We start from the raw sequence: 200317 nt of genomic DNA, 5'->3' as shown, positions 1-200317 counted from the left end.
TGATCGGGGGAGGCTCCGGCCTCGTGCCGTTGATGGCAATGATCCGGCAGCGCCGCGCATTGGCCCAAGCCGTTCCGACAGCGTTGCTCCTGTCCGCACGAACCGCCGAGGACGTTCTCTTCTCAGAAGAACTTCATTGCATCGAAATCAGCGATCCGGCGTTCGTCCTGGCGCTCGCGATTACGCGCGAGAAACCGGTTCGCGCATCGGACTTTGCGCGACGGATCGACGGCATGATGGTCCAAGAAATTCTAACCAGGCTTCAGGGAAAGCCGACGCAAGTGTTCGTCTGCGGGTCTAACGGATTCGTCAACATCGCAACCGATAGCGCGCTGCTGGCGGGCTTGGACGCCTCCATCATCAAGACGGAGCGCTACGGGGGCTAGCGGCGCGAGCTATCTCACGTCGCGCCGATCGTAGACGTGCGCCCTGGGAAGCTTTGGCGATCAACGTGAACCGTTTTGCCGAACACAGTCTTCGTACCCCCCGGCCTCTAGAACGCCTTCGCTCGCGATACCTGGCTCGACATCAAGCTCAATTTGAAAGTTCCTGCACTATCCGTCGTCCTGATATGCTCGACCAGCATGATGGGCGATTCGAGCGGGACCGCTTCCGTCCCAATCGAGGCTCGGTTACCTTAGAGCATCGGCTCGGCGCTACAGGAGGCGCGTGCGGCCTCTGCCTGGCGGTGAAAGCACTTTGGGCCATGTCGCCTGGATAGCGGCCAATCGTCAGCATCTGCTCCGATGTCGGCCAAGGTGCAGTCGCCATCTTTGAACGCCGCGAATTGGAGATCAACGCCATGACAGCGATCCGCGTGCAACTGCCGGAGATGCAATATGACAACTGATGTATTGCTGTACACCACGAATTGGTGCCCGTTCTGCCGCCGAGCGAAGGCGCTCCTCAAGGAAAAGGGCGTGCGATGGAAGGAGCTCGATATTGAGGCGGATCCGGCTCACCGGCAGGCCATGGCGGAAGCGTCGGGGCGAAGCTCCGTGCCGCAGATCTTCATCAATGGCACCCTTATCGGTGGCTCCGATGAGCTATTCGCGCTCGATGTCAGAGGCGAGCTCGACAAACTTCTCGGGCGCAACCCGCCTGCCACCTGAGGAGGTGCGGCTTGGGGCAGCCAGCCCGCGAGCCTTCGCCGGTTGATGAATACAAAAGGAGAGTCCGTTGGTCTCAGCCATCTGGAAAGACACTACTATCGCCACAAGCGACGAAACAGTCATCGTCGAGGGAAATCACTACTTCCCACCGTCAGGAGTCGACCTGAGCCTGCTTGAGATGAGCCCGCACACATCTGTCTGTCCGATCAAAGGCGCCGCGCGCTTCTTTCATGTTCGCGCGGGTGACGCGCTCAACGTGAACGCCGCTTGGACCTATCCCGCCCCCACTCCGGATGCCGAGGGTATCCGGGATTACATCGCTTTCTGGAAAGGCGTGGACGTTGCCTAGCAGACTGGACGGACGACTTCGCTGATAGCCATGCGGGCGCCGACATCTCAATTATCCTGCCCACCCCGGGCCTCGTCGGCTGCAGGAATCTGCCCGGCACCTTAGCGCGACCCGGCACTGGCGGTCTCGCACCCGCCGCGCCTCTGTTCTATCAATAAGGATGGATGACATGGAGCATTCCGAGTTCGATGCCGCTTTCGCGAAGCTTGCGGAGGGATACAGAGAAGGGACTTATGAAGGCCGGCGTTTCAGCTTGATCGTCCGGCGATCTGGGGACGGACGTCGCAACAGTCTGTTCGCCAGGGAGTTGGACGGGACTGACATTGTCAGCTTCAACCTCTTCCGCGTTACATCAGATAGGACATTGTTGAAGCCGTGCGAAATGTCCGCCGAAAAGGTCGTAGCGTTCGTGCTGGAGTTCCGACCGGACACCTGACGGGCAGAAGAAGATCCCGGCCAACCGGCGCGCCTGCGACGGCCGGCTATCTAAGGCTGCGCAAGCCTATAGCCGCAGCTCATTGCACTTCGTCTGGCGAGGAATTCAACATCGATACGTCGCCATCCGCGGGGATATCGGTACAGGCGCCCGTGTAAGCCAGATTGAGAAATCCTAAGCGATGACTAACACCAATGACGCCACCCTTCCGACACATTCTATTCTTGAGGAATGCACAGCGATGGCTGTCGTCAACGCTCTGAAGATTATTCTGAAGAACAGCTACGCGATCTACCTTAAGACAAAAAATGCCACTCGGGCGCATCCCGCCCCTACTTCAGGGACTTTCACTTGCTTCTCGCTCTGTCACTCACAGCATCGGCACGCCCATGACGCATGGTATCCAGGCCTCATAATTTTCCCATATAACCTTCTTGTCTTTTGCGCACCCAGAAAGACTCGAGGCTTTAACTGGACAGATGAGCCCTCGAGGGTAGTGTTCACCTGATTGGCTTTCTCATATCTGATGTTGATTCGCACAGTGTGCCAACCAGGTGATAGTTTCAAAAAACCTGCGCTTCAGAGCGAATTAGACGATCTTCGATAAGAGCGATCCGCCTCAAAATCCAAAACATCTAACATTGTCCTAGAGCCATATTTGTACCTAGTACTATGGCGCTCCCATTAACACATTTGATGATGCACAGAAAACTTAGCTCATGATAGCTTTCAGCTAACAGCTATTCGGAAGCCCGAAAGGATTCAACCGTTTAAGCGTGAACCGTCGATTATAAATACTTTCGCAAGTTAGCTTTAAAGGACGCTTTTAGTCCTTGTAAATACGCATTACGACTCCACAGCTACCAAATCCATACGGCGCCAGCAACCATTAAAACACCCGACACTACTAAAACAATAGTAGAGGCGCGATTGCTGCCTTTCAAAGTATGACCAACACCCACATCCATAACTAGGTGTCGAATTCCGGCTACGAGATGATAAATAAATGAAGAGTATACCAACCAGAAACTAACTTTGCCGAAAGGTGAAGAAAAAATCTCCTTGACTTCATTAAAACCCTTTTCTGACTCCAACGATTTGCTCAGCATATACAGTATCAGTCCCAGAAAAATAAAGAGCATAATTCCTGAAATCCGGTGCAGAATCGATGTAAGCGCCGTGAGAGGAAGCTGAATGGTTCGAATATCAAGATTAACCGGCCGCTTTTTATTCATTTTGACTCCAGTCAACAATTCTAGTGGGGGATTTCAGTTTTCGATCTCATTCATCATAGCAGCTGTAACTAAGGCTGGCGGCGACAATAATGGAGATATTCGGGGCTTACGTTGCATTTTGAGGTCGCAAGTGCATGTGCGTAAATTGAAGCAAATTGCAAGGTTATGCCCAATAGGTAGCTAGCTTATTAATTTAACAAAAGTGACGTGTGTCGTTCTGCAGGGCATGCTGTTCCCCAACCCTGGAAAACCTATCCTCTTTAACACGTCAAAGTCGATTGATAGGCTTGCTGCAACAGCTATCTGCCCGGTTGAAGTCGAAGATCGATGTATCTGTAGGGTTTGGAAATAAATGCGGGCGCCCACCGCACTCACGGCTCAGTTACCATTCTTTGTGCATCGCGGCCGCGCGGCTAGTTGGTAGCTGTTCTAAGCCTAGTCAGTGCCGCCCTTCGCCCCAAGCCCCATAGTCAGATTTGAGAAATGACAGTAGGCGATGCCGCAACGCGCTTCATCGACCTATGTAAAACGACTCCTTTATCGAAATAGTGCACTCATCGCTCTCCACGGCGATCCCTTCATCGCGAATTGCACCGCCCAAGACGATCTGCACTGAAATCAATACTTTCTGATGCCTCTTGATTAGAGACCCCCGGTGTCAGGATAGTTGTCGCCTCTCCGGTTTTTCCTAAAAAAGCATATCGGGGGCGGAAAGAGACTGGTCGTGCCGTACTATTCACCTGAACGCAGAGCCGCATTACTCAAGATGCTGCTTCCCCCACTGAACCTGTCGATGGCCGAGGTTTCCCGGCGCGAAGGGGTCAGCGAAATGTCTTTGTCCAACTGGCGCAAGCAGCTCAGTTCTGAAGGAAGTGCAGTGTCCGAAAACAAGCAACTGACCGAGAACTGGTCAGCCGAAACCAAGTTTGCTGTCGTGCTTGAAGCCGCCGGTTTGTCCGAGATCGACCTGGGCGAGTATTGCCGCCGCAAAGGCCTTTACCCCGAACAAATCACAGCCTGGCGGCAAGCTTTCATCACCGGCCAGAAATCGGAAAAGGCCCTGCAAAAAGAAGAGCGTGAACAGTCGCGCAAAGACAAGAAACGCATTCAGGAACTGGAACGCGAACTGCGCCGCAAAGACAAGGCGCTGGCTGAAACAGCCGCGTTGTTGGTGCTGCGAAAAAAGCTCAACGACTACTGGGGGACCGACAACGAGGACAACTGACATCGTTGCCAGAACGGCAGTTACTTGTTGACTGGCTGGGCGAAGCGGTTGCGGCGGGAGCCCGAAAAATCAGGGCCTGCCGGGAAATCGGTCTATCGCTGCGAACCTTGCAGCGGTGGACTGAAACAGACGTTATCCAGGCCGATGCCCGAACGACAGTGACACGATCAACGCCACGAAATGCACTGAGCGAGGCTGAACGACAAGCCATTGTGACGCTGTGCAACAGCTCGGAGTACGCTCACCTACCGCCGAGCCAGATCGTGCCGCGCTTGGCCGATCAAGGGCGTTACCTAGCATCAGAAGCCACGTTTTATCGTGTCTTGCGAGCAGTAGGTCAACAGCAACATCGAGGCCGCAGACAGCGACCCAGACGGCACGCAGCACCGACAACGCACGCAGCCAACGCACCCAATCAGGTGTGGTCATGGGACATCACGTATCTGCCCTCGCCGATACGCGGCAAGTATTACTACCTCTATCTGATCGAGGATATTTACAGCCGCAAGGCCGTGGGCTGGGAGGTCTACGACGCGGAAAGCGGGGAAAAAGCCGCCGCACTGCTGCAACGCAGCGTGATCGGTGAGCAGTGTTTACACGAACCGCTGGTGCTGCACTCGGACAACGGAGCGCCGATGAAATCGGTGACGCTGTTGAGCAAAATGTACGACCTGGGCATCACACCCTCGCGGGGCCGACCGCGTGTGTATTCCAGTGATGCTGACACCTAGTTCCAGCGATTGTGACCCGCCCGTGCTGGGGGTTCTGCCCCATCCATTCCAGTGGTTGTGATCCACTCCGCTGATGATTCTGACCCACCCCGAAAGCAGGCAGGTACAACGTAAGCGCTTGCGATTTCCTTTATAAGTAATCATTATGTAGAGACCTATTCATAACTGAATGTATCTCTACATAATGATGCTGCTAGCACTCATCCTTTCCTTGCCCACCGAGAATGCCACTGCTCGGCAACGGGCTTGGCGCTCACTGAAAGCCTCCGGTGCAGCTGTGCTGCGTGATGGTGTCTATCTGATGCCTGAGCGCGAGGACTGTCGCACCACTTTGGATGGTTTGGCCTCAGATGTGCGTGAAGCTGGTGGGGCAGCCTATGTGCTGCGTTTCGAAGAGCCTGAGGGTGCGAACTTCACAGGCCTGTTTGATCGCAGCGAGGACTACGCGCCCGTACTGGCTGAGGTCATGCAGTCGCGGAACACCCTGACTGTCGATACCGTGCAGGACACGCTCAAGCAGGTACGCAAACTCCGCAAAGCTTTCGCCAGCCTGGTCGAAATCGATTTCTTCCCTGGCGAGGCACAGCGGCAAACGGATAAAGCTTTGCAAGAACTGGAACTGGCCTGCGCCCGCGCACTGTCCCCGGATGAGCCGCATGCCATGGCTGGTGTAGTCACCCAGCTGCGCTCAACCGACTACCAGGGCCGCACTTGGGCGACACGACAGCGGCCGTGGGTAGATCGTTTAGCCAGTGCCTGGCTGATCCGCCGCTTTATCGATCCGCAGGCCAGGATTATGTGGCTGGCCAGTCCCGAGGATTGCCCGGCCGATGCGCTGGGTTTCGACTTCGACGGCGCGACCTTCAGTCATGTCGGAAGTCGCGTCACCTTCGAGGTGCTGGCGGCAAGCTTCGGGCTGGAGCAACCCGCTATCGCACGGCTGGGCTTACTTGTGCACTACCTCGACGTGGGCGGCGTACAACCGCCAGAGGCCGCAGGCATCGAGAGCGTGCTAGCCGGGTTGCGCGAAACCCTTACCCATGATGATCAATTACTGACTGGTGCTTCCGCCATTTTTGACGGTTTGCTGGCCAGCTTCGACAAAGGAGTACCCTCGACGTGACGCAAACAGCCGCTCAGAACGCGGAAAAACTGGCGCTACCGGCGCAGCCAGTCAGCTTCTGGCAAGCCTTCGCTTTCTGGCTCAAGTTGGGCTTCATCAGTTTCGGTGGCCCGGCCGGGCAGATCTCGATCATGCACCAGGAGCTGGTGGAACGTCGGCGCTGGATCTCCGAACGCCGTTTTCTGCATGCCCTGAACTACTGCATGCTGTTGCCCGGCCCGGAGGCCCAGCAGTTGGCCACCTATATTGGCTGGCTGATGCACCGTACCTGGGGTGGCGTGATTGCCGGCGTGCTGTTCGTACTGCCCTCGCTGTTTATCCTGATCACGCTGTCGTGGGTCTATATCGCCTTCGGCGATGTGCCGGTGGTGGCCGGCTTGTTCTACGGGATCAAACCCGCCGTGACTGCCATCGTGGTACAGGCCGCTCACCGCATCGGCTCCCGCGCCCTGAAGAATAACTGGCTGTGGGCGATAGCTGCCGCCTCGTTCGTGGCGATATTCGCCCTCAACCTGCCGTTCCCTCTGATCGTGCTGGGGGCCGCGGTAATCGGCTACTTCGGTGGGAGGTTCGCCCCAGAGAAGTTCAGCATCGGCGGCGGGCATGGCGCTAGCAAGCAGTCTTACGGCCCGGCTCTGATCGATGACGACACCCCGACACCGGAACATGCGCGCTTTCGCTGGCCGCGACTGCTCTTGCTGGCAGTCATAGGCGCGGCGCTGTGGGCATTGCCCATGGGCTTGTTGACCGTCCTGTTCGGCTGGGAAGGCACGCTGACACAAATGGGCTGGTTCTTCACCAAGGCCGCGCTGCTGACCTTCGGCGGTGCCTATGCAGTGCTGCCCTATGTCTACCAGGGCGCGGTCGGCCACTACGGCTGGCTGACCCCGACGCAGATGATCGACGGTCTGGCCCTGGGTGAAACTACGCCAGGGCCACTGATCATGGTGGTGGCTTTTGTCGGTTTCGTTGGTGGCTACGTGCAGCAGGTATTCGGTGCCGATCAGGCCTTCCTGGCCGGTGCTGTCGCCGCCAGCTTGGTCACCTGGTTCACCTTCCTGCCGTCCTTCTTGTTCATTCTCGCAGGTGGCCCGCTGGTGGAGTCGACTCACAACGAACTGAAGTTCACCGCACCGCTGACTGCCATCACTGCCGCCGTGGTCGGGGTAATCCTCAATTTGGCGTTGTTCTTCGGTTATCACGTGCTCTGGCCGCAAGGCTTCGAGGGGACTTTCGACTGGCCTTCGGCACTGATCGCGCTGGCTGCTGCCGTCGCCTTGTTCCGCTTCAAGCGCGGCGTCATCCAGGTTCTGGCGGCCTGTGCGTTGGCCGGACTGGTGGTGCACCTGCTGCAAAACTGAGAGGTAGAGAATGAGCAGAATCACGATATGCGAACTGGCGGAATGGCAGGCAGCAGATCGGACGTTCACTCTGCTGGATGTGCGCCGTACCAGCGTGCGACTTGCCGATGCCACAGAAATCCCCGGTGCACACTGGCGCGACCCCGAGGAAGTATTCACCTGGAAGGATCAGGTTCCACGGGATAGACCAGTGATTCTCTATTGCGCCAAGGGGCATGAAATCAGCCAGGGCATCGCCGCCACACTAGAGGCCATGGGCCTGGATGCACGCTACTTGATCGATGGTTTTGCTGGCTGGCACAGCGCTGGCCAGCCCACCCGGAGCCTATCCCGATAGGCAGGAGGTGCTACATGAAGTGGATCACCCGCGAACGCCCGAAGATCGACCGGATCGCCTGTCCTTGGCTAATCGCCCGTTTTATCGATACAGCGCCGGAATTTCTCTATGTGCCGAGTGGCGATGTGCTGCGTCTGGCGCGAGAGGAAGGCGCTACGCCTTACGATATCCCTGGTGTCGAACTCACTCATGAAGGCGAGTTGTGCAGCTTCGATGCGTTCTTGAAGAAGTACCAACTGGACGAGCTGGCTTTACAGCAACTGGCGCAGATAGTGCGTGGTGCCGATACCTCAAGGCTCGATCTCACTCCTCAGTCGGCAGGGCTATATGCCATCTCGCTGGGATTGTCGCAGACCTTCACTGATGATCATGAAATGCTGCGCCATGGCCTGGTCATGTACGACGCCCTGTATGCCTGGTGCAAGGACTGCCAGGGCGAGTTGCATAACTGGCCACCACAGATGTGAGGCGACTGCCAGCCGCTGCCAAGTTCCACGATGATGTGCAGGCTGTAGGGGGGCCGTGCATCCCCGTGATGGTGGTGCACGGCACTTACTCAGAGGAGATACGCGATGCTTTTACCAGGTGCCGAAGAGCTGGGAATTACGCAACGCCAATGCCTGGAGCTGTTGGAAAGCGCCGAGGATACGCTCGACTTCTTGATCTCTAGCCTGACCTACTTGATCCACGCGGAGAGCCAGCAGGCGCAGCCAGATGCGGCCCTGATCGCCGAATGGGAAGCCTTGGATCAGGAGGTATTCGACGTGCAGTATTCGCTGCCGGGCTCGGACGCGAAGACCTACCAGCACGTCATCAATACCTATGCTCAGCGTAACCGCGAGCTGCGCCCGGTTGTTGATCGGTACATGGCGAAGTAGCTGACGGCTCGATGACTGGCTGTGCAGGACGCCCTGCACCAGAGCGTTTGCCGCCCCATTGTCCCCGCACTTCTTCTCGGCATCGGTGCCACCCCTCGGCCCGTATGAGCATTGGCCAAATCAGCAGCGGATGTTCATGCAAGTGCTGATTGATCAGTCGGTAAATCTGGTGGGCCTTGGGGGGCAGGCCATCAGGGCTGTGCAGTAGGTCAAGCAGCATGCCCACGGCATTGCCATCGTTGAATTCCTGCTGCCGTTCACCAAGCAATTGCCACAGCAGCGGGCGACGCTCGGCTACCCAGGCCGCAATGCCTTGTTCGGGTAATAGCACCACCGGCGTGAATAGCCCTTCATGGAACTCCGTCACCTCCTTGGTCAGGATGCGATTCACAGCCTTATCGAATTGCTCTTTCTGGCGAACCCCTGACTTGTAGCGCGCCGCAGCGGCTTGCGTACCGACTTCCTCCTGGAGCGGGGTATTGGGAGCATGGTGTGCGCAGAGTTTTCTCCCCGGCAATGGTTGTCGCCAGCACAGTGTGCAGAAGCTGAAAGGATCAACTCGCCGACCGCCTCCCTGGCGTATCTGGCCCTGTACGGGGATTTTCAGTTGGCCGCACATGCTGAGGAAGTACGTGACTTCGATAACGGTTGGAAAGGTGTATTCCCTCGGAAGCCAGGTGGTGTGGGCGTGGATCAGTTCCACGGCCTTCATTACCTCGAACAACCGAGGATCGTTTTCCTGGCCGGCAGCAGACCCTAGTGAGGCGTAAATTCCCCAGATGCCATTCCAGGTCGCTACCCGCTGCTCATAAAGCACATGGCAATGCTCGGGCGGGATCAATGGCTGTAGGTACTGCTTGATCAGTCGCAGCGCGATTGCAGGCGTAACGGCCATGTCAGCAGCGTGCAGCCTGATTGCCCAGAGGGCAACCGCCACTTCCTCATATACGAAAGAGTCGAGAAATTCATCGTTCAGGTAGAGCGGCAAATCAAGTGTCCAATCTGGCTAGTAGTTAAGTATCCACTAACTACCTAGCATGCGGCATCGGGATATTGCAGTTCAGGCAAGGGGATAACGGTGGAAACGATGACACTCATGGAGGTGAGTCAGATTCTCAGAATTTCTGAGCATACGGCGCGCAACCGGCTGAGCATGGGGTTGCCTATGCCGCCTTCGTTCCGCGTCGGCCGCCGCCGCTTGTTCCTCAAGGAGGAGGTCGAGCGGTGGCTGGCCGTGCAAGCTGGTGTATCCGCTAGCCACTATCACTAAGGCCTACAAAATCACAGGAAATCACGCTATCGATTAGGTCATGCGGGTAACAAAAACTGTGGACGCAAAAAAGGCCCGGAGCAGCAACTCCGAGCCTTTTTCTAGATGACGCAAGCACCTTTAACGCTTGTGAATTCTCAGCGTCCTTCTATCGGCTGTCAAGGCCGAGGGCAGGTATTGCCTGCCGTTCAGCGCCCCACCCACGGGGCAAGAAGGAGTGTGAATGAGAGTAAGGATTGAACCGCGCCTGCTGCGCGAGGCCGTGCGCTTGCACTATGGCACACGGCTATCGACCCGCGAAATCGCCCATAGCATTGGCCTTTCGCGCAACAGCCTCAAGCGCTTACGACGCCACTTGGAAAGCATCGATGTCGATGTAGATCAGCTGGCCGGGTGGAGCGACGAACAACTTTATGACCACTTGGGTATCAAGCCGTTCAATGGCTTTCGCCTGAAAGCCTGCCCTGACTGGAACTGGGTGCATACGGAAATGCGTAACCCAAGTGTCACCCTGGAGTTGTTGTGGCGTGAGTGGCGGGCCACGGAACCAGATGGCATCGCCTATTCGCAGTTTACGGCCAGTTACCGCAGTTTCCTGCAACAGCAGCCGCTGGCAATGCGTCAGCTGCATCAGCCTGGCGATAAGCTGTTCTTGGACTTCTCCGGGAAGACCATGCCGGTCTATCTGGACGACCAATCGGAGCCTCGGCATGCGCAGATATTTGTCGGCGTGCTGGGCTACTCCAGCTACACCTTCGCCTGTGCAGTGTGGAGCCAGCGGATTGAGGACTGGATGCATTGCCATGTGCAGGCCTTCAATTTCTTCGCGGGCGTGCCCCGACTGCTGGTTCCCGACAACCTCAAGGCGGCGGTCATCAAGCATGGTAAGGATGAAGTCCAGCTCAACCTGATCTACCAGCAGCTGGCCCACCACTACCAGGCCATCATTCTGCCGGCCCGCCCACGCAAACCCAAAGACAAAGGCAAAGTGGAGGCCGGGGTGAAGCTGGTTCAGCGCTGGCTGTTGGCTGCCCTGCGACACCGCCGTTTTTTCAGTTTGGCGGAGCTTAATCAGGCCATCTTGGAGTTGCTACCGGCGTTCAATCAGCGCCCATTCAAACGCCAGCCTGGTAGTAGTCGGCACAGCCTGTTCGTCGAGGTGGAGCAGTCCGCGCTCCAGTCGTTACCGATCCATGCTTACGAGCATGCCGATTGGCGCTTCAAGGTGCGGGTGCGCAGTGACTACTTGGTGGAGTACGACAACCATCATTACTCTGTGCCGAGCCGATTGGTGCAGCAGCAAGTAGATGTGCGTGCTACGGGTGAGGTCGTGGAGGTCTTCCACAATCACCTGCGTGTCAGCAGCCATGTACGGAAGTTTGTATCAGGCATCAGTGTGCAGCCGGAACACCGGCCACCCAACCACCAGTATTACGCCGACAGCGAACCCGCCGCATTGGTCGCCTGGGGTGAACGAGTTGGGCCTGCACTGCTGCGACATTTGCACTATCACCTGACCGAGCGTGCCGATGTTGCCAATGGACACAAGGCCGCCAGCGCACTACGCAAGGAAGCCCGCTTGCATGGCGATGCGCGTCTGGAGGAAGCCTGCGCTTACGCGCTGACCATCAAGACCTTCGCCCTGAAAAGTCTGCAATCGATCTTACGCGAACAACCCGACAAACGCCCTGGCCTGAAATCCCTACCCAGTTCGACACCTGCTCACGAAAACCTGCGCGGTGCCCATTACTTCGCCGATGAAAAGGATCACTCCCCATGCTGAACCAGCAGACTCAAAACAAACTCCAGCAACTGCAGCTGTCCGGCATGGCCAAAGCGTACCGCGACCAACTTGAGCAGCCACGCATGCAGGAACTGCCCTTCGATGACCGCTTGGGCCTGATGGTGGATCGTGAGCTCAGCGAACGCGAGAACCGCAAACTGTCTCGACTACTGAAGCAGGCGAAGCTGCGCTATGCCGCTCACCTGGAAGACGTGGACTACCGCAGCAGTCGCGGTCTGGATAAGCAAGTGATCGCCGGTCTGGCCGGGTGCTCCTGGATTGGTCAGCAACAGAACCTGCTGCTAACCGGAGCCACCGGCACAGGCAAGAGCTGGCTCGCCTGCGCATTTGGTAGCCAGGCCTGTCGGCAGGGATACTCGGTGATCTACAAAAGCGCCTCGAAACTCTATGAAGAGCTGCAAATCGCCATCGGCGACGGTTCTCTGCCCAAGTACCGAACGGCCTTGAGCAAAGTCCACCTGCTTATCCTTGATGACTTCGGGCTGGCTCCGGTAGAGCCCACGGTGGGCTATACCTTGCTGGATATTGTCGATCAGCGCATGCAGGCCGGCTCGCTGATTATCACCAGCCAATTCCCTACAGAGCACTGGCACAGCATGTTCAACGACGCCACGCTGGCCGAGGCAATCCTAGATCGCATCGTCCACCGCTCGCACCGTATCGGACTCAAGGGCGAGTCCCTGCGCAAACAAGCTGCCAAGGCATAACCGATAGGTAACGAAGGGGCATTGCCCCTTCGTTATTTTCGCGCCCGCGAAAATAACCGAGTCAGTGACGCTGTATCTCTAGGCGATGTAAGCAAGCATTCAGTACGGTTTCGTCGGCATCTCGAAAATGCCCCTTTAGCCAGGCCTCCAAGCAGAATGCGTCGATACCCATCACCATCGACGCCTGGGCAAGCCCAAGTGCCTTGGCGGAAATAACATCACTGATGCGCATGACTAGCATGGCTTTACGTTGCATTGCCTCGGCATCAGCGCAACCGAGATCGGCATAGAGATTTTTACTGCCTTCTTCAATCAATTGCGGCGACCTGCAGGGAGTATTGGAGAAGAAAGTCTAGCGCTTATAGGGTGGGTCTGAATCATCAGCGCGGTGGATCACAATCACTGGAATAGGTGGATCAGAACCTCCAGCGCGGGTGGGTCAGAACCGCTGGAATAAAGTGTCAGAACCACCAGCGCCCACAACCGCGTGTGAGCAACGACAATCCTTACTCGGAGTCGCTGTTTAGAACACTGAAATACTGCCCGCAATGGCCGATGGATGGTTTTGCCAGTTTGGACGCCGCACGCGCTTGGGTGAGGGATTTTATGCGCTGGTACAACAACGAACATCGGCATAGCCGTATCCGGTTCGTCACGCCGACAGAGCGGCATCGGGGGCTGGATCATCAGGTCTTGGCCCGGCGACATGAGCTGTACGAACGAGCCAAGGAAAACAAACCGGAGCGGTGGTCAGGCCGGACGCGTAACTGGGAGCCGATCGGCACCGTGCTGCTGAACCCGGATCGAGAGCAACAGATCGAGAAACGAGCGGCATAGTTAGACGGTTGACGCGACAACTACCTTGAAAAACGCCGGAGATGCCAGCCATAATCATCTCATCGCCAACGCATACGGCGTTCGGCAGCCAACACACTCTCACTCACTACTGGAAGCTCAGACATGAAAACCATAGGCATTGAAAACTCGAAGTCCAGCGTACAGGCCCACTTAACGCTTGGAACCAAAACTATGGGGCTAGGTATCTATGGCGCGTACTTGGCTCTCGCTATTATTTACTTCTGGTTCGGCGGCATGAAATTTACCCACTACGAGGCCGAGGGCCTGGTTCCACTGGTGAGCAACAGCCCGCTTTTGGGATGGGTGTATAGCATTTTTTCGGTCGACATGTTCTCCAGCCTGCTCGGCATACTAGAGATTTCGATCGGCACTCTGATCGCAGGCCGCATGCTGTCGCCCAAACTATCCGTGGTAGGAGGCGCTCTGTCTGCAGGCCTGTTCTTCACAACCCTTAGCTTTATGTTTTCCACTCCGGGCGTCATTGAGCCTAGTTTAGGGTTTCCGGCGATTTCCGTTGCGCCAGGTCAGTTTCTGCTTAAAGACTTAGGGTTGCTTGCTGTTTCGATATTTGTGGCAGGCCATTCGCTGGTTGAACTGGAAAAACGTAAAATTAATGCATAATTTTTTCAATGGCTTAAGGCAGTAATGCCTTAGGCCTTTTTGCCATCATTTTCCCCCGCCAGATCTTTCAACCAGTCACGAGGGCTCAACCCCGTCTTGCGTCTAAATGCGCGAGACAGCGCCGAAGGACTTTCGTAGCCGACTTGAGCTGCAATCAGCGTAATCGAGCGCCCTTCTCGCATCAGCTTCTGAGCCAGGCTAACTCGCCAACTCAACAAATAATCAGCAGGCGTCTGTCCGATGACACTCTTGAAATGCACGGCATACGCAGCGCGTGACATATTTGACTCACTGGCCAGCTCTGCTATTGACCAGGCATGTTCCGGGGAGTTGTGCATCTGTAAAAGCGATCGGGCAAGCCGCATGTCGGCCAGTCCAGCCATCATTCCGGTGCGCAACTGGTGATGATCGAGCAGGTAACGGAGCAACAGAATGATTAGGAGCTCAAATAAGCGCTCAAGCGCGGCTTCCCTTCCACAATGCACATTTGCCGCCTCGGCAAACATCCACTCCAACGTGTCTGCCAGCATGGGCAGATCATCGAGTGCGAGCACCAAACAGTCCGGTAATGAAGCCGACAAAGGATTATCAATTCCGCCCTCAAACTCCATGGAAGCACACAACAACTTTGCGCCATCGGACTCACCCGCAAACAATTGATGCTTGGCGGGGCGTGGCATAAAAATCAAGCTAGGGCGAGTGAGCTGCAAATCCTTGCGATCGGGACCAAGCAACGTCACGCTGCCGGCCTGAAGCAGATGGATATAACCTCGCCGCTCGGCGCCATCGTAAGATGCAGAGCCGCATAGGTCGCCGTCATAGAACAGATTGGCCCGCACGCCGAACCGCGAGAGCAAATTAGACAAACGATCCATTGGCCGATCCTTGACGAGTCAGAACGCACAGACCATACCATCTGCGTTGTCGTTCAGTGCCTGTAGCGAACATGCCGGCGTAAATCAGCCAACGGATAAAGTGATCACTGAGCAGCTCAGCCTCCCTTTCCAGTTCGGCTGTTAAAAAAACAACACCGTTGTTTGAAAGCACCAGCAAATCAAGTGCTCACTCTTCTATTTTACAGTACCTGGCAACAGCACTTTGCGGTGCAGTCGATCAGATATCCGGAAGGTTGATCGTAAGCTTCAGCCTAGCGCTCTTCGAATTTAATGTCGTCGAGCTTCGGCCCAACCATTCCCCCGACCTACTCTTCCCTCCCCTAGAGACCCTAGCAGTCACTTGAATCGCGGCTGTCTGCGATAAGGTGTTGCTGGTAACTATTGCATCAGCGCCTGAAAACTCCACCTCGGCCGGCAGACTTGAGACCTTAAGTCGTATGGTAGCGAGAGGTACCTTGGAGCCCGATAGCGTCTGTACGAAAACGAACACACTGTCATCCAAAGCGACCTTTTCGAAAATTTCCGGGGAAATGTCCACCCGTACCTTGAGCGGTGTTGGTGGCAAGCCAGCAACATGGTTAATCGTCAAATTGTTGTTTTTTTCATCCGCTGAAAGACCGTTTCTTGCCTTTCCAATGGCCTGTACTAAAGCAGCGTGTGACGGATGGTCGGAACCCATCTCTGCTAATGCGTGATGCCAATATTTTAAAGCATCTTGGTAACGATGCTCTTCAAACGCAGCCAGACCTATGAGACTCAAGCTCTGGAGCTCACCCGGATTTCCATTTAAAGCTTCATCTGTCAGCGCCTTGATTGGCGGAGACCACATTTTGTTGTTAGAGAAATACAATGCTTTAGCCCACTCGCCTAATAACTCCGGTCGGCGACCGGCCAGTGACACCGTTCGTTCGAACATTCTAGCGGCATCGTCGGGCCTCCCTTGAGCCATGTAGTTTTGGGCCAGGTTATAAGCGTTCTCAGCTGACTCCGGTTGGGCGTTAACCGCGCGTTCCAGACGGTCGTTCATTTGCGCGAGTGAACCGGGAGGCTGGGCGAACTCACGAACCAGCTCGACTTTGTCGCTGGCGCCAAAATGCAGGTACAGCGCGAGCCCCAGCGCCGGTATCAAGAAAGCCACGAATACTGGTAGCGGCTTGCCTGTAGTCGAAAAAGGGGGTTGGGGAGCAATGGAACTGAAAACCAACGTAAGCCGAATTAGAGTTCGTTTTACTCGTCAGCGACTGCGAATTAACGAACTTTGATTCGTGAGAAAGGTTTATTGCACTGATTTTCGGGTGTTGGTGACCTTTCCTCGCGATAGCGGAAACGGTTTCATAAAACGGTCGTTTTTCGAAACTATCCAGACGTTGCAAGGGTTTGCGGGGCAGCGACTGAGCTTAAGTGCACTTTCTGTTCCGTTGCTCCCCCAACCCCTATTTCCAGCAGCGAGGTGATGAATTCGTTTTGCTGTTGTGCGGCGGCGACAAAAGCAGCCAAAGCCGTGATATTGAAGCGGCTAAAAAACTCGCCAGCGAGTGGAGGTCAGAATGAGCGAAAAAATTTACGACTACGACCCAGCAGCAGCCCTAGACGGCCCTGAAGCAATCGCCGTCTTCATGGCGGAGCCCTGCCATTTCCTCTCAGCGCCATAATCCAGGACCTTCATCTCCTCTCTCCTTGATTCCGTACTTAACTACGGAGGTAGAGTTGAATCGTGGATCGAAAACCCGAGAGGAGATCGCCGTTATGAAACACCTAAGACTGCTGCTGGTAGTGGGTGCGACTCTGCTGTCATCCACCGTATGGGCCGAGGGCGGGAGCGACCGAGCGATTGAGCGAATTGCTGCACGCGAGAGGGCTGAAGCGACCCTGGTGGCGGAAACCGTCAAGGAGATTAAGCAACTGGGCCCCACGGCGGCAGGCCGTAGCGAAGCGCAGCCCGCCTGTCCGCCTGCAAAGTAGAGCCTGTGCTACTCGACCAGATGCAACGTGAGCCCACTCTGCTGAGGCGCGAGGGCAAATAGCAATACCAAACTGTGCCCTTTGCAAGTGCTCCTTTGGCCATTCAGCGGCGCTCATTGAGCGCCGCTTTTTTCTAAGCGCAAGCCGACCAACAGGGGCGCCTTACGCAACGGGAAATCCTCGGTTAACGCCCGAGTTGTCCCCATGCAGCGAAACGATCAGCGGACAGGAAACAGTCCCGTGGCTCGCACAACAGTCGTGAACCAGTTGCTCCAAAACTGACTCGATCCGTCGCAGATCCGCGAGCTTGCCACGCACATCCCCAAGCTTCTGCTCGGCGAGCACACGCGCTTCATCGCAGTGAGCACCGTCATCCAGCCTCAACAGCCCGGCCACTTCATCGAGGCTAAAGCCCAGCCGTTGCGCGGATTTAACGAATTTCACCCGGGCGACATCCGCCTCACCGTAACGGCGAATGCTGCCGTAGGGCTTGTCCGGTTCGGGTAACAGCGCCTTGCGTTGATAGAACCGGATGGTTTCCACGTTGACCCCGGCCGCCTTGGCGAAAGCGCCAATGGTCAGGCTTTCCAAATTGTTTTTCATACCGCTTGATTCCGTACATGACTACGGGACTAACCTTAAACCATCGATCAAATGCTCGAAAGGAGAAATGCATGTCTGAACCATCAAACGGGCGCGCCCCTCTTGTCGCCGGGGGGCTTGCGGCGATTCTCGCCTCGGCTTGCTGTCTCGGGCCGCTGATTCTGATCGCACTGGGATTCAGCGGGGCCTGGATCGGTAACCTGACCGTGCTGGAACCGTACCGCCCGCTCTTCATCGGCGCGGCACTGGTGGCGCTGTTCTTCGCCTACCGGCGCATTTTCCGCCCCGCTCAAGCCTGCGCACCGGGCGAGGTCTGCGCCATCCCTCAGGTACGTACCTCCTACAAGCTGCTGTACTGGCTGGTGGCGGCCTTGGTGCTGGTCGCGCTCGGCTTCCCCTACATCCTTCCCTTGTTCTACTGATCAGGAGTTCACCATGAGAAAACTGCTCGCATCCTTAGCCCTCGCCAGCCTGGTCGCCACACCCGTCTGGGCGGCCACGCAGACCGTCACCCTGGCGGTGCCGGGCATGACCTGCGCCGCCTGCCCGATTACGGTGAAGACGGCGTTGACCAAGGTCGATGGCGTGACCAAGGCTGAGGTGAGTTTCGAGAACCGCGAGGCCATCGTCACCTTCGACGATACCAAGACCAATGCCCTGGCGCTGACTAAGGCGACCGAGGACGCTGGCTATCCGTCCAGCGTCAAGCAATAGGAGGGACTTCCGATGGCAAATCCTCTCAATCTGTTCACGCGGATCGGTGACAAAGCCGGCTCCGTCGGCGTGCTGATTTCTGCCATAGGCTGCGCCATGTGCTTTCCCGCCCTTGCTAGTCTGGGGGCCGCGTTCGGTCTGGGCTTTTTGAGCCAGTGGGAAGGCCTGTTCATCACCACGCTGCTGCCTCTGTTTGCTGGACTGGCTCTGCTCGTCAATGCCCTCGGCTGGCTCAATCATCGGCAGTGGCGACGGACTGCGCTCGGCCTGATCGGTCCTACCCTGGTACTGGCAGCGGTATTTTTTATGCGGGCTTATGGCTGGCGGAGCGGTTGGCTGCTCTATATCGGCCTGGCCCTCATGTTTGGGGTGTCGATATGGGATCTCGTGTCGCCCGCTCATCGCCGTTGTGGGCCGGATGCCTGTCCGACGCCGCCAAACCAGTGAACCTGACAAGAGACGATCTAATGAGTAACGAAATGACCGAACTGAAAATCATTGGTATGACCTGCGCCTCCTGTGTCGTGCATGTGAAAGAGGCCTTGGAGAAGATTCCGGGCGTGCATCGGGCGGATGTTTCCTACGCCAGCGGGAAGGCCGAACTGAAGGTCGACGAGGGCGCAAGCCGTGAGCAGATGCAGGCCGCTGTCGAGGCCCTGGGGTATCGAGCGGCGTTCGAAGACGCCATGGTACAAGCCCGTCCTGGCCTGCTCGATAAGGCACGGGGTTGGTTGAGCAGCACTGACGCCGGGAAAGAGGGCGACAAGCTCCACGTCGCGGTCATCGGCAGTGGTGGCGCCGCCATGGCGGCCGCGCTCAAGGCGGTGGAAGGCGGTGCCCGCGTCACCCTGATCGAGCGCGGCATCATCGGCGGCACCTGCGTCAACGTGGGCTGCGTGCCCTCCAAGATCATGATTCGTGCCGCGCATGTGGCCCATCTGCGCCGCGAGAGCCCGTTCGACGCCGGGCTTTCCGCCATGACGCCGACCGTCCTACGCGAACGTCTGCTCGCGCAGCAACAAGACCGTGTCGCCGAACTGCGCCACGCCAAGTACGAAAGCATCCTGGAGAGCACGCCGGCGATCAGCGTGCTGCGCGGCACCGCCCGTTTCCAGGACGGCCACACGCTCAGCGTGAAACTGGCCGAGGGTGGCGAGCACATCGTAGCCTTCGACCGCTGCCTGGTCGCCACCGGCGCAAGCGCGGCCGTTCCACCGATTCCAGGACTGAAAGACACGCCGTACTGGACCTCAGACCAGGCACTGGCGAGCGATACAATCCCTAAGCGGCTCGCCGTGATCGGCGCCTCCGTAGTGGCAGTGGAACTGGCGCAGGCCTTCGCCCGGCTGGGTAGCGAGGTCACGATCCTGGCACGCAGTGCGATGTTCTTCCACGAAGACCCGGCCATCGGCGCGGCGGTGACGGAGGCCTTCCGTATGGAGGGCATCGAAGTGCTGGAGCAAACGCAAGCCAGCCAGGTGTCCCACGCCAACGGCGAGTTCGTACTGGCCACCAACCATGGTGAGTTACGTGCCGACCAACTGCTCGTCGCCACCGGCCGCACGCCCAATACCCAGGGCCTGAACCTGGAAGCGGCCGACGTGCAGCTGGACGAGCGCGGCGGCATCCAGATCGACGAGCGCATGCGCACCAGCGCAGCGGATATCTATGCGGCCGGCGACTGCACCGACCAACCGCAGTTCGTCTACGTCGCGGCAGCGGCTGGCACCCGCGCGGCAATCAACATGACCGGCGGCGAGGCCAAGCTCAATCTCGACGTCATGCCGGCCGTGGTGTTCACCGATCCGCAAGTGGCCACCGTCGGCTACAGCGAAGCCGAAGCGCAGCACGCCGGGATCGAAACCGACAGCCGCACCTTGACCCTGGACAACGTGCCGCGCGCGTTGGCCAACTTCGACACGCGGGGTTTCATCAAGTTGGTTGCCGAAGCGGGCTCCGGCCGACTGCTGGGAGTGCAGGCTGTGGCCCCGGAAGCAGGAGAACTGATCCAGACGGCGGTACTCGCCATCCGCAACCGTATGACCGTGCAGGAATTGGCTGACCAGTTGTTCCCCTACCTGACGATGGTCGAGGGACTGAAACTCGCCGCACAGACCTTTAACAAAGACGTCAAACAATTGTCCTGCTGCGCAGGGTAATGAGAGAGGGAGGTTGAAACATGAGCAACACGGCAGACGATCTCGGTAGGTGCGACAGCCTACGCAAGACATGGCAGTTGGTCAGCTTCTGGGGCCTGCCTGCCGTCGTGGCGACGATAGCGATTGTTCTGTCTAATCGACGCCCCGCGTTGTTCCTGGCAGCAGGCGCCGCGCTGGCCGTGATGGGCGGCGCCTGCCTGGTCAACGCCACGCGTTGTCGCCGCCTTCACTGCTACATAACGGGGCCTCACTTCCTGTTGCTCGCAGTTGGTGCGCTATTGGCTTATGTGTTTGACCAAAACGGCGAGCATCTCTCCAGGTTGTGGCTGCTACTGGCTCTGGGAGCTGCACCGTTGCTCATCTGGCTACCTGAGCGCCTAGCCGGAAGGAAATATCTGAGCGCCCCAGTTTGCGGTGAAGGTCGGGAGTGTCGGCGATGAATGCCTACTCCATATCCAGATTGGCCGAGGACGCGGGCGTCAGTGTCCATATAGTCCGAGATTATATGCTGCGCGGCTTGCTGCACCCCGCGCGGCGCACGGAAAGCGGTTACGGCATTTTCGATGAGCGGTCCCTGGCGCGGCTGTGCTTCGTACGTGCCGCCTTTGAGTCCGGTATCGGGCTCGACGAATTGGCGCGGCTCTGTCGAGCGCTCGATGCAGACGATAGTACCGATGTGATCGGGTGTATCGACCGCTTGCTTGGGCAAATCGCGACCCGGCTGGCAGCTTTAGACGCAGTGAAAACGGAGTTGGCCGGGCTGACTCATCGTGCCATCGAAGGTCACACCCATGCGTAATACCAACCAATCCGAATCAATCAAGATGCCCCGCTGGCACGCCTACACGTGGGGTGTGCTCGCCGCGCTCACTTGCCCCTGCCATCTGCCGGTGCTGGCATTACTGCTCTCGGGGACTGCGGCCGGGGCCTTCGTCAGCGAGCATTGGAGCCTCGCGACGCTCGTGCTGACGGTTCTCTTCGTCCTCTTCCTGAGAGCGGCTCTACGGGCCTTTCGGAAGCGGGCGTGACCCGCTCGGAGCACGGCGCGGTCTCCGCTGCCGAGTTGCGGCAGGCTTGGGAGCGTTGGGAATTGTTGCTGCACTGCCAGCCGCAGGTCGATCTGCGCGCAGGTTCGATCGCAGGTGTGGAAGAGTTACTAGGTTTTCTTGGACGATGGAGAAACCCCATCATGAACGCAAACGACACCCCCACTATCAGTTGCTGCGAATGTTGCAAGGAAATTTCCCTTGACGCCGCACTGACGCCGGAAGGTACCGAGTACGTCGTGCACTTCTGTGGCCTTGAATGCTATCAGCGCTTCATATCGCGCGCGGATAAGAGAGCGGCATCCGAGCCTGATCACCCCTGCACACCAGAGGTCAGTACCCGTCACGACGACTAATCTTTGCCTCTGGAAAGTGGCTCTGGTTTTTTTTAGAAAGCGTGAGTCCATTGAGATTTAATGCAAGTCCGCTCGTGGCTAATGTAAGCCCGAAGGCTTCGTCAGTAGTTTTATCTAGGCCGATGCCCGGGAGGATGGCAGCGTGCCTACAGGGCGTCAAAACCGGCTACCCAGAGTCAAATTCACCCCACAGTACAGCGATGCTATAGAGTTACTCGTCAGTCCTGCAGCATCAGTTTTACTCTGCACCTCCATTGTATTCAGTCTGCCGGCAGCCCATTTGCACGAATAGTCTAGTCCTGATAGTCAGGAGCAAGCGCTGCCAAAGGAGCAACGTGTTTAGAACCCGCCTGCAAGCATGAACATAAAGCAGAAATATCCTCTTGAAGGGCCATCGCCTGCGCCCAAATACTGTCGACATCACTGGTAGCCACAGTGAGGGGGAAACCTTCCAGTACCGTCATGGCCATGCCATGCAGGCGTAGGAAGTCTTCTCGAATGCTGCCGACCCCTCCGATTTCAGCAAGGCAGGCATCCAGCCGGTCGACCAAGTTGAGCAACTGAGCGGTGTCGTAGCTTGCACGCAGAGAGTCGAGTACCTTGGTATCGACGTCCCCATAAGGTGTCACGCGGAACGAAGCTGGCGGGATATGCATCAGTTCGTCACCTCAACGTTGCTGTCAGACATCTGTTTCGCACGCATTGATCCCGCAGCCTGCTGGAAAATGGAATCCTTGATCCAGGGTTCCGGTGGGCGTTTGAGTTTCAGGTTGAACTCCCCAAAACGTTTGACATTGCTGGTTAGGTAGGGGCTGAGAAACGATACGTCGTCGTCAGTGAACTGCCAGCCATCACGGGCGAGCTTCTGCAGGATGCGCATCATGTCCACGGTGTTCTGCAGGATCACCGACGAGGCCACCATGTCGTTGTAGCGCAGGCGTTTCTGTTGCTCGTCCGGATCGTTTTCGGCGATCACGTCACCGCCAAAGGACAGCCACTTAGAGAAGCCGTTGTAGGACTCGATCTTATTGGTGTTGGCGGTGACTTCCTGGCGCAACTCGCGGCTGCCGATCCAGTTGAGTAGGAAGATCGTCCGGATCACGCTGCCCAGCGCTTGCGCGGCATGATAGAGCTTGTTGCGCCGACTGTAGGAGCCAAGTTTGCGCAGCAGCATAGGTGAGGAAATCTTGCCGGCCTGGATTGACAACGCGACCTGCATCAGATCCTGCCAGTGGGTTTCGATCAGGTGCCAGTCGGCGGTGTCGGTGAACAGACGGTTGATGTGTTTATACGAAACGCCGCGATCTGGCCGGCACATCACCAGGTCGCGCCAGTTGCGGATACGCGGCATCAGATTGATGCCCAGCAGATGAGTGAAGGCGAACACCGTGGCCGACTGGCCCTGGGTGTCAGAGTACACCGTATCGGGTTCGACGCTGAGGTCGACCTTGAGCAACCCCTCAATCACATAGATTGCCTCCCAGATACCAGGCGGGATGAAGTGCTGGAACACCGCGATGTAGTTATTGGCCACGTGTCGGTACGCCACGGCCCCCATCTTGCGATAGCGGAAGTGGTAGCCGGCCAGCAGATTGTCGTCATAGAAGTCGAACTGCGTACCGTCCGCGGCCACCGCCTTGCCATCGCCCCAGAGCTTGGGCAGGTCAAGTTGCAGATAGAGTTCCACCAGCTCGCGGTTAGCCTTGTCTAACTTCTCAAGCGAGAGATGGCGGCGATTCGTATAGGACAGCATGTGCGGCGTGACATTACCGGCCAGATGCCGTGCGGCCTGGTTGGGGCCAAGGTTGCAGCCCATGGCGAAGATCGTCATCAGGTAGCGCTCGGCCGGTTCTTTGAGCTTTGGCTCGTTGCCGGACATCGGCCCGAAATGCCGAGTGAACTGAATCCAATGCTCAATGTTGGCCATGATGTCGAGCACGTGCCTGGCCGGCATGCGCTGCATAAGCGCCGTCTGTAGCGAGATGGCCGAAGGCGGGATGTCCCGCGCTATCACTCGGCGTAGCACCGGTTCGCCGGCTTCATTGATCGATACGTCACCTCGGCAAGAAGGGAATTTTTCATCCAGATGCTGTGCGGTTTCCTCCAGCTGAATCTTGAGGGAGGCGACAAACTCCTTCGCCGTGCCAGGCAGCCCCACCTTTTCGCAGTAGGCCGGTAGACGATGGAAACATTCTTCCCAGGGCAGCAACTGCTTACGGTAGTCGGCGAAAGATTCCGACCCCAGCACGCACATATCACCCGAGCGCAGCTCACTGGCCAGGTAAGAGAACACGCAGACTTCCAGATAGCGCCGGTTGGTAGGTGGCCCTTCACTGGCAGGACGACGCACGACCTTAACCCAGCGCTCCGACGCAAACGACAAGTCGACATGCTCGTCGATCCACTCGCGGTGTAGATTTTCGCTGTCCTGGATGAGCTGAAGCGCCTGGATAAGTGAGCGATCCTGAGTCGTGGGTTCCAGTTGAAGAAGGTGGCTCAGACGGAACAACAGCGAGCGATGGGACTTGAAGTGCTTCCAGATCAGCGGCAGGTAGTTGTTACCGCCCGTAGCCTGGACTTCGGCGCAAGTCTCGCGCAACCGATCCAGGTTGCCATCGGGAGAGAGGAATTCCCGGATCAGACTGCCAGCCTCCTGGTCATCCGGTTCCTGAACAAGAATCTGCACCACGCCATCCAGGGTGGCCGCCAGTTGCTCCAGCTTCTGGCGTTGCCGCGCCTGGATTTGCTCCAACTCCTCCTTGGCGCGTTTGTGGATCGTCGAAATCCGTCGGATGAACATCTCGGCCAGGTGATCCCGAGTTCGCACCCGCATCCGATAGATCAAGGCCAGCATCAGTGTGTAGCGTTTCGGCAGCGAGCAGTCCTTCAGCTCGGCGACGTCCGACGCGGCGGCTTGGGTGGCGAAGTGGCGGATCTTAGCATCGACGACCCCCTCAAGAATGGCATCCAGATCTCCGAAGCTCTCTAACCACGCCAGGTGGTCGATCAACACCTCCAGGTGCTTGCGGGAAGGCTTCTTGGGTGCCTGCTTGAGTGCGTTGAAGTCACTCTGCCGACGCCCGAAATCCGTGTCGAGCAGCTCCTTTAGCTTGTAGATCACCTCGATTGGCGCTCGGAGCACGATCAGGTTGAAGGTAACTTCCTGAGCACTCGCCAAAGCGGTTTCTGCGATGTTGTTGAGCGTCGAATAAGCCGGAAGCTCATAGCCACGCTGAATCAGCTCATCAAGCATGGCATTAATGAGATCGACTCGCTGCTCAAGCACTACAGCGCAGTCACGTGCGATTTCCTCAGTGATCGCTAGCCCGTCGCTGCTATAGAAGGGTGTAACCTGCAGGTACTGCCGAACCGCCGCTTGGTGTCGGTAAAGGGTGCGGGGGTTGCTGTAGCGCGGAGCTATTCGTGCGCCGTAGCGAAGGCATTGTCGGACATGACTGATGAGCTCCTGAGGAAGCTCCTCGAACGGAACAAAATAGTGTAGCTGCTGAAACACCTTTAGTTGGATTGCCAGCCCAATCGATAGCGCTGGACTCTTAGCGGTGTTATTGACCCATTCGATCTCTGAATCAGACAGGGAATAGCATCGATGCAGCTCCTTAGCTGGCAACTGACTGGGCAAGAGCGGGTAGGCTGTCCTTTCCACCGAAGCCATTGAGTTCATCCCCCAAGTAAGGCAAAACATCAGCATAGACGGCTAGTCAGGCGGGGGATGACCAGCAATCAAGAACTCAATAAATTTCCTTTTAGTTCAATATCTTGCAGAACGAATGTCCTAATTTTTGCCTTATCTCGGCATAACCCCAAGTCACGCAGCTTCCCCTGTGGGATGGCACCGCGGGCACGCTCGAAATTGGCCAGGCTCTGCTGCTTCTGACGCAGCATGCGCTGCCACTTGGTCAGGAAGGCCGGGCTTTTCTCACGCATCAGCAGCGGCCCGAAATACAGCTCTTCGGCACTGTAGGCCACCGCTTCGGTGGGTTCGGCCACGATGATCTCGTAGTCGAAACGGTTTTCCCGCAGCAGCTCTTCGCAGACGATCCGGTAACGGTTGTCCATCAGCCAAGCGCGCAACTCACGCTCATCGCCATTGGGCTGCAGAATCAGCCGCTCGTGGCCGTTCAGGCGCGCCTTGCCACGCTCGAGAATCTCGCACATGGTCTTGCCACCCATGCCGCACAGGCTGATGGCAGTGATACGGTCGTTGGCCTCGATGGCCTCCAGGCCGTCGGCCAGGCGTACGGTGACGGTGTCCGCCAGGCCGTTGCGGCGCACGTTGCGCTGGGCCGAGGCATAAGGCGTCTGCGCCACCTCGCCGGCTACTCCGGCTTCGATCACGCCACGCAGTGCCAAGGCCACTGGCAGGTAGCCGTGGTCCGAGCCGATATCGGCCAGCCGCGCGCCCTGCGGCACATGCGCCGCCACACGCTCCAGGCGCATCGATAATGTCTGTTCGTTCAACTCCGACCCCTTGCTCGACAATCGGCGGCGATTCTGACTGCCAGGGCGGGCTATTTCAATGCATAAGCGCCCGTCGGCTCGACCCTTGCGACAGGCTCGCGTAGGCTTGCCGCTTTCCTCCCGTTGCAAGGCGAACCTACATGGCAGATCTCATCTACACACCGGATTCCGACGCCGAGTCCATTTCCTCCGACGTCGCTGAGTACAACGGTATCCTGGTCACTACGCAGATCCCGGCCGATCTCGATGGCGACATCACCCAGCAGAGCGAGAGCACCCTGCAGGCGCTGAAGGATGCCCTGGAAAAGGCTGGCAGCGGCATGGACCGGGTCATGCACCTGACCATCTACCTGACCGACATGGCCGACCGCGCCGCCTTCAACGAGGTCTACCAGCGGTTCTTCAGCAAGCCGTGGCCGGTGCGCGCGGCGGTAGGCGTGGCTGCACTGGCCTTCCCTGAAATGCGCGTCGAAGTGACGGCCATGGCCGCCAAGCGCTGATTAGTGTATTACCGGCTCCGCCTTCGGGCGGAGCCTTCTTCCAGAAAGCAGGACGCTGCATGCAACTCCCCCCTTTTCGCCGCAAGGCCCTGATCGTCTTGCTACCCGGCCTGTGCCCACTGGCCCAGGCCGAACCGGTCACCACCTTCAATCTGCTGGAACCGGTGGTGGTCACCGGCACCTACGCCCCCAACCCGAGCTTCGACCTGCCCTACTCCATCGACACCGTAGAACGCCGGCAGATTGCCGATGGCCAGCTGGGCGTCAACCTGTCGGAAGCGCTCAACCGCGTACCTGGCCTGGTGGTGCAGAACCGCCAGAACTACGCCCAGGACCTGCAGATATCGTCGCGTGGCTATGGCGCCCGCTCGGCCTTCGGCATCCGTGGCATCAAGCTGCTCAGCGACGGGATCCCGGCCAGCACCCCGGATGGCCAGGGCCAGGCGGCCTCGTTGAACCTCGACGTGGCTGACCGCATCGAAGTGCTGCGCGGCCCGGCGTCCGCCATTTATGGCAGCAATGCCGGCGGGGTGATCCAGATGTTCTCCCGCGACGGTTCCGGCCCGCCCAAAGTGGGCGCCGAAACCACCGTCGGCAGCGATGGCTTCAACAAGAACCACCTCTACAGCGAAGGCGGCAGCGAACAGGCCGGTTTCCTGGTCGATGCCTCGCGCATGGACACCGACGGCTACCGCGACCACAGTGCCGCACGCCGCGACCAGACCTTTGCCAAGGTCCACGTCAAGCCCGATGAAGACAGCCGCCTGGCGCTGATCTTCAGCACCCTGGAGCAGAACGGCACGCAAGACCCGCTCGGCCAGACCTGGGATGCCTACAAGCACGACCCACGCTCGGTGGCAGCGCGCGCCGAGGAGTACAACACGCGCAAGAGCATTCACCATCAGCAGTTGGGCATGAACTATGAACGCTACTTCGGTGACGCCACCTTGCAGTTCAACCTGTATGCCGGCAAGCGCAGCGTGATCCAGTACCTGTCGATCCCCAAGAACACCGCGGCGAACAACCGTGGTGGTGGCGTGGTCGACTTCGACCGCGAGTTCCACGGCGGCACCCTGCGCTGGATCCAGCCGCTCAGCGCCGCCCCCGGCAACCTGACCCTGACCTTCGGCGCCGACTACGACCGCAGCCGCGACGACCGCCGTGGTTTCCAGAACTTCAACGGCGATACCCTGGGGGTCAAAGGCGAGTTGCGCCGCGACGAAAAGGATACCGCCACCAGCTTCGACCCGTATGTGCAGGCGCACTGGGAACTGGACCGCTGGACCCTGGACGCCGGCCTGCGCCACAGCAGCATGGAAATGGAGGTCGACGACCACTACCTGGCCAACGGCGATGCCAGTGGCTCGAAGAAGTACCAGCGCACTACCCCGACGCTATCGGTAATGTATGCCTTCACCCCCGGCCTGCATGGCTACATCAGCGCCGGCAAGGCTTTCGAGACGCCAACCCAGGCCGAAATGGCCTATGCGCCAGGCGCGCTGGAAGGTTTCAACTTCGGCCTGGAGCCGGCCACCAGTACCCAGTACGAGCTGGGCCTGAAGATGCGCCCGGACGAACGCACGCGGATCAACGCAGCGGTCTTCGAAATCCGTACCAAGGACGAGATCGTGGTCGCGGCCTCCACCGATGGCCGCACTAGCTACCGCAATGCCGGCAAGACCCTGCGTCGCGGCTTCGAGCTGAGCGTGCAGCGTGAGCTGAATGAACAGTGGCAGGCCAACCTGGCCTACACCCTGCTAGATGCCACCTATGACGAAGCCTTCAGCCAAGGCAGCAATACCATCGACAAGGGCAACCATCTGCCCGGCGTGCCGCGTAGCAGCCTGTTCGGCGAGCTGGTGTGGAAGCCGCGTGACGGCATCAGCATGGGGCTCGAAGGGCAGTACCGAAGCAAGGTGTATGTCGAGGACACGAATGACCAGCACGCGGCGCCGGGTTATGCGGTGTTCAACTGGCGTACGCAGTTCCAGCAGCAGGTCGGGCCGTGGACGTTCCACCAGTTGGTGCGGCTGGATAACCTGCTCGACCGGCAATATGTGGGGTCGGTGATTGTCGGTGACGGCAATGGCCGGTATTACGAGGCGGCGCCGGGCCGCTCCTGGTATGCCGGAGCCGGCATGGAATACCAGTTCTAAGCCTTTGGGGCTGCTTTGCAGCCCTTTGCGGGCAAACCCGCTCCCACAGGTACTGCACAGGCCCAAGGCCTCAGGAAGTCCTGTGGGAGCGGGCAAGCCCGCGAAAGGGCCGGCACTGGCGGCACACCTCTCGGCACCCGAAGGTGCCAGCCAGGCATTTCACCGCTACAATGCCGCCCTAAACCGTGACAGCCCGAACCTATAACGACATGTCCCTTCCACAGAATCACCTGGAACTGCTCAGCCCTGCCCGTGACGTGGCCATCGCCCGCGAGGCGATCCTGCACGGCGCTGATGCCATCTATATCGGCGGCCCGAGCTTCGGCGCGCGCCACAACGCCTGCAACGAAGTCAGCGATATCGCCGAACTGGTCGAGTTCGCCCACCGCTACCATGCACGCGTGTTCACCACCATCAACACCATCCTCCACGACAACGAGCTGGAACCTGCACGCAAGCTGATCCACCAGCTCTACGATGCTGGTGTCGACGCGCTGATCGTCCAGGACCTGGGGGTGATGGAGCTGGATATCCCGCCGATCGAGCTGCATGCCAGCACCCAGACCGACATCCGCACCCTGGAACGGGCCAAGTTCCTCGACCAGGCCGGTTTCTCCCAGCTGGTACTGGCCCGCGAGCTGAACCTGCAGCAGATCCGCACCATCGCCAGCGAAACCGACGCAGCCATCGAGTTCTTCATCCACGGCGCGCTGTGCGTGGCCTTCTCCGGCCAGTGCAACATCTCCCACGCCCAGACCGGGCGCAGCGCCAACCGGGGTGACTGCTCCCAGGCCTGCCGCCTGCCGTACACCCTGAAGGACGACCAGGGCCGTGTGGTGGCGTTCGAGAAGCACCTGCTGTCGATGAAGGACAACAACCAGACTGCCAACCTGGCCGACCTGGTCGATGCCGGCGTGCGCTCGTTCAAGATCGAAGGCCGTTACAAGGACATGGGCTATGTGAAGAACATCACCGCCCACTACCGCAAGCAACTCGACGCCATCCTCGAAGGCCGCCCGGAACTGGCCCGTGCCTCCAGCGGCCGTACCGAGCACTTCTTCCTGCCCGACCCGGACAAGACCTTCCACCGCGGCAGCACCGACTACTTCGTCACCGAGCGCAAGGTCGACATCGGTGCCTTCGATTCGCCTACCTTCACCGGCCTTGCGGTCGGCGTGGTGGAGAAAGTCGGCAAGCGTGACCTGCAGGTGGTCACCGAAGTGCCGCTGACCAACGGCGACGGTCTCAACGTGCTGGTCAAGCGCGAGGTGGTGGGCTTCCGTGCCAACATCGCCGAGCCGCGTGGCGAGTTCGAGGAAGACGGCCACAAGCGCTACCGCTATCGCGTCGAGCCTAACGAGATGCCGGAAGGCCTGCACAAGCTGCGGCCAAACCACCCGCTGTCGCGTAACCTCGACCACAACTGGCAGCAGGCCCTGCTGCGCACCTCGGCCGAGCGCCGGGTTGGCGTGGAATGGCACGCGGTGCTGCGCGAGCAGCGGCTGATGCTGACCGTCAGCAGTGAAGAAGGCGTCAGCGTGCAAGTGGCGCTGGATGGCCCGTTTGGTGCTGCCAACAAGCCGCAGCAGGCCCTGGACCAGTTGCACGACCTGCTCGGCCAGCTGGGCACCACCCTGTACCACGCCAACCGCATCGAGCTGGATGCACCGCAGGCGTTCTTCATCCCCAACTCGCAGCTCAAGGCCCTGCGCCGTGAAGCCATCGAGGCGCTGACCGAGGCCCGGGTGAAGGCGCACCCACGTGGCGGGCGCAAGGCCGAGACCACACCGCCACCGGTGTACCCGGAGTCGCACCTGTCGTTCCTGGCCAACGTCTACAACCAGAAGGCCCGCGACTTCTACCACCGCCATGGCGTGCAGCTGATCGACGCGGCGTACGAAGCCCATGAGGAACACGGCGAAGTGCCGGTGATGATCACCAAGCACTGCCTGCGCTTCTCGTTCAACCTGTGCCCCAAGCAGGCCAAGGGCGTCACCGGCGTGCGTACCAAGGTAGCGCCGATGCAGTTGATCCAGGGCGATGAAGTGCTGACCCTGAAGTTCGACTGCAAGCCGTGCGAGATGCATGTGATCGGCAAGATGAAGAACCACATCATCGACCTGCCGACCCCGGGTAGCGCGGTGGCCCAGGTGGTGGGTCACATCAGCCCGGAAGACCTGCTCAAGACCATTCCGCGCGGGATGCATTGATCTGTTGCCGGTAAGGGCCATTCGCGGCTGAAGCCGCTCCCACAGGATCTGTGCTGCCTTACAGGCCGATGCGATTACTGGGGAGCGGGTTTACCCGCGAATGGGCCGCACAGCGGCCCTGCCTTTACAGAATGCCCAGGCTCCGCGCCGTGCGGTCCACCGCAATCCGGGTCTTCTCGACCAGCTCATCCAGCTCGCTGTGGTTGGCCACCAGGGCCGGCGCCATGATCATCCGGCCCAAGGTCGAACGAATGATCACTCCCTCCTCGAAACCATAAGTGCGACACTGCCAGGCCAAGTCGTTCTCGTTGGCATAGCGCTTGCGGCTACCCTTGTCTTCGGCAAATTGCAGCGCCGCCACCAGGCCGGCGCCTTGCACCTGACCAATCAGTGGGTGGTTGGCGAACACCTCGCGCAGGATGCGCTGCAGGTACGGCCCGGTGTCTTCCTTGACCTGGCGCACGATGCCTTCATCGCGCAGCGCCTTAAGGTTGGCAATGGCCACTGCCGCCGCCACCGGGTGGCCGGAGTAGGTCAGGCCATGGGCGAACACCCCGCCACGCTCGACCAGGGCTTCGGCAATGCGCTTGCTCAGCACCAGCCCCCCCATCGGCACATAACCCGACGTCAGGCCCTTGGCGATCGACAGGGTATCCGGCTCGAAGCCGAAGTATTCGTGGGCAAACCACTCACCGGTACGGCCGAAGCCACCAATCACCTCATCGGCACACAGCAGCACGTCGTACTGCCGGCAGATGCGCTGGATTTCCGGCCAGTAGCTTTCCGGCGGGAAGATCATGCCGCCCGCGCCCTGGAATGGCTCGGCGATGAACCCGGCGACATTCTCGGAACCCAGTTCGAGGATCTTCTCTTCCAGCTGCAGGGCGCAGCGGCGGCCGAACTCGGCCGGGGTCAGGTCACCGCCGGCAGCGTACCAGTACGGTTCATCGATATGCGCCACATCCGGGATCATCCCGCCCATTTCGTGCATGAACTTCATGCCGCCCAGCGCGGTGGCAGCCAGGGTCGAGCCGTGGTAACCGTTCCAGCGGCCGATCATGATCTTCTTGCCTGGCTGGCCGACCACCTGCCAGTAGCGGCGCACGGTGCGGATCAGTACTTCGTTTGCCTCAGAGCCGGAGTTGGTGTAGATGGCGTGGCTGTAGTGGCCCGGCAGCAGGCTGAACAGCAGCTCGGACAGCTCGATCACTGCCGGGTGGGTGGTGTGGAAGAACATGTTGTAGTAGGCCAGCTGGTCCATCTGCGCGGCGGCAGCGGCGGTCAGGTCCTTGCGGCCATAGCCGAGCTGGGTGCACCAAAGGCCCGACATGCCGTCCAGGTAGCGCTTGCCGTCGCTGTCCCACAGGTGCAGGCGCTCGCCGCCGACCATCACCCGTGGGCCCTCGGCGTTCAGTGCCTTCTGGTCGAGAAACGCGTGGATGTGGTGGGCGGCGTCGCCGGCCTGGTAGTCACGGGTATCGCGCTGGGCTTGCAGCGTGGCTTGGAACGGTGCGTTCATTGTTGTTCTCCGGGGTAAAACGCGGCGTGCAGTTGGCCCTGCCAGACCGCTGACAGTAAAAAACGGGTGGGGTGAAACGGCGCTTCAGCGCCTTCGCAGGTAGCTTTCCAGCGGGTCCTTGCTCAGGCCTTCCTGGGCCTGGGCGAGCGAGTCGATGAACAGCGAAAACAGCTCGGACTGCTTGGCGATATCGAGCTTGGTGTAGAGGTTCTTGCGGTGGGTCTTGACCGTGTCCTCGCTGATCCCCAGGCGCTCGGCCAGGGACCGGGTCGAGTGGCCGCGCAGCAGGTACTGGGCGATGCGGCACTCGCGTTCGGTGAGCAGCGAGGAGCCAAAGTTGTTCAGCGCGGCATTGATCTGCCGGCCCAAGGCACTCTCGAAACGCCCGCCCAGGGCGTCGACATCGAGGTGGCTCCACTGCCGCCGCACCGTTGCCACGACCCACGGCGCCACGCACTTGAGGTCATTGACCTGCTGGCGGGCCAGGCGGCGGGTGCTGGCCAGGGCCACGGCGATGGTCAGGTGCTCGTCGAGGGGGACGATGAAGTTGAGTTCGTCTTCCAGGTGGGCGTGCTGGTAGAACGCCAGGTAGTACTCGCTGCGCTTGAAGTGGTCAGGGGCGACGTCACTGAGGCGGTAGCAACCGGGGCCGATGCCGTCCATGCAGGCCCGGTAGAACGGGCATAGCAGGTAGTAGCCTTCGAGGTACTTGTGGATGTTGCCTTCCGGTAGCCACGGACCTTCCTCGTCCTTTTCGAACAATGCCGAGGGCAGGCCTTTGCGCGGGTAGAGGAACACGGTGATGGCCTGGCACGGGGCAATCAGCTTGAGCGCAACGAACAGCGCCTCGACGAAGCCCGGCGAGCCCTGGGCGTCGACGACACGGGCCATCTGCACGTACCAGTCGGGCGATTTCAGCCGGTCTTTGCTCATTGTCGTGGTCCCATGCCGGGGTTGTTGTGGTTGGGATTCTTGCATGGGGCGTAGTGCACGGCCATCACCCTTCGGGGTGAGCTAATTCGATTGTGTGACAGCTGACAGGTGCTTGCCTCTGGATAGAGTCAAGGCTGACAGGCGCTGCAAGGTTTTCGGCGAACCCCTGCCAGCCTCTACGCAACCCTCACGCCCCCTCCTCAACTCACAAAGGAACCACCCACATGTGCTGCTGCCTGATGCTGTAGCAATCTTCAACTTAGCTATACAAGACCAACATCGTTGTACAATTGCTGCCCCTCAACATGGAGCCGGCATGAAGAAAAACCCACTGAGCCAACGCAAGGACGATCACCTGGATATCGTCCTGGCCGCCGGCAACAACGCCCATGGCGCAGACCCCGGCTGGTCGTCAGTGCACTTCGAACATTGCGCATTGCCGGAAATGGCCCTGGACGACGTCGACCTGAGCACCGAGCTGTTCGGCTGTGCACTAGGCGCCCCGCTGTTGATCAGTTCCATGACCGGCGGTGCCGAACGTGCGCACTTCATCAATCACCATCTCGCCGAAGCCGCCCAGGCACTGGGCATCGCCATGGGCGTTGGCTCGCAGCGCGTCAGCCTGCGCAGTGGCCAGGACCAAGGCTTGACCGGCGAGCTGCGTCACCTGGCACCCGATGTGCCGCTACTGGCCAACCTCGGCGCTGCCCAACTGCGTGAGGCCGACGGCCTGGACCTGGCACGCCGCGCCGTCGACACCTTGCAGGCCAATGCCCTGATCATTCACCTGAACCCCCTGCAGGAAGCCGTACAGCCAGAGGGCGACCGTGACTGGCGTGGAGTGCTGCAACGCATCGAAACCCTGACCCGCCAGTTGCCAGCGCCGGTGATCGTCAAGGAAGTCGGTGCAGGCATTTCCCCCCGGGTGGCGCGCCTGCTCTGCGATGCAGGCGTTGCCATGATCGACGTGGCCGGTGCCGGCGGTACCAGCTGGGCAGCCGTTGAGGCCGAACGTGCCGGCAATGCCGCTGAGCGCGAGGTCGCCCTGGCGTTTGCCGACTGGGGCATCCCGACCGCGCACTGCCTGCTGGCGGTGCGCCGCGCCGTGCCGGAAATCGGCCTGATCGCCTCTGGCGGCGTGGCCAACGGCGTCGATGCCGCCAAGGCCATACGCCTCGGTGCCGACCTGGTAGGCCAGGCTGCCAATGTCCTCAGTGCCGCCGTGATCTCGACCCAGGCCGTGGTGGAACATTTCGAGGTTGTTCTGCGCCAGTTGCGCATCGCCTGCTTCTGTACCGGCTCGCGCAACCTTGCGCATCTGCGCCGGGCACGCTTGCTGCCTGGCAACCTGACGCCGCCATGAGGCTGGCGGCTGTGGCATGATCAGCACCTCCCTTCATCCTGGCCCGCGTGCATGCTGATCGACGAAGAACTGACCCTGAAAAAGCTCGAGACCTTCCTCGCCTTCATGCGCAGCGGCAACCTCGGCCGCGCCGCCGCCGAGCTGTCCACCAGCGCGGTCAGCGTACACCGCGCCATCCACTCCCTGGAAAGCGCGTTGCGCTGCCCGCTGTTCAAGCACGAAGGCCGCCAGCTGATCCCGCTGGAAAGCGCCTATGTGCTGGAGAAGAAAGCCCGCCAACTGATCCAGGACGCCGAACAGATGGTCCGCCAGACCCGCGAAGCCGCCGGTTTCTATGCCGAGCGCTTCCGCCTCGGCGCGCTGTACTCGCTGACCGTCAAGACCGTGCCGAAGCTGGTGATGGGCCTGAAACTGCGGCGCAGCGAGCTGAACATCGACCTGACCCTGGGTTCGAACGTCGACTTGCTGCAACGCCTGAAGAACCACGAGCTGGAAGCCATTCTGGTGTCACTGGACGAAAGCGCGGCGGACCCGGCCTGCGAGCAGTTGCCACTGTTCTCCGACGATATCTTCCTCGCCGTGCCCACCGATTCACCGTTCGCCGAGCAACAGGAAGTGGACCTCGCGGACCTGGCCGACTCCACCTTCATCACCCTGACCCAGGGTTTCGCCACTCACCGCGATGGCGCCCGGGTGTTCCAGCAGGCGGGGTTCGAGCCGAAGGTGGCGATGCAGGTGAATGACATCTTCACCCTGCTGAGCATGGTCAGTTCGGGCGTGGGGTTCGCCCTGCTGCCTGGGCGCATCGCAGCGGTATACGAGAACCGCGTGAAGCTGATTGCGCTGCAGGCGCGCTACCGACTACAGCAGCATATCGGGGTGGTGTTTTTGAAGGCCCGGGAGCGAGAGCCAAACCTGCTGGCATTGTTGGCTGAATGCAGGATGTACAGCCGCGGGGCCTGACACTGTGCAACCTGTCATTTATGCCAGTGGCGGCACACTGCGCGGGAAGACATGCTCTTGCCTGGTATTGGAGCATTACTCACGGTGGCTTATGACCTCAGATCACTTATCCTCTAGCGCGCTTCAGTTGCAGGACCGCGTGCTGAAGTATACCTGCTATGGATCCGACTCGGTTACCGGTAGGAGACCGTCGTATATGAGATTCAACGGCGAACGCAAGGAAACCTGGGCGAATTGCTATTTTCTTGGTCAGGGATATCGGCTGTACAGCGCCGAATTGATGCGTTTCAACTCGCCCGACAGTGATAGCCCCTTTGCAAGCGGCGGGCTGAATGCCTATGCCTACTGTGCTGGGGACCCTGTTAATTATCGTGATCCGGATGGCCACATGCCGTCTCGCTTGCCTGGTCGTTCTCCTCGAAGTCGTAGCCTGCCCCCGAGTGGGAGCGTAACGCCCAGTCGAGCGCGGACCCGCAGCTTAAGCCCAAGTCCACAACCAGGTTTGCAAGAACGCGGCGCTGGTGCGAACCCAAGCCTTGGAGGAAGTGTTGGATCCAGCCCCCCGAGCTCATTGGGGTCCAACGCCTCAAGCTCAAATTCGGAACTGCAAGGTTCACCAGAAACACCTGGTACGCCACCACGCGCCGAGCACCTACATGTAGCGATTGATGGTCGCAATAATCCAGTGCCACCTGAAGTACTCAGAGCCCGTCTCGAAATGTTGGTCGCTGGTCAGGGTCACCGGGTTCAGCCTGGCAGTCTCCCAAATACTCCTAGACTGGTAATGCCCGAAGTACGTGAACCAACGCCAGTGTCTCGTTGAGTGAATCGACAGGGGCCGTAGAACGGCCCCTGATCTTCAACCTACCAATCCCCGCACGCAAAAATAGAGTACTGAAGGACCCATCAAGCACCCAAGTCCGGTATGGAAGGTCGCAGTCAACGCACCATAAGGCACCAGCCGCCGGTCGGTAGCCGCCAGCCCCGCCGTCACTCCCGACACAGTCCCCGCCAACCCACCAAACACCATCGCCGAGCGCGGGTTGTCCAACGCCAGCAACCGCGCCGACACAGGTGTGAACACCATCACCAGGATCGCCTTGATCAAGCCGGTGGCAATCGACAGCGCCACCACATCCGAACTCGCCCCCAGGGCCGCCCCGGTCACCGGCCCGACGATATAGGTCACAGCCCCCGCGCCAATGGTGGTCATGCTCACCGCATCCCGGTAGCCAAAGGCATAGGCCACCGCGCAACCCACGATGAATGGCAGCACCGTACCCAGCAGCAGCGACACCGCACCAATCAATCCGGCCTTGCGCGCCTCGGTGGCTTGCACCTCGAAAGCCGTGGCAACGATGGCGAAGTCGCGCAGCATGGCCCCGCCCATCAGGCCGATGCCGGAGAACAGCGCCATGTCGGCCAGGCCTTTCTGACCGCCAGTCACGGTACCGCCAACCCAGGCCAGCACCAAGCCGATGACGATGGCGATTGCCGAGCCATGCACCCGACCAAACGTCAGGTACTTCGACAGCAGCACCGACAACCACATGATCCCGCCAACCACCGCGAAGGCAGTGATCAGGCCGTTGTGTTCCAGGGCATTGTCAATGATCGGCCACATGATCAGCGCCCTCCGGCAGGGGCGACTTGCGCGCTGGCAACTTCAGGCGCATCAGGCGCCGGCAGGGGTTCGCCGCGATGGCTGCGGCTGATCACGGCAATGGTCAGCCCGCACACCAGCACCGCACCGATCGCCGCCAGCAGCGCCACCGGCCCGCCGTGCAGCGCGGTAACCACGTTCTGCTGGGCGGCCATGGCCACCACCACCGGGATGTACATGGCGCCCCAGAAGCCGACACCGAACTCGCACTCCTTGCTCATGCCGCCATTGCGGTGCATGTACAGCCGCGCGCAGATCAGCAGGATCATGGCGATGCCGACCCCGCCCACATTGGATTTGACGCCCAGCAGCACGCCCAGGAAGTCGCCGACGATAACGCCAGCCAGCGTGCATACCGCCAGCAGAGCCACACCATAGATGATCATTGTTGTTGTCCTCAGCTTGAGTCGAAGTTGCTTGTTGTTGTTCTTCGAGTAACAGCGCCGTCATCGGTTGTCGGCCACCTCCTGGCGCAACAGCGCATCGACGGTATCCCAACGGGTGGCGTCGAGGGCGACCACCCTGCCCTGTTCGAACACCGGGCGGGCCAGGCCGCTGAGCACGCTGCCCGGTGGTATCTCCACCTGCAGGCGCACGCCGCGTTCATAGGCGTTGCGCAACGTAGCACGCCAGTCGACCAGCCGGGCCATGTTGCCGGCCAGGTCATCGCGCAGGCGTTGTGGATCGAAGATCGGCCGCGCACTGCTGCCGCTCAGGTACGTGATGCGCGGGCGACGCAGTTGGACGCCGGCAAAGGCAGCTGCCAGCCCGGCGGCCGGGCCGTCGAGCAACGCGCAGTGGGATGGCACGCTTACCGCCAGGCGTCGGGCTACGCCCTGACCACGTTGGCGAGCCCTGGCAGCGACCTCGGCCATGGCGGTGTCGCTGCCGGCGATGACGATCTGGTTGTCGCTGTTGAGGTTGGCCAGGTACACCTCACCGCCCACCTCGGCCAGCAAGCCTTCGACAGTGCCCAAGTCGAGGCCGCTCAGGGCGGTCATGCCGTAGCCCTGCGGATAGGCCCGCTGCATCAGTTCACCACGCAGGGCCACCAGGCGCACTGCATCGGCGAACTGCAGCGCCCCGGCCGTTACAGCGGCGGGATAGGCACCGATGGACAGCCCGGCAACATAGTCCGGCGCCGGGCTGCGCTGCAGCAGCCAGCGCGCCCAGGCCACCCCGGCCAGCAGCAGGCACAACTGCACGGCGCGGGTCGACTGCAACGCCTGCCTACTGTCGAGCACCGATACCTGTTCACCCAGCGCATCACTGGCCTCTTCCAGTAACGGCGTGGCGCCCTCGGGCAAGCGCTCCAGCATGCCTGCCTGTTGCGCGCCCTGGCCAGGGAAGGCAAACAGGCTGCTCACGCCGCATACTCCAGCGCATGCCAGGGGTCCGCTACCAGACGTGCGCCATGGCACGATTTGAGCAACACCCGGCGCGCCATGCCGGCCCATTCACGCAAGGCTACCGCACCCGCCGGCGTCTCCAGCTGCACGTCGATTCGGCACTGGCCGCAGTCGAGCATGTCGAGCAGCTCGCGCGCCTGCGCCCGGGTCATGCGCTGCGGTGTACGCACCAGCAGATCGAGGTCACTGGCGCCATGCACGACGTTGCAGCCGGTGGCCAACTGGTAACCGACGCCCCCGGTCGGCCCCCAGGCCAACCCGCTGGCATCGAGTACCGGCGCCACCGAGGCCAGCGCCCGCAGGGCTGGCCAGGCCCCTTCACCGGCGCCGCGCAACGCCTCGGGGCTTGTTTGCCGCTGGATGTCGCGCACGCGCATCAGCACACCCAGGCGCTGCTCACGGCCCTGCCCGCGCACGCCCACGGCCACCCAGCCGCTAGCGCAGGCGGCACGCCGCACCACCACCGGCTGCCCGGTGGCCAATGCCTGCACGGCCCAGGCAGGCGCGTCGCCAGGCAGGTCGGCTGCGGGCATGCCCCAGAGCAGGTCGTGTGGCTGTGGCTGGTTCATCTCAGGCCTCCTGCCACTGGCTGCGCAGGCGTGCGCGTACATCGCGCGAGGCACTGCGGTTCTCACCGTTCAACCGCGATGCCAGGTCAGTCGAATGGCCGATATCACGCACGGCGTCGGCCAGGCAGGCACGCACCTGGGCAATGTCGGCGGCACTCGGCGCCTCGGCACTTGCGACCTGCAGGCGCCGCCACAGCAAGCCCAGCGAGGCATAGCTGGCGAGGTCATAGGCCATCGGCGGCACCTCGGCGGCCAGCGCCTCCAGTTGCTCGACACTGCGCAGGGTGATGCGTGCTGCTGCCGCCTTGCCCATGGCATGCACCATCACCCCGCTGTCATCCAGGGCGATCAGCCGTTGCGCCTGGTAGCCGTGGGCCAGGAAGGCACCGGACATGGCCTTGCCGACCAGCAGGCCAATCACCGGGTGCCCCGCCAGGCGCGCTTGAGCGTAAGCCTGCACAGCCCCAGCCAATGCCTGGTGGATCCCCAAGGCTTCTTCGCGTCGGCCATAGGCCTGGCTTGGCACATCGATGACGGCAACGATGACGCGCTTTTCACCCTCGCGGTCCAGTTCGACCGCATCGCTGACAGCCTTGGCCAGGCCCCAGCCTTCTAGCAGGCCGACTTCGCCCGCACGCGCTCTTGGGAACGGGTTGTGCGCGTCCGGCACTACCGCAATGAAGCGCGCCAGGCGGTTGTCCAGTTCGCCATCGACCACTCGCAACGAGGCGGGATAGCCTGCCAGCGGTTCGCCCGCGGCCAGGCCAGGCAGCCAGTTCAGGGCACGATTCATGGGGCATCTCCTTGGTAGAGGGCACGCACGGCGGCGGCGTCCAGTTGCGGGCAGTCGACGCCCAGGCTGGCCAGGCGTTGCAGGTACCAGGCGTGGCGGTCGGCGCGGTTGGCCGACGGCGCGTCCAGCAGGTGCAGCAGTTGCTGGCGCAGGCTGTCGACGTCGTCTGCGGCAAAGGCATCCACCAGGCCGCTGGCATACCGCTGTTCGCCACCGGTCAGGCTCCAGATGAATGGGCGGTCCTTGGCGTCGTACTCGGCGATACCGGCCTCCTGCTCGATCACTTGCGGGCCATTGAGGCCCAACCGCGCCTCGCGGGTGACCAGCAGGTGGCTGCACAGCCCGGCCGCGATGGACATGCCACCGAAGCAACCAACCGAACCTGCGATCAAGCCGATCACTGGTTGATGCGTGCGCAGTTCGACAATCGCCGCCTGGATCTCGGCAATCGCTGCCAGGCCGAGGTTGGCTTCTTGCAGGCGTACGCCGCCGGTTTCCAGTAGCAGTACGGCGCAGGTGGGGATGCCGTCGCGGTTGTCCTCGATGGCCAGCTCCAGGGCGCCGGCAATCTTGGCGCCACCCACTTCGCCCATGCTGCCGCCCTGGAAGGCACCTTCGATGGCGGCAAGCACGGTCTGGCGGCCATTGAGCCGGCCCTTGGCGATGACCACGCCGTCATCGGCCTGGGGCACGATGCCTTGGCGCGGCAGCCATGGCGACATCAGGCGGTCGAACGGGCCGAGCAGTTCGCGGAAGCTGCCAGGGTCGAGCAAGGCGCGAGCGCGCTGGCGAGCGCCCAGCTCGACGAAGCTGCGGCTTTGCAGCAGACGGGCGGTGTCAGTCATGGGCAATCTCCTCGAAACCTTGCTCCAGGCGCAGGCGCACCACGCCAGGGGTGGCGCCGAAGTCGTGGATGTCGATCTTCACGGCGGGTAGCGTGCGGCCATCGAACAGGCGCTGGAACAGCTGGCTCCAGCGGGCGCTGCTGCCGTTGACCGAGGTAACCACCTGGATCTCCAGGCGACCGGCACTGCCGGGCTCGATCAGCACTTCCAGGTCGCCGGAGCTGACGCAGCCTACCAAGGTGCGGCCGCGGCCAGGCTCGGCGGCGGGGAATTGAAAGTTCAGGGTTTCCATTTCACAGGTTCCCGGCATTGTCGAGGAACAGGCAGGCGGCCAACAGATCGGCGGCGCCACCCGGTGAGGCATTGAGCTGCAGCAGTTGCGCGTCCAGCAGGCGCAGCTGACGGCGGCCAGCGAGGCTGGCGCAGCCGCCGGCATCGAGCACTGCGCGGGCCCCCGCTTGCAAGGTGTGCAGACCGTGCGGGCCGGCGCGCCAGAGCACGCAGGTGTCACTGAGCGCGGCCATGATCGCCAGCAAGGCATCCAGCCGGGCCTGGCTTTCGCTGGCGCCGGCGGCGCGGCTGCGGCGCAGTTGGGGCAGGCCGTGTTCGAGCACCGCGGGGAAGCCTTGTTGGGCCTGTTCGCGGGCCCCCCCAGCGCCGTAGCGCTGGCGCACCTGGATGCCGTGGCTGTCTTGCGCGATGGCGGCCGGGTCGTCGATCAGGGCGATGCGGCCGGCGCGAGCAGCAACTGCCTGGGGCGCGGCTTTGACATCGAGCGCTTGGGCGGCGACCAGCAGGCCAAGGGCCCAGATTGCGCCGCGGTGGGTGTTGATGCCGCCTGTGGTGGCGAGCATGGCCTGTTCGCCTGCGCGGCCGATACGGCCCAGTTCGGCGCGCAGCGGTGGGCCAATTTCGCCATGGGCTTGCGCGGCTTCGGCCATCTGCCGCAGGCAAGGCCATAGGGCCAGCGCCGAGGCGTGCATCAGGGCCAGGGTCATGTCGGCGTGGGCGCCACTGCTGCGGCGGTCGACCAGGCCGGGTTTGGGCGACAGGTCGGCTTCGTCGATGAGCGCCTCGACGGCCAGGTCGGCAAGTCGGTCGGCCTGGAAGCTATCGGTTTGCAGGTCCGGCCTCTTCGCGGGCGCGCCCGCTCCCACAGGGATCGCGCGGGTTTCAGGTACAGCACGGTAACTGTGGGAGCGAGCGTGCTCGCGAAGAAGCTGATGCGGTTTCAAGTCGTGCGCAGTCATCACCAGCTCCTGAACCGTGCGGGCGGGTTGTAGAGGCCGCCGGACCACTCGACCAGGTCGGCGATGCTGCGCGCGGCGAGCAATTCGCGGCTGGCGTCGGTGCGGCGGATGCCGAGGTCCTCGGGCAAGGCGATCAGGCCTTGCTGGCGCAGGCGCAGGGTGTTTTTGGGATCGTGACGCAGGCCGATGGCGGTGACGCCGGCCACGGCGGCGATCATCTGCTGGCGTTCTTCCAGGCTGCGCGCCTTGTACAGATAGGCAATGCCTTCTTCGGTGAGCAGGTGGGTGACGTCGTCGCCGTAGATCATCACCGGCGCCAGGGGCATGCCGGCTTTCTTCGCCACGTCCACGGCGTCGAGCGTTTCGACGAAGGTCGGTTTGCCACCTTCCTGGTAGGTCTCGACCATCTGCACCACCAGCTTGCGGCCGCGTTCGAGCAGGGTCTCGGGCACGGTCATGTCGAGCCAGGCCGGGGTCGCGTGGCGCCGCCCGCGAGGGTCGTGCCCCATGTTCGGCGCCCCGCCGAAGCCGGCCAGGCGGCCACGGGTGACGGTCGAGGAATGGCCGTCGCCATCGACCTGCAAGGTGGCACCGATGAACAGGTCGACCGCGTATTGCCCGGCCAGTTGGCACATCATCCGGTTGGAGCGCAGCGAACCATCGCGGCCAGTGAAGAACACGTCCGGGCGCTGGGCGATGTAGTCCTCCATGCCCAACTCGGTACCGAAGCAGTGCACGCTTTCGACCCAACCGGTCTCGATGGCCGGGATCAGGGTCGGGTGCGGGTTGAGCGTCCAGTTGCGACAGATCTTGCCTTTGAGGCCCAGCGACTCACCGTAGGTCGGCAGGATCAGCTCGATGGCGGCGGTGTTGAAGCCGATACCATGATTCAGCGACTGCACCTGGTGTTTCTCGTAGATGCCGCGAATCGCCATCATCGCCATCAGCACGTGTACCGGCTTGATGTGGCGTGGGTCGCGGGTGAACAGCGGTTCGATGTAGAACGGCTGATCGGCGACCACCACGAAGTCGACCCAGGATGCCGGAATGTCCACCCGTGGCAGGTCGTCGACCCGCTCCACCAGCCGGTTGACCTGGGCGATCACCAGGCCGTCGCTGAAGGCGGCTGGCTCGACCAGCGCCGGCGTGTCTTCGGTGCTGGGGCCGGTGTACAGGTTGCCGTCGCGGTCAGCCATGAAGCCGGCGACCAGGGTGACATTGGGGATCAGGTCGACCAACAGCCGCGAATACAGCTCGATATAAGTATGAATGGCGCCCACTTCGAGCAGGCCGTCTTCCAGCAGTTGGCCGATGCGCAGGCTCTGAGGGCCGGCGAAGGAGAAGTCGAGCTTGCGTGCGATGCCGCGCTCGAACAGGTCCAGGTGCTCGGCGCGGCTGACGCTGGGCATGATCATGTGCAAGTCGTGCAAGCGCTCAGGGTCGGCCTTGGCCAGCGAACGCGAGAGAAAGTCGGCCTGCTTCTGGTTGTTGCCCTCGAGCACCACGCGGTCGCCGGGGGCGATCAGCAGTTCGAGGGCTTCGACGATCCGCTCGGTGGGCAGCACCACACCGTCGGCCAAGTGACGGACGCGGTCCAGGCGGCGCTGCTTCTCGGCGCGCCGCCTGGACCATTGCGGCGGTGGATTCTTGGTTATGGTCATCAGGTGACTCCACGGGTTCGCTGTCGTGGAGGCACAGTAGGACGGGGTTGGTCGGGAGATCAATCAAGCTGGGGGGATGATCGTTACGGTTGGAGTAATGGTTTGCGGTTCGAGGTGCCTGGCGATGGTTTTTCAGTGGTTTCGAGACCGAGCGCCGCCCGCGCGGCGCATCGCGGGCAAGCCCGCTCCCACATCTGTTTCGGGCCAATCTCTCCTGTGAAGCCAACAGGAACCGCCTTGTTGGCATGGCGATGCATCTCGGTGGAAGCCAACAGGGGCATGGCGATTCATCCTGGCGGGCGCTGATGCTGTTGCACCTGTCTGCAGTCATGCACCAAGGCGGATCCTGTTCCCACATCTGTTTCGGGCCAATCTCTCCTGTGAAGCCAACAGGAACCGCCTTGTTGGCATGGCGATGCATCTCGGTGGAAGCCAACAGGGGCACGGCGATGCATCCTGGCGGGCGCTGATGCTGTTCCACCTGTCTCCAGTCATGCACCAAGGCGGATCCTGTTGGCGGTACAGGAGTGACTGGCCCGAAACAGATGTGGGAGCGGCGGTGCGGCGATCCGACTTGCCCGCGATGCGCCGCGCGGGCGGCGCTCGGTCTCACAGGCGCTGCAGAACCCAAGCCAGGAACAACTCAAGGCATAAACGCACGATCCCCCTGCAGATTTGTCCATTGCGTAAGATAAATTCGCATGCCAGGATCCAGCGATCCTCCAGCGCACTCCAGACTTCACTTGGAAAATCAATAACAAAGCAGGGAGAACGCGATGACCGCGCACGCTCATACCTCGGCAACGGCTCATGTACTGGCCGAGGTCCGCAACCAGATTGGCCACCTCACCCTCAACCGCCCAGCCGGTCTCAATGCCCTGACCCTGGACATGGTGCGCAGCCTGCGCCAGCACTTCGACCAATGGGCCGACGACCCTCAGGTGCAGGCCGTGGTGCTGCGCGGCGAAGGCCCCAAGGGCTTCTGCGCCGGTGGCGACATCCGCTCGCTGCACGACAGCTACAAAGCAGGCGATACGCTGCACGAAGACTTCTTCGTCGAGGAATACGCCCTGGACCTGGCCATCCACCGCTACCGCAAGCCCGTGCTGGTGCTGATGGACGGCTTTACCCTCGGCGGTGGCATGGGCCTGGCCCAAGGCTGCGACCTGCGGATCGTCACCGAACGCAGCCGGCTGGGCATGCCGGAGGTCGGCATCGGCTACTTCCCGGATGTCGGTGGCAGCTACTTCCTGTCGCGCATCCCAGGCGAACTGGGCACCTACCTGGGCGTCAGCGGCGCTCAGATCCAGGCCGCCGATGCCCTGTACTGCGGGCTGGCCGACTGGTACGTGACCAGCGACAAACTCGCAGCCCTGGACCAAGGGCTGGATACCCTGCGCTTTGGCGCTCACCCGCTCAAGGACCTGCAGAACCTGCTGGCCAAGCTCGGCAGCCAGGTGCTGGGCGATGCGCCGCTGGAAAAACTGCGCCCGGCCATCGACCATTTCTTCGCCCAGCCCGACTTGGCGGCGATCATCGAACAACTGCGTGCGGTGCGCATCGGCGACAGCCACCCTTGGGCATTGGCGACCGCCGAACAGCTGGAAACCCGCTCGCCGCTGGCCATGGCGGTTACCCTGGAGATGCTGCGCCGCGGCCGCCACCTGGCACTGGAAGACTGCTTCGCCATGGAACTGCACATCGACCGTCAGTGGTTCCAGTACGGTGACATCATCGAGGGCGTGCGTGCCCTGATCATCGACAAGGACAAGCAGCCGCGCTGGAACCCGCCAACCCTGGCCGGGTTGTCGCGCCAGCGGGTCGACCAATTCTTCGAAGGCCTGTGAGCCCGGGAGTACACAGATGCAAGACCTGGAACTGAACGAAGAACAGATCATGATCCGCGACATGGCCCGGGACTTCGCCCGTGGCGAGATCGCGCCGCATGCCCAGGCCTGGGAAAAGGCTGGCTGGATCGACGATGGCGTGGTGCGCAAGATGGGCGAGCTGGGCCTGCTGGGCATGGTCGTGCCCGAGGCGTTCGGCGGCAGCTACACCGACTACGTCGCCTACGCCCTGGCAGTCGAGGAAATCGCTGCTGGCTGTGGCGCCACCGGCGCGATGATGAGCATCCACAACTCGGTCGGTTGCGGCCCCCTGCTCGCCTACGGCACGCCTGAACAGCAACAGGCCTGGTTGCCGCGCCTGGCCGCTGGCGAGGTGATCGGCTGCTTCTGCCTGACCGAGCCACAGGCCGGCTCCGAAGCACACAACCTGCGCACCCGCGCCGAGCTGGTCGATGGCCAGTGGGTGATCAACGGCGCCAAGCAGTTCGTCAGCAACGCCCGCCGCGCCGGATTGGCGATCGTCTTTGCCGTCACCGACCCGGAGCTGGGCAAGAAAGGCCTGTCGGCCTTCCTGGTGCCGACCGACAACCCAGGCTTCAAGGTCGACCGCAGCGAGCACAAGATGGGTATCCGCGCCTCCGACACGTGCGCGGTGACCTTCGACAACTGCCGCATCCCGGCAGCCAACATCCTCGGCGAGCGCGGCAAGGGCCTGGCCATCGCCCTGTCCAACCTCGAAGGCGGCCGCATCGGCATCGCCGCCCAGGCGCTGGGCATTGCCCGTGCTGCGTTCGAGGCGGCGCTGGTGTATTCACGTGACCGCATCCAGTTCGGCAAGCCGATCAACGAGCACCAGAGCATTGCCAACCTGCTGGCTGACATGCAGGTGCAGGTGAATGCGGCGCGCTTGCTGATCCTGCATGCCGCCCGGCTGCGCACAGCAGGCAAGCCGTGCCTGTCGGAGGCCTCGCAGGCCAAGCTGTTCGCTTCGGAAATGGCCGAGCGCGTGTGCTCGATGGCGATTCAGGTGCACGGCGGGTATGGCTACCTGGAAGACTACCCGGTCGAGCGCTACTACCGCGATGCGCGGATTACCCAGATCTACGAAGGGTCGAGCGAAATCCAGCGCATGCTGATCGCACGCGAACTCAAGCACTACCCGTTATAAGCCCCCTCAGTGGCGCTGCCTGAGGGTTTCCGAAGGCAGCTCGCCAAAGCGCTGGCGATACACCTCGGCGAACCGCCCGAGGTGCATGAAACCGTAATCCATGGCCAGCTCGGTCACACTGCGCACCGCGCAACGGCTGTCACGCAGGCACGCATGCACCCGCTCCAGCTTGCGCTGGCGCACGTATTGCCTGGGCGTGATGCCCAGTTGCCGATCGAACAGCGCATACAGCGAACGCACGCTGATGCAGGCCTGCTCTGCCAGCGTCTCGGCTGACAATTCAAGCTTGAGATTGCGCTCGATGTAATCGAGGATCCGCTCCAGGCTCGCCCCTGGCGTACCCAGGCTTTCGCGGCGGATATTGGTGCTCATCAGGGTGATCAGCTTGCTGGCGACGATCTGGCTGTAGTGCCCCTGCACTCGCGGGAGCGAATCACTGACCTCGGCTTCGTGGCAGACCATGGCCAACAGGTTTACGAAGCCGTCCAGCTCATCCAGCCGGTAGTGGTTGCGCAAGAACCGCACGCCGCCGTCCGGCCGCTGCCAGCGCTGCTCGTCGCAAATGCTGTCGAGCATGCGGGTCGGCACTTTGAGGATGAATTTCTCGCAGTCTTCGGAATAGGTCAGGTCGACCGGGTCGTCCGGGTTGATCAGCAGCAGTTCGCCCGGCACCAGGTAGTGCTCGCGCTGGTGCCCGCGCCACAGGCAGTTGCCGTTGAGCAAGACCTGCAAGTGATAGATGGACTCCAGCGCCGGCGAGGTGACCCGCACGCTGCCGCCGTAGCTGATACGACACAGGTCGAATTCGGCTAACTTGCGGTGGCTGAGGCTGGCCTGGGGGTGGCTGGTGCGTGACAGGCCGATGCAGTGCTGGCCGACATGCTGGTTCACATAGTCGGACACCGCATAAGGGTCGGCGTGATGGAACACGCTACTGCGCTCGCTCAGCAGGCGGCTTTCCATAGGCAAGGCACTCGGCATCGTTATTGTTCTGGGCGCCGCTTCCTACTGGCCCGAAGGCCTGTGATTGCGGTCGTTCACGGTCATTCTATCGGGCCGGGGTCAGGTTAGTTCGGGGCAGCTGACCACTGGCGCACGCGGGGTACAGCTAAGCAAAAAGGCGGGGCTTGGGCAATCAGATGTTCGGATTGGCTGGGCGAATAGCGGACAACGGAGGGAGACTCGCCGGGCGATCATCGGACAGTCCCGGCTCACTGTACCGGCAGGAAGTTCATCAACAGCAGGCTTTGCGCGTAGTTCAAGCCGATCCGCCGATAGCGCTCGTCGAGCAACTCAGCCAGCAAATCCAGCCGCGCCACGATCTTGCCGAACTCCACGGCAAAACTCAGGTTGCTGCCCTCTTCGGATATTTCGTTGGAAAACAGCAGCAGCACGCCGTTGGCATCCTGGCGCTGGCTGAGCATCCAGGTGGCCTTCTCGATATTGCGTGCCGCGTTGTTTATGAACAGCGGGTCGAGGGTGTCGGTCATGTAGAACTCGGTACGCCCGCCATGCGCGGTGATCAACATGCTGCCGATGGCGTAGATGAAGGCGCCGACCCGGTCGCCGCGAAACTCCGGGTTCAAGGCATAACTCAGTGCAGCGAGGTCGCGGCGGTTGCCCAGTTGCGGCAGGGGTTGGCGCTGTTCGATGGCAATGCGGATCTGCCGTTCGGCAGTGGCGGCGTCGAGGTAGCCGGACATCTTCCACTGGTTGGGGTTGCGCAGGTACAGCTTGTTCATCAGCAGGTACAGGCTTTGCAGGTTGTCGCGCATGGCCAGGGTGGCCATACGGTCGACGCTGGTCTGGAACAGCTCGCTGGGCTTGCCGTTGCCGATCTGGCTGACGATATCGTGGCCTTGCTGCTGGCTGCAGCCGGCCAGGCCCAGCAGGGCGCCTGCCAGCAGCAGACGCGGGAAAAATCGGGGATTGCTTGCAACCATCGGCACCGGGTCGGAATCGGCGGCCGCGCCGGGGATCGGCGCAGCCTGGCCAAGCATAGAGCCCCGGAATCGGAAAAAGTGCAGTGCCGGTCAATCCGCTGACCGGATCACATGGCGTGGCGGAGCATCTCCACCACCTGCGCATGCAGCGCCGGGTCACCACAGGCCACCACACAGCCGCCATGTTGCGCGCTGCTGCCGTCCCAGGCAGTGATCACCCCGCCCGCCCCTTCGATGATCGGCATCAGCGCCTGCACGTCATACGGCTGCAGGCTCGCCTCGACGATCACATCGACGAAACCCGACGCCAGCATGCAGTAGGCGTAGCAATCACCACCGTAGCGCATCAGCCGCGCCTTGCCTGCCACAGCCTCGAACGCCGCCTTGCGCTCGGCGGTGTCGAACATGTCCGGCGTGGTGCACATCAGCGTGGCCGCCGTCAGGTCGGCGCAGGCGCGGGTCTTCAGCGGCGTACCGCTGCGCCATGCACCTTGCGGGGTGCCGACGAAGCGCTCACCGGTGAAGGGTTGGTTCATCACCCCCACCACCGGGCGTGTGCCATCGTTCAGGGCAATCAGCGTGCCCCACAGCGGCAGGCCGGTGATGAACGCACGGGTGCCGTCGATCGGGTCGAGCACCCAGGTCAGCGGGCTGCTGCCCACCTCGACGCCGGCCTCTTCGCCGAGAATGCCATGCTCCGGATAGCGCGCCTGGATCAGCTCACGCATGGCGTCTTCGGCTGCCTTGTCGGCCACGGTCACCGGGTCGTACAGACGCCCGCCCTTGTCCTCGACCTCAAGGCTTGCGCGGAAGTACGGCTGGATCGCCAGTGCAGCGGCATCGGCCAGTTGCTCGGCGAAGGCTTGGAATTCGCCGATCTGTTCAGCGCTCAGGGACATGGTGCAGGCCTCGTGGAAAATATCGGGGCTGCATCATACCCGACAACCGACATGGCAGTGGACGCCTGAACAAGTGCCACTATTATGACATTATTGCCACTTCATTTAACGGTCACTCAATCGTTGTACTAGGATACCAACCACCTCCCGCAGCCGGCCCAGGATGCTGGCCGGCAGCCAGGCGGGACCCGTTCCACCGGACCTCATGGATGACACGATGAATTCGCACTTGCTCTACCCGCAGATCGGCAAAGTCATTGCCAGTACCGGCAGCCGCCAGTTCCCACGCATGCTGCACGACCTGATCCAGGCCCACCTGACCATCGATGCCATGCAGATTCGCCAGTTACCTGTGCAGGCAGCCGAACGTGGCAACGACTCGACGCTGATCAACGAAACCGTGTTTTCTTCCGACCGCCACCCCGAAGGTGATTTCGACGACCCGGCGCGGTTGCACCTGATCCGTCGCAAGGGTGAATCGCGTTATGAGATCCAGGTGCTGCGCGCAGGCTCGACCTATGGTTTTTCGGCCCATGAACGCAGCCGCCTTGATGACATCTCACCCCTGCTGCTGCCGATGCTGGAGAAGCATATCGATGCCCTCACGCCTGTTGCCCAGCGCTGCGCAGCGGAAAGCCTGGAAGCGCGTTTTCTGGAGCGTATCACCCAGTCCGGGCTGACCCTGTCGGAACGTGAATGCCAGGTGTGCCTGGGGTTGCTGGCCGGGCTTACGGCGCCCGAGCAGGCCGAGCGGCTGGCGCTGAAGGTGAATACCGTGGAGAGCTACCTGCGCCGGGCGGCAATCAAGCTGGGGATCAGTGGGCGACACTCGTTGATGCGTTGGATGTATGCCGAGGCCTGAATCTCTTTAGCCTGATCCGGCCCTTTCGCGGGCAAGCCCGCTCCCGCAGCTACTGCACTGCACTGCACTCAAGGGTGGTGATATCCCTGTGGGAGCGGGCGTGCCCGCGAAGAGGCCAGAACAGGCCGACCTCAATCCCTGGCCAAGGCCTCGATCGGGTCCAGCCTTGCTGCATTCCTGGCCGGCACAAACCCGAACACCACCCCGATCAACGTCGAACTCGTCGGCACTGAACACGATGCCGGCGGCCAACGGAATGTTGCGCACCTGGAAGTAGTGTTCGCTGACGCCGTTGAGCTGCACGTCGACATCCAGGTTGCGGTAGCGCACCAGGGTGCTCTGGCCGATCACCGGGGTGGCGCTGTCGACGTAGTACAGCGCATTCAGCGCCGCCACATCGGCCGGCAGCAGGGTCTCGATGGTCTTGGCCCGGCTGTCGCCGAAGTTGCTGCCCGAGTAGATGTCGATGGTGTTGCTGCCGATTGCCTGGATGTCCTTGAGCACATAGCCCTTGGCGCCTTCGCCGATGGCCGAGATGGACACCACCGAGGTGATGCCGATGACGATCCCGAGCATGGTCAGCAAGGTGCGCATGCGGTGCGAGATCAGCGCGATCCAGGCCATCTTGAACGCCTCGCGGAACATCCCCAGGCTCGCCACCAGGCGCTGCGTGGCGTGCGCCTTGGGCGCAGGCTCGGCAGCTGGTGTAGGCAGGGCCTCGCGGGCGTTGCTGCGGTCGCTGATGATCTGCCCGTCGCTGACTTCGATGATCCGTTCGGCATGGGCGGCAACCTTAGGGTCGTGGGTGACCAGGATCACCGTGTGGCCGGCGCCATGCAGCTCCAGCAGGATGTTCATCACCTCCTTGCCGCTGGCGGTGTCCAGGGCGCCGGTCGGCTCGTCGGCGAGGATCACCTGGCCACCGTTCATCAGCGCCCGGCAGATACTCACCCGCTGTTGCTGACCACCGGACAGCTGGCTGGGGCGGTGTTCGAGGTGACCGTCCAGGCCCAGCCGCGTCAGCAGCTCGCGCGCCCGCTGGTGGCGCTGGCCCTGGGGCAAGCCGGCATAAACGGCCGGGATCTCGACGTTGTGCAGCGCATCCAGGTGCGGCAGCAGGTGATAGCGCTGGAAGATGAAGCCGAAATGGTCACGGCGCAGTGCGGCCAGGGCATCGTCGTCCAGTTCTCGGGTTTCCTGGCCACCGACCTGATAGCTGCCGCTGCTGGCGTTGTCCAGGCAGCCGAGGATGTTCATCAGGGTCGACTTGCCCGAGCCGGACGCGCCGATGATCGCCACCAGCTCGCCGCTGCGGATCTGCAGGTCGATGCCCTTGAGCGCGTGGAACTCGCGGTCGCCGGCGAGAAAGCTGCGGGTCACACCCTGCAGGCACAGCAACGGCTCGCCCTGGCCACGGGCGACTGCCAGGTGCGGGGTCAGCTCGACAGTCATGTTCATGCTCACGCCCCTGCTTCGCCAGACACCGGCTCGCCGATCACCACCCGGTCACCTTCGGCCAGGCCGTCCTTGATCTGCACCTTGACGTTGTTGTTGATGCCGGTCTGCACATTGCGCACCTGGGCAAAGCCCTTGGCATCGAGCACCCGCACCGGGAAGCTGCCGTCGCCATTGCGCAGGCCCAGCGCCGCCACCGGCATGGTCAGCACGCCCTCGGCGGTGTCCAGAACGATGTGCACCTGGGCGGTCATCGAGATGCGCAGTCGGTGGTCGGGGTTGGGCACTTCGAACAGGGCGTTGTAGAACACCGCGCCCTTGGGCTTGGTGCTGCTGCCATCGCTCTTGTCGGTGCTTTGCGCGTAGTTCTGCGGCGCAGGCTCGGTGCCGCGCAGCTTGGCGTAGTAGCGCTTGTCCTCGCCAAGGATGGTGAAGTACACCTCTTGGCCTGGGGTGATGTGGATCACGTCGGCTTCGGAAATCTGCGCCTTGACCGTCATGGTGTCGAGGTCCGCGAGCTTGAGCAGCACCGGCGCCAGCTGGTTGGCGATCACGGTCTGCCCTTCCTGGGTGACGATGCCCACCACATGGCCGGTGATCGGCGCGTTGATGCGGGTATAGCCAAGGTTGACCTTGGCCGTGTCGATCTCCACCCGGGCGCTCTGGATCTGCGCGTCCAGCGAACGCACCGAGGCCTGTTTCACCTCGTAATCCGATTCGGCGTTTTCGAAGTCCTGGCGCGACACCGACTCGTCGGACTGCAGCTCACGGTAGCGCTCGTAGACACGCTTGGCCTGGCGCAGCTGGGCCTGGGTCGAACGTTTTTCGGCTTGCAGTTTTTCCTCGTCGACCTCGGCCTGGCGCAAGGTGTTGCGCAACACCAGCGGGTCGATCTCGGCCAGCCACTGGCCCTGGCTGACCTTGTCGCCGAGCTTGACCTTGAGCGACTTGAGCTGCCCGGAGACCTGGGCGCCGACGTCCACCTGCTTGATGCCCTCGAGCATGCCGGTGGCCAGCACCGCGTTCTCGATGTCGCCCTTCTCCACCGTGGCGACGATGTACTGCGGCGGCTTGGCCGGGGCCTGGATGGCATACAGGCTGATGCCGGCGACCAGGGCCACGGCGGCGCCGAGGCTGAACTTGCGGAATCTGGACTTATCCATGAACACTCACTTCCATTCAAATCACATCATCAACAGCTTGCCTCTTGCCCTGTGGGAGCGGGTTTACCCGCTCCTACAAGGTCCGAGGCGCCTTCGATTACTCAGTCACCTTGCCGAGCTGCAGCGCCTGGCCGTCGTGCCACCAGGCCGCCAGGCTGAACACATCCGGGACCTTGAGGATGCTGAAGTGGTCGCCCGGGCCCTGCCACAGCGCCAGTTGCGGCATCAGCGCCTGCCAGCCGGCTTGCATCGCTGCCTGCTCGCGGGCGTTGCCGGCCGTGTTCAGGCTCGGGTCGTCCACCAGCACCAGCCCTGCTGGCCCGCTGTAGTTCATGCGCGGCTGGTAGCGGGTGCGCAGCGCCGTGGCGAAAGTCCGCACCGTGCCATCCAGCGCCCGTGGCGCCGAACGGGCCGGCAGCAGGCCGATGCGCACCATCGCCGCGTGCAGCTGACGCAATTGCTCGTCGTCGCTGGCCTGGGCGAAAGCCTGCGGCTCGATGCCCAAGGCCTTGCCGGTGGACAGCTGCAGCGCGTGTATCAGCTTCTCCAGCGCCTCGCCGAAGGTGTACGGCCTGCCACATGAGCCCGCTTCACCCGGCGCCTCGCTGTCGATCAGGGTCAGCGAACGCACCTGCCGCCCCTTGGCCTCGAAACGTGCCGCCATGGCGTGCGCGACCCAGCCCCCGAACGAATGGCCGACCAGGTTCAGCGGCCCTTGCGGGTACAACCCTTCGATGGCCTGGACATGGCAGTCGGCGGCGGCCTCCACGGCACTGTGCGGCACCCGGTTGCCATCCAGGCCCCGCGCCTGCAGGCCGTACACTGGCCAGTCCGGGCCCAGCGCCTCGGCCAGGCCGATGAAGCTGGTGACGCTGTCGCCGGCACCGGGCACGCAGAACACCGGGGCATGCCCCGGCTGCCCGCTCTGGATCGCCACCAACGGCTGATAGCTCGGCTGCTCGGCACGCCCCTGCAGCTGTTGGAGCACCCGGGCGATCGCCTCACCCAGCGTCGCAATGTGGGGTGCCTGCATCATGCTGCGGTGATCGCCGGGGACACCGACTTCGAGCAGCACCTGGGCCGGCAATGTCTCGCGCCAGCCCAGGCCCGCCACGCTGTCGCTAACTTGCTCGGCGCGGAACAGATGCACCGGTATGTCCAGTGGCGCCAGGCGGTAATGGGCCATGGCATGACCGTGGGCCAGTTCACGCTCGAAGTAGTCGCGCAGCTGCACATCGCTCATGCTCGACCACAAGCCGTAGAGCAGGTGGTGTTCGCGGCAGCTGGCGAGCAGACTGGCGAAATCGCTTTGCTGGGCCTCCAGGCGCTGCAGTTGCGCCAGCGGCGCATTCCCGGCTTCGCCCTGGGTGCGCCAGAAGCTGTTGCAGGTGAGCAGCAGCTGGTTTTCCACGGCGCGCGGCCCCTGCCAGCGGGCCTTGCCCTGGTCGGCCAGGCGGGGCACGTAGGTGTCGATCAGGCCGAGGAACTCGACCCCCTCGTCCGCGCCCAGCAGCTGGTTGGCCATTTCGAAGGCCAACACGCCACCGAACGACCAACCGGCCAGGCGATACGGGCCATGGGGCTGGACCTTGCGCAGCTGCGCAATCTGGTAGCGTGCCAGGCACTCCAGCGTGCGCGGTTGTGCTTCGCCACCAGGGATACCCGGCAGGCCGTAGATCGGGAAATCACCCGGCAGGTGCTGGCCCAGCACCGGGAAGTAGAAGTCCAGGCCGGTGAATTCGTGGACCAGGAACAGCGGCGTCTGTGATCCGCTGGCGCGCACCGTGACAATGGTCTGGGCGTGTGCGCTGCAGCTGGCATCCAGATGCCGGGCCAGCGCCGCCACGCTGGGCTGCTGGAACACGTCGTTGATCGCGGCCGCCAGGCCGGCCTTGCCAAGTTTGTCGATCAGGCGAATCGCTGCAAGCGAATGACCGCCCTGTTCAAAGAAGTTGTCGTGGCGCCCTACCCGTTGCACGCCCAGCAACTCGCACCAGATGCTGGCCAGCAGGGTTTCGGTGTCACCCTCTGGTGCTTCGTAAGGGCGCTCCTGAACGGCATCGGGCGCCGGCAGCGCCTTGCGGTCGAGCTTGCCGTTGGGGCTCAGCGGCAAGGCGTCGAGGTGCATGAACTGCGCCGGGACCATGAACTCCGGCAGGTGCGCGAGCAGTGCCGTGCGCAGGGTTTCCACGGTTTGCGCGGTGCCGGTGTAGTAGGCGATCAGGCGCTGGTCGCGGGCGATCACCACGGCTTCCTTGATGCCTGCGATGGCGGTGAGGCCAGCCTGGATTTCGCCCAGCTCGATGCGAAGGCCGCGGATTTTCACCTGGTCGTCGTTGCGGCCCAGGTATTCGATATTGCCGTCTGGCAGGTGGCGTGCGAGGTCGCCTGTGCGGTACAGCCGACCGCCTGGGCGGAACGGGTCGTCGATAAAGCGTTCGGCGGTGAGTTCGGCGCGGTTGAGGTAACCGCGGGCGACCTGCACGCCGCCGATGAACAGCTCGCCGGCCACGCCTTGCGGTACCGGCTGGCCTTGGCCATCGAGCACGTACAGGGTGGTATTGGCGATGGGTTTGCCGATCGGGGTGTTGTCGGGGGCGGTCAGGCAGTGCCAGGCGCTGACATCCACGGCGGCTTCGGTGGGGCCGTAGAGGTTGTGCAGTTCTACTGCTGGCAACTGCGCGTGGAAGCGGCGCACCAGACTGCCCGGCAAGGCTTCACCGCTGCACAGTACCCGCTTCAGGGCCTGTGCCTGCCCCAAGACCTGCACAGTCTCTGTGGGAGCGGGCGTGCCCGCGAAGAAGTCGACGCGGTTTATGGCACCGGCTTCGCCGGTGTTCGCGGGCATGCCCGCTCCCACAGGGGAAGTGGTCGCTGCTGAAGACAGGTATACATCCAGCATCGAGGGGACGAAGTGCAAGGTGGTGATGCTTTCGTTCTGGATGACCTGGCGCAGGTACTCGGGGTCGCGGTGTCCGCCTGGGCGGGCCATGACCAGGCGGGCGCCGGTCTGCAGCGGCCAGAGGAATTCCCACACCGAAACGTCGAAGCTGAACGGGGTCTTCTGCAGCACCACGTCATCGGCGCCCAGCTGATAGGCGTCCTGCATCCACAGCAAGCGGTTCACTACGCTGGCATGCTCGTTCATCACCCCTTTTGGCAAGCCGGTCGAGCCTGAGGTGTAGATCACGTAGGCCAGATGACGTGGCGTCAATCCAACGACAACAGGGTTGTCAGCCGATTGATTGCTCCAAGTCGGCTGATCCAGATCGATGATCTGCCCGGCATCCGGCACATGACGGGTCGCCCCGTGCACCAGCACCGCCACCGGCGCGCTGTCGGTCAACATGTGACGCACGCGCTCGGCCGGGTAATCCGGATCTACCGGGACGTAAGCGCCGCCGGCCTTGAGGATCGCCAGCAGCCCGATCACCATCGACAGGCCACGTTCGACGCAGATCGCCACCCGATCATCCGGTTTGACGCCCAAGGCAATCAGGTGATGCGCCAGGCGGTTGGCCTGTTGGTTGAGCTGGCGATAGCTCAGTTCACCCGCTTCAGCCCGCACGGCAAGCGCATCCGGCGTCCGCGCAACCTGCGCCTCGATCAGGCTATGCAAGGTCTGCTCAAGGTCGTAATCGACTGCCGTGTCATTGAATGTCAGCAACAGCCGCTTGCGCTCGTCGGCATCGGGCAACCCGGTGTGGGCCGGAACGGCGTGCTCGCCTTCGGCGAAGGTCCACAGCAGTTGTTCCAGATAACCCACATAGCGCTCGACGGTGGCCCGTTCGAACAGCGCAGTGGCAAACACGATGCCGCCGCAGAAGCCATCGGCGCCCTCGCCCATGCTCAGGCTCAGGTCGAACTTGGCGATGCGCGCCTGCCCGCCCAGCGCCGTCACCGCCAGATCACCCAGCTCCAAGGCCTGGCGCTCGGGCGTGGCATCCCAGTCCAGCGACACCTGGTACAGCGGCGTATGGGCCAGGCTGCGCTGTGGGCGCACGGCCTCGACCACCTGCTCGAACGGCAGGTCCTGATGGCCCTGGGCTTCGAGCACTGCGGCCTTGACCCGCGCCAGCAGCGTGGCCACCTGCGGTGAGCCCGACGTGTCCACGCGCAAGGCGATGGAATTGACGAACATGCCGATCAGTCCCTCCACCTCCGCCTGCCGGCGGTTGGCCAGCGGCGAGCCGATCACCACTTCATCCTGGCCGGCCAGGCGTGTCAGCAACACCGCCCAGGCCGCCATGAACAACATGTACGGGGTCACGCCCTGGGCCCGGCACACGGCCTTGAGCTCCAGGCTCAGGCGTGGGTCCAGGCTGAGCGCCACGCTATCGCCGGCATACTGCTGGCGCTCTGGCCGTGGTCGGTCCCACGGCAGGCTGAGCAGGGTTGGCGCACCGCTCAGCCGGCCACGCCAATAGTCGGCCTGGCGCTGCAGGGCTTCAGCGCTCAGCCAGCGCCGCTGCCACAGTGCATAGTCCAGATACTGCACCGGCAAAGGCGGCAACGGGTCGTCGCGATCGGCGCTGAACGCCTGGTACAACGCGCCCAGCTCCTTCACCAGCACCGCCAGCGACCAGCCATCGGCGACCAGGTGGTGCACGGTCAGCAGCAGGATGTGGTGATCGTCGGCCCGCTGCAGCAAGCAGCCACGAACCGGCAAGTCATGGTTCAGCGCAAAGGGCTCGCTGGCGTGCAGCTCGACCCGTTGCGCCAGCGCCTGCTCGTGCAGATCGCGCGCATCTTCCAGGGCTAGCTGGAAACCGCGCGCGTCCGCGGCCAGCACCACACGCGGCTCGCCGTCCTGCTCCACAAAGTGGCTGCGCAGGCTCTCGTGACGCTCGACCAGTCGCCGCAGCGCCCGCTCCAGCGCCAGCGCATCCAGCGTGCCGCGCAGGTGCAGGCCGAGGGGGATGTGATAGGCCGCGCTGCCGCCGCTCATTTGCGCCAGGAACCACAGGCGCTGCTGGGCGAACGACAGCGGCAGGCTGCCCAGCCGGGGGGCCGGCTGGATCGCCGGCAAGGCACGCTCGGCATGGCTGCCGAGGCTGGCGGCCACCGCCGCCAGGCTGTCATCGGCGAACAGCTCACCCAGCGCCAGCTCCAACCCGAGGCGCTGACGCACCTGGGCGAGCATGCGCATGGCCAGCAGCGAATGGCCACCCAGCTCGAAGAAGCGATCCTGACGCCCGACCTGCTCCACCTGCAGCAGCTCACCCCACAGCTGGGCCAACAGCGTTTCGCGCTCACCCTGCGGTGCCTCGTAGGACGCCGCGGCAAAGGCCTGCGGGCCAGGTTGCGGTAGCGCCTTGTGATCGAGCTTGCCATTGTTGGTCAGCGGCATCCGCGCCAGGGCCACATAGGCCCCCGGCAGCATGTAGTCGGGCAGCCGACCGCGCAGGAAGCTGCGCAGTGCATTGGCGTCCAGCGCCGCATCGTGGCGGGTGAACCAGGCGACCAGCCGCAGTGGCCCTTGCCCGTCCGCCAGCGCCGACACCTGCACGTCGCCAATGCCCGGGCACTGCGACAGCTGTTGCCTGATTTCCCCCAGTTCAATGCGGAAGCCCCGGATCTTCACCTGGTCATCATTGCGGCCCAGGCATTCCAGCTGGCCGTCAGGCTGCCAGCGCACCAGGTCGCCGGTGCGGTAGAGCCTGGCCCCGGGGCGCTGGCTGAACGGGTCGTCGATGAAACGCTCGGCGGTGAGTTCAGGGCGATTGAGGTAACCCAGCGCCACCCCATCGCCACCGATGTACAGCTCGCCGACCACCCCACGCGGCACCAGCTGGCGATGGGCATCGAGCACATAGATCTGGGTGTTGCCGATGGGGCGGCCAATCGGCACCTGAGTGGCATTCGGTGCCAGCCCCTGAACGGCACACGTCACTGCAAACGTCGTGGTCTCGGTCGGCCCGTAGCCATTGATCAGGCGCAAGCCCGGCGCCTGCTCCAGCATGGCGCGGAAGGCAGCAGGCTCGGCACGCTCGCCGCCGCTGATGAGGATGCGCAAGCCAGCCAGCGCCTCGGGCAGTAGCTGCACGTACTGGTTGAACAGCGCCGTGGTCAGGAACAGCACGGTGATGCCGTCCTTCGCCAGCGCCCTGGCGAAACGCTGGGGGTCGATCAGCGTCTGGTGATCGACCACCCGCACCTGTCCGCCATTGAGCAGCGCGCCCCAGACGTCCATGGTGCTGGCATCGAACGCCGGGTTGGAGGCAAAGGCGATGCGATCCTGGGCATTGAAGTCGGCATAACCATTGTTCAGCACCAGGCGGGCGATGCCACGGTGCGGCACGCACACGCCCTTCGGCTGGCCGGTGGTGCCCGAGGTGTACATCACGTAGGCAGCGCTGCCGGCATCCTGCGCCAGGCCTGGGTCATGCCCGGCTTGCGGGTCGAGCATCAACGTGTCGAGGTCCAGGCGACGCACCGGGAAGTCCGCCTCAGTCGCGGCCAAGGTAAGCAACACGACAGCTTGGCAGTCTTCGACCATGAAGCCCTGGCGCTCGACCGGGGCATGCACATCCAGCGGCACATACACCGCCGCACACTTGAGCACCGCCAGTTGCGCCACCAGCAAGGGCAGCGAGCGCGGCAGCAGGATCGCCACGCAGGCGCCAGGCGCGACGCCTTCGGCGATCAGGTAATGGGCCAGGCGGTTGGCCTGCAGGTTGAGTTCGCCATAGCTCAGCGCCTGCTCGCCATGCACGGCCGCCAGGGCCAGTGGCTGGCAGGCTGCACGCTGCTCGAACAGCTGGGCGACGCTGAGGTCGCGGGGGTAATCCGCCGTCGTGGCATTGAAGGTGTGCAGCAGCGCCTGGCGCTCGTCTTCGCCAATCAGCTCGACCCGCTGCAGCGGCGCCTGGTCGTTGCCAACCATGGCCCACAGCAAGGTTTGCAAGTAACCGAGGTAGCGCTGCGCGGTGATCTCGTCGAACAACGCTGTGGCGTACTCCAGGCTGCCGGCCACGACGTCGCCGTGCTCGCCCAGGTTGAGGGTGAGATCGAACTTGGCCACCTGCGCGGCCTGTGCCACGGCTTCGAGCTGCAAACCTTGCAGCTGCAAGGCCGCGCCCTGGGTCGCCTGCCAGTTCAAGGTCGCCTGGAACAACGGCGTGTGGCCAAGGCTGCGGGCCGGCCGGACGATCTCGACCACCTGTTCGAACGGCAGGTCCTGGTGCGCCTGGGCCGCCAGCACCCGGGCCTTGACCTGTTCGAGCAACGCCTCGGCAGTGGCGGCTGAGCCGCTGTCGATGCGGATGGCCAGGGTATTGACGAACAACCCCGCCAACGCCTCGAGTTCAGCGTGGCCACGGCCGGCCACCGGGCAGCCGATCACCACCTCCTGTTGCCCGGACAACCTGGCCAGCAAGGTGGCCCAGGCGCCCAGCACGGTCATGTACAAGGTCACCCCATGGCGCTGGGCCAGGGTGCGCAGGCCGGCCGCCAGGCGCGGGGCCAGTTGCACGGGCAGGCTGGCCCCGGCGAAGTCCTGGCGCTCGGGCCGTGGCCGGTCGCTCGGCAGTTTCAACAGGCTGGGCGCGCCGTCCAGCGCCTCGCGCCAGTAATCGGCCTGGCGCTGCAATTGCTCGCCGGCAAGCCAGCGCCGCTGCCACACCGCGTAGTCGCCATACTGGATGGCCAGTGCCGGCAGCGGGTCTTCCAGGCCTTGGCGCAGAGCCGGATACAGGGCGCTCAGTTCGCGCGTCAGTACCCCCAGCGACCAGCCGTCGGCCACGATATGGTGCACGGTCAAGGCCAGCACATGCTGTTCGGCCCCCAGGCGCAGCAGCCGCGCCCGCAACAACGGCCCGTGGGCCAGGTCGAAGGGCCTGCCGGCCTCTTCGCGCAGCTTGCCGGGCAAGGCATCCGGGCCAATCTCTTCGCGCTGGAACCAGCCCGCGCCGGCGCTGGTGCCAATGATCACCTCGGCGCTGTCGTCGCGCGGCACGAAATGGCTGCGCAGGGTTTCATGGCGCTCGACGATGCGCAGCAGCGCGCATTCCAGGGCGTCGTCATCCAGCGGCCCGCGCAGGCCCAGGGCCAGCGGCACGTTGTAGGCCTGGTTGCCGCCGTCCATCTGCGCCAGGAACCACAGCCGCTGCTGGGCGAACGACATGGGCAATGGCTGCTCGCGGGGGACCGGCACGATCGCTGGCAACGTGCTGCGCCCGGCCCCCGCCAGCACCGCGGCCACTGCCGCCAGTTCGGCATTGGCGAACAGCTCGGCCAGGGTCAGCTCCACGCCCAGGCGCAGGCGCACCTGCGAAACCATGCGCATGGCCAGCAGCGAATGCCCACCCAAGGCAAAGAAGTGGTCACGCCGCCCTACCCGCTCGACTTGCAGCAGTTCGGCCCAGATCTGCGCCAGGGCCTGCTCCAGTTCGCCCTCGGGGTCCTCATAGCCCTGCTCGAACAGGGCCGAACGCTCGGGCCTGGGCAAGGCGCGGCGGTCGAGCTTACCGTTGGCGGTCAGCGGCAAGGCCTGCAGCTCGACGAACGCCACCGGCACCATGTATTCGGGCAGGTGTGCCTGCAACTGGGCGCGCAGGCTTTCCGGGGTAGCCGCCTCGACGTCGGGCTGGGGGGTAAAGTAGGCAACCAGGCGCGGCTGACCGGGTTGGTCCTCACGGGCCAGCACCACGGCCTCGTTGATACCCGCCAGACTGGCCAGGCGGCTCTCGATCTCGCCCAGCTCGATGCGCACGCCACGGATCTTCACCTGGTCATCGTTGCGCCCCAGGTACTCGAGGGTGCCATCGGCCAGCCAGCGCACCAGGTCGCCGCTGCGGTACAGGCGCCCGCCTGCGCTGAAGGGGTCATCGAGAAAGCGTTCGGCGGTCAACTCAGGGCGGTTCAGGTAACCCCGGGCCACCCCGGCACCGCCGATGTACAGCTCGCCCGGCACCCCCAGCGGCACCAGTTGCCGGTGCGCATCGAGCACGTACAGGCGCGCGTTGTCCACCGGCCGGCCGATATGCAGCACCCCGCCCGCCTCGACCACGCCAGAGCTGGCCACCACGGTGGTTTCGGTCGGGCCGTAGTTGTTGACCACGGCAAAGCGCTGGGTACGGTTGAACTGGCGCAGACGGTCGCCGCCGATCAGCAGGGTGCGCAGGGTCGGGTGTTCGAGCTGGTGGCTGAAGGCATATTCGGCCACTGGCGTGGGCAGGAAGCTCACGTCAAGGGGTTGGCCGCGCCACCAGGCGAGCATGGCGTCGAGGTCTTCGTTGCCTTCGGCGGGCGGCGCCAGGTGCAGCGTGGCCCCCGCGCACAACGCCGGCCACACCTCCCAGGCCATGGCATCGAAGCCGAAACCGGCCAGGCACGAAGTATGGCGACCGTGGCACAGGTCGAAGGCGCGGCAGTGCCAGTCGACCAGGTTGTTGACGGTGCGGTGCTCGACCATCACCCCTTTGGGCTGGCCGGTGGAGCCTGAGGTGTAGATGACGTAGGCCAGGTGGTTAGCCTCCAGTGTCGCCACGCTCGGGTTGCCGGCCCGGGCCGGCCAGTCTGGCTGGTCCAGCAGCAGCACCGGCACTGCGACGGCCCCCAGGCGCCCGCGCAGTGCCTGCTGGGTAAGCACCACCAGCGGGGCGCTGTCGCCCAGCAGATAGTGCACCCGCTCATCCGGGTGCGCCGGGTCGATGGGGACATAGCCGGCACCGGCCTTGAGCACGGCCAGCAGCCCGACCAACGTCTCCAGCCCTCGGCGGGCGAGCACCGCCACACGGTCATCGGGGCGCACGCCCAGCGCAATCAGCCGGTGCGCCAAGGCATTGGCCTGGTGGTTGAGTTCGGCATAGCTCAATGCCTGCTCGCCGCAACGGGCGGCGACGGTGTCTGGGTGCGCTTGCGCCTGGTTTTCGATGCGCCGGTGCAGGGTCAGCGTCGCCTCGAAGCCGGCCGCGTAGTCATTGAACCCTTCCAGCAGTGCATGGCGCTCGCTGTGCGGCAGCATCGGCAGCGCCAGCACCTGGGCCTCGGGCGTCTGCAGCAGGCTTTCCAGCGTCTGCTGCAGGTAGGCGCAGACACGCTCGGCGGGCACCTCGGCGCTGGCCAGCAAGGTCAGGCGGAAGGCTTCACCCAGGTCATCGACACTCAAGGTCAACGGGTAGTTGGTGGCCTCGGCGGAGTCGACGATATCGATGCCGGCCAACGCTGCCCGGCGTGGCGCGGCTGCACCGGCCGGGCTATTCACAGGGCTATGGCGATAGTTGAGCAAAGCATTGAACAGTGGCGCCGGGGCCGCCACGCCGCTGCAACGCTGGGCCAGGGCCAGCGGCGCATGCTCATGGCGCATCAGCGCACTCAGGCGCTGGTGTGTGGCGCGGATGGCCGTCGGCAGGTCGCTGTCGCCCAGGTCGACCCGCAGCGGCAAGGTATTGATGAAGATCCCCAGTGCCCGGTCGGTGGCCTCGGCACCGAGCAGGCGGCCCATCAGCACCGTACCGAACACCACTTGCTCACGCCCGGTCAGGCCACCCAGCACCCGGCCCCAGGCCAGGTGGAACACACTGGCAACGCTCACGCCAAGGCTGCGGGCATGGGCGCGCAGGCGCTGGCAAAGGGCAAGCGGCAGGTCGATGGCGTGCTCTTGGTGGCTGTCGCCCTCGCCCTGTACGTCCTGGATGCCATAGGCCAGGGTCGCTTCGTCGATATCACCGAGCATGTCGCGGAAGAACGCCTCGTGCTGCGCCTGGCTGACCCCCAGCACCGCCTGCGCCACGTAGTTGCGAAACGGCACCGGCGTGCCCAGCTGCTGATCTTCGCCGCCGAGGAAGGCGATCAGCTCGTGGCGCACTACCTCCAGGGCGCTGTGGTCCATGGCGATATGGTGGAACTGCAAGGTGGCACTGAGCCTGCCATCGGCCTCGGGCGCCTCGCGCAACAGGCGCATCAGCGGGGCCTGGGTCAAGTCGAGCCAGGCACGCGCCGGGTCATCGGCAGGCAGCGCCAGCACCTGCAGCTCGGCATGCCGCCACACCACCTGCAGCGGCGTTTCCAGGCCTGTCCAGTGCACCGAGGTGCGCAGGATATCGTGCCGCGCGATCACCCCGCGCAGGGCCTGGGCGAACGCCTGCAGGCGCGCCTCGCTGGCGAACACGAAACGTGCCTGCATCACGTAGGGGTCGTGGCCGCTGGCGCTGGCGTGGTGGAACAGCATGCCCTGCTGCAGCGGTGCCAGCGGGTAGATGTCCTGGACATTGGCCGCGCCACCGGGAATCTCGGCGACCAGCCGGTCGAGGGTGTCCTGGTCCAGCTCGACCAGGTTGACCAGCGCCGGGGTGATCCGCGTGCAATCCCGCGGGATCAGGTTGCCCGGCACGTGCACCGTGCCCTGTTTCACGGCTACGTATTCACCGCTTTCGATCAGCGCCACCAGCGCCGGCTTGTGTTCGCGCAGGCGTGCCACCAGGGTAGCGTCGGTCAGCGCCTGACGGTTGCCCTGGACCACCAGCTGGCCGTCCTTGAGCGCCAGCTGCACGTTGTTGGCCGAAAGTGTTGTCAGTAGTTGGTTGATACTCACAGGACGATCTCCATTCTGTCTGTGATGGCTGCATAGCCGGCCAGGGTCGGTTGCTCGAACAGCGCGCGCACATCGGCTTCCAGGCCTTGTTCGCGCAAGCGGGAGGTCAGGGTTACAGCCAGCAGCGAATGGCCACCCAGTTCGAAGAAGTTGTCGTGGCGCCCTACCCGCTCTACACCCAGCAGCTCGCACCAGATGCTGGCCAGCAGGGTTTCGGTGTCACCCTCTGGGGCTTCGTAAGGGCGGTCCTGAAGGGCGTCGGGCGCCGGCAGTGCCTTGCGGTCGAGCTTGCCGTTGGGGCTCAGCGGCAAGGCGTCGAGGTGCATGAACTGCGCCGGGACCATGAACTCCGGCAGGTGCGCGAGCAGTGCCGTGCGCAGGGTTTCCACGGTTTGCGCGGTGCCGGTGTAGTAGGCGATCAGGCGCTGGTCGCGGGCTATCACTACCGCTTCCTTTATGCCATCGATGGCGGTGAGGCCGGCCTGGATCTCGCCCAGCTCGATGCGCAGGCCGCGGATTTTCATCTGATCGTCGTTGCGGCCCAGGTACTCGAGGTTGCCGTCCGGCAGGTGGCGTGCGAGGTCGCCTGTGCGGTACAGCCGCCCGCCTGGGCGGAACGGGTCGTCGATAAAGCGTTCGGCGGTGAGTTCGGCGCGGTTGAGGTAACCGCGGGCGACCTGCACGCCGCCGATGAACAGCTCGCCGGCCACGCCTTGGGGTACTGGCTGGCCCTGGTTATCGAGCACGTACAGGGTGGTATTGGCGATGGGTTTGCCGATCGGGGTGTTGTCCGGGGCGGTCAGGCAGCGCCAGGCGCTGACGTCCACGGCGGCTTCGGTCGGGCCGTAGAGGTTGTGCAGTTCTACAGTGGGTAGCTGTGCGTGGAAGCGGCGGGCCAGGCTGCCGGGCAAGGCTTCGCCGCTGCACAACACGCGCCGCAAGGCGTACACGGTCCCTGTGGGAGCGGCGGTGCGGCGATCCGACGTGCCCGCGAAGAAGTCGACGCGGTGTATGGCACCGGCTTCGCCGGTGTTCGCGGGCATGCCCGCTCCCACATGGGAAGTGCTCGCTGCTGAAGATAGGTATACATCCAGCATCGAGGGGACGAAGTGCAAGGTGGTGATGCTTTCGCTCTGGATGACATGGCGCAGGTACTCGGGGTCGCGGTGTCCGCCAGGGCGGGCCATGACCAGGCGGGCGCCAGTCTGCAGCGGCCAGAGGAACTCCCAGACCGAAACGTCGAAGCTGAACGGGGTCTTCTGCAACACCACGTCATCGGCGCCCAGCTGATAGGCGTCCTGCATCCACAGCAGGCGGTTCACCACGCCGGCATGCTCGTTCATCACGCCCTTCGGCAAGCCGGTCGAGCCTGAGGTGTAGATCACGTAGGCCAGATGGCGTGGTGTCAGGCCTGCAATTTCGGGGTTGCTTGCCGGCTGATCATTCGAGCTTGGCTGGTCCAGATCGATGATCTGCCCGGCATCCGGCACATGCCGAGTCGCTCCGTGCACCAGTACTGCCACCGGCGCGCTGTCGGTCAACATGTGGCGCACGCGCTCTGCCGGGTAATCCGGATCGACCGGGACGTAAGCGCCGCCGGCCTTGAGGATCGCCAGCAACCCAACCACCATCGACAGGCCCCGTTCGACGCAGATAGCCACCCGATCATCCGGTTTGACGCCCAAGCCAATCAGGTAATGCGCCAGGCGGTTGGCCTGTTCGTTGAGCTGGCCATAGCTCAGCTCACCCTCCTCAGCCCGCACGGCAAGCGCATCCGGCGTCCGCACAACCTGCGCCTCGATCAGGCCATGCAAGGTCTGCTCAAGGTTGTAATCGACTGCCGTGTCATTGAAGTCCACCAGCACCCGCTGGCGTTCCTCTGCCTCCAACACCGGCAGGCGCTGCAACAGCAGCTCCGGCTCATGCTCAAGAGCCTCGACCATGGCCGCCAGCACCTGGTTCATCTGCCCGCAGACACGTGCCGCGCCGACGTCGGCAGGTGTCATGGCGACCAGGCGGAAGCCCTCGCCCGTGTCATCCACGTTCAGGCCCAACGGGTAGTTGCTGCGCTCCTGGCTGGCCAGGTTGTCGATCCCCTCGGTCGCCTGCTTGTGGCGGGCCGTGGCCACCTTACTGTGGCGATAGTTGAGCATGGCACTGAACAGCGGCAACGGCGCGGCCACACCGCTGCAACGCTGGGCCAACGCCAGCGAGGCGTGCTCGTGGGCCAGCAATGCGCTGAGGCGCTGGTGCGCGGCATGGGCGCCCTCGCGCAGGCTGATGCCGCCCAGGTCGATGCGCAACGGCAAGGTGTTGATGAACATGCCCAGTGCCCGCTCGGCGCCTTCGCCGCCTTGCAGGCGACCCAGCAGCACGGTGCCGAACACCACGCGGTCCTTGCCACTGGCCGCACCCAACAAGCGCGCCCAGGCCAGGTGGAACAGGCTGGCGACGCTGATCCCCAACTGCCGCCCCTGCTGACGCAGGCGCTGGGCCAGGTCAGCGTCCAACCACAGCTGGGCCTCCTCGATATCGCGGCCATCACCCTGTACATCACTCAGCCCGAACGGCAGGGTCGGTTCGTCGATATCGCCAAGTTGCGTGCGGAAGAACGCCTCGTGCTCGGCCTGGCTGATGCCCAGCCGGGCCTGCGCCACGTAGTTGCGGTAAGGCACCGGTGCATGGGTGGGCTCGCCGCCTTGCAGGAAGCCGATCAACTCCTCGCCGACCACCTCCATGGCCGTGTGGTCGAGGACGATGTGGTGGAACTGCAAGGTGGCTTCGATGCCTGCAGCCGTCTCGCGATGGTGCAAGCGGATCAACGGCGCCTGAGCCAGTTCAAGCCAGGCATTGCCGGTATCCCCCTCGAACACCCCGAGCGGTGCCTGGCGCCACACCACCTGAACCGGCTGTGGCAGGCCTTCCCAAAGCACGGCCGTACGCAATACGTCGTGCCGTGCAATGACCTTGTCCAGCGCGGCTGCGAAGTCGTCGAAATGCGCGCGGCTGGCAAAGGCGAAGCGTGACTGCAGCACATAGGGGTCATGCCCGACGGCGCTGACATGGTGATAGAGGATGCCCTCCTGCAGCGGCGCCAGTGGGTAGATGTCCTGCACGTTGGCAGCACCACCCGGCACCTGGGCGACGATACGGTCGATGGCCGCCTGCTCCAGCGCCACCAGCGGCAGCATCGCCGGGGTGAGGTGCTGGCAGTTGGCCGGGATGAGGTTGTCCGGCACTTGCACCTGCTGTGCCTGGCCCAGGGTGGCAGCCAGCGCGGCAACGGTCGGCTGGCCGAACAGCGTCCGCACATCGACCTGCAGGCCTTGCTGGCGCAAGCGCGCCGTCAGGTTCACCGCCAGCAGCGAATGGCCGCCCAGTTCGAAGAAGTTGTCATGGCGCCCGACCCGCTCGACGTTGAGCATCTGCGCCCACACCTGCGCCAGGGCGGTTTCCACCGGACCTTGCGGCGCCACATAGGCCTGGCCGGCAAGCAGCGCAGGGTCCGGGTCTGGCAGGGCCTTGCGGTCGAGCTTGCCATGGCTGGTCAGCGGCAAGGTCTCCAGGCGAATGAACGCCAGCGGCAGCAGATGCGCCGGCAAGCTGGCTTGCAGCGCCTCGCGCAAGGCCCCCACCGCCACCGGTGCGGCCTCGGTGAACCAGGCCAGCAGGCGCTCGTCACGGACCAGGACCACGGCATCGGCAACCCCCGGATGCGCAGCCAGCAGCGCCTCGATCTCGCCCAGTTCGACACGCACACCGCGGATCTTCACCTGGTCATCGTTGCGGCCCAGGTAGTCGAGGGTGCCATCGGCGTTCCAGCGCACCAGGTCGCCACTGCGATACATACGGCCACCCGGGTGCTCGCTGAACGGGTCGGCGAGGAAGCGCTCCTCGGTCAACTGCGGACGGTTCAGGTAGCCACGGGCGACACCGGCGCCGCCGATGTACAGCTCGCCTACGGCCCCAACTGGCACGGGCTGGCGGCGCTCGTCGAGCACATAGGCACGGATGTTGCCGATTGGCCTGCCGATATGCAGCGCGCCACCCGCTTGCAGCAGCCCGGAGGTGGCGACCACGGTGGCCTCGGTCGGGCCGTAGTTGTTGACCAGGGCAAAGCCTGGGTCGCGCTCGAACTGGCGCAGGCGGTCACCGCCGACCAGCAAGGTGCGCAAGGTCGGGTGCTGGCGCTCGCGGCGCAGCGCCTGTTCCGCGACCGGAGTGGGCAGGAAGCTGACCTGCAGCGGTTGTTCCAGCCACCAGTCGAGCAGTTCGTCGACATGCTCGCCGGCAATGCGCGCTGGCGGCAGGTGCAGCACGGCCCCGGCGCACAACGCCGGCCACACTTCCCAGGCCACGGCATCGAAGCCGAAACCGGCCACGCTGCTGGTGTGGCTGCCAGCGCCAAGGGCAAAGGCGTCGCAGTGCCAGTGCACCAGGTTGGCCAGGGTGGTGTGTTCGACCATCACCCCCTTCGGCTGGCCGGTGGAGCCGGAGGTGTAGATCACATAGGCCAGCTGCTGCGCCTCCAGGCCGGCGACCCATGGATTGCTGCCCGCCTGGGCCTGCCAGCCGTCAGCTTGCAGGTCGACACGCGGGGTATCGCCAACCAGGGCCCGGGTGCCAGCGTCGGTCAGCACCAGCGCCGGTGCGCTGTCCTGCAATAGGTAGGCGATGCGCTCAGCGGGGTACGCAGGGTCTACCGGCACATAAGCGGCGCCGGCCTTCAGCACGGCCAGCAGTGCGACCAGGCGCTCAAGGCTGCGCGGCAGGCACACGGCTACCCGGTCGCCGACCAGCACGCCACGGGCGATGAGGTGATGGGCCAGGCGGTTGGCGCTGCGGTTGAGTTCGCCGTAGCTCAGTACCTGGCCGTCCTGCACCAGCGCGGCGGCCTGGGGTGACTGTGCAGCCTGGGCCTCGACCAAGGCATGCACCGTCTGCCCTTGCGGGTAATGCCGGGCGGTGGCGTTGAAAGCATGCAGTACCTGCTGGCGGGCCGGCAGGTCGAGAATCGACAACGCGTCCACCGGGGTGTCGCCATCCTGATCCAGCGCCTGGCTCAACTGTGCCAGTGCCTGCGCCATCCACAGCGCGACGCGTTCGGCGCCGATCCCCTGTTGGGCCAGGACACTGAGGGTGAAGCCTTCACCCAGGTCATCGACGCTGAGGGTCAGCGGGTAGTTGCTGCGCTCCTCGCCGCCCAGCAGGCGCACACCCTGCACGCTGGCATCGTCGGCGGCCGGGCCGCCAGCGCTGCTGTGGCGATAGTTGAACAAGGCGCTGAACAGTGGCACTGCCGCGGCCACGCCACTGCAGCGCTGGGCCAGCGCCAGCGAAGCGTGCTCGTGGCCCAGCAGCGCCGACAGACGCTGGTGGGTGGCACGCACGGCCTGTTGCACCGGCGCGCTCAGGTCGATGCGCAGCGGCAAGGTGTTGATGAACACGCCCAGTGCGCGATCGGCACCCTCGCCGCCTTGCAGGCGGCCCATCAGCACGGTGCCGAACACCACGTCGGTGCGGTTGGCCAGCACCCCCAGTACCCGCGCCCAGGCCAGGTGTGCCAGGCTCGCGGCGCTTACCCCCAGGCGCCGGGCCTGCTCGCGCAGCTGGCGGGCCAGCGTGGCCTCAAGCGGCAGGCGCGCCTCGTTGATGGCTTGGCCATCGCCCTGCACATCGGCCAGGCCGAACGGCAAGGTCGGCTCATCGAGGTCGCCGAGCATGTCGCGGAAGAACGCCTCATGAGCGGCAGCGTCAGCCCCCAGGCGGGCCTGGGCGACGTAGGTGCGATACGGCACCGGCGCCGCCAGCTGGCCGGCCTTGCCCGCGAGCAGCTGGCGCATCTCTGCGGCGATCACCTCCATCGCGGTGTGGTCCAGGGCCAAGTGGTGGAACTGCAGGATGGCCACCACGCGCTGGTTGGCCGGGTCGTCGGCATACAGCAGGCGCATCAACGGTGCCTGGGACAGGTCCAGGCGCTGCTGGCGCGCATCGAAACGCGCCTGCAAGGCATCGATGACCGAGGCCCCTTGCAGGTCGTCGACCGCCGTCACTGCCATGCGTGCTTCACGCCAGACCACCTGCACCGGCTGTTCCAGCCCCTCGGTCAGCACGGCCGTGCGCAGGATGTCGTGGCGGTCGATGACCTGCTGCAAGGCCGCGGCCCAGGCCTGCAGACGGGCCAGGCTGTCGAAGGCCAACCGCGACTGCAGCAGGTAGGGGTCGCCCTGCCCGGCACTCAGGTGGTGATAGAGAATGCCCTCCTGCAACGGCGCCAGCGGGTAGATTTCCTGCACGTTGGCAGCACCACCCGGCACCTGCGCGACGATAAGGTCGATGGCGCCTTGATCCAGCTCGATCAGGCTGAGCATGGCCGGGGTGATCTGCCGTGCATCCTGTGGCACGCGGTTATCCGGCACCTGGACTTCACGGCCGCTGCCCACTGCTGCGGCCAGCGCCGCCAGGGTCGGCTGGGCGAACAGCACGCGCACATCGGCACTCAGGCCGGCCTTGCGCATGCGCTCGATCAAGGTCACCGCCAGCAGCGAGTGGCCGCCAAGCTCGAAGAAATGGTCATGGCGGCCCACCTGCGAGACCTTGAGCACGTCCGCCCAGATTGCCGCCAGGGTGGTTTCCACCGCGCCCTGTGGCGCCTCGAAGGCGCGGCTGAGCACGGCGTCGCTGCCCGGCTGCGGCAAGGCGCGGCGGTCGAGCTTGCCGTTGGCGGTCAACGGCAAGCTCTCCAGCACCACATAGGCCGCCGGCAGCATGTAGTCGGGCAACTGGCCTTGCAGCCGGGCATGCAGCTCGGCTATCGCCGGGGCGCCCGCACTGGCGGTGAAGTAGGCCACCAGGCGCTTGTCGCCCGGCTCGTCCTCGCGCAGCACGACGGCAGCCTCGCGAATGCCGGCGCACTCCGCCAGGCGCGCCTCGATCTCGCCCAGCTCGATGCGGAAGCCGCGCAGCTTGATCTGCTGGTCGGCGCGGCCCAGGTAGCGCAGGGTGCCGTCGGCCTGCCAGCTGACCAAGTCGCCGCTGCGGTACATGCGCGCGCCCGGCTGCGGGCTGAACGGGTCGTCGAGGAAGCGTTCGGCGGTCAGTTGCGGTTGGCCGAGATAACCCAGGGCAACGCCATCGCCACCGATGTACAGCTCGCCGACCGCCCCAACCGGCAGCGGCTGCCGACGGGCATCGAGCACGTAGCAGCGGCTGTTGCCGATGGGCTTGCCGATCGGAATGCTGCCCTCACCCACCTCGCGGATTTCGTGGGTGGTGCTGAAGGTGGTGGCCTCGGTCGGGCCGTAACCATTGAGCAGGTGCTTCGGCGCACCGTCTCGCAGTACCCGGGCAATCACGGCCGGGTCCAGCACATCACCGCCGACCATCAGGTAGCGCAGCCTGGCCAGCGCCGGCAGCAAGTCATCGGCAAACTGCTGGAACAACCCGGCCGTGAGCCACAACACGCTCACTTCCTGCTGCAGCAAGGTATCCCTCAGGGCCTGGCGTGACAGCACCTGGTGCTGATCGATGACCACCAGGGTGCCGCCGTTGAGCAGCGGTGCCCAGACTTCCAGGGTACTGGCGTCGAACGCCGGGTTGGAGGCGAATGCCACCCGGTCCTGGTTGCTGAATTCGGCAAAGCCGTTGTTGACCACCAGGCGCACGATGGCCCGGTGGGGCACCTGCACACCTTTCGGGGTGCCGGTGGAGCCAGAGGTGTACATGATGTAGGCCGCGCTTTCGGCGCTTGCCGGCACGCCTGGCGAATGTGCCGGGCAACGCTCCAGCGCCAGCTGATCGAGTTCGACCCGCAGAGCCTGGCCAACCTGATGTTCGCTGCTGTAGGTCAGCAGCACACGGGCCTGGCTGTCGGCGATCATGAATGCCTGGCGTTCGGCCGGGGCATTGCTGTCCAGCGGCACGTACACCGCCGCGCACTTGCTAGCCGCCAGTTGTGCCGCCAGCAGGTCGAAGCTGCGCGGCAGCAGCAAGGCAACGCGATCACCCGGCTGCACGCCCAGCGCCAGCAGGTGATGGGCCAGCCGGTTGGCATGCTGGTCGAGTTGCGCGTAGCTGTATTGCCGGTCACCGTGCACCACGGCCAGCGCCGCCGGGCAGAGTGCGGCATGGGCGCCAAACAGCGTGTGGACGGCATGCTCGCGTGGATAATCGCGGCGGCTGGCGTTGAAGCCATGCACTACCAGCTCGCGCTCGGCGGGTGCCAGGCAGGTGAGCTGTTGCAGCGGCGTGCCAGGGGCGTGCTGCAGGGCTTGCGCCAGCTGCTCCAGAGCCGTGGCCAGCAGCCGGCAGACCTGCGCCCCGTCCACGCTCTCCAGCGCCTGCACGGTGAGCACGAACGCATCGCCGACATCGTCGACGTTGACCACCAACGGATAGTGGCTGCGCTCATGGGCGGCCAGTTGCTCGATACCCTGCCAGGCCTCGCTCAGCTCGGCCTTCGCCGGTGCACTGTGACGGAAGTTGAGCAGGCTGGTGAACAGTGCCTGCCCGGCCGGCACCGCACTGCAACGCTGAGCCTCGGCGAGCGACCCCTGCTCATGGGCAAGCAGGCGGGCCAGGCGTTGGTGGGTCAGGCGCACAGCGTCGCTGACCGCCGCCGTGCCGACACTGACGCGCAGCGGCAAGGTGTTGATGAACATGCCCAGCGCCCGTTCGGCGCCTTCGCCACCCTGCAGGCGGCCCAGCAGCACGGTGCCGAACACCACCTCCTCACGCCCGGACAGCTGCGCCAGCACCAGTCCCCAGGCCTGGTGTACCAGGCTGGCAACGCTGATCCCCAGCTGTCGGGCCTGTTCACGCAGGCGTTGGCCCAGGCCGGCATCCAGTGCCTGGCGGCTGTCGAGCACACGGCTGCCACCGCTGTGTGCTTCGCGCAGGCCGAACACCTCGGTGGTCTCGTCGATATCGCCCAGCAGCTCGCGGAACATCGCCGCTGCTGCCTGGCCGGTGTTGCCCAGGCGTGACTGGGCCACATAGTTGCGGTAGGGCACGCTGGCGTGCAAAAGCGGCCGGCCCTGCAGTACGGCGGTGATTTCCGCGACCAGCTGCTCGACGGCAGCGTGGTCGAGGATGATGTGGTGGATCAGCAGCGTTGCTTCGACACGCGCGTCGGTTTCGCTGCGCAGCAGGCGAATCAGCGGCGCCTGGTTCAGGTCGATGCCGGTGCTGCCTGCCTCGCGGCCAAGCCTGGCTTCTCGCCACACCACTTGCACCGGCTCTTCAAGGTGCTGCCAGTGGATGCTGGTACGCAGGATGTCGTGGCGGGCAATGACCTGATCCAGGGCAGCGGCGAACGCGTCGAGCGTGGCCGGGTCAGGGAAGGCGAAGCGCGCCTGCAGCACGTAGGGGTCGGCGCCTTCGCTGGCCAGGTGGTGGTAGAGAATGCCTTGCTGCAGCGGGGCCAGGCCGTAGAGGTCCTGGATATTGGCGACGCCGCCCGGGATCTGTGCAGTCAAGCTGTCGATGGACGCCTGTGACAGGCTTGCCAGTGGCAGCATGTCCGGGGTAATGCGGGTGCACGCTTGGGTAATGCAGTTGCCCGGCACCTGCACGGCGTTTGCAGTGCCCACCGCCGCCGCCAGCGCGGCCAGGGTCGGCTGGCCGAACAGCACGCGGATATCGGCATGCAGGCCTTGCTGGCGCAGGCGCGAGGTCAGGGTCACTGCCAGCAGCGAATGGCCGCCCAGTTCGAAGAAGTTGTCGTGGCGCCCTACCCGCTCTACACCCAGCAGCTCGCACCAGATACCGGCCAGCAGGGTTTCGGTGTCACCCTCTGGTGCTTCGTAAGGGCGGTCCTGGAGGGCGTCGGATGCCGGCAGCGCCTTACGGTCGAGCTTGCCGTTGGGGCTCAGCGGCAAGGCGTCGAGGTGCATGAACTGCGCCGGGACCATGAACTCCGGCAGGTGCGCGAGCAGTGCCGTGCGCAGGGTTTTCACGGTTTGCGCGGTGCCGGTGTAGTAGGCGATCAGGCGCTGGTCGCGGGCGATCACCACGGCTTCCTTGATGCCTGCGATGGCGGTGAGGCCAGCCTGGATTTCGCCCAGCTCGATGCGCAGGCCGCGGATTTTCAACTGGTCGTCGTTGCGGCCCAGGTATTCGATATTGCCGTCTGGCAGGTGGCGTGCGAGGTCGCCTGTGCGGTACAGCCGCCCGCCTGGGCGGAACGGGTCGTCGAGGAAGCGTTCGGCGGTGAGTTCGGCGCGGTTGAGGTAACCACGGGCGACCTGCACGCCGCCGATGAACAACTCGCCGGCCACGCCTTGCGGTACCGGCTGGCCTTGGCCATCGAGCACGTAGAGGGTGGTGTTGGCGATGGGTTTGCCGATTGGGGTGTTGTCCGGGGCGGTTACGCAGTGCCAGGCGCTGACGTCCACGGCGGCTTCGGTCGGGCCGTAGAGGTTGTGCAGTTCTACAGTGGGTAGCTGTGCGTGGAAGCGGCGGGCCAGGCTGCCGGGCAAGGCTTCGCCGCTGCACAACACGCGCCGCAAGGCGTACACGGTCCCTGTGGGAGCGGCGGTGCGGCGATCCGACGTGCCCGCGAAGAAGTCGACGCGGTGTATGGCACCGGCTTCGCCGGTGTTCGCGGGCATGCCCGCTCCCACAGGGGAAGTGCTCGCTGCTGAAGATAGGTATACATCCAGCATCGAAGGGACGAAGTGCAAGGTGGTGATGCTTTCTTTCTGGATGACCTGGCGCAGGTACTCGGGGTCGCGGTGTCCGCCAGGGCGGGCCATGACCAGGCGGGCGCCGGTCTGCAGCGGCCAGAGGAATTCCCACACCGAAACGTCGAAGCTGAACGGGGTCTTCTGCAGCACCACGTCATCGGCGCCCAGCGTGTAGGCGTCCTGCATCCACAGCAGGCGATTGACCACGCCGGCGTGCTCGTTCATCACCCCTTTGGGCAAGCCGGTCGAGCCTGAGGTGTAGATCACGTAGGCCAGATGACGTGGCGTCAATCCAACGACAACAGGGTTGTCAGCCGATTGATTGCTCCAAGTCGGCTGATCCAGATCGATGACCTGCCCGGCATCCGGCACATGCCGGGTCGCCGCGTGCACCAGCACCGCCACCGGCGCGCTGTCGGTCAACATGTGACGCACGCGCTCGGCCGGGTAATCCGGATCGACCGGCACATAGGCGCCCCCTGCCTTGAGGATCGCCAGCAACCCGACCACCATCGACAAGCCACGTTCAACGCAGATCGCCACACGATCATCCGGTTTCACGCCAAGACCAATCAGGTGATGCGCAAGTCGGTTGGCCTGCTCATTCAGCTGGCGATAGCTCAGCTCGCCCTCCTCGGCCCGCACGGCAAGCGCATCCGGCGTACGCGCAACCTGCGCCTCGATCAGGCCATGCAAGGTCTGCTCAAGGTTGTAATTGACTGCCGTGTCATTGAAGTCCACCAGCACCCGCTGGCGCTCCTCGGCCTCCAATACCGGCAGGCGCTGTAGCAGCAGTTCCGGCTCATGCTCCAGTGCCTCGGCCATCGCCTCCAGCACCTGGTTCATCTGCCCGCAGATCCGCGCCGCGCCGACCTCGGCCGGGGTCATGGCGACCAAGCGGAAGCCTTCGCCCATGTCGTCCACGTTGAGGCTCAGTGGGTAGTTGGTGCGCTCCTGCCCGTCGAGCACTTCGATGCCTTGCCAGGCCTTGCGCTGCTCGGCATTGGCCTCGGCACCATGGCGGTAGTTGAGCATCGCGCTGAACAGTGGCAGCGGCGCGGCCACGCCGCTGCAGCGCTGGGCCAATGCCAGCGAGGCGTGCTCGTGGGCCAGCAGCGCACTGAGGCGCTGGTGGGTGGCCTGCGCCGCCTCGCGCAGGCCGACGCTTCCCAGGTCGATGCGCAGCGGCAAGGTGTTGATGAACATGCCCAGCGCCCGCTCGGCGCCTTCGCCGCCTTGCAGACGCCCCAGCAGCACGGTGCCGAACACCACCGTGTCCTGACCGCTGGCGGCGCCCAGCAGGCGTGCCCAGGCCAGGTGGAACAGGCTGGCGACGCTGATGCCCAGCACACGGGCCTGATGGCGCAGGCGAGTGGCAAGCGTGCTCGGTAGCGTCAGTTTCACTTCCTGCATGTCACGGCCGTCGCCCTGGACGTCACTGAGGCCGAACGGCAAGGTCGGTGCGTCGATGTCGGCCAATTGCGTGCGGAAGAATGCCTCGTGTTCGGCCTGGCTGATGCCCAGGCGGGCCTGGGCCACATAGTTGCGGTAAGGCACCGGGGCGTGGGCTGGGGCTGGAGCGCCCTGGAGGAAGGCCTGCAGCTCTTCGCCGACCACTTCCAAAGCGGTGTGGTCGAGCACGATGTGGTGGAACTGCAGGGTGGCGTCAACTGCGCCATCACCCTGGGTATGGAACAGTCGGATCAGCGGCGCCTGGTCCAGGCGCATCGTCGGCAAGCTGCCGTCCAGGGCGCCCGCCAGCACAGAAGGCACTGTGCGCAGGACCACCTGCACCGGCTGCGGCAGGCCCTCCCAAAGCACTGCGGTGCGCAGCACATCATGGCGACCGATGACTTGGTCGAGGGCGCTGGCGAAGGCCTGCAGGCGTTCGAGGCTGGCGAAGCGCAGGCGCGAGTAAAGCACATACGGGTCGTTCCCGGCCGCGCTCAGGTGGTGATAGAGAATGCCCTCCTGCAACGGCGCCAGCGGGTAGATATCCTGCACATTGGCAGCGCCGCCCGGCACGCTGGCGACGATCCGGTCGATGCTGGCCTGGTCGAGATCGATCAGGCTGAGCAGCGCCGGGGTGATGTGGCGGCAACCCGCCGGGATACGGTTCTCAGGCACCTCGACCTGTTGATCGTGCCCCAGGGTTGCCGCCAGGGCGGCGATGGTCGGCTGGCCGAACAGGGTACGCACATCCACCTGCAGGCCCTGCAAGCGCAGGCGCGCCGTCAGGCTCACGGCCAGCAGCGAGTGGCCGCCCAGTTCGAAGAAGTTGTCGTGCCGCCCTACGCGCTCCACGCCCAGCAGCTCGCTCCAGATCGCCGCCAGCAGGGTTTCGGTGCTGCCTTGCGGCGCCTCGAAGGCACGCTGCTGCAACGCGGCGTCAGGGGCTGGCAGCGCCTTGCGGTCGAGCTTGCCGTTAGGGGTGAGCGGCAGCTGGCCGAGGTGAATGTACTGCGCTGGCACCATGTAGTCCGGCAGTTGCGTCAGCAGCGCCTGGCGCAGGGCATCCGCCGCGTGCGGCTCACCGGTGTGATAGGCGACCAGGCGGGCATCGAACGCCAGCACCACGGCTTCGCGCACCCCGGCAATACGGATCAGGCAGGCCTCGATTTCGCCTGGCTCGATGCGCAGGCCGCGAATCTTCACCTGCTGGTCGTTGCGACCGAGGAACTCAAGGTTGCCATCGGCGCGCTGGCGCACCAGGTCGCCACTGCGATACAGCCGCTCACCCGCCACGAACGGGCTGTCGATGAAGCGCTCGGCCTGCTGTTGCGCCAGGCCCAGGTAGCCACGGGTCACGCCGGCGCCACCGATGTGCAGGTGCCCGGCCACGCCCCACGGCACCGGCTGGTCGCGGCTGTCGAGCACATACAGCCGGGTGTTGTCGATCGGACGGCCGATCGGCAGCGTGCCGCCTGGCAGCGCCGCGTCGGCTTCCAGCGTCCAGGCGCTGCAGTCGACGGTGGCCTCGGTGGGCCCGTAGACGTTGTGCAGGCGCACATTCGGCAGGCGCGCCCGCACTTGGGCGGCCAGCGCTTCGGTCAGCTCGCCACCGCCGCAGACGATGTCGCTCAGGCTGGTGCAAGCGCTGGACTGCGCCTGTTCCAGGAACTGCTGCAGCAAGGCCGGCACGAACTGCACCACGTTCACCTGCTGCTGCTGGATCAAATGCGCAAGGTATTGCGCATCTCGCTGGCCATCCGGGCGCGCAAGCACCAGGCGCAGGCCGCTGCACAAGGGCCAGAACAACTCCCATACCGAGGCATCGAAGCTGATCGGGGTCTTGTGCAGCACGCTGCCGGCGCCGGCGCACAGGCGCTGGCTCCAGTGCAGCAGATTGACCACGTTGCGGTGCTCGACCATCACCCCCTTCGGCACGCCGGTGGAGCCGGAGGTGTAGATCACGTAGGCCAGGTGCCGGGCCGTCAGACCTGCCACGCGTGGGTTGCTGAGCGGTTGCTCACCCCAGGCGGGGCGGTCCAGGTCGACCTGCACCGCGTGCAGGGCTAGGTCGCGGGTCGCTGCATGCACCAGCAGCGCCTTGGGCGCACTGTCGTCCAGCATGTGGCGAATGCGCTCGGCCGGGTAGCCAGGGTCGAGCGGTACATAGGCGCCACCGGCCTTGAGAATGGCCAGCAGGCCGACCACCAGCGACACGCCACGCTCGACGCAGACCGCCACGCGGTCGTCGGGTTGCACGCCCAGGGCGATCAGGTGATGGGCCAGGCGGTTGGCCTGTTCGTCGAGCTGGCGGTAACTCAGTTGACCGTCTTCAGCCACCAGTGCCGGGGCATCCGGCGTGCGCCGGGCCTGCGCCTCGAACAGGCGGTGCAGCGGTTGCTGCAGATCGTGTGGCTGCTCGCTGGCGTTGGCCGCCACCAGCAGCTGCTGGCGCTCCTCGGGCGCCAGCACCGGCAATTGCTGCAGCGCCAGTTGCGGCTGTTGCTCCAGCGCATCGAGCAGGCCGACCAGCACCTGCAGCAGTTGCCCGCAGACCCGTTGCGCGCCCACCTGCGGCGTGACCTGGGCGGTGATGCGCAGGCCGTCGCCCAGGTCGTCGACGTTGACGCTCAACGGGTAGTTGCCATGCCCGCCGCTGGGCAGCGCCTGGATGCCTTCCAGGGCTTCGCGTTGTGCCTGCTGCTGGCGGGCACTGGCGCCGTGCCGGTAGTTGAGCATGGCGCTGAACAGCGGCGTGGGCGCCGCCACGCCACTGCAACGCTGGGCCAGCGCCAGCGAGGCGTGCTCATGCATCAGCAGCGCGCTCAGGCGCTCATGGGCCAGGCGCACGCCCTCGCGTACGCCAAGGCCGTTCAGGTCCAGGCGCAGCGGCAAGGTATTGATGAACATGCCCAGGCCGCGATCGGCGCCGGCACCGCCCTGCAGGCGGCCGAGCAGCACGGTGCCGAACACCACGCTGTCCCTGCCGCTGGTGGCCGAGACCAGCCGCGCCCAGACCAGGTGCAGCAGGCTGGCGGCACTCACGCCCAGCTGCCGGGCCTGTTGGCGCAGGCGTTGGTAGTGGCTGCTGGCAAGTTGCACGGTGGCCAGTTCGAAGCCGTCGGCCTGGCCCTGCAGGTCGGTCAGGCCGTATGGCAGGGTGGGTTCGTCGATGTCGCCAAGCGCGGCACGGAAGAAGGCTTCGTGTTCGGCTTCGCTGATGGCCAGGCGGGCCTGGGCCACGTAGTTGCGGTAAGGCACCGGCTGCTGGCTGGGTTGCCGGCCTTGCAAGTGGTCGCGGATTTCGTCCAGCACCTCTTTCATCGCAGTGTGATCGAGGGCGATGTGGTGGAACTGCAGGGTTGCCTCGACAGGGCCTTGCGCCTCGGTGTAAATCAGGCGGATCAACGGCGCCTGGCTCAAGTCGAGTGCGGCGTCGCCTGCTTCGCGGGCAAGCCCGCTCCCACAGAGGGCCAGAACCGCCCCGGGAGCCTGGCGCCAGACCACCTGCACCGGTTGTGGCAGGCTGTCCCAGAGCACGGCGGTGCGCAGCACATCGTGGCGGGCGATGACCTTGTCCAGCGCGCTGGCGAAGGCCTGCAGACGCGCCAGGCTGTCGAAGGCCACGCGCCATTGCAGCAGGTACGGGTCGGCACCGCTGGCACTGAGGTGGTGATAGAGGATGCCTTCCTGCAGCGGGGCCAGCGGGTAGATGTCTTGCACGTTGGCAGCACCGCCCGGCACCGTGGCGACGATGCGCTCGATACTGGCCTGGTCCAGGTCGATCAACGGCAGCAGGTCGGGGGTGATGTGATTGCAGCCGGCCGCAATGCGGTTCTCCGGCACCACGACCTGTCGGCCCTTGCTCAGTGCCGCAGCCAGTGCGGCCACCGTCGGCTGGCTGAACAGCACGCGCACGTCGGTGTCCAGGCCTTGCTGACGCAGGCGCTCGATCAGGGTCACGGCCAGCAGCGAGTGGCCACCCAGTTCGAAGAAGTTGTCGTGTCGCCCTACCCGCTCGACGCCCAGCACCTCGGCCCAGATGGCGGCCATGAGGGTTTCGCGCTCGCCCTGGGGCTCGACATGGCCTTGCTCCGCCGCATCGGGTTCGGGCAAAGCACGACGGTCCAGCTTGCCATGGCTGGTGAGCGGCAGTTGCTGCAGGCGCATGAACGCGTGCGGCAGCATGTGCGCCGGCAGGCTGGCTCGCAGCGCCTGGCGCAGCGCATCGAGGTCGACTGCGCTGGCTTCGGTGAACCAGGCCAGCAAGCGCTCGCCACGCACCAGCACCACGGCATGCTCGATGCCGGGCTGGGCCGCCATGGCCGCTTCGATCTCGCCCAGTTCGACGCGCATGCCGCGGATCTTCACCTGGTCATCGTTGCGGCCCAGGTAGTCGAGGCTGCCGTCGGCATTCCAGCGCACCAGGTCGCCGCTGCGGTACATGCGTGCGCCCGGCAGGCGGCTGAACGGGTCGGCCAGGAAACGTTCCTCGGTCAGTTGCGGGCGGTTGAAATAGCCCCGGGCGACCTGGCCGCCGCCGATGTACAGCTCGCCGGTGACCCCCACCGGCACCGGTTGAAGATGCGCGTCGAGCACATAGACGCGGGTGTTGGCGATCGGCTGGCCGATGTGCAGCGCACCGCCCGGCAGGCGACCACGGTGGTTTCGGTCGGCCCGTAGTTGTTCACCAGGTCGAAGCCCGGGTCGCGGTCGAACTGGCGCAGGCGGTCGCCGCCGATCAGCAGGGTGCGCAAGGTCGGGTGCTGGCGTTGGCGACGCAGCGCCTGCTCGGCGACCGGCGTCGGCAGGAAGCTGACCTTCAGCGGTTGCTCCAGCCACCAGTCGAGCAGCTCCTCGACGTGTTCGTTGCCGATGTGCGTCGGCGGCAGGTGCAGCGTGGCACCGGCGCACAATGCCGGCCACACCTCCCAGGCCATCGCGTCGAAACCGAAACCGGCCACGCTGGAGGTGCGCTCGCCGGCACCCAGCGCGAATGCCTGGCAGTGCCAGTGCACCAGGTTGGCCAGGGTCTGGTGCTCGATCATCACGCCCTTGGGCTGGCCGGTGGAGCCGGAGGTGTAGACCACATAGGCCAGTTGATGGGCATCGAGCCCGGGCACTTCAGGGTTGCTGTCGGTTGCAGGCCAGCTGGCGGGCTGATCGAGGTCCAGCCGTGGCAGCTCGCCTGGCAAGCCATCGACGGCCGAATCGGCCAGCACCAGCGCGGGTGAACTGTCGGCCAGCAGGTAGGCGATGCGCTCGCGCGGGTAGGTCGGGTCCACCGGCACATAGGCAGCCCCGGCTTTGAGCACGGCCAGCAGGCCGATCAGCCGCTCGATGCTGCGCGGCAGGCACAGCGCGACCCGGTCGCCGCAGCGCACACCGTGTTCGATCAGGCGATGGGCCAGGCGGTTGGCGCGCTGGTTGAGTTCGCCGTAGCTCAGGGCCTGGTCGCCCTGGCTGATGGCCGTCGCCTCGGGCGCGCGGGCGGCCTGGGCCTCGATCAGGGCATGGACGGTCTGGCCCTGCGGGTAAGCCTGCGCCGTGGCGTTGAAGCTGCCCAGCAGCTGCTGGCGCGCTTGCTCGCTGACAATCGACAGGCTGTCGACCGTCGCCTCGTGCCCCGACTCCAGCGCTTGCAGCAACTGCGCCAGCGTGTTGGCCATCCATTCGGTGATGCGGGCGGCGCCAATGCCTTCGACGGCCAGCACGCTGAAACTGAAGCCCTCGCCGAGGTCGTTGACGCTCAGGGTCAGTGGGTAGTTGCTGCGTTCCTCACCGCCAAGCAGGCGCACACCCTCCCAGATGCCCTCGCCTTCAAGTGGCGCATCGGCAGCGCTATGGCGGTAGTTGAGCAAGGCGCTGAACAGCGGCACCGACGCTGCCACGCCGCTGCAACGCTGGGCCAGGGCCAAGGGGGCGTGCTCATGGCCGAGCAGGGCCGACAGGCTGCGATGGGTGGCCATCACCGCCGCGTGCGCGCCGGCACGGGTGTCGACCCGCAGCGGCAAGGTGTTGATGAACATGCCCAGTGCCCGGTCGGCGCCTTCGCCACCTTGCAGGCGGCCCATCAGCACGGTGCCGAACACCACGTCGCTGCGGTTGGCCAGCACGCCCAGCACCCGCGCCCAGGCCAGGTGCATCAGGCTGGCGGCGCTGACCCCCAGCTGCCGTGCCTGACGGCGCAGGCGCAGGCTGAGGCCGGCATCCAGCGCCATCCAGGCGCTCTCGATATGGCGCCCGTCGCCCTGCACATCGGCAAAGCCCAACGGCAAGGTCGGCTCGTCGACATCCGCCAGCATCTCGCGGAAGAACGCCGCCTGGCTGGCCGGGTCGGCCTGGCGGGCCTGGGCCACATAGTTGCGATAAGGCACCGCCGCCGGCAGCGTTGCGCCCTGGCCGAACAGCAAGGCGCGCATCTCCCGGGCGACCACGTCCATGGCGGTGTGATCGAGGGTCAGGTGATGGAACAACAGGATCGCCACCACCTGGTGGTTGGCGGGGTCGAGGCTGTAGTACAGGCGCGTGAGCGGTGCCTGGCCCAGGTCCAGGCGGTGGTGGCGCGCATCGAAGCGCGCGTGCAACTGCTCGATGCGTGACACGCCAACTTGGTCGGCCAGGTCATCGACCTCGCACACCACCAGCTGCGCAGCCCGCCAGACCACCTGCAGCGGCTGCGCCAGCCCCTGCCAGAGCACCGAGGTGCGCAGGATGTCGTGGCGGTCGATCACCTGTTGCAAGGCGCCTGCCCAGGCCAGCAGGCGCTCGACGCTGTCGAAGGCCAGGCGCGTCTGCAGCAGGTACGGGTCGCCCTGCTCGGCGCTCAGGTGATGGTAGAGAATGCCTTCCTGCAACGGCGCCAGCGGGTAGATTTCCTGCACGTTGGCGGCCCCGCCCGGCACCGTGGCAACGATGGCATCGATGCTGGCCTGGTCCAGCTCGACCAGGCTGAGCATGTCCGGGGTGATCCGCGCTGCACCCTGGGGCACACGGTTGGCCGCAACCTTGGCCTCGCCACTGGCCGTCGCGCCGGCCAGCGCAGCCACGGTCGGCTGGGCGAACAGCACGCGCACATCGATGACCAGGCCGGCCTTGCGCAGCCGCTCGACCAGGGTCACAGCCAGCAGCGAGTGGCCGCCCAGCTCGAAGAAGTTGTCATGCCGCCCTACCCGTTCCACGCCCAGCACCTCGGCCCAGATCGCGGCCATGGCGGCCTCGGTTTCACCTTGCGCTGCTTCATAGGCTTGCCCAGGCAGCGAGGCGCCGTCCGGATCGGGCAGCGCACGGCGGTCGAGCTTGCCGTGGCTGGTCAGCGGCAGTTGATCCAGGCGGATGAACGCCACTGGCAGCATGTGTGCCGGCAAGCTGGCCTGCAGGGCCTGACGCAAGGGTTCAGGGTCGACGGGTGCGGATTCGGTGTACCAGGCCAGCAGGCGCCCTTCGCGCACCAGCACGACGGCGTCGTCGATGCCCGGCCGGGCAGCCAGGGCAGCCTCGATTTCGCCCAGCTCCACGCGCACGCCACGGATCTTTACCTGGTCATCGTTGCGCCCCAGGTAATCGAGGGTGCCGTCGGCATTCCAGCGCACCAGGTCGCCACTGCGGTACATGCGGCCACCGGGGTTGAAGGGGTCGTCGAGGAAGCGCTCTGTGGTGAGTTCGGGGCGATTGAAATAGCCGCGTGCGACCTGCGCCCCGCCGATGAAAAGCTCGCCACTGACGCCAACCGGTACTGGCTGCAGGCCTTCGTCGAGCACATACACGCGGGTGTTGGCGATCGGCTGGCCGATGTGCAGCGCACCGTTGACGATGATCTGGCCAGAGGTCGCCACCACCGTGGTTTCGGTCGGGCCGTAGTTGTTGACCAGCGCGAAGCCTGGGTCGCGGTCGAACTGGCGCAGGCGGTCGCCGCCGACCAGCAGCGTGCGCAAGGTCGGGTGCTGGCGGTCACGGCGCAGGGCCTGTTCGGCCACCGGGGTGGGCAGGAAGCTCACCTGCAGCGGCTGCGCCAGCCACCAGTCCAGCAGCTCGTCGACGTGTTCGTTACCGATGTGCTTCGGCGGCAGGTGCAGCGTGGCGCCCGCACACAGAGTCGGCCAGACTTCCCAGGCCATGGCGTCGAAGCCGAAACCGGCGACACTGGCGCTGTGCGAGCCGGCCGCCAGCGCGAATGCCTGGCAGTGCCAGTGCACCAGGTTGGCCAGAGTCTGGTGCTCGATCATCACCCCCTTGGGCTGGCCGGTGGAACCGGAGGTGTAGACCAGGTAGGCCAGCTGCTGCGCATCGAGCCCGGGCAGTTCCGGGTTGCTGCTGTTGGCTGCCAAGGCGTCGGCCTGGTCGAGGTCGAGGCGCGCCATCGGCGGCAAGCCTTCGATCGCCGTGGTCGCCAGCACCAGCGCTGGCGCGCTGTCTTGCAGCAGATAGGCGATTCGCTCCGCCGGATAGGCCGGGTCTACCGGCACATAGGCAGCACCTGCCTTGAGCACCGCGAGCAGGCCGACCATGCGGTCCGGGCTGCGCGGCAGGCACAGGGCAACCCGGTCGCCCACCTTGACGCCGTGCTCGATCAGGCGATGGGCCAACTGGTTGGCGCGCCGGTTCAGTTCGCCGTAGCCAAGGGCCAGGCCGTCCTGCAGCAGCGCGGTCGCTTCGGGGGCGCGGGCCGCCTGGGCTTCGAACAGCGCATGCACGGTCAGCCCTTGCGGGTAAGCCTGGGCGGTGCGGTTGAACTGCTCCAGCACCTGCTCGCGCTCGGCCTGGGGCAGCACGGCCAGGTGCTGCAGCGGTGTTTCAGGTGCCTGCTCAAGTGCGTCGATCAGGCTTGCCAGCACCTGCCGGAACTGCTCGGCAATGCGCGCAGCGCCCCATTGCGGCAAGCTTTGCACGGTCAGGCGCAGGTCATCGCCAAGGTCGTCGACGCTGACGGTCAGCGGGTAGTCGGTGCGTTCTTCGGCGCCGACGATGTCGATGCCCGGCGCCACCGGGATGATCTCGGCGGCATCGCCGGCAGCACTGTGGCGGTAGTTGAGCATGCTGTTGAACAGCGGCGCCGGCGCGGCCACGCCGCTGCAACGCTGGGCCAGGGCCAGCGAGGCCTGCTCATGGCCGAGCAAGGCGCTGAGCCGCTTGTGGGTGGCCAGCAAGGCCTGGCGCACACCGTGCTGGCCGAGGTCGATGCGTAGCGGCAGGGTATTGATGAACATGCCCAGCGCCTGCTCACCGCCTTCACCGGTGGTCATGCGCCCCAGCAGCACACTGCCGAACACCACGGCCTGGCGCGCGGACAGTTGCCCGACCAGGCGAGCGAAGCCCAGGTGCAGGACACTGGCCGGGCTCACGCCAAGCTGTCGGGCCTGGCGGCGCAGGCGCAGGCTCAGCGCGGGCGCCAGGGTCAGGCGCGCCTGTTGCAGTGGCTGCTGGCCTTTGTCTGGCAAGCCGAAAGCCAGGGTCGGCTCGTCGATGTCGTCGAGCATCTCGCGGAAGAACCGCTCGTGGGCCTGTTCGTCCAGCGCCTGGCGCGCTGCGGCCAGCACGTTGCGAAACGGCATCGGCGGCGCCAGCTGCGCCGACTCGCCGGCCAGGTGCGCCTGGATTTCGCGGCGCACGATGTCCAGCGCTGTGTGGTCCATGATCACGTGGTGGAACATCAGCAACGCCACCCACTGCCCGCCAGCGCCACGGGCGTGCATCAGCTGCATCAGCGGTGCCTGGCGCAGGTCCAGGCGGTAGTGATGCGGGTCGAAACGCGCGCACAACCGGGCCAGCGGATCGTCGCCCTGGACGTCGGCGGCGTCACGCACAAGGGTCGCCTCGCGCCAGACCACCTGCACCGGCTCGTCGAGGTATTCCCAATGCAGCGCGGTGCGCAGGATGTCGTGGCGCTGGATCACCCATTGCAGGGCCTGGGCGAAGGCTTCGAGGTGTGCCTTGCTGGCAAAGCGCAGCTGCACCTGGGCCAGGTACGGATCGCCGTCGGCGGCAGACAGGTGCTGGTAGAGCATGCCTTGCTGCAGCGGTGCCAGCGGGTAGATGTCCTGCACGTTGGCGGCGCCGCCGGGCACGCTGGCAACGATGCGGTCGATGGCCTGCTGGTCGAGCTGCACCAGCGGCAGCATGTCGGGGGTGATGCGCAGCGCCGGGCTGAGCCAGTCGTCATCGTGCTCGGCGAGCATTTCCAGCAAGGCCGGCTTGTGCCGTGACAGCGCCTCCCACAGGGTGTCGTCCAGGGCCTGGTCGTCGCCCAGGACGATCAGGTCCTGGTCTTCGCGCTGGAGTCGGATTGCATGGGTGGAGAGAACAGCCATCAGTTCGCTGAAGAGCATCGGTAAGCATCCTGCTTTGCCTGGAAGGTAGGGATCGTTGTCACGCTAATGGATCGTGACCGGGTGGTCTGACATGGGAAGCGGGGACAGGGTTGGATATGGGGGGCTTTTCCTGGCTTGAGATTTTCGGCGCCTGTGGTTTTCCTGGCTTGAGATCTTCAGCGGCTGTGAGATCGAGCGCCGCCCGCGCGGCGCATCGCGGGCAAGCCCGCTCCCACATCTGTTTCGGGCCAATCTCTCCTGTGAAGCCAACAGGGACCGCCTTGTTGGTATGGCGATGTATCTCGGTGGGCGCTGATGCCGCTCCACCTATCTCCAGTCATGCACCAAGGCGGATCCTGTTGGCAGCACAGGAGTAACTGGCCCGAAACAGATGTGGGAGCGGGCTTGCCCGCGATGCGCCGCGCGGGCGGCGCTCGATCTCACAGGCAACAAAAACCTCAAGGCGAACACCTTCCACAGGCCATCAAACCCTCAAGACAAACACCTTCCACAGGCCACCAACTCTCAAGGCGAACCATTCAAATCCGCCGCCGCGTCCCCCCAGGCTCGGAATGGTCGTCTGCGGTATCACCACCGCCACCTGCTCCCGACTGGTACTGGCCGCCAGCCCCGCCAATGTCGGCTGGCTGAACAAGGTCCGGGCATCGACGTGCAACCCGGCCTGGCGCATGCGCGCCACCAGGCTCACCGCCAGCAACGAATGCCCACCCAGCTCGAAGAAATTATCCTCACGCCCCACCTGCTCGATCTTCAACACTTCGGTCCAGATCGATGCCAATGCGGTTTCCAGGTCGCCCTGCGGCGCCTGGTACTCCCGGCTGATCACAGCCTCTGGCCCCGGCGCCGGCAGGGCCCGGCGGTCGACCTTGCCATTGGGGCTCAACGGCAGTTCGGCCAGCGCGACGAACGCCTGCGGCACCATGTACTCGGGCATGCGCGCCAGCAGGTGGCTGCGCAGCACCTCCAGGGCGGGCGGCGGGCAGCCATCGCGGCAAGTGAAGTACGCCACCAGGCGCTCCTCGCGCATCAGCACCACGTTTTGCCCGATCACCGGGTGCGCCGCCAGCGCAGCCTCGATCTCGCCCAGCTCCACACGCAGCCCACGCAGCTTGACCTGGAAGTCGTTGCGCCCGACGAAGTCCAGTTCACCGTCCTGGCGGTAACGCACCAGATCGCCGGTGCGATACAGCCGGTCGCCCTCGACAAAGGGGCTGGCGATGAAACGTTCGGCCTGCAGCTGCGGCAAGCCCAGGTAACCTCGGGCCACGCCAACGCCGCCAATGTGCAATTGGCCCACCGCCCCCAGCGGCACCGGACGGTCATGGGCGTCGAGCACATAGAGGCGGGTGTTGGCGATCGGCCGGCCAATCGGTGGTGCCAGCGCGGGCAACGGTTCGAAGGGCTGCAAGGTCCAGGCGGTGCTGTCGACCGTCGCCTCGGTGGGCCCATAGACGTTGTGCACGCGGACCTTCGGCAGGCAGTGGCGAATGCGCTGCAGCAGCGCCAGGGTCAGCTCGCCACCGCCACAGTACAGGTCGGTCAGGCTGCTGCAACGCTCCACGCCCGGCTCCTCTAGGAACTGATGCAGCAGCGCCGGCACGAACTTCATGATCGTTACCTGCCGGGTCTGGACCAACCGCACCAGATAGGCCGGGTCACGGTGCCCGTCGGGCCGGGCCAAGACCAGCCGCAGCCCGGCCACCAGCGGCCAGAACAGCTCCCAGACCGAACCGTCGAAACTGAACGGCGCCCGCTGCAGCAACGCCCCGCCCGGCTGCGGCGGGCAGATCTGCGAGCCCCAGTGCATGAGGTTGCACAGGCCGCGATGCTCGACCATCACGCCCTTTGGCGTACCGGTGGAGCCTGAGGTGTACATCACGTAGGCCAGCCGGGACGGCCCGAGTTCCGGCACATGAGGGTTTTCGGCACTGCACGCGTGCCAAGCGTCATCGTCAAGGTCGAGCATCGGCGTGGCGAGCGTGTCGAACAGCCCCCGCGTGGCCGCGTGCACCAGCACCACGGTGGGTGCGCTGTCATCGAGCATGAAGCGCAGGCGCTCGAGCGGATAGCCCGGGTCGAGCGGCACATAGGCACCACCGGCCTTGAGCACCGCCAGCAGCGCGACCATCATCGACACGCCGCGCTCGACGCAGATCGCCACCCGCGAATCAGCAACGACGCCCAACCCGATCAGGCGATGGGCCAGGCGATTGGCCTGGGCGTTGAGGGTGTAGTAGTCGAGGGCCGCGTCATCCGTTTGCACGGCCAGGGCCAGTGGGGTGCGCTGCACCTGAGCCTCGAACAGTGCAGGCAGTGTGCTGGCCAGCGGGCTGAGGCGGTCTTCGCTGCGGTTGAAGGTGTGCAGCAGACGTTCCAGCTCGTCGCCCGACACGCTGCACAGCGTCGTCAAAGGGCTATCCATACCGTCGGCGAACTGGCGCAGGGTCGTCAGCAGGCTGGCCAGCACTCGTGGCGCGCCGACTGCACGGGGCGCTCGCAGGCCAAGCTGCAGCGCGTCACCCAGGTCGTCGACGCTCAGCACCAGGCCGTGGCTGAGCACTTCGCTGGCCTGCAGCAAGGTCACGCCCGGCAGCACCTCGCCGTGCGGCAAGGCGCCCTGGCGGTAGTTGATCAGGCCCTGGAACAGCGAAGTACCGGCGGGCAGCCCGCTGCAGCGCTGGGCCAGCAACAAGGGTGCATCTTCGTGGCCGAGCAGGCTGGCAAGCCGTGCATGGGTCTCGGCCAGGGCCAGGCTTGCCGGCCCCCCGGCCAGGTTGATGCGCAGCGGCAGGCTGTTGATGAACATGCCCAGGGCGCGGTCGGCGCCGTCACCGGCCATGGTCCGGCCCAGCAGCACGGTCCCGAGCATGACCTCGTCACGGCCCGACAAGCTGCCGAGCACCTGGGCCCAGGCCAGGTGCAACAGGCTGGCCAGGCTGGCGCCGTGGCGACGCGCCTGCTGGCGCAAGCGCTCGCTGAGCGCGACGTCCAGCGTGGCGCTATGGCTGTGCAGGTCGTTTTCGTCGACCGCTTTCCCGCCCAGCCCGGGGATCGCTGCCAGCGGCTCGACGCCAGCCAGCTGCTCGCGGAAATAGCTTTCGTGACGCGCCTGCCGTTCGGCATCGCCACTCAGTGCCACGTAGTCGCGGTACGGCACCGGTACCGGCAACTGCCCACCGCGCTGTTGCATGAAGGCTTCGAGTTCGCCCAGCAGCACCTGCAGGGAAACCGCGTCGTTGACCAGATGGTGGAAGCGCAGCAAGCCCAGCCAGCGGCCCTGGCCCGGGTCTTCGGCGGTGACCATCGCCATCATCGGTGCCTGGCGCAGGTCCAGCGGCCGCTGCTGCGGGTCGAAGGCCTGGCACAACTGCGCGCCCAGATCGCCCGACGCCGGTACAGGCCAGCTTTCCACTGGCAGGCGGGCCTGGCGCCAGACCACCTGCTGGGGCTGCTGCAGCCCTTCCCAGGCCAGGCTGGTGCGCAGGATGTCATGGCGCTCGATCACCTGTTGCAGCGCCTCGACAAAGGCCTGCAGGTGCGCGTGGCTATTGAAGGCAAACAGCACCTGCTGCTGGTAGGGGTCCCGGGCTTCGCTGACATGGTGGTACAGCAGCCCCTGCTGCAGCGGCGCGAGTGGGTAGATTTCCTGCACATTGGCGGCGCCACCCGGCACTGTCGCGACGATCTGCTCGATGGTTGCCTGGTCGAGCGTGGTCAACCGCAGCATCTCGGGGGTAATGCGCTGGCATCCCGGCTGCACGCCATTGGCGGGCACCGTTGCAATCTCGCCGACCACCACGGCAGCCGCCAGGCTGGCCAGGGTCGACTGGCCGAACAGCACCTGCACGTCAGCCTGCAGGCCTTGCTGGCGCATGCGCTCGATCAGTTGCACCGCCAGCAGCGAATGGCCACCCAACTCGAAGAAGTGATCCTGGCGCCCTACCCGCTCGACCTGCAGCAGCTCGGCCCAGAGCAGGGCCAGCCGCGCTTCGATGTCGCCTTGGGGGACCTCATGCTCGCGGCGTACTTTCGCGGTTTCGTCCGCCGCCGGCAAGGCGCGACGGTCGAGCTTGCCGTTGGCCGTCAGCGGCCAGCCGGCCAGGCTGACGTAGGCCACGGGCAGCAAGGTGGCAGGCAAGCGCTCGCGCAAGTGCTCGTGCAACGCGCGTGGCGTTACCGCACAGGCGCCGACGTACCAGGCCTGCAACTGCCCCTCGCGCAGCAGCACCACGCTTTCGCGCACGGCCACATGGCTGTTCAGCGCGGCTTCGATTTCGGCCAGCTCGACCCGCACGCCGCGGATCTTCACCTGGTCGTCGTTGCGCCCGAGGTATTCCAGGGTGCCGTCGGCCCGCCAGCGCACCAGGTCGCCGCTTCGGTACATACGCGCCCCGGGGTGCGCACTGAACGGGTCGTCGAGAAAGCGCTCGGCAGTCAGCTCGGGGCGGTTCAGGTAACCGCGTGCCACGCCATGGCCGGCAATGTACAACTCACCGACAGCGCCAAGGGGCAGCAATTGCTGCTGCTCGTCCAGCACGTACAGCCGGGTGTTGGCGACCGGCCCGCCAATGTGCAGCGGCTGCCCGGCCTGCACTTCGCCCGACGTGGCCACCACGGTGGCTTCGGTGGGGCCGTAGTTGTTGACCACCCGGTAACGGCGTTCGCGGGCCAGGCGGCGCAGGCGGTCACCGCCGACCAGCAGGGTCTGCAGGGTCGGGTGCAGTTCGCCCTGGGCGAAGGCATGTTCGGCCACCGGCGTCGGCAGGAAGCTCACGTCCAGCGGCTGCTCGCGCCACCAGTGCAGCAAGGCGTCGATGTCTTCGCCGCCCTCGCGTACCGGCGCCAGGTGCAGGGTCGCGCCGCTGCACAAGGCTGGCCAGATTTCCCAGGCCATGGCATCGAAGCCGAAACCGGCCAGGCTCGACTGGTGGCGGCCCGGGCCAAGGTGAAAGGCGTTGCAGTGCCAGTCGACCAGGTTGGCCAGCATGCGGTGCTCGACCATCACGCCCTTGGGCAGGCCCGTGGAGCCGGAGGTGTAGATGACATACACCAGATTGCCCGCTGCCAGCTGTGGGACGGCGGGCGCCTCGGCACTCGGCGCTTGCCAGGTGCAGCGGTCCAGTTCGATCTGCGGCAGGCCGTGGGCTGGCAGGCGTGCACTGAACCGGGAATGGGTCAGCACCACGCACGGCGCGCTGTCTTCAAGCAGGTAGGCCAGGCGTTCCTGCGGATGCGCCGGGTCGATCGGCACGTAGGCGGCGCCAGCCTTGAGCACCGCCAGCAGGCCGACCAGGGTATCCAGCCCACGCTGGGCCACGACGGCAATCCGCAGGTCCGGGCCTGCGCCCAGGCCGATCAGCCGCCGCGCCAGCTGATTGGCGAGGCCGTTCAGCTCGCCGTAGCTCAGGCGCTGGCCACCGTGCACGGCCGCCAGCGCCGCTGGCCGACGCCTGGCCTGGGCTTCGATTCGTCGGTGGATCAACAGCTCCGGCTGCCCCTGGGCAATCGCCGCCTGGTGCCAATGCTGCAGCTGCCGCTGTTCAGCGGCCGTTATCAGGTCGAAATCGGCGGCGCTCAGCGCGGGTTGCTCCAGCCCCTGCCGCAACACGTGCAGGAGCCGCTCGGCCAAGGCGGCGACCTCGTCCTTGCTGAACCAGGCCAGGTTGTGCACCAGGTGCAGATGGGCCTTGCCGCTGTGCAGGTTGCTGCGCAGGTGCAGGCTCAGGGGCGTCGGTTCGTGGCTGTTGCAGATCATCACCGTATGGCCGCAAGCGCCGCCAAAGCGCAGCGCGTTGCCATCTTCTTCATAGGACACCATCAGTTCGAACAGCTGCGGCCGCTCTTCGCGCAGGGCGCCAAGCGTGCGGTTCAACTCGCTGAGGGCGTAGCGCTGGTGACGAAAGTCCTGCTTGAGTGCATCGCGAATGCTGCGCACCAGTTCGGCAAAGGACTGGCTGCGGCCAAAATCCATGCGCAAGGCGCTGACCTGGGTAAACAGCCCGAGGGTCGACTTGAAGCGCGCGCTGGCACGGTTGCGCACCGGCACGCCGACCACCCACTGGTCGCGCTGCCAGGTGCGGGTGCAGCACACGTGCATTGCCGCCAGCAGCACGTGGAAGGCCGACGCCTGCAGTTCGCTGCCCAGTGCGTTCATGCGCGCCAGCAGCTGGCTGTCGAAGGGCAGCTCCAGGGCCGCGCTGGGCTCACCAGCCGACAACCGCCCGCGCTCACGCGGCGCCAGCAAGGCATCGGGCAACTGCTGGTACTTGCCCAGCCAATAGTCACGGTCACGCGCATGGCGTGCCGACGCCTGGTATTGGCTGTCGTCTTCGACGAACTCACGGTAACCGGGCGCGCTTTCCGGCAAAGGTGCGCCCTGGCCCAGCAGGCCATAGTAGTCGGCGATGCATTTGAACCACAGGTCCACACCCCAGCCGTCGAGAATCAGGTGATGCGCCTGCAGCGCCAACAGGTAGCGCTGCTCGCCAAGCCTGATCAACTGCGTACCCCACAAGGCACCGGCGCCCGGTGCAAAAGGTTTTTGCATAAAACTGTCGAGCAACGACCGGGCGGCGGCCATGGGGTCTTCGACACCGCGCAGGTCATGTTCGGCTAACGCCACCGTCAGCGTTTCGGCAAAGCACTGACGCGGCACGCCCCCTTGGCCCTCTGGCGCCAGCAGCACCGTGCGCAAGCCTTCGTGCAGCGCCACCAGGTGCGCCAGCGCCTGGCGCAACCGCGGGACATCCAACGCACCGTCGAACTCGACATAGGCGCCGATGTTGTACAGCGGCGAATCGCCGTGGCCGATCTGGTCCAGCCAGATATCACGCTGGGCAACGGTCAGGGCAAAGGTTTCGGCGGCAGGCATGGGGGGGCAGGTCCTTCTTGGCTTGATCATCCGCGGATTCAAGCACCCCCTCCCCGCACTGTATGGCCCCTTAAACCCGGACAACCGGAGCGTGTATCAAAAGCCGCTGAAAAGCCTGTAGGAAATCAACCATAGCGTGCCGCCCTTGATGGCTTACGCCCACGCCATTCGGCAGGAAACGGGCGCGAAACGTCAGGCTAATGACGCCAATTGACCGGCTGGTCGGGGCGTATTGCGCATTCGCCACTGTTTCATGCCCCACTCGCCACGTCGTCTTTGATGGCATTTTCTGTCCCGGTTTTCCATTACAGACGCAGCCCCCGCTGCGGGCTTGAATACCGTCACCTACCCCGTCATCCGGAGCCCTCGACTGCGCGACCACCCGCCGTAACGCTTTGAATCAAGGAAGAAAGGATATGAAGCTGACTGCCAGCCTCGCACACCGCCCCGACCCTCGGCTGTACCTGCAACTGGGCGAACTGATCGCCAGTACCGGCGCCGAAGGCTTCGCCGCACAGATGTTATGCCTGGTCGATGCCCAGGTACCGGTCCACAGGCTCGAGCTGAGCGAATGGACCCTGGACCCGCGCCAGGCCCGTATCAGCCACATCCGGCTGCTGGGCAGTGCCGGCCTGGAGCAGCAACGGCCGGGCAGCGAACCACTGCGCCACCCGTTGCTGCAGAGCATCATGCAGATGGACGACCCGCTGCTGATCGAGTTCAAGGCACCGCTGGACGCCCAGCATCCCCACCAGTGCCACCTGGTGTCGTGCAGCGGTGACCGACGCTGGGTCATCTGTTTCCATCGGCTGCCAGAGCAACGGGCGTTTTCTTTGGCTGAACTGTCACACCTGAAGAGCCTTTCCGACACCTTGCTGCCACTGGTCGAGCACCATGGCCAGCTGCTCGGCCAGGGGTTGCCGCGCCGCGTCGGCTCGCCCCTGGCCGACGTTGAAGCGAGGTCGTTGCGCCACTGCTTTGGCGAGCGCCTGGTCCAGGAAGCCGTCAGGCTTTCCAGCCGTGAAGAGGAAGTGTGCCTCGGCCTGCTGACCGGCGGCACGGTGCCGGAACTGGCGCAGAAGCTGAATGTGAAAAACAGTTCGATCGAAACCTACCTCAAGCGCGCCACCGCCAAGCTGGGGGTCAGTGGCCGCCATGGGCTGGCGAAATGGATGGCCGGCGCCTGACCGTACGAGAGCCCCTTGATGCCCCGACATGCCCTTTCCCTGTGCGCCGTACTGCTGTGCGGCTGCTCCCTGGTACCGGACTATCAGCGCCCCGCCGCCCCTGTGCCCGAGCAGTTCCCGCAAGGCCCGGCCTATCAGGGCGACGCGCTGGCGCGCCAGCACGCCGAGGACTGGCGCCAGGTGTTCCAGGACCCGGTGCTGCGCCAACTGATCGACCGCGCGCTGGCCAACAACCGCGACCTGCGCGAGGCTGCACTGAACGTCGAGGCCTACCGCGCCCAGTACCGCATCCAGCGTGCCGACCTGCTGCCTAAGGTGTCGGCCGATGCCCAGGGCAAGCGCCAGTACCTGCCCCGTGGCATGACCGGTACCGACCAGGGCATGATCAGCTCGACCTACGCCGCGACGCTGGGCATCAGTGCCTACGAACTGGACCTGTTCGGCCGCGTGCGCAGCCTCAGCGACCAGGCGCTGCTGACGTACCTGGCCAGTGAAGAGGCGCGGCGCAGCACTCAGCTGAGCCTGGTGGCCAGTGTTGCCAGCGCCTACCTGACCTGGCGGGCCGATCAGGAGCTGCTGGTGCTGTCGCAGGAAACCCTGGCCGCCGACCAGCGCAGCCTGCGCCTGACCAGCGCCCAGCGCCGTGCCGGCACGGTATCGGCGCTGGACCAGATCCAGTCGCGCACCAGCGTCGACAGCACCCGGGCCACGGTGGCGCGCTACCAACGCCAGGTGGCCCAGGACCTCAACCAGCTGACCTTGCTGGTGGGTACGCCGGTGGAGGGCGACCTGGCCGCCCTGCCCCTGGCCGACGAGCAGATCGCCGGGCTGCCAGCGGGCTTGCCTTCAGACCTGCTGCGCCGCCGCCCGGATATCGTCCAGGCGGAATACCAGCTGCGCGCGGCCAACGCCAACATCGGCGCGGCGCGGGCGGCGTTCTTCCCCAGCATCAGCCTTACCGCCAACGCCGGCAGCACCAGCCCGCAGCTGAGCGGCCTGTTCGACGGCGGCAGCGGCACCTGGCTGTTCCAGCCTCAGATCAGCCTGCCGATCTTCACCGCCGGCAGCCTGCGCGCCAGCCTGGACTATGCAACGTTGCAGAAGGACATCCAGGTGGCGCAGTACCAGAAGGCCATCCAGGGCGCGTTTCAGGAAGTGGCCGATGGCCTGGCGGCACGGGCGACCTACCAGCGGCAGTTGCAGGCCCAGCGCGAGCTGGTGGCGTCGAACCAGCGTTACTACGACCTGGCCGAGCATCGCTACCGCAATGGCGTGGACAGCAGCCTGACCTTTCTTGATGCCCAGCGCTCGCTGTTCACCGCCCAGCAAGGGCTGATCAGTGATCGTCTGGCGCAACTGGTGGCGGAAGTGAACCTGTATGCCGCACTGGGTGGGGGCTGGCAGGAAGCTGCAGAGAAGCCTCGCTAGGGCTTGGGCCGCGCTCGGGTGCTCGCAACGAACGGGGTCTAGACTGTACAGACCAGATGACATGGCATGAACCGGGGGGCTGCCACACGTGGAGGTGTGCGATGAGCCAGTTCAAGCGTCTGTTCGTCATGCTCGGCCCGCAAATGCGCCATACCCCGGCGCTGCAGCGCGCGGCGGCGTTGGCCGAGTCCAGTGGTGCCCTGCTGGATGTCAACGTGTTCGTCGACGATGTCGACACCTTTGGCCTGATGAGCGACGGCCGCGAGCGTGAGCGGCTACTTGGCGACAACCGCCAGTGGCTGGCCGACGAAGCCGAGTAACTGGGCAACGCCGGGCTCGATGTCTCCACCGAACTGCTGTTGACCCGCGACCCGCTGGGCAGCGTGCTTGAACGCATCGAACGGCTCGGTTGCGACCTGCTGATCAAGGACGTGCAGCACGAACCGGTACTCAAGCGCTTGCTGGTCACGCCGCTGGATTGGCAATTGCTCAAGCAAAGCCCGGTGGCCGTGCACCTGGTCAGCGACATCCGCCTGCCGCTGCCCCGGCAGATTGCGGCGGCGGTGGACCTCAACTGCCTGGGTACCGGCGAGCATCTGGACGATCAGGTGATCCACAGCGCCCATGCCCTGGCGCTGCAATGCAACGCTGAACTGCACCTGCTGCATGTGTGCGATGCGGCCAAGACCCATATCGCCGACTTTGGTGCCGGCACCGTCACCATGCCAGGCTTCGATGGCAGTGTGCGCACGGCGCAGCGGGCGGCGTTCAACCGGCTGGGCGACCACCACCAGATTCCGCTGGAGCGACGGCATTTTGTCGAGGGTGCGGCGATCCGCGCGATTGCCCAGTTCGTCAGCCACAGCCGGGTCGATGTGATCGTGATGGGCAGCCATCGGCATGATGCGATGCAGACGTTCCTGGGTGGAACCACGGCGCATGTGCTGGAGCATCCGTTGTGCAATGTGCTGGCCATAAAGGGCGCTCGCTGAGCGTTCGGCTGCCTGAACCGGCCTCTTCGCGGGCGCGCCCGCTCCCACAGGTATACCACCAGCCTGATGGGCTGCGGGGCCGCTGTGGGAGCGGGCGTGCCCGCGAAGAGGCCGGCCCTGCCAAGCGCACGGTATCTGGCACACCAGTTCTAATTAAAAAGAATGCATTTGATAATGATTCGTAGTAGTTTCTCAGCGCTTCCCTCTTTCCCCCTCAGCGCCCTACTCCAGGATCGTACCGTCGATGCGTCGCACGTTCGTTTCGCTTTGTGTGCTTCAAGCTATCTCCCCGCTGGCCTTCGCCGAGCCCGAGCCGCTCAATGACCCGGCCCAGATCGAGCTCCAGGCCCTGAACATCACCAGCAGCGCCGACAGCGAACGCCCCGATGGCCCGGTGGACGGCTACAAGGCCACCCGCTCGGCCAGTGCAACGCGCACCGACACCGCCCTGCACGAGACCCCGCAATCGATCAGCGTCGTGCCCAGGGATGTGCTTGAAGACACCGGCGCCACCCGCCTGCAGGATGGCTTGGACTACGCCGGTGGCGTCGGCCGCGCCAACAACTTCGGCGGCCAGGGCCTGACCACCTTCACCGTGCGCGGCTTCACCACCGGCGAGTTCTATCGCAACGGCTTCCCGATCAACCGCGGCTACCCCAACGCCCCTGACGCCAACACCGTCGAGCGCCTCGAAGTGATCCGCGGCCCGGCCACCAGCCTGTATGGCCGTGGCGACCCCGGAGGTACGTTCAACGTGGTCAGCAAGCAGCCGCTGGCCGAGCCCAAGGTGACCCTCGGCAGCCAGTTCGACGACCAGGGCATGCACCGGGCAACCCTGGACGCCACCGGGCCGCTGAATGCCGATGGCTCGCTGGCGTATCGCCTGAACATACTGGGCGAAGGTGGCGAAAGCTTCCGCGACGATGTCGAAAGCGAGCGCTATGACGTTGCACCGGTGATCAGCTGGCAGGTCAGCGACGCCACCAAGGTCATCTTCGAAGGCGACTTCATGCGTAACAACCACCCGCTGGATCGCGGCCTGACCCGCCTGCCCGGCCAGATCGGCACAGCTTCGCGGGACACCAACGTCTGGGAAAAAGGCAGCGACAACCTGCTGCACAACGACAACGACATGGCCCAGTTGCGCTTCGAGCACCTGCTCAACGACAACTGGACGCTGGGCGGTGGCCTGCAATGGCTGGACGGCTCGCTCAAGGGCAACGCGGTGGAAGCCAACGGCCTGCAGGCCGACGGTCGCACGCTGGGGCGCAACTTCAACTACCGCAAGCTGGAGTGGAGCGACCGTGACTACCAGCTCAACCTCACCGGCCACTTCGACACGGGCGGTTTCGCCCATACCCTGCTGACCGGTATCGAATACGAAGACTATGACTACAACTCGATCATCCAGCGTTCGGCCGCCGGTAGCGGTGCCTACCCGATCGACATTTTCCACCCGGTGCTGGGCCAGCCGCGCCCTGCCCTGACCCGCACCACCACCCATGACAAGGAAAACCTCAAGACCTGGGCGGCATTCATCCAGGACCAGGTGGCCCTGACCGAGCGCCTGAAAGCCCTCGCCGGGGTGCGTTTCGAGCGCTACGAGCATGACTACGACAACAAGCTCAACAATGCCGGTGACTTCAACAAGGGCGAGAACGGCGTCACCCCGCGCCTGGGCCTGATGTACGACCTGACCGACAGCGTTGCCGTCTACGCCAACACCGCGCGTTCGTTCAAGCCCAACAGCGGCGCGAGCCTGCAAGGCACGGGCTTTGACCCGGAGAAGGGCAAGTCATACGAGCTGGGCGTAAAATGGGAAGCGCTCGACCGCCAGCTGAGCGTGGACGCGGCGATCTACCACATCGTCAAGGAAAACGTGCTCACCCGAGACCCGAACGACCCGACCGGCACCTACAGCGTCGCTGCCGGCGAAGTGCGCAGCCGCGGCCTGGATATCAACGTCGCCGGCAACCTGACTCCGCAATGGCGGATGATCGGCGGCTACGCCTATGTCGACGCCGAGGTGACCAAGGACAACAGCCTCCCCACCGGCACTCGCCTGGCGAACATCCCGCGCAACAGCTTCAGCCTGCTCAACACCTATGAGTTCCAGGATGGGCTGGCCAAGGGCCTGGGGCTGGGGGTTGGCGTGAAGTATGTGGATGACCGCGCCGGGCAGACGGCGGCCAGTACCTACACCATGGAGCGCTACAGCGTGGTTGACTTGCTGAGCTTCTACAAGGTCAACGAGCACGTGCGGTTGAACCTGGACGTGAAGAACCTGTTCAACAAGGGCTATGACGAGGGGGCGTTCAACACCTATGTGTACCCGGGTGCGCCGCGCACGGTGCAGGCTGGGGTTGCCTACACCTTCTGAAATGACAGGGGGCCGCCTGGCGGCCCCGTGCATCAGAAGCTCTTGCTGTAGAACAGCGAGTAGGACTCGATACCGTCGTTCGGTTGCTTGATGCCGGCATTGGAGTAGTGCATCAGACGGAGCCCCACCTTCTGCGCACCCGGCAGCTTCAGGCCAAAGCCGATGCGGTCTTCGAAGTTGACCGATGAGCCCAGGTGCTGGTCACCCACATCGGTCTTGGAAAAGGCCGCCAGGCCGATGCCGGCTTCGACATACGGGGTGTAGGTGAAGCCACTGAACTCGTAGGTGAACACCGGGCTGAACGACAGCGAGTGAGCGCCGCTGGCATCGCCACCTTCCCAATAGGTGTAGGCCGCATCCCAATATCCCGTCACAAAGCCGATGTCACTTTTCATCCACTGCTTGTCCCAGTCGAACGCCATACCGAGACGGTACGTCATGTCGCCCTGGCTAGTGGCACCCACGGCGCCGGAAATTTCTGCGGCCTGGGCCAGAGGGGTGCCCCCGAGCACCAATAGGGCGGCGGCCAGCGTGCTGGCAAGACGGGTTTTCATCAATGACTTCTCCTGATGGTCACACGGGCAAGTGGGGGCTAGGGCCCCTCGATTTTTGCGGTGAACGGTGCAGCCGGTCACACGGCGTAATACTTTTCTGATTATTGTCCAGATAATCAGAAAGTTGAAAGTGAATTGCCAGCATTGCTTGAATTTACCCGTAGTGCCCCAGCTGCTGATGGCGGCAGGTCCCCGCCGAGGCGGAGTACAGATGTACTCCGCCCGTCGTGGACGCTCAATGCCAGTTCAGGCTTGCGGTGACAGGCGTCTTGCCGTTTACCGTGACCCGTTGCTGGACCGTTGTACCCTGCGCCTGGCCGATGACCTGGTACTGGCCGGGTGGCAGCTGGACATAGACCAACGGCCCGGCATCCTGCAGGCTCAACACGGACTTGCCTTGTGCATTGTGGATGTCGACTGCGGCGCCGCTCTCGAACTGGCCGTGTGCACCGGTCGACAGTTCGACGTGCAGGTCATAACCCGGGGTCCGGCGTATGGCATTGGCCTCATCCTGGCCGATACCGCCCGCCAGGTAGCGCACGCCATTCTGCTCCTGCGGCTGCACTTGCACGGCTTGCATGTCGATCGGCGCGTTGTGGTCGTCGACTTCTGCGCCAGCGGCCAGGGTCCAGGGCAGCGCCAGTGCGATCAGCAACGTGGCGCCCACAGCATGGTGATGGTTACGCATGGTCAGCTCCTCCTCAAGGAGATGGCTTACCTGATGTTTGACCTCACACCGTGCTGATGTTCACGCCGCCCGCCGCTCTTCGAGAAGTTTCACGAACATGCTCAGGCTGCGCGAAACCGTGCCCCGGCGCCACACCAGCCAGGTCTTGAGGTAGCGGAACTGCTCCTGCATCGGCCAGGCGCAGACCGTGCTGCAGCCAGGCATGTTGTCGAGCATGCTGCGCGGCAGCATGGCCAGGCCGGCACCGGCGCTGACGCAGGCGAGCATGCCATGGTACGACTCCATTTCGTGGATCTTGCCGGGCACCGCCTGGTCCTGGACAAACCAGTTCTCGAAGTGGTGACGGTACGAGCAGTTGGCGCGAAAGGCATAGATGCTCGCGCCGTTGACGTCCTGGGCACGGGTGACCGGGGCGTGGTTGAGGGGCGAGATGATCACCATCTCCTCCTCGAACACCGGCATGCCTTCCAGCGTGGGGTGCAGCACCGGGCCATCGACGAAAGCCGCCACCAGGCGCCCCGCCAGCACGCCTTCGAGCATGGTCCCGGAGGGCCCGGTGGACAGGTCGAGGTCGACTTTGGGGTAGCGCTGATTGTAGGCCGCCAGCAGCGCAGGAATGCGCACCGCCGCGGTGCTCTCCAGCGAACCCAGGGCGAAGGTGCCCTGGGGGTCCTCGCCGGCCACGGTCAGCCGTGCTTCGTGCACCAGATCGAGGATGCGCCGGGTGTATTCCAGGAAGTTCCAACCCGCCGGTGACAGGCGCAGGCGGCTCTTCTCACGGATGAACAGTTCGACGCCCAGGTCTTCCTCCAGTTGCTTGATACGCGTGGTCAGGTTCGAGGGCACCCGATGGATATGCTGGGCGGCGGCGCTGATGCTGCCCTGTTCGGCCACGGCCTTGAAGATCTCCAGTTGCACCAGGTCCACAGTCATTCTCCAAACGTGAATGTTTCGCTCATTATTATTCAGTTTTCATTAAAGCCATAGCCCACTAGTCTGGCGTCACCGAGTAACAACAACGAGAGTGACCCGCCATGAGTGCGATCAGCAGCCTGACCCACGCCATCTCCGTCGACCCGTTCAGCGGCGAGCAGATTGGCGCCTATCCCTTCGACACCGACGCCGCACTGGAAGCGGCGCTGCAACGCGCCAAGGCTGGCTACGGCCAGTGGCGGCAAGTGTCGCTGGGTCAGCGCAGCGAGTACCTGCTCGCCCTGGCCAGCACCCTCGAAGCCAAGGCCGAAGCCTTCGCCCAGATGATCAGCCGTGAAATTGGCAAGCCGATCGCCCAGGCCCGTGGCGAAGTCGCCAAGTGCGTCGGCCTGTGCCGCTGGTATGCCGAGCACGGCCCGGCGATGCTCGCCGCCGAGCCGACCCAGGTCGAGAAAGCCCGCATCGAGTACCGCCCACTGGGCCCGATCCTGGCCGTGATGCCGTGGAACTTCCCGGTCTGGCAGGTGCTGCGCGGCGCCGTGCCGGCGATCCTGGCCGGCAACACCTATGTCCTGAAGCACGCACCGAACGTGATGGGCAGCGCCTACCTGCTGGGTGAACTGTTCAAGGACGCCGGCCTGCCTGAAGGCGTGTTCGAAGTGCTGAACGTCACCCCGGACGGCGTCACTCGCGCCATCAACGACGTGCGCATCGCCGCCGTGACCCTGACCGGCAGCGTGCGCGCGGGCATGGCCATCGGTGCCCAGGCAGGTGCCGCGCTGAAGAAATGCGTGCTGGAGCTGGGCGGTTCCGACCCGTTCATCGTGTTGGCTGATGCTGATATCGACGCCGCTGTGCAGGCCGCCGTGATCGGTCGCTACCAGAACACCGGCCAGGTCTGCGCCGCCGCCAAGCGCCTGATCATCGAAGAAAGCATCGTCGAGGAATTCACGCACAAGTTCGTCGAAGCCACGCGCAAGCTGAAAGTCGGCAACCCATTGGAAGACGACACCTACATCGGCCCGATGGCCCGCTATGACCTGCGCGACGAGCTGGATGGCCAGGTCCAGGCGACGCTGGCCGAAGGCGCCACCCTGCTGCTGGGCGGCGACAAGGTCGAAGGGGTTGGCAACTTCTACGCACCCACCGTGCTGGCCAACGTCACCCCGGACATGACTGCCTTCAGGCAGGAGCTGTTCGGGCCAGTGGCAGCGATCATCACTGCCCGTGACGCCGACCATGCGGTTGAGCTGGCAAACGACAGCGAGTTCGGCCTGGCTTCGACCATCTACACCGCCGACTATGCGCTGGCCGAGCGCATGACTGCCGCGCTGGATACCGGTGGCGTGTTCATCAACGGCTACTGCGCGTCCGACCCCCGTGTGGCGTTTGGTGGCGTGAAGAAGAGCGGTTTCGGGCGTGAGCTCTCGCACTTTGGGGTGCGCGAGTTCACCAATGCCCAGACTGTCTGGCTGGATCGTAACTGATTCCAGGTATTGGGGCCGCTTTGCGGCCCTTTCGCGACACAAGGCCGCTCCTACAGGGGATCGCGTTTCCCTGTAGGAGCGGCCTTGTGTCGCGAAAGGGCTGCAAAGCAGCCCCAGCAACATCAATCCCGGGCCTGGTCCTTGACCCAGTCCAGCATCCCCCCCGGCACGATCAATTCATGCCGCGCCCGCGAACAGGCGGTATACAGCCCCGCCAACAGCCGCGCCCGGTCGTTGCGATTGCCTGCCGTGCCAGGCGCCACCATCAGCTCCGGCGACACCATCACCCGGGCGAACTCCATGTTCTTCACATCCCGCACCCGGCCAAGGAACAGCTTTGGCGCCTTGTCCCAGCGGTAACGGCTCTTGGCCTTGGCAAAGTGCTCCGGGGTATAGCCTTTGCGCAGCATGCCGGCCACGGCGACAAAGGCCTTGTCGTCGCCCTTGTCCTGCTCCAGCGCCTGCCAGCTGGGGTAACGGAACAACATCGGGTGGCGCGCCCGGGTGCCATAGCGGTACAGCTCGATACAATCCTCGACGAACAGCTCGAAGTCCTTGCGCGCGCTTTGCAGCAGCACGAAAGGCACCCCTTGATGGGTCAGGCGCTGGAACCAGCCGAACAGGCCCCACTCGTCATCGACGATCAAGGCGGTTGGCTGCTCAGGCACGGTCACCGTGTCGAAGAAACTCACCCGGGTGTAATGCTCGGCACTGCCACTGAAGGCCGCCTGGATCGTCGCCGGGTGTGCCTGGATCAACGGGTTCAGCACGCCGTCCATGGCGGGGCCGGCGCGCAGCGAGTGGTCGATGTAGCGCTGGCGAATGAAGTTGCCATGGTGGGGGCTCAGGCCATTGAGGTTCTGCAGCTCGTCGCCCAGCGCGATGACTGACTGCGGGCTGCGGTCGAGCACCGAGAGCATCGGCGCGGACAATTCATGGGCCTCGTCGACGATGACGTGGCTAAAGCGGCTGTCGATCACCTCAGCGGTCAATGACAGCAGCTTGACCCGGTGGTAGTCACGCACCGGCAGCTGGATGTCGCGAGCTGACGGGCGGACCAGCTCCTGCCAGTACAGGCGGGCCTTTTCCAGCAGCACTTCCTGGTCCAGCGGCGTGGTGCCAGGCCCGGCCCAGGGCAGGTGATGCAGCTGCAACTGGCTGTCGCCGCTGCGGCAGAAGCTGCGCACGGCCTTGACGCACAGGGCCACCACATCGCGCGCGGCGAGCGGGCCGATGTCGGGGATGTTCAACCAGCGCACCACCTGCGCCTCCTGCGGGCGCCAGGACAGTTTGGTGCGGTACGGGTCGCGCAGGCGCCAGCCATTGCTGGTGAGGTCACGGTTGAGAATTTCGTCGGCCAACTGGCCGAAGGTCAGCGCAGTGTAGGCCTGGGCATCCCTGACCCGTGCCTGCAAGGCCCGCAGCTGGCCTTCGGTGAGGGCTAGCAGCAGCGTGCGCTGAGGGTCAAGCAGGCGTGCGAACTGGTGGATCAGGAAGGTCTTGCCGGTGCCGGCGAACCCCTGCACGGCGACCGATTCGTCGACACCGCAGACAAACTCGCGCAGCAGGCGGTGCTGTTGGTCACTGAGCATCAGGTCACTGGCCAGTGACGGCAGGTACACCGGGTGCAGCGGCGTGACGCGCTGGCGATAGCTGTCGGCGAACTGGAAATTCCACTGGCCTTCGGCGTCCTGGAACTCGTCGGCCTGGTACTCGGTTTCGGCCGACACCAGGGCGACGCCATTCTCACCGAGCATGCCCAGCCCCATGGCGAACGCCTCGCGGTCGAAGTGCTGGGCGACCTGCCGCTGGAAGCGGCCTGGGGCTGCAGCTTCGACTTCATTGGCGATGCGCACGATCTCGGCGAAGCGGCGCTCCTGTGTGTCCGCCGAGGCGCTGGCCGGTTGGCGTGGCAGGTTCTGCACGAACAGCACGGCGGCAGCTTCCAGCAGGCTGGCGCTCGGGAAGAAGTCGGTGGCGGGGGGCACGCTGGCCAGGCTGTCGGCCTGGTCGCTGGGCAAAGGCAGGTAGAACATCGGGACCTCGGGTGGAAACTGCCGGGCACGATAGCAATTTTCCAATGGGAATGCTGGGTTGTCTGTACCGGCCCCTTCGCGGGCACGCCCGCTCCCACAGAGACAATCACCAGGTCTGAGGGTAGTGACGAACCTGTGGGAGCGGGCGCGCCCGCGAAGAGGCCAGTTGCAACAACAAAAAACTCAGCCCCTGCCCCGCTTGAGGGTCTCGCTCGGAAACTCCTTGAACAACTGCCGGTAACTCTCTGAAAACCTTCCCAAATGCCAGAATGACCAACGCATGGCCACTTCCGCAACGGTCACCTCACCGCCGCGCAACAGATCCCGCCGCGCGCCGTTGAGCCGACGCAACCGCAGCCAGTGCGCCGGCGGCATCCCAGTAAATGCCTTGAACGCCTGCTGCAGCTGGCGCAGCGACACACCGGCCACCTCGGCCAACTCGACCAGATTGAGGGTCTCATCCGGGCAATCTGCCGCCCATTCGCTGACCCGCTGCATGATCGCCCGCTCCTCGCCGCGCCGCCCCAGCGCCCCGCCTTGCAAGCGCTGGCAGGCGTTGTCGAGAATGAACAGGCAATCTTCGAGCAACTGCTCGGCCAGCGCCTGCCCTTGCAATGGGCAATCGGCCTCGCCCAGGCGGGTCAAGGTGGCACTCAGCCAACTGCCGAACAGCGCATTCTGCCCACTGCCCAGCGGCACCATGAACAACCCTTCGAGCCGCTGTGGGTCCAGGCCATGACGGGCGAGAAAGGCCTGGTCGAACACCACGGCCACTTCCTGATAGTTCTCCGGTGTGATCCAGATATTGCGGCTTTGCTCATTGAGCAGGTAAAGGCTGTTTTCGCTCTGGTCGAAACAGAACGCCAGCGCACCGCTCGGTGCCCGGAAGAACTGCTCCACACGTGTGTTCAGTCGCTCCTCGTAGACCTCCACTCCATCGAGCCCCAGGCAGCGCAGCTGGCCGCTGAAATGGCCTGGCGACATCTGCCGGTACTGCTGCTGCCAACCGGGGGTGGCGCGTACCTGTTCGGTCACATCCGTGGTGTGGAAGGCCTGGACTTGCAAGGCATTAGGCGTTGTCACGCATTGTCCTAGTTGCACTCTTTTGGTGCATTGATCGCAGAAGAAAGTGGATAGATGGCTTTGCGGGCCTGCGCTCAAGATAGTCTCCAGCGTGTCACCTGGGAAGCGCAATGCCTTCGAAACCCTGCAACGGCTTTCGCGGGCCCGCCCGCTCCCACAAAAAAACCCAACCAAGAGGTCTGTATGAACGCCCCCTTCGATCAGCTGTCCGCCTGGCTGAAAGAACACCGCATCACCGAAGTCGAATGCGTGATCAGCGACCTGACCGGCATCGCCCGCGGCAAGATCGCACCGACCGCCAAGTTCCTTCACGAACGCGGCATGCGCCTGCCAGAAAGCGTGCTGCTGCAGACCGTCACCGGCGATTACGTCGATGACGACATTTACTACAGCCTGCTCGATGCAGCCGACATCGACATGGTCTGCCGCCCCGACCCGACGGCCGTCTACCAGATCCCGTGGGCCATCGAACCCACCGCCATCGTCATTCACGACACGTTCGACAAGCAGGGCAACCCGATCGAGCTGTCGCCACGCAACGTGCTGAAGAAGGTGCTCAAGCTGTATGCCGACAAAGGCTGGCAGCCGATCGTCGCGCCAGAGATGGAGTTCTACCTGACCCAGCGCTGCGAAGACCCGGACCTGCCCCTGCAAGTGCCATTGGGCCGCTCGGGCCGCGCCGAAAGCGGGCGCCAGTCGTTCTCGATCGACGCCGCCAACGAATTCGACCCACTGTTCGAAGACGTTTACGACTGGTGCGAGCTGCAAGGCCTGGACCTCGACACGCTGATCCACGAAGACGGCCCGGCGCAGATGGAAATCAACTTCCGTCATGGCGACGCGCTGGACCTGGCCGACCAGATCACCGTGTTCAAACGCACCATGCGTGAAGCCGCGCTCAAGCACAACGTCACCGCCACCTTCATGGCCAAGCCGATCACCGACGAGCCAGGCAGCGCCATGCACCTGCACCAGAGCGTGGTCGACATTGCCACCGGCAAACCGGTGTTCGCCAATGACGATGGCAGCATGAGCGAACTGTTCCTGCACCACATCGGCGGCCTGCAGAAGTACATCCCCAAGCTGTTGCCGATGTTCGCACCCAACGTCAACTCGTTCCGTCGCTTCCTGCCGGACACCTCGGCACCGGTCAACGTCGAATGGGGCGAGGAAAACCGCACCGCCGGCCTGCGTGTGCCAACGTCCAGCCCCGATGCGATGCGCGTGGAGAACCGCCTGCCGGGCGCCGACGCCAACCCCTATCTGGCGATCGCCGCCAGCCTGCTGTGCGGTTACCTGGGCATGGTCGAGCAGATCGAGCCGAGCGCGCCGGTCCAGGGCCGTGCCTATGAACGGCGCAACCTGCGGCTGCCGATCACCATCGAGGATGCGCTGCAGCACATGGAAGACTGCGAAACCGTGCAGCGCTACCTGGGCAAGCAGTTCGTCCAGGGCTACGTCGCGGTCAAGCGTGCCGAGCATGAAAACTTCAAGCGCGTCATCAGTTCGTGGGAGCGCGAGTTCCTGCTGCTGAGCGTGTGATTCTCCGGGGGCGCCAAGCGCCCCTCCCTTGCACCGAACTCAAAGAACAAGACCAACGAGGTGTCGACATGCGTCATCTGCAAGCCCTGATCCCCGCTACCTTCGCCCTGCTGTTCTGCGCCGCCGCACAGGCCACGCCCAGCGTCAGCGTGTACAACTGGACCGACTACATCGGTGACACGACCCTGGCCGACTTCCAGGCCAGCAGTGGGATCAAGGTGGTCTATGACGTGTTCGACTCCAACGAAACCCTGGAAGGCAAGCTGCTCGCCGGCCGCACCGGCTACGATGTGGTGGTGCCCTCCAACCACTTCCTGGCCCGCCAGGCCCAGGCCGGTGCGTTCCTGCCACTGGACCGCAGCAAGCTGCCGAACTGGCAGCACCTGGACCCGAAGCTGCTCAAGCAGCTCGAGCAGAATGACCCCGGCAACCAGTACGCAGTGCCCTATCTTTGGGGAACCAACGGCATTGGCTATAACGTCGACAAGGTCAAGGCCGCACTGGGTGTGGACCATATCGACTCCTGGGCAACGCTGTTCGAGCCAGAGAACCTGAAGAAGCTCAAGCAATGCGGCGTGGCCTTCATGGATTCACCCGACGAGCTGTTCCCGGCAATGCTCAACTACCTGGGCATGGACCCACGCAGCGAAAAACCGGGCGACTATGCCAAGGCTGAAGCGCGCCTGCTCGAACTGCGCCCGTACATCACCTACTTCCATTCCTCCAAGTACGTCTCGGACCTGGCCAACGGTGATATCTGCGTGGCCTTCGGCTATTCCGGCGACGTGTTCCAGGCGGCCAACCGGGCCGTGGAAGCGAAAAACGGGGTCAAGATCGCCTACAGCATTCCAAAGGAAGGCAGCAACCTGTGGTTCGACCTGCTGGCAATCCCCAAGGATGCGCAGAACCCTGAGCAGGCCCTGGCGTTCATCAACTACCTGCTTGACCCGAAAGTGATCGCCAAGGTCAGCGCCACGGTCGGCTACGCCAACGCCAACCCGGATGCCCAGGCCTACATGGACACGTCACTGGTCGACAACCCGGAGATCTACCCACCCCAGGAAGTGCTGGACAAGCTGTACATCTCCAGTACCCCGAGCCCGAAGATCATGCGGGTCATGACCCGCTCCTGGAGCAAGATCAAGTCCAACCGTTGAACCGAGAACGCATCATGTCTTTCGATACCCAACATACCGCGTCGTACTACGCCGCCACGGCGCGCAACGCGGCGCCCTACCCCTGCCTCGACGGCGAACTGACGGCTGACGTGTGCGTAATCGGCGGCGGGCTGACCGGGGTCAACACCGCGCTGGAACTGGCTGAGCGCGGGCTTTGCGTGGTGCTGCTGGAGGGCCGTCGCATCGGCTGGGGCGCCAGCGGGCGCAACGGCGGCCAGCTGATTCGCGGCATCGGCCATGATGTCAGCGGCTTTGCCCGCTACGTTGGCCAGGATGGCGTGCGCTACCTGCAGCAGGCCGGCATCGAGTCGGTGGCACTGGTCGCTCGCCGCATCGAGCAATACGCGATTGCCTGCGACCTGCGCTGGGGCTTCTGCGAACTGGCCAATACGCCGGCACAGTTCGCTGCCTTCAAGGCTGAACAGGAAGACCTGGCCAGCCTGGGCTACCGCCCCCAAACCCGCCTGGTCGGGCCCGATGGCATGCATGAAATCGTCGCCAGTGACCAGTATGCCGGCGGCCTGGTGGACATGGGTTCAGGCCACCTGCACCCGCTCGACCTGGTCCAGGGCGAAGCACGCGTGGCCCATGGCCTGGGAGTACGCATCTTCGAGCAGAGCCCGGTGCTGCGCATCGAGCATGGCCCGACCGTGACCGTGCATACGGCACGCGGCAAAGTACGGGCACAGAGCCTGGTTCTGGGCTGCAACGCCCACCTCGACGACCTGGAGCCACGGCTGAGCGGTAAAGTGCTGCCGGCCGGGAGTTACGTGGTGGCCACCGAGCGGCTGCCGGAAGCCGTGGCCAGCACGCTGATCCCGCAGAACATGGCCCTGTGTGACCAGAAAGTCGGCCTGGACTACTACCGCCTCACTGCCGACCGCCGCCTGCTGTTTGGCGGTGCATGCCACTATTCCGGCCGCGACCCCAAGGACATCGCGGCCTACATGCGGCCAAAAGTGCTCAAGGTGTTCCCACAACTGGCCAACGTGCGCATCGACTACCAGTGGGGCGGCATGATCGGCATCACCGCCAACCGCTTCCCGCAAGTGGGGCGGTTGAGCCAGCACCCCAACGTTTTCTATGCCCAAGGTTATTCCGGGCATGGGCTGAACGTAACCCACTGGACGGCGAAGCTGCTGGCAGAAGGTATCGCGTTGGGGCAGAGCCAGGGGCTGGATGTGTTCAGCGCGGTGCCGCACCTGACGTTCCCGGGCGGCAAGGCGCTACGCTCGCCGCTGCTGGCGCTGGGGATGTTGTGGTATCGGTTGCGCGAGGCGCTCGGGTAACAGGGCGTACGCCTTGGAAGCTGGGCCGTGCTTGAGATCGAGCGCCGCCCGCGCGGCGCTCGATGTCAAAGGCACTACAGTTTTCAAGACATGCACAACCATAAAACACCAGGCAAGACCTCAAGGGTTTTCAAACGTTCACTGGCCATCTGCCAAGCACCTGCTAGCGTTGTTCTGGCCGACCCATCATGGATGCAAAACCATCATGAAATCCCTGCCCCGCGTTACCCTGTTGTGCGCCGCTTTGCTCGCTGTGGCCGCCTGCTCCAGCAACCGCGTGGACCCCAAGGACTATTCCGGCTTTCTCAAGGACTACAGCCGCCTGCAGGAAGCGAAAAGTCCATCGGGTGCATCGGTGATGCGCTGGATCGACCCCAAAGTCAATATCAACCAGTATTCGCAAGTCTTCATCGAGCCGAGCCAGTTCTACCCCAAGCCGCAGGCGACGGCGGTCATTTCCCAGCAGACGCTGAATGAAATCACCCGCTACTTCAACGATGCCCTGCGCCGTGAAATGGGCAGCGTGCTGACCCTGGCCAAGGCGCCCGGGCCGGGCACCATTGTGGTACGCCCGGCGATCACTGCGGTGTCAACCAGCAATGAAAGCCTCAAACCCTACGAATTCATCCCGATCGCGCTGATTTCCGCAGGCGTCAATACCGCCATGGGTGGCCGCGACCAGCAAGTGGATGTCGGTGTCGAAGCGGCCTTCCTCGACGGCGGCAACCAGAAGGTACTGGCCCAGGTTGTGCGCAAGGGTACCGGCAAGGAGCTGGAAAACGACAAGACCAAGCTGACCCTGAACGACGTCAAGCCAGTTCTCGACGGCTGGGCCAAGGATATGCGCGCCAGCTTCGTCACCCTCAAGAACAAGGGCAAGTAGCGTCAAGGTACCCTGTGTACACCACAGATCGAGCGCCGCCCGCGCGGCGCTCGATTTACGCCTCACGCCCAATTCAAGGCAGGCACTGGCATCTTGCCGGCGAAACGCCAATCAACATTCGACGAATGCGACCGCCAGGCCACCCCGCGAGGTTTCCTTGTAGTTGGCATGCATGTCGGCGCCGGTGTCGCGCATGGTGCGGATCACCCGGTCTAGCGAGATGAAATGCTCGCCGTCACCGCGCAGGGCCATCTGCACGGCATTGATCGCCTTTACCGCAGCAATCGCATTGCGTTCGATGCACGGCACCTGGACCAGCCCGCCGACCGGGTCGCAGGTCAGGCCGAGGTTATGCTCCAGGGCGATCTCGGCGGCGTTTTCCAGTTGCGGCGGTGTAGCACCCAGTACCTCGGCCAACCCCGCAGCGGCCATCGAGCAGGCCGAGCCGACTTCCCCCTGGCAACCGACTTCAGCGCCGGAGATGGATGCATTCTTCTTGCACAGGATGCCGACGGCGGCGGCGGCCAGCAGAAACGCCACCACATCGTCGTCACAGGCACCTGGGTTGAATTTCATGTAGTAGTGCAACACAGCCGGGATAATGCCGGCGGCGCCATTGGTGGGCGCGGTGACCATGCGTCCGCCAGCGGCGTTTTCTTCATTGACCGCCAGGGCAAACAGGTTGACCCACTCCATGGCGCTCAGGGTCGAACCGATCACATTCGGCTGCCCAGCCTCTTGCAGGCTGCGGTGCAGTCGTGCGGCACGTCGCTTGACGTTGAGGCCGCCGGGCAGGATGCCTTCGTTGCGCAAGCCGTTGTCGACGCAATCGCGCATTGCCGCCCAGATACGCAGCAGGCCTTCGCGCACCTCGGCTTGCGGGCGCAAGGCGCACTCGTTGGCCATCATCAGTTGCGCCACACTCAGCTGGTTGGCCTTGCACAGTGCCAGCAACTCTGCAGCGCTGGAAAACTCGTACGGCAGCTGGACCGCATTGTCTTGCGCCTGAGGCGCATCGATCTCGCCCTGCTCGACGATGAAACCGCCACCGATGGAATAGTAGGTCTGGTGCAACAGACGACCCTGCCCGCCCATGGCCTCGAGGGTCATGGCATTGGGGTGATATGGCAGGCTTTCGTCCAGCAGCAGCAGGTCGCGGGCATACTGGAACACCAGCGGATGGCTGCCATCGAGCATCAGGCACTGCTCCTGCAGCAACTGGCTGATGCGCGGCTCGATGGTGGCCGAGTCGATACGATCCGGCCATTGTCCCATCAGGCCAAGCAGGCAGGCGCGATCCGTGGCATGGCCTACCCCGGTCGCTGACAGCGAGCCGTACAGGCGCACTTCGATGCGCTGCACCTGGGCCAGCAAGCCCTGTTCGCGCAAGGCCTGGGCAAAGCTCGCCGCTGCCCGCATCGGGCCTACGGTATGGGAGCTGGACGGGCCGATGCCAATCTTGAAAAGGTCGAAAACACTGATAGCCATACTAATGCCTGACCGTGTCGGCGCGGTACTGTGCCCCACGGCTGTCTGAGAAAATTGAGTGGTACTGCCAATTTGCGCGATACTGCCGCGATCACTGACCGATGACCAACGAAACTTCCTAAGCAAGGCTTTAGCGACACTAAACGATGCGACGACAACTCAATGGCCAGCTGTTCGTCTGGCTGCATGTCTTCTCCTGCGCAGCGCGGCACCTTTCGTTCACCCGCTGTGCCGACGAACTGCACATCACCCCCGGTGCTGTCAGCCAACAGATGCGCCAGCTGGAAGAGCGCCTGGGCTACAAGCTGTTCCTGCGCCGGGCACGCGGTGTGGAGCTCAGCGCCGAGGGCCAGCGCCTGGCACAGACGGTCACCGAGGCCTATGGCAGCATCGAGGCCGAACTGTTGCGCCTGGATGCCGGTGAAATCCGCGGTACCTTGCGCCTGCGTTCGATCCCGTCGTTCCTGGCCAAGTGGCTTACCCCTCGATTGCCGCGTTTCCAGCAGCGTTACCCGGACATCGAACTGCGCCTGGTCGCCGAAGACAGCGCCCATGCCTTGCACCCCGGCGACTTCGACCTGGCCATCGACCTCAACGACGGCAGCTACCCGGGCATGCTGTCGACGCCTTTGCTGGACGAACAGATCTTCCCGGTCTGTTCACCTGCGCTGCTGCGTGGTCGCCCACCGCTGCATGGCCCGGCCGACCTGGCGCATTATCCGCTGCTGCACGACATCACCGCCTGGCGCGGCAGCTCGGAATATGCGGAGTGGGAGTTTTACCTGGAGGGCATCGGCGCCGGCGGGCTGGACGTGCGCCGGGGGCATACCTTCAACCGCAACCACCTGACCATCGAAGCGGCGATCGCCGGCGTCGGCGTGGCGATTGCCCGGCGCACGTTGCTCAATGACGAGCTCGAACGCGGCGCCTTGATCGTGCCGTTTGGCCACCCGATTGCCAACCACAAGCGCTACATGGTGCACTACCCCCCAGGCGGGCTGAACCAGCCGGGCGCGCGAGCGGTGCATGACTGGCTGGTGGAAGAAGCGCAAGGCTTTCGCGCCTTGCACCCGCTGACGCTACCGGCCTGATCACTCGACGGCTATGTGCTTGATGTCGAAGTCGAACGACGGCACAAAGCCGGTCGCGAGCAGGTGTGGGCACTCCGAGGGCTTGTAGTCATCGCTGAGCAAGTCCTGGCTGCTGTCATAGCCAGGCATGGATATCCCGGCCATGTTCAGCAGCATATGCGGCAGCGAGCCGATGCTGACCTGCTGGTCCTCCCTGGCCTTCAACTTTTCCAGTTTAGCCATCTGCTCTGGCGAGAGGTTGCCGCTGGACCAGACAAACGCCGATGTCGACAGGTCGTACTGGTTACCGATGCCGTGGCCCAACAGCTCTCGGCTGTCATCCAGCAGGTTCTCGCCATGGTCCGACGCGTAGACCAGCAGTGCTTTCTTGTGCCTGGCCGCCAGCGTTTGCATGATCGAGAACAGCAGCCAGTCGGTGTACAGGACCGAGTTGTCGTAATCGGCCGTGATCCGGTCTTTCTGGCTGCCGCTGGCCGGCTTGAACCGGGCGAAGTCGCCTGGGAAGCGCCGAGCGTATTCGAAGTGGCTGCCCTTGATGTGGATGAATATCGCCTGGCGGCGCCTATCGGCCTTGCCCAGCACCTGCTGCAAGACCGGCACCAGCGCACCGTCATAGCTGCGCTCCAGGTACTGGCGGTAGTGAGCTTCTGCGGCGATCTGCGGAATGATCCCGCCAAAGCTGTCGACCTCCTGCGAAGACAGCCAGTACGTGTCGTAGCCGGCCGCACGCAAGATCCCGACCAGCGACTTGTTCGATGCAATCAGGTCCCAGTCGCGGATGGGGTACAGGCTGAGCAGCGAAGGCACGGCAACCGACGTGTAAGGCGCGGTGGTGCACATGCGCTTGAGCTTGAACAGCCCGGGCTGCTGATCGAGGTGGGGCGTGGTGCTGTTCGGGTAGCCGTACAATGACCAGTTGTGCGGGCGCGAAGACTCGCCGATGACGAACACCAGCGTCTCGATGTCGGCCTGGTCGGAGATGCGGGTGATATTCACCTGCGCCGCCATGCGTTGCTGGATATACCCCTTGGATTCCCAATACAGCGCCGCCGTCAGGCCGAGCTGCGACAGGTAGCCTACGGGCGTGCTCTGGTCTTTCGCCAACAGGTCGAGTACTGCGCCCTTGCTCAGTGAGTTGAGCGTGACGGTCTTGTAGAAATAAGCCCCATAGCCCAGCAGCAAGCCACCGAGCGCCAGCGCCAGCACGGCCTTGTTGCGGTGCTGGCGGCGGCCGTGAAGCCCGGCCAAGCCCACCCCGTAGCACACTGCGAACACCGCCAAGGTCGCAGCGATCGAGCGCCAGTAGGTGGCGAAAAATTCCGTCGCTTCCTTGTAGTTGGTCAAGGCAATGTACAGGTAGGCCGCCGTCAGCCGCGAACCGAAGTTCAGCACCACGAACAGGTCGATGCTCGCCAGCAGGTAGAACGGCAACAGCAGCACATGCACCCTGAACGGGTTGGCCGATATGAAGCGGATTGCCAGCAGCCACAGCAACGAAATGGCAAAGGTGTATAAGACCAGCAGGTCGATTTTCGCGCATTGGCAATCCGCCAACAGCCTGGCGAATTGCGGCGAAAACAGAAAGGCCCAGAGCAGCAGCGAGGGCCACTCGGCTTTCAACAGCCTGGCGATAACGGCTCCTCCCGCGGACAAGATGATGATGCCCCTCCCCGCCCCGCTGGCCTGCGGCGTCAATAAGCCTGCTTGCCAGTGAAGGCATTGAGGGTTCGTACCAGGATCACGAAGTCGAGCCACAACGACCAGTTGTTGATGTACTCGATGTCCGAATTGACCCGCTGGATCATCTGCTCGATATCCTTGGTTTCCCCGCGATACCCGCGTACCTGCGCCAGGCCCGTCATGCCGGGCTTGATGTTGTGGCGGGCGAAGTAATCGACGATGTCCTGCGAGTACAACGTGTCGTGCTGCAAGGCATGGGGGCGCGGGCCGACCAGCGACATGTCGCCGGTCAGCACGTTGAACAGCTGCGGCAGCTCATCGAGGCTGGTGCGCCGAATGAACGCTCCGACCCGGGTCAGGCGCGGGTCATTGCGCTGCGCCTGCTCGACCACGCCGTTTTCCGGCTGATGCACATGCATGCTGCGGAATTTCCAGATACGAAACGATTCCCCGGTCCAGCCGGTACGGTCCTGGCGGAAGAACACCGGCCCGGGGCTGTCGAACTTGATGATCAACGCGACCGCCAGCAACACCGGAGAGGCGCACAGCAGGATGAGCGCGGCCAGCACGCGGTCTTCCAGGTTCTTCAGGAACAGGCTGGTCCCGGTCAGCGGCGTTTCCGACAGGGTCAGCACCGGGATCCCGGCAATTTCGCGCACGCTATGGTTGATCAGGCGCAGCGAGAAGATGTCCGGAACCCAATTGACCGCAATGCACTTGTCGAGCAACTTGAGGTACACATCCTGAATCACTGCCGACCCGCCAAGGGGCGTAACCAGGTAAACCGTGCGGATGCCATGCTGGGCGATGATCTCGTCGAGATCGGCAATGCTGCCCAGCACGGGCAGGCGCAGCTTTGCATCCTGCCCCTCGCGGGCCTGATCTTCTTCCTGATCGACCCAGATGCACCCCATCACCCGCTCGCCGAACCACGGGTTGTTGCTGATCTTCTGATACAGGAAGTTGGCCAGGTCGCCATTGCCGATGATCAAGGCATTGTCCAGCCGCGCATGGGCGGTGAAGCGCTTTTGCAGCTCGCGCATGGCCACGTGCAGGAACAGCTGGACGATGTAGCCGATGACAAACAGTTGAACGACCAGCAAACGTGAATAGGTTTCGCTCTGCTTGGTCAGGAAGGCGATCACCACCAGGAAACAGAACGTCGCCGACCAGGCCTTGAACAGCCGGAAGGCCTTTACCGATAGCCCCACATTGCTGCGGTAGATGGCGTAGTGGTCATAAATGACCGCCAGCGCGCCAATCAGCAACAGCAGCATGATCACGTAGTCCGAGGTGATGTAGCCAAACTGGTCGTAGATCAGGTACCACGCCACACTGGTGACGGCAATCCCATCAAGGCCGGCTTGCACGGCGTTGCTGACGCTACTTCTTCGCTGGAGTAACGACCGACTGCTTCTGGGTTCGAACACCATCGTAAGGCCTCACTGAACTGTGTGTGGCAAAAGCCTGACCATCACAACGAAGCGATGGAAACTCACCTCAGGTAGCTGAAAATCCTTTGAAAATTCGCAGCAAGGCGCCCCGCCTCGATTGATATCACTGTAGCAGTACCCGGCGTTTGCTGCGGGGGCTCATCGACCGCCCCGACAGGCAGCATTCAGCTTCGCCGTTGTGCTCGCTGCCCAGGCGCTCTGGTATAAAGCAGCGCACGCAACAGGAACAACGGATTACCCAGCACATAACGGGCAAACAGGCGCTTGGGCTCTTTGAGCAACCGGAACACCCACTCACCGTTCAGGCGGCGCACCCAGGAAGGCGCTCGCGCCACCTTGCCACCCAGAAAGTCGACAATGGCACCGCCGCAGACGATCAGGCAGGGGCAATCCAGCGCCGCCAGGCGAGCGGCGAGCTGTTCCTGCTTGGGCATTCCCATGCCCAGCACGATCAGCGCAGGCTGTTGTGCCTGGGCAAGGCCGAGGTAAGTGTCGAGTTCGGCGAAACCCTCATGCCGTGACACCACGTGCACGCCATAGCGCGCTTCGCAGCGTTGCGCGGCCTCGGACAGGAACGGTTCACGGGTTCCCCAGAATGCCACGCGCCTGCCATTGAAGGCCGTCAGCAGCTTGGGGATGAAGTCCGTGCCATTCATGTTCAGCCCAGGAGGCAGTCCCAGGCGCCGCAGCAATATCGCCATGCCGGCACCGTCGCGCAGCAGCACGTCAGCGGCCGAGAGTGCCTGGCAGTAATCAGCCTTGCCGGCAACCAGGTTCATGGCATGGGCGTTGACGAAAGCCAGTATGGTTGCCCGCTGAGGTGAACCTAACGTCGCGAGCAGGCATTGCTCATCCGTTGCATCCTGGACCAACCGCAGCTTGCCGATGACCGTGTCCCAGCGTTGCAACCCTGTCCAATCCCGCATCAGCTGTCATCCCGCTTCGATCGCACCCAGTCGACCTGGCGCTTGAGTAGGAACCCCAGGTACAGGGGGATTTTCCTCGCCGCATAGAACGGCGCGTACAGCAGTACCGAAAACGGGATCAGCTCTCGTGCAAAGCGCCCCCACGCCAACAATACAGCGGCCCCGAGCAGGCCCGACGCCAGCGTGGCAAGGAGCGCCGGCAGCAGCACGCCGAACACGCCGAATGCCAGCCAGGCGACCGCGAACAGCACCATCAGCAGCAAGGACAGCAAGGCCAGCGGCGGTACCAGAAGGTCCATGGCCATGCCCAACAGCGGCCAGTTACGTCGCACCAGTGCCTGGCCGAAAAGCCTGGGCCCCTCAGCCAGCACAACACCCAGGTACCCATGCTCCCAACGCTTGCGCTGGATGTTCAGGCCTTCCTGGCTGGTCGGGAAGTGACTGTTGACGACGGCGGCCGGGCAAAACAATGGCGGTTTTCCCAGTGCGGCACACTCCAGGCCCAGCTTCAGGTCTTCGACCAGGTGCCCGGTCGCCAGGTTGAGGGCCGACAGGTCTTGCCAGGCAAATGCCATGCCCGCCCCCATCAGCTGGCAAGGCATCCCCAGCCGAGCCCAGCCCCGTGGGCGGACCAGGTTCTTCACGCGCCAGGCAAAGGCAGCCACCTGCACCTTCAACCCTGCACCGGCAGGCGCATGCATCAGATACAGCGCTTGTGCCGGCCGGGCATAGTCGACACAACAGTGCGCCAACTGCTTGAGCGCACCCGCGCCGAGCTGGCAGTCGGCGTCGATGATGATCAACACCTCTGGGGGCGACTGGCGCAGGTGCTGCACCCCGAAGTCCAGCGCGTAGCCCTTGCCACGCCGCTGGAGATCCTGGCGCTCGACCACTTGCGCGCCCGCCGCGCGGGCCAGGTTCGCAGTCTGGTCCGTGCAGTTGTCGGCGACCACCAGCAACTGGTCGCCCTCGCGCAATTGCGGCGTGATACTGGCCAGCGTGGAGGTGATCAGCGTTGCCTCGTTGTGCGCCGGCACCAGCACTGCCACCCTGGCACGCTTAGCTTGCCGGGCAACCCGCGCAGGCGCAGGCAAACAGGCGAGCACCACCTGGGTAAACAGCACCAGGGTCGGCATCAGCACCAGCAACGCCGCCAAGCCCAGCAACCCGCTCAACAGGTTCAGCATGTCGGCCCCCTGAAATGGCTGACCAACCGCGCTGCTTCGGTGTCGATGTCGTGGCGCTCGAGCACGCGCTGGCAAGCAGCCTCGCCCATGCGTTGCAGCACCTCCACCGGTTGCTGCAGGGAGTCGAGCATGGCCTCGGTCAACGCCTCGACGGAACCTGCCGCGAACAACCAGCCGTTGTCACCCTGGCAGACCAGTTCGGGAATGCCTGCCACGTAAGTGGTAAGGACCGGCCGACGCAACGCCATGGCCTCCATGATGACCACCGGCAAGCCCTCGGCAAAGCTGGGAAGCACCAGGGCACGCGCGGCGAGGATTTCATCGCGCACCTGCGCACTGCTGATCCAGCCCGTGATACGCACCTGCGCCTGCAAGCCGTACCGGGCGATCAGCGCCTCGATCGGGCCGCGCATCTCACCATCGCCAGCCAGCACCAGCTTGAAGTCCACGCCCCGGCTCGCCAGAGCGCGGGCCGCCTCGACCAGCAGCAACTGGCCTTTCTGCTCGCACAGCCGCCCCACGCATACCAGCCGGGGCGCGGCGGGCGGCGCCAGTGCAACCCCCTCGTGGAAGCTGCGCTCCAGGCCACAATGCACCACCTTGACCTTGTCCCAATGCTCATGGGCCACCCAGCGATACAACTGACTGCGACCGAAAGAGCTGACAGCCGCCACGAAAGCGGCCCGGCGCACCTTCTCGCCCAGATGCAGGATCTGCGCCTTGTCGAACTCTTCCGGTCCATGCACGGTGAAGCTGTAGGCCGGCCCGCCGAGGGCATTGGCCAGCATCACCACCTCGGTCGAGTTGGTGCCGAAATGCGCATGCACATGTTCCGCAGCGGATGCCTGCAGCCATTGCAGCAAACGGCATGCTTCGGCCAGGTAGACCACGTGGTAGGGCCATGGGCGGTCAGCGCGCCAGCCCAGGCGAAGCGCCAGGCGCAGTGCGCCAAGAAAACGCTTGGGTTGTGCCCGCACGACGTCGAACAGCGGTCTCAGCAACCCCTTCAACCCTTGCTCCAGCACATAGCGGGTCTTGCCCCGTTCGGCCAGGTCTTCAGGGTCGTGCAGTTCGGCATCCCAGCCTCGCAGGGCGATGCGCTGAACCTCGATGCCCTGGCGCTCCAGCGCCTGTATTTCGCGGCGGATGAAACTGTGGCTGACCTTGGGATACTGATTGATGAAATAGGCGATACGCATAGAGCCCCGAATCTGTGTCCGTTTACGGGATGACCAGGTCTGCCCTGGCCTGCTGCACCGGGCTGCCGGCCAAGGCGGCCTGTATCTGGCCAAACACGTCATCCAGCAACGCATGGCGCCTGCGGTACATGGCCCGTTTCTTCGCTGCAACGTCCTCTGCCGCGCGTTGTGCGGGGGCCAAGGGAATGCTGAAGAAGTCTTCGCGGTCCGATGGCCCGGCGCCATTTTCCTGCCAGATGACATCGTAGTTGGCCGCCAGGTCCTGGTGCTTGTCGGCGCCAAAATAGGGATGGCGATGGTGGCGGTATTGGTCCCCCACCGCGTAGATACGCTCGGCCCCCACCGTCCTCGCCACGCATTTGATCGCCTCGATCAGCAGGCTCCTGGGGCGCAAGCCTTCGAAATCCTTGGTCAGCTCCCGGTAGATGGTCAGCGAGGTGTCGCTGTCCACGCCCTTGTGGATGCCCTGCACGGCGCCGATGTACAGGCACACGCCCGCCGCTTCCCGGCACAGGGTAAAGGCCAGCGAAGCCACCCGCAGATCGCCCTGGAACAGGTTGACCACCAGCTCGCCTTCGCGCTGAAACCAGATCGGCCGGTCGAGCACCAGGCTGCAACCGCTGGCGTATGCCGACAGGTCGCACAGCTGCCGATGCTCGTCACGTCGCAACAGCAGCAACGGGGCACAGTGCGCGGCCACCACTTCGTAGTGCGACGCCACCGCTTCAAGCCGCTGCGGGGCGCCCCAGCACTTGCTGATGTAAGGCCACTGAACCACGCCGATGCAGTCGACGCCCAATCGCTCGAAGCGCTCCTGGCCCAGGGCCTGCGACATGCGCTGGGCGAACGCCTGCAGGCCGGACCACTCCCGGGCCATGGCTACTGTCAGCTTGAACTTGTTGTTGAGCGCGCGCAGCGAATAGCCGGGCTGCAAGGTGAGCACGCTCCTGGCCAGCGATCTGAACGTCATCGTCATGTCATTTGTACTCGATCAGCAGCGCCTTGCCGGCCGCATACCTGTTGAGCAGGAACTTCGCCTGGCCGAGCATTTCCGGAAACTTGCCCACTACCAGGAACACCGCCTGCCACCAGTTCTCCCGCGTCGAGCGCCCACCGCGGCGGGCCAGGCGCACGATCTGCATCGGATAGACCAGCAACAACCACAGCCCCCAGCCGCCCGACAACAGGCTCACCGCCAGGATCGCCAGTGGCAGGTTCAGGCCCCACAACCAGGCGCGCCGTGACTCGCGCAGCCAATGGCGCTCCGGCGTCTGCCCATGCAGGTAGGCGCCTTCGGCATAGGCATAACCGGCACGCAGGCTTCGCCGCCACCATTGCCCGAATCGGGTCATGGCGGCATCGTGCAGAGTCATTTCATCGGCCAGGCGCCAGATCTTCCAGCCCCCTGCACGCAGGCGCACGCACAGCTCCGGCTCTTCACCGGCAATCAGTTCCGGGCGAAAACCGGACACCGCCATGAAGGCATCGACTCGCATCAGGGCATCGCCCCCACAGGCCTTGGCTTCCCCTACGGGGGTATCCCATTCGAGGTCGCAGAGCAGGTTGTACACCGAACGCTGGGGGAAGCGTTCGCGTCGGCGGCCACACACCACCGCCACGTCCGGGTGCTGGTCGAGAAACGCCTGGGCCTTGCCCAGCCAGCCGGCATCCACTTCGCAGTCACCGTCGACGAACTGCACATGGCGGATGCCGGGCACGATGCCTTGCAGGCAGGCAAAGCCTTCATTGCGTGCGCGTGCGGCGGTAAAGGGTTGCGTCATGTCCAGCGCCACCACTTCAACGCCCAGCCGCTTCGCCAGCTGTACCGAGCCATCGGAGGAGCCGGAATCCACATACACCAGCTGATCCGCACGCCCCATCAGCGACAACAGGCAGCGCTCCAGGCGCTGGCCTTCATTGCGGCCGATCACCACCACTCCAATGCCTGTCTTCATCGGCGTCACTCGTCAGTTGCGGGCCAGGTCAGGTGTACTGCATCGCATCACTGTGCTTGCGTGCCTTGATGGTCGCGGGTACCCCTACTGCCAGGCAATTGTCCGGCACATCGGTCAGCACCACCGCGTTCGAGCCTATCGCCACGTTGTTACCGATGCGTATATTGCCCAGCACCTTGGCGCCAGCGCCGATGTCGACGTTGTTGCCGAATACCGGGGCAATGGGTTCGTCGACATTCTTCAGGCCTACCACCACGCCGTTGCGGATCCGGCAATCGTCGCCAAAACGCGCATAGCCACTGATGACGATGCCGCCGAAGTGGTCGATGACGAAATTGCGGCCAATCACCACCTCGCAGGGCAGCTCGACCCCGGTGATGATCTGCACGAACTTGAACAGCACCTTGTAGACCAAGGAGCACGGTTTGCGCAGCAAGGCCGGGCGCACGCCATAGCGCCAGCGGCCAAAGCGGTAGACCAGCAGTACCCAGAACCCCTGGGCGCCCCAGTCACCACCATGAGCGCGCAAGTCTGCACGGATGTTATCGAACATGGTTTCACCTACCGTGTGGGCTGGCTGGCAAACTGGGTCTTGAACAGCAGTGACCAGGTGGCGCGGGTATGCCGCCAGCACGCCTTGATCGCGGCCAGGCCGCGGCCCTTGAGCAATGCCTTGAGCGCCAGCACCAGGTCGCCCAGGCTCACCAGCAGCATGTGCAAGGCCAGCCCCGCTGCACCGTGATGCTTGCGGAAATACAACAGTTCGCTTTCGATCTGGTAGCCGGAGATCTGCCGGCTCGCCGCTTCCAGTTCAGCCACCGACTTGGAGCTTTCTCCGCCGATGTGCACCACGGTGGTATCGGGGAAGTACACCACTTTCCAGCCGGCCGCTTTTACCCGCTTGCAATGGTCCACTTCCTCGTAATAAAGGAAGTAGCGCGGGTCGAACAGGCCTACCTGATCCAGCACTTCGCGGCGCACCAGATAGAAGCAGCCGGGCAGCCAGTCACACTCACGCACCGAGGCGTGGTCCCAGTCCATTTCATCGACCATTTTCAGCCCGGGGAAGAAACGCTGGAGCCCGGTGCGCCCGACGAACACGTTCAAGGGGGTCGGGAAATAGCGACAGCTCGGCTGCAGGTCACCCTCCCGGCCCACCAGGCGTACCCCCAGAATGCCGCACTCAGGGTGTGCGTCCATGTAGTCGATGGTTTTCTGCAGACTGTCGGCGGCCACAAAGGCGTCAGTGTTGAGCAGCAGCGCGTACTTGCCCTGCAAGTGTGCCAGCAACTGGTTGTTGGCGCGGCCGAACCCGACATTGAGCTTGTTGCTCAACAACAGGGCTTGCGGGCAGACCTTGCCCAGACGCTCCACAGAATCGTCAACCGAGGCATTGTCCACCACCAGGTAGCTGGCCAATGCCTCACCCCCTGCGGCGCGCAGCGCATCGAACATCGGTTGCAGCAACGCTGCGGTGTTGAAGTTGACCACCATCACGTCGACAGGCTTCTTATCCATTGCTGCCGTCCCCGAAGAAATAGCGACGCCTGTGCATCGCCAGGGTTGACTCCAGCGACGGGTCGAAGGAGCCTTTGCGTTGCTTGATCAGGTCTATCCAGGGGTAGGCGTTGCAGCGCGCTTCGACCCGCTTGATCAGGTCTTCGGTGGTACAGATGAACTTGGCCGGGTTGCCGCCGACCACCGTCCCGGGCGCTACGTCTTTGGTCACCACCGCACCGGCAGCCACCACCGCATCTGGCCCGATGGTCACTCGCGGCATGACGATTGCGCCGTGGCCCACGAAACTGTTGTCCTTGACGTCGATGACACCGACCGAGTCGAGCTTTCTGCCATAACAGAGTTCGATCAGCGCCACCACGCCGTCATGGCCAATCAATGTGCAGTCGGACAAGCCGACGTTATTGCCGATGCGTACCAGGGCCGGGTCGGTGACGTTGCAACCGACATTCATGTGAAAGTTGCTGCCCACCGAATAGAACTTGCCCCATCGATGCTGAAACTCGCCCCACTGCCGCGGAGTGGGTTTACAGAGTTTCAGGTAGGCCGTCACGCCCCGCCCGGTGGTGTTGGCATAATGCGCCACTGCACTGCGTATCCATCCAAACATATGGCAAGCCTCGCAAATCAAGCAACCCTGGACTGTCCCTGAGGCGAACACGGTCTCGTTCTTGTGAGTGTTGACCCTGTTGCACTCAACCCTTGCACACCGCTGTTTCAGTTCAACCGGCTCAGGCCGCCGCCTTTGCCGCACGCATCTTCTCGTTGAGGTGGTCGGCCAGCCTCAAGGCGAATTGCAGCAGTGGCATGGTCGGGTTCGAAGCCCCGCCGGTAGCGAACACGCTGCTGCCGGCGACATAAAGGTTTTCAATGCCAAACACCTTGCAGTTGGTATCGACCACCCCGTCCTTGGCATTGGCCGCCATCCGCGTGGTGCCCATGTGATGCGCATGCGGTGACAACCTCAACGGCAGGCTGGTGTCGTAGACGTAGTCGTTCAGTTTGACGAAACCCAGGCCCATTTCTGCGAACTGCTTGGCCAGTTCACTGCCGATGCACTTGATCGTGTGCCGGTCGCTGGCGCTCAGTACCCAGTTGACGTTGACCTTGGCCACCCCCAGCTCGTCCTGCTCGTCCAGCAGCGATATGCGGCTCTGCACGTTGGGGAACTGCTCGATCAGGGTGCTGATCACGCCATCGCCGGGGCAGCTGAACTTGGCAACGAATTCGATCTTGCTGGCCACGCCCATTTCGCAGGCCAGGTTTTCCAGGAAGTACTTCACCTCAGCCGTACGCCCGTAGGTGCGCACATCGGCCAGCACAGACGCCAGGACATTGCCTTTACCGGCGTGATACTCGGCGACGAAGGCATCGGTGGTGAAATACTGGCGGGGCTCCGTGTCTTCGCCGCTGCGCAGGACGAAGGTACCCATGTCGATATTCAGGTGCTCCATGAAGCACCGCCCAACCAGCCCGTCCTTGTGCACCACGCCGGCCTGCACCAGCGACTGGCTGTTTAGCAGTTGCCTGGCGTTTTCAATGGCCCCCATGGCGAGGATGTAATTGCGCGCGTTGACAGGCTGGCGCTTGCCGTCGTAGTCGGAAACCTGCACGGCCTTGAGCTGCCCAGCGGCCTGATCGAACAGCAGGTCGACACAGTTGCAGTTGATGAATACATCCAGCCCAGGCGTTTCGTTGAGCGCCGTGGCGTACTTCTGCGCAAAGCGCGTTGGCGGGCTGAGCAGAAAGCGGTCGGCATCGAAATCTCCACCGTTGAGGCCTGCATTCACCGCGCGAAATTCCGCGCCCTGTGGCAGATCGACGATTTCCATGGCGCCTGGCAGATAGCGTTCGACTTCCGCATAGGGGATTGGCCAACCCGGCATGTCGACGGGTGGTGGCACGGCAAAATCAGAAGCAGTGAAAGGCCGGCAGCGGCCCATCCAGTGATTGGAGGTGCCGCCCAGGTAACGCAGGCGGGCTTCCCCGGGGTACAGCTCGAGGCCAGTGGAGGTGCACTTGTACAGCGCCTGCGAGCGCGGCGTGTATTCGCGCCCGCCACCTTCGAGCAAGGCTACGCTCCAGCCGGCCGCGGCCAGGCGCAACGCCAGGGTGATCCCCGCAGGGCCTGCGCCCAGGATGCAGAAATCGTAGGCGTTTCGCAGGCTTTTGTCGGCGTCGTAATCCTTGATCATGAGCGTCCATCCTGGAAGTATCCGACCGGCAATACCCAACCATTGATGATGACGAAACCGCCCTTGGGCTCAGGGTTGGGCGCTGCCCTGGCGTTGGCGCAGACACCGAACACGGCCGCCCCGGCACTCAACAAGACACAACTGCGAACAAAGCTTCTGCGCCCCAGCGAAGAAGTACAAAACTGCAGCTTCCCCATGATCACAGCCCCATACCGTTGGTTTTTTCTTATGCCCCGCGCACTGCTGCGGGCCTTGCCGGGCGACCATCAGGATCAATCGGAAACGCGCGTCAACAAGGCACCCCTATCGCAATCATAGGCATAACCAACGCCACTCGCCTGTGCTGGAATGTTCGCATCGCCATGACTCCAATCGACTGCATGACTTCAATCTCCGACCGAATGGCTAGAAGTCACTATAGTTTCATTTAGCCACGATGCTAGCCTTCATCCAGCCCACCGAGGGATAGGTGCCTACAGCCCATGCCAGAACATTTGCGAGCCCTGGTCGTCATTCTGCTTGTGGCCAGTGTGGTTTTCTTCATGGCCCGCCGTCCGGCGGCCGATCTGATCGCCGTTGCGGACTTCAAACGGCGCCGCAATCTATGGTTCACCCTGACCCTGATGGCGTTCTTCGCCCACAGTTTCTGGGTGTATGCCGCAGCCGCCACGGTCATCCTGCTGGTCGCCAGGCGACGTGAGCACAACCCGCTGGCGCTGTTTTTCATGCTGTTGTTCCTGATCCCGCCGGCCATGACCGAAATACCTGGCTTTGGCGTGATCAACTACCTGTTCGACATCAATCACCAACGGGTACTGACCCTGTGCGTACTGCTCCCGGCTGCGCTGGTGCTGAGCAGGCAAAGCGAGAGCGTTCGCTTCGGCCGGCTGCTGCCCGACAAGCTGCTGCTGGCCAGCCTGGTACTGACCAGCGTGCTGGCGCTACGCGAGACGACGGTCACCGACACGCTGCGCCAGGTGTTGAGCCTGTACATCGATGTGTTTCTGCCCTACTACGTGGCCAGTCGTGGCTTGCGCGAACTCAATGACTTCAAGGACGCCATGCTCGCGTTCGTCCTGGTTGGCTTCCTCCTGGCGCTGCTCGGGGTCGCCGAGTATGTCCGTCACTGGCTGCTGTACAACGCCCTGCTCGATGCCCTGGGCCTGCAATGGGACATGAAGGCCTACCTGAGCCGTGGAGGCTCGCTGCGAGCCAGTGTCACCACCGGCCAGGCCATCGTGCTCGGCTACGTGATGGCGGTGGCCGTGGGTTTGTTCCTGTTCGTCCAGCACTTCGTGCAGCGGCCTGCGCACCGCTACCTGGGCGCCCTGCTCCTGGCTGCCGGGCTGTTTGCGCCACTGTCGCGCGGCCCGTGGATCGGCGCCGGGGTGATCGTGGTGGTGTTCATCGCCCTGGGCCGGCACGCGGTGTCACGCCTGGCATTGCTGGCCCTGGCCGGCGTATTGAGCATACCGCTGCTGAGCGTGATGCCCGGTGGCGACAAGATACTCGACCTGCTGCCCTTCATCGGCAAAGTGGACACAGAGAACATCACCTACCGCCAACGCCTGCTCGACAATTCGTGGATCGTCATCCAGCGCAATCCGCTGTTCGGCTCCTTCGATTACCGCAGCACCCCGGAAATGCAGTCCATGATCCAGGGCGAAGGGATCATCGACATCGTCAACACCTACGTCGGCCTGGCCCTGCGCATCGGCTTGGTGGGACTGGGGCTGTTCCTCGGCTTTTTCGCCTGCATCCTGCTGGGTATCTACCGGGCGGTACGCGCGATCAGCGATAACGCTGACCCATACCGCCTGCTGGGGCGTGTGTTGCTGGCGACCTTGCTGGGGATCCTGGTCACCATTTTCACCGTCAGCAGCATCACCGTCATCCCGATCGTGTACTGGTCGATAGCCGGGCTCAGCGTCGCCTACATACAGATGATGCGCCGACAGGCCATTGAAGAGCCCCGCCAGGTGACCACCATCAGCCTTCAACCGAGGTAGTTCGATGCCCAGCCTTGCCCTGTGTACATGGACCCGCACATCGCTACTGGTCGGCCTGCTGGCATTGCCAGTGGGCGCCTGGGCATCCGAGTGGGTAGTGCGTGTCGACGAACAGAATGGCCTGCCCACATTGACCCACGGGGGTGGCCCGACGTTTGTTTCCAGCTTTGACTTCTGGGGCGCGAACTGGGGCTGGACCGGGTTCTATCCGACGCTCAAGGTCGATGGCCCCTACCGTTACATGCTGAGCGGCACCAACAAGGACCTGGACTTCGACCTCAAGGCCGTCATCCACAAGCCCCAGGCACAAACCCTCAGCTGGGACTTCGACCTGCAGGCGCACAGCCGGCAGAGCGACGTGATGGGCGGCGGTATCGTCTGGCGCTTCGACCCCACACTGATTGCCGGGGAAATGGGCGACCCGGTGCTGTTGCCCGACAACCGCGGCTGGGCGTGGGGCAAGAACCCCCAAGGGCCGCACGTCGAAATGCGCTTCGATCCACCGCTGGCCAAGGTCTATTTCGAACGCGGCAACACCGACCAGGTGCGCACCTTCTTCTACACCGACCCGATCAAGCCTGGGCAGCAGCAAATCAAGGCGCAACTGAGCGTGACCGGGGATATCACCATCGGCCAGACCGCCACGGAACGCTTCGGCATGAGCGACCCCACCACCTGGCCAGATGACCAGCTCGACTGGCGCACCTCGCCGGTTGACCTGTCGTTCCTCAACGCGCCGGAGAAACCGGCCGGCAAGCGCGGCTTCGTCAAGGCCGAGGGTGAGCAGCTGGTGTTTGCCGACGGCACACCGGTACGCTTCTGGGGGACCAACCTGTCGGCCTATTCGCTGTTCCGTACGCCCGACGAGGAAATCAGGCTGCAGGCCAAGCGCCTGTCGGCGCTGGGTTTCAACCTTGTGCGCCTGCACCATCACGACTCCCCTTGGGTGACCCCCAACATTTTCGGCGACCTGCAACAGATCAAGGACACGCAAACGCTCAGCGCCGAGTCGTTGAAGAAGATCGACCTGTGGATCAAGAGCCTCAAGGACGAAGGCATCTATGTCTGGCTCGACCTGCATGTGTCGCGGCCAGTCACGGCCGCTGACAACATTTATGGCTTCGACGAGTTGCCCAAGGACCATGGTGTCGCCGGCCTCAAGGGCTACCTGTTCGTCAACACCAGCATGCAGCAGGCCTTGAAGCGCTTTGCCGAACAGTACCTGACCCACGTCAACAGCTACACCGGGCTGGCCTACAAGGATGACCCGGCGATTGCCGCCGTGCTGATCACCAATGAGAACGACGTCACCCACCACTTTGGCAACGCGCTGCTACCCGACAAGGATGTACCCAGGCACAGCAAGCTCTACATGGACCAGGCCAAGGCCTTTGCCGAGCGCCATGACCTGCCCGCAGACAAGACCTGGCGTGCCTGGGAGCATGGCCCTTCGAAGCTGTTCCTCAACGACCTGGAGCAGCGTTTCTATGCCGACATGATCGGTTACCTGCGCACGCTGGGCGTCAAGGTGCCGATCGCCACCACCAGCACCTGGGGCCTCAATGGCTTGTCCTCGCTGCCTGCACTGACTGCAGGTGATGTGGTCGACGCCCACAGTTACGGCGGCCTCGGCCAACTGGAAAAGAACCCGCTGAGCAGCGACGGCATGATCAACTGGCTGGGTGCGGCGCAAGTACTGGGCAAGCCGATGACCGTCACCGAGTGGAACGCCGAACCCTTCCCCCTGCCTGACCGCCACACGCTGCCGCTGTACGTGGCCGGCACCGGCAGCCACCAGGGTTGGGACGCGATCATGCAGTACGCCTACAGCCAGCAGGCATTCTTCGAACAATGGCGCCGGGCCGACAACTGGAACGCCTACAACGACCCAGGGCTGATCGCCACCCTCCCCGCCGCCGCCCTGCTCTATCGGCGCCAGGACGTGCACCAGGCCAAGACCCGCTACGTCTTTGCGCCCACGGCAGAAACGCTGTTCAACCAGGACATCTCGCCGGCCAATTCGGTGATGTTGCGCACGGCCATGGAAAAAGGCCGCCTGCAGATCGCCATGCCGCACACCCAGCAGTTGCCGTGGCTGCAGGCCGGCACGCTGCCGGCCGACGCGCAGGTGCTGAAAGACCCGGGGCAGTCACTGATCGAAGCCAATGCCAGCGAAGCCGTAAGCGACAGCGGCGAGCTGCGCCACAACTGGCAGCAGGGCCTCTACACCATCGATACGCCCATGACCCAAGCGGCGAGCGGCTGGCTGGGCGGCCAGTCGCTCAATGTCGGCGACATTCAGGTCCAGCTGAAAACCGGCTATGCCAGTGTCGTGGTGCAAAGCCTGGACAGCAAGCCGCTTGCCCAGTCGCGCAGCCTGCTCATTTCACTGGGCAGCCGCGCCATCCCCAGGCCCGAAGACGTCACGCCCTTCCATGTCGAACCACTCGAGGGCAGCCTGAGCATCAAGGCGCCGGCAGGCCTGAAACTCTACAGCCGCAGCAGCGATGGCAAGGAAAATGCCTTGCCGGCGAGCTACAAGGATGGGCGCTACCTGATCACGTTCGATGGCCAGCACATGGCCAACTGGCTGTTCTTGAAATAGGGCATATCGCCATCTACAGTCATTGAAGCCCTGTACGCCAGGCATTCAACGCTGCGTCTGTTCCAGGAGGATTGGATGAAGTATCTGGTTGTCGGTGGTGCAGGTTATATCGGCTCACACATGGTCAAGCACCTGCTGCGTGCCGGCCATGACGTGGTGGTGGCAGACCTCGAGGCGCCGGCATCCGGCGTCGAATGGGTGTGCCTGGACATCGCCGACGGCCACGCGCTGGACACCCTGTTCGGCGATTACCACTTCGAGGCCGTGTTCCACTTCGCCTCGTTCATACAGGTCGGCGAGTCGGTGGCAGACCCCGACAAGTACTACCTGAACAATGTCTGCTCGACCCTCAGCCTGTTGGAGGCCATGGTACGGGCAGGCATCAAGCGGCTGATCTTCTCCTCCAGCGCCGCCGTATATGGCGACCCTCTGTCTGTTCCCATCGACGAGCAACACCGCAAGCTGCCGATCAACCCGTACGGGCGCACCAAGTGGATGGTGGAGCAGATGCTCGAAGACTTCGACCGGGCCTATGGCCTGCGTTCGGTCAGCTTGCGCTATTTCAATGCCGCAGGCGCTGACCCGGACGGTGAGCTGGGTGAATGCCACGAGCCGGAAACCCATCTGATTCCATTGATCCTGCAGGCGGCCTCCGGGCGGCGCGAGGCCGTGACCGTGTTCGGCCATGACTACGACACCCCGGATGGCACCTGCATCCGCGACTATATCCACGTTGCCGACCTGGCTTGCGCGCACGCCCTGGCCGTGGAGTACCTGCAGGCCGACGGCGCGACGACGGCGTTCAACCTGGGCAACGGGTTGGGGTTCTCGGTGCAGGAAGTGATCGATACTGCGCGGTCGGTTACCGGGCGGCAGATCAATGTGATCGAGGCCCCCCGCCGCGCTGGCGACCCGCCCCGGCTGGTGGCGGATGCCGAGAAAGCCAGGTCCGTGCTGGGCTGGCAGCCTGAGCTCAGGTCACTGGATGAGATCGTCAGTCATGCGTGGGCATGGGAGTTGAAGTATCCCTGGAGGTGACAGCCAGCCCCTTCACGGTTGCTCGACGCGAAGGGGCCACCTCTCACTCAATAGTAGGTCCGCAGTTGCTCATCCGCCTTGTTCAACACCGCTCCCACCAGGTTCGATGAAGCCAGGTGATACAGGCAATCCTCGATGTCCTTCTTGCTGTTCATGCCATTGGCCACCACCAGCAGCACGCAGTCGAACCGCGGCAGCACGGTGATCGCGTCGTCCGAACTCAGCAGTGGCGGCAAATCGAAGATGCAGATCCGCGATTCATAACGGTCGCGCAGTTCGCCGATCAGGGTGTTCACCTTGGGCGACGACAGTACCTCGGTAGACATCGGTACCGGCTCGCGTGTCGGCAGCACGACGAAGCGTGGCAGGGTCGGATTGACCAACGCCTCTTCGAGCCAGGCCTTGCCATCGAGCACGTCGTTCAGCGCCTTCTCCATCGGCAAGCCGAGGCTGCTGCCAACCCGTGGGCGACGCAGGTCGAAGTCCACCAGCAAAGCGGTCTTGTTGGTGTGGTGGGCGATACTCATGGCCAGGTTGACCGCCAGCACCGTCTTGCCCGCCTCGGGGGTTGGCGAAGTAATCGCCAGGGTGCGCCAGCCATTGTCCTCCATGGCCTGCAGCACCTGGGTGCGCAGCAGATCGATCGCCCCGCTCAGGTTCGAGTTCTTGTTGAAGGAAACGATCCGGTTGCGCTCCAGGTGGTCCGCATTCAGCGGCACCACCTTGGTCTGCACATAATCGAACAGCCCGAGTTCCCCGGGTTTGTCCATGACCGATGGCACCTGCGCCGTATCGGACGTGGCTGGCGAAACCTGATGAATGTTCTTACCAATAGCCGGCGTACTTCTGTCCATCGCTGCGCTCCCTATTCAAACCGAGCCATAGCTTTGAAAAGCAGGAGGTCCAGAGGCATGTAGAACATGTGGACACCCACCAACAGGATAGCAACCACCAGCAAAGCGGCCGCGACCATCATGGTCAGCAGCCGCTTGCGCCTGGCCTTTTCCGCCTTGGTCGCGATATACGGCACAGCCACCAGCACGCGCCGGCCCAGTACGCTCTCCAGGGCACCGACACCGCGCACGCGCTGATTGAGCATTTCCAGCAGCATCACCAGGCCACCGCCAGCGGCCGGGGCCAGTACCAGGCCAAGGGCGACGATCTTCTTGCGGTTGGGTTTGACCGGTTTTTCCGGCATCAGCGGCGGCTCCAGCAGCACGAAGCGCTCGGCCTTGTTCTCCTGCTCGAGGCTTTCGGTGATTTTCGCGCCCATTTCCTTGTTGCGGATTTCCTCGTACTTCTTGCGCGCGTTGTCGTGATCGCGCATCAACGTCACCAAGCCGCGCTCGACTTGCGGTGCCTCGAGGATATCGGCCTCGTAGCCTTCCATCTTGGTGGTCAGCTGGCGCTTCTGCTCGGCCAGCGAGGCGATGCGCGATTGCGCGGCAGCCATCTTGGTACGGACCCTGGCGGCATCCAGGTTGGTGGCTCCCGCGGCGGCGATCCCCTGGTCGCCAGAAGCCTTGAGCGCGTCGATCTTGCGCTTGACCGCCACCACATCCGGGTGCGCTTCAGTGTACTTGGTCAGCAGGCGTGCATACTCCGCCTTCAGGCCTGGCAGGTCTTGCGGATCGGGCGCAACGGCCCTGCCGTTGGCCGTCTGGGCCGGCGCGCCGGCGTTGGCTGCGGCCAGCTCCAGCTCCAGGTAGCGCAGTTCTTCCTGCGCAGACTTGTAGTCGCGGTCCACTTCGCGGAACTCAAGCTCCGAACGCGAGAGCATGCTCATGCGCAGTTGCTGGTTCTCGGGCAATGCGTTGGCGTGGGTCTGCTTGAAATCGGCCAGCTGGTTTTCCAGGTCGGCCAGCTCGGCACCAAGCTTGTTGGCTTCCTGGGTGAGGAATTCGGTGGTTTCGGTGGCGCGTTCGGTGCGCTGCTTCATGTTCTCGTTGAGGAACAGCGACACCAGTTCGTCAGCCACTTCCTTGGCCACTTCGGCGCGTTTGTCTTCGTAGGAAACCGTAAAGGCCACGGTGGCCTCGCCGCGCCCCTTGACGTAGGTGCTGAGCGTGGCGACCACGATCGCACTGCGCATCTGCTCGATCTTGTCGGTTTCGCTGAAGCGGCTGCCGCGGTCGGCGAACAGCTTGTACTTGTCGATGATCCGCAGCAGGTTCTCGCGAGTCATCACTCGCTGGCGGATGACCTCGATACGCTCATCGGCAAAGGTATTGTTGCCGGCCGAGACCAGGTCCGGGGAGATCTGCTGCGACTCCACCAGAATGGTCCCGGTCGACTGATAGATCGGCGGAACGCTGATCGCCACCCCGATGGTTGCGGCCACCACGACCACTATGACGATCCCCAGCAACAAGGCACGGTCCTTGATGATGGCGATGTAATCTTTGATAGAGAGCTCGTACTCAGATTTCATAGTGGCCACCAATCCGAAATTCAGATGTCGGGGTATCGGTACGTCAGCGTCAAACCAGCGATGGTAGCGTCGGCATTGGGCAGGCCCTTTTGCTGGCGCTCCTTGTACAACAACGAAAACCGCAGGTCCCAGGCCGGCGAAAACGCCCGGCTGGCCCAGACGCTGTAGGTTTGCAGGGTATTGGGGTTCTGCCCTTTGCTGTCCTGCCACCAGGCGTCTGCGCCGACCCGGGTGGTTTCAGTGAGCAGGTAGCTCCAGCTGCCACGCACCATGTCCATCTCGGCGGCACCGCCCTGGGCGTTGGACATCGTGCTACGGTCGGCACTGAAACTGGCCTCGTGGCGTGAGCCGCGGTAGGTCAGCGATGCGCCGCCTTCACCACGGCGCTGAGTCCCGGCACCGTTGGTCTGGTTGACCCCGACATGCATGGCGCCGACCAGGCTGTCGGAGAACTGGTACTTCAGACCGATGCTGGGGACATAGCTGTTGGTGGCGACTGCCGTGGTGGTGTCATCCGGCTCGTAACGCCGCGCTTCGAAACCGGTGATGATGTCGGTACGTTCGCTCCAGGCGTACGTCCAGGTGAAATCGTTGGCGTACTCGTCGTAACCGGTCAGCGTACTGATGTTGTAACTGGCGTGGGAGTAGCGAAGTTCGTTGGCCAGGGTGCTGCGCTCGGTTACCGCGCTGCTCCAGTTGCCTGTGAGCCGTGACATCTTCTGGGTGCCGTCGGTGGTGGTCACCACGCCGGTATCCTGCACCGCGCCGGAAAGCGTCGAGCTTTCATCGTACTGCGCCAGAAGGCCAAAGCCACCGCTTTCGGTTTCGCGTTGCCAGCCCAGGCTCAGGTTGGGGTCTTCACGGTCATCCATCACCGAACGGTCGGATGAGCGCAGCACATGCATGCCCACGCCCATGCGCAGCTGGTCGCGATCGAACTGACCTACAAGGGTGTAATCAGGCGCAATGATGGTACGCGTCACACCTTTCTCCTTGGAGGTAAGGAGCAATGGGTTGCTGTCGTACTCGACAGTCGTGGGAACCTCGACTGAAGACTGCCAGTTGGCGGCATCAACCACCCCGGAGAACGGCATCATCATGATTGCCGTTACAACACTCGTCGTTTTATTGATAGGCACAAGTCGTTCTTAATTATTAGGAGAGTCAGGGTACGACCAGCGTATCGCCAGCCTGAAGTTGGAAGTTGGTGGACATGTCACGCCCAGAAACCAGATCCTTGTAACGCACCGGCATGACCTTTTGGCCGCGGATGACCTTGATGGCACTTTCGTCGGCGAATTTGTCCATTCCACCCGACATGCTCAAGGCCTGAAGCACCGCCGTAGGGCCTGCCATCGGCACCGGGCCGGGCTTGATCACTTTGCCTTGAACATATACCAGGTTACCCGCGGTGCTGGTGACGACCACGCTGACATTTGGCTGGGCCAGGTAAGGTTTCAACGCGGTCTCGATTTTCTTTGCCACGGCGGTGGCTTCAAGGCCGGCAACATCCACACGCCCTGCCAGCGGGAAAGTGATACTGCCATCGGGAAGAACAACGGTTTCCTGGCGCAGGGTGTCTTCCTGCCACACCGAGATCATCACCTTGTCACCGGGGCTTAACAGGTAAGTCGAGGAGGACGTGTCGGCGGCGGCGCTGCCAGAGCCGACTACCAGGGCGCAGAGAACGGACATCAGCAAACGTACCATGAGGGATCCCTCCGGCCAGTCGGCCCAGGTTAAGAGCACTGAATGAGTACAACGACGAACCTCTCGCTCCGCTTCGCAGCCCGTTTGCTGCGACGGCCACACCCATCCTGGAGGCGCTTTGCCGCGATGCCGCCCTGCCTGCCTGTTTATCGACTGTTCGCGTCGAGGACGCTGGCTACTGGAATATAGCAACAGCTGTAAAATTGACAAGCATCGGCCACCCCGAAAAACATAAACGTCCACGCTTTAGCGTCAACGCATTGGCGTCGCGATAAAACCGAAGCAACTTAGATCTTCTTTCTATTGGCCACCGCGATGAAACCGATCACGGCGGCGGCGAACAACCAGCCCGCCGTGGACAGCGGCACAATAGTGTTTTCCGATAAATAAGAATCCGCCGCTCGCGCTGCACCAGTCAATAACACCAACAGGAAGAAAGACTTGATGAGCAAGGTCGAGCGCATATTCGTCACCTTCAAAGAGGAACGTTGTTATTTATTGGCGGAAGACTGGATCGCTGTTGATTTGAGCTTATGGGCACAATGATATTACGTCAATGATCCGACACCATAATAAATCTCAATTGGACAGGGCTGGCAGAGTCAAAAAGCCGTCAACACGAATTCGCCGACCTCGACGCCGTGCCAGGGCTGCATTGCGCACACAGCCGGGCAGTCGATCATCGCCCCGTCGAGGTTCAATATGGGAACAGATCCAGCGTTCGCTCCACTTCATCGACATCGATGGTGAAGCCTTCACCTTGCGGCGTCCCGACCACGAAACCGAAGTGCTGATGATCGCGATCCGTCAGGTATTTGTAATAGCTGACAAACCGGTTCGGCGGCTGCAGCGCCAGGATCGAACCGCCGGGCTGCAATACATTGACCCCGTGCACCAACTGGCTGCCTTCAACGCCGATCACCGTCCGCGCCCCGGCACAGGCGGCAACGATACCTGGCACATCGGTTTTCATCGGGTCGACAATGCGAAAACCACGGTACTTCTGCAGGTGCAAGGCGACTTCGAGCTCATTGCGCATGAGGCGCAAGTCGCCCTCGCTGCCACGCAGGATAAACACCCCCGGGTGCGGCGAAGAGTCAACATGCGACAACAACTTGTCACCCATGGCGCGATAACGCGAATACCTGCTGCGGTTGTTGCTGAGGTCGTCGAACAACACCAGCTCGCGGAAAAACGCCCCACGCGTGCGCAGCGGTTGCATGCCCAGCCAGCGCTCATACGCCGGCCCCTGGGTGAATAGCGGGTAACGTGCCGAGGGCGCCGTGGTCACCGGCACGCCTTCTTCGCAGGCCAAGGCATAGGTCGGGCAGTCTTCCATCAGCCAGGTACCGAACCAGGTGTTGCCGTTCTGGGTGCAGTAGATGGCCCCACGGTCGATCTCGTGATCCACCGTGATGCCAGGGAACCGGCCCGGTTTCAACGACAACCAGTGGCTGGCATTACCCTTGTACAACGCACCGTCGACCAGCCAGACATCCTTGAACAGGTAGCCCCGGGTCGGCCCCTGTTCGACCGTGATCCCGCCTTCCATGGTCCGCCCGGGATGCACATACGGGTAGAAGCGCTTGGCCTCCCAGCCCGTTACGCGTTCCAACTGGTTGGGCAAATAGAACGCCGGCGGCGATACGGTTGTTTCACCAGGGGCGATATCCCACGTTTTCTCGGCGACACGCTTGATATCGATATCGGCCTTGCGTGCCAGGCGCTTGCGCGCGATGTGCCGGTAGGCGGCCAGGGTCCAGGTGTTCTGGCTGGCAAGCGAAGAACCGCTGAGGTTCGAGATACCGCTACCCATGAAATGCCCCTCCCGAGGTGACACGTCTCTGGCCTGAGGCAAGGCACGCATTCCTGGCATGCCTTGAAGCCGGTTCAGCTGGAAACGACAACCCGTTCCATCATGGGCGGGGACTGTAGCGTGGCGTAACGCGAGCGCAGGGTTTGCAGGAATGACTCGCCGCTGCTCCTGGCGCCATAGAGGTAGATCTTGTGCAGCCCACCAAACACCATTTCGTGATAACGGCTGGCGACCTCGTCGTCACTCGGCCCCTCTGGCAACCCCAGATGCAGCGTCAGTTTGTTGCCCTCGATAGCAAACAGCGGTGTATCCCAGAGGAACTGCGCGGTCCCCGTGCGCGGCAGGCGGACAAACAGGTAGGCATGGTTGCCCAAGGCATCGATATCGCCACCACGCCGGCGCTTCCACTTCAGCAGGCCATCGTCCGGCCGCGCCAGGCAAAGGCCGATATCGTAATAGTCATAGCCGTTGGCCAAAGCCCATTCGAGGGCCATGAAGGTGGTGATCGAGTTGACCTCGCGCAGCCTTTTCGGGTCTGAGAACACCGCCTCGCAATAACCGAAACGCAGGGTGCTCCAATAGCGTTTGCCATCGCGCGTGATCTCGCAGCCCAAATGGCAACCGATCACCTCTTCACCGCAGGTAATCAGGTCAAGGCGCCCGACTCCCTTGGCCAGACGGAACACTTCGTCGGTGGGAAACTGCGCTGCATGGATGCCCTGCCTGGCCGTGGCGTAGGGCCGCAACAATTGTTGATCGGCCATGGCGATCTCGTCATCGGCGAGCGTCTGGCGCATCTGGTAGAGCGGGCGGTGCTTGCGAATGCTGCGGCGCAATTCACTGTCGTAGCGAGCAGTGATGTCATCGAGCGAACGCCCCAGGGGCACCACCGCGCTCAGGTAATGGGGCACGGTCAACGCGCCGGACGTCGGCATTTCGCTGACAACCACCACGTGGCGGCTGGTGGCCGGTGCAGCCGCCTCGTCCGCTTCGACGGCTGACTGCTGGCCCTTGCCGCCGATCAGCAGCTTGGCCATTTCGCGCTGTTGCTTGCGACCGATGTAGAGAATTTCGTAAGGGCTGGCTTGCTGCAGGCGGAAACGCGAGATTTCCCAGCGCCATAAGCAAGTTCGAGCCAGCACTTCGCGTAACTTGCTTGAAACAGTCCGGATCTCGTAGCGCATGGAAGGCGAGATCACTTTTCGCGCCACAGCCGCCAGGTTCTCTTTCATGTCTGCTTCGACATCCTTTGATGTTGTCAACGGGGCTGATCGGAAAACAAAAGAGCGGTGCGATAAAGCCGGCATAACCAATTGATTTATAAAGCCTCAACTTTGGATGCGGCCTTCATGTTCAGTAACCATTTAAGATGCAGGAATGCTGCTTGGCAAGCGGCATCTTGACAGCATTGCAGCGTCATTAATGGCGTCAAATTTCCCGTTACCTGGCGGCTTCCACAACGGCTTTCGCTATATATAACGCAGTGCCACGTTCACACGTTGCGCTACCCCACTACCACAGCGCGCTCTTGCAACTGCGGCCTGATGGTCTCTTTCAACGAAGGAGCCCCAACATGGCCAACCTGACTGACGCTGTGCCGCATGCAGAGCTGATCTCTGCGCAACTGCCCCTCTGGGCCCGCCACATCACACCCCAACATTGGCAAGCCATGCGCCGCAGCCAGCGCTTCGAGGCCTTTGACCAAGACTGGTACAACAATGCCGCGCCTGATCTGCGTGAAGCCGTAACGGCCAGCCATGCTCGCCTGCAGCGCGCCCAGGCAGCGCTGGCCCGTTCGCTGAAAGGCCTGAAGCAAATCAGCGAATTTGCCGAACCGTTGCTACAGACGCGCCTGGCCGAAGCCGGCTTTACGGCATCGCTGCACGGCAGCGAATTGCTGCGCGTCGAACGCACGTGGACCTGGAGCGTGTCGGGCTATCTGTACAGTCATCGCCGTGACCCTTTGCTGCAGGCTGCCTTGCAGAACTTCGCCGATGACGAAACGTTCACCCGGGAAAGTGCCATTGCCTTGAGCGACAAGATCCATGTGACGCCCATCAAGGTGCATGGCAGAGCGCCGACCGGCCCGCAGACGCCACCCGCGCATTTTCTGCTGGCATCCGAGCGCTATGAAGTCGAGCGACTGGCGCTCACCCCGGAGGCGTTTGCCCAACTGTGCCGCGAACTCGACCTAGGGGGGGCCTACCAAGCGCATCTGCAGCAATGCTTCGCCGCACCGCAGGCAAGGGAACAGGCCATCGCGGTCCGACGGGACCGCTTGCGCCTGGCAGCGGACGTTGCCTACCTGCGCCACGCGCTGAGCGGTGCTACACGCGACCAAGTGGACAAATTGCTGCAAGGCGGCGACGTGCCCTGTTGGCAACTGGCACTGTTCGGCATCGTCTTGCATGAGGTGATGCTGATCGATGCGGGCAGCTCAGGCTGGCTGCTCTATTTACCCGACGACAGCCCTGCCCTGCACCTTTGTACCGACGTCGGCGCCATCAACCAGCTGCTGGTGGAGCTGCTGAAGGCGCCAGAGAACCGACAGCGCCTGCATCCGTACCTGAGCCAGGCCGACCAGCCGCGCATGCTCGACCTGCTGCAACAAAATCTTGACGAAACCCGCGCGGCCGACCTGCACCCCACCCTCCAGGCCATCAACGGCAAGCCCTTCGACTTTTATCAGGACCAACACCTGGCCCGCCTGAAAAGCGCTGCCGAACAAATCGCCGTACCGACTGCCGTGGCCGACGCCCAGGCCCGTGCCAAACGCATCGCAGCGTGGGAAAGCCTTGGCCTGGACGTGCTCAACCTGGCCGCTTTCTTCATCCCGTCCGTGGGCACCGTCATGTTGGCTGTGACGGCCTGCCAGTTGCTCGGGGAGGTCTACGAAGGCTATGAAGCGTGGCACGAAGGCGACCGTCACCAGGCCTTGCAGCACCTTGAGGCCGTCGGTCTGAATCTGGCCCTGATCGGAGGCCTGGCAACCGCAGGCCGCGTCGTGCCGAAGCTGTTCAGCAGCCCCTTGCTGGAAAGCCTGCAGGAAGTTCGCTGCAGCGATGGCCGCGACCGGCTCTGGCAGCCAGATCTGCTGCCCTACCGCAGTCCCCAGGTGTTGCCAGAAGGGCTGCCGGCCAATGCGCAAGGCCAATACCTGCAGGGTGACAGGCATTACATCCGCATGGACGGCCAGCTCTATGAACAGCGCTTCGACCCGCACATTCAGCAGTGGCGGATCGTCCACCCCGAGGCACCGGACGCCTACCAGCCGCCACTGGAACATAACGGTCAGGGCGCCTGGCGCGCTGCTCACGAACAGCCGCAGGCATGGCCATTCACTGTATTGGCACGACGGTTGGGCGAGGACTACGCGGCGTTCACACCCGCGCAACTGGAACTGGCCGGCCAGATATGCGGCGTCGACGCAGCGCGCTTGCGCCTGGTACACCTTGAAGGCCGGCCGGCGCCCGCGCTGATGCTCGACACCTTGAGGCGCATGTCCGGCGAGCCGCTCGAGCTCATCCAGAACGAAGCAGAACCGCTTTTGCAGCGACACCGCGAATGGCCACTGGTTCGCGCGCTGGAGGGGCTGCTGGTGCACCAGCAAGGCACCACCGACAGTGAACGGCTGTTGCTGAGCTGCCTCGATGACATGCCGGAATGGCCTGCTGACCTGCGCCTCGAACTGCGCGCAGGCAGCCCGCAAGGCCCGCTGCTCGACAGCAGCGGAAGCAATCTGGCAGGCACGGTCTGCCGAGTGATCAAGTCAGCCAGAGGTTACGAGGCCGATCTGGGCGAACGACCTGCACCGGCGCCCCAGGACCAGGACCTGTGCCGAGCAGTCGAACAAGCACTACCAGGCGCCTGGCGCAAAGCTCTGGGTATTTCGACCACCGATGGCAACACCTTGCGCCAGCGCGTAGTGGCCTGGACCGAACCCCGCCGCACCGAGTTGCTGCAGCGCCTCTGGGGCGCTGGCGCCCGGCGCCAGAGCGCTCGGACAGGCTTGCGAGGCGGCCGTCGCACACTACCCAGCGGTCCCTATCTGCAAGTGCCATTGGCCAGCCGCTACCGCCGTCTGTACCCCGCCTCGACCGATGAGGAGTTCCTGAGCGCAATGGACGACTGGCAACAGCAAGGGCGTTCGCCGGCAGCAGAAATGCGCAACCTCGAGCGACGCCTGGAAGCCCTGCGCCGCGACCTTGGCGAGTGGGCACGCCCCGACCCGCATTACCCCCATCGGCGACAGCAGGCCGTTACCCCGATCATCAATGCCTGGCGACGGATCTCCAGGTTACGGCTGGGCGAGGACGCAATGGTCTACAGCCTGGACCTCGCGCGCCTTGACCTGGAGGACCGCGATCTGGCGAGCCTCGCCCTGCCGGACGATTTCACCCACATCGAGCATGTGTCGCTCCAAGGTAACCGCAACCTGAGCCTGTTGCCCGCCGAGTTCTACGAACGCTTCCCCAGGCTCAAGCGCCTGCTGCTGAGCCATTGCCGCTTCGCCCGCTTGCCGCGCCTGGCCAATCCCCAGGCGCTGGCGTGGCTGGACCTGGACAACAACCGCATCACCTGGGACGACAGCGCCCAACAGATGTTCGACCAGTTCACCAACCTGGGCGTGCTGGACATGGGGGGCAACCCTTTGCTGCGCGCCCCCGACCTGAGCCGCATGCCACGCCTGTTCACGCTGTTCCTCGACAATTGCGCGCTGACCGAGTTGCCCCGAGGGCTGGAGAGCATCACCATCACGCCGGTGACGCTCGACCTGGCCGGCAACCAGTTGCAGCAGCTACCGACCAACTTTCGAGTATCGCAGCCGGTCGCCCAGGCGATGCGCCTTGAAAGCCAATGGCTCAGCTCACGCATGCTCGAGGAAGTCGAAGCCTACAACGCCGCGCATCAGGTGGACCTGCTGGTGGATGAAAGTGATTACGATGAGTTCTTCAGAGGCGCGGGTGCCCATGAAGAGGCGCTATGGCAACGCCTGCCGCTGCAATACCGCCGGGACCTGAGATCGCTGCTGGACCTCGAACCCTTCATTTCAAGGCCCAGGCGTGCCCGCGCTGAATTCTGGCGCCGCCTGGCGGTGATCGATCACAACCCGCAACTGCGCCAGCACGCCTTTGCGCGGCCCGCCCAAGAGCTGTTCGATATCGCACTCTAAGTACGCTGTCATCAACGTGGCAAACGCGCCCTGAGCGGATTGTGCGCGATCCACTTCTGCAACTCGGCGGCCGGCATCGGCCGCCCCAGCAGGTAGCCCTGGCCCTGGTCGCACCCGGCATTGCGCAGGAAGTCATACTGCTGCTGGGTCTCGATCCCCTCGGCAGTGATGCGATAGCCCAGCGCATGCCCCAGGTCGATGATCGCCCGGGCAATGGCCACCGCATCATCGTCATCCGGCAAGTCCTTGATGAACGCCCGGTCGATCTTCAGGTGGTCGATGGGTAAGGCGCGCAAGTAGGCCAGCGACGAATAACCGGTACCGAAGTCGTCCACCGCCGTGGCCACGCCCATCGCCTGCAACTGGGCCAGCGCCGCACAGGCCTGTTGCTGGCTTTCCATCAGCAGGCTCTCGGTGATTTCCACTTCCAGCAGGTTAGGTGCCAGCCCATGACGTTCCAGGGCAATGGCCAGGCTTGACACATAGTCGCTGCGCTCGATCTGCAGCGCCGCCACGTTGATCGCGAGCGGGCCCGGCAGGCAATCGGCGGCGCGCCAGGCGGCCATCTGCGCACAGGCAAGATCGAGTACCCGCTCGCCCAAGGGAATGATCAGGCCGGTACGTTCGGCCAGCGGGATGAACTCGCCGGGCGGAACCAGCCCATGGTCCGGATCACGCCAACGCAGCAAGGCTTCGACACCTTCCAGCTGGCCGCTGAACAGGTCGACCTTCGGCTGGTACCACAGTTCGAACTCGTTTTCCTGCAAGGCCCGGCGCAAGTTGCGCTCCAGTTCCAGGCGCTGGTGCAGCCGCGCGGTCATGTCCGGGTGATAGGGGCGCCAGGCGTTGCGCCCACCCTCCTTGGCCGCATACATGGCCGTGTCGGCATGGCGCAGCAGGCTGCCGACGTCCTCGCCATGTTGCGGGCACCAGGCCAGGCCGATGCTGCCGGTCACCAGCGCGGCGTTGCCATTGAGGTCGAACGGCCGCTGCAGGCAGCGCAGCAACTCACGCAACTGGTGGCTGACCTGTCCCTGGGTGCCCTGCAGCATGAACACGAATTCGTCACCGCCCAGCCGGCATACCCGGTCGCTGCTGTCGAGTTCCTGCAAGAAGCGCGCAGTCGCCTGCTGCAGCAGCAGGTCTCCCATGGCGTGACCCAGGCTGTCGTTGACCTGCTTGAACCCGTCGATATCCAGTAGCAGCACGGCCAGCCCATGGCCTTCGGCAGTGGCCTCGGCGAGCTGTTGCTGGAACAGCACCCGGTTGGGCAAACCGGTGATGGTGTCGTAATGCGCCAGGCGCTCCAGCTGCGCCTGGGAGCGCTGCAGCTCGCGGTTACGCTGTCGCAACTGGCGCTGCTTGCGGTTGATCTGCGCGATGAACAGGCTGAGCAGGCCGCTGCAGGTCAAGGCGAACCAGAACAACGGCGAGTAGAACAGGCTTGCGACCTGGTGGTTTTGCTGGCGCTGGATATCCACGTGCCCAAGGGCCATGGACACGCCGATACCGGCCAGGGAAACGCCCACCGGCAACAAGCGGCAGAGGGCCCGTCGCAGCGTGCCGGTGGTCTGTTTCTGTTCGTAGGTCATCGGGGAATTGGACGGGGTCATAAGCCTGCAGGCGGGAGCGATTGCCCCTGTATCGGCGCGGTGCCGGCGAAATTGAGCCAGACTGGTGTTTTTCTTGCCCAGGGTGCATGCTCGAAGCTGAAGCGTTTCACCCGTCCAGACACGTGAGGTGCAGTACCCATGGAACATCTGCTCGATTCGCTGTTTCCGACCGCCGAAGACATTCCTGAAAACTGGCGCCTGGAAGCACCACTGGAACAACGCGACTATCTGGTGAACGGTGAACTCCGGCGCTGGGACGGGCCACTGGCCACGGTCCGCAGCCCGGTCTGGCTGAAGGAAGCGGATGGCGAGCGCCAGGTCGTGCTCGGCAGCGCGCCCTTGCTGGATGCCGACACCGCCCTCACCGCCCTGGACGCGGCAGTGAACGCCTACGACAAAGGCCGTGGCGCCTGGCCGAACATGCGCGTGGCCGAACGTATCCAGCACGTGGAAACCTTCCTCGCGCGCATGCGTGAGCAGCGCACCGCCGTGGTCAAGCTGCTGATGTGGGAAATCGGCAAGAACCTCAAGGACTCGGAAAAGGAATTCGACCGTACCTGCGACTACATCGTCGACACCATCAACGCCCTCAAGGACCTCGACCGCCGCTCCAGTCGCTTCGAACTGGAACAAGGCACCCTTGGCCAGATCCGCCGTGCACCGTTGGGCGTGGCGCTGTGCATGGGCCCCTACAACTACCCGCTCAATGAAACCTTCACCACGCTGATCCCGGCCCTGATCATGGGCAATACCGTGGTGTTCAAGCCGGCCAAGTTCGGCGTCCTGCTGATTCGCCCGCTGCTCGAAGCGTTCCGCGACAGCTTCCCACCGGGCGTGATCAATGTCATCTATGGCCGTGGCCGCGAAACGGTCAGCGCGCTGATGGCCAGTGGCAAGGTCGATGTATTCGCCTTCATCGGCACCCACAAAGCCGCCAGCGACCTCAAGAAACTGCACCCTCGCCCGCACCGGCTGCGTGCGGCCCTGGGCCTGGATGCGAAGAACCCGGGCATCGTCCTGCCCCAGGTGGACCTGGACAATGCCGTGGAAGAAGCCGTGACCGGCGCCCTGTCGTTCAATGGCCAACGCTGCACGGCGCTGAAGATCCTGTTCGTGCACGAGGATGTGGTCGAACCCTTCCTCGACAAGTTCCAGCGCAAGCTCGCCGCGCTCAAACCCGGCATGCCCTGGGAGCCGGGCGTCGCGCTGACGCCACTGCCGGAGCCGGGCAAGGTCGACTACCTCGACCAGTTGGTAGCCGACGCCAAAGCCAAGGGTGCGCAAGTTCTCAACGACGGTGGCGGGCAGAGCCGCGGCTCGTTCTTCTACCCCGCCCTGCTCTACCCGGTTAACCGCGACATGCGCGTCTACCACGAGGAGCAGTTCGGCCCGCTGGTACCGGTGGTGCCTTATCGCGACCTGCAGACCGTGATCGACTACGTGCTCGACTCCGACTACGGCCAGCAGCTGAGCCTGTTCGGCAACGACCCGGCCACTGTCGGCCACCTGGTCGACATCTTCGCCAACCAGGTCGGCCGCATCAACCTCAACGCCCAGTGCCAGCGCGGCCCGGACACCTACCCGTTCAACGGCCGCAAGAACAGCGCCGAAGGTACCCTGTCGGTGCACGATGCCTTGCGCGTGTTCTCCATTCGCACCCTGGTCGCGACCCGCTTCCAGGAAGCCAACAAGGCGCTGATCAGCGAGATCATCCGTAACCGCCAGTCGAGCTTCCTGACCACCGACTACATCTTCTGACCGCCGCGCTTATAGAAAATCGATCTAGCCGGGTTGTCGATTTTCCCCGTGCGCAGACGACTCTATTGCATCAGGGCGCCCATCGGCGCCCCTTGCAAAGGAGCGTCGCACATGGCAGCCAAACCGATCCCCGAAGGCCAGCACAGCATCACCCCGTACCTGGCCATCAACAACGCCGCCAAGGCCATCGAGTTCTACAAACTGGCCTTTGGCGCCACCGAAATGTTCCGCCTGGAAGGCCCGGGCGGCACCGTCGGCCATGCCGAACTGCGCATCGGTGACTCCTCGCTGATGCTCGGCGACCCTTGCGACCGCGAGGGCGGCCTGACCGCCAGCCAGAAACTCACCGGTGCCGGCGTCGGCCTGCACCTGTACGTCGAGGACTGCGACAAGGTTTATGCCCAGGCCCTGGCGGCCGGCGGCACCTCGTTGCACCCGGTGACGGACCAGTTCTACGGCGACCGCAGCGGCACCCTGAAAGACCCGTTCGGCAACATCTGGTTCGTCTCCACCCACAAGGAAGACCTGACCCCCGACGAAATCCGCGCCCGCGCCGCCAAGATATTCAGCGGCAGCTGAGCGACGAGTTGAAAGCGCGGCGCATTTGCCTGAAGCTTGTGGCTCGTAGCTTGGAGCTGCTTCATGCGAATCATCGACAAAACCGCCGCGCAGGTGCGCAGCCTGATCCCGGCCGAAGAAGAACTGCTGGTCGGTTTCGTCACCGGCAACCTCGCCGGGCCACGCCTGCTGCAGGCCAACCAGCTGCTGATGAAGGTGCGCAGCGCCAACCAGTGGCTGGCCTGCGATTGCCGCAAGGACGCCTTGCCGGTGCTCAATGTCACCCTCAATGGCAGCACCGGCACGCTGTTTCTGAAAAACAACCCGGGCACTGCCGAGCATGCGCCCGGCTGCCCGTTCACCAAGGACGAGCGCGAAGCCAGCGAGCGTGAAGACCAGCCAGCGGTGCCTGCCGCCTGGCTGGCCCCTGACACCCCGCTGCGCCTGATCGGTGATTACCGTAAAGCCAGCGACACCGATACTGGCGCGGTTGACGGCAACGAGCGCCGCGAACAGCAGCGCCTGTTGTCGCTGCTGCTGACCTGGATCGAGACCAGCGGCCTCAACCTCTACGCCACCCACCTGAAGAAGGACCTCACCGGCCAGTTCGCCGAGCTTCGCAGTGTCGCCAGCCGCTACCCGCTGCTCGAACGGGTCCCGGCCAGCAACTACCTGGAAACCCGCCTGGACATGAAGCACATGATGATGCTCAAGTCCCGCCTGCGCGAAGCCACAGTGTTCGGCAATCATCGGCGCCATGGCCTGCTGCTGGACTGCGTCGACCAGATCAAAGGGCGCAAGTTGTTCAACAACCGCAGTGAGGACGGTTTCGACTTCCAGGGCCACCATTTGTATTGGGCTGGCAACCGCGCGTCTGGCCCGTTGCTGGCCCTGGCCCTGTACTCACCGACCACGGCAGGCAGTCACTTCTATGAACTGATCCATGTGGCCAGTGTGCCGGTGCTGTCGCGCGCGCACCTGTTCCCGGTGTACCGCGACGAAGAGCGCGAGCCGCTCAAGGCGCTGGTGTCGCTGATCGACTGGATGGCCAGCAAAGGGGTGAAGGTGCAGATGCGCCGGCCGGTGATCGGCGGGCAGGTGATGGATGAGCTGGTGCTGACCTCGGATCAGGACCGGGTGCTGTCGGTATCGTTGCTGGAGCAGCCGATCGGGCCGGAGCCCGATGCCGAGAACTTCAAGCGCTATGCCGACTTCAAGAGCCTGGAGACCTTCCGCAAGTATGTGGCCGGGTTCTTCATGCGCGAGCGCTGAGCACCGCATCGCCTGCTTCGCGGCTAAAGCCGCTGCCACAGGGACCGCGCCGAATCTGAAACTGGCGCATTCCCTGTGGGAGCAGCGGTCTTGCTCAATTGCTTAAAGCTGGTGCGATCCCAGTGGGAGCGGCTTTAGCCGCGAAGAGGCCGGTGCAGCCACACATCCTCGACTATCAGAACGCAGCCCGGAATATCCCCTCGATCTCATCCTGGCTGGCCGACCGCGGGTTGGTCAGGCCACAGGCATCCTTCAAGGCGTTCTGCGCCAGAATGCCGATGTCTTCAAGCTTGGCCCCCAGCTCCGCCAGCCCCGCCGGAATGCCCACAGCCGCCGCCAGGTGCTCGATGGCGGAAATCGCCGCCCCCGCGCCCTGCTCCGCATCCAGCCCACACACCTTGATGCCCATGGCCTTGGCCACATCACGCAGGCGCGCAGCACTGACCTTGGCATTGAAACGCTGCACATGCGGCAACAGCACGGCATTGCACACACCGTGGGGCAAGTCGTAGTAACCGCCCAGCTGGTGCGCCATGGCATGCACATAGCCCAGCGAGGCATTGTTGAACGCCATGCCGGCGAGGAACTGCGCATAAGCCATGTTCTCCCGCGCCTGCAGGTCGTTGCCATCGTTGACCGCCTGGCGCAGGTTCTCGCTGATCAGGCTGATGGCCTTGAGGGCACAGGCGTCGGTGATCGGCGTAGCCGCCGTCGACACATAGGCCTCGATGGCATGGGTCAACGCATCCATGCCGGTGGCCGCAGTCAGCCCCTTGGGCATGGCAACCATCAACGCCGGGTCGTTGACCGACAGGATCGGCGTGACGTTACGGTCGACGATGGCCATTTTCACGTGGCGGCGCTCGTCGGTGATGATGCAGAAACGGGTCATCTCACTGGCCGTGCCGGCCGTGGTGTTGATGGCGATCAGCGGCAGCTGCGGCTTGCGTGAGCGGTCGACGCCCTCGTAGTCGCTGATATGCCCGCCGTTGGTGGCGCACAGGGCTATGCCCTTGGCGCAGTCATGGGGCGAGCCCCCCCCCAGCGACACCACGCAGTCGCAGCGTTCACGCTGCAACACGGCAAGGCCCGCCTCGACGTTGGCGATGCTGGGGTTGGGCTTGGCGCCGTCGAACACCACCGAGTCGATATCCCGCAAGGCCAGCAGGCGCCCTATTCGTGCAGCGACGCCGGCCTTGGCCAGGCCCTGGTCGGTAACGATCAGCGCCTTGCGCAAGCCATAACCGGCAATCGCGGCCATGGCCTCGTCGAGGCAGTCGATGCCCATGATGTTGACGGGCGGGATGAAAAAGGTGCTGCTCATGACCGGATCCTCCTGGTGGGTCTGTCTACCCGTGAGAATCCGCCGGTTCAATGCAGCGGATATTGATCCAGCGCAACATTAGCCAAGGAACAACTGGTACGCCGGATTAGCGGTTTCGTCCCAGTAGCGGTAGCCCATCTCGTCCAGTGCCTGGGGCATGCCGGGTTGCTCATCGGCCGGCACTTCCAGCGCGGCGAACACCCGCGCTTCGGCCGCGCCGTGGTTGCGGTAGTGGAACAGGCTGATGTTCCAGCGCTTGCCCAGCCGTTCCAGGAAACCCAGCAGCGCGCCTGGCCGCTCGGGGAATTCGAAGCGCAGCACCCGCTCATCCGCCCCCGGCGCAGCATGCCCACCCACGGTGTGGCGCACGTGCAGCTTGGCCAGCTCGTTGTCGGTCAGGTCGAGCACGCTGTAGCCCTGCCCGCGCAAGCTGGCCAGCAGCTGCTCGCGCGGGTCGTGCACGGGGTGGGTCTGCACGCCGACGAACAACCGTGCCTCCTTGCCGGGGTAGTAGCGGTAGTTGAACTCGGTGATCTGCCGCTTGCCCAGGGCCTGGCAGAACGCCCGGAAGCTGCCCGGCTGCTCAGGGATGGTCACGGCAATGATGGCCTCACGCTGCTCGCCCAACTCGGCCCGCTCGGCCACGTGGCGCAGGCGGTCGAAGTTGACATTGGCGCCGGAGTCGATGGCCACCAGGGTCTGACCCTGCACGCGCTCGCGGGCCACGTACTTCTTGATCCCGGCCACGGCCAGGGCACCCGAGGGCTCGGTGATCGAGCGGGTATCGTCGTAGATGTCCTTGATCGCGGCGCACAGCTCATCGCTGCTGACGGTCACCACGTGGTCGACAAAATGCCGGCACAGCTCGAAGCAGTGGGCGCCGATCTGCGCCACCGCCACGCCATCGGCGAAGGTGCCGACCTGCGGCAGGATCACCCGCTCGCCTGCCGCCATGGCAGCTTGCAGGCAGTTGGAGTCTTCCGGTTCGACACCGATCACCTTGACCTCGGGGCGCAGGTACTTGACGTAGGCAGCAATGCCCGCGATCAGCCCGCCGCCGCCAACCGGCACGAAGATCGCGTCCAGCGCACCCGGCTGCTGGCGCAGGATCTCCATGCCCACGGTGCCTTGGCCGGCGATCACGTCCGGGTCGTCGAACGGCGGCACGAAGGTCGCCCCGTCGCTGTCGGCCAGTTTCAGCGCGTGGGCCAGGGCATGGGGGAAGCTCTCGCCGTGCAGCACCACATGGCCACCCCGCGAGCGCACCCCCTCGACCTTGAGCGATGGCGTGGTGGTGGGCATGACGATGGTCGCCTTCATGCCCAGGTGCGCCGCAGCCAGGGCCACACCTTGGGCATGATTGCCTGCCGAGGCGGTGATCACGCCACGTTCGCGCTGGGCCGTGGTCAGGCGCGACAGCCGGGTATAGGCACCGCGGATCTTGAACGAGAAGGTCGGCTGCAAGTCCTCACGCTTGAGCAACACCTGGTTGCCGAGGCTGGCAGACAGCGCGGGGGCGGCTTGCAAGGGCGTCTCGATGGCCAGGTCATACACCGGCGCGGACAGAATGCGGCGCACCTGTTCCGACAGCAGTTGCTGCGGGGTGGACGGGGTACGAGGGCTGACATTGAGGCTGGTCATCGATTGCAACTCCTTGGCTTTTTTCACGTTGCCCAGGAGTCAGAGAGAAGAAACCCGCCTCCAGGGCGGGTTCGGTGCACGTACGCGCTAGCCCGCCAAGCTGATAATGGCGGTAATAATAATGGCGTTCACGTGCGGGAAGGTTTTCATGGGGTAGGACGTTATCCCGCCCGCCCTGGCCAAGTCAACACTTTGCTGGCTGTGCCGAAAGCGGCACGTCGAACACCTTGTCGAAGCCCCACTGGAACACGAAGGCATAGACGAAGAAGAACACGAACAGGGCCAGGTTGGTGAGGAACGCCGCCCACAGGCTGACATCCAGCCAGTACGCCACCAGTGGCAGCAGGATCAGCACCAGCCCGCCCTCGAAGCCCAGCGCGTGCAGCCCCCGGCGCAGCAGCGTGCGCTCGCGCTTGCGCTGGCGTGCCTCCCAGCGCTCGAAGGCCCAGTTGTAGGCCATGTTCCAGCTCATGGCGATACCCGACATCAGTACCGAGAGCACCGTCGACTGCGCCATGCCGGCGCCGAACGCCAGCTCCAGCGCCGGCGCTACGCACGCCACGGCAATGGCTTCGTAGAGAATGGCCTGGACGATCTTGCGTGCCTTGCCTTGCATGTTCAGCTCCCTGAAGAAACGACCTACAAAATTACAAGATCAAGCCAGCAAGAAAAAGCCTGAAATACTTTATTGACTGACCGTTCAATCAAGAATTATTAAGCTTTATCGTTTCCGCAAACCCCTTCCCCTGGCGTCCGGCCTCTCCTTGCTCGACACGGCTTCCCCCGATTACGCATTGGACAACCCTGCATGCGACTGCTTGTATCTATCACTGGCAAGCGGCGACATGTCCCACCCCTTCGTCCAGGGAAATGAACGAGGAACAAGACGATGGCGTATAGCGTCATGATGGTATTCGGCACCCGCCCCGAAGCGATCAAGATGGCACCGCTGGCCCGGGTGCTGCGCACCTGGCCCGAGGTCAACCTGCATATCTGCTCCACCGGCCAGCACCGCGAGATGCTCGAGCAGGTGCTCACCGCCTTTGGCCTGAGCGTCGATCAGGACCTCAAGGTGATGACCCAGAACCAGACGCTCAATGGCCTGTCTCGCGACCTGCTGGACAAGCTCGACCAGGCCTATGACCAGGTCAGGCCGGACATCGTGCTGGTCCACGGCGACACCACCACCAGCTTCATCGCCAGCCTCGCGGCCTTCCAGCGGCACATTCCCATCGGCCATGTCGAAGCCGGCCTGCGCACCGGCAACTTGCAACAGCCCTGGCCCGAGGAAGCCAACCGGCGCCTGACCGGGGTACTCGCTGACCTGCACTTCACCCCGACCCGCGACTCGGACGCCAACCTGATCCGCGAAGGCGTGCCGCCAGAGCACATCGAAGTCACCGGCAACACCGTCATCGACGCCCTGTTGTGGATGCGCGACCACCTCGCCGAACGGCAATGGCAGCCAAGCGCCGACTCGCCCCTGAGCAAGCTGCGGCCGGAGCAGCGCATGGTGTTGATCACCGGCCATCGTCGGGAGAACTTCGGCCCCGGTTTCGAACGTATCTGCCTGGCACTCGCGCAGCTGGCCGAGCGCTACCCCGACGTGCAGTTCGTCTACCCGGTGCACCTCAACCCGCAGGTGCAGAAGGCCGTGTATGGCGTACTGTCGGATCGCAACAACATCCACCTGATCGCCCCCCAGGACTACCAGCACTTCGTCTGGCTGATGAACCGCGCCCAGGTCATCCTTACCGACTCCGGTGGCGTCCAGGAAGAAGCGCCGGCACTCGGCAAGCCTGTGCTTGTGCTGCGCAAGGTCACCGAGCGCCCCGCCGTGCTCAAGGGCGGCACGGTCAAGCTGGTGGGCACCGTGACTGAACGCATCGTCGAAGAAACCGCCCGGCTGCTCGACGACCCGGCGGCCTACGCGCGCATGGCGCGGGTCTATACCCCGTTTGGCGACGGCCACGCCAGCGAGCGCATCGCCGAGCGCCTCACGCGCTGGTTCGCGGAAACGGCTACCCAGCGAGACGACGCATGAGCCTGGTTTTCATCGACTTCCTCACCTATGTGCTGTTCGGCCTCAAGGTTCTGGCGATCATCCTCGCCTCTCTGATGTTCCTGCTCGGCCTCGACGACCTGTTCATTGACCTTTGCTACTGGGGCCGCAAGCTGATCCGCCGTTTCCGCATCTACGACAAGTACGAAAAGGCCGACGAGAAACGCCTGTTCGAAGTAGCGGAAAAACCCCTGGCAATCATGGTCCCGGCCTGGAACGAAGTGGGCGTGGTCGGCGAAATGGCACGCCTGGCGGCCTCGACCATCGACTACGAGAACTACCAGATCTTCGTCGGCACCTACCCCAACGACCCGCAGACCCAGGCCGACGTCGACGCCGTGTGCCTGCATTACCCGAACGTGCACAAGGTGGTCTGTGCCCGCCCCGGCCCCACCAGCAAGGCCGACTGCCTGAACAACATCATCGACGCCATCCTGCGCTTCCAGGACGATGCCCGTATCGAGTTCGCCGGTTTCATCCTGCATGATGCCGAAGACGTGATCTCGCCCATGGAATTGCGCCTGTTCAACTACCTGTTGCCGAACAAGGACATGATCCAGATCCCGGTGTACCCCTACGCGCCGGAATGGAAGGGTTTCACCGCCGGGCACTGACCGGCCAGGTGCCCAGTGCTGGCGTCGGCACCTGCTTCAGCCGCCGCGCCATCAGCGCCCTGCTCGAAGACGGCGATGGCATCGCCTTCGACGTGCAGAGCCTGACCGAAGACTACGACATCGGCTTTCGCCTGAAGCAAAAAGGCATGAAGTGCATTTTCGCCCGCTACTCCATCACCGACCCGGCGCTGGCCCTCAAGCACGAGTGGCGGCCGGGCATGAGCCGCGAATTCTCCCAGGTGATCTGTGTGCGCGAGCACTTCCCGCGCGACTGGCAGCATGCCATCCGGCAGAAGTCGCGGTGGATCGTCGGCATCGTCTTCCAGGGCACCAGCAACCTCGGCTGGAGCCGCACCGGCGCGCTCAACTACTTCCTCTGGCGCGACCGCCGCGGCCTGTTCGCCTACCTGCTGAGCTTCCTGGTCAACCTGTTGCTGCTGGTGCTGCTGGCCATGTGGCTGGTAACCGTGATCGCCCCCGATTCCTGGCGCTTCATGTCGATCCTCAGCGACAGCCAGTTGCTTACCACCCTGCTCTGGCTCAATGGTCTGATGCTGATCAACCGCCTGTTCCAGCGCGGCTGGTTCGTCACCCGCTATTACGGCATCTTCGAAGGCCTGCTGTCGGCGCCACGGATGATGTGGAGCAACTTCGTCAATTTCTTCGCCAACCTGCGCGCCCTGCGCCAGGTCATGGAGATGGGCGATTCGCGGCGGGTGGCGTGGGACAAGACCACCCACGAGTTCCCTGCCCTTGCCTCGCCGGCGCGCACGCCGCTGGGCCATCGCCTGGTGGAAAAGGGCTTCATCACCGAACAACAGCTGGAGCAGGCGATCACCAGCCCGGTGCGCCGGCGCCTGGGCCGCGAACTGCTGCTGCGCGGCTGGCTGAACAGTGAGCAACTGGTGCAAACCCTGGCCGAGCAGCTCGACCTGCCCTGGGCACCGCTCAACCCGTTCAAGCTCGCCCCACAACTGATCGCCCAACTGCCGCGCCGGCTGGCCACGCACTACGGCGTGCTGCCGGTCGCCGAAGACGGCAATACTCTGGTGCTGGCCAGCGAAAGCCCGGTCAGCCAGGTGTCGCTGGGGGTCATCAGCCGCCAGCTCAAGCGCCCGGTCAGTTGCCGCCTGGCGCCCCAGGGCCGAGTCACCCTGGGCCTGCGCTATCACTACCCAAGCCCCTGGCAAATGCCTGAAACCCAGCAGATGCTCAGCGTGCTGGAGCGGCACCAGGATGACGCCGATCTGATCGAGCAGGTCAGCCATCACCAGGTGATGCTTGGCGCCCTCCTGCAGGTACGCGGCATGGTCCCGGTCACCCTGTTCAACCAGGCACTGATCGATTTCAACCCCGAGCAGCAAAGCCTCGGCGAACACCTGATCGCCCGCGGCATCATCACCGAAGAGGTGCTGCAACAGGCCCTCGCCGAACAAGCCAGCGAACAGCAGGCTGCCTTTGACCTGACCCGGGAGGTGGCATGAAGCCGCGCCTTTCCCTCACCCTGTCCGGGCTGTTGCTGTGTTCCACTGCGCTGGCGAGCCAGGCAGCCCCCATGAGCGAATTCCAACGCTTCACCAGTTACCCCTTCATGGAACGCAGCTACCGCGAGGCGAAGAAGGACAACTGGGCCGAAGTCGAACGCCTGACCCGCCATGTACTGAGCCGCGTGCCGAACAACGACGAAGCCCGTACGCTGCTGGTCGAAGCCCTGGCACACCAGCGCCGCTACAAGGAAGCCGAAGCCATGGCCGAGCAGGTCGGCGACGGCCCCGAATACGCCAACGCCCTGCTCGAGCTGCGCCTGACCTGGATCGAGCAGGACCCGCCTGCGGCCAGCCAGGTGGAAGGCTGGCTGGCCAACGCCGATGGCACCCAGCGGGTACGCCTGTGGCAGGCCTACAGCCTGAGCCTGGCCAAGTTCGGCGGTGCCGGCAAAGCCCTGGAGTGGCTCAACCAGCTGCCGCCACGCGACGATGGCCAGGTGCTGCGCCTGGCCCGGGCCAACTTCGCCGAACAGTTGCGTAACTGGAAGGAAACCATCGAGCAACTGCAGCCTCTGGCCGACAAGGGCCAATTGCCGCCCGAAGACTGGCAGCGCCTGGCCAACGCCTATGTCCAGCAGGTCGATGAAAAGGGCCTGGAAAAGCTGCTGCAAAGCGCCCCCTCTCCCGAAGTCGCCAACCAGACGCGCCTTGCCATGGCCAATCGGGCCATCGCCGTCGGCCACAACCAACTGGCGCAGCGCTGGTTGGAAAAATTGCCCAACGAGCAGTTGCAGCAACCTGAGCAACGCCAGCAGTTGTGGGAGCTGGCCCGTGAAGGGGATGACGCGCCACTGGTACGGCAGCTGAGCAACGAGCTGCAGCGCCCTTGCCTGGAGACCGTCGACTGGTTGTCACGCCGTGACCCGGACGTTGCCCGCGAACAGTTCAAGGACTGCCCGGCCAGCGCAGACCCGCGCGCTTATGCAGTGCTCAAGCAGCGCCTGTATGGCGACCCGGTGCAGCCGCCGCAACCCCGCACAGCCACCGAGTGGGAAAAACGCTACCGTCAGAACGGTGACCTGGCCGCGCTTGAGCAAGCAACCTACCTGTTGCTGCATCAAGGCCAGAGCGAGCGCGCCCGCAACCTGCTGGAGCAGGCTTATGACCGTCGCCAGGGGCGACTGACACCTTCCCTGCTGCAGCGCCTGGGCAATATCTATGCGCGCAACGATGGCCCACTGAACAGCCAGCGCATGCTCGGGCTGATCCCCAGGGTCGACGCCGATACCCGCGCCCAGCTGCTCGGCCGCCTGGCTGAAAACGGCCAATGTGCCACGGTGCGCCGGGCCATCCCGGCAAACCCGAGCGAAGCCGGCCAGTACCGGGCCCTGGGCCGCTGCGCCATGCCCGATCAACACGGTGAAGCGGTGGTCTATTACCAGGCCGCCGAACGTCTGGGCGACAGTGGCAACCGCCTGCCCCTGGCCTACGCCCTGGAAGCGGCCGGCGATTCCGAAGCGGCCATGCCGATCTGGCGCAACCTGCCGGCCAGCGCCTGGAACGACAACGCCCGCCTGACCGCTGCCCGTGGCGCCTTGAATGCGGGCGATGCCGACGCCGCCCGCCGCTACTGGGACGCCGCCGCTCACAACAGCGCCGATGACTGGGCACTGGGTGCCGCCATCGCCCAAGCTCAGGGCGACCTGCACGCGGCACTGGGTTTCCAGCGCCAGGCCCTGGCGCACAACCCGCGTGCCGACCACTACTATGCCGCCGCCAGCACGGCGCAACTGGCCGGCGACAGTGCGCAGAGCACCGCGTGGCTGGCCGAAGCCGTGCGCCTTGAGCCCAACCAGCCGCGCTATCGTGCCGACTACGGCATGCGCCTGGCCGGCTCGCAGGACAAGGCCCTGCGACAGCAGTCCATCCCTTATCTGGAACGCGCCACCCACGACTTCCCCGAGGACTATCGCCTGGGCGAGACCCTCGCCCTGCGCTACGACGAAGCCGAGAACAGCGCAGCGGCCCGCCGCGAACTGCGCCGAGTGATCGATGTGGAAGAGAACCTGGTCGATGGCGACGACGAATACGGCAGCCTCGAAGCCCGCAAGTACCGCCAGCGCCGCGCCCACGAAACCCTCTCGCGGCGCGACACCATCACCCTGGCCAGCACCTGGTCGCCGGCAGGCACCTCGACCAACGACAAGTTCCTCGATAACGGCGAGCGCAGCGGCACCTCACGTCGCGCCCAATCACAGAACGTGCAGCTGGCCATGTGGGACCACGCCCTGGGCGAGGAACCCAGCCGCAACGGCAGCACCTTGTCGGTCTATGGCCGGGTGCTGTTCGGCGGCCAGAGCCGCACCGACTATGCGCAAAGCATGGGCACCGGCGTCGGCCTGCGCTACAAGCCGCTCGGCCAGGCCAACCTGAACCTGTATGCCGAGCTCTACCACCAGCGGCAGATCGACGATGACCACTACAGCGGCCTGAGCCTGGGCCAGTTGCTGAACCCCTCCAAGGTGGGCGGCAACTGGGGCGACTTGCGCCAGCACGCCGAATCGAGCAACGACCTGCTGCTGCGCGCCACCGCCTCGTTCCTCGACCAGGGCGACTGGCGCAACGACTGGCGGGTCGACGAAGACGACTGGAACGAGCGCTTCCTCTACCTCGATGCCGCCTGGTGGACCCGCGCCGGCGACCACGCCTGGCTGTCGCGCTACCAGCAGGGCCATGCCTGGAAGCTGCCCGGCAACTCGCCACAAACGCTCATGCCGTACGGCTTCTTCGAGTTTTCCAGCCAGGACCCAAGCAACGACTGGCGCCAGGACACTCGGGCCGGGGTCGGTGTGCGCTGGCAATGGTGGTTCGACGACGACCGCTACAACGCCTACCGCGGCTCGCTGAAGGTGCGCGCCGAGTACCAGCAGTCGCTGGGTGGCAACCTCTACAAAAGCGCCAATGGCGTGCTGGTTGGCGCGGAGATGAGCTTCTGATGCGTACGTTCCTGGCAATCTGCATGCTCGTTCTGTGCCTGCCGGCCGTGGCCGACCAACGCCTGTTCTACCAGCCACTCAACCGCGACGCCGCGGTGACCCAGTCGCAATGGCAGCAACTGTGGCGCGCCACCAAGGCGCAAGGTGGCACGACGCTGATCGTACAGTGGAGTGCCTACGGCGACAGTGACTTCGGCGGTGCCCAGGGCTGGCTGGCCAACAGCCTGCGCGAGGCCCATGCCCAAGGCCTGGAGCTGGTGCTCGGGCTGTACCTGGACCCGGCCTACTACCAGCGCATCGAGGAACTCGACGGTGACGGCCTGAACACTTACTGGAAGTCGCAACTGGGTCGCTCCCTGAGCCAGTACCAACAGGTTCGCCAGCACTGGCAATTGCCCGTTGCCGGCTGGTACCTGCCCATGGAACTGGACGACCTGCACTTTCGCGACAGCAGTCGTCGCGAGGCGTTGTACAGCCAACTGCAAGCCTTCAACCGGCGGCTGGACAAGCCGCTGCACATCAGCGCGTTCAGCGCCGGCAAGCTGGCGCCACGGGTCAATGGCGCCTGGCTGGATCAATTGGCCGGGTTGGGCTTGACTGTGTGGTGGCAGGACGGTGCCGGGACCGGGCGCTTGCCGCCGCTGGTGCGCCAGCGTTACGAACAGGCGCTGCCCTGTCGGGTGGGGGTGGTGCGCGAGGCGTTTCGCCAGGTGAGCGGGCCAGGGCAGCCGTTTCGGGCTGAACCTGCGCAACCGAAGATGAGCGGTGGGTGCCATGCCGAGGCGGTGTTTGCGCTGCGCTACCGGCCTTGGGCCCGGAGTGTTCTGCCACAGGATTGAAGTCTGTCTGTAACGGCCTCTTCGCGGGTGAACCCGCGAAGAGGCCAGTACGGGCGATGCAGTACTCCCAGGAGCCCCTGATGTTCAAGACCATCGAAGAGCACGTGCGCAAGCAGGTCGCCCCCGCCGCCCTGCGCGCCGAATTCCGCCAGCACGAATTCGAATCGATGCGCCCGTTCTGCATGCTGATATTCTGCGTCAGCATCGCCATCTGGCTGGTCTTCGACCTGATTGTCAGCTTCCTTGGCAGCCAGGGCTTCACCTGGCTGTCCTACCTGTTCATGGGCCTGCTCGGCTGCATCACCGTGGTACTGCGCTTTACCCGTCGCAGCCACCATTTCGACGTGCTCAACCTGCTGTTCATCGCCGTCATCACCCTGGGCATGCGCCTGGTGATCGAAGGCATTCCCGAACCCTTGCGCCCGGTGTGGCTGGTGCTCGGCGTGTCGACCGTACTCTATGCCGTTTCGGTGCTGCCGGTACGGCGCTGGTCGTTCTTCTGCGCCATGGCCATCACCTGGGCCATGCTCAGCCCCTTCTACCACACCCGCATCGATGTCGATCAGCTCGAAGGTGCCATGCTGCTGAGCTACGCGGTGTTCCTCAGCGGGCTGGTGATCTACAGCTACCTGCAGATGCGCCAGGCCAAGCTGCACAATTTCTACCTGTCCAAGGTACTGCTGGAGCAGGCTTACTTCGACGCCCTGACCGAGATCCCCAACCGCCGGGCGTTCATGACCAATGCCGAACGCCAGATCCGCCTGGGCACGCCCGGGCAATACCTGGCGATGATCGACATCGACAATTTCAAGCGGGTAAACGACCGCTACGGCCATGACGTGGGCGACGCCGTACTCAAGCGCGTGGCGGTGCATATCAAGGCGGGGGTGCAAGGGCACGAATTCGCCCGGCTGGGTGGCGAGGAGTTCGCCATCTTCTTCGCCGGGCTGAATCAGCAGGCTGCCGAGCGATGCGTGGCGGCCTTGTGCGAGCGGGTGCGCAAGGATCTTGGCGTGCCACCGGTAACCATCAGTATCGGCCTGGCCAGGGTGGACAGCGGTGAGACGCTCAGCATGGCGCTGATACATGCCGACCAGGCGCTGTACGAGGCCAAGCACAGCGGCAAGGACCGCTTCGTGCTATGGACTAGCCAGCTGGCAGCCGAATCCTGAACTGCGCCCCGCCCAGCGCCGACTGCGCCACGGTCAGCGTCCCGCCCTGCCCCTCGATTGCCCGGCGGCTGATCGCCAGGCCCAGGCCAAAGCCACCGGTATTGCGGTCGCGGCTGCGGTCCAGGCGGTAGAACGGCTGGAAGATCCGCTCACGCTCCTCGGCCGGGATGCCGATGCCGTCATCCTCCACGGTCAACAGGCAAGCACCGTCCTCCTCCAGTCGCAGGCGCAGCAACAGGCTTTCATCGCAGTAGCGCATGGCGTTGCGCACCAGGTTCTGCACCGCCCGAGCGGTCAGCCGCGGGTCCAGCACGAAGCGTGGCAGGTTGCCCTCGGCCTGCACCTCCCACTGGATGGCGCGGGTATCGAGTTCTTCGGCAAAGCCGCCGAGCACGCTGTCAACCAGCTCCAGCAACGACACTTCGACCCGCTCACGGGCCTGGTCGGCGTTGTACAGGCGGCTGTACGACAGCAGCTCGAGCACCAGTTCATCCAGCTCGCGCACGTGCCCGACCAGCTCCAGCAGGCGCTTGCGGCTGGCGGCTGGCACCTCGTCGAACAGCAGCACCAGGCCGAAATCCAGCCGGGTCAGTGGCGTGCGCAGCTCGTGGGACACCGCGTTGAGCAGTTCGCGCTGCTGGTTGACGTGGCGTTCGAGGTCACTGGCCATGGTGTCGAACACCCCTGCCAGTTCGCCGATGTTCGAGTGCGGCGAGATGTGCGTGCGCTCGGCCATCTGCCCTTGGCCCAGGCGCCGGGCGGTTTCCTTCAGGCGCTCAAGGTCGCGCCAGTGCGGCCACACCCAGAGCAGCAGGCAGCCGAGCATGGCCGCGCCGATCAGTACCGTCACACCCCAGGACAACACGTTGATGTCCAGTGGGTCTGGTGGTGAATGCAGGCTGACCAGCCAGTCCTGATCCAACGGTGCCAGTGCCGTTCTGTAATAGCCCCAGTCACCGATGCGCACGGCATACAGGCCGTGCTCCAGACGCGCTTTCTCTTGCGCGCTCAGGCCGGCCTCTTCGCTACGCAGCAGCTTGACCTCCAGTGGCGCAAAGACCTTGGCCAGGTCCTGCTCCACCGCCGGCCATTGCGCCTGCGGCGCCTGCTGGAACTGGCGCACGATGAGCGACTGCACACCCTTGGCCTGGTCCAGGTTGTAGGCCATGAAACGGTCATGGAACAGGCCGACGATGGCGTCCGGGATCAACAGCAATGCCCCGGCGTAAGCGACGATGATGACCAGATACAGGCGCACCAGGATTTTCAGCATGGCGCGTCAGCACTCCCACTCGACACGGCTGAACAGGTAACCCTTGCCCCACACGGTCTTGATCTTGCGGGCCTCGCCGGCATTGTCGTCGAACTTGCGGCGCAGCTTGGAAATGGCCACGTCCACCGAACGGTCGGTACCGTTGAATTCGATGCCGCGCAGTTGCTGGAGAATGCGGTCGCGGCTGAGTACCACACCGGCATTGCGCGCCAGCACCACCAGCAGGTTGTATTCGCCGCTGGACAGCTCCACCTCTTCGCCACGCCAGCTGACCTGGCGCTCGGCGAGGTCGATACGCAGGCCACCGATGACGATCTGGTGGTTGTCCAGGCGCGGCTCGTTGACGCTGCTGCGGCGCAGCAAGGTGCGTACACGGGCCAACAGCACCCGGGGCTCACAAGGTTTGGTCACGTAATCGTCGGCCCCCATCTCCAGGCCCAGCACCTGGTCGTGGCTGTCGTCGCGGGCGGTCAGCATCAGGATCGGCAGGCTCTGCGATTCCTGGCGCAGCAGGCGGCACAGTTGCAGGCCGTCGATACCGGGGAGCATCAGGTCGAGAATCACCAGGTCGGGGTGGTCTTGCCGGAACGCGTCCAGCACGTGATCGCCACGGGCTATCACCCGGACATGGAAATCGTTGCGTTGCAGGTAGCTGGCGATCAGCTCGGACAGCGCACTGTCGTCTTCGACCAAAAGAATGTTGGGCATGGAATTTTGCTTGTAGGAGCGGATTCATCCGCGATGAGGCCGGAACAGGTACTCGCAGAATATAGAATCCTACTAACCGGCAGGACTCCTCTTAACACTTTTTCACACAGGTCCTACAGGTGTTAACAGCCATCCGAGGAACGGTTGCCTTAGGATATGCAGGGTCATCATCGGAAGATCCGCATGCCTATCACCCTCTCCCCACACCTGCGCCCCCTGGCGCTGGTGGCGCTTCTTGCACTGCCCCTGGCCGGTTGCGATCCTTCGGCCGAGCAGGACGAACAACAACCCACGCCGCAAGTCCGGGTAGAAACCCTGCAATTGCAGCCCCTGGCCATCAGCACCGAGCTGAGTGGGCGCATTCTCGCCCCGCGTACTGCCGAAGTACGCGCGCGCGTCGCGGGCGTGGTGCTCAAGCGCGTCTATCGCGAAGGCAGCGACGTCAAACAGGGCGATGTGCTGTTCCTCATCGACCCGGCGCCGTTCAAGGCCGACCACGACAGCGCCCGCGCCATCCTGGCCAAGGCCGAAGCCACCCTGTACCAGGCACGCCTGCAAGAGCAGCGCTACCGCCAGCTGGTCGACGACAAGGCGGTCAGCCGCCAGGAGTACGACAACGCCCGCGCCGCCTTCCTCCAGGCCGACGCTGCCGTTGCCGAAGCCAAGGCTGCGCTGGAGCGCGCCCGCCTGAACCTGGGTTACGCCACGGTCACCGCGCCGATTTCCGGGCGCATCGGCCGTGCCCTGGTCGGCCAGAACGAGACCACGCCGCTGGCGACCATCCAGCAGCTCGACCCGATCCATGCCGACGTCACCCAGTCGACCCGCGAACTCAACGCCCTGCGCCGTGCACTGCGCGCCGGGGAGCTGCAACAGGCCGGCGACGGCCAGGCCCGTGCCACGCTGATCCAGGACGATGGCAGTGCCTACCCGCTGCCGGGCAAGCTGCTGTTCTCCGACATCAGTGTCGACCCGAGCACCAACCAGATCACCCTGCGCAGTGAATTCCCCAACCCGGACCTCGACCTGCTGCCGGGCAGCTACGTGCGCGTGCGCCTTGAGCAAGCTGTGCAGCCCAAGGGCCTGAGCGTGCCGCAGCGGGCCATCCTGCGCGACAGTGCCGGGGTACCGAAAGTGCTGGTGGTCGACGCGCAGTCGCGCATCAGCGAACGCCAGGTGGTGCTGGGTACAGCCCAAGGTGATCGCTGGCGGGTCACCGAGGGCCTGGCGCCCGGCGAACGGGTCGTGGTCGAAGGCCTGCAACACGTCAAGGCGGGCGACCAGGTCCAGGTCGACGCCGAGGCTCAGTCCATCGTCCAGCACAACGGCCAGTGAGGGCCTGATCCATGCCGCAGTTCTTCATCGACCGCCCGATTTTCGCCTGGGTGATCGCGCTGTTCATCCTGCTTGCCGGCGTCCTGGCCATCCCCCGGCTGCCGGTGGCGCAGTACCCCAACGTGGCGCCGCCGCAGGTGGAAATCTACGCCGTGTACCCAGGCGCCTCGGCGGCGACCCTGGACGAAAGCGTGGTCAGCCTGATCGAGCAGGAGCTCAACGGCGCCGACAACCTGTTGTACTTCTCGTCACAAAGCAGCCTGGGCAGCGCCACCATCACCGCTACCTTCGAGCCGGGCACCCACCCCGACCTGGCCCAGGTCGATGTGCAAAACCGCCTCAAAGTGGTCGAGTCGCGCCTGCCGCGCCAGGTCACCCAGCAAGGCCTGCAGGTGGAGAAGGTGTCCACCGGCTTCCTGCTGCTCGGCACCCTCACCTCCGAGGACGGCAGCCTCGATGAAACCGCACTGTCGGACATCCTTGCACGCAACGTGATGAACGAAATCCGCCGCCTCAAGGGCGTCGGCAAGGCGCAGCTGTATGGCTCCGAGCGCGCCATGCGCATCTGGATCGACCCGCGCAGGCTGATCGGTTTCAACCTCACCCCCAACGATGTGGCCGAGGCCATTGCCGCGCAGAACGCCCAGGTCGCCCCCGGCAGCATCGGCGACCTGCCCGCCCGCGGCACCCAGGAAATCACCGCCAACGTGGTGGTCCGCGGCCAGCTGAGCACGCCGGAGGAATTCGCCGCCATTGTCCTGCGCGCCAACCCGGATGGCTCCAGTGTCACCGTCGGCGATGTCGCCCGGGTCGAAATCGGCGCCCAGGAGTATCAGTACGGCACCCGCCTGAACGGCAAGCCGGCCACCGCTTTCAGCGTGCAACTGGCACCGGGCGCCAACGCCATGGAAACCGCCACCCTGGTGCGGGCGAAGATGAAAGAGCTGTCGCGCTACTTCCCCGAAGGGGTCAAGTACGACATCCCCTACGACACCTCGCCGTTCGTCAAGGTATCAATCCAGCAGGTCATCAACACCCTGTTCGAAGCCATGCTGCTGGTGTTTGCGGTGATGTTCCTGTTCCTGCAGAACCTGCGCTACACGCTGATCCCGACCCTGGTAGTACCCGTGGCGCTGATGGGCACGTTCGCCGTGATGCTGGCCATGGGTTTCTCGGTCAACGTACTGACCCTGTTTGGCATGGTGCTGGCCATCGGTATCCTGGTCGACGATGCCATCGTGGTGGTGGAGAACGTCGAGCGGATCATGGCCGAGGAAGGCCTGCCGCCTCGCGAGGCCACACGCAAGGCCATGGGCCAGATCAGCGGCGCCATCGTCGGCATTACCCTGGTGCTGGTGGCAGTATTCCTGCCGATGGCCTTCATGAAGGGTTCGGTAGGTGTGATCTACCAGCAGTTCTCGCTGTCAATGGCGGTGTCGATCCTGTTCTCGGCGTTCCTCGCCCTGAGCCTGACCCCGGCCCTGTGCGCCACCCTGCTCAAACCGCTGGCCAAGGGCGAGCATCAGCAACGCCAAGGCTTCTTCGGTTGGTTCAACCGCCGCTTCGAAAGCCTGAGCAACGGTTACCAGCGCTGGGTGCTGCAAGCGCTGAAGCGCAGTGGCCGCTACCTGTTGCTGTATGGCGTGCTGCTGGCCGTGCTGGGATATGGCTTCAGCCAGTTGCCTACGGCGTTCCTGCCCACCGAAGACCAGGGTTACACCATCACCGACATCCAGCTGCCACCCGGTGCCAGCCGCATGCGCACCGAGCAGGTCGCCGCCCAGATCGAGGCGCACAACGCCGAGGAGCCGGGCGTCGGCAACACCACGCTGATCCTCGGTTTCAGCTTCTCGGGCAGCGGCCAGAACGCCGCGCTGGCCTTCACCACGCTCAAGGACTGGTCCGAGCGCGGTGGCGACGACAGCGCGCAGTCGATCGCCGACCGGGCCACCCTGGCCTTCACCCAGCTCAAGGACGCCGTGGCCTATTCCGTGCTGCCACCACCGATCGACGGCCTGGGTGAGTCGACCGGCTTTGAACTACGCCTGCAGGACCGCGGCGGCATGGGTCATGAGGCGCTGATGGCCGCCCGTGACGAACTGCTGGCCGGCGCGCACAAGAGCAAGCTGCTGGCCAACGTGCGCGAGTCCTCGCTGGCCGAAAGCCCGCAGGTGCAGCTGGAAATCGACCGTCGCCAGGCCAACGCCCTGGGCGTTTCATTCGCCGCCATCGGCTCGGTGCTGGACGTTGCTGTGGGCTCCAGCTACGTCAACGACTTCCCCAACCAGGGCCGCATGCAGCGGGTGGTGGTGCAGGCCGAAGGCGACCAGCGCAGCCAGGTGGAAGACTTGCTGAAGATCCACGTGCGCAACAACAGCGGCAAGATGGTGCCCCTGGGCGCGTTCGTCCAGGCCAAGTGGGTCAGCGGCCCGGTGCAACTGACCCGCTACAACGGCTACCCGGCGGTGGCGATTTCCGGAGAGCCGGCAGCGGGCTACAGCTCGGGTGAGGCCATGGCCGAAATCGAGCGCCTGGTCGCCCAGCTGCCGGCCGGCGCCGGCCTGGAGTGGACCGGCCTGTCGCTGCAGGAACGCCTGTCCGGCAGCCAGGCGCCACTGCTGATGGCGTTGTCGTTGCTGGTGGTGTTCCTGTGCCTGGCGGCGCTGTACGAAAGCTGGTCGATCCCCACCGCCGTGCTGCTGGTGGTACCGCTCGGCGTGCTTGGCGCGGTGCTGGCGGTGACCCTGCGGGGCATGCCCAACGACGTGTTCTTCAAAGTCGGCCTGATCACCCTGATTGGCCTGTCGGCGAAGAACGCCATCCTCATCATCGAGTTCGCCAAGGAGCTGGTCGACCAGGGTGTGGACGCTGTCGACGCCGCCGTACAGGCCGCCCGCCTGCGCCTGCGGCCGATCGTCATGACCTCGCTGGCGTTCATCCTCGGTGTGGTGCCGTTGGCCATCGCTACCGGCGCAAGTTCCGCGAGCCAGCAGGCGATCGGCACCGGTGTGATCGGCGGGATGCTCAGCGCCACCCTGGCAGTGGTGTTCGTGCCAGTGTTCTTCGTGGTGGTGATGCGCCTGGCTGGACGCGACCGCAACAAGGCCGAACAGACGCAGGCCAGCGAAGCCTGACTGGACAAGCCGGGCGTTGAATGAGAGGGTTCCGGCATTGACTGCCCGGAACCCTTTTTCATGCCTGATACCCTGCCCCCCTGCTCTGCCCTGATCCTCGCCGGTGGCCGCGGCCAGCGCATGGGCGGGCGTGACAAAGGCCTGCTGCAATGGCGCGGCGAACCGTTGGTCGCGCATATCCACCATACCGTGAGGCCGCTCACCGATGACCTGGTGATTTCCTGCAACCGCAACCAGCAGGCGTATGCCGCTTATGCTGACCAACTGGTGGGCGATGCCGAAGCGGACTTCCCCGGCCCGCTGGCCGGGGTGATTGCCGGGCTGAAGGCGGCCCGGCATGAGTGGGTGGTGCTGCTGGCGTGTGACGCACCGTTGGTTGACCGGGCATTGATCGCAGCGCTGCTGGAGGTAGCAGTGGCCAGCGACAGCGCCGCGATGGTGCGCCAGGGCGGGTATTGGCAACCTATGTTCAGTGTCCTGCCACGCCGGGTGCTGCCGGTGCTGGAGCGGGCCTGGGCGGCGGGTGAGCGGAGTTTGCAGAAGGCCTTGCTGCGGGAGGCGGTACAAGGGCTGGAGTGTGCCGAGGATGATCGCCGGTTGAGCAATTTCAACAGCCCGGAGTTGCTCCGAGGCTGAGCCTGTCATTGCCTGTGCCGGCCGCTTCGCGGGTGGGCCCGCGAAACGGCTCACACCGATTCAGCGGATGAACACCTGCGGCGTGGTGGTGGACATGTCCCCGCCCGGCAGCTTGATGTTCTTCACTTTCTCCAGTGTCTGCGGGTCGAACACCGCCAGGTCATTGAAGGTGCCGCCCAGGTACAACTTGTCGCCCTTCTTGTCGAAGGTCACGCAGTAGTAGGTGTGCTCCAGATCGGCCGCCTTGATCAGCTTGCGCTGCTTGATGTCGTATTTGGCCAGGCGGTTGAGCACGCCGTAGATCTGGTTCGGATCCTTCGGCGAACGCAGGCCGGTGAAGTAGAGTTCGGTCAGGTCGGCGAATTCCTGGGTATGGGCCTTGCCGGTCTTGAGGTCGATGCTCAAGTAGCCATACAGCGGCTGCGCCTCGTTCGGGTCCTGCTTGGCGTCCTTGAACCTGGCGATGGTGTAAAGCATCGAGAACTCGTGGCGCGGGCTCTGGTGCGGCCAGAAGTACAGCACGTCAGGGGCGCTGTAGCCCTTGCGGTTCCAATTGCGCAGCGGCAGCGCCACGGTGTATTTGCCGGTCTGCACGTCCATCTTGTAGATGTCCGGCCCGGCGACGAACAGGCTGCCATCGTCGGCGGTGCGCATCAGGTACACCTGGCGCGGCATCGGGAAGGTCCGCACCGGCTTGGCCTGCAGGCCATCGGCAGTGTTGTAGACCTCCAGGCGCGGCGGCTTGACCACATAGTGATCATTCAACCGCTGGGTCGGGTTGACGGTGGCGTACACCTCTTTGCCATCCGGGCTCAGGGCGAACGAGTACATCGACTTGCCGACTTCACCCGGCACGCTGGACAGGTTGGCGTGGAAGGTGGTCCTGCAGGTGTCCAGGTCGATACCGTAGATATCGCCATAGTGGTTGTTGAGCACGTAGGCGGTGCGGTTGTCCGGCGCCATCACTGCGCTGCCGGGGCCGAACTTGTCGGGCATCTGGCAGCTCTTGTACAGCGTGTCGCTGGCCACGTCGATGACGTGCAGGTTGTTCGGGTAGTTGGTGGTGATCAGGTATTCCTGGCCAGCCTTGAGGGCCGGCCCGGCATCATCGGCCTGTACCGCCCAGGCGCAGGCCGTGGCGGCGATGGTCAGCGCGAGCTGCGCGCAGCGTCCAGCTTTCATGCGGTTTCCCCTTGTCATTATTGTCGGCCGGTCACTTGTCTTTCGGGAACACGGTGCCGAGGTTGCGCCAGTCTTCCTGGGAGTTGTTCGCCTGGGCGTTCCAGTCCTGATAGGTGCTCATCATGTCCGGCACCTGGGCCGGCCACCAGCAGGGGTCGGAACAGCCATACAGGTCGGCCTCCATCGGCTGGCACAGCGAGCTGACGCCGCCAAAGGCGTCCACTTCCCAACCCGGGTCGGTGGTGGCGGTGCAACCGGCCACCGCGCTCATGGCCATGACTGCTTCGACGCGGTCTTCGGCGGCGGCCTGCTCGAGGATGCGCGCCTTGTTGTTCAGGGGCTTCAAGTGCTTCATGTCAGTGCGCCTTCCGCGGGGTGATGTAGCGGTCGATGAAGGCCGGGTTGGCGGCCATGATGCGGCTGTAGACTTCGATGCCGAAGTCGACCCAGTCGCGCATCAACTCGCAGTAGTGGTAGGTCGGGTGCTGCGGGTCGCCGTAACGGGCATAGCTCTCGTGGTAGCACCCGCCGGAGCACAGGTTGCGGATGCGGCAGCTGTCACAGCCGGTGTTGCTGCGGTCCAGGCGCTGCGACAGGAATTCGTTGAGCTGCGCCTGCTTCACGCCCTGGTGGACGTTGCCAAAGGTCGGCAGGCTGGAGCCGGTGAAGCGGTGACACAGGTTCAACTCGCCCTCGTAGTCGACGGCCAGCATCTTCAGCCCGGCACCGCACGGCAGGGCCTTCTTGTGGCCTTCGTGGATGTCGGTGATCAGCTGGTGCAGGTTGGAGAAGCCGATGTTGCGGTGCTCCAGCGCTGCTTCCAGGTACGTGCGGCCCAGCGCCTTCATGTTGGCGAAAACCTGTACCAGCTCTTCGCCGGTGAGGTTGAAGTCGGCCATGTCGCCGGAGGTGACTGGGGCAAAGCCGACTTCGGCAAAGCCCATCTCGTTGAACAGGTGGTTCCAGATGGTCTCCACATCGGTGATGCCACGGGTCAGCGTGACCCGCGCGCCCACCGGGCGGCTGGTGTAGCGCGACAGCAGCAGGTCGGCCTTGCGCCGCACCACGTCATAGGTGCCCTGCCCGCCCACCGTGATGCGGTTGCGGTCATGCACGGTCTTCGGGCCGTCGATGCTGATCGACAGGCCGAAGCGGTGGGCGTCGAGCCAGTCGATGATCTCTTCGGTCAGCAGGGTCGCGTTGGTGGTCATGATGAACTCCACCTGCTTGCCAGCCTCGGCGAAGCGCCGCTCGCAATAGGCGACCATGTGCTCGATCAGCGGCCGGTTGGACAGCGGCTCGCCGCCGAAGAACACCACGCTGTAGCGTGCTTCGTCGGGTGATTCCTTGAGCAGCATCTCCACCGAGGCTTCGGCGGTGGCGGTGCTCATCTTCTTGCCCGCGGACGGTTTGTCCAGGTCTTCCTTGTAGCAGTAGGTGCAGCTGAGGTTGCAGCCGGTGTTGACGTTGAGCACCACGGTGTTCAGCGCCGTGCGCTGGACCTGCTTGAGGGCGATTTCCGGAGTCAGCGGCGAACCGTCGCTGACCAGCTCCAGCGCGATCAGCTCGCGCAAGGTGTCCTGGATATCGTCGCTGGCAAACTGCTGGCCAAGGCGCTGCATCAGCGCCTCGGCCGAGCAGCCTTGCTGGCGCAGGGTGTCGATGATGCTGCCGGTCACCGCGTCGGCGGTGAACAGCGAACTGCTGGGGATATGGAACAGCATGCGGTCGGCATCGACCTGCACTTCGTGCAGGTTGCGTTCGACCAGGTTCAGTAGCGCGCCCATGGCGACCTCCCGATAATCGATCCGTTGGCAAAACCGTTACACCCCGCCCTTACGGCAGCGGCGGGTTGTTCCAACGCTGAACGGTGACGATCATGTGGCCTTCACCACGCTGGCCGCCGTCTGCCAAGGTGGCGATGACCTTCAGGTTGCCGGCGTTGTTGGTCATCATCTTGCGCGCCGGGTTCGGCCCGGCCCCGCCTGGCACGAACACCCCGTCGGCCTGCATCTGCCCGGCGAACCTGACATCTTCGTCCTCGACCGCACGCTCGTTGAATGGCTCGACCTTCCAGCTGGCCGGCAGGTAGCCGATGCGCAGCGGCTGGCCACTGCCATCCTTGCCCCAGGCTTCGGCTTCGAAACGGCCCTGAACCTTGGGCACCGAGGCACCGTTCTCGCCGATACGGGCGATGGAGAATGCCGGCACCACCTTTACTTCCTCGACCTTGTCATAGACCGCCAGGTTGGCGCCCTTGATTTCACCCACGCCCACCTCGCGCTGGCCGGGCTTGGCATCGGCGGCAGCGCGGGCCTTGACACGCACCAGGGTCGGGGTCTGTTCCAGCACTTCGCTCACCTCAACGCCAGCCCCCAGGTCGGGCTTGCCGGCCAGGCCGGTGCCGACCAGGGTGATCTCGCTCTCGCCACCGGCCTTGATGAACGCAGGCTGGACCGCCAACAAGCGCGCCTTGCCCTCTTTGGCGGCGATGAAGTCCAGGCCACGCTCGTCGTGATCGGCCTCGAACATGCGGCCTTTCATTTCGCCGTCCAGCGCCGCAAACACCTGGCGCAGGTTGCTGTCGCCCACCTTGACGTTGCCGCGCCATTCATAACCGTTGTAGAGCAGCGCCGTGCCACTGCCATTGAACGGCGTGCCGTCGGCGTAGCTGCCTTTGACCTCGACCTTGAAGGTATCGCCCTGGTCGGCAGTCACAGTCATCACCCCACGCACATCGCCCTTGGCCAGCATGTGGCCGCTGAACGCCCACTGCCCCGCCAGCGCGTCTGCGGCAGGCCTGGCCTTCTGCCATTCAGCCCAGGCCGGGCTCTCCAGCGGGAAGCGCCTGGCCAGGTCGGGTACCACCTGTTTGAGGGCGATCTCCAGCCAGTCGCGGTCACGCGCCTGGGCCTGGTATTCGAGGGACGGCCATTGGCCAAGGTGGAAGTTGACCAGGTGCTCCCATTCCTGCGCCGGGCGCCGCTGCAGCGCGACACGGGCACCGGAGTGGCAGCGCCCGCAGGTTTCGCTGAGCTGAGTATCGAAGTGCTCGACAGTGTTGAGCCGGCGCTCCATGGCGTAGCGCACGCCATCGGTCTCGCTCGGCGCCAGGCCCTGCTTGTCGGCCAGGTACTTGACCAGGGTGCGGCGATCGTCGTCGCTGATCTGCACGCCGTGCATCACCTGCATGCGGGCAATGCTCATCAGCCAGCCTTCCGGCGTCTTGCGCTGATGGCTGATGCGGCTGTAGGTATCGTTGCCCTCGGGGATATGGCACCCCATGCACGTGTTCTGCAACAGGCTCGGGCCCTGCTCGGCCGCCACCACAGCCTGGGTGCCCAGCAGTGCGGCGGCGGCCAGCGCCAGTTTGCCCGCATGCCGCCGGAGTCGAGTCGTCTTCAAGGTCAGACCTCCACGGTTGTTGTTCTTATCGTTCTTGCACGCTTTGGTACAGCAGGTGTGCTTGTGACGGTTGTGATACAGAAACTGTGCCAAGTGCTGCAAAGGCGTTGTATTTCAGGCTTTTAGCTCCTTCATCCAGCTATATGGCCCTGCTGGCCGAGTGGCCGGAGCGTGCCATTTCGCGACAACGTGTTTCATCCTGAGACTGGGCCTGCCATGCAGGCCTTCGCGGGCACGCCCGCTCCCACAGAAATCGCGTAGAGCTCAGGTTCAGCGCTGTACCTGTGGGAGCGGGCTTGCCCGCGAAGAGGCCGGCACAGGCAGTGTTTCACCACCGTCTCACACCGTCTCAATGTGCAACAGCGCAGCCCTGCAATCCCAACCACGCACCACGGCAAAACCCAGGCAGTTCAGCATCTTGCGACCATCGGCCGACCTTGGCACGGCCATTGCGCCTATGCCGGTCACATCCAATGACAAGAGGCACAGCCCCATGCTTTCCGACCTGCCCATCCTGCCCGCCACCCGCGCCTTCCTCGAACGCAAGCTGAAGATGCGCATCGGTGCCGACTGGCAGGACGCCGCCAGTGGCCGCACCCTGGCGTTCCGCAACCCGGCCACCGGTGAAATCCTCGGTGAAGTGCCCGCCGCCGAGCAGGAAGACGTCGACCGCGCCGTGCGCGCCGCGCGCCAGGCCTTCGACGACTCGCCATGGAGCCGTGTGCGCCCCCGCGAGCGGCAGAACCTGCTGTGGCGCCTGGCCGACCTGATGGAGCGCGACGCGCAACAACTGGCCGAGCTGGAATGCCTGAACAACGGCAAGAGCGCCGTCGTGGCCAAGGTCATGGACGTGCAGCTGGCCATCGACTTCCTGCGCTACATGGCCGGCTGGGCCACCAAGATCGAGGGTAGCACCGTCGAAGCGTCGATGCCGTTGCTGCCCAACGATCAGTTCCATGGCTTCGTGCGCCGCGAAGCCGTGGGTGTGGTCGGCGCCATCGTCGCCTGGAACTTCCCGTTGTTGCTGGCTTGCTGGAAGCTCGGCCCGGCCCTGGCCACCGGCTGCACCGTGGTGCTCAAGCCGGCCGACGAAACCCCGCTGACTGCACTGAAGCTGGCCGAACTGGTGGATGAGGCCGGCTACCCGGCCGGGGTGTTCAACGTGATCACCGGCACCGGCCTCAACGCCGGCGCCGCGCTGAGCCGCCACCCAGGCGTGGACAAGCTGACCTTCACCGGCTCCACCGAAGTGGGCAAGCTGATCGGCAAGGCGGCCATGGACAACATGACCCGCGTCACCCTGGAGCTCGGCGGCAAGTCGCCAACCATCGTCCTGCCCGACGCCAACCTGCAGGAGGCCGCCGCCGGCGCCGCCACGGCGATCTTCTTCAACCAGGGCCAGGTGTGCTGCGCCGGTTCGCGCCTGTACGTGCACCGCAAGCATTTCGACAATGTGGTCGCCGACATCGCCGGCATCGCCAACGGCATGAAGCTCGGCAGCGGCCTGGACCCGGCGGTGCAGATGGGGCCGTTGATCTCGGCCAAGCAGCAGGACCGCGTGACTGGCTACATCGAGTTGGGCCGCGAGCTGGGCGCGACCATCGCCTGTGGCGGTGAAGGGTTTGGCCCGGGCTACTTCGTCAAGCCGACAGTGATTGTCGACGTCGACCAGCGCCATCGCCTGGTGCAGGAGGAAATCTTCGGGCCGGTGCTGGTGGCGATGCCGTTCGACGACATCGACGAAGTGGTCGGCATGGCCAACGACAACCCCTATGGCCTGGGCGCGAGCATCTGGTCCAACGACCTGGCTGCGGTGCACCGGATGATTCCGCGGATCAAGTCCGGGTCGGTGTGGGTCAACTGCCATAGCGCGCTGGACCCGGCGCTGCCGTTTGGGGGGTACAAGATGTCCGGCGTGGGCCGTGAGATGGGCGCTGCGGCCATCGAACACTACACCGAGCTCAAGTCGGTTTTGATCAAGCTCTGATTTACAGGCCGGGGCTGCTTTGCAGCCCTTTCGCGACACAAGGCCGCTCCTACAGGAGTCCGCGTTCTCTTGTAGGAGCGGCCTTGTGTCGCGAAAGGGCCGCAGAGCGGCCCCACGATCTCAGCTTAAACCCTGTTCTCCCAACCACCGCCGCAGCAATATCTGATGCTCCATAGGTCTCCCATTCAAGACCCCATCGAGTGACACGCCTGCAAGCAGTTTTCCCACCACCGGCGCCAACTCGATCCCCTGCAAATGCCAGATCCCTAAAGGCTGATCCGAAGTCACCACCACTTCAGCCTCGTCCACTAGCCCATCCCGCAACACCGGCCGCCGCGCCACCCGCACCGCCGCCCAGTCTGCCGCCAGATGCAACGGCTGCGCATCCGGCCAGCCTCGACGGTGCTCCCAGAATGGCTGCCCTGCGCGCTCAAGCTCCTGCCCATAGAAATCCCGCCCGATGCGGGCAAAGCGCAGAAAAAGCTGCTCGATCCGCTGCTGATGAAACTGCTTCGCCAGTGCCGCGCGCTCGGGCCGACGGAGCAAGGTATTGATCACCACCGGCGCCTGCAACGCCGATGACAGCGACTGGAAAATCCCATTCCCCGACAGTGGGTCAACCGCCATCGCCGCATCGCCCACCCGCAGCCAGTCATCCCCCACGCAGTCGCCGGCGAGGATCGCCGTGCTGCTGCGGGCATGCACTTGGGCAGGCGCCAGCGCTCGCGCATCGAACAGTTCAGCCACCAGCGCCGAAGCCCTTCGTCGTGCCGCACAGTATTCAGGCAAGGCCGCCTTGCCCGGCAGCCGTTGGGCATCCAGGGTCACTTGCCAATAGCATCGCCCGTCGGCCAGCCGGGCCATCCAGGCCCAACCATCGTCCAGGCTTTCCACGGCCGACGCAGGCGCGCCAGGGTCCGACTGCCAGAGGTTGAGCAGGCTGACCGTTTCCGGGCCACGCAGCCGGTCGGCCGCCAACGGCGCCTGACGGCCACGCGCCTCGACCAGAAACTCGCCCTGAAGCAGCTGCCCGTCATCCAGCCGAACCTCATAGCCCTCTGCACGCGCGACTTCACGCACACGCCCCTCCACCAACGTCACCCCTGTGCGCAACAGGTCCTCACGCAACGCACGATCGAAGCGCTGGCGGTCGAGCAGGTATTCCTGATTGGGTTGCAGGTGCTGGCCATTCCAGCGCACCTGGCGTGTTGCCGGCACCGCTGCCTCGGCCAGCGCGCCTCCCAGGCCAGCGTGGCGCAGCCCTTCCAGTACCCGCTGCGAAACCCCTTCCACGGCGGCAAAACGCCGCCAGTCGGAGACCACCGTCACCGGGTAACCCAGCCGACGCAGGCCAAGCGCAGTAGCGGCGCCGGCAGGCCCGGCGCCCAGCACCAGAATGCGTGGTTCAGGCATCCGCCGTACCTCGTCGCTCCGGGCCGCTGAACGCGGCGTGGGCCTGCAGCCAGGCATAGACCTGTTGCCGGCCCAGGCCGGGTTGCTGCTGCAACAGTGCCGCAATCCGCCCGCTCACTGCCGCACAGCCAAGACTCGCACCGGCCCGCCCGCGCTCGCCCACATGGCCACCGAAGTCGGCCTGGGCACTGCCGAGCCACGACCATTGCCCCGGCGCGCAGCGCGCATCGCCAGTGATACGGATAACCCCCGGATACGCCGCCGGGTACACCGCACTGCCCTGCGCCGGGCTGGAGGCGCACAGCAGCACGCCAGCCCGCTGCACTTCAGCACAGGCCTGGCGCAACACCGCCCGGTCCTGCTGCAAGCCAAGGCTGAGATTGATCAAGGTCACGCCCTGCTCCGCCAGCCAGAACAACGCGGCGGCAACCTGTAAAGCGCTGGTGCTGCCGCGTTCGCTGAAGACCTGGGCCAGCAACAGCGGCAGCACACCGGCCTCGGCTTGCAGGCTGGCCAGCACGGCGCTGCCATGGCCGAGCCGGTCTGGTTGCAACTCGCCGTCGCAGAGCACGCCCTCGTCCAGCCAGAAACGCCGGGCAGCGACCAGTGCCTGGGTTGGCGCACAACCGCTGTCGATCACGCCGACCTTTACATCAACGGCCATGCTGGATCGTCTCCCGGGGCAATTCGTGCATCCGGCCACCTTGCAGGTGCAGGTGCAGATCGGCATCGGCCAGGGTCGATGCGCGGTGGCTGATCAAGATGCGCGTGCGCCCGGCGAACAGTTCGTCGATGGCGGCAATCACTTCGCGCTCGGTGGCTTCGTCGACGGCCGAGGTGGCCTCGTCGAGCACCAGGATCGAAGGCGCTTGCAGCACCGCCCGGGCAATGGCGATGCGCTGTTTCTGCCCGCCGGAAAGCTGCTGGCCACGCTCGCCGAGCAGCCCGTCCAGACCCAGTGGCAGGCTCTCGACCAGGCTGTCGAGATGGGCCAGTCGCACCACCCGCTCCAGCTCCGCACGGCTGGCCTGCGGCGCGCCATAGGCCAGGTTCTGCGCCAGGGTGCCGCGAAACAGCACGATGTCCTGGCTGACCACGGCGATACGCTGGCGCACGGCGGCCAGGTCGAGTTCGCGCAAGTCGGCACCATCGAGCAGGATGCGCCCGTCATCCGGGTCATAGAAGCGCTGCAACAGGTCGATCAGGGTCGATTTGCCGACGCCAGAGGCACCGCTGATGGCGACTTTCAGGCCACCGGCAATACAGGCATCGACCTGCGCCAGCACCGCGCCCTGGCGCCCGTCATGGGCAAAGCTCACGCCTTCCAGGCGTAGCTCGCCGGGCCCTTCCGGCATCGGCCTGGGCAAGTCGGCCTCGCGCACGGCCACCGCTTCCTGCTTCAACTCCATCACCCGGCCCAGGCTCACCGCCATGCGCTGCACCGCGACGTACAGGCCCAACAGGCTCTGCACCGGGCCGACCGCCATGCCCATGTAGGTGGAAAACGCGATCAGCGCGCCAAGCTGCCAGGTGCCCTGGATCACCCACCAGCCACCCACCAGGAACGCGCAGGCGCGGCACCACGAGGTCAAGGTGCCGGGGATCGCCTGGGTGAAGAACTCGGTCACCTGCACCTTGAGCAGTTGGCGCATGTAGCCCTTCCCCAGCTGGTCCAGGCGCCCGGCCTCACGGTTCTGCTGGCCGGACGCCTGGATGAACTTCATCGCCGGCAGGGTCTCGACCAGGAACGACGACACATCTGCCGAGCGCTCGCGCAAGTTGCGCACCTCGCGCTCGACCTTGCGCCGCATCCAGCGCAGCCACAGGACTTCGATCGGGATCAGCAGTGCCAGCAACAGCGACAGTTGCCAGGACAGCATCAGCATCAGCGCCACCGCCCCCACCAGGCCAATCACTGCCGACACCGCCGAGAACAGCGAATCCACGGCAAAACGCTGGATCTCGGCCACATCGCCGTCCAGCCGCGAGAGGATGTCGCCGGTGCGCCGACGCCCGTAGAAGGTCGGCGACAGCTGCTGCAAATGGCGGTACAGGTCATCGCGCAGGGCGAACAGGATGCGCCCCGACAGGCGTGTGTGCAGGTAGCGGTTGACGCCCGCCAGCACCGTGCCCAGCAGCCCGGCGGCAATCATGATCGCCGCCATGTGCCAGAGGGTCTGGTAATCCTTGGCCAGCAGGCCTTCGTCGATCAGTGTCTTGACCAGCCAGGGTTGCACCAGGGCCAGCAGCGAAGCGCCGAAGGACAAGCCCAGCAACACGCCGATGGCCCTTCGATGGGGGCGGACGAAACCATACAGCCAGGCCAGGGCCTGGCGCATGAGTAGCGGGTTGCTGGACTCCACCAGCCTGGCGAACAGGTTGCCCATGTCAGCCGCGCAACTGCTTGAGCTTGCGGTACAGCGTCGCCCGGCTGATGCCCAGCGCTTCGGCGGCGGCCGTGACATTGCCGTGGTGGCGCGCCAGGGCGCCACGGATCAATTCCAGCTCATTGTCCTTGAGGCTACCCGAGGGCGCCGTGCCGCTGGCCAGTTCTTCCAGCAGGCAATCGGTCAGGTGGTCGAGGGTCAGCACCTGCTCGCCATCCTCGCGCATGGCCAGGGCGGTGCGCACGACCATTTCCAGCTGGCGGATGTTGCCTGGCCAGTCGAAACCTTCGAGCAATGCGGCCAGGGCCGGGTCGAGGCTCACGCCTTTGGCGCCGGACTTGTCCAGCAAGCCCTCGATGATGTTCGCCAGGTCATCGCGCTCGCGCAGGGCCGGCAGGCGCAGGGAAACACCGTTGACCCGGTAGTACAGGTCTTCACGAAAGTGCTGGTCCTGCACCAGGCGCTTGAGGTCGCGGTGAGTGGCGCAGATCAACGCCACGTCGATGTCCTGTTCGTCGCCCGCGCCCAGCGGCGCTACCCGGCGTTCCTGCAGCACACGCAACAGCCGGGCCTGCAGGGCCAACGGCATGTCACCGATCTCATCGAGGAACAGCGTGCCGCCATGGGCCTGCATCAGTCGCCCGACCATGCCACCGCGGCGTGAGCCGGTGAAGGCGCCCTCGCGGTAACCAAACAGCTCGGACTCGATCAGCCCCTCGGGAATCGCCGCGCAGTTGACCGCCACGAACGCTTTGTCGGCACGCGGGCTGGCTTGATGCAGGGCACGCGCCGCCACTTCCTTGCCCGTACCGGTCTCGCCGAGCAGCAACACTGGCAGGCCATTGCCCAAGCCCTGGAGGGCCATGCGCAGGTTGCGTGCCAACCGCGCGTCAGCCCCGGCCAAGGCCTCCAGCGCAGGGGTTTTGTTGGCCACTGTCGGCTTGACATGCACCGCGCTGCCATTGAGCGGGGTGTGCCGTGGCAGGTGCAGCGCGCGGAAAGCGAATTCACCTTTGGCGGTCTGCACGTTACTCACGCCACCCTGCCACAGGCGGGCGATGAAGGCCGGCGAGCGCTCGCCCAGCAGGTCGCTGCAACGACGCCCGATCAGGCCCTGGCGCGGGAGCTGGAGCAATTGACAGGCGCTGTCGTTGGCGGCCAGCACTTCGCCATCCAGGCTTAGCGCCAGCAGGCCGTGCCAGGCGCTGTTGAGGTATTGCGGGCGGCTGTGGAACGCCAGCACCAGTTGCTCGGGATGGCTCAGGCCGAACATCCTGCTCTCGATATTGCCAGCCGCCAGCATCAGCATGCTCAGGCTGTCCTGGGGCTGAGCCATGACACCTTCGCGGGTGATGTCGAGCACGCCGATCACTTCGCCGCGCGGGTCGCGCAGCGGCACTGAAGTGCAGGAGAACGGGCTGAGCCGGTCCAGGTAGTGCTCGCCACAGTTGATCAGCGTCGGCCGGCCTTCGACCACGGCGGTGCCGATGGCGTTGGTGCCGCGCAGCGACTCGCTCCAGCAGCTGCCGGGGTGCAGGTCGCGCAGGCCTTCGCGTTGCAGTACGTGCTTCTGCCCCTCGATGGCCAGCACGTTGGCCTGGGCATCGCCGAGGATGACGATGCCAGCCTTGCCTTGGCGTGATACCAGGTAGTCCAGTTCGGGGGTGACGGCGTCCATCAGCAGCCGGTTGCGTTCCAGCAGCATGCGCAAGTCCTGACCCTGCTGCAGGCCTACGCCGACTTGCTCGCCTTGCAGGCAATCCAGGCCATGGCCGAGGCTGCGGCGCCAGGAGGCGTCGATTTCATCGCGCAGCATGCCCAGCGGCAGCTCGCCTTCGCTGGCCAGACGCATGCGCGCCTGGCGGGATTCGTGCAGCGGATCTTGGGCGTTTGTTATGGGAAATTGTCGCGCCATTTTTTGCTCCAGCTGTGGCCCTCGGGGTCAGGGCTACGGGCTTGGTATTTTTTCCGCAGTGTGCGGGAGAATTTGGTGGGCGTCGAGGTGCATGCCTTGTGAGGTGGGGAGCCTTGAGAGGTGTGGTGCCTTGAGAGGTGCTTGGCTCAAGAGGTATGTCGCCTGGGAGATCGAGCGCCGCCCGCGCGGCGCATCGCGGGCAAGCCCGCTCCCACATCTGTTTCGGGCCAATCTCTCCTGTGCCGCCAACAGGGACCGCCTTGTTGGCATGGCGATGCATCTCGGTGGAAGCCAACAGGGGTATGGCGATGCATCTCGGTGGGAGCCAACAGAGGTATGGCGATGCATCTCGGTGGGAGCCAACAGGGGTATGGCGATGCATCTCGGTGGGAGCCAACAGGGGTATGGCGATGCATCTCGGCGGGAGCCAACAGGGGTATGGCGATGCATCTCGGTGGCCGCTGATTGCTGCTCCACCTGTCTCTAGTCATGCACCAGGGCGGTCCCTGTTGGCGGCACAGGAGAGATTGGCCCGAAACAAATGTGGGAGCGGGCTTGCCCGCGATGCGCCGCGCGGGCGGCGCTCGATCTCACAGGCGCCAAAGCACTCTCGGCGGACAGATGGTAGCCCTCACCCAATTCCCAGCCATGCATTCCCAGCCATGCATTCCCAGCCCTATTCCCAACCCCAAAACCAACCCCAAAACTGGGGATCACCGCCCACCAGAAACCTGCCCACCCCGTCAGACATCACCTGCCCAGCCCACGCCCCACAAGGCCTGCAGCCTGATGTGAAAAATTGGCACGGCTGTTGCGCTGGTCCTCCCAGACGCCCCAAGTCCATGGGCCCGTTAGCAGGAGGAACCGACTCATGCTCCGACCGATACCCAACACGCTCGCAGTGGCGATCGTCGCCGGCCTGTTCCAGCTCCCGGCGCAGGCTGCGCTGTACGCCGTCGACACTGGGCCCTACACACCTGAGAACGGCCGCTATGCCGCCTGGTACCAGGACACCCATGGCCGAACCCTCGACCTGTGCCTGTCCAAGGCGGTGAGTTCACGCGTCGCCGGCGCCCCAGGCGCACCGGCGTACATGTGCACCCTGTTGCCTGCCCCAGGCATCTTCGATGACACCAAGCCGTTGGTCTTTCCGAGCAACTGGCCGGATGAATCGTTCTGGTTCACCGCCGACGCTGCCATCAACGATGTCGCCCGCGGGGTCAACCTGACATACGTCAGCGCGCTCGAAGCCGCGTTCGGCGGCGGCGACCCGGCAGAAAACGATCAGATCAGTTTCGCCCGCGTGAGGATCCGGGTCGACGTTCCTGTGGCCGGCACCTACGTGGTCACCCACCCTTACGGCGTCGAGGTGTTCGACGTACCCGCCGCCGGGCGCCGGGCGATCAACATGACCCGCGACATCGGCATCGGCTCCGCTGGCACCTTTACCGGCGCCCTGAAGGGCGATATCGGGCCCTTCCTGCGCAGCGTCAATGGCCCCTACACCGAAGGCAGCGAGACATTCATCGGCGACCCCAACCTCAACGAGCGGGTCACCGGCAGCCCGTTCAACACTAACTTCGTACGCATCGAAGGCCCCAACGGCATCGACCTGCGCACGGACCTGTTCGCCGTTTCCGGCAAGCTTTCCGCAGTAGCCCGACCGACGCCGTTGATCCCGCTGCGCAGCACCTACTCGCGGCACACCGAGAACGGTGACCTGCGCGCCCAACAGGACGTGTTCGTGCTGGCACCGCCACCACCAGGCAGCGCCACCCTGACCAGCCAGACCCCTAACCTGCCACTGACCGAAGCCAATGGCACCGGCACTTGGTATGCCCAGTCGGCGCTAAACCCGGCACTGCCGACCAGCATGTTGGTCAGCGCCGACAACAGCGTGGCCATCCCCACCAGCAGCGTAACCACCGCTGACATGCCGCTCACCGACCTGGTCACCATCACCAAGGCCGAATACAGCTTGGCCAATGCCACCCTGACCTTGATCGCCACCAGCAGTGACGAAACCAACCCGCCGGCAATGACTGCCCACACCGGCAACGGCACCTTCATCGGCAACTTCAGCGGCGACGGCGCGCAGAAAAGCCTGAGCGCCAACTTGTCACCCGTCCCGCCAGCCAAGGTGCAGGTCACCAGTGCCAATGGCGGCAGCGACATCGAAGACGTGGTGCTGGTGCCATGAACAGACAAAGGCTCCGCCTTCAAGGAGGCAGCATGAACACTTGGCAACGCCGCGCGCTTTTGGCCGCCGGTTTCTCCCTCACCCTCAGCAGTGCGGCCTGGGCTGCCCTGTCCGACGTCGACCCTGGCCCCTACACCTTCGCCACCGGCGGTTTCCCGTTGTGGTACAAGGACAGCAACGGCCTGTCACTGGAACTGTGCCGCTCGCATGCCGTCAGCACCCTGGTCGCTGGCGCCCCCGGTGCACCGGCCTATATGTGCACCCTGCTGCCAGAACCGGGCGTCTTCGACGATACCCTGCCCTTGGTGTTCCCTGACAACTGGCCTTCGGAGATGTTCTGGTTCCTGGCGGAAACCACTATTCCTGCCGTTGGCAACAGCGGCTATGCCCTCGACGCCTATGTGGCGGGCATAGAAGCGGCATTCGCTGGTGGCAACCCGGTCGATGGCGACCAGCAGAGCTTTGCGCGCATCCGTCTGCGCGTCTCGGTGCCCACTGCCGGTACCTACACCATCACCCACCCCTACGGCGTGGAGACGGTCAACGTCACCACACCCGGCCGCCGGGCGATCAACATCACTCGTGACATCGGCATCGGCGCCCCGGGCAACTTCACCGGTGCGCTCAATGGCGCAATCGGCCCGTTCATCCAGGGCTTCGGCGCACCCTATACCGCAGTCAACCCGGAGACCGGCTCCACCGACACCTTCATCGGTGACCCCAACCGCCCGGAAGCGATCAAGGGCAGCCCGTTCAACACCAACTTCATCCGCATCGACGGCCCGCCCGGGCGCATCGAAACCAGCCTGTTCACCGTCTCCGGCAAGGTACTCGACCAACGTCCGCAGCTGCCGGCGTCACTGGAGCGGGCGACCTACTCGCGCAATGCCGGCGGCACCCGGGTGGAGGTATTCGCCAAGGCGCCAAGCGACGCAAGTGTCTGCTTCCGTAACGGCCTGGCCCTGGTCGGCACGCCGCCATCGCCTTGCCAGTTCAGCATGACGGCGGACAACAACGGGCTGTTCTTCAGCCAGCAACTGAGCCAGGTGGCGCCTCCGCCGGTGGTGGTGGTGACCGCCAGCAGCAGCGACATCAACACCCAGCCGACCGCCATTTCGAGCAAGCTTTCCGATGTGGTCAAGGTCAGCACCGCACGCTACGAGTGGGCCAACAAGCGGCTGATCCTAGAAGCGCGCTCCAGCGATGAAGTGCTGATCCCGGACGTGGTCGCCCAAGGCTATGGCCGGCTGTCCAAGTCCGGCACCCTGCAAACGCTCACCGTCAATGACCTGGCCCAGCCACCGGCCACCATCACCATCAAGTCCAGCCATGGCGGCGTGGATGTAGAGCCGGTGGTGGTGGTCGGCACCGCACCGGTGTCGGCCGCCAACCAGCCGCCGCTGGCCCAGGCCGATGTCGGCAGCACCAGCGTCGGCGTGCCGCTGACGATGAACCTGCTGCTCAACGACAGCGACCCGGACGGCAACGTGCCACTGAGCATCACCGACGTTACCCAGCCGGCCACCGGCCAGGGCAGCGTGGTCCTCAACGGTAGCAGCGCCGTGACTTACACCCCACCGCCAGGTGCCACGCAGCCGGTGGTCGCCACCTTCACCTACCGGGCAATGGATGCCAAGGGCCTGAAGTCGCAACCGGCCACCGTGACCGTCAACGTCGCGCCCAACCAGGCACCCACCGCCAACCCGGAAACCGTGACCACCTTGGCCGCACCGCTGACCATCAACGTGTTGGCCAACGACACCGACCCGGAAGGCAACGTGCCATTGACCGTCGCCAACCTGACTCAGCCTGCCGCCGGGCGCGGCAGTGTGAGCACCGATGGCACCACGGTCAGCTACACCCCTCCGGCCACGGTGACCACGGCCTTCACCACCACATTCACCTACCAGGCACGTGATTCCCTGGGCGCGCTTTCCGCCCCGGCCACCGTCACGGTCAACGTGCAGCCACGGCCCGCAGCCGGCGAGACCTTCACGGTCACCGCGGCCACCGTCCTGGCCCGCTCGAACAACCGTTACAACTGGGATGTCAGCGGGACCTCGTCGGTGACCACCGGCAACACCATCACCGTGCGGGTCACCACCACCACCGGCGTGCAGACCCTCGGCACCACCACGGTACCGGTGACCGGCCGCTGGCGCCTGGCGGTGAGCAACAGCACCACGATCATCCCGACGGCCGCACCGACCGCCACCGTGACGAGCAGCCAAGGCAGTACCCGTACTGTCAACGTGACGGTGCAGTAAGGCCAGGAGAACGCCATGAAGTGCCTGTATCCACTGCTGCTGAGCCTGGCCCTGGCGGGCCAGGCCGGGGCCGATGACCTGATGGACAACGCCGACCTTGCGCCCGGTAGCGACCTCGGTGACCCGCTGATCATCCGCCTGCTGCCGGTCGGTGCCGGTCAGGCGGCAGTGATCGAGCAGCAAGGCAACGGTAACCGCGCCGCCCTCGACCAGAACGGCCAGGCCTTGCTGGGCCGCATCGTCCAGGCCGGGGGCGCGCAGGAGGCGTACATCCTGCAGGAAGGCAGTGACCTGATGGCCAACATCAGCCAACAGGGATATGGCAACAGCGCTGCGATCCGCCAGAGCGGCACCAGCAACAGCGCCAGCATCGAGCAGATCGGCAACAACAACAGCGCCAGTATCCAGCAGGCAGGCGTTGGCCTGAGCAGTTCAGTGACCCAGGCCGGCAATGGCCAGCGTGTTCAGATCACCCAATACCGATAGACCTGGAGGCTCCACCATGTTCAAGCTCGCCCCCCTAAGCGCCGCTATCGTCCTGGCCTTGGCCGGCCAGGTCATGGCTGACGACAGCACCTCGAACCAGTCGCAGAACGGTAACCAGAACATCGCCGAGGTGCAGCAGACGGTTGCACCGTTCGCCGCGGCCACCCAGACGCAGACCGGCAAGGGCCACAACCACCTGGCGGTGCAGGAAAACAGCACCAGCAGCATCAACCAGACCGCCAGTGGTTCGTACAACGCCGGCTACGGCGAGCAGCTGTTCGAAAATGGCAGCCAGATCACCCAGCAGGCCGCTGGCTCCTACAATGACGCCTTCGCCAGCCAGTCGGTGGGCGAGAACAACCAGTCGTTGCAGAACCAGCAAGGCAGCGAAAACCGCTCGACCGTGTGGCAGGACACCCAGACCGGCAGCCAGGCCACCACCACCCAGAGCGGCCAGCGCAACGAAGCCTTCGTCGAGCAGCTGTTCGGCGGCAGTAACAACCGCGCCAACATCACCCAGGATGGCCAGGACAACTACGCCGCCTCCGAGCACATCCTGCACAACGATGGCTATGTGCAGATCTACCAGCAAGGCAAGCAGAACTTCGCCTACGGTGACCAGCGCGATGGCAACGGCGGCACGATCGCCATCGACCAGTACGGCACCGGCCACTCGGTGGAGGTCTGGCAGGACACCCAGACCGGCAGCCGCGCCACGGTCAACCAGACCGGCCAGACCAACGAAGGCTACATCGACCAGAGCTTCGGCAAGGACAACGTCGCCAACCTGTATCAGCAGGGCCAGTCCAACGCCAGCTGGTCGGATCAGTTCGAGACCAACAATTCGAACACCACTGTCTCGCAAAGTGGCAAGACCAACAGCAGCTTCACCTACCAGACCGGTGACAACCAGAGCCTGACCGTCAACAGCAAGGGCACCGGCAACAAAGTGCTGGCCAGCAACTGGAAAGGCGACAAGCTCGGTGGCCAGTTCGGCAAGAACCAGACCGCCAACATCAACCAGAACGGCACCAACAACAGCGCCAACCTGACCCAGAACGGCGAGTACCAACTGGCCACGCTGAGCCAGAAAGGCACCGGCAACACCATGCAGACCAAGCAGGCCGACAGCTACAACGAGCTGTACTTCGAGCAGAACGGGAGCGACAACAGCCTCATCGCCGACCAGCGCGGCACCGACAACTACGCCTTCGGCTCGTCCACCGGCAGTGGCAACAGCATCAACCTGGACCAGTCCGGCTACGCCAACCAGAGCTACACCACTCAGCTGTACGGCAGTGGCAACAGTGCAACCATCAAGCAGGCTGACAGCGCCAACGTCGCCTACGTGACCCAGGGCGGCAACAACAACACAGCCAACGTCAACCAGAGCGGCGCCTACCAGAGCGCCACCATCAGCCAGATGGGCAACGGCAACACGGCCACCGCTACCCAACGCTGACCAGCTCCCCCCTTGAGCCGCGGCGTCTCCTCTCCCTGGCGTCGCGGTTCCTTTTTATTTCCCTGCTTTGCACATGAGTGATGACACGGTCCTTGTAGGAGCGGCCTTGTGTCGCGAAAGGGCTGCAAAGCAGCCCCTGCAATTTGTGAGCTGCTGATATCCCGGGGCCGCTTCGCAGCCCTTTCGCGACACAAGGCCGCTCCTACAAAGACCGCGTTGGGCTTACAATATCTTTCACTCACCCCACGCCACCGCCCTGATGATCCAGTCCGACCTCGACCTGTTCGGCCCCCAGCCGCAACGCCTGGCCAGCCACACCGTGCTGCTGCCCGGCTTCGCCCTGGCCGTCATCGAGCCGCTGCTCGACGCTCTGCGCCCGGTGCTGCGTGCCGCGCCGTTCCGGCACATGCAAACACCGGGCGGCCTGAACATGGCAGTGGCGTTGACCAATTGCGGATCGCTGGGCTGGGTCAGTGATGCCAAGGGTTATCGCTACAGCGCTACCGATCCGGTCAGCGGGCAACCCTGGCCTGCCCTGCCCCAGGTCCTGCTCGAACTGGCAGGCCGTGCAGCGGAAGCGGCCGATTTCGAGGGTTTCGTGCCGGATGCCTGCCTGGTCAACCACTACCTGCCCGGCACCCGCCTGAGCCTGCACCAGGACCGCGATGAGCAGGACTTTGGCCAGCCGATCGTGTCGATTTCACTGGGGTTGCCGGCGGTGTTCCTGTTTGGCGGGTTGCAGCGGTCGGACAGGACTCAGCGGATACCGTTAAGCCATGGTGATGTGCTGGTCTGGGGTGGCGAAGATCGGCTGCGCTTTCACGGAGTGTTGCCGATAAAGCCGGGCGTACACCCCAGAATGGGCGAGCGGCGGATCAACCTGACCTTGCGCAAGGCAGGTTGACCCAGTACGCAGGGCCGGCCAGCCGTCAGATACCTGGCACCATCTTCCGCCCAGCCAACTGCTGCCTTTCCACCCCATCCAGCAACGCCTCCACCACCGCCTTGGCCGAATCCAGCCCATGGTCATTGCTCAACAACAGATCACGACAGGTTCCTTTGGCCAGCTCAAGGGCCTTCAGATTGGTCGCAAACGCCCCTTTGAGCAGCGTTGACAGGTGCACCAGCGCATCTTCGTAATCCACCCCCGAGCGCACGGCAAACAATGGCGGATGGCTGCATTCACAGGTAGAGAAACTGGAGGCCGCCGTGGTGGCGCGTACGGGAGGATCAGGTAAGCCTTTTGTCATTGTGTCGCTCCTTGATTCAATGGAGCCGCCACACAACGTGACCAAACGAATGGGTGGCGACTGTACGCGGGTTGGTCAACCGGGAATCAAGGAAACCGGCGCGCACGGAGGCGCCCCACGCACAGCCGCCATAAAACGAAACAGCCGGGCACAAAAAAGCGCCAACTGTATCGCAGAGCGGGCGCTTGTGCGCCTTGATGATTGCGGGTGACCAAACCCGACTGCTGGATTTACAGCAGCGGGCAAAGACTACCGGTGTCGGGGAAGCGTTTCAAGCGAAGGGCATGTGCAGTAACACTTCTCTTGCCGGCCGCCACGTCCTCTCCTGCTGACGCGGTCGATGCTGGGGAAATGGCTGGGCGGATCGGGGTATGGCTAGGGGTGTAGGGCTCAAGCTTTGGGTGGGGGCTGACATCGAGCGCCGCCCGCGCGGCGCATCGCGGGCAAGCCCGCTCCCACATTTGTTTCGGGCCAGTCTCTCCTGTGCCGCCAACAGGGACCGCCTTGTTGGCACGACGATACATCTCGGTGGGCGCTGATGCCGCTCCACCTGTCTCCAGTCATGCACCAAGGCAGATCCTGTTGGCGGTACAGGAGTGACTGGCCCGAAACAAATGTGGGAGCGGGCTTGCCCGCGATGCGCCGCGCGGGCGGCGCTCGATCTCACAGGCGCCAGAAATTTCAAGCCAACCACCCAAGCCATTCACTGCTGCTGGTTCTGGCTAAGGAACTTGTCCACCTCTGCCTTGCCCTCCGCCGGATCCCCCGCCACTTGCCACAAGCGCCGCTCGATGCCCTGGGCCAGCAGATGCCCCACCGCGGCCTCGATCGCCGACAGCACGCACAGCTGCGCCGGTTCGTTGGTGGTGTACCCCACCTCAGCCTCCAGCAACTTCTTGAACTCGATGAACTTGAACACCCCGGCATTGCGGCCGATCGAGTAGATGGTCTTGCTGGTCATGACGTTCGCCAGCACCTGCCCGGTGCGCACGTCCACGGCGCGCAGGTTGACCGTGACCTGGTCGACCCGGTACTCGCGGGAGATGTCGACGCCCAGGTAACGGGCACCCTCGCCGCCACTGCGCACGTTGGTATCGTAGGCGATGATGCCGCCTTCAAGCATCAGGTTGGCGGCCTGCAGCGGGGGCAGTTCGCTCATGATGTTCTCGGGCACGTCGGGCTTTTTCTGCGAAGCACGGATGATCTTGCGTTCGGTCAGCAGGTTCTGCAGGCCTTCACGCTCCAGCACCACGAACCAGCCGCTGGCATTCAGCGCATCCATCAGCATGCTCGCCGCCCCTTGGGTGACGCTGGTGGAGAACGAGCTGGCCGGGGTCGGCTTGTACTGCCCGGTCTGGTCGCGGAAGCCATACACCACGGCCATCAGGCGCCCTTTGGGACGCGGCATGTTGATCAGGTCGTAGTAGGTCGAGGCCCGCGGCGTCAGGGTCGGGGTTTCCGTGTCCTGTTCGGCCGGCATCGGCTCGCGCAGGCCACAACCTTGCAGGCCGGCAAGTGTGGCGACAATCACTAAAGTGCTCAGCAAGCGTTTCATGGTGCTCTCTCCCCAGCTAAACGACCCGTCCCTCTCAGGGGTTCAGGCCACTGACCTCAATGAGCGAAGTTTCTCCTGTGACGCGGTCGGTGACCTTGATGCTCAGGGCACCGGAGTCATCGATGACATCGATCAGGAATGCGTCGGTGGCCATGCTGCCGGTCTTGCCGTTGCTGATGTTGTCCATCAGCTGCGACAGCATGCGGGACTCCAGCTGGTTGCTGAAGCGCTCCAGGGCCGAGGTGCCGCCAAAGGCGGATGCGCGGTCCTTGAGGTCCGGGTCGTCGTAGTCGTTCTGCGCCTGGGCGTTGTTCAGCAACCAGGTGCCGTTCAACGGGTTGCCGCCGAACGCCGGGTTGACCGGGGTGTACACCAGTTCGGTGGCGTGGACGGCGCAGGCGCCGAACAGCAGGCCAGCCGCAAGGCAACGGGGTATGCACATGTTCATAGTTCATCCCTATCCAGATCAGTGGTGTCCTGCAGCAGCCGTTGCAGCTTGCGCTGGATGACTTCCTGCTTGACCAGGTCGGCGGCCGCGACGGCCTCTTCTTTTAATTGCGTGACGTTCGGTGGCAAAAAGCGCCGGTACAGCACGTCACGGTCGAACTCCACGGTCACCAGGCTGCCCCAACGGGCATCCGGGCGCTCGCGTACCACCAGGTTGAAATCCAGCCGGCTGGTGGCGCGCAGGCGGTCGGCGAAGTAGTAGTAAAAGTCGTGGCCTATGTGCGAGATGGTGTTGTCGACGATGAAGCCCTTCATCTCGTCCTCGGAGTCGGCCATGGCTGCGCCCGGCGTCCCGGCTGCCAACAGCAGGCTCAGGCACAGGGCCTGCAGGCATTTCATGGCGTATCTCCCGGGCCGGCATGGGTACGAGCGCCGCCGGCACTTTCGTTGAAGGCCTGCTCGGCAACGAATTGCCAGTCGCTGTAATGTTCCAGGCCTTCGAAACCGGAAAACTGCATGTCGAAGCCACTGCGCTTGAACGGCGTGGCGTCGGAGCGGCTGTGCACCCCGGTGATACGGCCATCGATGGCGCGCAGCAGGCCCCAGTCGTCACTGTTGGTGATCGGGTCCGGGTACAGTCGGCGGATGTGCCGCTTGGCCTCCGGGAAGCGGTTGTCTTCGAGCAGGTCGGCCAGCTCCTTGGGGTACTGGGCCAGGCCTGGCGAGGCGCGATAGTAGCTGCGCAGGGCCTGGGCATACTGGCCGCCGACCCACAGCAGCTCGCGCTCGTGCTCGCGCTGGGCGACGCTCGACCACACCGTGCCGGTAGCGGCCAGGGCCACGCTGCTGATCGCGATCAGCAGCAGCACGCCCAGGTAGGTGAAGCCGGCGCTGGCCTTACCATTCCGCGAACAGGCTGCCATCACGCGCCCTCCCTGTGGCACCGCTCTTGATATCGGCGACGCCGCCGGCCACGCCTTCGGGCGGTGGCACCAGCTGCCAGGCGTCGCTGCGCTCGGTGATCGGGTCGACCGGGGTGTTGCGCAGGTAACGCTGCTCGACCAGTTGCTCCAGTGAATCCGGGTAATGGCCAGTGTCGCCGTAGTAATGGTCCAGGGCTTCGCGCAGCACTGCCAGGCTCTGGCGCAGGGTGGCCTCGCGGGAGCTGTCCAGGCTGTTGAAGTAGCGCGGCATGGCGATGGTCATCAGCGTGGCAATGATCGCCATCACCACCAGCAATTCGATCAGGGTGAAGCCTTTGCTGCGTTTCATGGCTGTCACCATTGCCCGTAAGGGATGTTGTTGAGGCCTTTGCCGCGGGCCTTGGAATACACGTCGAAGACGTCCTCGCCTTCACGCGGGTTGTCCGGGCTGCTGGCGTACGCACGCAGGCCCCAACCGCCTTCGTCCTGGTTCCTGGCCGCCACCAGCGGGTCGTGAGGAATGCGCCGCAGGAAGTAGAACTTGGCGCCCTTGGCACTGCGCACATCGCGCACGCCATCGACCAGCACCTGCAGGTTCGGCGGGTAGCCGCTGGCATCCAGGCGCTTCTCGATGTAGCCGGCGTCGAAGGCGCGCTTGTAGGCGTCGATGGCGTCGCGGATCTGGTACAGCGCCTCGCGCAGCTGCTGCTCCTTGCCACGGCGCACCACCGTCTCGGTCAACGGTGCAGCCATGGTCGCGAGCATCCCGAGCAGGGCCAGGGTCAGCACCACTTCGATCAGGCTGAATCCCTGCTGGCGGCGTTTCATGGCCGTGGGCTCACAGTAACGGTGGCTGGGGCAGTGGCCACTTGGCTCTGGATCGCCGGGGCGCTGTCCTGGCTATCGCTCGGCACGTCGCCTGGCACATCACGCACGGGCAGCGGCGCCGCCTGGCGCACCTGCATGCTCGACTCGGTGCCGGTGCCGAACTCCATGTCCGAAGGGCTCTGGTACGGCAGGTTACGCACGATCCGTGGGGTGATCGCCAGCACCAGCTCGGACTTGCTCATGTCGTCCTTGTTGCTGCCGAACAGCCGCCCCAGGCCAGGGATGTCGCCGAGGCCGGGTATCTTGTTGCCGGCGGCGTTGTGGTCGTTGCGCACCAGGCCGGCCAGCACCTGGGTTTCGCCGTCGTGCAGGCGCAGGCTGGTCTGCGCGTTGCGGGTATCGACCTGGACCGGGATGGTGCCCTGGCGGGTGGCCTCCAGGGGGGTGGCGTTACTCACTTCCAGGGCAATCTTGATCGCCACTTCGTTGTTCAGGTGCACCGTCGGCTGCACTTCGAGTTTGAGGCCCACGTCCAGGTAGGTCACGCTTTCGGTGATCACCGGGCCTTGGGTGGACGGTACCGAAGTGGCACTGATGATCGGTACCCGCTGGCCGATGTGGATACGAGCCTGCTCGCGGTTGCTGACGCGGATCACCGGGCTGGCCAAGGTGTTGATGTCCTTGTCCTGGGCATTGATCTTGGCCTGCGGTGCCGGCGAGATGCTGATACGGCTGGAGTTGATGCCGCGCAGCTGGTCGAGCACGCTGACCGGGTTGCCGTCGTCAGTCAGCACACCGAAGGTGTTGGGCCATTGCAGGCCAAGGTCGAGGATGCGCGAGGTGGCGACTTCCATCACCTCCACTTCCAGCACCACCTCGGGGTTGGACTGGTCCTGCGACTGCAGCAGCTTTTCGGCCATGCGCACGGCGTCGGGGGTGTCACGCATGGTCAGGGTATTGAGGCGTTCGTCGACGAACACGTCACGGGTCTTGAGCATGGTCTTGACCATGTTCAGCGCGGTGTTGGCGTCGATGCTGGTCAGGTAGAAGGTGCGCATGACCAGTTCCTGGTAGTCCTTGGTCTTCTGCGGCGAATCGGGGTAGATCAGCAAGGTATTGTCGTTGACGATCTTCTGCCGCAGCTGGTTCTGCTCCAGCAGCAGCGCCACGGCGTCCTCGATGCGCACGTCACGCACGAAGATGGTGGCCTTCATGTCCGGGCGCAGGTCCTTGTCGAAGATGAAGTTGATGCCGGCGACCTGCGACAGCACCTCGAAGATGGTCTTCAGGCCGGCGTCGCGAAACTCCAGGGTGACCGGACGCTCCAGCTTGCTGCGCAGCTGCGGGTAAGGCGTTGCAGTGCGGGCCTGGACGTTCTCGATGTCGGTGCGCAGGGCCACGCCCTTCTGGTTCTGTGGGTCCAGGCGCAGCACTTCGCGCATGTAGCGCTCGGCGCCGAACAGGTCGCCCTGGCGCAGCGCAGCCTGGCCCAGCGCGACACGCTCGTCGAGGGTGCGGATCAGCTCCAGATGGCGGATGCCTTCCTGGGCACGGCGGTTGTTCGGCTCGAGGGTCAGCACCCGGCTGTAGCCGGTGCGGGCGCTGGTGAAGTCATGGCGGATGCGGTCGGCATCCGCCTGGCTGATCAGCGCTTCCACCGCTGCCTGGCGACCGTGGGCCAGGGCGATGTTCAGCTCCGTGTCGCGCGGGTTCTCGCTCAAGGCCTCTTCCAGGCGGGCGATGCCGGCCTCGTACTGGCCCTCCTTCATCAGCTCGGCGCTGTCCTTGCGCACCCCGCTGGAGCCGCAGCCGGCAATGGCCACGCACAGCGCCAGGAGCATGAACGGAGCAGGCTTGCACGGTTTCGACGACTTCATGGTGCGCTCCCTACAGACAAGGTCTGTGACTGATGCAAAGGCAGATAAACCAGGTCCAGCTCATTGGCCGAGACTCTGTCGAGGCGATAGGTACTGTCGATCACGTCGCCCTTGCGCACGACGTAGAGCTTTTCGCCGCTCTGCAGGAAGATCTGCAGGTCGTCGCGGTCGCCCATGCGGCCGACGAACTGGAACGGCAGCGCCGGGGCGGTAGGGGCCGCCGCTACGACGGGTGCGGCGACTACAGGTTGTTCGGTGACCGTGGCCAGGGTTTGTGGCTTGGTCCATTGCTGGGCTGGGAACAGATCCCTGGAGGCCCTTGTCGGCCCTTTCGCGGGCTCGCCCGCTCCCACAGGTTCCGCAGGCGACGCCGACCCTGTGGGAGCGGGCGAGCCCGCGAAGGGAACAACGCTGTCTTGCTGCTGGAACCAATGGCCCGGTGCCCACGCCAACGCAGCGCTGATGCCCAGGAACCCGACCCATATCACTGCGCGTTGTGTATTCATCACGACCTCGACAGGTAGAGGGTCAGGCGCACCCGGCCGTTGAGCTCGGTGTCGCCGATGGATTTGCGTTTGAGTTCGAGGTCTTCCAGCACCAGGGTCGGCAGCTGGCCGATCAGGCCGCGCAGAAAGCCGCGGATCTGCGGGTAGCTGCCGCGTACTGGCAGGATGATCTGGTAGCGCGACAGCTGGGTCTTGGGGTCGACGCCCAGGGCGTACTCGCCGCGCGCCAGGCTGATGTGCTCGGCACTGGCCAGGTGATACAGGCGCTCGATCAGCTCGCTGGCTTCAGGCTGCCCGGGCAGCTGCTGGCGCAGGCTGTCCAGCGCCTGTTGCTCGGGCTTGACGGCAATCTTCAGCTCGCCGCGCTTGACCCGTTCGACCTGCACGCTGGCATCCGCTTCGTTGGCGCGCAGTTCGCGCACGGCCTGCCACTCGGGCACTACACCGGCCAGCGCAATACCGACGGCAAGTGCTGCGACGGCGACGGCGCCCAGGCCGACCGGGCCGATGCGGCGCAGTTGCTCGTGGAGGATAAGGCTAGGGACGCGCATGGCCGGTCTCCCAGGTGGCGGTGAGGTTGAAGCGCACCGGGTGCTCGGGCTGCCCGGCAACCACTTCGTGGTTGAGCAGCGACACATCGCTGAGCTCGTCGCTCTGCTCCAGACGCTGGTGGTACTGCAGCATCGCTTCCAGGTTGCGAGCCTCGGCGGTGATGCGCACCTGGCCCTTGCGGGCGTCCGGTGTCAGGGTCAGCAGTGCCACGTCCTCCTGTGGCTGCGCTTCGAGCATGGCGAACAGCTGTTGCCAGGGCCGTTGCAGTTGCTGCGAGACGCTGCGCATCTGCGCCAGGCGTTCGGCCTGCTCGCGGCTGGCGGCGCTGTTCTGCGGGGCGACCGGGGCCGGGCGGCGGCCCAGTTGCAGTTCCAGGCTGTGCAGCTGGGTTTCCAGGTCTGCCTGCTCGGCCTGCAGCTGCTGTTGCACCAGCACCAGCCCGGCGACTGCGACTGCGCCCAGGGCCAGCAGCGACCAGGCCAACGGGCCGCTGCGACGGGGCTGAAATTCCAGGTCGAGGCGGCGCATGTCAGGCCACCGCCCGCCACATGGCGCACAGCGGGTCGCTGTCGCCAGCGGGCTGGCACAGCTGCACAGCCGCCAGTTGCGGGACGTCGCCGCGCCCTGCGGCATGCAGGTACACCCGTGGCAGTTGCTCGCCGTACAACTCGCAGGTGCGTTCGATCAGCGCCTGCAGGGCCTGGTCGCTGTCAGCGCAGCCCTGGGCCAGCACCTGTTGCCAGGCACCACCAGCGGCCAGCAGCAGTACGCTGCGGCGTGGTTCGGCGAGCACGAACAGGAAGTCGCCCTGCTCCAGCTGCGCCGAGCAGCGGTTGTAGGCGGCCATCAGGTAGGGCTGCACCGAGCGCAGGCTCAGGCGGTTTTCCCGCCCCAGGCTCTGCAGGCCCAGCAGCAGGGCTTCGGGCAGCGCGGTGGCGATGCGTGCGGCCCCGGCGGGCTCCGGCGAAAGGACGATGCGCCAGTCACCGAGCGACTGGCCGTAGAGGTGCTCGAAGCAGGCCCGGGCGTAGGCATCCAGCTCGCGAGGCTGGCCGATGGCATCGCTCCACGGCACCAGGCAGAAGCGGCTGTAACGCGCCGACAGCAGCACGCGCAACGGGGCGCTTTTGACGGCGTGTTCGGCCAGCAGTGCAGCCAAGGCTTGCAAGGCCGCTTCCCAGGCCGGTTGCGCGGCTTCGCAGGTGAATGCGCGGCTGCCAAGCCACTGCGTTTGTTTGCCGCACGAGCGACCCAGGCCGACCCCGTCAGCGCCGAGCACGGCGCTGTACTTGTAAGAGCCACGATCAGATGAATGTGACACGGTTGATCTCCTCGAGTGTGGTGCGGCCATCACGGACCAGGTCCAGGGCCGAGGCACGCAGCAGGCGCAGGCCGCGTTGGCAGGCCAGCTGCTTGATCTGCGACAGGGGGCGGCGTTCGACGATCATCTGCCGCAGGTCGTCGTCCAGGTGCAGCAGTTCGGCAATCGCGCTGCGGCCGCGGTAGCCGCTGCCACGACACTGGCCGCAGCCCTGGGCGCGAACGAATGTCCAGCCGCTGACCGCTTCGCGGGTCAGGCCCGAGGCGGCCAAGGCTTGGTCATCGACCTCGCACGGTGTGCAGCAGTGCGGGCAGGCCAGGCGGATCAGGCGCTGGGCCAGCACCGCGTTGAGAGCGGAGACGAAGCTGTAGGGGTCGACCTGCATCTGGCTGAAGCGGCCGATCACATCGAAGACGTTGTTGGCGTGGATGGTGGTGAACACCAGGTGGCCGGTCAGCGCCGACTGCACGGCGATCTGTGCGGTGTCCGGGTCGCGGATCTCGCCGACCAGGATCTTGTCCGGGTCATGGCGCAGGATCGAGCGCAGGCCACGGGCAAAGGTCAGGCCTTTCTTCTCGTTGACCGGAATCTGCAGCACGCCGGGCAGCTGGTATTCGACCGGGTCTTCGATGGTGATGATCTTGTCCACGCCATGGTTGATCTCGCTGAGCATGGCGTACAGGGTGGTGGTCTTGCCGCTGCCGGTGGGGCCGGTGACCAGGATCATGCCATAGGGCTCGCAGGCCAGCCGGCGCAGGGCGCACAGGGTTTGCTCGGCAAAACCGAGGGCCTGTAGCTGCACGCCGCTGACGCGGTCGGACAGGTCCTGCTTGTCGAGCACCCGCAGCACCGCGTCCTCACCAAAGATGCTCGGCATGATCGACACACGGAAATCGATCTGCCGCTCGCCGATGGCTACCTTGAAGCGGCCGTCCTGGGGAACGCGTTTTTCACCGATGTCCAGCTCGGCCATGACCTTGATGCGCGAGATCACCTGATCGGCGAAGGCGCTGCCACTGGCCTTGCCAGCGCCATTGAGCACGCCGTCGATGCGGTACTTGATGACCAGGCCTTGGCCAGTCATCCCCAGGTGGATATCGCTGGCGTGCTGTTTGAGCGCGTCGTACAGGGTCGAGTTGACCAGCTTCACCACCTTGCTCTGGTCTTCGCTGATGCTGGTCAGCGACAGGCGTTGCAGCGGGTCGCTTTCACCGCTGGTTTCCGGGCCATGATCGAGGGCATCGACGGCGTGGAAGCTTTCTTCGTGGCGGGCCAGAAAGGTGGCCAGGTCGGCAGCGTGGGCCAGGTACAGCGGCGCGCCTTGCAGGTTGTCGTCGATCCAGGCCAGGCGGGCATGGTCGAAAGGGTCGGCGAACACACCGATCAGTTGGCCGTCCTGCTCGATCATCACGAACTCGTGCTTCAGGCACTGGGCCAGGCTGACCGTGTCGAAGCGCGCAGTGCTGGCCAGCAGTAGCTGGGTAGCCAGCACCGGGTAATGCAGGGTCAGGCCAAGGCGCTGGATGAAGCGGTCGGGGGTGTCGTTGGCCAGGCGCTCCAGGCAGTTGAGCAGACGCTCGTCGCCCGCTTGCAGGCGGGCCTGGGCCAGGAGGTCGCGGGGGTAGGCGCTGTACTTGCCTGCACCTGTATCGAATACGTCTGCCATGGCCTGCGACTCCGCTCAGGGGCGCGTCGCGGGCTGGCTTGGCCAGGGCAGCGGGCGCCGCTATTCCCCGGTGAGCAGTTGTTCGTCGTCAGGTCCTGGGGGCTTGGCGCCATTACGGCGGCGATCGGCCAACACCCAGCTGCCATCGTACAACTGCAAGGGGAACGATTCGTTCCTGTTCTGGCGTCGTTCGACAAACCCTTCGGCTGGATCGTCAGTGGCCCTGCGCCGGCGCTCGATGCCCATCAGGTCGAAGATCGCGCGGGCCAGTTCGGCCAACGGGAACGGCTTGAACAGGACATGACTGACGCCAAGTTCGGCAGCTCGCTCACGGACTTCGGCAGTCGGGTGAGCGGTGATCAGCACGAAATGGCACTGCCTGTTCTTGCGCACGGTCTCCAGGAGTTGAAACCCCACCATGTCAGGCAAGCGGTAATCCAGCACAATCACCTCCGGTGCCAGGCTTTGAGCCTGCTCGATACCGCTGGCACCGTCGTGGGCGACGTGAACTTCCAGGCCTTGCGCCTGCAGGTACGCTTGCAGGTTTTGCGCAAGGGTCTGTTCGTCATCGACTACCAATACTTTCTTCACCAAGGTCGACTCCCAAATACTGCCCGGTTACCCGGGTTGCGAAGTGCGGCCTCGACAAGGCTAGAGCAGGCTTCGTGCCAGGCATGAATTGTCTTCTCGCACCACTGTAAGTCTTTGATCCCACTGGGTTGCAGCACACCCCACGACGCAGGCGCAGGCCTTGTTCCCCACATCCGGGGAAACTGATGGCACTTTGCCAAAGCGCTATTCCCCAGCTTTGGGGAAACCCGTTCAAGGGCGTCAGTCAGCGATCTCCACTGTAGCGGATTCGCGCAAACGTTGGCGCACGGATTGGCGCGCCTGCGCCTGCAACTGGCCGATGAGCGCAGCCTTGGCCAGTTGCAGGGCTGGTTCGGGTATGACCAATGCACTAACACTTTGGTTCTGCGCTCCTTGCAGGGTTTGCCGGTTGGCCTGGTAAAACGCCGCAACTTCGGCCTGGCTGGGTTCGTCTACCGCGCTGAGCTGAGCATACACCCGCTGCGCGGCCAGCTCGCGGCGCATGTAATCAGCGTACTCTGCGCGATCGAATCCTGCATCTGCCAGGCGCCTTGCGAACAGTGCCGGGCTGGCGAAGGCTGCTTCGACTTCGCTGACTTGCGCTGATACCTGCTCATCACTGATGTGAATACCCTGGCGCTGGGCTTCCTGCCAGAGCAATTCCTTGTCGATCAGTTCATCCAGTGCTTGCTCGCGCAGGCGCTTGTACAGCGTCGGATTACGAATGCTGGCCACTGCCCTGCCCTGTGCCTGCAGATATTCGGAAAAATAGCGCTCAAGGCGCAGCTGGTCGATAGTCACGCCGTTGACCCGCGCAGCGGGTACGTCGGCCCAGCTCGCCTTGGCGGCCACCAGCAGCAGGCACAGCAACAGCAATCGCATGAGCACCTCCGTTCAAGGGCTGTCCGGCAACGGCCGGTACGGAGCGACGGCGCTGAAGCGCGGCCCGGGCAGCGCCACCGCGACGACATGGGCGCCAGCCATACCCTGGCGCCTGCCGGGGCCGAAGCCCAGCGCCGGGGTCAGGCCGGTATCGACATCGTGCAGGCGCTCCAGGGCGCCCACCAGCCGTTCGCGGCTGGCATCGCGCCCCATCTGCTTCAGGGCTTCCGTCAGCAGTTTGAGGGCACACAGGGCGTTGACCTGCAGCGACGCCTGCCGTGGGTCGAGACCCTTGCGCTGTTGCAGGCCAGCCAGGCTCGCCATGCCCTGCTCGGTCCAGTCATCGGGCAAGAACGGGTAGGCCAGGAACAGCCGTTGCGACCACTGCGCTGGCAAGCTGGCCACCGCTACCGCCACCTGGCTGGAGGCGGCGAGCAGGTATGGCGCACGCCCTTCGGCGTGCAGCGCCTGGGCTAGCGCGGAGAAGGCCTGGGCGCGGCCGACGAAGACGATACCCTGGCCATCGACGGCCTGGCCGTCAAAGGCCAGGATCGGTGCGGGCGTCCAGCCTTGCTGGAGCAGGCGTTGGCGTACCTGCTCAGCCAATGCCGCCTGATCGTTGCCGGCATACACCACGCGCAAGCCATCTGGCGGCAAGCCGAGGGCGCCCTTGGCATGGGCTGCCAGGCTCAGCAACTGGCTGGCGACACCCGGCAGCGGGTCGAAAATCAGAGGGCTGCCGCCGCTGCGTGGCGTGCTGCCGATCAGCGGCACGCCCCGTTGTTCGAGCAGTGTCGGCAGTTGCTGATCGAGCATGGGCACCAGCGGGGTGATCAAGGCGAACACCTGCTCCTGGTCCAGCAGGCGCTGCAAGGCGTGCTCGGCACTGGCCGGGTCGGTGTCAGCATCGGCGACCACCAGCTCCAGGCGTCGCCCATGAATGCCGCCCTGCTGGTTGATCTGAGCCAGGCCATCCTCCAGCACGGCACGTACCACATGCCCGGCTTCAGCCAGTGGGCCACGGGCCGGGAGCAAGGTGCCCAGGCGCAGCACGCCTGCTTCCACCCCGGGGTCACGTTCATCGCCCAGGCGTTTGAGGTAAGCCGTGAGGTTGCGCTGGTCAGCCAGGGTCAATTCGAAGCGCGGCATGGCGGGGTCCAGTCGCTGCCCCGCGGGGTCGACGCCGTGCTGGATCGCGCGGGCCAGCGTGCCGTCGCGGTAGGCCGGGTAGCGGCGACCGTTGCTTTGTCGCTCGCCCTGCCCGAGCGCCAGGCGTTGCCAGTCGAGGCTGGGTGGGCGTACCCCGCCTTCGGCGCGCCCACGCCCGTCAAGCCCGTGGCAGCTGGCGCAGGGCAG

General features: G+C 64.2%; 141 protein-coding genes and 7 pseudogenes (1 of these 148 only partly in view). 65 read left to right on the top strand and 83 right to left on the bottom strand.

Going from position 1 to position 200317, the window contains the following annotated elements; translation table 11 throughout:
• The 4 genes from ACTORR_RS28090 to ACTORR_RS28075 form a co-directional block, all read left to right on the top strand.
• Positions 1-386 (top strand): hypothetical protein (locus tag ACTORR_RS28090; protein WP_441344111.1); only part of this gene is annotated, 386 nt, incomplete at its 5' end.
• A 453-nt stretch (positions 387-839) separates the two neighbouring features.
• Positions 840-1112 carry a glutaredoxin 3 gene (gene grxC / locus ACTORR_RS28085; protein WP_005005995.1) on the top strand — a complete coding sequence of 91 codons (273 nt, stop codon included), beginning with the start codon at positions 840-842 and terminating at the stop codon, positions 1110-1112.
• Between the two features lie 67 nt (positions 1113-1179).
• Entirely contained in the window at positions 1180-1461 is a 282-nt protein-coding gene (locus tag ACTORR_RS28080) for a DUF427 domain-containing protein (RefSeq protein ID WP_003464986.1), read from the top strand.
• 169 nt (positions 1462-1630) lie between these two features.
• Positions 1631-1897, top strand: coding sequence for a hypothetical protein (locus tag ACTORR_RS28075; protein WP_003464988.1), 267 nt, complete (start codon positions 1631-1633; stop codon positions 1895-1897).
• Between the two features lie 860 nt (positions 1898-2757).
• Here the strand turns inward: ACTORR_RS28075 and sdhC are convergent.
• Positions 2758-3132 carry a succinate dehydrogenase, cytochrome b556 subunit gene (sdhC, locus tag ACTORR_RS28070; protein ID WP_005005993.1) on the bottom strand — a complete coding sequence of 125 codons (375 nt, stop codon included), beginning with the start codon at positions 3130-3132 and terminating at the stop codon, positions 2758-2760.
• A gap of 724 nt (positions 3133-3856) precedes the next feature.
• Between sdhC and ACTORR_RS28065 the strand changes: the two are divergent.
• The 6 genes and pseudogenes from ACTORR_RS28065 to ACTORR_RS28040 all read left to right on the top strand — a co-directional run.
• Positions 3857-5064, top strand: a pseudogene (locus tag ACTORR_RS28065) (IS3 family transposase); the annotation flags it as partial.
• Between the two features lie 208 nt (positions 5065-5272).
• A complete protein-coding gene (locus ACTORR_RS28060; protein WP_441344110.1) occupies positions 5273-6211 on the top strand; it encodes a chromate resistance protein ChrB domain-containing protein in 939 nt (312 codons plus the stop codon).
• A gap of 29 nt (positions 6212-6240) precedes the next feature.
• Entirely contained in the window at positions 6241-7572 is a 1332-nt protein-coding gene (chrA, locus tag ACTORR_RS28055) for a chromate efflux transporter (RefSeq protein WP_441344137.1), read from the top strand.
• Positions 7573-7582: 10 nt separating this feature from the next.
• Positions 7583-7909 carry a rhodanese-like domain-containing protein gene (locus tag ACTORR_RS28050; protein WP_312913959.1) on the top strand — a complete coding sequence of 109 codons (327 nt, stop codon included), beginning with the start codon at positions 7583-7585 and terminating at the stop codon, positions 7907-7909.
• Positions 7910-7923: 14 nt separating this feature from the next.
• A complete protein-coding gene (locus ACTORR_RS28045) occupies positions 7924-8376 on the top strand; it encodes a chromate resistance protein ChrB domain-containing protein (RefSeq protein WP_441344109.1) in 453 nt (150 codons plus the stop codon).
• Positions 8377-8481: 105 nt separating this feature from the next.
• On the top strand, positions 8482-8787 hold the full coding sequence (locus ACTORR_RS28040) for a hypothetical protein (RefSeq protein ID WP_441344108.1): 306 nt from the start codon (positions 8482-8484) through the stop codon (positions 8785-8787).
• Here the strand turns inward: ACTORR_RS28040 and ACTORR_RS28035 are convergent.
• Positions 8723-9775 (bottom strand): hypothetical protein, encoded by a 1053-nt coding sequence (locus tag ACTORR_RS28035; protein WP_441344107.1) that lies wholly within the window; start codon positions 9773-9775, stop codon positions 8723-8725. The two genes, ACTORR_RS28040 and ACTORR_RS28035, sit on opposite strands and share 65 nt — an antisense overlap.
• Positions 9776-9874: 99 nt before the next feature.
• On the opposite strand from ACTORR_RS28035, the gene ACTORR_RS28030 reads away from it, so the two are divergent.
• From ACTORR_RS28030 to istB, 3 genes are all read left to right on the top strand, one after another.
• Entirely contained in the window at positions 9875-10057 is a 183-nt protein-coding gene (locus ACTORR_RS28030; protein ID WP_376780120.1) for a helix-turn-helix domain-containing protein, read from the top strand.
• A gap of 223 nt (positions 10058-10280) precedes the next feature.
• Positions 10281-11840, top strand: coding sequence for an IS21 family transposase (gene istA / locus ACTORR_RS28025; protein WP_441344106.1), 1560 nt, complete (start codon positions 10281-10283; stop codon positions 11838-11840).
• Positions 11834-12568, top strand: coding sequence for an IS21-like element helper ATPase IstB (gene istB / locus ACTORR_RS28020; protein ID WP_441344105.1), 735 nt, complete (start codon positions 11834-11836; stop codon positions 12566-12568). The genes istA and istB overlap by 7 nt, the downstream gene beginning before the upstream one ends.
• Positions 12569-12629: 61 nt before the next feature.
• Here the strand turns inward: istB and ACTORR_RS28015 are convergent, their stop codons facing one another.
• The gene (locus ACTORR_RS28015; protein ID WP_441344104.1) at positions 12630-12884 is read right to left on the bottom strand and encodes an XRE family transcriptional regulator; all 255 of its coding nucleotides are present in this window, start codon (positions 12882-12884) and stop codon (positions 12630-12632) included.
• 158 nt (positions 12885-13042) lie between these two features.
• Here ACTORR_RS28015 and ACTORR_RS28010 point away from each other — a divergent pair.
• Positions 13043-13405: pseudogene (locus ACTORR_RS28010) on the top strand (integrase core domain-containing protein); the annotation flags it as partial.
• 123 nt (positions 13406-13528) lie between these two features.
• The gene (locus ACTORR_RS28005; protein WP_003464991.1) at positions 13529-14047 is read left to right on the top strand and encodes a YkgB family protein; all 519 of its coding nucleotides are present in this window, start codon (positions 13529-13531) and stop codon (positions 14045-14047) included.
• A gap of 29 nt (positions 14048-14076) precedes the next feature.
• Here ACTORR_RS28005 and ACTORR_RS28000 read toward each other — a convergent pair whose 3' ends face one another.
• Positions 14077-14922, bottom strand: coding sequence for an AraC family transcriptional regulator (locus ACTORR_RS28000; protein WP_003464995.1), 846 nt, complete (start codon positions 14920-14922; stop codon positions 14077-14079).
• Between the two features lie 238 nt (positions 14923-15160).
• Positions 15161-16081 carry a tetratricopeptide repeat protein gene (locus tag ACTORR_RS27995; protein WP_441344103.1) on the bottom strand — a complete coding sequence of 307 codons (921 nt, stop codon included), beginning with the start codon at positions 16079-16081 and terminating at the stop codon, positions 15161-15163.
• A gap of 296 nt (positions 16082-16377) precedes the next feature.
• Here ACTORR_RS27995 and ACTORR_RS27990 point away from each other — a divergent pair.
• Together ACTORR_RS27990 and ACTORR_RS27985 are read left to right on the top strand one after the other, a co-directional pair.
• Positions 16378-16494: pseudogene (locus ACTORR_RS27990) on the top strand (type II toxin-antitoxin system RelE/ParE family toxin); the annotation flags it as partial.
• 195 nt (positions 16495-16689) lie between these two features.
• Entirely contained in the window at positions 16690-16905 is a 216-nt protein-coding gene (locus ACTORR_RS27985; RefSeq protein WP_017849619.1) for a co-regulatory protein PtrA N-terminal domain-containing protein, read from the top strand.
• Between the two features lie 162 nt (positions 16906-17067).
• On the opposite strand, the gene merR is transcribed toward ACTORR_RS27985, so the two are convergent.
• Entirely contained in the window at positions 17068-17508 is a 441-nt protein-coding gene (gene merR, locus ACTORR_RS27980) for an Hg(II)-responsive transcriptional regulator (protein ID WP_003131870.1), read from the bottom strand.
• Positions 17509-17579: 71 nt separating this feature from the next.
• On the opposite strand from merR, the gene merT reads away from it, so the two are divergent.
• The 8 genes from merT to ACTORR_RS27940 are packed head-to-tail and all read left to right on the top strand — an operon-like array spanning position 17580 to position 21783.
• Positions 17580-17930 carry a mercuric ion transporter MerT gene (gene merT, locus ACTORR_RS27975; protein WP_017849617.1) on the top strand — a complete coding sequence of 117 codons (351 nt, stop codon included), beginning with the start codon at positions 17580-17582 and terminating at the stop codon, positions 17928-17930.
• 13 nt (positions 17931-17943) lie between these two features.
• Complete coding sequence (gene merP, locus ACTORR_RS27970) at positions 17944-18222, top strand: mercury resistance system periplasmic binding protein MerP (protein WP_003131880.1); 279 nt, start codon at positions 17944-17946, stop codon at positions 18220-18222.
• Positions 18223-18234: 12 nt separating this feature from the next.
• A complete protein-coding gene (gene merC, locus ACTORR_RS27965; protein WP_003131881.1) occupies positions 18235-18669 on the top strand; it encodes an organomercurial transporter MerC in 435 nt (144 codons plus the stop codon).
• Positions 18670-18701: 32 nt separating this feature from the next.
• Entirely contained in the window at positions 18702-20381 is a 1680-nt protein-coding gene (gene merA / locus ACTORR_RS27960; RefSeq protein WP_031633059.1) for a mercury(II) reductase, read from the top strand.
• Positions 20382-20401: 20 nt separating this feature from the next.
• Positions 20402-20821, top strand: a complete 420-nt coding sequence (locus ACTORR_RS27955; RefSeq protein ID WP_017849615.1) for a hypothetical protein — start codon at positions 20402-20404, stop codon at positions 20819-20821.
• Positions 20818-21180: a mercuric resistance transcriptional repressor MerD gene (gene merD / locus ACTORR_RS27950; RefSeq protein WP_017849614.1), complete on the top strand. Its 363-nt coding sequence runs from the start codon at positions 20818-20820 to the stop codon at positions 21178-21180. Before ACTORR_RS27955 ends, merD begins: the two co-directional genes overlap by 4 nt.
• On the top strand, positions 21173-21409 hold the full coding sequence (gene merE / locus ACTORR_RS27945; protein WP_017849613.1) for a broad-spectrum mercury transporter MerE: 237 nt from the start codon (positions 21173-21175) through the stop codon (positions 21407-21409). Before merD ends, merE begins: the two co-directional genes overlap by 8 nt.
• Positions 21406-21783, top strand: a complete 378-nt coding sequence (locus tag ACTORR_RS27940) for a DUF3330 domain-containing protein (protein ID WP_425274543.1) — start codon at positions 21406-21408, stop codon at positions 21781-21783. Before merE ends, ACTORR_RS27940 begins: the two co-directional genes overlap by 4 nt.
• A 293-nt stretch (positions 21784-22076) precedes the next feature.
• Here ACTORR_RS27940 and tnpC read toward each other — a convergent pair whose 3' ends face one another.
• The 3 genes from tnpC to ACTORR_RS27925 form a co-directional block, all read right to left on the bottom strand.
• Positions 22077-22439, bottom strand: a complete 363-nt coding sequence (tnpC, locus tag ACTORR_RS27935) for a Tn3 family transposase post-transcriptional regulator TnpC (RefSeq protein WP_017849612.1) — start codon at positions 22437-22439, stop codon at positions 22077-22079.
• Entirely contained in the window at positions 22439-25456 is a 3018-nt protein-coding gene (locus ACTORR_RS27930; RefSeq protein WP_026140367.1) for a Tn3 family transposase, read from the bottom strand. The genes tnpC and ACTORR_RS27930 overlap by 1 nt, the downstream gene beginning before the upstream one ends.
• Positions 25457-25524: 68 nt before the next feature.
• Positions 25525-26262, bottom strand: coding sequence for a tRNA (adenine(22)-N(1))-methyltransferase (locus ACTORR_RS27925; RefSeq protein ID WP_441344102.1), 738 nt, complete (start codon positions 26260-26262; stop codon positions 25525-25527).
• A 140-nt stretch (positions 26263-26402) separates the two neighbouring features.
• On the opposite strand from ACTORR_RS27925, the gene ACTORR_RS27920 reads away from it, so the two are divergent.
• The 3 genes from ACTORR_RS27920 to ACTORR_RS27910 all read left to right on the top strand — a co-directional run bounded on the left by ACTORR_RS27920 (position 26403) and on the right by ACTORR_RS27910 (position 31128).
• Positions 26403-26762: a RidA family protein gene (locus tag ACTORR_RS27920; protein WP_099814068.1), complete on the top strand. Its 360-nt coding sequence runs from the start codon at positions 26403-26405 to the stop codon at positions 26760-26762.
• A 59-nt stretch (positions 26763-26821) separates the two neighbouring features.
• On the top strand, positions 26822-28918 hold the full coding sequence (locus ACTORR_RS27915; protein WP_313365772.1) for a TonB-dependent receptor family protein: 2097 nt from the start codon (positions 26822-26824) through the stop codon (positions 28916-28918).
• Positions 28919-29127: 209 nt separating this feature from the next.
• Entirely contained in the window at positions 29128-31128 is a 2001-nt protein-coding gene (locus ACTORR_RS27910) for a peptidase U32 family protein (protein WP_441344101.1), read from the top strand.
• A gap of 124 nt (positions 31129-31252) precedes the next feature.
• Here ACTORR_RS27910 and ACTORR_RS27905 read toward each other — a convergent pair whose 3' ends face one another.
• Together ACTORR_RS27905 and ACTORR_RS27900 are read right to left on the bottom strand one after the other, a co-directional pair.
• Positions 31253-32647 (bottom strand): aspartate aminotransferase family protein, encoded by a 1395-nt coding sequence (locus ACTORR_RS27905; RefSeq protein ID WP_313365318.1) that lies wholly within the window; start codon positions 32645-32647, stop codon positions 31253-31255.
• Positions 32648-32731: 84 nt separating this feature from the next.
• Positions 32732-33580 carry a helix-turn-helix transcriptional regulator gene (locus ACTORR_RS27900; RefSeq protein ID WP_313365317.1) on the bottom strand — a complete coding sequence of 283 codons (849 nt, stop codon included), beginning with the start codon at positions 33578-33580 and terminating at the stop codon, positions 32732-32734.
• 316 nt (positions 33581-33896) lie between these two features.
• On the opposite strand from ACTORR_RS27900, the gene fni reads away from it, so the two are divergent.
• The 3 genes from fni to ACTORR_RS27885 all read left to right on the top strand — a co-directional run bounded on the left by fni (position 33897) and on the right by ACTORR_RS27885 (position 36729).
• Positions 33897-34943, top strand: a complete 1047-nt coding sequence (gene fni, locus ACTORR_RS27895) for a type 2 isopentenyl-diphosphate Delta-isomerase (RefSeq protein WP_054885804.1) — start codon at positions 33897-33899, stop codon at positions 34941-34943.
• Positions 34944-34994: 51 nt separating this feature from the next.
• Complete coding sequence (locus ACTORR_RS27890) at positions 34995-35906, top strand: LysR family transcriptional regulator (protein ID WP_054885805.1); 912 nt, start codon at positions 34995-34997, stop codon at positions 35904-35906.
• Between the two features lie 91 nt (positions 35907-35997).
• The gene (locus ACTORR_RS27885; RefSeq protein WP_099814063.1) at positions 35998-36729 is read left to right on the top strand and encodes an RHS repeat-associated core domain-containing protein; all 732 of its coding nucleotides are present in this window, start codon (positions 35998-36000) and stop codon (positions 36727-36729) included.
• A gap of 36 nt (positions 36730-36765) precedes the next feature.
• Here the strand turns inward: ACTORR_RS27885 and madM are convergent, their stop codons facing one another.
• From madM to mdcA, 9 genes are read right to left on the bottom strand one after another with little or no spacing between them, the layout of a single operon-like run.
• Entirely contained in the window at positions 36766-37530 is a 765-nt protein-coding gene (gene madM, locus ACTORR_RS27880) for a malonate transporter subunit MadM (RefSeq protein ID WP_099814062.1), read from the bottom strand.
• 2 nt (positions 37531-37532) lie between these two features.
• Positions 37533-37955 (bottom strand): malonate transporter subunit MadL, encoded by a 423-nt coding sequence (madL, locus tag ACTORR_RS27875; protein WP_054885808.1) that lies wholly within the window; start codon positions 37953-37955, stop codon positions 37533-37535.
• A gap of 60 nt (positions 37956-38015) precedes the next feature.
• A complete protein-coding gene (mdcH, locus tag ACTORR_RS27870; protein WP_313365316.1) occupies positions 38016-38936 on the bottom strand; it encodes a malonate decarboxylase subunit epsilon in 921 nt (306 codons plus the stop codon).
• Positions 38933-39547 carry a malonate decarboxylase holo-ACP synthase gene (locus ACTORR_RS27865; protein WP_313365315.1) on the bottom strand — a complete coding sequence of 205 codons (615 nt, stop codon included), beginning with the start codon at positions 39545-39547 and terminating at the stop codon, positions 38933-38935. The genes mdcH and ACTORR_RS27865 overlap by 4 nt, the downstream gene beginning before the upstream one ends.
• Before the next feature lies 1 nt (position 39548).
• On the bottom strand, positions 39549-40340 hold the full coding sequence (gene mdcE / locus ACTORR_RS27860) for a biotin-independent malonate decarboxylase subunit gamma (protein WP_054885811.1): 792 nt from the start codon (positions 40338-40340) through the stop codon (positions 39549-39551).
• Positions 40337-41185, bottom strand: coding sequence for a biotin-independent malonate decarboxylase subunit beta (locus ACTORR_RS27855; protein WP_313365314.1), 849 nt, complete (start codon positions 41183-41185; stop codon positions 40337-40339). Before ACTORR_RS27855 ends, mdcE begins: the two co-directional genes overlap by 4 nt.
• Entirely contained in the window at positions 41178-41477 is a 300-nt protein-coding gene (locus tag ACTORR_RS27850) for a malonate decarboxylase subunit delta (protein WP_054885813.1), read from the bottom strand. The genes ACTORR_RS27855 and ACTORR_RS27850 overlap by 8 nt, the downstream gene beginning before the upstream one ends.
• 1 nt (position 41478) lies before the next feature.
• Positions 41479-42435 carry a triphosphoribosyl-dephospho-CoA synthase gene (locus ACTORR_RS27845; protein ID WP_441344100.1) on the bottom strand — a complete coding sequence of 319 codons (957 nt, stop codon included), beginning with the start codon at positions 42433-42435 and terminating at the stop codon, positions 41479-41481.
• Complete coding sequence (gene mdcA / locus ACTORR_RS27840) at positions 42435-44096, bottom strand: malonate decarboxylase subunit alpha (protein ID WP_099814057.1); 1662 nt, start codon at positions 44094-44096, stop codon at positions 42435-42437. The genes ACTORR_RS27845 and mdcA overlap by 1 nt, the downstream gene beginning before the upstream one ends.
• 776 nt (positions 44097-44872) lie before the next feature.
• On the opposite strand from mdcA, the gene ACTORR_RS27835 reads away from it, so the two are divergent.
• Together ACTORR_RS27835 and ACTORR_RS27830 are read left to right on the top strand one after the other, a co-directional pair.
• Positions 44873-45943 carry an enoyl-CoA hydratase/isomerase family protein gene (locus ACTORR_RS27835; protein WP_099814056.1) on the top strand — a complete coding sequence of 357 codons (1071 nt, stop codon included), beginning with the start codon at positions 44873-44875 and terminating at the stop codon, positions 45941-45943.
• A gap of 16 nt (positions 45944-45959) precedes the next feature.
• Positions 45960-47111, top strand: a complete 1152-nt coding sequence (locus tag ACTORR_RS27830; RefSeq protein WP_099814055.1) for an acyl-CoA dehydrogenase family protein — start codon at positions 45960-45962, stop codon at positions 47109-47111.
• A gap of 6 nt (positions 47112-47117) precedes the next feature.
• Here ACTORR_RS27830 and ACTORR_RS27825 read toward each other — a convergent pair whose 3' ends face one another.
• From ACTORR_RS27825 to hisN, 3 genes are all read right to left on the bottom strand, one after another.
• Positions 47118-48074 carry an AraC family transcriptional regulator gene (locus ACTORR_RS27825; protein WP_441344099.1) on the bottom strand — a complete coding sequence of 319 codons (957 nt, stop codon included), beginning with the start codon at positions 48072-48074 and terminating at the stop codon, positions 47118-47120.
• Between the two features lie 248 nt (positions 48075-48322).
• Complete coding sequence (locus tag ACTORR_RS27820) at positions 48323-49054, bottom strand: hypothetical protein (RefSeq protein WP_054885825.1); 732 nt, start codon at positions 49052-49054, stop codon at positions 48323-48325.
• Positions 49055-49161: 107 nt separating this feature from the next.
• Positions 49162-49953: a histidinol-phosphatase gene (hisN, locus tag ACTORR_RS27815; protein WP_313365465.1), complete on the bottom strand. Its 792-nt coding sequence runs from the start codon at positions 49951-49953 to the stop codon at positions 49162-49164.
• A gap of 217 nt (positions 49954-50170) precedes the next feature.
• On the opposite strand from hisN, the gene ACTORR_RS27810 reads away from it, so the two are divergent.
• Positions 50171-50815, top strand: a complete 645-nt coding sequence (locus tag ACTORR_RS27810) for a helix-turn-helix transcriptional regulator (RefSeq protein ID WP_313365464.1) — start codon at positions 50171-50173, stop codon at positions 50813-50815.
• Between the two features lie 204 nt (positions 50816-51019).
• Here the strand turns inward: ACTORR_RS27810 and ACTORR_RS27805 are convergent.
• From ACTORR_RS27805 to ACTORR_RS27785, 5 genes and pseudogenes are all read right to left on the bottom strand, one after another.
• A pseudogene (locus ACTORR_RS27805) lies at positions 51020-52273 on the bottom strand (ATP-binding cassette domain-containing protein); the annotation flags it as partial.
• Positions 52274-52275: 2 nt separating this feature from the next.
• A complete protein-coding gene (gene macA, locus ACTORR_RS27800; RefSeq protein WP_313365463.1) occupies positions 52276-53433 on the bottom strand; it encodes a macrolide transporter subunit MacA in 1158 nt (385 codons plus the stop codon).
• A gap of 97 nt (positions 53434-53530) precedes the next feature.
• Complete coding sequence (locus ACTORR_RS27795) at positions 53531-64969, bottom strand: amino acid adenylation domain-containing protein (protein ID WP_441344098.1); 11439 nt, start codon at positions 64967-64969, stop codon at positions 53531-53533.
• Positions 64966-87428 (bottom strand): annotated as a pseudogene (locus ACTORR_RS27790) (non-ribosomal peptide synthase/polyketide synthase). The gene ACTORR_RS27795 and the pseudogene ACTORR_RS27790 overlap by 4 nt, the downstream one beginning before the upstream one ends.
• Before the next feature lie 466 nt (positions 87429-87894).
• Positions 87895-94302 (bottom strand): amino acid adenylation domain-containing protein, encoded by a 6408-nt coding sequence (locus ACTORR_RS27785; protein ID WP_441344097.1) that lies wholly within the window; start codon positions 94300-94302, stop codon positions 87895-87897.
• Between the two features lie 416 nt (positions 94303-94718).
• On the opposite strand from ACTORR_RS27785, the gene ACTORR_RS27780 reads away from it, so the two are divergent.
• The 4 genes and pseudogenes from ACTORR_RS27780 (at position 94719) to ACTORR_RS27765 (ending at position 100289) form a co-directional block, all read left to right on the top strand.
• Entirely contained in the window at positions 94719-95489 is a 771-nt protein-coding gene (locus ACTORR_RS27780; protein WP_313365405.1) for a helix-turn-helix transcriptional regulator, read from the top strand.
• Positions 95490-95507: 18 nt separating this feature from the next.
• Complete coding sequence (locus ACTORR_RS27775; RefSeq protein ID WP_313365406.1) at positions 95508-96917, top strand: efflux transporter outer membrane subunit; 1410 nt, start codon at positions 95508-95510, stop codon at positions 96915-96917.
• Positions 96918-97018: 101 nt separating this feature from the next.
• Positions 97019-97909, top strand: a pseudogene (locus ACTORR_RS27770) (universal stress protein).
• 244 nt (positions 97910-98153) lie between these two features.
• Positions 98154-100289, top strand: coding sequence for a TonB-dependent siderophore receptor (locus ACTORR_RS27765; protein WP_441344096.1), 2136 nt, complete (start codon positions 98154-98156; stop codon positions 100287-100289).
• A 32-nt stretch (positions 100290-100321) separates the two neighbouring features.
• Here the strand turns inward: ACTORR_RS27765 and ACTORR_RS27760 are convergent, their stop codons facing one another.
• The 3 genes from ACTORR_RS27760 to ptrR form a co-directional block, all read right to left on the bottom strand.
• The gene (locus ACTORR_RS27760; RefSeq protein ID WP_054885408.1) at positions 100322-100843 is read right to left on the bottom strand and encodes an acyloxyacyl hydrolase; all 522 of its coding nucleotides are present in this window, start codon (positions 100841-100843) and stop codon (positions 100322-100324) included.
• Between the two features lie 235 nt (positions 100844-101078).
• Positions 101079-101531: a hypothetical protein gene (locus ACTORR_RS27755; RefSeq protein WP_054885409.1), complete on the bottom strand. Its 453-nt coding sequence runs from the start codon at positions 101529-101531 to the stop codon at positions 101079-101081.
• Between the two features lie 60 nt (positions 101532-101591).
• On the bottom strand, positions 101592-102458 hold the full coding sequence (gene ptrR, locus ACTORR_RS27750) for a putrescine utilization regulator PtrR (RefSeq protein WP_054885458.1): 867 nt from the start codon (positions 102456-102458) through the stop codon (positions 101592-101594).
• Positions 102459-102565: 107 nt separating this feature from the next.
• Here ptrR and ACTORR_RS27745 point away from each other — a divergent pair, with 107 nt between their 5' ends.
• Positions 102566-103951, top strand: coding sequence for an aldehyde dehydrogenase family protein (locus ACTORR_RS27745; protein ID WP_099814043.1), 1386 nt, complete (start codon positions 102566-102568; stop codon positions 103949-103951).
• Positions 103952-104073: 122 nt separating this feature from the next.
• Here the strand turns inward: ACTORR_RS27745 and ACTORR_RS27740 are convergent, their stop codons facing one another.
• Both ACTORR_RS27740 and ACTORR_RS27735 read right to left on the bottom strand, forming a co-directional pair.
• On the bottom strand, positions 104074-105987 hold the full coding sequence (locus ACTORR_RS27740) for an AAA family ATPase (RefSeq protein WP_313364335.1): 1914 nt from the start codon (positions 105985-105987) through the stop codon (positions 104074-104076).
• 183 nt (positions 105988-106170) lie between these two features.
• Positions 106171-107070, bottom strand: a complete 900-nt coding sequence (locus ACTORR_RS27735) for a helix-turn-helix domain-containing protein (RefSeq protein ID WP_313364336.1) — start codon at positions 107068-107070, stop codon at positions 106171-106173.
• Between the two features lie 183 nt (positions 107071-107253).
• Between ACTORR_RS27735 and ACTORR_RS27730 the strand changes: the two genes are divergently transcribed.
• The 4 genes from ACTORR_RS27730 (at position 107254) to ACTORR_RS27715 (ending at position 111962) form a co-directional block, all read left to right on the top strand.
• A complete protein-coding gene (locus ACTORR_RS27730; protein WP_054885413.1) occupies positions 107254-108612 on the top strand; it encodes a glutamine synthetase family protein in 1359 nt (452 codons plus the stop codon).
• A gap of 68 nt (positions 108613-108680) precedes the next feature.
• Positions 108681-109769: a polyamine ABC transporter substrate-binding protein gene (locus ACTORR_RS27725; protein ID WP_054885414.1), complete on the top strand. Its 1089-nt coding sequence runs from the start codon at positions 108681-108683 to the stop codon at positions 109767-109769.
• A gap of 14 nt (positions 109770-109783) precedes the next feature.
• A complete protein-coding gene (locus ACTORR_RS27720; protein WP_262109478.1) occupies positions 109784-111079 on the top strand; it encodes an NAD(P)/FAD-dependent oxidoreductase in 1296 nt (431 codons plus the stop codon).
• 205 nt (positions 111080-111284) lie between these two features.
• On the top strand, positions 111285-111962 hold the full coding sequence (locus tag ACTORR_RS27715; protein WP_099814039.1) for a DUF3313 domain-containing protein: 678 nt from the start codon (positions 111285-111287) through the stop codon (positions 111960-111962).
• Between the two features lie 111 nt (positions 111963-112073).
• On the opposite strand, the gene ACTORR_RS27710 is transcribed toward ACTORR_RS27715, so the two are convergent.
• On the bottom strand, positions 112074-113450 hold the full coding sequence (locus ACTORR_RS27710) for an L-serine ammonia-lyase (protein WP_441344095.1): 1377 nt from the start codon (positions 113448-113450) through the stop codon (positions 112074-112076).
• 146 nt (positions 113451-113596) lie between these two features.
• On the opposite strand from ACTORR_RS27710, the gene ACTORR_RS27705 reads away from it, so the two are divergent.
• Entirely contained in the window at positions 113597-114541 is a 945-nt protein-coding gene (locus ACTORR_RS27705; protein ID WP_054885417.1) for a LysR substrate-binding domain-containing protein, read from the top strand.
• Here the strand turns inward: ACTORR_RS27705 and ACTORR_RS27700 are convergent, their stop codons facing one another.
• The 11 genes from ACTORR_RS27700 to ACTORR_RS27650 form a co-directional block, all read right to left on the bottom strand.
• Positions 114542-116194 carry a phosphoethanolamine transferase gene (locus ACTORR_RS27700; RefSeq protein WP_313364338.1) on the bottom strand — a complete coding sequence of 551 codons (1653 nt, stop codon included), beginning with the start codon at positions 116192-116194 and terminating at the stop codon, positions 114542-114544.
• A gap of 38 nt (positions 116195-116232) precedes the next feature.
• Complete coding sequence (locus tag ACTORR_RS27695) at positions 116233-117654, bottom strand: undecaprenyl-phosphate glucose phosphotransferase (protein ID WP_054885418.1); 1422 nt, start codon at positions 117652-117654, stop codon at positions 116233-116235.
• A gap of 185 nt (positions 117655-117839) precedes the next feature.
• Positions 117840-118601, bottom strand: coding sequence for a WecB/TagA/CpsF family glycosyltransferase (locus tag ACTORR_RS27690; protein ID WP_313364339.1), 762 nt, complete (start codon positions 118599-118601; stop codon positions 117840-117842).
• Positions 118601-119788 (bottom strand): glycosyltransferase family 2 protein, encoded by a 1188-nt coding sequence (locus tag ACTORR_RS27685; protein WP_313364340.1) that lies wholly within the window; start codon positions 119786-119788, stop codon positions 118601-118603. Before ACTORR_RS27685 ends, ACTORR_RS27690 begins: the two co-directional genes overlap by 1 nt.
• Positions 119782-120987, bottom strand: coding sequence for a glycosyltransferase (locus ACTORR_RS27680; RefSeq protein ID WP_054885421.1), 1206 nt, complete (start codon positions 120985-120987; stop codon positions 119782-119784). Before ACTORR_RS27680 ends, ACTORR_RS27685 begins: the two co-directional genes overlap by 7 nt.
• Before the next feature lie 22 nt (positions 120988-121009).
• Positions 121010-121957: a VirK/YbjX family protein gene (locus ACTORR_RS27675; protein WP_262109486.1), complete on the bottom strand. Its 948-nt coding sequence runs from the start codon at positions 121955-121957 to the stop codon at positions 121010-121012.
• A gap of 7 nt (positions 121958-121964) precedes the next feature.
• Positions 121965-122942, bottom strand: a complete 978-nt coding sequence (locus ACTORR_RS27670; RefSeq protein ID WP_313364342.1) for a glycosyltransferase — start codon at positions 122940-122942, stop codon at positions 121965-121967.
• A 28-nt stretch (positions 122943-122970) separates the two neighbouring features.
• Positions 122971-123495, bottom strand: coding sequence for a serine O-acetyltransferase (locus tag ACTORR_RS27665; RefSeq protein ID WP_054885423.1), 525 nt, complete (start codon positions 123493-123495; stop codon positions 122971-122973).
• A gap of 8 nt (positions 123496-123503) precedes the next feature.
• Positions 123504-124460 (bottom strand): glycosyltransferase family 2 protein, encoded by a 957-nt coding sequence (locus ACTORR_RS27660; RefSeq protein ID WP_054885424.1) that lies wholly within the window; start codon positions 124458-124460, stop codon positions 123504-123506.
• A complete protein-coding gene (locus tag ACTORR_RS27655) occupies positions 124453-125070 on the bottom strand; it encodes an acyltransferase (protein WP_054885425.1) in 618 nt (205 codons plus the stop codon). The genes ACTORR_RS27660 and ACTORR_RS27655 overlap by 8 nt, the downstream gene beginning before the upstream one ends.
• Before the next feature lie 121 nt (positions 125071-125191).
• A complete protein-coding gene (locus ACTORR_RS27650; RefSeq protein WP_054885426.1) occupies positions 125192-126655 on the bottom strand; it encodes an FAD-dependent oxidoreductase in 1464 nt (487 codons plus the stop codon).
• A gap of 482 nt (positions 126656-127137) precedes the next feature.
• On the opposite strand from ACTORR_RS27650, the gene ACTORR_RS27645 reads away from it, so the two are divergent.
• From ACTORR_RS27645 to galE, 3 genes are all read left to right on the top strand, one after another.
• Positions 127138-128664, top strand: a complete 1527-nt coding sequence (locus ACTORR_RS27645) for an O-antigen ligase family protein (RefSeq protein WP_313364343.1) — start codon at positions 127138-127140, stop codon at positions 128662-128664.
• 4 nt (positions 128665-128668) lie between these two features.
• Positions 128669-131269, top strand: coding sequence for a glycosyl hydrolase family 5 (locus ACTORR_RS27640; protein ID WP_441344094.1), 2601 nt, complete (start codon positions 128669-128671; stop codon positions 131267-131269).
• Positions 131270-131344: 75 nt separating this feature from the next.
• Positions 131345-132307, top strand: coding sequence for a UDP-glucose 4-epimerase GalE (galE, locus tag ACTORR_RS27635; protein ID WP_313364345.1), 963 nt, complete (start codon positions 131345-131347; stop codon positions 132305-132307).
• A gap of 47 nt (positions 132308-132354) precedes the next feature.
• Here the strand turns inward: galE and ACTORR_RS27630 are convergent, their stop codons facing one another.
• The 7 genes from ACTORR_RS27630 to ACTORR_RS27600 form a co-directional block, all read right to left on the bottom strand.
• Positions 132355-133161 (bottom strand): CpsD/CapB family tyrosine-protein kinase, encoded by an 807-nt coding sequence (locus ACTORR_RS27630; protein ID WP_313364346.1) that lies wholly within the window; start codon positions 133159-133161, stop codon positions 132355-132357.
• A gap of 11 nt (positions 133162-133172) precedes the next feature.
• Positions 133173-134738, bottom strand: coding sequence for a GumC family protein (locus ACTORR_RS27625; protein ID WP_313364347.1), 1566 nt, complete (start codon positions 134736-134738; stop codon positions 133173-133175).
• Between the two features lie 20 nt (positions 134739-134758).
• Positions 134759-135877 (bottom strand): hypothetical protein, encoded by a 1119-nt coding sequence (locus ACTORR_RS27620; RefSeq protein WP_054885432.1) that lies wholly within the window; start codon positions 135875-135877, stop codon positions 134759-134761.
• A gap of 25 nt (positions 135878-135902) precedes the next feature.
• Positions 135903-136448: a polysaccharide biosynthesis/export family protein gene (locus ACTORR_RS27615; RefSeq protein ID WP_054885433.1), complete on the bottom strand. Its 546-nt coding sequence runs from the start codon at positions 136446-136448 to the stop codon at positions 135903-135905.
• 287 nt (positions 136449-136735) lie between these two features.
• Positions 136736-136912 carry an EPS-associated small membrane protein EppA gene (gene eppA / locus ACTORR_RS27610; protein ID WP_177332388.1) on the bottom strand — a complete coding sequence of 59 codons (177 nt, stop codon included), beginning with the start codon at positions 136910-136912 and terminating at the stop codon, positions 136736-136738.
• Positions 136913-137145: 233 nt separating this feature from the next.
• On the bottom strand, positions 137146-138264 hold the full coding sequence (locus ACTORR_RS27605; RefSeq protein WP_262109492.1) for a glycosyltransferase family 61 protein: 1119 nt from the start codon (positions 138262-138264) through the stop codon (positions 137146-137148).
• 74 nt (positions 138265-138338) lie between these two features.
• Positions 138339-139496 carry a hypothetical protein gene (locus ACTORR_RS27600; RefSeq protein ID WP_313364348.1) on the bottom strand — a complete coding sequence of 386 codons (1158 nt, stop codon included), beginning with the start codon at positions 139494-139496 and terminating at the stop codon, positions 138339-138341.
• Positions 139497-139837: 341 nt separating this feature from the next.
• Between ACTORR_RS27600 and ACTORR_RS27595 the strand changes: the two genes are divergently transcribed.
• On the top strand, positions 139838-143437 hold the full coding sequence (locus ACTORR_RS27595; RefSeq protein ID WP_441344093.1) for a dermonecrotic toxin domain-containing protein: 3600 nt from the start codon (positions 139838-139840) through the stop codon (positions 143435-143437).
• Positions 143438-143448: 11 nt separating this feature from the next.
• Here ACTORR_RS27595 and ACTORR_RS27590 read toward each other — a convergent pair whose 3' ends face one another.
• Positions 143449-145050 (bottom strand): putative bifunctional diguanylate cyclase/phosphodiesterase, encoded by a 1602-nt coding sequence (locus ACTORR_RS27590; RefSeq protein WP_262109496.1) that lies wholly within the window; start codon positions 145048-145050, stop codon positions 143449-143451.
• A gap of 138 nt (positions 145051-145188) precedes the next feature.
• Here ACTORR_RS27590 and ACTORR_RS27585 point away from each other — a divergent pair, with 138 nt between their 5' ends.
• The 3 genes from ACTORR_RS27585 to ACTORR_RS27575 all read left to right on the top strand — a co-directional run bounded on the left by ACTORR_RS27585 (position 145189) and on the right by ACTORR_RS27575 (position 148638).
• A complete protein-coding gene (locus ACTORR_RS27585) occupies positions 145189-146808 on the top strand; it encodes an NADP-dependent glyceraldehyde-3-phosphate dehydrogenase (protein WP_099814026.1) in 1620 nt (539 codons plus the stop codon).
• 111 nt (positions 146809-146919) lie between these two features.
• On the top strand, positions 146920-147387 hold the full coding sequence (locus tag ACTORR_RS27580; RefSeq protein WP_262109498.1) for a VOC family protein: 468 nt from the start codon (positions 146920-146922) through the stop codon (positions 147385-147387).
• Positions 147388-147450: 63 nt separating this feature from the next.
• Entirely contained in the window at positions 147451-148638 is a 1188-nt protein-coding gene (locus tag ACTORR_RS27575; RefSeq protein ID WP_054885440.1) for a hypothetical protein, read from the top strand.
• Between the two features lie 175 nt (positions 148639-148813).
• Here ACTORR_RS27575 and yiaY read toward each other — a convergent pair whose 3' ends face one another.
• The 3 genes from yiaY to ACTORR_RS27560 form a co-directional block, all read right to left on the bottom strand.
• Positions 148814-149962, bottom strand: a complete 1149-nt coding sequence (gene yiaY / locus ACTORR_RS27570; protein WP_054885441.1) for an L-threonine dehydrogenase — start codon at positions 149960-149962, stop codon at positions 148814-148816.
• Positions 149963-150040: 78 nt separating this feature from the next.
• A complete protein-coding gene (ilvA, locus tag ACTORR_RS27565) occupies positions 150041-151603 on the bottom strand; it encodes a threonine ammonia-lyase, biosynthetic (protein WP_082433587.1) in 1563 nt (520 codons plus the stop codon).
• Positions 151604-151787: 184 nt separating this feature from the next.
• Entirely contained in the window at positions 151788-152219 is a 432-nt protein-coding gene (locus ACTORR_RS27560) for a PACE efflux transporter (protein WP_054885442.1), read from the bottom strand.
• 273 nt (positions 152220-152492) lie between these two features.
• Here ACTORR_RS27560 and wecB point away from each other — a divergent pair, with 273 nt between their 5' ends.
• The 5 genes and pseudogenes from wecB (at position 152493) to ACTORR_RS27535 (ending at position 160773) form a co-directional block, all read left to right on the top strand.
• Positions 152493-153647: a non-hydrolyzing UDP-N-acetylglucosamine 2-epimerase gene (gene wecB / locus ACTORR_RS27555; protein WP_054885443.1), complete on the top strand. Its 1155-nt coding sequence runs from the start codon at positions 152493-152495 to the stop codon at positions 153645-153647.
• Positions 153644-155763 (top strand): annotated as a pseudogene (gene nfrB / locus ACTORR_RS27550) (cyclic di-3',5'-guanylate-activated glycosyltransferase NfrB). Before wecB ends, nfrB begins: the two are co-directional and overlap by 4 nt.
• Entirely contained in the window at positions 155760-158762 is a 3003-nt protein-coding gene (locus tag ACTORR_RS27545; RefSeq protein ID WP_313365105.1) for a phage receptor, read from the top strand. Before nfrB ends, ACTORR_RS27545 begins: the two are co-directional and overlap by 4 nt.
• Entirely contained in the window at positions 158762-159601 is an 840-nt protein-coding gene (locus ACTORR_RS27540; protein WP_313365104.1) for a DUF4434 family protein, read from the top strand. Before ACTORR_RS27545 ends, ACTORR_RS27540 begins: the two co-directional genes overlap by 1 nt.
• 80 nt (positions 159602-159681) lie before the next feature.
• Positions 159682-160773 (top strand): GGDEF domain-containing protein, encoded by a 1092-nt coding sequence (locus ACTORR_RS27535; RefSeq protein WP_099814019.1) that lies wholly within the window; start codon positions 159682-159684, stop codon positions 160771-160773.
• On the opposite strand, the gene ACTORR_RS27530 is transcribed toward ACTORR_RS27535, so the two are convergent.
• The gene (locus ACTORR_RS27530; protein ID WP_054885448.1) at positions 160748-162046 is read right to left on the bottom strand and encodes an ATP-binding protein; all 1299 of its coding nucleotides are present in this window, start codon (positions 162044-162046) and stop codon (positions 160748-160750) included. The two genes, ACTORR_RS27535 and ACTORR_RS27530, sit on opposite strands and share 26 nt — an antisense overlap.
• 6 nt (positions 162047-162052) lie before the next feature.
• Positions 162053-162754, bottom strand: a complete 702-nt coding sequence (locus tag ACTORR_RS27525; protein ID WP_054885449.1) for a response regulator transcription factor — start codon at positions 162752-162754, stop codon at positions 162053-162055.
• A 183-nt stretch (positions 162755-162937) separates the two neighbouring features.
• On the opposite strand from ACTORR_RS27525, the gene ACTORR_RS27520 reads away from it, so the two are divergent.
• From ACTORR_RS27520 to mobA, 3 genes are read left to right on the top strand one after another with little or no spacing between them, the layout of a single operon-like run.
• Complete coding sequence (locus ACTORR_RS27520; protein ID WP_313365102.1) at positions 162938-164089, top strand: efflux RND transporter periplasmic adaptor subunit; 1152 nt, start codon at positions 162938-162940, stop codon at positions 164087-164089.
• A gap of 11 nt (positions 164090-164100) precedes the next feature.
• Positions 164101-167223, top strand: coding sequence for an efflux RND transporter permease subunit (locus ACTORR_RS27515; protein ID WP_262109507.1), 3123 nt, complete (start codon positions 164101-164103; stop codon positions 167221-167223).
• Between the two features lie 60 nt (positions 167224-167283).
• Complete coding sequence (mobA, locus tag ACTORR_RS27510) at positions 167284-167859, top strand: molybdenum cofactor guanylyltransferase MobA (RefSeq protein ID WP_441344092.1); 576 nt, start codon at positions 167284-167286, stop codon at positions 167857-167859.
• A gap of 60 nt (positions 167860-167919) precedes the next feature.
• On the opposite strand, the gene peaD is transcribed toward mobA, so the two are convergent.
• The 5 genes from peaD to ACTORR_RS27485 all read right to left on the bottom strand — a co-directional run bounded on the left by peaD (position 167920) and on the right by ACTORR_RS27485 (position 172941).
• A complete protein-coding gene (peaD, locus tag ACTORR_RS27505) occupies positions 167920-169041 on the bottom strand; it encodes a quinohemoprotein amine dehydrogenase subunit beta (RefSeq protein WP_054885453.1) in 1122 nt (373 codons plus the stop codon).
• A 31-nt stretch (positions 169042-169072) separates the two neighbouring features.
• Positions 169073-169396, bottom strand: coding sequence for a quinohemoprotein amine dehydrogenase subunit gamma (qhpC, locus tag ACTORR_RS27500; protein ID WP_054885454.1), 324 nt, complete (start codon positions 169394-169396; stop codon positions 169073-169075).
• A 1-nt stretch (position 169397) separates the two neighbouring features.
• Positions 169398-170828, bottom strand: coding sequence for a quinohemoprotein amine dehydrogenase maturation protein (gene peaB / locus ACTORR_RS27495; RefSeq protein WP_313365827.1), 1431 nt, complete (start codon positions 170826-170828; stop codon positions 169398-169400).
• A 49-nt stretch (positions 170829-170877) separates the two neighbouring features.
• Positions 170878-172446, bottom strand: a complete 1569-nt coding sequence (peaA, locus tag ACTORR_RS27490) for a quinohemoprotein amine dehydrogenase subunit alpha (protein WP_099814012.1) — start codon at positions 172444-172446, stop codon at positions 170878-170880.
• A gap of 339 nt (positions 172447-172785) precedes the next feature.
• Positions 172786-172941: a hypothetical protein gene (locus ACTORR_RS27485; RefSeq protein WP_441344091.1), complete on the bottom strand. Its 156-nt coding sequence runs from the start codon at positions 172939-172941 to the stop codon at positions 172786-172788.
• Between ACTORR_RS27485 and ACTORR_RS27480 the strand changes: the two genes are divergently transcribed.
• Positions 172940-174433: an aldehyde dehydrogenase family protein gene (locus ACTORR_RS27480; RefSeq protein WP_054885259.1), complete on the top strand. Its 1494-nt coding sequence runs from the start codon at positions 172940-172942 to the stop codon at positions 174431-174433. The genes ACTORR_RS27485 and ACTORR_RS27480 overlap by 2 nt on opposite strands.
• A 120-nt stretch (positions 174434-174553) precedes the next feature.
• Here the strand turns inward: ACTORR_RS27480 and qhpG are convergent, their stop codons facing one another.
• The 4 genes from qhpG to ACTORR_RS27460 are packed head-to-tail and all read right to left on the bottom strand — an operon-like array spanning position 174554 to position 180148.
• On the bottom strand, positions 174554-175846 hold the full coding sequence (qhpG, locus tag ACTORR_RS27475) for a flavin-dependent monooxygenase QhpG (RefSeq protein WP_313365798.1): 1293 nt from the start codon (positions 175844-175846) through the stop codon (positions 174554-174556).
• Positions 175839-176510, bottom strand: coding sequence for a subtilisin-like serine protease QhpE (gene qhpE / locus ACTORR_RS27470; protein ID WP_262109516.1), 672 nt, complete (start codon positions 176508-176510; stop codon positions 175839-175841). The genes qhpG and qhpE overlap by 8 nt, the downstream gene beginning before the upstream one ends.
• Positions 176500-178233 (bottom strand): ABC transporter ATP-binding protein, encoded by a 1734-nt coding sequence (locus ACTORR_RS27465; protein ID WP_313365797.1) that lies wholly within the window; start codon positions 178231-178233, stop codon positions 176500-176502. The genes qhpE and ACTORR_RS27465 overlap by 11 nt, the downstream gene beginning before the upstream one ends.
• 1 nt (position 178234) lies before the next feature.
• A complete protein-coding gene (locus ACTORR_RS27460; RefSeq protein WP_313365796.1) occupies positions 178235-180148 on the bottom strand; it encodes a sigma-54-dependent Fis family transcriptional regulator in 1914 nt (637 codons plus the stop codon).
• Between the two features lie 871 nt (positions 180149-181019).
• On the opposite strand from ACTORR_RS27460, the gene ACTORR_RS27455 reads away from it, so the two are divergent.
• From ACTORR_RS27455 to alkB, 5 genes are all read left to right on the top strand, one after another.
• Positions 181020-182348 (top strand): hypothetical protein, encoded by a 1329-nt coding sequence (locus ACTORR_RS27455; protein WP_054885264.1) that lies wholly within the window; start codon positions 181020-181022, stop codon positions 182346-182348.
• 32 nt (positions 182349-182380) lie between these two features.
• Positions 182381-184615, top strand: coding sequence for an Ig-like domain-containing protein (locus tag ACTORR_RS27450; protein WP_441344090.1), 2235 nt, complete (start codon positions 182381-182383; stop codon positions 184613-184615).
• 15 nt (positions 184616-184630) lie between these two features.
• A complete protein-coding gene (locus ACTORR_RS27445; RefSeq protein WP_054885266.1) occupies positions 184631-185101 on the top strand; it encodes a curlin in 471 nt (156 codons plus the stop codon).
• A gap of 16 nt (positions 185102-185117) precedes the next feature.
• The gene (locus ACTORR_RS27440) at positions 185118-186563 is read left to right on the top strand and encodes a curlin (RefSeq protein ID WP_441344089.1); all 1446 of its coding nucleotides are present in this window, start codon (positions 185118-185120) and stop codon (positions 186561-186563) included.
• A gap of 259 nt (positions 186564-186822) precedes the next feature.
• The gene (gene alkB / locus ACTORR_RS27435) at positions 186823-187467 is read left to right on the top strand and encodes a DNA oxidative demethylase AlkB (RefSeq protein ID WP_313366063.1); all 645 of its coding nucleotides are present in this window, start codon (positions 186823-186825) and stop codon (positions 187465-187467) included.
• A gap of 25 nt (positions 187468-187492) precedes the next feature.
• Here alkB and ACTORR_RS27430 read toward each other — a convergent pair whose 3' ends face one another.
• From ACTORR_RS27430 to ACTORR_RS27355, 16 genes are all read right to left on the bottom strand, one after another.
• A complete protein-coding gene (locus ACTORR_RS27430; RefSeq protein WP_054885269.1) occupies positions 187493-187729 on the bottom strand; it encodes a hypothetical protein in 237 nt (78 codons plus the stop codon).
• A 787-nt stretch (positions 187730-188516) separates the two neighbouring features.
• A complete protein-coding gene (locus ACTORR_RS27425; RefSeq protein ID WP_054885270.1) occupies positions 188517-189368 on the bottom strand; it encodes a CsgG/HfaB family protein in 852 nt (283 codons plus the stop codon).
• A 34-nt stretch (positions 189369-189402) separates the two neighbouring features.
• Entirely contained in the window at positions 189403-189816 is a 414-nt protein-coding gene (locus ACTORR_RS27420; RefSeq protein ID WP_054885271.1) for a curli assembly protein CsgF, read from the bottom strand.
• Positions 189813-190214: a curli production assembly/transport protein CsgE gene (gene csgE / locus ACTORR_RS27415; RefSeq protein ID WP_099814001.1), complete on the bottom strand. Its 402-nt coding sequence runs from the start codon at positions 190212-190214 to the stop codon at positions 189813-189815. Before csgE ends, ACTORR_RS27420 begins: the two co-directional genes overlap by 4 nt.
• A complete protein-coding gene (locus tag ACTORR_RS27410; RefSeq protein ID WP_054885273.1) occupies positions 190211-190738 on the bottom strand; it encodes a type II secretion system protein in 528 nt (175 codons plus the stop codon). The genes csgE and ACTORR_RS27410 overlap by 4 nt, the downstream gene beginning before the upstream one ends.
• Positions 190713-191087: a type II secretion system protein gene (locus ACTORR_RS27405; RefSeq protein WP_054885274.1), complete on the bottom strand. Its 375-nt coding sequence runs from the start codon at positions 191085-191087 to the stop codon at positions 190713-190715. The genes ACTORR_RS27410 and ACTORR_RS27405 overlap by 26 nt, the downstream gene beginning before the upstream one ends.
• 5 nt (positions 191088-191092) lie before the next feature.
• Positions 191093-191566 (bottom strand): type II secretion system protein, encoded by a 474-nt coding sequence (locus ACTORR_RS27400; RefSeq protein ID WP_054885275.1) that lies wholly within the window; start codon positions 191564-191566, stop codon positions 191093-191095.
• A complete protein-coding gene (locus ACTORR_RS27395) occupies positions 191563-193443 on the bottom strand; it encodes a secretin N-terminal domain-containing protein (protein WP_054885276.1) in 1881 nt (626 codons plus the stop codon). The genes ACTORR_RS27400 and ACTORR_RS27395 overlap by 4 nt, the downstream gene beginning before the upstream one ends.
• Complete coding sequence (locus tag ACTORR_RS27390; protein ID WP_313365679.1) at positions 193440-193949, bottom strand: hypothetical protein; 510 nt, start codon at positions 193947-193949, stop codon at positions 193440-193442. The genes ACTORR_RS27395 and ACTORR_RS27390 overlap by 4 nt, the downstream gene beginning before the upstream one ends.
• Positions 193949-194500 (bottom strand): type 4a pilus biogenesis protein PilO, encoded by a 552-nt coding sequence (pilO, locus tag ACTORR_RS27385; RefSeq protein WP_313365678.1) that lies wholly within the window; start codon positions 194498-194500, stop codon positions 193949-193951. The genes ACTORR_RS27390 and pilO overlap by 1 nt, the downstream gene beginning before the upstream one ends.
• Positions 194487-195029, bottom strand: coding sequence for a PilN domain-containing protein (locus ACTORR_RS27380; protein WP_262110255.1), 543 nt, complete (start codon positions 195027-195029; stop codon positions 194487-194489). The genes pilO and ACTORR_RS27380 overlap by 14 nt, the downstream gene beginning before the upstream one ends.
• Position 195030: 1 nt before the next feature.
• Positions 195031-195822 (bottom strand): hypothetical protein, encoded by a 792-nt coding sequence (locus ACTORR_RS27375; RefSeq protein WP_054885280.1) that lies wholly within the window; start codon positions 195820-195822, stop codon positions 195031-195033.
• Positions 195806-197488 carry a GspE/PulE family protein gene (locus ACTORR_RS27370; protein WP_054885281.1) on the bottom strand — a complete coding sequence of 561 codons (1683 nt, stop codon included), beginning with the start codon at positions 197486-197488 and terminating at the stop codon, positions 195806-195808. Before ACTORR_RS27370 ends, ACTORR_RS27375 begins: the two co-directional genes overlap by 17 nt.
• A gap of 60 nt (positions 197489-197548) precedes the next feature.
• Positions 197549-198082 (bottom strand): response regulator, encoded by a 534-nt coding sequence (locus ACTORR_RS27365; RefSeq protein ID WP_054885282.1) that lies wholly within the window; start codon positions 198080-198082, stop codon positions 197549-197551.
• A gap of 237 nt (positions 198083-198319) precedes the next feature.
• Entirely contained in the window at positions 198320-198961 is a 642-nt protein-coding gene (locus ACTORR_RS27360) for a SurA N-terminal domain-containing protein (RefSeq protein ID WP_313364848.1), read from the bottom strand.
• Between the two features lie 12 nt (positions 198962-198973).
• On the bottom strand, positions 198974-200317 hold the 3' portion of the coding sequence (locus ACTORR_RS27355) for a cytochrome c/ABC transporter substrate-binding protein (protein WP_409521019.1). Its footprint extends 21 nt past the window's final position; only the last 1344 of its 1365 coding nucleotides appear in the window; its start codon lies beyond the right edge, outside the window — the gene reads right to left on this strand; the stop codon is at positions 198974-198976.

Source organism: Pseudomonas sp. SAR267, assembly GCF_052077595.1.
Lineage (GTDB): Bacteria > Pseudomonadota > Gammaproteobacteria > Pseudomonadales > Pseudomonadaceae > Aquipseudomonas > Aquipseudomonas vlassakiae.
The sequence above is the reverse complement of the archived record's forward strand: the minus strand, read 5'-3'. Positions and strand labels throughout refer to the sequence as shown.

Bases quoted from the DNA above. Each gene is read 5' to 3' on its own strand.
- ACTORR_RS27580 (WP_262109498.1), top strand. From the start codon at position 146,920: ATGGCAGCCAAACCGATCCCCGAAGGCCAGCACAGCATCACCCCGTAC.
- ACTORR_RS27370 (WP_054885281.1), bottom strand. From the start codon at position 197,488: ATGGCAGACGTATTCGATACAGGTGCAGGCAAGTACAGCGCCTACCCC.
- ACTORR_RS27410 (WP_054885273.1), bottom strand. From the start codon at position 190,738: ATGGCAGCCTGTTCGCGGAATGGTAAGGCCAGCGCCGGCTTCACCTAC.
- ACTORR_RS27525 (WP_054885449.1), bottom strand. From the start codon at position 162,754: ATGCCCAACATTCTTTTGGTCGAAGACGACAGTGCGCTGTCCGAGCTG.
- ACTORR_RS27400 (WP_054885275.1), bottom strand. From the start codon at position 191,566: ATGAAACGCCGCCAGCAGGGATTCAGCCTGATCGAAGTGGTGCTGACC.
- ACTORR_RS27630 (WP_313364346.1), bottom strand. From the start codon at position 133,161: ATGGACAGAAGTACGCCGGCTATTGGTAAGAACATTCATCAGGTTTCG.
- ACTORR_RS28050 (WP_312913959.1), top strand. From the start codon at position 7,583: ATGAGCAGAATCACGATATGCGAACTGGCGGAATGGCAGGCAGCAGAT.
- hisN (WP_313365465.1), bottom strand. From the start codon at position 49,953: ATGTCCCTGAGCGCTGAACAGATCGGCGAATTCCAAGCCTTCGCCGAG.
- ACTORR_RS27820 (WP_054885825.1), bottom strand. From the start codon at position 49,054: ATGGTTGCAAGCAATCCCCGATTTTTCCCGCGTCTGCTGCTGGCAGGC.
- ACTORR_RS27900 (WP_313365317.1), bottom strand. From the start codon at position 33,580: ATGAGCAAAGACCGGCTGAAATCGCCCGACTGGTACGTGCAGATGGCC.
- ACTORR_RS27405 (WP_054885274.1), bottom strand. From the start codon at position 191,087: ATGAAACGCAGCAAAGGCTTCACCCTGATCGAATTGCTGGTGGTGATG.
- ACTORR_RS27585 (WP_099814026.1), top strand. From the start codon at position 145,189: ATGGAACATCTGCTCGATTCGCTGTTTCCGACCGCCGAAGACATTCCT.
- wecB (WP_054885443.1), top strand. From the start codon at position 152,493: ATGGCGTATAGCGTCATGATGGTATTCGGCACCCGCCCCGAAGCGATC.
- ACTORR_RS27395 (WP_054885276.1), bottom strand. From the start codon at position 193,443: ATGAAGTCGTCGAAACCGTGCAAGCCTGCTCCGTTCATGCTCCTGGCG.
- ACTORR_RS27705 (WP_054885417.1), top strand. From the start codon at position 113,597: ATGCGACGACAACTCAATGGCCAGCTGTTCGTCTGGCTGCATGTCTTC.
- ACTORR_RS27850 (WP_054885813.1), bottom strand. From the start codon at position 41,477: ATGGAAACCCTGAACTTTCAATTCCCCGCCGCCGAGCCTGGCCGCGGC.
- ACTORR_RS27780 (WP_313365405.1), top strand. From the start codon at position 94,719: ATGAAGCTGACTGCCAGCCTCGCACACCGCCCCGACCCTCGGCTGTAC.
- ACTORR_RS27865 (WP_313365315.1), bottom strand. From the start codon at position 39,547: ATGAACCAGCCACAGCCACACGACCTGCTCTGGGGCATGCCCGCAGCC.
- sdhC (WP_005005993.1), bottom strand. From the start codon at position 3,132: ATGAATAAAAAGCGGCCGGTTAATCTTGATATTCGAACCATTCAGCTT.
- ACTORR_RS27605 (WP_262109492.1), bottom strand. From the start codon at position 138,264: ATGGGTAGCGGTATCTCGAACCTCAGCGGTTCTTCGCTTGCCAGCCAG.
- merE (WP_017849613.1), top strand. From the start codon at position 21,173: ATGCGTAATACCAACCAATCCGAATCAATCAAGATGCCCCGCTGGCAC.
- ACTORR_RS28030 (WP_376780120.1), top strand. From the start codon at position 9,875: ATGACACTCATGGAGGTGAGTCAGATTCTCAGAATTTCTGAGCATACG.
- ACTORR_RS27600 (WP_313364348.1), bottom strand. From the start codon at position 139,496: ATGAAAGAGAACCTGGCGGCTGTGGCGCGAAAAGTGATCTCGCCTTCC.
- merR (WP_003131870.1), bottom strand. From the start codon at position 17,508: ATGAAAAACAATTTGGAAAGCCTGACCATTGGCGCTTTCGCCAAGGCG.
- ACTORR_RS27740 (WP_313364335.1), bottom strand. From the start codon at position 105,987: ATGTTCTACCTGCCTTTGCCCAGCGACCAGGCCGACAGCCTGGCCAGC.
- merC (WP_003131881.1), top strand. From the start codon at position 18,235: ATGGCAAATCCTCTCAATCTGTTCACGCGGATCGGTGACAAAGCCGGC.
- ACTORR_RS27655 (WP_054885425.1), bottom strand. From the start codon at position 125,070: ATGTTTGGATGGATACGCAGTGCAGTGGCGCATTATGCCAACACCACC.
- ACTORR_RS27390 (WP_313365679.1), bottom strand. From the start codon at position 193,949: ATGAATACACAACGCGCAGTGATATGGGTCGGGTTCCTGGGCATCAGC.
- istA (WP_441344106.1), top strand. From the start codon at position 10,281: ATGAGAGTAAGGATTGAACCGCGCCTGCTGCGCGAGGCCGTGCGCTTG.
- ACTORR_RS28075 (WP_003464988.1), top strand. From the start codon at position 1,631: ATGGAGCATTCCGAGTTCGATGCCGCTTTCGCGAAGCTTGCGGAGGGA.
- ACTORR_RS27825 (WP_441344099.1), bottom strand. From the start codon at position 48,074: ATGGAAAGCCGCCTGCTGAGCGAGCGCAGTAGCGTGTTCCATCACGCC.
- ACTORR_RS27425 (WP_054885270.1), bottom strand. From the start codon at position 189,368: ATGAAACGCTTGCTGAGCACTTTAGTGATTGTCGCCACACTTGCCGGC.
- ACTORR_RS28005 (WP_003464991.1), top strand. From the start codon at position 13,529: ATGAAAACCATAGGCATTGAAAACTCGAAGTCCAGCGTACAGGCCCAC.
- ACTORR_RS27890 (WP_054885805.1), top strand. From the start codon at position 34,995: ATGCTGATCGACGAAGAACTGACCCTGAAAAAGCTCGAGACCTTCCTC.
- ACTORR_RS27645 (WP_313364343.1), top strand. From the start codon at position 127,138: ATGCCAGAACATTTGCGAGCCCTGGTCGTCATTCTGCTTGTGGCCAGT.
- ACTORR_RS27445 (WP_054885266.1), top strand. From the start codon at position 184,631: ATGAAGTGCCTGTATCCACTGCTGCTGAGCCTGGCCCTGGCGGGCCAG.
- ACTORR_RS27775 (WP_313365406.1), top strand. From the start codon at position 95,508: ATGCCCCGACATGCCCTTTCCCTGTGCGCCGTACTGCTGTGCGGCTGC.
- ACTORR_RS27540 (WP_313365104.1), top strand. From the start codon at position 158,762: ATGCGTACGTTCCTGGCAATCTGCATGCTCGTTCTGTGCCTGCCGGCC.
- ACTORR_RS27450 (WP_441344090.1), top strand. From the start codon at position 182,381: ATGAACACTTGGCAACGCCGCGCGCTTTTGGCCGCCGGTTTCTCCCTC.
- ACTORR_RS27785 (WP_441344097.1), bottom strand. From the start codon at position 94,302: ATGCCTGCCGCCGAAACCTTTGCCCTGACCGTTGCCCAGCGTGATATC.
- madM (WP_099814062.1), bottom strand. From the start codon at position 37,530: ATGTGGCCGATCATTGACAATGCCCTGGAACACAACGGCCTGATCACT.
- ACTORR_RS27910 (WP_441344101.1), top strand. From the start codon at position 29,128: ATGTCCCTTCCACAGAATCACCTGGAACTGCTCAGCCCTGCCCGTGAC.
- ACTORR_RS27765 (WP_441344096.1), top strand. From the start codon at position 98,154: ATGCGTCGCACGTTCGTTTCGCTTTGTGTGCTTCAAGCTATCTCCCCG.
- merP (WP_003131880.1), top strand. From the start codon at position 17,944: ATGAGAAAACTGCTCGCATCCTTAGCCCTCGCCAGCCTGGTCGCCACA.
- ACTORR_RS27515 (WP_262109507.1), top strand. From the start codon at position 164,101: ATGCCGCAGTTCTTCATCGACCGCCCGATTTTCGCCTGGGTGATCGCG.
- ACTORR_RS27715 (WP_099814039.1), top strand. From the start codon at position 111,285: ATGAAATCCCTGCCCCGCGTTACCCTGTTGTGCGCCGCTTTGCTCGCT.
- grxC (WP_005005995.1), top strand. From the start codon at position 840: ATGACAACTGATGTATTGCTGTACACCACGAATTGGTGCCCGTTCTGC.
- istB (WP_441344105.1), top strand. From the start codon at position 11,834: ATGCTGAACCAGCAGACTCAAAACAAACTCCAGCAACTGCAGCTGTCC.
- yiaY (WP_054885441.1), bottom strand. From the start codon at position 149,962: ATGAGCAGCACCTTTTTCATCCCGCCCGTCAACATCATGGGCATCGAC.
- ACTORR_RS27810 (WP_313365464.1), top strand. From the start codon at position 50,171: ATGAATTCGCACTTGCTCTACCCGCAGATCGGCAAAGTCATTGCCAGT.
- tnpC (WP_017849612.1), bottom strand. From the start codon at position 22,439: ATGCATATCCCGCCAGCTTCGTTCCGCGTGACACCTTATGGGGACGTC.
- qhpC (WP_054885454.1), bottom strand. From the start codon at position 169,396: ATGAAGCACTTGAAGCCCCTGAACAACAAGGCGCGCATCCTCGAGCAG.
- ACTORR_RS27465 (WP_313365797.1), bottom strand. From the start codon at position 178,233: ATGGGCAACCTGTTCGCCAGGCTGGTGGAGTCCAGCAACCCGCTACTC.
- ACTORR_RS27460 (WP_313365796.1), bottom strand. From the start codon at position 180,148: ATGGCGCGACAATTTCCCATAACAAACGCCCAAGATCCGCTGCACGAA.
- ACTORR_RS27380 (WP_262110255.1), bottom strand. From the start codon at position 195,029: ATGCGCCGCCTCGACCTGGAATTTCAGCCCCGTCGCAGCGGCCCGTTG.
- ACTORR_RS27665 (WP_054885423.1), bottom strand. From the start codon at position 123,495: ATGTTCGATAACATCCGTGCAGACTTGCGCGCTCATGGTGGTGACTGG.
- ACTORR_RS27955 (WP_017849615.1), top strand. From the start codon at position 20,402: ATGAGCAACACGGCAGACGATCTCGGTAGGTGCGACAGCCTACGCAAG.
- alkB (WP_313366063.1), top strand. From the start codon at position 186,823: ATGATCCAGTCCGACCTCGACCTGTTCGGCCCCCAGCCGCAACGCCTG.
- ACTORR_RS27855 (WP_313365314.1), bottom strand. From the start codon at position 41,185: ATGACTGACACCGCCCGTCTGCTGCAAAGCCGCAGCTTCGTCGAGCTG.
- csgE (WP_099814001.1), bottom strand. From the start codon at position 190,214: ATGAAATGCCTGCAGGCCCTGTGCCTGAGCCTGCTGTTGGCAGCCGGG.
- ACTORR_RS27730 (WP_054885413.1), top strand. From the start codon at position 107,254: ATGAACGCCCCCTTCGATCAGCTGTCCGCCTGGCTGAAAGAACACCGC.
- eppA (WP_177332388.1), bottom strand. From the start codon at position 136,912: ATGCGCTCGACCTTGCTCATCAAGTCTTTCTTCCTGTTGGTGTTATTG.
- ACTORR_RS27690 (WP_313364339.1), bottom strand. From the start codon at position 118,601: ATGCGGGATTGGACAGGGTTGCAACGCTGGGACACGGTCATCGGCAAG.
- ACTORR_RS27480 (WP_054885259.1), top strand. From the start codon at position 172,940: ATGCTTTCCGACCTGCCCATCCTGCCCGCCACCCGCGCCTTCCTCGAA.
- ACTORR_RS27440 (WP_441344089.1), top strand. From the start codon at position 185,118: ATGTTCAAGCTCGCCCCCCTAAGCGCCGCTATCGTCCTGGCCTTGGCC.
- merD (WP_017849614.1), top strand. From the start codon at position 20,818: ATGAATGCCTACTCCATATCCAGATTGGCCGAGGACGCGGGCGTCAGT.
- ACTORR_RS27830 (WP_099814055.1), top strand. From the start codon at position 45,960: ATGCAAGACCTGGAACTGAACGAAGAACAGATCATGATCCGCGACATG.
- ACTORR_RS27625 (WP_313364347.1), bottom strand. From the start codon at position 134,738: ATGAAATCTGAGTACGAGCTCTCTATCAAAGATTACATCGCCATCATC.
- ACTORR_RS28000 (WP_003464995.1), bottom strand. From the start codon at position 14,922: ATGGATCGTTTGTCTAATTTGCTCTCGCGGTTCGGCGTGCGGGCCAAT.
- ACTORR_RS27520 (WP_313365102.1), top strand. From the start codon at position 162,938: ATGCCTATCACCCTCTCCCCACACCTGCGCCCCCTGGCGCTGGTGGCG.
- ACTORR_RS27360 (WP_313364848.1), bottom strand. From the start codon at position 198,961: ATGCGATTGCTGTTGCTGTGCCTGCTGCTGGTGGCCGCCAAGGCGAGC.
- ACTORR_RS27455 (WP_054885264.1), top strand. From the start codon at position 181,020: ATGCTCCGACCGATACCCAACACGCTCGCAGTGGCGATCGTCGCCGGC.
- ACTORR_RS27685 (WP_313364340.1), bottom strand. From the start codon at position 119,788: ATGCTGAACCTGTTGAGCGGGTTGCTGGGCTTGGCGGCGTTGCTGGTG.
- qhpE (WP_262109516.1), bottom strand. From the start codon at position 176,510: ATGGCCGTTGATGTAAAGGTCGGCGTGATCGACAGCGGTTGTGCGCCA.
- ACTORR_RS27650 (WP_054885426.1), bottom strand. From the start codon at position 126,655: ATGATCAAGGATTACGACGCCGACAAAAGCCTGCGAAACGCCTACGAT.
- galE (WP_313364345.1), top strand. From the start codon at position 131,345: ATGAAGTATCTGGTTGTCGGTGGTGCAGGTTATATCGGCTCACACATG.
- ACTORR_RS27760 (WP_054885408.1), bottom strand. From the start codon at position 100,843: ATGAAAACCCGTCTTGCCAGCACGCTGGCCGCCGCCCTATTGGTGCTC.
- ACTORR_RS27560 (WP_054885442.1), bottom strand. From the start codon at position 152,219: ATGCAAGGCAAGGCACGCAAGATCGTCCAGGCCATTCTCTACGAAGCC.
- ACTORR_RS28040 (WP_441344108.1), top strand. From the start codon at position 8,482: ATGCTTTTACCAGGTGCCGAAGAGCTGGGAATTACGCAACGCCAATGC.
- ACTORR_RS27920 (WP_099814068.1), top strand. From the start codon at position 26,403: ATGGCAGATCTCATCTACACACCGGATTCCGACGCCGAGTCCATTTCC.
- ACTORR_RS27845 (WP_441344100.1), bottom strand. From the start codon at position 42,435: ATGACTGCGCACGACTTGAAACCGCATCAGCTTCTTCGCGAGCACGCT.
- ACTORR_RS27745 (WP_099814043.1), top strand. From the start codon at position 102,566: ATGAGTGCGATCAGCAGCCTGACCCACGCCATCTCCGTCGACCCGTTC.
- ACTORR_RS27885 (WP_099814063.1), top strand. From the start codon at position 35,998: ATGACCTCAGATCACTTATCCTCTAGCGCGCTTCAGTTGCAGGACCGC.
- ACTORR_RS27595 (WP_441344093.1), top strand. From the start codon at position 139,838: ATGGCCAACCTGACTGACGCTGTGCCGCATGCAGAGCTGATCTCTGCG.
- ACTORR_RS27675 (WP_262109486.1), bottom strand. From the start codon at position 121,957: ATGACGTTCAGATCGCTGGCCAGGAGCGTGCTCACCTTGCAGCCCGGC.
- ACTORR_RS27590 (WP_262109496.1), bottom strand. From the start codon at position 145,050: ATGACCCCGTCCAATTCCCCGATGACCTACGAACAGAAACAGACCACC.
- ACTORR_RS27985 (WP_017849619.1), top strand. From the start codon at position 16,690: ATGAAACACCTAAGACTGCTGCTGGTAGTGGGTGCGACTCTGCTGTCA.
- ACTORR_RS27680 (WP_054885421.1), bottom strand. From the start codon at position 120,987: ATGCGTATCGCCTATTTCATCAATCAGTATCCCAAGGTCAGCCACAGT.
- mdcE (WP_054885811.1), bottom strand. From the start codon at position 40,340: ATGAATCGTGCCCTGAACTGGCTGCCTGGCCTGGCCGCGGGCGAACCG.
- ACTORR_RS27575 (WP_054885440.1), top strand. From the start codon at position 147,451: ATGCGAATCATCGACAAAACCGCCGCGCAGGTGCGCAGCCTGATCCCG.
- ACTORR_RS27695 (WP_054885418.1), bottom strand. From the start codon at position 117,654: ATGGTGTTCGAACCCAGAAGCAGTCGGTCGTTACTCCAGCGAAGAAGT.
- ACTORR_RS27905 (WP_313365318.1), bottom strand. From the start codon at position 32,647: ATGAACGCACCGTTCCAAGCCACGCTGCAAGCCCAGCGCGATACCCGT.
- mobA (WP_441344092.1), top strand. From the start codon at position 167,284: ATGCCTGATACCCTGCCCCCCTGCTCTGCCCTGATCCTCGCCGGTGGC.
- ACTORR_RS27545 (WP_313365105.1), top strand. From the start codon at position 155,760: ATGAAGCCGCGCCTTTCCCTCACCCTGTCCGGGCTGTTGCTGTGTTCC.
- ACTORR_RS27915 (WP_313365772.1), top strand. From the start codon at position 26,822: ATGCAACTCCCCCCTTTTCGCCGCAAGGCCCTGATCGTCTTGCTACCC.
- peaD (WP_054885453.1), bottom strand. From the start codon at position 169,041: ATGAAAGCTGGACGCTGCGCGCAGCTCGCGCTGACCATCGCCGCCACG.
- ACTORR_RS27535 (WP_099814019.1), top strand. From the start codon at position 159,682: ATGTTCAAGACCATCGAAGAGCACGTGCGCAAGCAGGTCGCCCCCGCC.
- ACTORR_RS27485 (WP_441344091.1), bottom strand. From the start codon at position 172,941: ATGGGGCTGTGCCTCTTGTCATTGGATGTGACCGGCATAGGCGCAATG.
- ACTORR_RS27615 (WP_054885433.1), bottom strand. From the start codon at position 136,448: ATGGTACGTTTGCTGATGTCCGTTCTCTGCGCCCTGGTAGTCGGCTCT.
- ilvA (WP_082433587.1), bottom strand. From the start codon at position 151,603: ATGACCAGCCTCAATGTCAGCCCTCGTACCCCGTCCACCCCGCAGCAA.
- ACTORR_RS27710 (WP_441344095.1), bottom strand. From the start codon at position 113,450: ATGGCTATCAGTGTTTTCGACCTTTTCAAGATTGGCATCGGCCCGTCC.
- ACTORR_RS28060 (WP_441344110.1), top strand. From the start codon at position 5,273: ATGATGCTGCTAGCACTCATCCTTTCCTTGCCCACCGAGAATGCCACT.
- merA (WP_031633059.1), top strand. From the start codon at position 18,702: ATGACCGAACTGAAAATCATTGGTATGACCTGCGCCTCCTGTGTCGTG.
- ACTORR_RS27420 (WP_054885271.1), bottom strand. From the start codon at position 189,816: ATGAACATGTGCATACCCCGTTGCCTTGCGGCTGGCCTGCTGTTCGGC.
- ACTORR_RS27930 (WP_026140367.1), bottom strand. From the start codon at position 25,456: ATGGCTTCGGTGGAAAGGACAGCCTACCCGCTCTTGCCCAGTCAGTTG.
- ACTORR_RS27670 (WP_313364342.1), bottom strand. From the start codon at position 122,942: ATGAAGACAGGCATTGGAGTGGTGGTGATCGGCCGCAATGAAGGCCAG.
- ACTORR_RS28045 (WP_441344109.1), top strand. From the start codon at position 7,924: ATGAAGTGGATCACCCGCGAACGCCCGAAGATCGACCGGATCGCCTGT.
- ACTORR_RS27755 (WP_054885409.1), bottom strand. From the start codon at position 101,531: ATGCGTAACCATCACCATGCTGTGGGCGCCACGTTGCTGATCGCACTG.
- macA (WP_313365463.1), bottom strand. From the start codon at position 53,433: ATGGATAAGTCCAGATTCCGCAAGTTCAGCCTCGGCGCCGCCGTGGCC.
- ACTORR_RS27720 (WP_262109478.1), top strand. From the start codon at position 109,784: ATGTCTTTCGATACCCAACATACCGCGTCGTACTACGCCGCCACGGCG.
- merT (WP_017849617.1), top strand. From the start codon at position 17,580: ATGTCTGAACCATCAAACGGGCGCGCCCCTCTTGTCGCCGGGGGGCTT.
- mdcA (WP_099814057.1), bottom strand. From the start codon at position 44,096: ATGACCATAACCAAGAATCCACCGCCGCAATGGTCCAGGCGGCGCGCC.
- qhpG (WP_313365798.1), bottom strand. From the start codon at position 175,846: ATGCCTGAACCACGCATTCTGGTGCTGGGCGCCGGGCCTGCCGGCGCC.
- ACTORR_RS27640 (WP_441344094.1), top strand. From the start codon at position 128,669: ATGCCCAGCCTTGCCCTGTGTACATGGACCCGCACATCGCTACTGGTC.
- fni (WP_054885804.1), top strand. From the start codon at position 33,897: ATGAAGAAAAACCCACTGAGCCAACGCAAGGACGATCACCTGGATATC.
- madL (WP_054885808.1), bottom strand. From the start codon at position 37,955: ATGATCATCTATGGTGTGGCTCTGCTGGCGGTATGCACGCTGGCTGGC.
- ACTORR_RS27725 (WP_054885414.1), top strand. From the start codon at position 108,681: ATGCGTCATCTGCAAGCCCTGATCCCCGCTACCTTCGCCCTGCTGTTC.
- ACTORR_RS27530 (WP_054885448.1), bottom strand. From the start codon at position 162,046: ATGCTGAAAATCCTGGTGCGCCTGTATCTGGTCATCATCGTCGCTTAC.
- ACTORR_RS27835 (WP_099814056.1), top strand. From the start codon at position 44,873: ATGACCGCGCACGCTCATACCTCGGCAACGGCTCATGTACTGGCCGAG.
- pilO (WP_313365678.1), bottom strand. From the start codon at position 194,500: ATGCGCGTCCCTAGCCTTATCCTCCACGAGCAACTGCGCCGCATCGGC.
- ACTORR_RS27660 (WP_054885424.1), bottom strand. From the start codon at position 124,460: ATGGATAAGAAGCCTGTCGACGTGATGGTGGTCAACTTCAACACCGCA.
- peaB (WP_313365827.1), bottom strand. From the start codon at position 170,828: ATGGGCGCGCTACTGAACCTGGTCGAACGCAACCTGCACGAAGTGCAG.